This is a genomic window from Kribbella sp. NPDC056345 (assembly GCF_042262745.1).
GTDB lineage: Bacteria > Actinomycetota > Actinomycetes > Propionibacteriales > Kribbellaceae > Kribbella.
Genome location: NZ_JBHJQQ010000005.1, coordinates 434415 through 650607 on the forward strand (window position 1 = coordinate 434415; position 216193 = coordinate 650607).

The following is a 216193-nucleotide window of genomic DNA, read 5'->3' on the forward strand; positions in this document are numbered from 1 at the left end:
CCCCACACATCCCCCACGGCCTCCCGCGAGGCCCGCGCAGCCGCACCACCCCGCCCACGCCGCACCGCAGGAACCTCAACTGCCTCGGGAGCAGACACATCCCCCACGGCATCCCGCGAGAGCCGCGCAGCCACACCACCCCGCCCACGCCGCACCACTGGAACCGCATCCGCCACGGCCGCCTCGGAAGCAGACGCATCCACCACGGCATCCCGCGAGGCCCGCGCAGCCGCACCACCCCGCCCACGCCGCACCGCAGGAACCTCAACTGCCTCGGGAGCAGACGCATCCACCTCGGCATCAACTGTGCTCGCAGCAGCAGACGAGGTATTCGAGGTCCGGTGTTGCGGCGCAGCAGGGCCGGCTGGCTCGGCGGGTGAGTCTGTCCCCCAAACATCAGCGGCCGGGTTCCGCGCCGCCTGGGCGGAGTTTGCCTTCGGCTCGGTGGAGCTGGGCCCCGCCGTGCTGGACGCGGCTGGCGATTGCGCGCCGGGCAGGTCGGAGGTCGAGGCGGGAGTGTCGTCGGCCCAGGGGTCAAAGCGGGTGGGCTGCTCTAGCACTGAGGCAGCCGTGCCGGACTCTTCGGTTCCGGCGAAGGCTTTGGCCTCGGCCCAGTAGTCGGCCGACTCGCTCCGCCTGATTCCGGTACTGCGGCGCTTCGTGCTCTCCGGGTCGTCCCCGGCGAAGTCGTCGTCCAAGTCGCCCCAAGGGTCAACCGTCCGGCCGGCAGCCTGACGCCCACCAGCACGTACTCCAGCATCGCCATCGCCAGCGCCAGCGGCATCGGCATCGGCATCGGCATCGGCAAGCTTCTCGCTCGGCATCACATCCCGCCGACCCCGAGCGGCCGAACCACGGGCCGCGCCAGTCTTCCGCGCCACCGCACCGCCCGCGCCAGTCTTCCGTGCTGCCGCACCGCCCGCTCCGGTAGACCCAGCCGCCAGCGCGCCGCCGTCCACCCGCGCCGAACCGGCCGCTCCCGCATCGCCGCTCACACCGACCGCACCGGCCGCTCCCGCATCGCCGCTCACACCGGTCGAGCCAGCCGCATTGTCTGGGTCAGGCGGGTTGCCTGCGCTCAGCGTCTCGCCGAGCGGAGCAGCGGTTTCAGCTGCGCTGGCTCGTTGCGGGCGGCTGGCTCGGGCTGAGGGCTTGGGGGCCGCGCTGTCGAGGGCGGCCGACCCGCGGGCCAGGAGTTGGCGGGCGTAGGCGAGACGCTCTTCGTGGGGCAGAGACAGCGCCGCGGGGGCAGCCTCTTCGGCAGGTGAGTGCCGAGGAGTGCTGCCGCCCGCGGTGGGTCGATCAGAAGTCGACATCGACCTCGGCGGCCTTGGCCTTGTCGTCGGCCGGCTGGTCCAGGGTCGGACCGATGCCCATCTTCTCCTTGATCTTCTTCTCCAGCTCGTTGGCCAGGTCGGGGTTGTCGCGCAGGAAGTTCCGCGCGTTCTCCCGGCCCTGACCGAGCTGGTCGCTCTCGTAGGTGAACCACGCACCCGCCTTGCGGACGAAGCCCTGGTCGACACCGAGGTCGAGCAGGCTGCCCTCGCGGCTGATGCCCTGGCCGTAGATGATGTCGAACTCGGCCTGCTTGAACGGCGGGGCCACCTTGTTCTTCACGACCTTGACGCGGGTCCGGTTGCCGACCACGTCGGTGCCGTCCTTCAGCGACTCGATCCGGCGCACGTCCAGCCGCACCGACGCGTAGAACTTCAGCGCCTTACCACCGGTCGTGGTCTCCGGGGAGCCGAACATCACGCCGATCTTCTCGCGCAGCTGGTTGATGAAGATCGCGGTCGTGTTCGTCCCGCTGACCGCACCGGTCATCTTCCGCAGCGCCTGGCTCATCAGCCGGGCCTGCAGACCGACGTGGCTGTCACCCATCTCGCCCTCGATCTCGGCGCGCGGCACCAGCGCGGCCACCGAGTCGATCACGACGATGTCGATCGCGCCGGAGCGGACCAGCATGTCGGCGATCTCCAGCGCCTGCTCACCGGAGTCGGGCTGCGAGACCAGCAGCGCGTCGGTGTCGACGCCCAGCTTCTTCGCGTAGTCCGGGTCGAGAGCGTGCTCGGCGTCGATGAAGGCCGCGATCCCGCCGGCCCGCTGTGCGTTCGCCACCGCGTGCAGGGCGACCGTCGTCTTACCGGAGGATTCCGGGCCGTAGATCTCCACCACGCGGCCGCGCGGGAGCCCGCCGATCCCGAGCGCGATGTCGAGCGCGATCGAACCGGTCGGGATGACCTCGATCGGCGGCCTGTTCTGCTCGCCCAGGCGCATCACCGAGCCCTTGCCACATGCGCGCTCGATCTGCGTCAGCGCGGTCGCAAGCGCCTTCTCGCGGTCGGCTTCCTTGCGCTCCGCGCTTGCTGTTGCACCAGCCATCAGACTGCCACCTGACCCATCTCGTAATCGGGGCGAACTTCCAGCCGCCCAAAGGATTTTCGTCTCGCCAGAGAAGATATTCGGCGCCACGGACAGTTTTCGCCGCCACCACGAATCTGTGGACAACCAGGCCGTCCGCCGCCCTTCCCGGAGCACAAACTATCCCGAACACCTGTTCGAATCACAAACTGACACGCCGAAGCCTGCCAAGGCAACCGAACTGGCCCGCCGACTCCTTACTCTTGCGGGCGTGACCGAGCGCCCGGACGTCCCCGATTCCGCCGTTGTCCTCGCCCTCAGCCGGGTCGAGTTCGGGATCGACTCCGTTCTCGACGCGCTCCGCACCCAGGATCCGTTCGGCATCCGCAGCCTGCTCACCGAGTACTCCGCGCAGGAGCGCCCCAACCTGGCCGAGAAGGGCCTGATCCTGGCGATCGACCGGTTGCTGCAGATGAAGGTCCCCGGCCATGCCGAGTGGCCGACGCTGCCGCTGGCCAAGCGCTGCGACTGGTGGGTCGAGCGGCTCGGCGGCTTCGCGGCCGTGATCGCGGGCCTGCCGCGAATCAGTGGTGCCGCGGCCGACCGGCTCCCGATCAAGGACACCCTCGGCGCGTCCGTCCAGGCGATGGTGATCGGCGCGGTCTGCCGCGAGTACGGCGTCGAGGCCCATGCCGACCGGGTAGCGGTGATCGCCCGTGTCCTCACCGACCGCCCGATCACCCCTGACGACGTCATCCGGTACGACGACCCGACCGCCGCCGGCCAGGATGTCGCCAAGCAGCTCGGCTTCGGCGATGACTCCGAGGAGGCCGGCCTGCGCAAGGGCGTCCGGCTGGTCTGGCGGATCAGCAAGCTGCTCGCCGGGCTCGGGGACGTCTTCGAGGAGCGGCCGCGCGGCAGTCTCGGGGCCCGGTTCATCGGCCAGCTGCCTGGGGTGGGCGTGATCGGTGGGTTCTTCGACGAGCGCAAGGGCATCCGCAAAGCGGCGTACGAGGCGGCGGATCTGCTCACCAACGGAACGTTCCGGGTCAAGCCGCTCTGATCGACCCTGGACTCGGCGGCTGGGATGATCGACCCATGAATGCGATCTCCGTCGTGCGCCCGGACGAGACCTGGCCCGCCCAGTTCGAGAAGACCGCGCAGGCGGTCCGGGTGATCCTCGGTGAACTCGCGCAGCGGATCGACCACATCGGCTCGACGTCGGTGCCCGGATTGCCGGCCAAGGACATCCTCGACATGCAGGTGACGGTCGCGGCGGAGTCCGAGCTGGACGACGCGGTCGAGCGGATGGTCGCCGAGAACTGGGACTTCCGCCCGAGCGCCAAGCGTGACCACCCCGTGCCCGGACTGCCCGCGGACGAGCACCACTGGATCAAACGCCTGGTGGTGGAGCCCATGTACCGCCGCCGGGTGAATCTGCACATCCGCGTGGCCGGCCGGGCCAACCAGCGCTATGCGTTGCTGTTCCGCGACTACCTGCGCAGTCACCCCGACACCGCACAGGCGTACGGCGAGTTCAAGCGCCGCGCGGCCGCCTTGCCGTTCGACAACGTCGGCGACTACGCGGAGCTGAAGGATCCGGTCTGCGACTTGATCTATCTCCCCGCCGAGGAGTGGGCCACCCGCACCGGCTGGACCGTCTGAGCGCTCAGCGCTCGCTGGGCGGCAGCTGCAGGTGGGCCCACACGGCCCGCCAGACCGTCTTGGCCGCCTCGCCCTCGGCCAGGGCCTCGACAACCGTGCGGCCCTCCAGTTCCTCCACGACCTGGGTCTCGGCCCAGGTCCGTGCGTACGCGGGACCGAGGTGATGGTCCATCCGCGCCCAGAACTCCGTCAGTCTCATGCGGGCCCGTTGTTGTCCTTCGGAGGTTGCTGTCCCCAGCCGCCCTGCTGCGGCGGCGGCTGCTGTCCGTGCTGCGGACCCTGAGGCGGCGGTCCCCACTGCCCAGGCTGCGGCTGCCCTGGGTACTGCGGCTGCCCCGGCTGCGGTCCCGGATACGGACCCGGCTGGCCCTGACCCGGCTGGCCCTGGCCTGGCTGGGGTCCCGGCTGACCGCCGTACGGCCCGGGCTGTCCCTGACCCGGCTGCGGACCGGGCTGACCGCCGTACTGGCCGGGCTGGCCGCCGTACTGACCTGGCTGACCGTACTGACTTGGACCCTGCGGCGGGTACTGCTGGGCGGGTCCGTAGCCCGGCTGGCCGCCGTCCTGCGGTCCCCACTGGCCCTGCTGGGGCTGGCCCGGATACTGCCCCGGGAACGGGGGTCCGTAGCCCTGCTGGGCTTTGGCCTTGCGGCTGCGCAGCAGGTAGAACGCGACCCCACCACCGGCCAGCAGCACCAGCACCACGATGAGCGCGATCGCCCAGGCCGGGAACCCACCGCCGGCCTTCGAGGTCAGCGAGATGTTGCCCAGCTTGTCGAGGCTGTCGTACGTCGCCGTCCGGCCGTCGACCCGGGCACCGCTGTCGTGCTCGAGGATCTTGCCCGGCATGGTGATCTTGAAGTTCACCTGCGGCTGCTGCCCGCCGCCCGCGAGCGAGCTGAGATCGGGCGCCTTGACGGTGACGACGATGTTGCCGTCCTGCTTGCGGAAGCCGACACCCTCGCCGCTCGACTGGCCCATCTTCTCGAACGGCACGTTGTCGAACGTGCACTTCTGACCGATGAACTGGTCGTCGTCGAGCGGCTGGCAGTCGACGCCCTCCGTGGTCAGCTGCTTGATGCTGGTACCGATCCGCTCCCGGATCTTGTCCAGGGACTGGCCACTGGCCTCCAGCAACTGTTTGTCGATGCCGATCTGCATCGACCCGGAGACGGTCTCGTCCGATCCGACCTTGAGGTCGGCATCGAGCTTCGCGCACCCGGTCAGGGCGAACAGACAGGCCACGACGATCGCGGCACGGAGGCGGCGGTTCTTCATGGTGACGATCATTCCAGACCGCGCCGACAACCTTCACATCGGAGGAAGGTATCGAAAACTGTCGGAGGCACCCGGCAAGATGGTCGTCGTGAAGAAAACCAGCGCGTTGAGCCGGTTCTCGCCCGCGACCCGGGCGTGGTTCGGCGACGTCTTCGAGGCGGCCACCCCGGCCCAGCTCGAGGCGTGGGACGCGATCACCGCGGGCCGGGACGCGCTGGTGGTCGCCCCGACGGGCTCGGGCAAGACGCTGGCTGCCTTCCTCTGGGCGCTCGACCGGCTCGCGACGAATCCGCCACCGGAGGATCCGAAGCTGCGCTGCCGGGTGCTCTACGTGTCACCGCTGAAGGCGCTGGCCGTCGACGTCGAGCGCAACCTGCGGGCACCGCTGATCGGGATCCGCGAGACCGCGCGGCGGCTCGGCGAGGCACCGATCGACGTCGAGGTCGCGGTGCGTTCCGGCGACACCCCGGCGGCCGACCGGCGGCGCTTCGCGACCCGGCCCTCCGATGTACTGATCACCACTCCGGAGTCTCTGTTCCTGCTGCTCACCTCGCAGGCGCGCGAGTCGTTACGCGGCGTCGACACGATCATCGTCGACGAAGTGCACGCCGTCGCCGGGACGAAACGCGGCGCCCACCTGGCGCTGACGCTCGAGCGGCTCGACGCATTACTGCCGAAGCCGGCGCAACGGATCGGGTTGTCGGCGACGGTCCGGCCGGTCGAGGAGGTCGCGCGGTTCCTCGGCGGCGAGCGACCCGTGACTGTGGTCCAGCCGAAGTTCACCAAGCAGTGGGATCTCAGCGTCGTCGTGCCGGTCGAGGACATGGCCGAGCTCGCGAGCACCGAGCTGGAGACCTCCGGTTCGGCCGCCGGGCCGCCGCAGCACGCCTCGATCTGGCCGCATGTCGAGGAGCAGGTCTTCAACCTGATCGAGCAGCATCGCTCGACCATCGTCTTTGCGAACTCACGCCGTCTCGCCGAGCGCCTGACTGCCAGGCTCAACGAGATCGCCGCCGAGCGCGCCGAGCTCGAGCTGGCTGAAGAGGGTTCACCGGCGCAGATCATGGCTCAGTCCGGCGCCTCGCTGGCCGCGCCGCCGCTGATCGCCAAGTCGCACCACGGCTCGGTCAGCAAGGAGCAACGGGCGCTGATCGAGGCAGATCTCAAGTCCGGCCGCTTGCCCTGTGTGGTTGCGACGAGCAGCCTCGAGCTCGGCATCGACATGGGCGCGGTCGACCTCGTCGTACAGGTCGAGGCGCCGCCTTCGGTGGCGAGCGGTCTGCAGCGCGTCGGCCGGGCCGGTCACCAGGTCGGCGCGGTGTCGCGCGGTGTGCTGTTCCCGAAGTTCCGCGGTGATCTGATCGATACCGCGGTCGTCGTGCAGCGGATGCGTGACGGGCTGATCGAGAGTCTGCACATCCCGGCCAATCCGCTCGACGTGCTGGCACAGCAGATCGTGTCGATCGTTGCCCTCGACACCATCGATGTCGACGAGCTCTTCGCTCTGGTACGACGCTGCGCCCCGTTCGCGACGTTGCCCCGCTCGGCGTACGACGGGGTGCTCGACATGTTGTCCGGCCGCTATCCGTCGGACGAGTTCGCCGAGCTGCGGCCGCGGATCGTGTTCGACCGGGTCAGCGGGGAGATCTCCGGCCGGCCGGGCGCCCAGCGGCTGGCGGTGACCAGCGGCGGCACGATCCCGGACCGCGGCCTCTTCGGCGTCTTCCTGGTCGGCGAGTCGACCAACCACCGCGTCGGTGAGCTGGACGAGGAGATGGTGTACGAGTCGCGGGTCGGCGACGTCTTCACCCTCGGCGCTTCGAGCTGGCGGATCGAGGACATCACCCACGACCGGGTGCTGGTCTCCCCCGCGCCCGGGCAGCCGGGGCGGTTGCCGTTCTGGAAGGGCGACGCTGTCGGCCGACCGGCCGAGCTCGGCGCGGCCACGGGTGCCTTCGTGCGGAAGATGGCATCGCTGCCGACCGCCAAGGCAGTCGAGCGTGCGCGCGCCGCGGGCCTGGACGAGTATGCGGCGAACAACCTCGTCTCCTACCTGGCCGAGCAGCGCGAAGCGACGAGCCGGGTGCCCGACGACGTGACGATTCTCGTGGAGCGTTTCCGCGATGAGCTCGGCGACTGGCGAGTCTGCATCCACTCGCCGTACGGCGGCCAGGTGCACGGGCCGTGGGCCCTGGCGATCGCGGCCCGGTTGCGCGAGCGGTACGGGATGGATGCGCAGTCGGTGTCCGGTGACGACGGGATCGTGCTGCGGCTGCCGGAGACCGACGAGGCGCCGCCTGGTGCCGACCTGGTGCTGTTCGACCCGGCGGAGATCGAGGATCTGGTCACCGCCGAGGTCGGTGGATCGGCGCTGTTCGCAGCGCGCTTCCGTGAGTGCGCTGCGCGAGCCCTGCTGCTCCCCCGGCGGAATCCGGGGCGCCGGTCGCCGCTGTGGCAGCAGCGTCAGCGTTCTGCACAGCTCCTCAGCGTCGCCAGCAAGTACGGTTCGTTCCCGATCGTGCTCGAGACATTGCGTGAGGTTCTGCAAGACGTCTACGACCTGCCGGCCCTGAAGGAGCTGCTGACCGGTATCAGCGAGCGCCGGATCTCCGTGGTCGAGGTGGAGACCACCGAAGCGTCACCGTTCGCGAAGTCGTTGCTGTTCGGCTACGTCGGCGCGTTCATGTACGAGGGCGACACACCACTCGCGGAGAAGCGGGCGGCCGCGCTGTCGCTGGATCAGGGTCTGCTCGCCGAGCTGCTCGGTCGCACCGAGCTGCGGGAGCTGCTCGACGCCGAGGTCGTGTTGCGGACAGAGGCCGAGCTGCAGCGTCTCGCCGAGGACCGGCGTGCGCGCGATGCCGAAGGCCTGTTCGACGTACTGCGTCTGGTCGGGCCGCTGTCGGTGTCCGAGGCCTCGCAGCGTTGTGTCGAGGACGCGGACGCCGAGTCCTGGTTGACGGATCTGGCCGCAGCGCGGCGAGTGGTCCGGGTGCGGATCGCCGGTGAGCACCGGTGGGCGGTCGTCGAGGACGTCGCGCGCTTGCGCGATGCGCTCGGCGTGCCGTTGCCGCCCGGGATCGCGGAGGCGCATGCCGAGCCGGTCGCCGATCCGCTCGGCGATCTCGTGTCTCGGTATGCGCGGACGCACGGTCCGTTCCGGGCCATCGATCTGGCCACCCATTTGGGGATCGGCGTCGCGGTTGTCAGTGACGCCCTGCGCCGGCTGGCTGCGGCCGGCCGGGTCGTCGAGGGTGAGTTCCTGCCGGGCGGCATCGCGATGGAGTGGTGTGACAGCGAGATTCTCCGGCTGCTGCGCCGGCGTTCGCTCGCCGCGCTGCGCAAGGAGGTCGAGCCGGTCGACCCGTCGGCGCTGGCTCGCTTCCTGCCGGCCTGGCAGGGAATCACGAGCAGCCGCGGCCGTGGGTACGACGTACTGCTCGGAGCCGTTGAGCAGTTGGCCGGATGCGCCGTACCGGCGTCGGCTCTGGAGTCGATCGTGCTGCCGTCGCGGGTGCCCGGATACCAGCCGTCGATGCTGGACGAGCTGACCGCGACCGGTGAAGTGGTGTGGGCCGGTTCGGGGTCGTTGCCGGGGACCGATGGCTGGGTGTCGTTGCACTTGGCCGACAACTGCGATCTGACGCTGCCCGATCCGGACCCGTCGTTCGAGATCGGTGACACTCATCAGGCTGTCCTCGATGCGCTGTCGGGTGGCGGTGCGTACTTCTTCCGTCAGCTCAGCGATGCGGTGGGTGCGGCGGCCGGAGTGGTGGACGACGAGACGCTGGTGACCGTGCTGTGGGATCTGGTCTGGGCGGGGCATCTCTCCAACGACACGCTGACGCCGGTGCGATCGCTGGTCGGCGGCGGTCGAGGTAGTCATCGCACCCGCCGCGCAACACCACGTGCGCGGCCAGGACGCCCGGCGCGGCCGGGTCGGCCGGCGATGCCCGCACGCAGCGGTCCGCCGACTGCCGGCGGGCGCTGGTCGTTGCTTCCGGCCCGCAACGAGGACACGACCCGGCGGGCCCATGCCGCCGCCGAGACCTTGCTCGACCGGTACGGGATCGTCACGCGGGGCTCGGTGATCACCGAGCGAACTCCGGGTGGGTTCGCCGCCGTGTACAAGGTGCTGAGTGCCTTCGAGGAGTCCGGTCGGTGCCGTCGCGGGTATTTCGTGGCCGGGCTCGGAGCTGCGCAGTTCGCGTTGCCGGGCGCGGTCGATCGGCTTCGGGCGCTGGCTGAGCTGCCGGGTTCGCTCGGTGGTGCTGGTGGTGGCGCCAGGCGCGGGCGGCGCGATGAGGAGCCGGCCACGCGGGCCGTCGTACTGGCTGCATCCGATCCAGCGAATCCGTACGGGGCCGCGCTGCCGTGGCCCGAGCGTGACGGCGCCAACGGGCATCGACCCGGGCGGAAGGCCGGTGCTCTGGTCGTCATGGTCGACGGGCAACTCATCGTGTACGTCGAGCGCGGCGGGCGGACCGTGCTGAGCTTCACCGAGGACGTCGACCTGTTGCAGCCGGCCGTTGATGCGCTGGCGCTGTCGATCAGGGACGGTCAGCTGGGCAAGCTGAGTGTCGAGACGGCAGATGGCGAGCAGGTTCGGCACACTGCGTTCGGAGATGCCCTGGCCAAGGCCGGCTTCCACGCCACTCCGCGGGGGCTCCGGCTCCGTGCCTGAGGGTGACACCGTCTGGCGGGCCTGCAGACGTCTTGATCAGGCTCTTGGCGGGCAGGAGCTGATCCGGACGGACTTCCGCGTCCCGGCACTCGCGACCACCGACCTGAGCGGCCGGACGGTCGTCGAGGTCGTTGCTCGCGGCAAGCATCTGCTGATGCGGCTATCCGGCGGACTGACCCTGCACAGCCACTTCCGGATGGACGGCAGCTGGCATCTGTACCGGCCGGACGAGCAGTGGCGTGGTGGGCCCGCCCACCAGGTGCGCGCGGTGCTCGAGACGGCACCCTGGACGGCCGTGGGCTACCGCCTGCCCGTGCTCGACCTCGTCGCGACGGACGCGGAGGACACGGTCGTCGGCCACCTCGGCCCGGATCTCCTGTCCCCCGACTTCGACCGAGACCAAGCGATCGCGAACCTGCAGGCAGAGCCTGATCGCACGATCAGTGAAGCGCTCCTCGATCAGCGCAACCTCGCTGGAATCGGCAACTTCTACCGCACCGAGGTCTGCTTCCTGCTCGGCCTGCATCCGTGGCTCCCGGTCGCGGCAGTCGACCTCGGCGCGGCCGTCGACCTCAGCCGTCGACTCCTGAAGGCAAACCTCCGCAACGGCACCCAGGTCAGCACCGGGAACGACCGACCCGGTCAACGCACCTGGGTCTTCGAGCGAGCCGGCAAACCCTGCCGCCGCTGCCGGACCACCATCAGTACGGCGATGATCGGCGACCCACCCCGGGACCGCGTCAGCTACTGGTGCCCAACCTGCCAGCCCGCCGCCGATTCCCGCCCGTAGACCGAACAATCCGACGCACTTTCCACGCTCCCTGCAGCTCGCCCCCTGGCCAGCGTCGTCGGCGAGTGCGGGGAGCAAGTCGCCGACTGGACGCACCGTGCTGCCGGACACCGGTTTCTGGCAACAATCCCCTTCCACTCAAAGCCCGGCGGGCACTCCACACGTCTTCAGTTTCCCTTGCGGTTGAGGGCGGCGACCTCACGTACGGCCTCGGCGATGGCGCGATAGTCCTTACGCAGGATCGAACCGTGGTTGCTGGCGACCTTCGCGCTGATTTGGATGTTCGGATTGCGGGCAGTCACCGCAGGGAGGCTGGCGCGTACCCGTTCGTGCCCGCCCTGGCTTCCGAAGGACTCCCCGGAAGCGACCACGTAGCGCGCCGGGACGGTGATGCTGTCCAGCACGGGGCCCAGGTCACGCTCGCGGGCGATCTTGCCGACCTCGACGTTGCTGTCCGCCAGCTGGTCGGCGGTCATCCGTGGAGCCAGACCGAACGGGCGCAACAGCTGCATGGGCCACCAGATCCGCTTCCAGATCTTGCGCATCCCTGGCTCCATGGAATCGTCGAACCAGTCGTAGGGCTGCGCGCCCTCCACCAAGACCGCGCCCACGGTGCGGTCCGGATTCCGACTGGCCCAGTGCGCCGCGACAAACGCTCCATAGGACCAGCCCACCACCACCGCCCGGGCCACACCCCGGGCCTCGAGGACAGCATCGACATCTCGGATGTTCGTCTCGAACGAATAGTCCGCCGAACGCTTCGACTTGCCACGCCCCCGCATGTCGTAGGTGATGTGCCGCCACTCCGTCCCCAACTCGGCAAGGACCCGCCGCCAGTTCCGCTGAACGGCGGCGTGGCCGTTGAGGTAGATCACGGGGACACCGTCGCCCTCGGTGTCGGTCACGGCCAAGGCCGAATCGTCGATGGGGACCATGCCGGTCCAGGGGGACAGCTTGAGGTTCATGGTTTCCCTTCTCAAAAGTGAATCGCGAACGGACTGGTTAGCCGCGGGGCTCGGCCAGCCGCTCGATCCTGTTCCAGCCGGACCAGCCGCGCTCGCGCATCAGGTCCCGCATCCGCTCCGTCCGCGGGTCGGACTCGACGGCGAGTGCGTCCAGAAGGTCCAGCGGTAGGTCGTCGTGCGCGACCTCGTCGGGGTTGATCTCGCCGGAGGTGTAGGCCTGCTCGGCCAGGCCGGCCATGATGTCGGCGGCTTCGGCCAGACGCGGGTCGTCGTCGCCTGCATCGTCGTTGTCGATGATCTCCGACAGGATCCGGTAGAGCCGAACGAGTTGCGGGTCATCGAGCTGCGCGACTTTGGCAGCCATCACCGCGGGGATGTCTTCGGGCCAGGCGGCGACAACCAGGATCCACCCGTCTGTCTCGGCCTCCACGATTCGCTCTGATACCCCGATCTCCCGCAGCAGATCGAGGTAGGAGGTCACCTCCGGCGGGAGCGTCAGACTGTCCCCGGCAGCGAGCTGCGCGATCTGCTTGCGGCTGGTCTCGAGCTGTTCGATCTCGTCGCGCAGGCGACTGTCGATCCGTTGGACCGCGTCGGCAAAGGTCGATGCGTCGGCCTGGAGCATCTGACCGATCTGAGACAGCGGCACGCCGGCGTTGGCGAGGGTGCGGATCTTGATGAGCGACACGGCCGCCTTCGCGCCGTAGCGCCGGTAGCCCGAGGAGTCCCGGTCCGCTTCGGGCAGGAGTCCGATCTGGTGATAATGCCGCACGGCCCGCACCGTGACACCGGCATACGCAGCCAATTGACCAATGGTCAGCATGTTCTGATCCTGCTCTCAACTTCGCCTGGACCCGGTCGCGCCGGATTGCAGGCCCTGGACCTGGTCGGTTGCCGGCGGGATGCTCATGACAGCCAGCATGCAGGGTTGACGCGACGTCAGGGTCAAGTCCGCCGCCGGGGCCGGCGAGTGCGGGGAGCATGTCGTCGACCGGAAGCACCGTGCTGCCGGACTTCGGTTTCCGGCGACACTCAAAGCCCGGCCGCTGCCACGCGGCGGACGGCGGCCAGGCGCGGGGGAAGTGGGTTGTGGATAACTGCGGTCGTGGGCCGGGAACTGGATATCTTCTCCGGCGTATCGAACATCTGTTCGAGTGAGAGGAGAAGTTGATGTGTGACGTCTGCGGTGGCATCACCGCCCCGGAGTTCTCGCGATCGATCGAGGCGAAGGTCCGGACGTACGGCTGGACCCTGGTGCACGTCCAGGGTGACGGCGAGCGGAATCCGGCCTTCGGCTACACGATCGGGCTCACGCAGTACGGCCATCCCGAGATCATCGTGTTCGATCCGGTGCCGGCCTCGGCCTATCTGAGCCTGAAGCCACTCGCCTGGGCCGTGCTCGAGGGCAACACCTTCGGCGAGGGTGATGATCTGGCGGCGTTCTTTCCACCACCGGAGCGTGCCGAGCTGCTGCAGTTCCCCGATTCGGCGAACCATCTGTTCACCGCCAACAGCATCTTCCGGGCGGCGGGCGATCCACCGCTCCCCGCCTTACAGCTCGTGCGGTCGAGCCTGAGTCCGCTGCTGAGCCACCGCGGGGGACGCCGATGACAACAGCAACCGGCCGCCCCCGATCTGCCGGGACGGCCGGATGTCGACGACGGTCAGGCCGCGGAGGCCACGACCTCCGGCTCGATGGCCGGATGCGCCAGGACCAGGGCCTCTTCACGGGCCAGGTCTTCGCTCACCTCAGCGAACACAGCCGAGAGCGGCACCTCCAAGGCCATACAGATCGCCGCCAGCAGCTCGCTGGAGGCCTCCTTCTGGCCGCGCTCCACCTCGGACAGATAGCCGAGACTGACGCGCGCATCGGCAGACACCTCGCGAAGAGTGCGCCCCTGGCGCAGCCGCTTGCGCCGCAGGACGTCGCCCAGCAGGCCACGAACCAGCACCATGAGGTTTCTCCCTTCCGCCTGTCCGGTCGTTGCTACTCGCACCGTAGCCCGACCGTGGGAACCAACGGTACCTGTTGCCGGGTCACTACTCCTCGCAATGTCCACCTTCGGTGCGCCGCGCCAGTCTGCCTTACCTGTTCCCATGCTGGTCTCAACACCCCGTTCAGTCGAGTTCTTCCGCCACAAGTGTCGCTACGAGTTCCAGCGCGGCCACCACAGTGCCCTGCCGGACCGCACTCCGGTTCCCACTCAGCTGCAGCTTGCGCACCTGCACAGATCCCGGTCCGGCCGCCGCGACGTACACCGTGCCCGCCTCGACCCCCGCCTGGGGGTCCGGCCCGGCCACACCGGTCGTGGCAAGCCCGTAGGTGGCCTCCAGACGCTCTCGCACGCCGGTGGCGAGCGCTGCTGCAGTGTCGGGGTGAACCGGGCCCACAGCGTCCAGAAGGTCCTGCGGAACGCCCGCAAGCTTGGCCTTCAGGTCCGTCGCGTAGACCACTACTCCACCCCGGTAAACCGCAGACACCCCCGCCACGTCCGTCAGAGCCGCGCCGACCATCCCCCCGGTCAACGACTCAGCAGTAGCCAAAGTCTCGCCCCGAGCCTTCAAAACTCCGACCAACCACTCGACCCCGCGTGAACCGCTGCTCTGCATACCCCCATTTCACCCCATGCTGTACGGCCGCGACGTTCGTCCGCGCGGGTTGTCGTCAGGCGAGGCTGTGGAACGGCTGCCCTCGCCAAGTGTGGTCGGCGAGGTCGAGGAATGCTCGGGCCGGGCCGATCCGTGGTGCGTGCTTGGTGACAAGGGTGAGGCAGCGGCGACTCGCCGGAGTGATGGGTATCGCGACGAGTCCTTGCCGGTCGGTGAAGGAGAGCTCGGGTATCACTGTGATCCCGACCTGCTCGCGGACAAGTGCGAGCAGAGTGGCCATGTCCCGGACGCGGAGCTTGTGGCGCAGAGTCAGGCCGGCCGCCTTGTACAGCTCGCGGATCAGTGGTTCGCAACCGCCATCGGACAGGACGAAGGGATCGTCGTCGAGGTCGGCTAGGGTGATGGACTCTTGCCCGGCAAGCGCATGGCCGCGGTCGAGTACAGCGACCATCCGGTCCTCGGCAAGCGGCGTGCCGTCGGCGAAGTCCGTCCTGCTGCGAACCGCGAGATCGGCGATCTCGTCATCGAGCCAGCCGTCTACCTCGTCGTCGGTGCCTTCGAGGAGTACCACCTCGACATCCGGGTAGCGGCGGCCGAACTCGGCGACCAAGGGCGGCAGCAGCTGGCAGGCGCTCGGTACGCCGGCCAGGCGGAGGCGGCCGGCGTACCTGCCGGTGGCTGCAGCTGCGTCCTCGGCGATTCGGTCGACACGGTGGAGCGCTTCCCGGGCGTGGCGCAGTATGCGCTCACCGTGGGCGGTGACGACGACACCGGTCCGGCTGCGATGAATCAGGGGCAGGCCGAGTTCTCGCTCCAGTGAGGCGACGGCATGGCTGGCACCGGACTGGGTCAGGCCGAGGACTGCGGCAGCCAGGGTGAAACTCCCTTCGTCAACAACGCCGACGAAGGCTCGGAGCTGTGCGAGATTCATGAGTCCCTCTCATGCTCTGATGAGTTACACATGTTTGCCTCCTCTTCACAGCATGGCCTATTCCTTTGAGGCATGACAAACCGTTCGACCGCCGGTGCCAGCCTGTTGCTGGTGACGGTGGCAGCTTTGTGGGGTGCCTCGTTCCTGTTCATCCGGATCGCCGTACCAGCCCTCGGCCCGGTGGTGCTGATGGAGGCGCGTGTCCTGATCGCCGGACTGATTCTGCTTGCGGTCGTGGCCGGACTCGGCCGGCTACCGAACTGGCGGACGGATTGGAAGGGGTACGTCGTCCTCGGAACGCTCTCAGCCGCAGTGCCGTTCACATTGATTGCCGTGGCGGAGCTGTGGTTGACCGCCTCCCTGGCCGCGATCCTCAACGCCACCACGCCGCTGTTCACCCTGCTGATCGGCGCAGCACGTCGACAGGAAGAACTCTCGACGTATCGGCTGGCAGGCGTTCTCCTCGGGCTACTCGGGGTTTGCGTTGTCGTCGGACTGGGTCCGCTGCAGGTCGACCTGGAGCTGGCGTTCGGCGTCGTTGCGAGCTTGGCCGCGGCGGTGTTGTACGCCGTCGGTGGGCTGTACGCGAAGGCGAGGTTTCCCTCCACTCCACCGACGACCGTTGCCACCGGTCAGCAACTGGGGGCCGCGCTGGTTCTGTTGCTGCCGAGTTTTGCCTTGCCTCCGCGCGGACTCCCCAGCCCGGGCATCGCGGTCGCCGTACTGGCTCTGTCCGTTGGCTGCACCGCGGTCGGCTTCGCACTGTTCTACCGGATCCTGGCGCTGGTGGGTCCGACAGGTGCGCTGTCTGTGACGTTCCTGGTGCCGGTGTTCGGCTTGCTGTGGGGCAGCGTGTTCCTGGATGAGCACTTCACCGTCAGCACGATCATCGGCCTGCTGGTCATCCTGTCCGGCGTCGCCCTGGTCACCAGACGGCCCCTGGTGCCGCATGACTACGGGAGGGGGTGTTTGGCGGCGGCGCGGAGGCGGAGGGCGCGGACCAGGTAGTCGACGCCGGTGATCAGGGTGACGGCTACGGCGGCGGTCATGAAGAGGATCGCCGTCCAGTGCAGGAGGCCGAAGGACTGCCACGGAAGGAGGTAGAGGCCGAGCGCGATCGCCTGGAGGACGGTCTTCAGTTTGCCGCCGCGGCTGGCGGGCATCACGCCGTGGCGGATGACCCAGAAACGGAGGGCGGTGACACCCCACTCGCGGACCAGTACGACGACGGTGACCCACCACGGGAGTTCGCCGAGAAGGGAGAGGCCGATGAAGGCGGCTCCGGTGAGGGCCTTGTCTGCGATCGGGTCGGCGATCTTGCCGAAGTTCGTGACCAGGTTCCAGCGGCGCGCGATGTCACCGTCGAAGCGGTCGGTGACGATCGCGACCACGAAGGCGCCGGTGGCGAGCAGGCGGGTGCCGGTGTCGTTGCCGTCGTGGCGGAGCAGCAGCCAGACGAACAGCGGAACCAGGACGAGCCGCAGCACGGTGAGCGCGTTCGGGACGTTCCAGGCGCTCGGCGCGTGGATCCGCCCGGCCTGCGGAACCGGGTTCGGCGGGTTGGTCACGCGGTCAGGTTAGCGGCCGGACGGTCGTCCTGGGGATTCACCACCGCGGCGAACTCCGCGATCAGGTCCACACCGTCGCTGCCGACCACCTTCGCGGAGACCAGATCACCGATCCGGACGCCCTCCGGAAGCCCGACCAACGTCGTCGAACCATCCACCTCAGGACCCTGGTGAGCCGCGCGTCCCTCACCCGTCTGCCCAGCCACCAGCGAATCGCCCGAGGCGTCCGTCCCCGCTGCGCCGGTGTCCGAGGAGTCGGTGTCGGACGTGTCGGGTTCGGGGGTGCCGAGGGATTCGACGAGGACCTCGACGAGTTCGCCGATGCGGGACTCGGCGCGGGCGGAGGTGAGGTCTTCGGCGAGGCGGGTGACGCGGTCGAGGCGGGCGGCGATGGTGTCCTCGTCGAGTTTGCCGTCGTAGGTCTCGGCCTCGGTGCCGTCCTCGTCGGAGTAGCCGAAGACGCCGATGGCGTCCAGGCCGGCCCGGGAGAGGAAGTCGCAGAGGATGTCGACGTCTTCTTCGGTCTCCCCCGGGAATCCGACGATGACGTTGCTGCGGATGCCGGCGGCCGGGGCGGCGGCGCGGACCTGGGCGATCAGTTCGAGGAAGCGTTCGGAGTCGCCGAAGCGGCGCATCCGGCGCAGGAGCGGGCCGGAGGCGTGCTGGAAGGAGAGATCGAAGTACGGGACGACGCCGGGGGTCGACGTCATCGAGGCGAGCAGCGTCGGGCGCATCTCGGCGGGCTGCAGGTACGAGACGCGCACCCGGGTGATGCCGGGGACCTCCGCGATGTCGGCGACCAGGGTCTCCAGGAGACGGAGATCGCCGAGGTCCTTGCCGTAGGAGGTCGAGTTTTCGGAGACCAGGAAGAGTTCGCGGACGCCGTTCTCCGCGAGCCAGTGGGCTTCGCCGAGGACCTCGGTGGGGCGGCGGGAGATGAAGGCACCGCGGAACATCGGGATCGCACAGAACGCACACCGGCGGTCACAACCCGACGCCAGCTTCAGCGGCGCCATCGGGCCACCGTCGAGCCGGCGGCGCATGACCCGCGGCCCACTGGCCGGAGCCGACGCGAGGTCGGGCGCGTCGATCTTCAGCTCCTCGCGGGCTCCACCGGAGGCAGCCACCATTCGCCCCTTGAGAGGCTGAGCGGTGTCGGCGGCAGAGTCCGGCGTACCAACCGGCTTGAGTGCAGCGGGGATGTGGTCACCGAGCGTGCCTGGACCGCCGTGCGCGTGGTCGCCGTGGCCGGGGGTTGCTACGGGGGTGGCTGACTGGCGGGCGGCTGGGCTCAGGGGGAGGAGTTTGCGGCGATCTCGGGGGGTGTGGGGGTGGTGCTTGGTGCCCGAGAGGATGGAGCGGAGGCGGTCGGAGATGTCGGCGTAGTCGTCGAAGCTGAGGACTGCGTCGGTCTCGGGGAGGGCCTCGGCGAGCTGGTCGCCGTAGCGCTCGGCGAGGCAGCCGACGGCGACGACGGCCTGGGTGCGGCCGGAGTCCTTGTAGTCGGCGGCCGCGAGCAGGGTGTCGACCGAGTCCTTCTTGGCGGCCTCGACGAAACCGCAGGTGTTCACCACCACGGTGTCCGCGTCGGCGGCGTCGTCGACGAGCTGGAAGCCGCCGGCCTCGAGGCGGCCGGCGAGTTCCTCGGAGTCGACGTCGTTGCGGGCACAGCCCAGCGTGACCAGGGCAACAGTGACGGGTGGCGTAGTCATCACTACGAGTATGACGCGCCGCCCAGCCGCACACCTAACCGTGACCGGTGCTACCTCTTGGTCAGGGTCCCGTCGGGGTGGGCAACGAAGCGGTAGAGCTTGGTGGCCCGGGGTTTGCCGTTGACCTTGACCACGAGGTTGCCCGGGGCACCGGCGGAGACCCGGATGTCGCCGACCGCGGTCACCGTCTGCACCGAACCCGGACCGACCAGTCCCTGGAACAGACGCTTGCCCTTCTTGTCGCGAAGCGTCACGTAGGACCCGTTGTTCTTCGCGGTCAGGGTGAGCGTGGTCCTCGTCGGCACCACCGGCGGCGCGACCGGCTTCTTCTTGGTCGGGACAACCGTCGGCTTCGGGGTCGGCTTCGGCGGCTGGGTGGTGATCGTCGTGGTGGCGGTCGTCTTCGACGCGTTCGCCTCGACGTCGCTCGGCAGCGTGAAGAGCCGAACCATCCCCCAGCCCATCAGGCCGACCAGGATCGCGCCCAGCACGATGCCCCAGCGTGGGCGGGCCGGGTGCAGGGTCGGGCCCTTGACCGCGGCGCGCTCCTCGCGACGGGACTTCTCCTCCTCCGCGGCGTGTTCCGCGTCGAAGGACGCCACCAGCGGGGCCGGGTCGGCCTTGACCACGCGCGCGATCGACCGGATGTGACCGCGCGCGTAGAAATTGCCACCACAGCGGGAGAAGTCGTCGGCCTCCATGGCGGTGAGCAGCCCGGTTCTGATCCGGGTGGCGGCACTCAGCTGCTCGATCGTCATGTCGGCCCGTTCACGGGCCGCCGTGAGCTCGCTACCGATGCTCACGTGGTCACCGTCCTCTCCGTCGCCCGATCCGAAGTGCGGGCCATCAGCATCAATGAGTTCCTGGATGCCGGCAGCCGGACCGCCGACACCAAGTCAACGGTCGTCGCCCATTGGGGTCACGGACAAGTCAGAGTTGCTCGCGCACCGGACATCTGGCGTCCGCGAGCATGTGCAAGGCCTGTACCACTTCCCCGTTCGACGGCCGTGCCGTCAACCCGAACGGTACCGCGAGTGAGGACCCGGTCAGACGACGGTTGGCATCGGCGGTCTTGCGAGTCGTCCCCGGCATCGCGGCCAGGGTCGGTCCGGGATCCAGCAGATGGACGGCGATCCGGCCGTCGTCGAGCGGATGCCGGCGTTTCAGCACCGTCACCTCCTCGATCTCCTGCCACCGGGTACCGATCCATTCGTCGCCGATCCGCAACCGGATCCCGACGTCGTCGGCCACCAGCATGTCCCCGACCGTCAGCGCCCGGGCACACACCACGGCCAGTACGGCGAACGCTGCCGCTGCGAACCAGCGCAGTACACCGGTCGGAGTACCCGACGCGGAGGCGGCGAAACCGACGGCCACCAGACCGGCGCCGAGAGCGAGGCCCCCGTGCACCTTCTGGGAGGCCCGGATCGTGAACGGGACGGGTTTGTCGTCGAGGCCGAAGCCGTGATGACGTGTCAGTGCGCTCGCTTCGGTCACGATCACTCTCCTCGGAGGGTGGTGATGAAGTCTTCCAGGTCGTCCGGTTTGACCAGGACGTCCCGGGCCTTGGACCCCTCGCTGGGACCGACCACGCCCCGGCTCTCGAGGATGTCCATCAGCCGGCCGGCCTTGGCGAAACCGACCCGCAGCTTGCGTTGCAGCATCGAGGTCGACCCGAACTGGGTCGAGACGATCAGCTCGGCGGCCTGGACGACCAGGTCCATGTCGTCGCCGATCTCGTCATCCAGGTCCTTGCTCGGCGCGGCGACCGCGGTGACGTCCTCGCGGTACGTCGGCTCCAGCTGGGTCTTGGTGTGCTCGACGACCGCGCGGATCTCGGACTCGGTGACCCACGACCCCTGGATACGCATCGGCTTGCTCGCACCCATGGGCAGGAACAGACCGTCACCCTGACCGACCAGCTTCTCGGCGCCGGGCTGGTCCAGGATGACCCGGCTGTCGGCCAGCGACGAGGTCGCGAACGCGAGCCGGGACGGCACGTTGGCCTTGATCAGACCGGTGACGACGTCGACCGACGGCCGCTGGGTGGCCAGTACCAGGTGGATACCGGCGGCCCGGGCGAGCTGGGTGATCCGGACGATCGAGTCCTCGACGTCGCGCGGCGCGACCATCATCAGGTCGGCCAGCTCGTCGACGATCACCAGCAGGTACGGGTACGGCGTGAGCACGCGCTCGGACCCTGGTGGCGGCTTCACCTTGCCACCGCGGACCGCCTTGTTGAAGTCGTCCACGTGCCGGAAGCCGAACGCCGCGAGGTCGTCGTACCGCATGTCCATCTCGCGGACGACCCACTGCAGGGCCTCGGCGGCCTTCTTGGCGTTGGTGATGATCGGGGTGATCAGGTGCGGGATGCCCTCGTAGTTGTTCAGCTCGACCCGCTTCGGGTCGACCAGGATCATCCGCACCTCGTCGGGGGTGGCCCGCATCAGGACCGAGGTGATCAGCGAGTTCACGAACGACGACTTGCCGGAACCGGTCGCCCCGGCGACCAGCAGGTGCGGCATCTTCGCCATGTTCGCGACCACGAAGCCGCCCTCGACGTCCTTGCCGAGGCCGGCCACCATCGGGTGGTGGTCGTTCCGGGCGGTCGCCGAACGGATCACGTCGCCGAGGCTGACGATCTCCTTGTCGGTGTTCGGGATCTCGATACCGATCGCGGACTTGCCGGGGATCGGGGACAGGATCCGGACGTCGGCCGAGGCGACGGCGTACGCGATGTTCTTGGACAGCGCGGTGACCTTCTCGACCTTGACCGCGGAGCCGAGCTCGACCTCGTACCGGGTGACCGTCGGGCCGCGGGTGTAGGCGGTGACCTGGGCGTCGATGCCGAACTGCTCGAACACCTCGGTGAGCCGGTCGACGACCGCGTCGGACGCCTTGGTCCGGGCCTTGTGCACCGATCCTGGCTTCAGGATCTGACCGTCGGGCAGCGTGTAGGTGATGTCGCCGGACAGGCTGAGCTGCTCGACGCGCTGCGGCATCGGGGTGTGCGGCGGCGGCTCCGGAGTCGGTGCGTCGTGCACCTTGAAGTCCGGCGTGGCAGGTGCGGCGGCAGCAGCTCCGGCCTGCGCGTCGACGTCGTACGCGTCGTCTTCCGGCGGTGCGGGCTTCGGCTTGCGGCTGCGCTTGGAGATCTCGCGGCCTTCGAGCACCGGCGAGTCGTACGGCTTGATCGTGGGATCGCCGTCGTCCTCGAGGGCCGCCTTGGCGCGCCGCTCCTTGCGGGTGAGCCGCACGGTGTCGTCGGTGGACGACTCCGACGTCGGCGCCGCAGCCTCCTCCGGAAGCTCGGTCCGGCCCATCAGTACGTCGAACGCTGCGCGCACCCGGAGCGGGATCGCGTAGATCGCCGTACCGGTGATGATCAGCAGACCGAAGATCGAGAGCAGCACGAGCAGCGGCGACGCGACGTACTGCGTCAGCAGGTCAGCGAGCACCGCGGAGATGATGTAGCCCACCGCACCGCCCGCATCGTGCAGCGGGGCATCGCCCGGGATACTCGGCCGCGGGATGCCATGGGCGATGTGCACCAGCCCGAGCACACCGAACGACAGCAGCGTCCAGCCGATGATCTGGCGACCGGCGGGGCCATTGCGCTCCGGGTTCCGCAGGGTCCGGACGGCCATCGCCAGTAGCAGCAGCGGGACGGCCCAGCCGGTCACACCGATGCTCTCGCCGACCGCGGTCCGCACGCCGTTGCCGACCGCGCCGGGCAGGTGCCACCAGATCGAGGCGGCGACGATGATCGCCAGCCCGATCAGGAACAGGCCCGCACCGTCACGACGGTGCTCCGGCTCCAGGTCACGGGCGCCATGGCCGATCCCGCGGGCCATCCGGCCGATCAGGTGGGCGATGCCGATCCACAGCTTCACGAGGCCGCGGCCGATCGCCAGCATGGCGGCCGCGAAAGGCCCTGGACCGCTGTTTTTGGGTGTACTGGTCCGCGCAGCGGTGCTACCACCGCCGCGCTTTGCGCCTCGACTGCTCTGTGTGGTCTGCCCACGCTTCTGGGCGGCCGACGGACGGGTGCGTCCACCGGCAGCGGCTCGGGCCGTACTGGGCCGTTTCGCTGCCTGGGAAGACGTGCGGGTCGCCATGTTTAGCAGGCTACCTCCAATACCACTCGAGTCACACGTGTCACACGCCGATCACGCTGCCCCATCCGTAGCGTCACGGCTCAGAAGGTGGGCCACGCCTCAGTGGGACGCTGCTGGCCGTCCCCCGGTGCCTTCCAGTCGCAGACGCCCTGCGGGAAGGCCTGTCGGAGCGCTGCCCATTGCGCCGGCGTGAAGTCGGCCTGGTAGTCGGCCGGTGACAGTGGGCGCAGACGGCACTTGATGACGTCGTTGGCGACGGAGGCCCCAGCAACCTGGCGTGGGGCCGGCCACACCGGGTACAGCGTGTTGCACCGCGTCGTACCAATGCCGTTGACCTGCTTCTCGACGACCTTCGTGCCCTGCGGAGTCCAGCAGGCCTCGACCAGCGAGGACGGCTTGTTGCGGACCAGACGGCTGTGCGACGAGCCGGGACCGGTGTCAGCGTCCATGGCATCCATCCACTGGTCCAGCGCCTTCAGTGCGGACAGAACGACCGGGTTGCCGGTGCTGAAGCCGCCGGGCGCGTCGCCGGACTGCACCAGCATCACCTGGTTGTCCGCGTCGCCGTTCGCCTTCACCAGCCGCTCACGCAGTGAGAACGAGTGGAACATCAGGTGGATGTCGCCGTTCGGCTGCTCGTCCAGGTACTGCCGGTATTCGATGATCGGGGTGCTCGCCAGTCCCCCGCCGCCGTTGATCAGCTGTCCGGTCCGGTACGCCGTCTCGATCGCCAGCGGATCGGCCACCGTGCGGCCGGGGACGAAGTTGGCGTCGGCGTCGAAGCCACCGATCGCGCGGTTCAGATCGACGAACTGGGCCGCGGTGATCTTGCCGGCGTTCAGCGCGGCCAGGCCGTACTGGATCCCGACGTTGTCGAGCGGCCGCCGAACGGCACCAGCGGCATCCTTGCCCCAGATGTTCACCTGGTGGTCGTAGACGTCGCACCGAGCGCCGCCCGGGTTCGTCGCCGGGTCGTACCGCTGTTCCACAGGTAGTTGCTCAGGGCAATAGACCCGCGGGTCGATCCGGCGCCCGGCGCCGGCCAGGTTGGCGATCGTCTCGACCTTGCCGAAGCCGGCGGCAGCACGCTTCTGCTCGGAGGTCCAGCCGTCCGCCGACCGGAAGTAGTGATCCAGCAGGAGCGCATCGGTGATCGTGTGCAGCGTGGCGAACCCGACCTCCGGGAACACGCATGCCGCGACGATCCCGTCCAGCAGCCCCGGATAGTTGTCGGCGATCTGGAAGACCTGGTACGAACCGCCGGAGCAACCCCAGCCGATGGTCTGCCGCGGTACGCCGATCGTCTCGGCGATGTGCTCGCGCGTCATCGTCATCGTCTCCGCCGCGAGCACCCCGTTGCAGTTCACCCCGAACACGTTCAGGCTCGACGAGGCAACGGCGTACCCGCGTCCCAGCAGTACGTCGTCGTTGATCCCGCCAGTGTTGCTCCCCTGCTGGTACCAGCCGCCCGGGCAGCCGCCGCCGAAGCTGTAGACCAGGCGGCCGTTCCAAGCCGACGGTGGCCGATGCGCGGTCGGCGGACCTTGCGCGCGGTCATGCAGTACGGCGTACTCGTAGATCGACCGGTTGATCACGCCGGTCTCGACGCGGACGATGTACGGCACCCGCCGGCCGTCCGACGTGGTCGTGGTGGCGAGGTCGGCGGGTTTCGTTGCCGGCAGCACCTTCAGCGACCGGTCGACCGTGGAGCGGTACAGGTAGTCGACGCGGGTTGGCACCGAGCAGTTCGGCCCGGTCGCCGGACCGAGTTTGACCTTCGCGAGGGTGGTGAAACCGGCCGTCCCGCAGATGTACGGCGTCTCGTGCGGGCCGGCCAGCATCGGACCGGAGCGCGGGTAGTTCGTGATACCGAGCCGGGCCTCGCCCGCGGTGAGCGTGTTCCGGCCGAGCACCAGCCCGCGCACCACACCGATCAGCCGGTCCGCGGTTCGGGTGAAGGCGTCGGTGACGTCCTGGCCGTTCAGCTCGACGACGAGGCCCTCGAGGTTCTGCCCGGTGATGCCGATCAGCGCGTCTCCGTCGCTGACGAAGTCCGGCCGTGGCGCCGACAGCACCTCGATCCGGACGCCGTACGCCGCACTCGCAGGCGCGACCAGCAACGCGGTGAGCACCGCGAAGATGAGCGCAACAAGGGCGGCCGGACGCTTCATGGCAGGAAGTTGACCACAGCGTCCTGGCCATCGGAAGACTTGTTACCAGATCGATCAGGCTCCGGTGGTGCCGTCGAGTTGTTCCCGCAGCAGGTCGGCGTGGCCGCAGTGCCGGGCGTACTCCCCGACCAGATGGATGTAGATCATCCGGAGCGTCGACTCCGTCCCGTTGAAGACGAATCGCTCGTCGAACGACCGCCCGGCCGCCGCTTCGTCGGACAGCTTCCATTCGGCGATCAACCCGTCGTACGCCGCCTCGGCCTCGGCCGGATCGATCAGCTCGAAGTCGGCGTCCTTCCCGAGCTCCGGCGCGAACAGAGGTTCAGCCGAAGCCCCAGCCGCGAAGTGGATCCGGAACCAGATCCGCTCGACCTTGGTCAGATGCCGGATCAGCCCGAGCAGCGACAGGTTCGACGGCGGCGAGGGCCGGCTGGCGAGCTGCTCGGCGGTCAGCCCGGCGCACTTGTACAGCAACGTGCGCCGGTAGAAGTCGAGATATCCCCGCAGCAGCTCGGTTTCCGGCGCGGTCAACGAACCGTCGGACCGCTCGACTTCAGGTGCGGTCCAGGCCGCGATGGTCGTCATCCCGCCATCCAACACGCCTAGGGTAACCAGTCGCGAATCAATTCACCGGCGGCGCCCAGCCGGGCCTCGGGATCAGGCAGAACGGATGCCCGGCGGGATCCTCGAACACCGCGTCGGCCAGGCGGCGGGCGCCGAGCGCGACGACCGCCGTGGCCGCAGCCTCGAGGTCGTCGACCATCACGTCGAAATGCATCTGCTGGGGATGCGCGGGATCGGGCCATTGCGGTCGCCGATGGTCCGGCGCGCGCTGGAAGGCCAGTCCTGAGGTGTGGTCGTTGTCCGCGACCACCACCCAGTCATCGCTGCGATAGGTGATCGGTTTGCCGAGGAGCGCGGCGTAGAACTCCGCCAGCCGGAGCGGATCCGGGCAGTCGATGGCCAGGTGATGCAGGCGTCCGATCATCGTTCCGCCGCCTTCCGTCTCACGATGTGTATGTCTATCTCACCACATGAGATTAGGACTGGCGTCCTTGTGGCCGGTTCGTTACCGTTCTCGGCAGGTCATGAGCGCCAGCGTCAAGCCCCGGCTCGCTGGCCGGCAACCCTCCTCCGCGGTGGGGTGCCCCGGGTGAAGACCAGGCCGTGCGGATACCCCGTTCGGCAAGTGCGGACTTCCCGGGAGCGAAGCCATGTCGATCCTCTCCATCCTCGAGCCGGCCAGCACCACCGCCCCTCGCGCAGCGGTCACCCGCCTGGCGAACGGCACCATCCCCGCCACCGTCGGTGCGGACCTGCTGGTCCCCCTGGCCGACGGCCGCGTGACGGACTACGCGAACTTCGACCACGGTGCGAGCGCGCCCTGTCTGGAGTCGGTGCGCGCCAGCGTCGAGGCGGCCCTGCCGTCGTACGCGTCGGTCCACCGCGGCAACGGGTACGCCTCCCGGATCACGACCCAGTGGTACGAGCGGGCCCGCGCCGAGGTGCACAGCTTCGTCGGCGCCCGTGCGGACGACCAGGTGATCTTCACCCGGCAGACCACCGACGCCCTCAACCTGCTCGCGCACGCTGTCCCGGCTGACGCGACCGTGATCGTCTTCGAGTCCGAGCACCACGCGGCCCTGCTGCCGTGGGGCGAGGAGCGCACTGTCCGGCTCGCTGCACCGGCTTCGGCCAGCGCGGCCGTCACTGCCGTGGCCGACGCACTGCGGAGCGCTCCGGAGGGTCCGCGGCTGGTTGTCGTCACGGGCGCGTCGAACGTGACCGGCGAGATCTTCCCGATCGCCGAGCTCGCTGCCGTCGCCAAGGCGCACGGTGCGCGGATCTGCCTGGACGCTGCGCAGCTGGCGCCGCACCGCGTCGTCGACATCGCCGAGCTGGACGTCGACTGGGTCGCACTGTCCGGTCACAAGCTCTACGCCCCGTACGGCGCCGGTGCGTTGATCGGCCGCGCGGACTGGCTCGACGCCGCCGACCCCTACCTGTACGGCGGGGGCGCGACCACCTCGGTCTCCGGCGACGGCGTGGTCTGGGCGACCGGCCCGTCCCGGCACGAGGGTGGCTCCCCCAACGTCATCGGCGCGATCGCCCTGGCCTCGGCCTGCGCGACCATCAGCCGCAATCGGGACGCGATCGAGCAGCACGAGCGCAGCCTGCTCGCCCGGCTGCGCACCGGCCTGGCGCAGATCGCCGACGTCACGACGTACTCGATCTTCGGCGCCGAGGCCGACCGCGTCGGCACGGTCTGCTTCACCATCAAGGGTCTGAGCTCGACGCTCGTCTCCGCGGCACTCAGCGCGGAGTACGGCATCGGCGTCCGCGACGGCAAGTTCTGCGCACACCCGCTGGTCGGTCACCTGCTGGCCGACGCACCCGAGCACGGTACGGCGGTGCGCGCCAGCCTCGGTCTCGGGACGACCCGCGAGCACGTGGACCGGCTGGTCGGCGCAGTGCGCTCGCTAGCCACCAACGGGCCGCGCGCGGAGTACGAGGACACCGACCACGGCTGTCAGCCGGCCGATGACCCTCGCGACCTCCACGCGCCCCGCATCTGGTGACGCAGCCCCACAAGCGCTCCTACTGCTCAGGAGTCTTCAGACCTACGTGGTGAGCAGCAAACGCCAGTAGGTCCGCCCACTCCGCCGCGATCATCGCGGCGGGTTTTCCGAAGCCGTGACCGGTGTTGACCTCTACTCGGGTCAAGACGGGTTCGGCCGCGGACTGGGCATGCTGCAACGCAGCGATGAACTTGTGACTGTGCAACGGGACGACCCGGTCATCGTGGTCACCGGTGACCACGAGCGTGGCCGGGTACGCCGTACCGTCCTGCACGCGATGCAGCGGCGAGTAGGCCAGCAGATCCTCGAACTGCTCCGGGTTGTCCGGATGCCCGAAGTCGGACGCCCACGCTGCCCCACCGTGAACAGGTGGAACCGCAGCATGTCCAGTACGCCGACGCCCGGCAGCGCGACCTTGAAAAGGTCGGGCCGCTGCGTCATGGCGGCTCCGACGAGCAGTCCGCCGTTGCTGCGGCCGTGAATGGCCAGCTGCGCCGGAGTGGTCACTCCCTGGTCCCGCAGGTGTTCCGCGACCGCGATGAAGTCGTCGAACACTTGCTGCTTGTGCTTGAGCCGCCCGGCGTCGTGCCAGTCGCTGCCGTACTCACCGCCGCCGCGGAGGTTCGCAATCGCCAGCACTCCCCCGGCAGCCAGCCAGGCCGGCCAGCCCGGCTTGTAGTCGGCCAGGATCGGGATGCGGAAGCCGCCGTACCCGTAGAGCAGCGTCGGGCGTGGTGTGGCGAAGTCCAGGTCGGAGCGCGTGATCAGGAAGTACGGCACCTCCCCGGCCAGCTCGCGCGTGACAACCACCGAAGGCGACTCGTAGCCGCCGGCGCCGCGGACCAGCTCGGGCAGTGCCCGCACTGCGCCGGTGGACGCCGAGACGACGTACGAGACGGTGGGGTCGGTGACAGTCGACAAGCCGATGAAGAGCTCGTCGTACTTGGTGCTGCCATTCAGATCGAGCACACCACCGCCCTGTACGTCGACCACGCGCGCACCGGAACCGTCGAGTGCGTAGAGCGTCAGCACGGGCTGTGCGTCGACCAGCGTGACGGTTGCCAGTCCGGACGCCGTACCGCGAACTGCCTGCAGTGCGTCGGGTCCTTCGGGGATGAGGTCGGTGAAAGTGCCGTCCAGCGTGGAGAGCACCACGCGGCCGCGGGACGCGTCGCGGTCGGTCTGCAGCACCAGCTGGTCACCGGCCATCCGGATGAAGAAGATCTCGTCGGCCAGCTCGTCGACCACCTTGATCGGCTCACCGAGACCGTCGGTGGTGATCGGGTAGACCCACAGCTTGCAGGCAGGGTCAGTGCCTGCGTTGATGTGCACAACGACATACCTGTCGTCGTCGGACACCTTCGGTGAGATGAACAGGCGGTCGTCCTCGGGGAAGGCGAGGACCAGCTCGTCGTCGGACTGCGGCGTACCCACGCGGTGCAGTTTGAGCTGTCCACCCGACAGCGTCTTCGTCTCCGTGCCCTCACTGCGCCCACTCGACGGGTAGTGCAGGTACAGGTACGCCGAACTGTCCGGAAGCCAGGTGGCCTCGCAGAACTTGGCCTCCGTCACCACGTCGTCCACCGGATCACCGGTGGCGATGTCGAGCAACCGGAACGTCGTCCAGTCGCTACCGCTCTCGTTGATGCCGTAAGCGAAGTACTTGCCGTCCGGACTCACTGTGAACGTCCCCAGTGAGTCGGTGCCGTCCTCGGACAGCTTGTTCGGGTCGATCAGCACCCGGCCGCTGTCCAGCAGTTCCGCGAGGGACTCCGCGACGTACACGACGTCCTGCGCCTGGGTGCCGTCGTTGCGGCCGACGAAGTACCAACCGCTCTTCTTGGCCGGCACTCCGGCGCGCGGACGAGCCAGGATCGCGGACAGCGTGGTCTGGAACCACTGCCGCTCCGGATAGCCCGCCAGCTCGGCCTGGGTGTACTCGTTCTGCCGGTTCACCCAGTCCTGGGTCTCGGCGGCGTCGGGGTCTTCCAGCCAGCGGTAGGGGTCGGCGATCGCGTGCCCATGCAGGGTTTCGACCACATCGTCACGGCGGCTTTCCGGATAGGTCATGGGGACAAACCTAACCGGCGACCGGAATCACTGCCCTGGCAATCAGCTCGTACGCCGGCCGCGGGTCCACGTCGTCGTGCCGCGCGATCCGATGCAGGATCAGCCCTTCCGACATCGCGGCGACCGCCTGCGCCGCCACCACGGGATCCGGGGCGCCCAGACCGGCCAGCGCCGCCGTCGCCCCGGCCTCCAGCGCCGCGCGGCCGCGGGACAGCGACTTGCGGAGTTCGGCGTCGTGGCTGCCCTCCAGGAACAGCACCAGCCGAGCTGTCGTCTGCACCCGGTTGACTCTGGTGACCAGGTCGAACAACCAGCACATCGCATCGACGAACTCGGCCGCGGTCGTCGGCCGGAACGCGGGCCCGACCGCCTGCAGGTCCACGTCCGCGAGCCAGTCGGAAACACCCGTCAGCAGGGCGGCCCGGGTGCGGAAGTAGTTGGAGGTCGATCCCTTCGGCAGCCCGGCACGGTCGTCGATCCGGGCATGGGTGAGGGATCGGAGTCCTTCGGTGCCGAGCAGCTCGACGGCGGCCTGGAGCGCTCGGGTACGCGGTGATTCCACTCGGTCACTATAAACATAGTAGACGCCGTACTACGTTCGTAGTACGGTCGATGGATGGAACTTCAGGGGGTGAGCCACCGCTTCGTCGACCTGCCCGGCGTGCGTCTGCACGTGACGGAGGCCGGGAACGGTGATGCCGTCGTACTGCTGCACGGGTTTCCGCAGCACTGGTGGGAGTGGCGTGACGTCATCCCCACACTGGCCCAGCACTACCGGGTGATCTGCCCGGATCTGCGTGGGTTCGGGCAGTCCGAGGCTCCGGCGTCCGGCTACGACAGCGAGTCGTTACTGGCCGATCTCGAAGGGCTGCTGGACGCCTTACAGCTGGATCGCGTGCACCTGCTGACGCACGACTGGTCCGGCATCCTCGGCACGCTGTTCTGCTTGCGACATCCGGAACGAGTGCGCGATCACCTGATGCTCTCGATCCCACCACTCGGTGCGAAGGCCAAGCCACGCATGTACGCGCGGATGCTGCGCTACGGCTGGTTCAACATGGTGCTCCCCTGGCCAGGCCTCGGTCCGTGGGCACTGCGCCGTACCGGACTGGCTCGCGTCATGCTGCGCGGTCACTCGGGGGACGGCATGTCCGATGAGCTGGTCGAGCTCTTCGCCAGTCAGTTCAAGGACCCGGAGCGTGCCGCGGCGGGGTCGGCACTGTACCGGCGGTTCATCCAGCCCGAGGGCATGCGGATGGTGCGCGGTCAGTACCGCGACCAGAAGGTGAGCACTCGGACCAGAGTGCTACTGGGTGCGGAGGACCGCATCGTGCGGGCCGATTCACTCCAAGGCGCTGACGTGCACGAGATTGCGGGCGCAACGCACTTCCTGGTCGACGACCGGCCGGACGCGGTCGTCAAGCACGCACTGGAGTTCTTCGGCTAAATGCGTCGTACCCACCGCCCCCGGTGGGCGGCATCCCGCGCAGGCGCCGGAGGCAGGTGGGTACGACGGGCCCCTAGTGCTGGGCCGGATTGATGTCTTTGGTCCAGAGGACCTTGCCGAACAGATCCCGCAGTGACGCCGTGAAGACGCCGGTGCGCGGGTCGATCTCGACGTGGCCGAAGAACTGGTTGCCGCCACTCGGTGGCTGGTTCGGGAAGTCGGCCGCCTTGACGAACTCCGCCTTCGGTCCGAACGTCGGGTCCAGCGTGTTCGGGCCGAACGTACCTGCGTTCACCGGACCGGCCACGAGCTCCCAGAACGGGTCGAAGTCGGTGAACGCCGCCCGGGACGGGTCGTAGTGGTGTGCGGCGCAGTAGTGCACGTCGGCGGTCAGCCAGACCGTGTTGCGCACCTTGCGCTTCTTGAACTGGCTCAGCACCCACGCGATCTCGTGCTCCCGGCCACCGGGTGCACCGCCGACGCCGTTCGCGACTGCCTCGATCAGTGGGCCGTCCGGCACCAGGAGACCGAGTGGCATGTCGCTGGCGATCACCTTCCAGGTTGCCTTGGACTTGGCCACCTCGCGGACCAGCCACTCGGCCTGCTCGGTACCCAGCATGGCCACCGGGCCGGCCGTCGCCGGTGCCGGGTTGGCGCCGCGGTAGGTGCGCATGTCGAGACAGAAGACATCGAGCAGCGGACCATAGCTCACCTTGCGGTAGATGCGGTTCCGGCCCGCGGTGTGCACCATCGGCAGGTACTCGAGGAACGCCTGCCGGGCTCGGGCCGCCAGGACGTCGACCCGCCGCTCGGTGTAGCGGGTGTCTTCCAGGACCTCTCCCGGGTACCAGTTGTTGACCGTCTCGTGGTCGTCCCACTGGCTGACGATCGGTACGTCGGCGTACAGGTCACGCACGTTGTGGTCCAGCAGGTTGTACTTGTAGCGGCCGCGGTATTCCGCCAGCGTCTCGGCGACCTTGGACACCTCCTCGGTCACCACGTTCTTCCACACCGTGCCGTCCGGGATCTGCACCGTGGCCGCGATCGGGCCGTCGGCGTAGATGTTGTCCCCGGAGTGCAGGAAGAAGTCCGGCCGGGTCTCGTGCATGGCCTTGTACGCGATCATGCCGCCGAAGTCCGGGTTGATGCCGTACCCCTGGCCGGCGGTGTCCCCGGTCCAGACGAACGACAGTCCGCGGTTGCGGCCCGGCGTACTGAAGGAGCCTTCGAGGGACTCACCACGGCGGCCGTACGCGTCCTCGAACGCAATCCGGTAGTCGTACCGCTGGCCGGGCCGCAGGCCCTTGAGCGGCACCTGCGCGGTGAAGTCCTGGTCCGGCCCGGTCACCGGGCCGCACAACCGGACTGCCCGGTCGAAGCGGCCATGGCTGGTCAGGTCGACGATCATCCGGGCCTTGCGGTCGGTGCGCGACCAGACCACGGCGGCGTTCGAGCTGACGTCGCCCGACATGATTCCGGACGGCAGTGCGGGCCGATCCCGGCGTACGACGTTGGGGGCCGCAGCAGCGACACCTGGCAGAGCCAGGGAGGCACCGGCGGCGGAGGATGCAGCCAAGAGTTGGCGGCGACTCAATTTCATACCCGCAAGACTGATCCCGCCGGATGGCTGCCGCGTGAACTGACGGTTGCCCCTTGGCGCGCCCGCGAGACTCACCTTGCGAAGGGTTGCCTAACGTGGTTCCGTTGGAGGTACCAGCCACAGTTGTGGCGCTGCCCCAGACCCGGTGGCGCGTCGACGCGATGTACGACCGGACCGGGGTGCTTCCCACTTGTCACAGCTCGTCGCGGACAATAATCCGCAACAGCGCTTCACCAACCTCTATACCGATCTCGCGCGCACTGTCCGCGAGCTCGGACTGCTCCGGCGGCGCCCTGGATACTACTGGACCAGGATCGGCTTGGTGCTCGCCGCCTTCGCCGGGGTCTGGGTCGGCGTCGGCCTGCTCGGCAACTCGTGGTTCCAGCTCCTGATGGCCGGTGCGTTCGCGCTGGTACTGACCCAGGTCGCGTTCCTCAGCCACGACAGCTCGCACCGGCAGATCTTCAAGTCGGCCAAGTGGAACGACTGGACCGCCCGGATACTGGCCGGTGGCCTGATCGGCATCAGCTCCGCCTGGTGGAAGTCGAAGCACAGCCGGCATCACGCGGCCCCGAACCAGTTGCAGCACGATCCCGACATCGCCATCGGCGTGGTCGCCTTCACCCCGGAGCACGCGCTCAGCCGCACCGGCTTCCGGAAGTGGCTGACCGACCGCCAGGGCTGGCTGTTCTTCCCGCTGCTGACGCTGGAAGGCCTGAGCCTGTACGTGTCGAGCGTCACGCACGTGTTCCGCCGGGGCGCGAACAAGGCCGAGCGGGTCGAAGGCGCCCTCGTGCTGATCCGGATCAGCAGCTACCTGGGATTGATGTTCTACCTGCTCCCGCCCGGCAAGGCGTTCGCCTTCCTCGGTCTGCAACTGGCCGTCTTCGGCGTCTGCCTCGGTGGATCGTTCGCACCGAACCACACCGGGATGCCGTTGGTGCCGGCGACGATGAAGATCGACTTCCTCCGTCGCCAGGTGCTGATGTCGCGCAACATCCGCGGCGGCGTGCTGATCGACTTCGTGATGGGCGGGCTCAACTACCAGATCGAGCACCACCTCTTTCCCAGCATGCCCCGGCCGACGCTCAAGGCGGTCCAGCCGATCGTCCGCGAGTACTGCGAACGGCACGGTGTGAACTACACCGAGGTGTCGCTGCCGGCGGCGTACAAGGTCATCGTGGACTATCTCAACAACGTAGGGTTGCGGGCACGTGATCCGTGGCAGTGTCCGCTCGTCACGGCGTACCGGGGGTAGTCCTTTGCCCAGCCGACCTCGGCGGTCCACCTGAGCGCACACGGAGTGTCATGACTGATCTCGATCCTGAACGTGTGCGCCCACAGCAGCAGTACGCCAGCCTCTATACCGACCTGCTCCGGACCGTGCAGGAGCTCGGCCTCATGCGCCGGCGCCAGGGGTACTACTACACGCGCATCGGCCTCGTGTTCCTCGCGCTGGCCGGTGTCGCGGTCGGCGTCGTCGTACTGGGTGATTCGTGGTTCCAGCTGGTGCTGGCCGCAGTGCTGGCGCTGGTGCTCGTCCAGGTGGCGTTCCTGAGCCACGACAGCGCGCACCGGCAGATCTTCGACTCCGCGGCTCGCAACGACTGGACGGCACGAGTGCTGGCCGGTGCGGTCGCGGGGATGAGTGTGACGTGGTGGCGCAACAAACACTCACGTCATCACGCCGCACCGAACCAGGTGGACAAGGACCCCGACGTACAGCTCAAGGCGGTCGCCTTCACACCAGATGCGGTGCTCGGGCGCGGACCGCTCGGCCGGTGGATCGCTGCCCGGCAGGGGTGGCTGTTCTTCCCCCTGCTCACGCTGGAAGGGCTCGGCCTGCACGCGTCGAGCCTGCGGCACCTGTGTCGCCGTGACGCCAGCAAACTCGAGCGGATCGAGCTAGCGGTAGTCATCTCCCGCCTGACTCTGTACGTCGCCGCCCTGTACGTACTGCTGCCGCCCACGAAGGCCACCGCCTTCCTGGCAGTGCAGTTGGCCATCTTCGGCCTGTTCCTCGGCGCAGCGTTCGCACCGAACCACAAAGGCATGCCGCTGGTACCAGCCGGGCTCAAGCTCGACTTCCTGCGCCGCCAGGTGCTGATGTCGCGCAACATCCGCGGCGGCGTGCTGATCGACTTCGCCATGGGCGGACTCAACTACCAGATCGAGCACCACCTCTTCCCCAGCATGCCCCGGCCGACGCTGCGCCGCGTGCGCCCGATCGTCCGCGAGTACTGCGAACTGCACGGCGTCGACTACACCGAGGTCGGCCTGTTCACGTCGTACCGCATCGTCATCGAGTACCTCAACAACGTCGGCCTCCACGCCCGAGACCCCTTCCAGTGCCCGCTGGTAGCGGCCTACCGCAAGTAGCTACGACGCCGGCGGGATCTCCCCCGAGCCACGGATCGTCAGTTTGACGGGGACCCGGACGGTCCGGCCGGGGCGGTGGGGTTCGGGGAGGCGCTCGGTCATGAGCTGAATCGCCGTACGGGCCATCACGTCGGCTGACTGGGCGACTGCGGTCAGGCCGGGCTTGAGGAGGTCGCCGAGAGCCAGGTCGTCGAACGAGACGAGCGCGACCTGATCACGCCGGCCGGCCAGACCGCGCAGTACCTCGGCGGTCGTCATGTTGTTTGCCGACAGCAACGCTGTCGCGGGCTCCGGGCGATCCAGTACGGCGGAGAGCGTGATGCCGATGCCCTCCGTGGTGGGCTCGGACAGGTGCACGAGGTCTTCGTCGACGTCGATGCGGTGCCGGGCCATCGCGGCCCGGTAGGCGACCACGCGCTCGCGGGCGGTGAAGATCCGCTCGTCGTCACCGAGGTACGCGATCCGCCGGTGCCCCTGCCGGACCAGGTGGTCGATCGCCTGATCGATACCGCCCGCGTTGTCGGCCAGTACGGCGTCCGCCTCGATCCCGTGCGCGGGACGGTCGATCGTGACGACCGCCATCCCGGCGTCGACATGCGGTGCCAGATACTCCTGGGTCTCCCCGATCGGCGCCATGATCAACGCGTCCGGGCGACGGGCCACGAACTCGAGACAGACGTCGCGCTCGCGCTCCGGGTCCTCGTCGGTCAGGCCGATCATCACCACGGAACCCGACGAGCGGGCCCACAGCTCGACCGCCCGGCCGAGCGAGGCGAAGAACGGGTCACCGATATCGCGGATGACCACGGCGATCGTGCCGGTCTTGCCGCGGCGCAGCATCCGGGCCGACTCGTTCGGCGTGTAGTTCAGTTCCTTGATCGCGGCCTGCACCTTGGCGGTCAGCTCGGGGCTGACGTTCGGCTCCTCGTTGACCACGCGCGACACCGTCTTCAGTGCCACCCCGGCCCGGGCCGCGACCTCCTTCATCGTGGGCCGGCGCTGGCCCGTGCCGTTCACACCGTTCATGCTCATCGCCGGCCCACTCTCTCTGTTCTAGCTCTGCACGACGATCGGGATGATCATCGGGCGCCGGCGGTGGGTGTCGCTGACCCACTTGCCGACCACCCGACGGATGATCTGCTGGAGCTGGTAGATGTCGTCCACGCCGCTGCCGATCGCCTTCGCGATCTCCGCCTCGATCTTCGGCTTCAGGTCGTCGAAGACAGTGTCGTCCTCGACGAACCCGCGGGCCTGGATCTCCGGTCCGGCGGTCAGCTTCCCGGTGACGGAGTCCATCACGGCGATCACCGAAATGAAACCCTCGTCGCCGAGAATCCGCCGGTCCTTCAGCGAGGTCTCGGTGATGTCGCCCACCGTGGAGCCGTCCACGAAGACGTACCCGCAGTCGACCTTGCCGGCCACGACGACCTTGCGGTCGATCAGGTCGACCACCACACCGTCCTCGACGACGACCACGTTCTCGCGCGGTACGCCGGTCTGGATCGCCAGCTCGGCGTTCGCGTGCAGGTGCCGGATCTCGCCGTGCACCGGCATCACGTTGCGCGGCTTGACGATGTTGTAGCAGTAGAGCAGCTCGCCCGCACTCGCGTGCCCGGACACGTGCACCAGGGCGTTGCCCTTGTGGATCACGTTCGCGCCGTGCCGGGTCAGGCCGTTGATCACCCGGTAGACCGAGTTCTCGTTGCCCGGGATCAGCGACGACGCCAGTACGACGGTGTCACCCGGCTGGATCTGGACGACGTGGTGGTCGTTGGCCGCGATCCGGGACAGCGCCGACATCGGCTCGCCCTGCGATCCGGTGGAGACCAGCACGACCTGCTCGGGCGGGTAGTTCTCCAGCTCGCGCATGTCGATCAGTGTGTCGCCGGGCACGTTCAGGAAGCCGAGATCACGGGCCACGGCCATGTTGCGGACCATCGAACGACCGACGTACGCGACCTTGCGGCGGTGCTTCACAGCAGCATCCATCACCTGCTGGACGCGGTGCACGTGGGAGGCGAAACAGGCCACGATGATGCGCTGGTTCTTCGCCTTGGTGAAGACGCCGTCGAGCACCGGGGCGATGTCCCGCTCGTGGGTGGTGAAGCCGGGGACCTCGGAGTTGGTGGAGTCGACGCAGAACAGGTCGACCCCCTCCTCGCCGAGCCGCGCGAACGCGTTCAGGTCGGTGATCCGGCCGTCCAGCGGGAGCTGGTCCATCTTGAAGTCACCGGTGTGCAGCACCATGCCGGCCGGCGTCCGGATCGCGACCGCGAGCGCGTCCGGGATCGAGTGGTTGACCGCGACGAACTCGCAGACGAACGGGCCGATCTGCAGCTTCTCGCCCTCGACCACGGTCTGCTGCGGCACGTTGCGGTGCCGGTGCTCCTTCAGCTTGCCCTCGAGCAGCGCGAGCGTGAGCTGTGACCCGATGACCGGGATGTCGCCCCGCTCACGCAGCAGGTAGGGCAACCCGCCGATGTGGTCCTCGTGGCCGTGCGTCAGCACCACCGCGACGACGTCGTTCAGCCGGTCCCGGATCGGCTGGAAGTCCGGCAGGATCAGGTCCACGCCGGGCTGGTTCTCGTCCGGGAACAGCACACCGCAGTCGACGATCAGCAGTTTGCCGTCGTACTCGAACACGGTCATGTTGCGGCCTACTTCACCGAGGCCGCCGAGCGGGATGACCCGCAAAGCGCCCGGAGCCAGCGGTCCGGGCGCAGCTAGATGGGGATGGGGATGGCTCATGCAATCAGTCCTGCCGTTTTCAAGTCGGTGGTGAGCCGGTCCACTTGCGCAGGCGTCGCCTCGATCAGCGGCGACCGGAGGGTCGCGTGCTCGAGGACGCCGGCCAGCTTGAGTGCGGCCTTCACCATGATGGCGCCCTGGGTAATCGTCATAATCGTTTCGACGGCGGGCACCAGCCGTCGATCAATCTCCTGTGCGGTGGCGAGGTCGCCGGCCACCACGGCGTCGATCAGCTGCCGGTACTCCGGGCTCGCGACGTGTCCCACGACACTCGCGATACCGACGGCTCCGATCGCCAGCATGGCGAGGTTCAGCTCGTCGGCACCGCAGTAGTAGAACAGATCGGTGTTCGCGAGCACCTTGGTGGTCGCGGCCAGGTCGCCCTTGGCGTCCTTCACCGCCACGATCCGCGGGTGCTCCGCGAGCGCGATCAGCGTCTCGGTCCTGATCTCCACCCCGGCGCGGCCGGGGATGTCGTACAGCAGGTTCGGCAGGCCGGTCGCGTCGGCGACCTGGGTGAAGTGCTGCCGCAGACCTTCCTGCGGAGGCTTGTTGTAGTACGGCGTCACGACCAGCAGCCCGTCGGCACCGGCGGCCTCGGCCTGCCGGGCGAGCTCGATGGTGTGGGCCGTGTCGTTCGTCCCGACGCCGGCGACGAGCTGGGCCCGGTCGCCGATGGCCTCGCGGACCGCGCGGATCAGCTCCACCTTCTCCTGGTCGGAGGTGGTCGGGGACTCGCCGGTCGTCCCGTTCAGGATGAGGGCGTCGTTGCCGCCGTCGACAAGATGCGTGGCCACCTTCTGCGCCGCGGCCAGATCCAGGGATCCGTCAGGCTGGAACGGGGTGACCATGGCCGTGGTCAGGCGGCCGAAGGGCAGCACCGGAGCGGCGAGGAGTTCTGGCGAGGGCATGGTGCTCAGATTACCGTCCCGACGCCCTGAAGAAATGAGTAGGCCTGGTGGCTGTCCGCTCGGGGGTCCGGGCAGCCACCAGGCTCACTCGTCCTATCGGGTGAGCCCAGGGAGTCGTTACACGTTCCACGAAAAAAGTCCGGAAAAAATTCTGTGAACACTTTGAGTGACGTCTCCTTCACTGAATGTAGACAAAATGAACGGATAGACGCCTGGCAGGAGCAGTACGCCGGCCACCAGCAGCGCCGGTACGACGATCAGCCGCTCGACCCAGCTGTTCGTACTGAACCGGAGCAGCCGGGGCAGGCGGATCTCGTACCAGGTCTCTCCGCGGATCGGGAGCGGCCAGAGCCACGGACAGCCGGAACGGGTCAGGCTGTCACCCAGACAGTGGGTGAACATGCCGACGCCGACGGCCACCCCGATCCACCCACCGATCCCGGACAGGCCCGCCTGGAGCGCGTCAGCGGGCGTCGTACCGGGGAGCGCCGTACCGAAGACGGAGTAGGCGCCGGCACCCAGCACGGCGAAGAGAACCCAGTCACCGAGCACATGGGCCGCAAGTAGGAGCCCGGTCGCGGCGACAGCAAGGACTGCCCATTTGCCGCGGTCCCCCAGGCTTGCGGCCAGTATGCCGAGACCGATCGCGGCCGCGAGGGTGTGCGTGGCGTGGCGATGCTTGCCGGTGCTGTCCTCGTCACGAGGACCCTTGGTGAGACTGTAGAGCGCGCCCGAGAGCCTGCGAATCAGGGCGGAGATCAGCCCGGTGATCGGACCGAGGAACCGTGAGGCACTCCCGCCCGGGTGATCCAGGTCCGGCACCAACGCGTAGCCGGCCGTGGCGGCCGCGAACGGCACCACCTCGGCCACCGAGGTCAGCCCGACCATCGGCGCCACCGCCAGTCCCAGAACCCACCCCGACAACGCATGCGATCGCCCCATCATGGTGCGCCTCACTCCCCTCCAGCAGACCGCCATCCTCTCAATCCAGCCCCAGCAGTCACAACAGCCACACCCATCACGAACGTTTTGCATAATCATTCAGAGGCATGCATACTCTTCCTATGTCCAAGGTGCTTACGTCGTTGCCGGTTGGTGAGCGGGTCGGGATCGCGTTCTCGGGAGGTCTCGACACGTCGGTCGCGGTCGCGTGGATGCGCGACAAGGGAGCGGTGCCCTGTACCTACACCGCCGATCTCGGCCAGCCCGACGAGCCCGATATCGCGTCGATCCCCGGGCGGGCCGCGGCGTACGGCGCCGAGCTCAGCCGGCTGGTGGACTGCCGCGCGGCGATGGTCGAGGAGGGCCTGGCCGCGCTCGCGTGCGGCGCCTTCCACATCCGGTCCGGCGGCCGCACGTACTTCAACACCACGCCGATCGGCCGGGCCGTGACCGGCACGATGCTGGTCCGGGCCATGCTCGACGACGACGTCCAGATCTGGGGCGACGGGTCGACCTTCAAGGGCAACGACATCGAGCGGTTCTACCGGTACGGCCTGCTCGCGAACCCGCAGCTGCGGATCTACAAGCCGTGGCTGGACGCGCAGTTCGTGCACGAGCTCGGTGGGCGCAAGGAGATGTCGGAGTGGCTGGCCAGCCACGACCTGCCGTACCGGGACAGCGTCGAGAAGGCCTACTCGACCGACTCGAACATCTGGGGCGCCACCCACGAGGCGAAGACGCTCGAGCACCTCGACGCCGGCGTGGAGATCGTCGACCCGATCATGGGGGTCGCACACTGGGACCCGGCGGTCGAGATCGCCACCGAGGACGTCACCATCGGCTTCGTCCAGGGCCGGCCGGTGACGATCAACGGCAAGGAGTTCGGCTCCGCGGTCGACCTCGTCCTGGAGGCGAACGCGATCGGCGGCCGGCACGGGCTCGGCATGTCCGACCAGATCGAGAACCGGATCATCGAGGCGAAGTCGCGGGGTATCTACGAGGCCCCGGGGATGGCGCTGCTGCACGCGGCCTATGAACGGCTCGTGAACGCGATCCACAACGAGGACACCCTCGCGAGCTACCACAACGAGGGCCGCAAGCTCGGCCGGCTGATGTACGAAGGCCGCTGGCTCGACCCGCAGTCGCTGATGCTGCGGGAGTCCCTGCAGCGCTGGGTCGGTACGGCGGTCACCGGCGAAGTGACGTTGCGGCTCCGGAGGGGTGAGGACTACTCGATCCTCGACACCACCGGACCGGCGCTGAGCTATCACCCCGACAAGCTGTCGATGGAGCGCATCGAAGACTCCGCCTTCGGCCCGGTCGACCGCATCGGCCAGCTCACCATGCGCAACCTCGACATCGCCGACTCCCGCGCCAAACTGGAGCAGTACGCCGGCCTCGGCATGTTCGGCTCGTCCAACCCGGCCCTCGCCTCCTCCACCGACCTCATCGGCCCCATGCCGACAGGTGGCGCGCAGGCAATCGCCTCCCGCGGCGAAGCCTCCGACGAAGACGTCCTCCTGGACCGCGCCGCCATGGAATCCGGCACCGACTGACCACCTGGGTCGCCGGAGGTACAGCTACGGTTAGGCGTCGTAGTCGACGGTTACGGCTGGGGTGGTGGGGTGGGACTGGCAGGTGAGGACGTAGCCGGCTCGGAGTTCGTCTGGTTCGAGGGCCCAGTTGGTGTCCATGCGGACTGAGCCTTCGAGGACTTTGGCGCGGCAGGTGCCGCAGACGCCGCCTTTGCAGGCGAAGGGGGCGTCTGAGCGGACTGCGAGGGTGGCGTCGAGGATGGGGCGGGCGTGTTCGCCCAGGGGGAAGGTGGAGCGGCGGCCGTCGAGGATGACGGTGACTTGGGCGGCGTCTTCATCGACAGCGTCTTCGACGGGTGGCTTGGGGGCTTCGTCGCCGACGTGGAAGAGCTCGGCGTGGACGTGTTCGCGGGGGACGCCTTCTGACAGCAGGAGCTCCTGGGCACCGACCACCATCGCGTACGGGCCGCAGAGGAACCACTCGTCGACACCTGCGACCGGCAGGATGGCTGCGAACATCCGCTGCAACCGCTCCACGTCGATGCGGCCGCTGAAGAGCTCCACCTCGGTCGACTCACGGGACAACACGTGCACGAGGTGCAGGCGTTCGGCGTACACGTCTTTCAGGTCGGCCAGCTCGTCCGCGAACATCACCGAGCCTGCAGTGCGGTTGCCGTAGAGCAGTGTGACGCGGCTGGACGGTTCGACCGACAGGATGGTCGCGACCAGTGAGAGCACCGGCGTGATGCCGCTGCCCGCCGCCACGAACGCGTAGTGCTTGGCGTTGGCCGGGTCGAGCGTCGTACCGAATCGGCCGAGTGGCGTCATCACCTCGAGCTCGTCACCCACCTTGAGCTCGTTCGCCGCGTACGCCGAGAAGGTGCCGCCGGGGATCCGCTTCACCCCGATCCGCAGTACACCGGAACCAGCCGGTGAGCAGATCGAGTAGCTGCGCCGGACGTCCTCACCAGTACGCCGTACTGTCAGGTGCTGGCCCGCAGTGAAGTCGTACTCCCCCGCGAGCTCATCCGGTACGGCGAACGTGATCGCCACCGAGTCGTCGGTGATCGCCTCGATCGCCGCCACCTTCAACGCGTGGAACGTCGCCCGCCGCCGGGTCGCCACAGTAGTCATGTCAGATCGCCTTGAAGTGGTCGAAGGGCTCACGGCAGCTGTTGCAGCGCCAGAGCGACTTGCAGGACGTGGAGCCGAACCTGCTGAGCTCGGAGGTGTCAGGTGAGCCGCACAGCGGGCAGCGCAGAGTCAGCGACAGCATCACCGGACCGCCGACAGCACGCCGTCCGGTCGGCGGTGCGATCCCGTACTCGGTCAGCTTCGCCTTGCCTGCTTCGCTCATCCAGTCCGTCGTCCAGGCCGGTGACAGCACCGTTTCGACGTGGCCGTCGACACCCAGGTGGTTCAGAGTCAGCTCAACCTCGTGCCGGATCAGATCCATCGCCGGACAGCCCGAGTACGTCGGTGTGATCGTCACGACGACCTCATCACCCTCGTGCCGCACACCACGCAGCACTCCGAGGTCAGCGATCGTCAGCACCGGCACCTCGGGGTCAGCGACCTCACCCACCGCGTCGAGGATCGCCGCGTCGGTCACCATGTCGCCCCCGGGTGTGAGCGCGCCACATGCTGCAGCTCGGCCAGCAGGAACCCCATGTGCTCCGTGTGCCGTCCACTCCGACCACCCTTGTGCTGGTACGACGCCTCTGGCCGGCTGCACGTGGATTCGTCGATCACCGCGAGCACGCGGCGTTCCCACTCAGCCTGCAAGCCAGCCGGATCCACAGCGACCGGGAGGCGACGTACAAGCTCGTCCGACTCGAACATCTCGGCGGTGTACGGCCAGAGTGCGTCCAGTGCGGCCTGCATGCGGCGGTGGCTCTCCGCAGTACCGTCGCCCAGCCGGATGACCCACTGGGTCGCGTGGTCGACGTGGTACGCGACCTCCTTGACCGCCTTCCCCGCTACACCGGCCAGCGTCTCGTCGGCGCTCCCCCGCAGCTCGTCGTACAACAGATGCTGGTACGTCGCGAAGTACAGCAGGCGGGCCATTGCGTGCGCGAAGTCGCCGTTCGGCAGCTCGCACAGCTGCAGGTTGCGGAACTCGCGCTCCTCCCGGAAGTACGCCAGGTCGTCCTCGGTGCGGCCGTCCATCGAACCGGCGTACTGCAGCAGCGTCCGCGCCTGGCCCAGCTGGTCGAGCCCGATGTTGCCGAGGGCAACGTCCTCCTCGAGCTGCGGCGCGGCCGCGATCCACTCGGCGGTGCGCTGCGCGGCAATCAGCGCGTCGTCACCGAGCCGGATCACGTAGTCGAAGAGATCGCTCACAGGTGGTCGACACCTTCCGGAACCTCGTAGAACGTCGGGTGCCGGTAGACCTTGTCACCCGCCGGGTCGAAGAACTCGTCCTTCTCGTCCGGGCTGGACGCGGTGATGTCGGTCGACGGCACCACCCAGATCGACACACCCTCCTGACGCCGGGTGTAGACGTCACGCGCGTTCCGCAACGCCATGGTCGCGTCCGGCGCGTGCAGCGAACCGACATGCGTATGCGACAACCCACGCCGCGACCGCACGAACACTTCCCACAGGGGCTCAACGGTCATGCCACACGCTCCAACTGCTTCGCTGCGTACGCCGCCGCGGCCTCGCGGACCCAGGCGCCGTCTTCATGCGCCTTGACCCGGTGAGCGAGCCGCTTCTCGTTGCAGGGTCCGTTGCCCTTCACCACCTCGTACAGCTCGGTGTAGTCGGGCTCGGTGAAGCTGTAGTGCCCAGTGGCCTCGTCGTAGACCAGTCCGTCGTCCGGCACCCGCAGCCCCAGCACGTCCGCCTGCGGGACAGTCATGTCGACGAATCGCTGCCGCAGCTCGTCGTTACTGTGCCGCTTGATGCCCCACGCCATCGACTGCTCGGAGTGCGTCGACGACGCGTCCGGCGGGCCGAACATCATCAGCGACGGCCACCACCAGCGGTCGAGCGCGTCCTGCGCCATGGCCTTCTGACCTTCAGTCCCGTTGCAAAGCGTGTGCAGGATCTCGAAGCCCTGCCGCTGGTGGAACGACTCCTCCTTGCAGACTCGGACCATGGCTCGCGCATAGGGCCCGTAGGAGCAGCGGCAGAGCGGCACCTGGTTCACGATCGCGGCGCCGTCGACCAGCCAGCCGATCGCACCGATGTCGGCCCAGGTGAGCGTCGGGTAGTTGAAGATGCTGGAGTACTTCTGCCGGCCGGTGTGCAGCAGGTCCAGCAGGTCGGCCCGGTCCACACCGAGCGTCTCGGCGGCGGCGTACAGGTAGAGGCCGTGACCGGCCTCGTCCTGGACCTTGGCCATCAGGATCGCCTTGCGGCGCAGCGACGGCGCCCTGCTGATCCAGTTGCCCTCCGGCTGCATGCCGATGATCTCCGAGTGCGCATGCTGCGCGATCTGCCGGATCAGGGTCTTGCGGTAGCCGTCGGGCATGGCGTCCCGCGGCTCGATCCGGCCGTCGGCGTCGATGGTCGCCTGGAAGCTGTCCATGAGACGCAGCATAGCCCAGATGTGACACTTTTTCTCCAGATCGACAACAGGTGTCACAAGGGTGGTGCTGGGCCTACCTGCGGGAGGGGGTTCAGCGCACTGGGGGCGGGCCGCGGCGGGCGGGAGGATCGTCGTAACAGTTCAAGGCCTACACAGTTCTCCCGGAAGGCGCCTCCCGTGACAATCCAGCAAACCCTCCCGGCCGCCGAACACCGCGGCCCGGTCGCCCGCAAGGAACGAGCCCTCGCCCCCGACCTGATCCGCGGCGCGATGCTGTTGCTGATCGGGCTGGCCAACAGCGCGAACTTCGCCTTCGCCGGTCAGCCCGGTGTCGAAACCGCACCGCAGGGCTTCGAGCGCATCCTGAACTTCCTCAAACTCACCTTCGTCGACGCCCGCGCGTACCCGGTCTTCGCGGTCATGTTCGGCTACGGCCTGGTCCAGCTGGCCCGCCGGCAGCGCTCGTCCGGTGCGACGCCCGGCGCGGTCCGGCGCATCCTGATGAAGCGGAACGCCTGGCTGATCGCCTTCGGTGCGGTGCACGCGACGCTGCTGTACTTCGGTGACTTCCTCGGCGCCTACGGCATCGTCGGGATCATCTGCACCCTGCTGCTCCTCAACCGCGGCGACAAGTTCCATCGGATCATCATCGGCATCTGGGCACTCGAGATCGTGTACGTCGTCTGGCTGGGCATCCAAGGTGCGATCACGGCACTGACGAGCTCCGGCCCCGCTCACGCCATCGTCAACGCACCGAACCCGTCGCTGGCAGCTTCGTCGTACGGCGCAAGTCTGATCGAGCGACTGCACGAGTACCCGCTGCATACCGCCAGCGTGATCCCGTTCGTGATGGTCGTCTGGCTCGGCATCTGGGCCGCCCGCAAGCACATCCTGGAGAACCCGGCCGCACACCGCACGCTGCTCACCCGCGTCGCCGTGGTCAGCATGAGCATCACTGTGCTGGGCGGTCTGCCGCTGGCACTGGTCGGTGCGGGCTGGCTGCACGTCGACGAGGCCGCGGTCGGTTCGCTGAGCATGCTGTCGCACGTCAGCGGGATGTTCGGCGGTCCTGGGTACGTCGCTCTGTTCGGTCTGCTGGTCGCCCGGATCACCACCCTGTCGCTGCCGGTCCGCGCTATCTCCGCACTGGGTCAGCGGTCGATGTCGGGGTACCTGTTCCAGTCGGTTGCGTGGATGGGGCTGCTGGCACCGTTCACTCTGGATCTCGGGCACCGGTTCGGCAGTGCGGCGTACGCAGCGCTCGGCTGTGCGGTTGCGGTCTGGCTGGTCTCGGTGATCGGCGCCTACCTGATGAGCCGCCGCTCGTACCGCGGTCCGGCGGAGACCCTCCTGCGCCGGCTCGTCTACTGATTGAGAGGATGGGCAGCGTGAGTGACTTCGGCGTACCCGAGCCTGCGAATCTGTCCGACCTGTCCGGTGAGCCACCGGTGGCCGAGACCAGCGTGCGGCTCGCGCTGCCCGCCGAGGCGAACGCGATCGGCGAGGTCCAGGTAGCGGCCTGGCGGGCGGCGTACGCCGGTCTGCTGCCGACCGACGTACTGGCCGACCTGAACCCGGCACAGTTCGCCGCCCAGTGGCGGGCCGCACTGATCGCCCCCGGCGAGGCCCGCAACCGGGTGATGGTCGCCCTGGCCGGCCGCACGCTGGTCGGGTTCGCGGCCATCACCGCCTCGGACGACCCGGACGCCGACGCCCAGCACGACGCCCTGATCGCCGAACTCGCCGTCCAGCCGGACGCCACTCGCGCCGGCCACGGCTCCCGCCTCCTGAACGCAGTAGTCGACACGGTCCGCGCCGACGGCTTCCGCCGGGTCACCGTCTGGATCAACTCCACCGACGACGTCTCCCGCGCCTTCTACACAGACGCCGGCTGGGCCCCCGACACCGCGCACCGCGAGCTGGACCTGTACGGCGACGGTTCCGTCCGCATCAAGCAGATCCGGCTCCACACCGACCCCGCCGCCGAGGCCTAGGCCACGCAGAACTCGTTCGCCTCGGGGTCGTGCATGACCACGAAATAGCCGTCCGGCTCGTCGGTCCGCCGTACCACGCTCGCCCCTAGCTCCACCAGCCGATCCACCTCGGCATCGACCGCCGTACGACGCTTGTCGCCGGACAGGCCGGGCGCGACCTTGATATCCAGGTGCACCCGATTCTTGGCCACCTTCGCCTCCGGCACCTGGAGGAAGAAGATGTCCGGCCGGTCCCGCACCTTGTCCACCAGCGTGCGCCCGGTCGGCCGCTTCTCCACCGGAATCTGCTGCGCGTCCGCCCAGTCGTCCCACGTCATGAATCCGTCGGGCACCGGCGTCGGGAAGTCGTACCCACCGAGCGCCCGCATCCAGAACCGCGCCACCCGATCCGGATCCGCACAGTCGAACACAATATGCAGCTCGAACGCCGTCATCGCACTCCTCCACCGCCACCAGCCCGAACCCCCAGGCCATCACAATCACCACTCCCCCGTCCACCACCGCTCAATCACAGCCCCAACCCCCACTCGTGATGGCCTGGAGGGTCCGCCCCCACCCCCCGATCCCCCAGTGAACCCACTCACGGATGCACGGTGAACCCACTCGCGAGGCACGGTGGGTTCACTCGCGGGGGCACGGTGGGGTGGGGTGGTTGACCTTGGGGGTGGGAGGGTGACGGGTATGAGCGAGTTGCGGGTTAATGAGGTTGGGGACATGGTGCTGACGGGGGCGGCGGGGATGCGGGCGCTGGCGGATCCGGTGCGGCTGGCGATTACTGATCGGCTGACGCGGCAGGGGGCGGCGACCACTCAGGAGCTTGCGGACGTGACCGGGGTCGGGGTGGAGGCTGCGGCTGAGCATGCGGAGCAGTTGGCTGCAGTGGGGCTGCTGAGGCGGGACGGGGACGGTTGGGAGGCGTGTGGGCGGGGGATCTTCTTCGAGATCCCGGAGGACGGGGATGTCGAGGTTCAGCAGGCGGCTCGGGCGTTGAGCAGTGCGATGCTGCTGAGCTATGAGCACCTGCCACGCCAGTGGGTCGAGGGGACCGAACCCGAACTGGAGCTGGATTGGGCTCGCTCGGCGGGGTTGTTCAACGCGGGGATGTGGCTGACCGCCGAGGAACTCCGCAAGGTGCAGGAGGATCTCGAGGTTCTGCTGATGCCTTATCTGCAACGCAAAGAGCCGACACCAGACTCACGGCGGGTCCGGATGCTCGCGTATTTCTTGCCACCCAAAGGCGACTAGCCGGGGGTGGTGCTCGACCGGGCACGCCTGACATGACAGATTGCGACGGTCCGATCACGCTTTGCCGTTGGAGTCTGTATGAAGCTCGTCTCCCTGGCCGTCGGCCTGGGGCTGTCCGCCACTGCTGTCCTGATCGTTCCCGGCTCGGGAGCGACTGCCTCGATGCCGACGGGGGTGGTCGTCGACAAGGCGCGGCCGGTGGCGAACAAGTACCTGCAGCAGAAGCTCAACTGGCGACGCTGCGGTGACGAGGAGCTGCGGACCTTCTGCACGAAGATCGCCGCACCGCGCGACTGGGCCAACCAGTACGCCGGAACCGACATCGAGCTCGCGGTCAGCAAGGTCGCCCCGGAGCGCGGTAAGCCCAGCCGGGTCGTGTTCGGCAACCCGGGTGGACCGGGTGGCGCGGGGCTCGGGATGGCGCCGTACCTGGCGAGCCAGGAGCCGCTGGCCAAGAATCACCTAGCGATCGGCTTCGACCCGCGCGGTTCCGGTGAGAGCACCAACGTGACATGCCAGGGCGCGCCGGGCTACTCGATGGATGCCCGCGACCGCGACCCGTGGAACCTGGACCTGATCTCGCAGGCCTCCAAGCTGGCCCAGCCGTACTGCGACCGTCAGTCCCGCGGACTGCTCCCCTACGTCACCACCGCGCAGACCGTGCAGGACATGGACCTGATCCGACAGCTGCTCGGCTTCGACAAGATCGACTTCGTCGGGTACTCCGGTGGCACCTGGATGGGCGCGTACTACCAGACCTACTTCCCGCAGCACGTCGGCCGGTTCGTGCTCGACTCGAACACGGACTTCACCAGCCCCTGGATCAGCACGTTCGCGGAACAGCCGGCCGCGTTCCAGCGGCGGTTCCAGCAGGACTTCGCGACCTGGGCGGCCAAGTACGACGACAAGCTGCACCTCGGGATGACGTCCCGCGAGGTGGTTCGCAACTACGAACGGTTACGGGCGGCGCTGAAGAAGCAGCCCGCGGTCGAGGAGTTCCTGGAAGCCTCGGTACGGATCACCTACGACCAGAACACCCTGGACGACATGGTTTCCGGGGATTTGTATACAAAACTCGACTTCTACTCGCTCGCTCTCGATCTGGCATTTCTCCGCGACCTTTCCGAAACCCAGACAAAGGGCGGGGCGAGAGCCGCGCAACGGTTGGTCGACGGGCTCTCACCGGCTCGCCAGCAGGAGCTCGTCCGCCGCGCTCACCGCAGCACCGTCGGTCTGCCGGCGGTCGGCCTGTCGGCACTGGGTGACGACTACGAGGACGCCACCTTCACGGCGATCACCTGCAACGACACCGCCTGGCCGCAGGGCCGCGAGTACGCCGACCAGCTTGCCGGTCACCTCGGCCCGCGGAACCCGCTGATCGGCTGGAGCATGAACGAGAACCCGTGCTTCTACTGGAACCGCCCGCAGCTCAATCTGCCGCAGCCGACCGGCGCCGGTTTGCCCACAACCCTGATGGTGCAGAGCCAGAACGACCCTGCCACCAGCTACACGCTGGCCGCCGCAGCCCATCACCGGTACGCCGGCTCGCGGCTGCTGACGATCACCGGCGAGGGCGACCACGGCGTGTACGGCGGAGTGAACAAGTGTGCGGACCGGATCATCAACGCGTTCCTCACCACCGGCAAGACCCCGGCCGCCGACGTGAGCTGTCGCGGCGAGGGCATCCCGGCACCATCAACCCCGGAACCGATCAACCACGAGGGCGGCGAGGCAGCAGCCGGATCCCCGTTGCGCCGGGTCGCCGGATTCACCGCCGCCCTCTCCGGATATCTGCACTGAAATCATCACGAATTGGCAGCGCCCAAACGCTTGACTCAAATCCGGAGCGGGAATTAGCAAGGCTCTGAAAATCACCCAGCGGAAGCCGCCGGTTACGGTCGGCGAAATTCCTCAGGTGCCTTCGTTGTCAGGACATATTTGTCAGGGCGATGTCAGGGTTACGTCCCTGTGCGACGGAGCGTGACTTCGGCAACCTTGTGTCAGCGCGGGAGAGCCGGGCGTCGACCGGGAGGGCTCGACGAAAGGCTCGACCGCTGGACGTGGCTTCGGCCGGCTGCAGGTGGGGGGACTGCCTGGGGGGTCAGACAGAGGCGCAGCCGGCCGGGTCACGCACACCTGCGACACCGCGCACCCCAGATCCCTCGCGGGGCATCGTCGATCCCCCAGGTCGTGATGCTCCGCGAGGCATGTACTCGTCCGATCAGCAGCTCTGGTGGACTGCTGATCGGCCGGGTCTCACAGATACCGGCCCAGATCAGGTGCGGGGTTCTGGACCGGGTAGCCGTCAGCCACGGCAGCCAGCGGGGCCGAGCGCCCCGCTGACCAGGCTGTCCGGAAGGCACGCCGGTCGAGCGACGCCTCGACCGCGCTGCGCGTGGCCTGGTAGTCGGCCTTCTCGACCTCCGGCACCGGCGCCTGGATCACTTCCCGTACGCCGTCCGCCGCACCCAGCAGGAATGCCGCGTACTCGCTGCGCTCCCGCTGCTGAGCAACAGCCGCAAGTTCTTCCAGCACACTGGCCGAACGCCACCGGTCACCCAGGTCCCGATGCTCGGCCAGGCTCTCGTCGAGCAGGTGCACCGCACGCTCGGTCAGACCGCGACGCCGCTCGACTATGCCGAGCTGGTTGAGCGACCACGCCATACCCTCGCGATAGCCGAGTCGCTGCGACAGTGCCAGGCTCTCCTGCAGCAGGGCCTCCGCCTCGACCAGCTCACCCTTGTACTGCGCGATCGCGCCGAGGCTGATCAGCGACCAGGCGAGTCCTTCGCCGTCGCCCAGCTTCCGGAAGCTGTCGCGCGCCCGGCCACACCGGCGGGCACCGATATCCAGATCGCCCCGCAACCACGCCACGAAGCCGAGTTGGTTGTGCGCCCACGACATCCCGGACTGATCACCAAGGCTCTCGAACAGGTCGTAGCTCTGACAGTGCAGGTCCTCGGCGGCCCGATAGTCGCCACGCTCGCGCGCCACTCCCCCGAGTCGCTGCAGGACCAACGCCGTACCGGCCGTGTCCTTGAGCTCCTTGTACTGCGCGAGTGCGGTCTGGAGGCGAGTCGTCGCCACGTCGTACTCGCACTGCAGGAACGCCAGCATGCCGGCACCGAGATTCGCCTTCGCCAGCGCGGGTGTCACGTCTTCAGTGGACGGTGACAGGGCCAGCGAACGCTCCAGCCACTGACTGCCCTCCGCATAGTGACCGCGCAGGTAGCAGAACAACCAGAGTGCGCCAGACAATCGCAGTGCTTCGCTGACTGATCTGGTCTGCAGTGCCCACGCCATAGCGGCGCGCAGGTTGTCCAGCTCACTCTGTAAGCGTTCGAGCCACTCCTCCTGGTGCGCACCGCGCAGCTCGCGCTCCGCCTGCTCAGCCAGCCCGATGTAGAAGTGCGCATGCCGGCTGACTGCCTCGTCCACACTGGCCGTCGTCTGCAACCGGTCCGCCGCGAACTCCCGGATCACAGCGAGCATGTAGTACCGCGCGACGCCACCGTGCCGAGTCACCCGGATCAGCGACTTGTCCACGAGCCGTCCGGTCAGGTCGAGTGCCTCGGCCCGCGCCACCGGGCCGGGTGCGACCTCACCCGACATGACCATCGCGGCCGCACTCAGGGTCCAGCCACCGACGAAGACCGACAGCTGCGCGAAGACATCACGCTCCGCCGGTGTGAGCATGTCATGGCTCCACTCGATTGCCCCGCGCATCGACTGTTGTCGCGGCGACGCCGTCCGGTCGCCACCGGCCAGGATGCCGAACGACGTCTCCAGCTCAGTGGCCAGCTCTTCGATCGTCATCACATTCGTCCGGGCGGCCGCCAGCTCGATCGCCAGCGGCATGCCCTCGAGCCGGCGGACCACTCGGGCCACCTGCTCCAGCTGACCAGTCGGGTCATACCCGCGCGCACTCGCCCGATCCACGAACAACCGGACTGCAGCAGAGAGCTCGGCCTGGTCCTCGTCCGGCGGCAGAGCCAGCGGCGGTACGACGTACACGTTCTCACCGGGGACCCGCAGGAGCTCGCGGCTGGAGGCGAGGATGGACAGGTTCGGGCAGGACTCCAGTAGCGCGGCGCAGATCTGGCCGACGTTCGAGACCACGTGGGAGCAGTTGTCGAACGCCAGCAGCAATGTGCGCTGGCCGATCTGCTCGGCGATCTCCTCAGCCAGCCGGGTGGCGTCCATCGGGTGCAGCCCGATCGAGGCTGCGACCGCCGGGGCGACCCCCTCCGCGTCGGTCAGCGACGCGAGCTGCACCCAGCACACACCGTCCGGGAAATCATCGGAGAGCTCGCTTGCGACCGCCATGGTGAGCCGGGTCTTGCCGATCCCGCCCGGACCGGTCAACGTCAGCAGTCGGGTGATGCGCTGGCCCAGCAAGCGCTTGGCTGCCGTGAGCTCGACAGACCGACCGATCAACTCGTTCGGCGGGGCAGGTGGTCGCCTGAGCACCGGCTGCGGCGACTCGGAGTCGTTCCGTGCGGTGGCCGTGAGCTGAGTGCGCTCGGCGCTGTTCAGTCGCAGGGCGTCCGCGAGGAGCCGCAGAGTGTGCGCTCTGGGCGCACGGCGACGACCCCGCTCCAGCGCCGCGATCGCGTCGACACTCAGACCGGCCAGCTCCGCCAGACCCTCCTGCGACAGCCCGGCGTCTCGCCGATGCCGGCGCAACAGGCCGCCGAACCCAGCCCCCTGCACGTCGTCCGAACCGCGGCGAGATCCGTCGGACGACACAGGACGGCTCCACCCAGTTTCCGGCCTCGACGTGGCGGTTGCCACGTACGTCTCGAAAATATCCTTTTCCGGCCCGCATTGTCAGTCGATCGCCGGAGGTTCCCAGCGAAACTCACAGGTAATGCCCAGTACCAGATCAGGGCTTGTCAGCGGCGTGCCGGGCGATCGCCTGCCGCATGGTTGCCCGTGCGCGCTTGCGGTCCCCGGCGGCGTCGTACGCCGTCGACAGCCGGAACCATACCCGCCAATCGTCCGGCGAAGCCTCTGCCTCGGTCCGGTACTGCTCGAACGCCGCATCGGCCGCGGCCCGGTCGATCCGCCCGGACGGCCGCCGCGGCAGATCGTCGACCGGCAGCCCACCGGCCGCCTCCAGCTCACGGGCCAGTCCCTCGGTCTGGGTACCGAACCGCAGCTCCCGCCAGACCAGGTACGCACCGAGCACCGGAATCACCAGTACGGCGACGCCGAGGCCGACCGCGACCGGATCACCGGTCCCGATCAGCAACACCCCGCGCCAGCCGAGCAGAGCGGCGTACGCAACAAACACGACCGCCAAGACGATCGCCGCCTGCTTAGCCTTCATGCTCAGTCGAGATCCATGAAGTGCTCGAGCCCAACCGTCAGGCCGGGCGTCGAGACGATGCTCCGCACCCCGAGCAGCACACCGGCCATGAACGACACCCTGGCCATCGAGTCGTGCCGGATCGTCAGCGTCTCGCCCTCGTCACCGAACAGCACCTCCTGGTGCGCGATCAGCCCGCGCAGCCGGACGCCGTGCACCCGGATCCCCTCGACGTCCGCACCACGAGCCCCGTCGAGCGCCGTCGTGGTCGCGTCCGGGATCGGGCCGCTCCCGGCCTCACGACGTGCGGCCGCGACCAGTTCCGCCGTACGGCGTGCTGTCCCCGAAGGGGCATCCACCTTGTCCGGGTGGTGCAGCTCGATGATCTCGACCGACTCGTAGAACCGGGCCGCCTTGGCCGCGAACTGCATCATCAGCACCGCGCCGATGGAGAAGTTCGGTGCGATCAGCACGCCGACGCCGGGAGCCGCATCCAGCCACGACTGCAGCGTGGCCAGCCGCTCCTCGTCCCAGCCGGTGGTCCCGACGACCGCGTGGATCCCGTTCGCGATGCACCACTCGAGGTTGTCCATCACGACCTCGGGCCGGGTGAAGTCCACCACGACCTGGGCACCGGCCTTGGACAGCTCGGCCAGGTCGTCGCCCTGGTCCAGCGAGGCAACCAGCTCCACGTCAGCGGCCTCGTCAACCGCCAGGCACGTCTGGGCGCCCATCTTGCCCTTGGCCCCCAGCACACCAACCTTGATCATCCGCGCCCTCTCACCTGGCTAATCGACCGCACCAGGATCTCATGTCACCAATCACCCCAAGGACAGGACGTATACCGCCGCCACCGAGCCCGCCGACCGGTCGTCCCGCTGGCGCAGGCACCTACGTAGACCTATACGTCCTGTCGTTGTGCAGGTCGGGTGTAGGTGGATTGGGCGTCCTCGGCGAAGTGGCAGGCGACCGTTTGGCCGGTGGGGATGGGGCGGAGTTGGGGTTCTTCGGTGGTGCAGCGGGCTTCGGCGCGGAGGCAGCGGGTGTGGAAGCGGCAGCCTGAGGGTGGTGAGACCGGGGAAGGCGGGTCGCCGGCCAGGACGATGCGTTTGCGGCCTTGGCGGGCGAGGCCTGGTTCGGCGGACAGCAGGGCTTGGGTGTAGGGGTGGGCCGGTACGTCGTACACGTTCTGGTGATCGCCTAGTTCAGCGACTCGGCCGAGGTACATGACGGCGACCCGGTCGGAGACGTGGCGGACGACGGACAGGTCGTGCGCGACGAAGATGATGCTGAGGCCGAGCTCGCGCTGGAGCCGCATCAGCAGGTTGACCACCTGCGCTTGGACGGACAGGTCGAGGGCGGAGACCGGCTCGTCGCAGAGCAGGACATCGGGGTTCAGGGCGATCGCGCGGGCGATACCGATCCGCTGCCGCTGACCACCGGAGAACTGGTGCGGGAACTTGGTCTCGTCCTCAGCCCGCAGACCGACCAGCTCGAGCAGTTCGCGCACGCGCCGCCGGATGTCCACTCCCTTGGAGACGTCCGGGTGGACCTCCAGGGGTTCGGCGACGATCTCGCCGACGCGCATCCGCGGATTCAGGCTGGAGTACGGGTCCTGGAAGACGACCTGGACGTTCCGCCGCCACTGCCGCAGTTCTCGACCGCGCAGCTTGCTGACATCCACACCCCCGTAGTGGATGGCACCAGACGTCGGCTTCTCCAAGGCAGCGAGCAACCGAACCAGCGTGGACTTGCCGCAGCCGGACTCGCCGACGATGCCGAGCGATTCGCCCTTGCGCAGCGTGAGATTCACGCCCTCGACCGCACGGACCAGCACCTTCGATCCGAAGTGCAGCGCCGGGCTGATGTCGTAGTGCTTCACCAGATCCGTTGCCACCAGCAACTCTTCGGCCATCAGACGGCCTCCTTCTCGGCGAGCGTCGTCCGCCGGATACACGCGGCGTCACGGCCGGGGGCAACGGTCAGCAACGGCGGTACGTCGTGTGCGCACTCCTCGATCGCGATCGGGCACCGCGGCCGGAACGCGCAGCCGGACGGAATCGCCCGCAACGACGGCGGCGTACCGGGAATGGTCGGCAGCTCCTGCCCCTTGAGCTCGGCCGACGGCATCGACCCGAGCAGCCCTTCGGTATAAGGGTGCACGGGATGGTCGAGCGCCGCCGCGGTCGATGCGCGCTCGACGACATGACCGGCGTACATCACCACCACGTTGTCCGCGACATCACTGACAACGCCAAGATCGTGAGTGATCAGTACGACGCCCATGTCGCGCTCGGCCTGCAGTTCCGCGATCAGCTCGAGGATCTGCGCCTGGACGGTCACGTCGAGCGCCGTGGTCGGCTCGTCCGCGATCAGTACGTCGGGATCCAGCGCGAGCGCCATCGCCAGCATCACGCGCTGCCGCATGCCGCCGGAGAACTCGTGCGGATAGTCGCGCACCCGCTTCGACGCGGCCGGAATCCGCACCTGGTCGAGCATCTCGGCCGCCTTCTTCAGCGCGTCCTGCTTCGACAGCCCGCGATGCACCCGGTAGCACTCGGCGATCTGCGTCCCGACCGACTGCACCGGATTGAGCGCGGACAACGAGTCCTGGAACACCATGGTGATGCGGTCCCCGACGACCTTCCGCCGTTCCCGCGTCGTCATCGAGATCAGGTCGGCGCCGCGATACTCCGCCGTACCGGAGACGATCCGTCCCGGCGGCATGTCCAGGATCCCGGTCAGCGCCTGCGTCGACACACTCTTGCCCGACCCCGACTCCCCCAGGATCGCCAGCGTCTCCCCCGCCCGCACCTGCCACGACACCCCGTCGACCGCCCGCACCGCCCCATGCGGCGTGTCGAACTCGACACTCAGATTCTCGACCTTGAGCAGTACCTCGCCGGTAGTCATCGCATCAACTTCGGGTCCAGGGCGTCCCGGATCGAGTCGCCGATGATCATGAACGAGATCGTCATCGTGGAGATGAACAACGCCGGCCAGATGAACAGGTGCGGGGTGTCCCGGTACGACGCGGCCACGCCGAACTGTGATCCCCACGAGATCGAGGGTGGCTGCAGACCGACGCCCAGGAAGGTGAGTGACGCCTCGAGCCCGACCATGCCGCCGATGCCCAGGGTGGTCATCGCGAGCAGCGGTGCCATCGCGTTCGGGAACACGTGTTTGCGCAGGATCCGGAGCGGCGGTACGCCGATCGATCGCGCGGCCAGCACGTATTCGCGGTTGCGGACGGAGAAGACTGTTGCCCGCATCAACCGCATGCCACCCGGCCAGCCGATCAGCAGGATGACGCCGACGATGATCCAGATGCTCCGGTTCGGCACCGAGTTCAGGATCACGATCAGCACGACGAGCCCCGGGATCGAGAAGAGTACGTCCGCGGTCCGGGAGATCAGTGCGTCGATGAAACCCGGGAAGTACCCGGCGAGCAGACCGAACGATCCGGCGAGAACGAACACCCCGAAGCTGGCGCAGATACTGACCAGCACCGACGGGCGAGCGCCGTACACGACGTTGGCGAAGTAGTCGCAGCCCTGGATGTCGAAGCCGAACGGATGGCCGGGACCGCGTCCTTGGCGGCTCTTGCCGAGCTCGCAGAACCGTGGGTCGGCCGAGGTGAACAGCTTCGGTACGGCGGCCATCGTGAAGAACGCGAGCAGCAGCAGGCTGCACAGGACGAACTGCGGTTTGCGGACCAGCGCCCGCAGCAGCTCGCGGTTCGAGAGCGTCCGCCCGTCGCCGAGCTCCTGGGCCTCGGCGCTGACCACCGCTGTGACGTCAGACATGGCGCACCCTCGGGTCCAGGATTCCGTAGAGGAGATCCACCAGCAGGTTGATCAGGATGAACGACAGGAACGCCAGCGTCGACAGCAGTACCACGACACCGCCCTCCTTCAGCTTGATCGCCTGGAACATGAACTGCCCCAGCCCCGGCAGGTTGAAGATGGATTCGGTGATGATCGCCCCGCCGAACATCCCGGCCAGGTCCAGCCCGATGAACGTCACCACCGGCAGCAGCGCGTTCGGCAGGATGTGCCGCCACAGCACCCGCTGCTCGCCCAGCCCCTTGGCCCGGGCGGTCTTCACGAAGTCGGCGTTCACCGTCTCCACGATCGACGTCCGCATCAACCGGGCCAGCCCGGCGAACCCGAGCAGGCCGATCACCAGCGCCGGCAACAGGTACGACGTCGGGAACCCGTCCAGCACACCGGAGACCGGGAACCACTTCAGCTCGACGCCGAACACGTACTGCGCGGCGAAATAGGCCACCAGTCCCGGTACGGCCAGCAGCACTAGTGTTGCCAGCAGCAACGATCGGTCCACCCAGCCGTTCCGTTTGAACCCGGCGTAGATCCCGAACAGCAGACCGAACGTCCACTGGAACGCGTTGGCCAGCAGCGTGAGTTTCAGCGTCACCGGGATCCGCAGCCGGAGCTGGTCGGCGATGTCCGCACCGGCGAACGTCGTACCGAAGTTCCCGGTCAGGATGTCCTTCATACTCAGCAGGTACTGGACGATGAAGGGATCGTCGAGGTGGAACTGGGCCCGCTTGGCCGCCATCACGGCGGCCGGGATCGGCTTGTCACCGGCAAGATCCCGCAGGGGGTCCCCAGGCATCGCGAAGACGAGCGCGAAGACCCCCAGCGTGACGATCACACCGATCGGAATCGCCGCGATGATGCGGCGAAGGATGTACCGGATCATTTAAAGGTGGCCCACAGGGCCGAGACGCCGACGTACTTCGACACCCGCGGCTCGATCTTGTCCGAGTGCAGGTAGGCGTTGGCCTTGGTGAACGTCGGGATCAGCGGCATGTCCTCGAGCGCGATGTCCTCGGCCTGCTGGTAGAGCTTGATCGCCTTCTCCGGGTCCGGTTCGGCGTCACCCTTGGCCAGTACGGCGTCCAGCGCCGGGTTGTTGTAGCCGGAGAAGTTCGCGTCGCCGTTGGACTTGAACATCGGGGTGAGGTAGTCCTCGATCGACGGGTAGTCGTGCCCCCAGCCGCTGAACCGCAGACCGTCGAGCTTGCGGGTGTCGGCCAGCTCGGTGATCTCCGAGCCCACCTTGCCGGTGTACTTCACCTCGAGACCGAGGTTCTGCCGGATCATGTTGCCGATCGCCTCGGCGAAGATCTGGCCGGTCGCGGACGTGGTGTTGTAGTTGATGTTCACCGGGTCGGAGAACCCACCGGCCTCCTGCAGCAGCTGCTTGGCCTTGACCGGGTCGAAGTCGCAGTACTTGCAGGCGTTCGCGCGGTAGCCGGCCATGTCCGGCGAGACGAGAGCCGTGGCCGGTTCGGACAGCCCGACCAGCGCGGCGAACGCCTTCCGGTCGATCGCCATCGAGAACGCGTGCCGCAACTTCGGGTTCTTGTAGCGCGGGTCCCAGGCCGGCAGCGTCACGTAGTTCGCTCCGGAGCTGGTGCCAACCACCCACTTGTCCGGCGCGTCCTCCTTGAACGTCTTCACCTTGGTCGCTGGTACGTCGACGAAGTCGAGGTTGCCGGCCAGGAACTCGTTGTACGCCGTGTCCGCGTTCGGGATGAAGCGGTACGTGATCGAGTCGGCCTCCGGCACCAGCGGACCCTTGTACCCGTCCCACTTGGCCAGCTTGATGTCGTCACCGGCGTTCCACTCGGCGGCGAGCTTGTACGGCCCGTTGCCGATCGGCTTGCGCTTGTAGGCGTCCGGGTCCTTGCGGACCTCTTCCGGCAAGGGCGCCAGGCCGAGGTACTGCAGGGTGAGGCCGAACTGCGAGAACGGCACCTTGAGCTTCACCGTGAAGGTCAGGTCGTCGACCTGCTTCAGTCCGCTGAGCTCCTTCACCGCGGTCGGTTTCGGCGTCGCGCCGTCCGGGGTCTCCGGGTTCAGCGCCTCGTAGCCCTCGACCTTGGAGAAGAAGCCGTTGTTCTTCCACGCGTTCGAGCCCTGCGCGGTCAGGTTCCAGCTGTCGACGTAGTCCTTGGCGGTCAGCGGCTGACCGTTCTGGAACGTGTTGCCGGGCTTGAGCTTGATGGTCCAGGTCTGGCTGGTCTTGTCCGGGGTGACCGATTCGGCCATCACGTTCAGCAGCTTGCCGCTGTTCGGATCCGTGGTCACCAGCGGGGCGAAGATCGCCATCGCCATCTGGATCCCCGGGCTGCCGTTCTCGTTCAGCGGGTTGATGTACTCCAGCGGGTCGGCCGCGATCGCAATCACCTCGCTCTTGGCCCCACCCCCCGAGCCGCCGTCCCCACCCGACTTGCCACCACACGAGGCGAGCACCAGCGAGAGCCCGAGTGCCACCCCCACAACCCCAGTCAGACGTCGCACGGTCGAACCAACTTCCTCGGCAAAGCGCCGTTCAGCGGGCGGATCAAGCGCCATGCTTGCTGACCGAAACTGCGCATGTCAACGTTGTCAGCCCACAAAACGGCCTTGGTAACGCAGGCGTTACCTGCCCAAGACCTCAGATGACCCTGCACAGCACCCGCTCAACCGGCCCACCTTAATCGTCCCAATCTCCGAAGTCATCAGATGTCAGCCGCTTTTCCTGACGAATCAGTTTGTGAACACAAACGCGCACTCCCGTCAGTCCTGCTGGGTGCTGAAGAGGCGGGCGAAGCGGCCTGCCGGCTGGGCCATCAGCTCCTGATAGGTCCCCTGCTGGACGACCTTGCCGTCGTCGATGACGTAGATGCGGTCCAGCTCGGTCAGGGTGGAGGCCCGGTGCGAGACGACGATGGTGATGCGATCGGACTTGGTACGGCGGAGGTCCGCGAAGATCTCGCGTTCCGCCTCGGCGTCGATGGCGGAGGTGGGTTCGTCGAGGATCCAGATCCCGGCGCCACGCAACTGGATCCGGGCGAGCGCCACCCGCTGCCATTGACCGCCGGAGATCCCGGTACCGCCCCACTGCTGGCCTAGCTGCGTGTCGAGCGGGAGGCCGGCGGCAAACGTTCCGGCGAGGGCCGCGCGTACGGCGTCGTCCGAAACAGCCTGCGGTGAGCCGAGCGCGACGGCATCCCGCAACGTGAACTCGAACCGCCCGAACTCCTGCACCAGCAGCCCGAAGTGTCCGAGCCGCTCGGACTCGCTCATCGCCGCCGCGTCCCGCCCGTCGATCAGCACACGGCCGCGATCCGGCGCAGCCCCGCCAGTCTGCTCACCAGCAAGTGTCAGACCGCCGACGAGCAGGTTGACGGCGGTCGTTTTACCTGCGCCGTTCACACCCACCAGCGCGATCATCTCCCCGCGGCGCGCGGTGATCGACACGTTCGCGAGCGCAGGCCGCTCCGCTCCCGGGTAGGAGTACGTGATGTTGTCGAGGGCAACTGATTCCACCACCCGTACGACGTTCTGCGGCTCAGCGGCCGGGACGCTGCGGACGAAACTCCGGTACGTCGCCGCGCGGGGTGCCGCGGTGACGATGAGCCCGAACGCGTAGCCACACAAGCGGATCGCGTTCAGCCCGGAGATCGTGCCCGCGACTGCGGCCGCCGCCCCTCCCCCACTTGCACCGCCGATCACCAGCGCCACCAGGGCACCGCCGAACAGCAGCACAGTCGCGACGGCGGCCGCCAGTTCGAAGGTCATCGCCGTACGGATCATCCGGTCCAGCACCCGGGTCGCGGTGGCGCGGTAGGTGATCGCGAGGGTGGCGACCTTGGCCCCGGAGCCGAGGACGGCCAGCTCGGTGCCGGAGCGTTGCTGCAGGAGCTGTTCGGTCGCGTACACCGCACGCCGGTCGTTCGCCGCGACCTCCGGCCACTTGCGAGCCTCCATCCGGGCAACGGCGGTGAACGCGAGCACGGTCGGAACCAGCGCGGCCAGCACGAGTACGCCGGACAGCGGATTGATCGACCCGATGGCGGCGCAGAGGACGACCGCGGTCACCGCGGCACCCAGCACCTGCACCGGCTGGTTCGCGACGGTACTCATCGGATCGATCGCGGCCTGGCTGGCCTCCAGCTCCGTGACCACCTCAGGATCGCCGAGCCGGCTCGGACTCAGCCGGGCCGACGTGTGCAGCAGATCCGAGCGATAGTGCAGCTTGAGTCGCAACATCAGCCGATGACCGGCATCCCGCGCCATCGCACCCAGCGGGTACATCGATCCGACGACGGCAGTCAGTGTGACCAGCAGCCCCCACGGCCGCTCACCGGCCGTGAGCCGATCAACCAGCTCCCCGATCAGCACGACTTGCACACCAGGCAAGGCGGCCTGAGCCAGCACCAGCACCGAGCAAAGGCTCAGCAGCCCAGGAGCAACCCGGGCAGCATCGATCATCGCTTCACGAGCAGTACGAAACACGTCGAGCATGGTGATCCTCGCAGAAGACAGGCCGGAGCCGCGCTGCGGAAACAGCGCGGATACCGTCGGCCGTCAAGTGCTTGTGATCGCGTTCAGAGTGCGATCCAGCGGCAGATCACGTGTGACGTGCGGTCGAGATTACAACGTGAACGCCTTGGTGTCTTCCTTGAAAGGGCCCATGACTGTGAGGGCTGGGGTGCCGGCGTAGAGCTCGGCGGCCAGGGCTGTGATGTCGTCGAGGGTGACGGCGTCGATGTGGTGCAGGATCTGGTCGACCGTGGGGAGCTCGCCGTAGACGAGCTCGGCTTTGGCGATGCGGGTCATCTTGGCGCCGGTGTCCTCGAGGCCCATCACGACGGAGCCACGCATCTGGCCCTTGCCGCGCAGCAGTTCGTCGGGGGTGATGGTGCCGGAGGCGATCGACTCCAGCTCGGCGCGGACGACGTCCAGCACCTCGGGCGCCTTCTTCGGCGAGCAACCGGCGTACACGCCGACCATGCCGGCATCCGAGTACGCCGCGCCGAACGTGAAGACCGAGTACGCCAGGCCACGCTTCTCGCGGACCTCCTGGAACAGCCGGGACGACATGCCGCCGCCGACGATCCCGTGCAGGACACCGGCGACGTACCGGCGTGGGTCGTTGCGGACCAGTCCCGGCATCCCGAACACCAGGTGCGCCTGCTCGACGTCGCGGTGGTGCACGTGACTCCCGCCGTACGTCGGGATGCGCAGGCCGGAGTCTGTCCGGACCGGAGACGGGTCGGCGTCGGCGTTGACCCAGTGGCGCTCGAAGGCCTTGCCGACCAGGCGAACGACCTCGTCGTGATCGACGTTACCGGCGACCGAGACGACGATGTTGGCGGGGAGGTAGCGGTCGCGATACCAGCTGACGACCTGGTCCCGGGTCAGCGCGGCCACCGATTCCGGCGTACCGGTGATCGAGCGGCCGAGTGGGGACGTGCCCCACAGTTGCTCGGCGAAGAGGTCGTGGATGTGGTCCGACGTCTCGTCGGCGTGCATCGCGATCTCTTCGTCGATGACGTCGCGTTCACTCTCGACGTCCGCGTCGGTGAGCGTGGCCGAGGTGATCATGTCGCAGATGACGTCGACCGCGAGCGGCAGATCGGAGTCGAGCACCCGCGCGTAGTAGCAGGTGTACTCCTTGCCGGTGAACGCGTTCATCTCGCCGCCGACGGCGTCGATCTCGGCCGAGATCTCCAGCGCGTCGCGGCGCTCGGTGCCCTTGAACAGCAAGTGCTCGAGGAAGTGTGTCGCGCCGCTCTGCTGCTCCGGCTCGTCGCGTGAACCGACGCCGACCCAGACCCCGAAGGTGACCGAGCGGAAGCCCGGTGCGGACTGGGACAGCACACGAAGCCCGGAGGGCAGGACGGTCCGTTTGACCGGACCGCCCGCCTCCGGGCTCAGCAGAGTGCTGGTGATGGATCTACTCACTCGGCGGAGTCAGCAACCTTCTCTTCAGCCTTGTCTTCACCCTCGACGACCGGGATCAGCGAAAGCTTGCCACGGTCGTCGATCTCGGCGATCTCGACCTGCAGCTTCTGACCGACCGAGAGCACGTCCTCGACGGCCTCGACGCGCTTGCCACCGGCCAGGCCACGCAGCTTGCTGATGTGCAGCAGGCCGTCCTTGCCCGGGAGCAGGCTGATGAACGCACCGAAGTTGGTCGTCTTCACGACCGTGCCCAGGTAGCGCTCACCCTTCTCCGGCATCGTCGGGTTCGCGATCGCGTTGATCATCGCGCGCGCGGCGTCGGCCGACGGGCCGTCGGTCGCACCGATGTAGACCGTGCCGTCGTCCTCGATGGAGATGTCGGCGCCGGTCTCGTCGGTGATCTGGTTGATCATCTTGCCCTTCGGGCCGATGACCTCCCCGATCTTGTCCACGGGGACCTTGACCGAGATGACCCGCGGCGCGAACTCGCTCATCTCACCCGGGGCGTCGATGGCCTTGGCCATCACGTCGAGGATGGTCAGGCGGGCTTCCTTGGCCTGGGTCAGCGCACCGGCGAGCACGCTGGCCGGGATGCCGTCGAGCTTCGTGTCCAGCTGGAGGGCCGTGACGAAGTCCTTGGTCCCGGCGACCTTGAAGTCCATGTCGCCGAACGCGTCCTCGGCACCGAGGATGTCGGTCAGCGCGACGTACTCGGTCTTGCCCTTGACCTCACCGGAGATGAGGCCCATCGCGATACCGGCGACGGGGGCCTTCAGCGGCACACCGGCGTTCAGCAGCGACAGGGTCGAGGCGCAGACCGAGCCCATCGAGGTGGAGCCGTTGGAGCCGAGGGCCTCGGACACCTGACGCAGCGCGTACGGGAAGTCCTCACGCGACGGCAGCACGGGCACCAGGGCCCGCTCGGCCAGCGCGCCGTGACCGATCTCGCGGCGCTTCGGCGAACCGACCCGGCCGGTCTCACCGGTCGAGTACGGCGGGAAGTTGTAGTTGTGCATGTAGCGCTTACGCGTCTCCGGGGAGAGCGTGTCGAGCTGCTGCTCCATCCGGAGCATGTTCAGCGTGGTGACACCCATGATCTGGGTCTCGCCGCGCTCGAAGATGGCCGAACCGTGGACGCGCGGCAGAACGCCGATCTGCGCCTTCAGCGGGCGGATGTCGGCCAGCCCGCGGCCGTCCATCCGGACCTTGTCCTTCAGGACGCGGTTGCGGACGAGCTTCTTGGTGAGCGAGCGGAAGGCTGCGGACAGCTCCTTCTCGCGGCCCTCGAACCCGTCGGCCAGCTTGGCCACCACGGCGGCCTTGACGGCGTCGGTGGCGTCCTCACGGTCGTGCTTGCCGGTGATGGCGAGGGCCTGGGTCAGCTCCTCGGTCGCGGCAGCCTCGACGGCCTCGAACGCGTCGTCCTGGTAGTCCGGGAACAGCGGGAACTCGCCGGTCGGCTTGGACGCCTTGGCGGCCAGCTCGGCCTGCGCGTCGACCAGGGTCTTGATGAAGCCCTTGGCGGCCTCCAGGCCCTCGGCGACGACCTCTTCGGTCGGCGCCGTCTTGCCGGCGGCGACAGCGTCGAAGGTGCCGGGCGTCGACTCGGCCTCGACCATCATGATCGCGACGTCACCGGTGTCGGTGACGCGGCCCGCGACCACCATGTCGAAGACGGCGTCCTCGAGCTCGGTGTGCGTCGGGAACGCGACCCACTGGTTGCCGATCAGGGCGACGCGGGTGGCGCCGATCGGGCCCGAGAACGGCAGCCCGGCGATCTGGGTGGACATCGACGCCGCGTTGATCGCGAGCACGTCGTACAGCTTGTCCGGGTTCAGTGCCAGGACCGTGATGACGACCTGGATCTCGTTCCGCAGACCGGAGACGAACGACGGCCGCAGCGGGCGGTCGATCAGCCGGCAGGTCAGGATGGCCTCTTCCGAGGGCCGTCCCTCACGACGGAAGAACGAGCCGGGGATCCGGCCCGCGGCGTACATCCGCTCCTCGACGTCGACCGTCAGCGGGAAGAAGTCGAACTGGTCCTTCGGCTTCTTGCTGGCCGTGGTGGCCGAGAGCACCATCGTGTCGCCGTCGAGGTAGGCGGCGGCGGAGCCGGCGGCCTGCTGGGCCAGACGGCCCGTCTCGAAGCGGATGGTGCGGGTACCGAAACTGCCGTTGTCGACAACGGCCTCAGAAAACTGTGCGCCGTCCATCGGCGCGTTGGTGGATCCCGACACGGGATACCCCTCTCTCCTACAGTGTTGACGACTGCGGAGCGCGAGCTATCGGGGTGCCGGTCTTCGATCGAGGCCCGCGGATCCCCAGGGCTACCTGGATCCGAAGGTCACTACCGAGGACCGGTCGTCCTCCCGCCACGCGCTTCGCGTCGCCTCGTCGTATTCAGTTGTGATCCAGGCCCACCCTGGGCGTGGATACGCGAGAAGCGGCCACCCAACCTCGGCGGCCGCTCCTCACGACGTCATCGGCGAAGGCCGAGCCGCTCGATCAGGGACCGGTAGCGGTTGATGTCCTTCTTCGCCAGGTAGTTCAGCAGCCGGCGGCGCTGACCGACGAGCAGCAGCAGGCCACGACGGCTGTGGTGGTCGTGCTTGTGCTCCTTCAGGTGCTCCGTCAGGTGCGAAATGCGGTGCGTCAGCAGCGCAACCTGGACCTCGGGGGAGCCGGTGTCACCCTCGGTCAGGGCGTACTCACCCATGATCTTCTTCTTCGTGGCAGCATCAACAGATGACACGGAGTTCCTCTCGATTTCCGTTGCGCGGCGCACCGGGGCTTCGTCACCCGAGCACTCTCGATCCGCGGCCGTCAGACGGCAGCGGCCAGAGTATCAGTCCGTGGACGCGCCACCCTAATTCGCGGTCAAGATCCGGCGCGCCCCGTCGACATCCGCCTTCATCTGAACCAGCAGGTCATCGATGGTTTCGAAGCGGATCTGGCTCCCCCGCAGCCGCGCGACGAAGTCGATCGCGACCCGGGCGCCGTACAGCTCCAGGTCGTCGCGGTCCAGCACGTAGGACTCCACCCGCCGGTCCACGCCGTCGAACGTCGGGTTGCTCCCGACGCTGATCGCAGCGGGCAGGGGTTCGTCGTACGCCGGAGCACCCTCGGCCGGGGTCAGCACGGTCAGCCAACCGGCGTACACACCATCCAGCGGTACGGCGGCGATCGGGTCGGCCGGGATGTTCGCCGTCGGGTAGCCGAGCTCGCGGCCGCGCTTGTCGCCCTCGACGACCACACCGGTGACCCGCAGCGGACGCCCGAGTGCCTCGGCCGCAGCCTCCACGTCGCCCTCGGCCAGCCGCTCCCGCACGTACGTGGACGACCACGGCTGTGCATCGCCCGCCAGGCTCAGCCCCTCGACCTGGAACCCGTACGTCGTACCGGCCGCAACCAACGTGTCGACGTGCCCGGCGGCCTTGTGGCCGAAGCGGAAGTTCTCCCCCACCACGACCGCCTTGGCGTGCAGCGTGCCGACCAGCACCCGCTCGATGAACTCCTCCGGCGACCAGCTCGCCACGTCCTTGTCGAACGGCAGGATCAGTACGGCGTCCGCGCCGTGCTGCCCGAGCAGTTCAGCCCGTTGGCCGGGCTCACTCAGCATCAGCGGCGCGTGGTCCGGCCGCAGCACCCGCATCGGGTGCGGGTCGAAGGTGAGCGCGACCACCGGCAGACCTCCCAGCTCGGCCGCGCGCGCCTTGGCGTGCGCAAGCACCTCCTGGTGTCCCCGGTGCACCCCGTCGAAGTTGCCGATAGTGACGACCGATGGGCCGAACTCCGCACCCACCTCGTCCAAACCGTGCCAGACCTGCATAACACCAGGATTCCATGGCTGGCACTCCCCCAGCGCACCGGCCCACAATCAGACCGCGCGGGCGATCGCGATGGCTCCCTCCAGCCGCTCCCCCGCCTCGTAGAACATGTATTCCTTACCGTCCATGGTCCCGAAGGACGCGGCGGCACAGCGGCCGTTGTCGGGAGCCCCGGCCAGCGGGTTGTGGAACACGCCGAGATGGTTGCGCTTGGTGAAGTCGTTGCCCACCTCGGTGATCAGCATCCGGCCGCCGGACGCCTTGTCCTGGTGGTAGATCACGTACGTCGAGTTGTTCCGGTGCACGACAGTGGGCGCGCCGATGTTCTGCGAGCCGACCTCCTCCGGACGGATCAGCGAGTTCGGCGAGAAGACCCAGGTCCGTCCGTCGACCGAACGGCCCCAGCCGATGGATCGACGGTTCGCGGTGGTGTTGATCATGAAGACCATCACGTACTTCGACCCCTTGGCCGGAAGCTCGTGCTCGAAGACCCGCGCGTACGACGTCTCCGTCGTACCGGCCGGCATCATCGAGGTCGACAGCACCACTTTGTCGTAGGTGAAGTGGATGCCGTCCTTGGAGCGCGCGAGGCGGGTCGTGGTGTTCTCGCCGTGGAAGTACAGCCACATCTCCTGCGCCGACTCGTTCCAGAGCACGTGCGGCGACGACACGTGGCTGACGTTGTAGTGCGGGCTCCAGGTGCGCGCCACGATCGGGTTGTTCGGGTATTCGATGAAGGGTCCTTCGAGGCTGTTGCTGTAGCTCAGACAGATGCCGCCAGGTGCATCGTGCGGCGCGTAGTAGAGGTAGTAGCGGCCCAGCGGGTTCGCGATCCGGCCGGCCGTTCCGCGGATGCACGGGAAGATCACCTCTTTGCGCGCCGGCTCGTACTTGAGCTTGGACTTGTCGAACGCGGTCCGGACATACCGGTACGTCGGGAATCCCGCGGGCGCCGCCTGTGCGGGAGCGGCGTTCAGCAGGGGCAGCGCGGCCAGGCCGGCGGTTCCGCGGAGCACGGTACGGCGGGAGATCGGCGTCATACGACCACATCCTCGGGGGCGGGGTTGGTGCGTCGACTGTGATCGCGCGCCATTCAGCATGTCAAGACGCTAATACGTATTAGTCAAGGGATTCAGCGATACGGCAGGTCTTGACTTCGGTGCTGATCTTCTCGATGCTCGGCTCCATGACGACAGATCGCGGGATGCCCCGGCAGGCGGATATCGCCCGGATCGCGGGGGTCTCCCAGGCCGCCGTCTCGGTGGTGCTCGGGGGCAAGCAGTCGATCCGGATGGCCGAGTCGACCCGGCTGCGGATCCTGGAGGTCGCCGAGGATCTGGGCTACGTCCCGCACCCGATGGCCAAGCGGCTCGCGCACTCGCGGTCGAACCTGCTCGGTCTGTACACCTTCCGCACCGCGTTCCCGACGAACGAGGCGGACATCTACCACCCGATCCTGTCCGGCGTGGAGGCCGAGGCCGCCTCACTCGGTCAGGACCTCATCCTGTTCACCGGCACGAGCGGTCCGGAGGCCCGGCAGGAGGCGGCGATACGCCGTACCCGGATGGCCGACGGCTGTCTGTTCTTCGGCCGGGAGGTACCGGAGGCCCCGGTGGCCAGCCTGGTCGATGCGGGCTTCCCGCTGGTCTACATCGGCCGGCGCCCCGAGCTGGGCGGCCGGATTCCCTACATTGGCGCGGACTACGTCACCGCCTCGGCCGAGGTGCTGGAGCGGCTGATCGGCCTGGGCCATCGCAAGATCCGGTACGTGCGTGAGCCCGACGAAGCCCCGTCGTCGGAAGACCGTCTGCTCGGCGTACTGCAGGCAGCACCGGACACAGAGGTCGTCCGGCTCGACGGACCGGACCTACCGGTCGACGTGGTGCGCTCCTGGCTCGCCGACGGCGTCACCGCGCTAGTGGTCGAGGGGACGGACACCGGTACGGCGTACCAGGCCGTTCGGACCGCGGTCGACGCGGCCGGGCTGTCCGTACCGGATGACCTGTCGCTCGCGGTGCTGGGCGGACCGCCCGGGGTCAGCGGCTTCGAGGTGCCGATGCAGGAGATGGGGCGGCATGCGGTGCGGCTGCTCATCGAGCTGATCACCGACCAGGCAACGACACCGCAGCAACTGCTGTGGTGCCCACCAGTAGCCGGCCGCGAGGTCGGACCGCCTAGGAGTGCTGAATGACTGAACTCGACACCGAGATCCTCGTCGTCGGCGGCGGAGTCGGTGGTGTCGCGGCCGCCCTGGCCGCCGCGTCGGCAGGACACCGCGTCGTACTGACCGAGGAGACCGACTGGGTCGGTGGTCAGTTCACCGCCCAGGCCGTACCGCCGGACGAGAACCCGTGGATCGAGCAGTTCGGGAGCACAGCGACGTACCGGACGTTTCGGGAGGGGGTGCGCGACTACTACCGCCGCCACTACCCGCTGCGTGCGGAGGCGGCCGCGCTGGCCGACCTCAATCCAGGAGCCGGCCGGGTCAGCAAGCTGTGCCACGAGCCCCGGGTCGCGCTCGCCGTGCTGGAGGCGATGCTGGCGCCACACCGGTCAGCCGGGCGCCTGACTGTGCTGCTGCAGCACCGGCCCGTCGCAGCCGACGTCAGCGGCGACCGCGTCGACGCGGTGACCCTCGAGGGCCCCGACGGCACGCGCACCACGATCAGTGCGACGTACGTGCTGGACGCAACAGAGAACGGTGACCTGCTGCCGCTGACCGGCACCGAGTTCGCGGTCGGCGCCGAGGCACAGGCCGAGTACGGCGAGCCGCACGCGCCCGAGCAGGCGAACCCCGCGAACCTGCAGGGCATCACGTACTGCTTCGCGCTCTCGCACCACGCCGGGCAGGACCACACGATCGACCGGCCGCGGATGTACGGGTTCTGGCGGGACTACACGCCGGAGTTCTGGCCCGGTCCCCTGCTCGGCTTCCTCGCCCCGGATCCGCGGTCGCTGGAGCCGGTCCCTCGGACCTTCGATCCCAACCCGGCCACCGATCCCCTGGCGATCAGCGCTGATCAGAGCGCCGATGCGGGTGACAAGGAGCTGTGGGGTTTCCGCCGGATCCTCGCCCGCAAGCTGCACCGGCCGGGCGCGTTCGAATCCGACATCACCCTGGTCAACTGGCCGCTCAACGACTACTGGCTGCGGCCAGCGCTCGAGATCGACGGCGTGTCCACTGCGGCGGACGTGGCGCAGGCCCACGACGAGGCGAAGCAGTTGTCGCTTTCGCTCCTCTACTGGCTGCAGACCGAGGCGCCCCGGCTCGACGGCGGTGCTGGCTTCCCGGGGCTGCGCCTGCGCCACGACGTGGTCGGTACGGACGACGGTCTGGCGAAGTCCGCCTACGTGCGGGAAGGGCGCCGGATCCGCGCCCTGACCACGATCGTCGAGCAGGACGTGTCGCTCGACATCCTCGGACCGACCGGCCGCAAACGGCGTGAGGATTCGGTGGGCGTCGGCAGCTACCGCCTCGACCTGCACCCCTCGACGGCCGGCGACAACTATGTCGACGTACCGAGTGTGCCGTTCGAGCTGCCCCTGGGCGCCTTGCTACCAAGGCGAATGCGGAACCTGCTGCCGGCCGGCAAGAACATCGGCACCACGCACATCACCAATGGTTGCCACCGGCTACATCCCGTCGAGTGGAACATCGGCGAGGTTGCCGGGCACCTGGCCGGGTACGCCCTGCGCGGCGGCACCGAACCGCACCACGTGGGCGAGAGTCCCGCGGTCTTCGAAGAGTTCGCCCGGCTGCTCGACCGCGCCGGTGTCGAACGACGGTGGCCCGACGTCCGGGGCTACTGACTCCCCCTTTCGCCCCTGGAGGTGCGGACCATGACGTTCCAGCCAGGTGCCGTGCGGGTCGGGATCGATGTCGGTGGCACGTTCACCGACGCGGTCGCCGTCGATGCACGCACGTTCGAACTGCTCGGCCAGGTCAAGGTGCCGACCAGTCACGACCACAAGGACGGTGTCGCGCACGGCATCCTGGAGGCGCTGGAGAAGCTGCGCGCCGACCTGGGGCTCAGCGCGGACGACGTCTCGTTCCTCGCGCACGGCACCACCCAGGCAACCAACGCGCTGCTGGAAGGGGATGTCGCGACGGTCGGTATCGCCGGTGTCGGGACCGGGTTCGACGCCTTCGCGACGAAGCGGCTGCGGTCCTTCGGGCAGATGGAGCTGGCGCCGGGACGCAAGCTGCCGGTCCGGTTCGTCGCGGTGCGAGACCCGGCGCGTGCGGGCGCGGCGGTCGACGAGCTCGTGCGCGCGGGCGCCGAGGTGGTGGTCGCGGTCGAGCCCTTCAGCGTGGACGATCCCGCTGGCGAAGATGCGGTCGCAGCCGCTGCCCGCGAGCGCGGCGTGCTCGCAGCAGCCACCCACGAGATCACCGGTCTGTACGGCCTCACCAAACGAGCCCGTACGGCGGTTCTGAACGCGGGAATCATGCCCCGGATGGTCTCGACCGCGGATCTGGTCGAGAGCAGTGTCCGGCGGGCCGGCATCACGGCGGCTCTGATGGTCGTCCGAGGCGACGGCGGTGTGATGTCCCTGGCGGAGATGCGCCGCAGACCGTTGCTCACGGCACTGTCCGGACCGGCGGCGGGAGTGGCGGGTGCGCTGATGGCGGAGCGGCTCAGCGAAGGCTTGTTCCTGGAGACCGGTGGCACGTCCACCGACATCAGCGTGGTCCGCCGCGGCAGGGTGCTGGTCCGGCACGCACACCTCGGCGGGCATGAGACGTACCTGCCCGCACTCGATGTCCGCACGGTCGGCATCGGCGGCGGTTCCTTGATCAGGTACTCCGGCCGGGCGATCACCCAGGTCGGCCCACGCAGCGCACACATCGCCGGACTGCCCTACGCCTGTTTCGCACCGGCCGCAGTCTGGTCTGGGGCCAAGCTGATCACCGTTTCGCCGCGGCCTGGTGACCCGGCGGACTACGTGGCGATCGAAACGGCGGACGGCACCCGCTACGCCCTCACGCTGACCTGTGCTGCCAACGCACTCGGAGTCGTGCCCGCGGACAGCTACGCCTACGCGAATCCAGACGCCGCCCAAGCAGCGATGCAGCCGCTCGCCACGGCCCTCGGCCTGACCGTTGAGGCGGCGGCGCGCGCCGTACTGCGTCAAGCGGTAAAGCCGGTGGGTGCAGTCGTCGACCAGCTCGTCCAGGAGTACCGGCTCGATCACCCGACGCTGGTCGGCGGTGGCGGCGGCGCAGCAGCAGTCACACCGTTCCTGGGCGCCGAGACCGGCCACGACTGGCGGATCGCCGCACACGCTGAGGTCATCAGCCCACTCGGCGCCGCCCTGGCCCTGGTGCGGGAGTCTGTCGAGCGGATCGTGCCGAACCCATCCAACGCCGACATCCTGGCCACGCGCGCCCAGGCCGAGGCTGCCGTGGTCGCTCAAGGCGCCGCCCCAGCCGGCGTCGAGGTGGACGTCACCGTCGACCCACAACGCAATCTGATCCGCGCGGTCGCGACCGGCGCCACGGAACTCCGGACGAAGGACCGCTCCGCCACCCTCGATGCGGTTGAAGTGCGCGCCGAGGTTGCCCGCAGTATCGGTGTCGATCCAGCTCAGGTGGGCGAGCTCGCGACCACTCCGCAGTACGGCGTCTTCGGTGCGCGGACCCGCCGGCACCGGTTCGCCCGGTCCGCCGTACGCCTCCGGGTAGTCGACGGAGAAGGCGTGATTCGCCTGCACAGCAACGGTGCTGTGGTCGAAACAGTCGAAGCCGGTACGGCGTCCGCCCGGCTCGCCGTACTGGCGGACCAGCACACCCGGTACGGCGACGGCGGTGCGCGCGTGCCCGCGGTGTGGATGTTGGTCGGCCCGAAGATCGCCGACCTGTCCGGAGTGCTCGACCGCGACCAGCTGATCGCCCTGGCCGGCGCCGAACTGAAGACCCGAGCAGACGACGAGCAGGTCGTCCTGATCCTGGAGGACCGCGGATGAACGACCTGGAGCTGGCAGTCGGTCTGCTGCGTGACACACCTACGCACGAGAACCGCACCGGCGAGCAGCTGCGGTCCTGGGCTCGGACGGCACTCGAGTACGGCGACGAACTGGCCGAGGGCCCCGACGCTGACACCGTCCACGTCATCGAGCGCGAAGGCGGCGTACGGAAGGGTGAACTCCTGCTGGCGGAACACCAGCGCGGCACGGTCATCGTCTACACGGATGCGTTGCGCCGTACCGAGGAGGTGGCGCGCCAACGGGGCTGGCCAGTCACCCGCGAGTCGTTGCGTCGGGCCGCGGTCGCCCACGAGGTGGCGCACCACCGGCTCGACGTACGCGAGTTGAACCGGCGGCTCGGCCACACTGCGGCCCGACTCGGACCGTTCCGGCTGCGCGGACACGTGGCCGGTGCCGACGAGATCGCGGCCCATCGCTTCGCTCATCGTCGCAGCGGCTTGGCCGTCAGTCCGTTGCTGCTCACCGCCGCACTCGCCGGAAGGGACTGATCATGGGAATCGCGATCCTGATTCTGATGGCCGTCGGGGTGGTGCTGATGCTCACCCGCGTCCTGCCGACCGCGTTTGCGTTGGCCCTGCTCGCGCTCGGCATCGCGCTGATCTCCGGCGCGCCCTTGACCGGCGGGAAGGAGAGCATCCTGACCGGCGTCCTGCAGAACGGCGCCGTCACGCTCGCGGCCACGATGATCGCCGTACTGCTCGGATCCTGGCTCGGCTCGCTGCTCGACCAGACCGGCATCGGCGGCACGCTCGTCCGGAAGATCGTCGAGTTCGGCGGTGAGCGCCCAGCGGTCGTCGCGCTCGGCGTCTTCGCGGTGTCGATCCTGTGCGGAAGTATCACCGGATCGGCGCCGGCCGCGATGCTCGCCGGCGTCGTCGGCATCCCGGCGATGATCGCGGTCGGCCTGCGCCCGGTCGCCGCCGCGGGCACGGTTCTGATGGGGATCTCGGCCGGGTCTCCGCTGGAGCTGCCGGTGTGGCAGTTCATGTCCGACGCGCTCGGCGCACCGGTCTCCGAGGTCCGGACGGTCATGATCAGGCTGTTCCCGATCGCGCTGGTGGTGGGGATCGCCTACGTCCTCGTGCAGACGCGCCGAGGTGCGCGGCACGCGTGGGCGGTGCAGCTGGACCGGCCGAAGGCACGCGTCCGCCGTGGCGACGCGCCCTGGTACGCCCTCGCCACCCCACTCGTGCCGATCGTGCTCGCCCTCGGATTGACCGTTCCGATCGTGCCGTCGCTGCTCGCCGGGGTGGTCTATGCCTTGGTGACCACGACGAAATGGGGTGACCTGAACGAGCGGGCGCTTCGCTCGCTGTACAAGGGATTCGAGGTCGCCGCACCGCCGATCGCGTTGTTCGTGGCGATCGGGATGCTGCTCGCGGCGGTGAAGCTACCGGGCGCCAAGACCGCACTGACCCCGATCGTGGCGGCGATCAGCCCGTCCGCTCCGATCTGGTTCGTCGTGGTCTTCGCCGCGCTGGTGCCGCTGTGCCTGTTCCGCGGCCCGCTCAACGTGTTCGGTCTCGGCGCTGGAGTGGCGGGTGTGCTGGTGACCGGCGGCATCTACCCGATGACCGCCGTGGTCGGGCTGATGGCGTCGTACAACCAGGTCTTCGGCGTCTCCGATCCGACCAGCACCCAGACGGTGTGGGCGGCTCAGTATGCCGGTGTGCGGCCCGAGCGGTCGATGCTGTCGACGCTGCCCTTCACCTGGCTGGTCGGGCTCGGCGGAATGGTGCTCACCGCGGTTCTCTATCTCTGATCCTTGGTCACCCCTTGTAATCGGAGCGTCACTCAACTTACTGTGGGCGGCGTTGCCGAACCTTGGGGAGGTCCAGTGAAGCTTCACCGTGCGATCGCGGCGGTCACCGGGTTGCTGATGACGACAGTCCTGACCGTACCTGCGCACGCGGACAGCCCACGCTTCACCGAGTACGTCGCTCTAGGTGACTCCTACACGTCGGCGCCGTTCGTGCCGATCCCGGATCTGCTGTCGCTCGGGTGCGCCCGCTCGTTCAGCAACTACCCGAAGATGGTCGCGGGCGCGCTCGGCATCTACCACTTCACCGACGTCAGCTGCGGCGGCGCGGACACCACCCACATGCTGAACCCGCAGAGCACCGTCCTCGGTACGGCGCGGCCGCAGTTCGACGCGCTGACGCCGCGGACCGATCTCGTCACGGTCGGGATCGGCGGGAACGACTTCGGGGTGTTCGGCTCGATCATCAGCACCTGCCCGGGGCTGCGCGCCTCGGACCCGACCGGTGCTCCCTGCAAGGCGCACTTCACCGTCGACGGCGTCGACACGCTGAAGGCGAAGATCGCGCAGACCCAGACGCGGATCGCGACTGTTGTCCAAGGCATCAAACAACGGTCGCCGCAGGCAACGATCCTGCTGATCGGGTATCCGAAGATCGCGCCCGAGCACGGCACCTGCCCGGACATCCTGCCGTTCGCCGACGGCGACTACAGCTACCTGTACTCGATCGAGCAGGCGCTGAACGCTGCCGTGTCGAACGCGGCCGCCGCCACCGGAGCGACGTACGTCGACACGTTCGGACCATCGACGGGACACGACGCCTGCGCGCCGGACGGTGTGGCGTGGATCCAGGGCAAGGACCTCAACCTGCTCCGCGCGGCCAACTACCACCCGCGCTACGAAGGTCAGGCCGGGGTCGCGTCGATCACCTTCAAGAAGCTGACCGGCAAGCCCACCACGGTCACCGCCTCCGAGCAGGCCGCCTGGGCCGCGAAGGGCCGCGAGCTGACCAAGCAGGCCGCCACCTCCCCGGCTGTGAAGGCCGCCAATGACCGCGTACGGACCAGCGCGCAACGCTGACCCTTTCCAATCCGTACGCGACCCCGGGCCGGGCCACCTCACGCGTGGCCCGGTCCGGTGGTGTTTACGGCAGACGCGCACTCAGTTCGGTGAGGGCTTGGCCGAGCGGCAGGTTGATGCGGTGCAACGCATACGGGTCGCCGCGGGTGATGCCCTGGTTCACGATCAGGACCGGCGTACCGGCCTTGGCTGCGTGCCGGACGAAACGGAAGCCGGACATGACGGTCAGGGACGAGCCCAGCACCAGTACGGCGTTGGCCGCGTCGATCAGGCGGTAGCAGCGCTCGACGCGGGACTTGGGCACGTTCTCACCGAAGAACACCACGTCCGGTTTGAGCACGCCGTTGCAGACCGTGCAGGGGACGACGGTGAAGTGCTGGACGACCTCGTCCGGCAGGTCGACGTCACCGTCGGGGTTGATCCGGGTCGCCTCGGCCTCGAAGCCGGTGTTGGCCGCGCGCAATCTCGTGTCGAGGGCTTCGCGGGCGGACGTCGTACCGCAGTCCAGGCAGATGACGCGGTCCAGGTTGCCGTGCAACTCGATCACATCTCGCGCCCCGGCGGCGCTGTGCAGGCCGTCGACGTTCTGGGTGATGACGCCGGTCAGGTAGCCCCGGGCCTGGAGGGCGGCGACGGCGCGATGGCCGTCGTTCGGGTGGGCGCGGGCGATCGTCCGCCACCCCAGGTGGCTGCGGGCCCAGTAGCGCTGCCGGCCGGCCTCGCTGGTCGCGAAGTCGTCGTACGTCATCGGGGTGTGCGTCCGCAGGCTGCCGGTCTCGCCGCGGTAGTCGGGGATCCCCGACTCGGTGGACAGGCCGGCGCCACTGAGTACGACGACGTTCCGGCCGGCGACGATCTCGGCGAGTGGCCCGACATCCGTCGTACCGGGCTCGAGCGCGAGAACGTCGGGGCCGGGAGCCCATTGCAGAGTCGGACGGGAACGCACGACTCCAGGGTACTTACCGGCGCACGCCGAGGGTGGCGATCAGGTCCTCGTGCAGCTCGAACCACACCCGATGGCGCTCCTCAACCTCGCGAGCGCTCGAGTAGCGCGTGTCATAGCCGGCGAAGCGATCCAGTACGGCGGTCAGCCGCGCGGCCAGCGGTGTGAGCTCCTGGCCGATCGCTGCGAGCTCGTCGAGCACCTGACGGTCCCAAGCCGGGTCGGTGTGGTCGTTGAAGGCCAGGGGGTCGGTTGCGGTCGGCCGGAGCTGCCAGTTGGTGCAGGCGGCCTGCAAACGACCGTTGAGCGGCAGGAAGTCGTCGTACGCCGCCTGGACAGCTGGTGAGTGCGGTCCGAGCTCAGCCGCGAGCTGGCGTTCGTTCTCCGCGCGGCCGGAGTCGGTGAGCGACCAACCGCCCAGACCGGCGAATTCACTCCAGGTGATCCAGCCATAGGCCTGGTAGTCGAGCAGCAGCTCCTTGGCCTGCGCCGGATCGAGCTGGAACCGCTCAGCGACCGCGGCGTCGTCGCCGACGCCGAGCAGGCGGACCGCGTGCAGGACGAGGAGGTCCGGCGTACTCATGACTGGTCCTGGCGCGCGGTTAGGCGGTCTAGGCGCTGCTGACAGGCCTGGGGCGAGTTGAACCCCAGTGCCCGGGCCATCTCGGCCCAAGTGATGCCGAGGCCGCGTGCGGCGAACATCAGGCCGGTCTCCAGCTGATCGATCTCCGCCCGCGCGGCGGGCAGCAGCTGAAGCGCTGCGATCGCCGCCTCGCGGTTGCCGGTGTTGGACGCGAGGAAGAAGTGGATCAGATCCACCGCGGACGGCGGTACCGGCGCAGGCTGCCACGGGCGGCGGTCGAGCTGGTCGGCGCCGAGGTCCAGGAGCTCCTGCCGGGCAGCCGCCTCGCGGTGCGCCTGCACCTGGTCGTCATTGCTTTGCATGCTCGAACAGTGGATCATCAACGAAATGTTGTCAACAAAACATTGAAAGGAGCTTCTCGGGTGATCAGTCTCGCGGCGGCCGGATCGGACGCCGGCCCGAAGGCGGCGACCCTCGGCCGGCTCCTGCGGGCCGGCTTCCCGGTCCCGCCCGGTTTCGTCATCCCGCCAGGCGCCGATCTCCCGGCTGTTGACGACCGCCTGTACGCCGTTCGCTCGTCCGCCTCGACCGAAGACACAGCGTCTCGCTCCGCGGCTGGCGTGTACGACTCGTTCCTCGGCGTCCCCCGTGCGGAGCTGCCGGATCGGATCGCGGCGACGAGGGCTTCGCTGTGGTCACCGCGGGCGGCCGCATACCGCCGTACCGATGCGGAGATGACGGTGATCGTGCAGCAGCACATCGACGCGGACGTCTCCGGCGTGCTCTTCACCGGATCGCCGACGCTCGTCGAAGCCTCCTGGGGACTCGGCGAGAGCGTCGTCAGCGGCCGCGTCACCCCCGACGCCTTCACCGTCGTCAACGGCGAGGTCACCGAACGCCGCCTCGGCGACAAGACCACCCGAGTCGACCGCACCACCACAACCCCGGTCTCCCCCACCAACCGCACGCGCTACTGCCTCACCGACCACCAACTCCGCGAGCTCTGGCAGCTGGGCCAGGCCGTCGAACACCACCTGGGCGAACCGCAAGACCTCGAGTTCGCCTACGAAGGCGACCACCTCTGGCTCCTGCAGGCCCGCCCCATCACCGTCCCTCTGCGCGGCACACCCGGCAGCCCCGGCACCGCCACCGGCCCCGCCCGCCCCGTCCACACCCCCGCAGACTTCCCCCGCGTCCGCCCCGGCGACATCCTCATCTGCCGCTACACCGACCCGGCCTGGACCCCGCTCTTCCGAGTCATCGCCGGCATCATCACCGAAACCGGCGGCCGCCTCTCCCACGCCGCCATCGTCGCCCGGGAACACCACATCCCCGCCATCCTCGGCGTCCCCAACGCCCTCACCATCCCCGAAAACACCCCCACAACCCTCAACACCACCACCGGCACCATCACGCTTGGTGGTGCCAGTGGTGATCAGGCCGAGGTCAGGGCTTGATGCGGGTGGAGGTGGAGCTGTAGCCGCCTCCGCCGGGGTAGACCCAGTCGCCGGAGAGGGTGTCGCCGCCGTTGGTGAAGGTGCCGCGGAAGTAGGCGGGGCTGCCCTTGGCGCCGCCCCAGATCGTGAGCGTGTCACCGTCCGGCTCGTAGACGTAGTCGAGGGTGTTGCCGGTCGAGTCGTAGAAGCGCGACCACACGTCCGCGCTGGCGGGTTCACCGAACGGGCGCAGGTTGCCGATCACCTCGAACCCGGTGATGACCTGGCCGTACTGCACCAGTTCGACGTGCTGGAGCAGGAAGAACTTGCCCGGCATCCACTCGTACCGCACGGTGCCCTCGACACCGCCGGTGACGGACCAGGTGCCGACCAGCCGGTCGAGAGCCTGCAGGTCGTTGCTGGGCTGCACGTTGTCGTTCATGTCGTCTCCTCGAAGCTCAGTGGGTCAGAATTCACCGCTACCTCGGAGGTGGAACTCGGCTCTCGACAGCCCTCGGATGTGACGTGGCTCACAAACGACGATCGTCGAGATCCGGCGTTCGGCCCCGTGTATGCCCTTGAGGCCGGATACGGTTCCGGCTCAGCGAGGAGGTCGATCGTGAAGTATCTGCTGCTCAGTTACACACCCGCCGCCGCCTGGGACGCCGCCACGGCGGACACCGCGTCCGAGGAGGCGCTGGCGGCGTTCGCGGTGTACCAGAAGTTCGAGGAGGAACTGCGCGCCTCCGGTGAGTTCGTCACCAGTGAGGGGCTCGGTCATCCGGTCGTCAGTACGACGGTCCGCAAGGGCGCGGACGGTGTGGTCGCCACCGACGGGCCGTTCGCCGAACTCAAAGAGGTCCTCGCGAGCTTCGCGGTGATCGAGGTCGCCAGTCACGAACGCGCGGTCGAGATCGTCGGCCGGATCGTCGAGGTACTCGGTGAACCGATCGAGATCCGCCCGATCATGGGCGACGACTTCGGCGCGTGAACCGGCCCAGCGACGAGATCGAGCACCTGCTGCGCACCGAAGCGCCGCAGGTCCTCGGCGCGCTGGTCCGGCGGTTCGGCCGCTTCGACATCGCCGAGGACGCTGTCCAGGAGGCGTTGCTCGCGGCCACCCGCGCCTGGACGAACGGCGTACCGGAGAACCCGCGCAGCTGGCTGATCCGGATCGGCTACCGGCGGATGGTCGACCTGCTCCGCTCCGAGCAGGCCCGCCGGCGCCGCGAGCATGAGTCCGCGCTGGCCGAGCCCGTACGGCGGGGTTCCGCGGAACCGCCGTCGGAGACCGATGACAGCCTCACGCTGTTGCTGCTCTGCTGTCATCCGGCGTTGCCGGCCACCAGCCAGGTCGCACTGACCCTGCGCGCCGTCGGTGGCCTGACGACGACCGAGATCGCCCACGCGTACGGCGCCACCGAGAACACCATGGGCACTCGGATCAGCCGGGCCAAGCAGCAGCTGGCCAAAGCCGGTGCCCGTTTCACCGCGCCGGACGACGAGGATCGCGCGGACCGGGTCGCCGCGGTGATGCGGGTGCTCTACCTGATCTTCAACGAGGGCTACACCGCGACGGCAGGCGACGCCCTGACCCGTGTCGACCTCACTCACGAGGCCATCCGGCTGACCCGGCTGCTCGTCGCCACTCTCCCGGATCCCGAAGCCATCGGGCTGCTGGCGCTGATGCTCCTGACCGAATCCCGGCGTACGGCGCGAACCGGTCCCGCCGGTGAACTCGTGCCCCTCGAAGAGCAGGACCGCAGGCTCTGGGACGCCGACCTGATCCGCGAGGGCACCGACCTGATCGACAGCATCTGGAACCGAGGCGAGCCCGGCCAGTACCAGCTCCAAGCCGCCATCGCCGCCACGCACGCCGCCGAAGGTGACACCGACTGGCCGCAGATCGCCATGCTCTACCTGTGGCTGGAGCGGCTCACCCCGACAGCGCCGATCCGCCTCAGCCGGGTGGTCGCCGTCTCCCAGGCCTACGGCCCCATCCGGGCGCTAGCTCTCCTCGACGACCTCAACGCTCGCCACGGCCTCGACCAGGACCCACTCACCCGCCAACGCGAACGCGCTGTCCGCGCCCACCTGGTCGAGCTCACTGGCGACACCGCCACCGCAGCCGCCCTCTACCGCGAGGCAGCCGCGTTCACCGAGAACCAGGTCGAGCAGCGCTACCTCCGCGCCAAAGCCGAGGGCGTGCACCCGTCATGAGACGCGCGGCGGCCCGGCCTTGAGGCGGGCTTCCGCCGTACGACGCACCTCGGCCGGATCCATCGACGACCAGTCGGCCTCGATCCACCACGTGGCACCGGCCTCCGCCCACGGCCGAACGGTTTCCGGGCCACTCTCGTCGGCGGCCGTGATGCCTTCGACGACGACGTCGTACCCATCCATCGTCAGGTCGTGGGCAGCGCGCTCCTGACGGATCCAGGCGACGCCATCGGCCAGCAACTCCGGTGTGAACTCACCCGGCTCGCCGTCGAGTGGTGCGTAGTTGGGCAGCCAGCCGTCCTGGAGGGCGGCCCGGCGCATCGACTTGGGGCGGGGCCAAGCGCCGACGACCCAGGTGGGGATGCGCGGTTGCTGGACCGGCGGCGGTGGCGCGGGCGGCATCAGCTCGGGGAGCTTGCGCGATCGGTAGTGCCGGCCGCTGAACTCGAACGGCTGATCGCGCCACAGGTGCTGCAACATCGCCAGCGACTCGTCCATCAGCTCGGCGCGGACCTTACGGCCCGGATCGTCCTCGAAGATCCAGAACCGCTCCTCTCCCGTCACACCGAGCCCGACGGACAGGATCACCCGACCGTTGCTCAGGTTGTCCACTGTGGAGGTCTGGCCGGCCACGTCCCAGGGCTTGCGGCGTGGCAGCGGCGTCAGCATGGTGCCGAGCCGGATCCGCTCGGTGCTCAGTGCCGCGGCTCCGAGCAGTACCCAGGCGTCGATCCCCCAGATCGACTCCCAGACGAAGAAACCGTCCCAGCCGTGCTCCTCGGCCAGCGCCGACAACTCGGCTGCCGTCCGGGCGTCGCCGTACGCCATCACGAAGCCGTATTTCATGCCCGACACGCTAGCCGACGAAGACCGCCGTTGGCTTGGCCAGCGGACCGTGCGGCTCGTACAGCGCAAGGAAGGTACCGGTCGGGTCGAACATGGCGGTCTGACCGGCGGGAAGGTTCAGACCGGGCAGCGGACGGCCGGTACGAATGGCAGCAGCCTCTTCGGCATCGGCGTCGTACCGGGGAAAGGTGCCGGCGGCAACATCTGCGATCGGCAGCCAGACGAAGTCCTCGGCGAGCGCCTCGAGCGTGTGTGCCGCAGTCAGGTCGAAGGAGCCGACCCTGGTACGGCGAAGTGCGGTCAGGTGGCCGCCGACGCCGAGATCGGCCCCGAGATCACGGGCCAGCGCCCGGATGTAGGTGCCGCTCGAACAGTCGACGGAGATGTCGAGGTCGATCCAGGAGTCCGCCACCCTGATGTCGAGAATGTCGTAGCGGGACACTGTCACCGTCCGCGCCTTGAGGGTGACCTCTTCACCGGCGCGGACACGTTCGTAGGCGCGCTTACCGTCAACCTTGATCGCGGAAACGGCCGACGGTATCTGCGAGATCTCACCCTGGTACGCCGCCGCTGCGGTCCTGATCGCTTCCTCGGTGACACCATCGACCGGCGCGGTCGAGACAACTGAACCCTCGGCGTCGTCCGTGGTCGTCACCGCGCCGAGGCGGATGGTGGCGTCGTACGACTTGTCGGCGAGCTGGAGATGACCGAGCAGCCGGGTAGCGCGGTTGAGGCCGGCGACCAGGACGCCGGTCGCCATCGGGTCCAGCGTGCCGGCATGCCCCACCTTGCGGGTACCTGCCAGCCGCCGGACCCGCGCGACGACCGTGTGCGACGTCATCCCCGCGGGCTTGTCGACCACGACGATGCCGTCCGAGGACGGTGTGAATCCAGGCACTAGTCCTGGTCGTCCTCGTCCTCGTGGGGCTTCTTGTACGGGTCGGCGTCACCGGCCGGCTTGGCGCCGGCGGCGGCCTTGGCCACCTCGGCGTCGGCCCGGCGGGCCTTCTCGAGCAGTTCCTCGATCTGGCCGGCGGTCTCCGGGATGGCGTCCAGGTAGAACGCGAGACTCGGGGCGCGCCGCAACCCGAGCGCCTTACCGACCTCGCTGCGGATCAGCCCGCGGGCCGACTCCAGCGCGGCCGCCGTGGACGCCCGGTCCTGCTCGTTGCCGTAGACCGTGTAGAAGACGCTCGCCTCGCCGAGATCGGCGGTCAGCTTCGCGTCCGTCACCGTGACGAACCCCAGCCGCGGGTCCTTGACCCGGCGCTCCAGCAACTCGGCGACGAGTACCTGGATCCGGTCGGCCAGCTGCTTGGCCCTTGCTTCGCCCATCAGGGCTCACTCCCTCATTCATGAAGAACGTCCGGAGAGACGTTGACCGTCTCTCCGGACGCTACTCCTCGACAGCCCTCAGCGGGCCGTCACCTGGTTCAGTTCCGCGGCTTCTCGCGGAGCTCGAACGACTCCACGACGTCGCCGATCTTGATGTCGTTGTAGTTGTTCACGGTCAGACCGCACTCGAAGCCCTCGCGGACCTCGGACGCGTCGTCCTTGAACCTCTTCAGCGACGACAGCTCGCCGTTCTCCACCACGACCGCGCCGTCCCGGATCAACCGGATCTTGGCGTTGCGGCGGATCAGGCCGCTGGTGACCCAGCAACCGGCGATGTTTCCGACCTTCGACGAGCGGAAGATCTCGCGGATCTCCGCCTGGCCCAGCACGACCTCTTCGTAGATCGGCTTGAGCATGCCCTTCAGGGCCGCCTCGATGTCGTCGATCGCGGCGTAGATCACCGAGTAGTGCCGGATGTCGACACCCTCGCGCTCGGCCACGTCCCCGGCCTTGCCGGCCGGCCGCACGTTGAAGCCGATGATGACGGCGTTCGACGCGATGGCCAGGTTGACGTCGTTCTCGTTGATCGCACCGACACCGCGGTCGATGACGCGCAGGTTGACCTCGTCGCCGACCTCGATCCGGACCAGGGCGTCTTCCAGTGCCTCGACCGAACCGGACACGTCACCCTTCAGGATGAGCAGCAGCTCCTGCGTCTCGCCCTTCTCCATCGAGGCCATGAAGTCCTCGAGGGTCCGGCGCGCACGACGCTTGGCGTTGGCGGCCGCACGAGCCCGGGCTTCCCGCTTCTCAGCGATCTGCCGGGCCATCCGGTCGTCGTCCACCACCAGGAACTTGTCACCGGCACCAGGCACGGCGGTCAGACCCAGCACGATCACCGGACGCGACGGAGTCGCCTCCTCGACCGGGACACCGTGCTCGTCGAGCATGGCCCGGACCCGGCCGTACGCCGGTCCCGCGACCATCGAGTCGCCGACCCGCAGCGTTCCGCGCTGAACCAGCACGGTCGCCACCGGACCACGGCCCTTGTCGAGGTTGGCCTCGATCGCGATGCCCTGGGCCGGCATGTTCGGGTTGGCCCGCAGATCCAGCGACGCGTCCGCGGTGAGGATGACACCCTCGAGCAGCCCGTCGATGTTGATCCGTGCCTTCGCCGAGACGTCGACGAACATGGTGTCGCCGCCGTACTCCTCGGGAACCAGGCCGTACTCGGTCAGCTGACCGCGCACCTTGGCCGGGTCCGCGTTCGGGACGTCGATCTTGTTCACCGCGACCACGATCGGGACGTTCGCCGCCCGGGCGTGGTTCAGCGCCTCGATCGTCTGCGGCATCACGCCGTCGTCGGCCGCGACCACCAGGATGACGATGTCGGTGGCCTGCGCACCACGAGCACGCATGGCGGTGAACGCCTCGTGACCCGGGGTGTCGACGAAGGTGATGGCGCGCTCTTCGCCGTCCACCGTGGTGGTGACCTGGTAGGCACCGATGTGCTGGGTGATGCCACCGGCTTCCTTGGCCACGACGTTCGCTTCCCGGACCGCGTCCAGGAGCTTCGTCTTACCGTGGTCGACGTGACCCATGACGGTGACGACCGGCGGCCGCTTGACCAGGTCGCCCTCGTCGCCCTCGTTGGTGCCGAAGTCGATGTCGAACGACTGGAGCAGCTCGCGGTCCTCGTCCTCCGGGGACACGACCTGAACGTCGTAGTTCAGCTCGGTGCCCAGCAGCTGCAGGACCTCTTCGTTGACCGACTGGGTCGCGGTGACCATCTCACCGAGGTGGAACAGCACCTGCACCAGCGACGCCGGGTCGACTCCGACCTTCTCGGCGAAGTCCGTCAGGGACGCGCCACGAGCCAGCTTCACGACCTCGCCGTCACCGTGGCGGACGCGAACGCCGCCGACCGCGGGGGCCTGCATGTTGTCGAATTCCTGGCGCTTGGCGCGCTTGGACTTGCGACCACGACGGGCCGGACCGCCCGGACGCCCGAAGGCACCCTGCGTTCCGCCACGGCCCCGGTTGCCCGGACCCGGACGACCGCCGCCGCCACCACCGGGAGGACCGCTCGGGCCACCGCCGGGACGGAAACCGCCGCCACCGCCGCCGCCACCCGGACGCGCGCCGCCACCGGCGCCACCCGGACCGCCGCCACCTGGGCGACCACGACCGCCGGCGCCACCACCACCGCCTGGGCCCCCACCGGGACCCGAGGGACGGCCGGTGAACGTACCGGCCGAGGACTTCGGCATCATGGCCGGGTTCGGGCGCGGAGCACCCGGTACGCCGCCGGAACGCGGCGGACGGTCACTGCTGCCACGCCGGTCGTCGCGGCCGCCACCATCGCGGGCCGCCGGCGGACGCGGAGCCATCCCGGCCGGGCTTGGAGCACCCTGACCGGCGCCCTGGCCGCCACCCGGGCCCGGACGTGCGCCACCGCGCTGCATGCCTTGGGTAGAGCTGAACGGGTTGTTGCCCGGACGCGGCGCACCCGGACGCGGGGCACCACCCTGGCCACCCGGACGTGCGTTGCCACCGGGCCGCGGCGCACCCGGACGCGGCGCGGAGCCACCCGGACGCGGAGCCGAACCCGGACGCGGCGCGGAGCCCTGACCCTGGCCGGCCGGGCGCGGGCCCGGACGGTCGGAGGCCGGACGATCGGCAGCCGGACGCGGCGCGGCCGGAGCAGCCGGAGCTGCGGCCTCGGGGGCCGGAGCAGCCTTGGCCGCCGGAGCCTCGAACGCCGGCGTGGCCGCCGGTGCCTCGGCCTTCGGGGCGGCCGGAGCCTCTACCGGTGCTGCCGGAGCAGCGGCCGGAGCCTCGACCGGGGCGGCCGGTGCGGCCGGAGTCTCGGCGCGCGGACCCGGCTTCGGGCCCGGACGCGGACCCGGCTTGATGCCGGGGGTTGCCTTGGCAGCCGGAGCCACCGGGGCCTCGGCCTGCTCGGCCACCGGAGCCTGCGCAACCGGAGCCGGAGCCGACTCGGCGACGGGCGCCGGACGCTCGGCCGGTGCCGCGGGGGCGGCCGGCTCGGACTTCTCCACCGGCTCCGCGGGGACCACCGGAGCGGTCGCCGACGGCGCGGCAGACGTACTGGCGGCGGCCTTCTTGGCCGCACGCTTCTTCGGCGGGTTCTTCTCGAACTCCTCCGCCAACCGCCGCACAACCGGCGCCTCGATGGTCGAGGATGCCGATCGGACGAACTCACCCATGTCGTTCAGCCTGGTCAGGACGACCTTGCTGGTAACTCCGAGCTCTTTAGCGAGCTCGTAGACTCGGACCTTTGCCACTACTCTCCCTCTGGTCCGAGCCTGGGGCGCGGACCGTTAGTTGACGTACGTGCTCATCGCATTGCACTCATCGGTAGACACTCATCGAGTGGTCATGAGTCGATGACCCGCCTTCATGTCGGTCACACAGCCCGGTCAGGCCGTGTGTACATCTTGATTATCACGCTGCGTCAGGTACGTCCGCAGCCCGGTCGCCTCGAGCGGCCCCGGGACCTTGAAGGCCCGCGGGAACGCCTTGCGCCGGACAGCGAGCTCGAAACACTCGATCGTGGGGTGCAGGTGCGCTCCACGGCCGGGTGCCCGACGCTCAGGATCCGGGAGGACAAGTCCTCCGGACACCGTCATCCGCAGCAGGTCAGTCGGGCTGGATCGTTTCCGGCACCCGATACAGGTGCGCTCCTGAACCTTCTCAGGGCGCGCGTCTGCAGTTTCTGTCACAGTTCCTCAGGGTGTGGTGACGACTCAGTCGACCGACCGAGAGATCAGTCTACCTTCTTGTCCTCACCAGTCACATCGGTATCCGGCCGGATGTCGATCCGCCAGCCTGTCAGCCGGGCCGCGAGGCGGGCGTTCTGACCCTCCTTGCCGATGGCGAGGGACAGCTGATAGTCCGGTACGACGACCCGCGCGGCGCGTGCGGCGGCGTCGACCACCTCGACCGACGTGACCTGTGCCGGGGACAGCGCGTTCCCGACGAAGGTGGCCGGGTCGTCGCTGTGGTCGATGATGTCGATCTTCTCGCCGTGCAGCTCGTGCATGATGTTGCGCACGCGCTGGCCCATCGGGCCGATACAGGCGCCCTTCCCGTTCACCGACGGGTTCAGGGTGCGAACGGCGATCTTGGTCCGGTGACCGGCCTCCCGGGCGATCGCGGTGATCTCGACGGTCCCGTCGGCGATCTCCGGGACCTCCAGCGCGAACAGCTTCTTGACCAGGTTCGGGTGCGTCCGGCTGACCGTGATCTGCGGGCCCTTGAAACCCTTGCGGACGCCGACCACGTAGACCCGCAGCCGCGAGCCGTGGTCGTACTTCTCCCCCGGCACCTGCTCCGGCGCCGGCAGCACGGCCTCGATCTTGCCGAGGTCGACCATCACCGAGCGCGGGTCGCGGCCCTGCTGGACCACGCCGGACACGATGTCACCCTCCTTGCCGGAGAACTCGCCGTACCGGACGTCGTCCTCGGCGTCGCGCAGCCGCTGCAGGATGATCTGCTTGGCCGTGGTGGCGGCGATCCGGCCGAAGTCGGCCGGGGTGTCGTCGTACTCGCGGATCAGCGTGCCCTCGTCGTCGAACTCGCGGGCCATCACACTCACGTGCCCGGTCTTGCGGTCGAGCTCGGCGCGGGCGTGCTGCTGCGCGCCCTCGGTGCGGTGGTAGGCCACCAGCAGCGCCGCCTCGATCGCCTCGGCGACGATCTCCAGGGAGATGTCCTTCTCGCGTTCCAGCGACCGCAGGACGGCCATGTCGATATCCATGTCAGTTCTCCTCCACCGTGCCGTCGGCAGGTGCTTCTTCTTCTTCGTCGTTGCCGGCGGGCCGGTTGAACTCGATCTGGACCTTGGCCTTCTCCACGTCGCCGTAGGCGACCGATCGGAGCTTGCCCTTGACGTCCAGTTCGGCCGCCTCGTCGGAGGCGGTCTTGATGCGGCCGGTCAGCTTCTGGCCGTTGACCAGAGTGACCGCCACCAGGCGGGTGATGTTGCGGCGCCAGTGCCGGGGCAGCGTGAGCGGCCGGTCGACGCCTGGGCTGGAGACCTCCAGCGTGTACCGGCTCTGACCCATGATGTCGCGCTCGTCGAGCGCCTTGGAGAGCGCGCGGGTGACCTCGGCGACGTCGTCGAGGTTGATCCCGCCGTCGCGGTCGACCAGCACCCGCAGGATGCGCTGCTTGCCGACCGGAATGATGCTGGTCTCCTCCAGGTCGCAGCCGAACTGGGCGACGATCGGCTGGAGGAAGTTCTCGAGGCCAGAGGTGTCCGTGTGGTCAGTCTTTCGGCTCACAGGTAGACCTGCCTCTCTTTGCAGTTGTGCGCCCGTACCTGCCCCGGCGGTCTGGCCGAGAGCAGTAGTCCACCTTATCTGGCTACAGAGGGTGCTCGCGTCACCGCCTTGTCGCAGACCGATCACCGCCCCATCACCGGGTAGGGTTCCGGGGTGCAGATCGAACCCCTCCGGCTGTCACGCCGCGTCGCACTGCAGTCCACCGGCCTGGCCGCGGGCATGCTCGTGCTGGCCGGGTGCAAGGACGACCAGGCCGGATCCGGTACGCCGGGAGTCGTCGACCCGGACACCGGCAAGACCGTGCCGGGGGATGCGCCGACCGTTGATCCGGCCGTCGTCGCGGCACTCAGCAGCGCAGCCGGACTGGTCAGCTCGCTGACCGCGCAGTACACGCTCGTCGGCACGAAGTTCCCGGCCCTGAAGCCCCAGCTCGCGGCCGCAGCCAAGTTCCACGCCGGCCATCTGGCCAAGCTCCAGGAGACCGCCGGCGTGACCGTGCCCAAGGCACCCAAAGCCCCGCCGGTGCCGGCCAAGCCGGTCGCCGCCCTCGCGTTGCTCGCCAAGCAGGAGCGAGCGGCCTCGACCGCCCACGCAACCGCCGCGGCCAAGGTCTCCGGACCGCCGGCCCGGCTGCTCGCGATGATCGCCGCCTCGGAGATCCAACTCGCCGCGGCCCTCCTCCCGGCCAAGAAAGCAGCAGCCTCATGACGGTACACATTGCCACGCTCCGCGCGGCGGGTCCTGAGGCCTGGTTCCCTTTCTTCGCTCCTCTCTCCAGTCGCTTCGCTCCCTCCGTTCGTCAGTCCAGAAAGGGGGCCTCATGACCGAGCTCGAGGCTCTGCAGGCCGCCCTCGCCGGTGAGCACGCGGCCCTGTACGGCGTTGGCGTGGCCGGTGGGAAGTTGAGTGGCGCCAAGTTCCGGTCCGCGACCGAGACGTTCGATCGGCACCGCGACAACCGCGACAAGCTGAGCGGCCTCATCTCGGCCGCGGGCGAAACGCCGGTCGCCGCGGAACCGGCGTACGACCTGCCGCAGCCGGTCACCAACGCGGTCAGCGCCTCCGCGCTGATCCTGGGCATCGAGCGCCGCCTGGCCGCGACGTACGGCGATCTGATCGAGGCGGCCGAGCAGCCGACTGTCCGCCAGTTGGCCATCGACGAACTGCTCGCGACTGCCTCCGCGCAGGTGGTCTGGGGTGGTGCACCGGTCGCTCTCCCGGGTGCCGTCTAAACCCGTACGGTGACCAGGCGGACACGGTCCGCCGCCATTTGCCGCCTGCAACGAAGGAATTCCGGCAGAGTTACGGTCCGACGGAAATTCATAGCGTATTCCCCTTTACTCACAGCGCGACCTTCCCTATATTTTCGGCCACGGAGACTGGGGGGTCACCGGGTTTCACGACGACCGCGTTGGTGGCGCAGGTCGCGAAGGTTCGGCGCGTTCTCAGCGCCTTGTTCCGTACGTTCTCATTCAACTTCTTCGGTCCTGCTCGCGGCAGGATCATGGAGGGTGGCGAAGCATGCGTACATTCGACCTGCGCACCGGCGAAGACCTGTTCGTGAAAGACCTGCGAGTGGTCCGCTGGGAACAATATGACCTGGATCGCGAAGTGCCGTTCCAGGCGATGTGGTACTCCGTTCCCCCTGGTTCGGAGAGCCCGCTCGACCAGCATCCCGAGCTCGAACTGTCCCTCGTCGTCGCCGGTACGGCGCATGTCCTGACGGGCGGTACGGAGCACGAAATCCAGCAGGGCAACGCGTTCCTGCTGTCGAGTACCGAGCAACACGTCGTACAGAATCGGTCCGACTCGGTCGAGCTCACCGTCTTCAGTGCCTATTGGATGCCGATCGATGAGTGAGATCAGCGTCTTCACGTTCCCGCAGCCGACGGTCAACGGCCCACTGCACGTCGGCCATCTGTCCGGTCCCTACCTCGCCGCCGACATCGCCGCCCGCGCCGCGCGGGCCCGGGGCGAGCAGGTCGTGGTCACCAGCGGTCTCGACGTGCATCAGAACTACGTCCTGACGCGGGCCGAGAACGAGGGTGTCGATCCGCACGCGATGACGTCGGCCTTCCGCGACGACATCCTCGAGACCTACGAGCGGGCCCGAATCGGCTATGACCGATTCACCGACCCACTCCGTGACAGTCACGCTCCAGTCATCCGTCAACTCATGAACCACCTGGTCACGTCCGGCGCGGCGCCGCTGCGCGAGCTCACCTTGTACGCCTGCAGCGACTGCGACCGGACTCTGCACGAGTCCTACCTCAGCGGGCTGTGCGGTGAGTGCAAGGAGCCCGCGGCCGGCGGCGCCTGCGAGGTGTGCGGCACGTTCACCCAGGTCGAGACAATGATCGATCCGGTCTGCGGCCGCTGTGGTGGCGAGCCGCGTCCGTTCGTCGCGACCGTGCCGGTGCTGCGCATGGAGGACCACCGCGCCGCGCTGACCGAGACCTGGGTCCGGGCCCAACTGCCCCCGGCCGTCCGCGAACTCGTCGATCGCGTCCTCCGGGCCGGCCTGCCGGAGATCCCGCTCGCCTTCCCGACCAACTGGGGGATCGAGGGTGACGGCCCGCTCACCGGCCTGCGGATCGGCCCGTACACCGAGGTCGCACTCACCGACCTCTACGGCATCGCGCAGGCCGTCGACCCCGCCGCCACCGACGTCACCGGCTACCTGGCCGCGATCGGCCGGGTCGGCGAACTCTGGCATTTCCTCGGCCTCGACAACGCCTTCTGGTACGCCGTCTACTGGCCGGCCGTCTGGGCCGCTGCCGGGGTCACCCGGTCACCCCTTGCCGGACTGGTCGTCAATGAGTTCTACACCTCGGACGGCGCGAAATTCTCGACCAGCCGGAAACATGGAATGACCGCGACGGAATTACTTCGTTGTCAGGATCCGTCAATCGTTCGCTTGTTTCTGGCCTGGGATCGCCCGGATCGCTATCAAAGCGATTTCAATCAGTATTCCTTCGACGCTTTCGCCGGGTACGCCGAACCGCTGCTGGCCGGCGTCCGCACGATCTCCGAACCACTCGATCCGGCGCTGGCCGCGATCGAGCTGGCCCGAGGTGAAGCGGCGCTCCGACCGGCTGCCTTCGACCCACCGCTGGCGGCGCGCTGCCTGCTCACGCTGCTTGCCGGAGGAGTCCGCGACACCGGGTCGCTCCGAACCGCGCTCACCGGGCTGGGGTGATCCGGATGCGCATCGGTGTGATCGGCGCCGGGATCGCCGGCTCGCTGCTGGCCTGGAGACTGAGCAGCCAGGCCGGCGTGGATCTGATCACCGGCCCGCCCGGAACCGACGCGACCGCGGTCTCCGGTGGCGGGGTCCGCGGGTTCGAAACGCATCCCCTGCAACGCCGGCTGGCCATCGACAGCCTGACCGAACTCCTCGGCACGCTCCACGACCAAGCGACGTACACAGAGACCGGGTGCACCTACCTGCTTCCGGAGTACGACGGACTGGCGGCTGCAGTGGCCGAGGTCGAGCACGCACATCCCGGCTCGACGTCCGTTGTCGATCGGACCGAACTGCGTCGCCGCGGCTGGCACGGCCTCCCCGAAGGCACGGTCGGTGTCTGCGAACGGCGGGCCGGTTTCATCGATCCCGATCGGCTCCGGCAGACCGTCGTACGACGCCTGGCCACCGGCCGGACCAGTCGGGTCCTGACCGGACCAGTCCTGCGGCTGCTCACCCAGTCCGACGGTTCGGTCGCCTGCCGGCTCCCTGGGCGGACCGAGCAGTACGACGCGGTCGTGGTGGCCACGGGGTCGTGGACGCCCACTTTCCTGGCTGAGAACCAGCTGCCCGACCACACCAAGACCAAGGCGATTCAGATCGCCGTCTATCAAGTGGCCGGCGACCTGCCGACCATGTTCGTCGACGAGACCAGCGACCTGTACGGACGGCCGACGGCAGACGGCCGTCTGCTCCTCGGGGTCGACACCCAGCGCTGGTCCGTTCCACCCGGCAGCAGTGCCCCGATCCCGGACCTGGCCGCCCAGGCCGTCCGGATCGCGGCCGAGCGGCTGCCACACCTCGAGTTGTCGGCGCCCGGCCATCTGGTCAGCGCGGCCGACTGTTATGCCGATCCACCGGTACTGACCCTCTGGCCGGTCCCTGGTGGAACTCATCGGCTCTACACCTTCACCGGTGGGTCCGGGGGCAGCGTGAAGACCGCGCTGGCCGCAAGCCGGGCCGCCGCGAGCGAACTGCTCGCCACCGGCGGGACCAGTAACTCCACTTCGCGGACGGAGAACAAGCGCATGACGATCACCGAACGAGGTACACACCAGCAGCAGCGAACGACGCCCCGCTACCACACCGTAGGTATCGGGGCCGGACCCTCCAACCTGTCGTTGGCGGCGCTCTACAAGAACGTCACCAGTGACCGGCTCGCCCTGTTCGACTCCCGGCCCGACACCGGCTGGCACACCCCACTGCTCTACCCCGGGGTGCGGATGCAGACCGGCTGGATGAAGGACCTCGTCTCGCTGGTCGATCCACGCCACGAGCTGACCTTCCTGAACTACCTCGTCACCTCTGGACGGCTCTATGCGCTGATCAACTCCCAGTTCGACTCACTCCCCCGGATCGAGTACGAGCGCTACCTGACCTGGGCCACCGAGCGCCTCGGCGTGGTGAACTTCGGTGCGCAGGTGGACTCGATCTCGATCACCGACGACGGCTTCGAGATCAGCGTCGACGGGGTCCCGGCGGCGGTGTCGGAACACCTGGTCCTCGGCCTCGGGACGCGGGCCGTGCGTCCGGCGTACCTGGGTGGTCTGCCCGCGGAGCGTGCCTTCATCGCCGATGACCTCGGCCAGCGGCTCGCCACGCTGGACCGGACCGCACCGACCGCAGTCGTCGGTGGCGGCCAGACCGGCCTGGAGTCGGTACTGCGCCTGCTCGGAGCGGGGTTCACCGACGTACGGTGGATCGGGCGGAACCAGTGGTTCCGCAGCATCGACGACTCCCCGATGGCCAACGAGCTCTACCGGCCGTCGCACATCCAGTACCTGCAAGGCCTGAACCGGGACATGCGCCGGCAGATGATCGACGACTCCCGTTACAGCGGCGACGCCATCACGCCCGGCGGTCTGCGTGCGCTCTACCAGGCCAACTACGACGGCTTCCTGTCACTCGGGCAGTTCCCGGTCACGCTGCTACCCGGCCGCGATGTCCGTACGTCGGATCTCCTGTCCGACGGCAACATCCGCTTGTGCTGCTCGACGACCGCGTTGCCGGAGGAGCACGTCGTACGGCAACTGATCGTGGCCGCCGGTCGCGAGCACGTGGCGGCACCGTTCGACGACGACCTGCGGGAGCGGATCGAGACCGACGACGACGGCCAGGTGCTGGTCGAGTCGGACTACTCGGTGCGCTGGAAGGGGATGAACGGGCACAAGATCTTCACGTTCAACGCGAGCCGCTACAGCCACGGCCTGACGAACGCCGGGCTGACGCAACTGCCGGTCCGGGCCGCGATCGTACTGAACTCGATGTTCGAGCGGGAGATCTACCCGATCTCCGACGACCTCTGCGCGGTGCACTGGTGACCGGCCCCGATGTGGACGGCGTGTGGTTCCGCCTCGAGACCGACGACCCGGCGGGCGAGGCGCCGTACGGGCAGTATCACCGTCAGGACGACGTGATCTGGGCGGAGTTCTATGCCGGCGGCACGTTGCGCAGTGGCCGGCTGGTCGGGCGGCTGCGGGCGGACGGTTCGTTCGACGCGTCGTACTGCTTGCTGACCGGGGACGGTGAGTTGATCAGCGGCGCCTGCCACAGCATTCCGGAGTTCGATGCCCAGGGCAACATCGTCATCTCCGACCACTTCGAGCGCGCCGACGGCACGCGTGGGGTGAGCCGGATCCGGCAAATTCCAGGTCCTCTCCAGGAGGCATCATGAAGCCACACTTGCTGGTCGTTGCCACCGGCATGCGGTTGTTCCGGGAGTACATCCTGCGGTCGATCGCGCCGGAGTACCGGCTGCACATGTTCCTGCACGCCGAGCCGAGCTGGGAGAAGGAGTACCTGGACAGCTGGACGGTGCTGGACAGCACGCTCGACGCCGAGGCGCTGGTCGCGGCGGCTCGCGTGTTGCACGAGCAGGACCCGATCGACGGCGTCCTCTGCTGGGACGAGGCACGGATCCTGCAGACCGCTCACGTGGCCGAGGCCCTCGGGCTGCCGGGCGGCGACGTCGCGATGATCAACCGGTGCCGCGACAAGCACCTGACCCGTACGGCGCTGGCCGAGCACGGCGTACCGCAGCCTGCATCGGTGCTCGTCGACACCGTTGACGAGGCGCTCGCCACAGCGGAGAAGCTCGGCTACCCGATCATCCTCAAGCCGCGCGCTCTGGCCGCAAGCCTGGGCGTGGTCAAGGTGAACGACTCGGCCGAGCTTCGGGACAACTGGGACTTCGCGCACGACACGACCGTGCCCGAGGCACCGCACTACGACGTGAAGGTGCTGGTCGAGGAGTTCGCCGACGGCTACGAGATCAGCATCGACGCCGCGGTCTTCCATGGCCAGGTGACGCCGTTCTGCCTTGCTCGTAAGGAGATCGGCTACCCGCCGTACGCCGAGGAGATCGGGCACTTCGTCGACGCCACCGACCCGCTGCTCGCCGACGACCAGCTGCAGCAGGTGCTGGTCGATGCGCACAAGGCGATCGCGTTCACCGACGGCGTCACGCATACCGAGATCATGATGACGGCCGACGGGCCGAAGGTCATCGAGATCAACGCCCGGATCGGCGGCGACCTGATCCCGTACCTCGGGTTGCAAGCGACCGGGGTCGACCCTGGGCTCGCCGCGGCAGCCGTCGCGTGTGGCCGGCAGCCTTCGCTGGTGCCGGACCGGACGCTGGTGGGCGGGGTGCGGTTCTTCTACGTCGACGAGAACGACACCGTGCTCGACTCGGTCGTTTTCGATCCGATCGACACGCCCGGGATCGACCAACTCGTCGTACTGATGGAGGCCGGTCAGACGACCAGTCCCCCACCGGACGGCACGTTGTGGGGCCGGATCGCGTACGCGACCGCGGTCGCCGGCTCCGTCGCCGAGAGCCGGGCCGGACTGGACGCGGCCGAGCGCGCCCTGCGCTGGACCGGCCATCCCAAGGAGCCCGCATCATGACAACTGTTGCCGACAGCACCGGAATCTGGCAGACCATCCGGGAGGCGCCCGCGCCGGTGAAGGCGTTGCTGGTCGGCGTCTTCGTGAACAAGCTCGGCTGGTTCCTGCAGGTCTTCCTGGTGCTGTTCCTGACGACGTCGAAGGGCTTCACCCCGGTGCAAGCCGGTACGGCGCTCGGCGTGTACGGCGGTGGCTCGGTGATCGGACTGATCATCGGCGGCTCGTTGACGGACCGGATCGGGCCGCGGGCCGCGGTGATGATCAGCATGTTCGGGATGGCCGGGTTCGTGCTGGCGATCGCGTACGTGCCGAGCTACGCGGCGATCGTCGTGGTGGTGGCTCTGGCCGGTGCGGTCGGGCAGTTCTACCGTCCGGCCTCGGCGGCGTTGCTGACCGAGTTGACGCCGCAGAACCGGCAGGTGATGACGTTCGCGATCTACCGGCTGGCGATGAACCTCGGCACCACGGCCGCACCACTCATCGGTGCCGCCTTGCTCGCGGTGTCGTGGAACCTGCTGTTCATCGGTGAAGCGGTCGCCGCTCTCGCCTATGCGGCGGTCGCCGTCGTCGCGTTACCTCGTCGGACCAAACCTGCCGAGGCCTCGGCCGCGGAACCACAGCCGAAGGGCAGCTACGTCGCCGTACTGCGGGATCACAAGTACGTGCTGTTCCTCGTCTGCATGTTCATCAACGCGGCGATCTACATGCAGTACCTCGCCGTGCTGCCGCTGCACATGAAGGCCGACGGCTTCTCGACCTGGTGGTACAGCGCGATGGTCGCCCTGAACGGCTTCATCGTGATCACCTGCGAGTTGCTGGTGACGAAGGTCGTGCAGAACAAACCGGCCCGGACGGTCGCGATGGTCGGCTTCGTCCTGCTCGGTGGCGGGCTCGCCTTCTACGCGTTACCGGGCGGCCTGGCGATCTTCGTGATCGGCACGTTGCTCTGGACACTGGCCGAGATCGTCGGCGGTCCGACCATGTTCGCCTATCCCGGCATGGCCGCGCCGAAACCGTTGCTCGGCCGGTACGTCGGTGGGGCACACGCGATGTTCGGCCTCGGATCCGCCCTCGGCCCGTTCCTCGGGGTCTGGGTGTGGAACAGCGCCGGGGCCCAGGTGTGGCTGTGGTGCGGGGTTCTCGGTGCCGTCGGGCTCGTGCTCGCGTACTTCGGAATGGCACCACCAGCTGAGCCGGTCGAAGAGCTCACGACAGTTGAGGGAGGACAGCATGCCTGACTACACGATCATCGTGGATCCGTTGTCCACCGGTCAGGAGTATCCGGCCGCGTTCCGGGCGGCCGGTCGGAAGCCGGTCGCCGTACTGAGTGGGCTGGAGCCACCACCGGCGTTCACTGCCAGCTGGCATCCGGAGGACGCCGACCACGTGCACTACTTCAATGGCGACGTACAGGCGTTGGCCGAGGAGCTGCGGCAGTACGAGCCAACGTATTTGGTGCCAGGTGCCGAGAGCGGGGTCGAGCTGTGTGATCAGCTCGTCGAGATCCTGTTTCCGGGGACGGGCAACGTGCCGTCGTTGGCGTCTGCGCGGCGTGACAAGTGGGAGATGGCGCAGGCGTTGACCGCGGCCGGCGTACCTCGGCTGCGGCAGGTGCTGACCGCGGATCCGGCCGAGGCCGAGGAGTGGTTGCGGGCCAACGACCTGCTCGGACGGCGGCTGGTGATCAAACCGCCGAAGAGTGCCGCCGGTGACGAGGTGTACGTCGTCTTCGAAGGCGGCGACTGGCGCGAGCGCTTCCACCGCGTGCTCGGCCGGACGAACAAGATGGGGCTGGTCAACGATGCCGTCCTGATCCAGGAGTACGCCGAAGGGACGGAGTACCTGGTCGACACCTACAGCGTGGACGGCGTCCATGCGCTCGTCGACGTCTGCCGGTACACGAAGGTCGGCCGCGGCGACAAGATCGGCATCTACCGCCGGATCGACTTCCTCGCCGAGGACGACCCGGAGGTCCAGGCGCTCTGGCCGTACACCCGCGACGTGCTCGACGCAGTCGGCATCCGGATCGGCTGTGGGCACGTCGAGGTGATGATGACGGCCGACGGCCCTCGCCTGATCGAGGTCGCGGCCCGCCCGGCCGGCGGCGGTCACCAGATGGTCAGCGAACTGGCCACCGGCGACAACCACATCAAGCGGACCGTCGCGCATCGCGTCCGCGGCGAGGTACGGGACGGCTTCGACCTCGTCCAGCACCTCCGCGGCATCTTCATCATCGCGCCGTCCGAGGGCTACTTCCGCAACCGCGAGGTCTTCGACGGGATCGAGTCGCTGAAGTCGTTCCACTGGATGAAGATCCTGCACGAAGAGGACGCCGTCGTTCCCGCGACGGTCGACCTCTTCACCTGCCTGGCCTGGGTGATCCTGATCCACAGCGACCCCCAGACCCTCGACGAGGACTACCAACGTGTCCTGGAAATGGAGGCCGCCATCATCATCGAGACCGCCTAGGTCTTCCTGGGTCCGGGCGGACCACCAACCGCCCGGCCCCGATCTGCCAGAATCGCCCACATGCTCTCTGCGCGCTGCCCATGCGGCCTCCCGGCAACCTACGCCGACTGCTGCGGCGCCCTGCACGAAGGCCGTCGTACGGCGTCCACCGCCGAGCAGCTGATGCGCTCCCGCTACACCGCCTTCGTGGTCGGCGACACGGCGTACCTGCTCCGTACCTGGCACTCCACCACCCGCCCACCGGTTTTGGAGCTCTCCCCCAACATCCGCTGGACCGGCCTGGAAATCCTCGCCACCACCGACGGCACCGCCTTCCACAGCTCAGGCACCGTCTCCTTCCGCGCCAGCTACCGCGGCGGCTCCCAACAGGAGAACAGCAACTTCACCCGCGAAGACGGCGAATGGAAGTACGTCGCTCCTGCGTGAGCTCGTCAGGCGTGGCGGTCGAATCCGGCGGCCCGTAGCAGCGGATCCGCGGCGTCGATCGCCAGGACGCGAGCACCCTCGTTCACGGTGGACACGATCACGCCGACGACCTCGTCGAGGTCGTTGAAGACCGGCTGGCCGACGGATGACTGCGGCACCCGCAGGCTCGTTCGGAAGATCTGCACCCCGGAGCCGGACTCGAATCGCTCGACCAGTCCGACCGCTCCCGGCGTACGGACCGGATCGCCGATTCCGACCAACTTGCCGTACCCCAGACGCGGCGGTACGGCGGCGGCGTCTTCGGGCAGCTGGAGAACAACCAGGTCGGTACCGGCCGAGTCCGCCCGCCGAACCTGCACCTGCTGCTTGGTACCGCCTTCGTCCTCGACGACGACAGTGTCCGCAGCGCCGAGGCAGGACCAGGTGGTGATCACCAGCCGCTGCTGCACGAGGAACCCTGCACCGGGCGGCGAGCCCTGCGCCTGGATTCGCACCAGTGCGTCCGGGCGTGGGCCGACCGGGCCGGACGCCGTACGGCGAAGTGCCCGATAGCCGTCGAGGTCGCCGGTCTCGGCCAGGCAGTGTGCGTACCGGCGCAGATCAACGGCGGACACCGGAGGCTCCGGATGCGCGGCGAGTGCTTGCCGATGGTCGCCGGCTGCGTAGTGGTTGCGGAACCGCTGCAGTGGATCGGGCTCGTTCAGAGCCTGTCGCACCAGCAGAGCGTTCCACCGCGCGACCTTGGTGACCAGCTCACGCAGCTCGGTCGTCCGGGCGTCCAGTTCGTCGGCCAAGCGGGTGGCGGTCTCGATGTCACCGTCCGGGCGCTCCACCTGATCCAGGGCGGCGACCGCCGACTCGCGCACGGCCTGCCGAGCGCGAGCGAGATCGAGCTCGGTCCGGCCGGCGTCGTTGAGGATCTCGACCAGCATTCGCTGGGTCTCGGCGTCCTGAGTGCCCGGAGCGGCGCGGTACGTGTCGCGCCGATGGCAGAACTCCTGCCACGCCGCGGCACTGTCGTCGTCCATCGTGGCTTCGGCCGCCTCGCGCAACCGGTCTCTCAGCTCGACCGCGTCCTGCTGCCGTTGCTCGATCTCTCGTTGCCGGTCGTAGCGGCGGGTCAGATCGGCGACCTCGGCCGGTGACAGCAGGGTCGTATCGGCGATCCGGATCGAGCTGGACTGCCCGGTGCCCTGGTCTCGCGCTGTCACGGCGAGCACGCAGTCGGCGTCGATCTCGAAGGTCACCTCGATCTGCGGGACACCTGCCTTGGCCGGTGGGATGCCGGTCAGTTCGAACTGCCCGATCTTGGACTCCCGATCCAGCGCGCCGTTGAAGATCTCGACCCGTACGACGGTCTGCTGGTCCGCGCGGGTGGTGAAGACCTGCGACCGTATTACCGGGATCATCGTGTTCGACGGGACGAGTTCGGACAGGTGCTCCTGCTCGTGCTCGTCGCGGGTCCGGATGCCCAGGGACAGCGGGGTGACATCGATGAGCAGTACGTCGTCCAGCGCCCCGGCCCGCATCGCGCCCAGTAGCGCGGCACCGCTCGCCACTGCGGTCCGGGGGTCGGACGCCACCGTCCTGGTCATCCCGAACGCGGACTCCACGGTCTCCCGGACCAGCGGCGACAGCATCGGCCGGCCGATCAGAACCAGGTGCTTCGGAGCCGTTCGCGCCGATGCGCGGAAGTCTGCGCAGACCGCGTGCAGTCTGGCCAGCGGCTCGGCGAGAATGCTCGCCAGCTCGGCACGGTTCAGCTCCAGCCGAAGGTCGTCGGCGCCGGCTCCGCGGAGTTCGTAGCTTGCCTCCTGCTGGGCGGACAGGTCGATCTTGAGGCGCTCCGCGGCGATCTCCAGCCGCCGTCGCAGGGTGCCGCGAGCCGGTACGTCGATCCCCTGCAGCCGCAGACGCCGTACCAGTGCTTCGGTGATCGCGGCGTCCAGGTCCTTGCTGCCGAACTGTGTGTCACCGCTGACCTCTTGTGCCTCGTAGACGTTGTCCCCCACGTCCACCAAGCTGATGTCGAGCGTGCCGGCGCCCAGGTCGACCACCGCGATGGCATCGGTCAGGCGGCGCTCGCGAGCAGCGGTGATACAGGCCACGGTCGGTTCGTGGACGAGCCGGACCAGGGTGACATCGGCGATCCGGCAGGCCGAGCGGGTGGCCGCCTTCTGGTTGTTCGTGAAGTACGCCGGAATCGTCACGACGACCCGTGGCCGGAGAAGCCGGAGGTCGTGGTTCTGCTCGGCCCAGGTCAGCCATTCGTCGCGCACCATGCCCAGCTCGGCGTGAGCCAGCTCCGCCACGCGGTCGCGGACCTGCGCCGTCAGGAAGTTCTCGACCAGCCCGCGGCCGTGCCGCACCAGCCGCGCGGCCACCTCCTCGGGCCGATAGGAGTGGTCACGGATCTTGTAGACGGTGCCGCGCCCCATCCGCCGCTTGGCGGCGTCGATGTGCCCGACGAGCCACGGCATCAGCGTCTCCTCGCCGCTCAGGCCGACCAGCTCGTTGCCTTCCCGGTCCACACTCACCGTCGACGCGAAGTACACCTGTCCCTTCCACGGGCAGAACACCGGCTGCCGCGTCTCGGCGTCGTAGATGGCGGCCGCGCAGGTCGTCGTACCGAGATCGAAGCCCCAGATGTCGCTGTAGCGCCGATCCACCTCGTCACGAGCCCGCGCCACCCATGCCTGCGTCCGTTCCTCGAACCGATGCCGCTCCCGGGCATCCAGCCTGCCGAGCGCGTGGCCGACCTCAGCGGCCCGGTGCAGTGGGACCAGGCCGTCCGCGGTCAGCTGCTGCAGGGTCTTCGCAGCCCGCGATGCCGAACCGCGCGCAGCCACCGCCGCGAGACAGAGGCTGACCAGTTCGTCGTAGTCACCGGTGCGGCGCAGACATTCCGCCAGCCTGGCGTCTTCCGGCGCCTCGCCACCGAGCCACCGGGTCAGGCAGACGGACGCAGCGGCGAAATCGCCGGCTGCGATGTACAACGTCGCAGCCTGCTCCAGCTGGTCGATCCGCTCGTACAGGCGAGCCGCGCCGGAGAGGTCGCCGCCTGCCTCGCAGGCCTCGGCCCGGGCGGCCAGCGCAGCGGGTGTTTCGTCGTGCCGTAACACCCGGACCGACTCACCGAACTGTCGGGCCTGCCGGAAGAGCTGGTGGGCACGAAAGTACTCACCACCGTTCTCGGCCTGGCGCGCTGCCTCAGCCTGCTCGCCTGCCGCCTCCTCGAACCTCGACCACAGCCCGTAGACGGATTGCGGGTCCGGGTCGTGCTGCGCGCGCTCGGCGAAATGACGCCGTGTAGCGCCTAGCAAGGCGATCCGCAGCTCGCTGAACTCAGCCTGCCGAGCGGCCGTCCGCTCGGTCGCCGCCAGGTGTGCGATCACATCCTGGACCCGGCGAGCCGCCGGGATGAACTCCTGCTGGTCCATCAGGGTCTGAATGCTTTGCTCATAGCACCGGCAGAGGTGTTCGACCATCGCGTCCACCAGGTCGGCGTCTCGCTCGCGAGCCAACTCGAGACCGGCAACCGCATCGTCGATCTCCGTGCCCTGCAGGCAGCAGTTCAGCGCCTGCCTGACCTGTGCCGGCGATCCGGCCAGCTGGACAGCGGTGGCGCCGTGACCGAGCAGGCAGGCCACTTCGAACAGGTTCGGCACCCAATCCCTGGGCAGCTCCTCGAAGAACCGCCGCCACAACTGCTCGTCGAGGTCGAGCGAACTGCGCACGACGTAGCCGCCGACGATCCGCGCGACAGTCTCGCCGTCGAGCACACCCTGCGTCCGCCATTCATCGCACCGGCCGACGATCGCTCGCGCATCGGCCTCCGCCGCCAGCAGATCGGCCAGGCGGTCCCGGGCCCGTAGCTGCACGCCGCGCAGCCCGAGCCGCGTGGCCACCGCAAACACCACAGCCAGCACATGACCGTCCCCGTGGCTGGTCAACTCGGCCAGCCACGCCTCATCCGCCGTACTCAGGGGGTAATACTCCGGCGGGATCCTAGCGTCATAGCAACGGACAAGATCCGCGGCCTGTGCTGTGTCGACCCGCAAGGCCAGTTGCAGCGCGAGCCCGTAGTCCCGGGCCGCTTTGGCCGACGGCCGGGTGTCCGACGACTGCCCGCCGAACTCGATGGCCAGCCGTTCGACCGCCCGAGCCAACCGCCGTTCAGCGCCGCCTGCCAGCCGATCACGCACTGGCTGGCGCTTCCCTCTGCCCACCTCGGCAGGGTACCTACGATCCGTCCCCCGACACCCGTGGCGGCAGCTTGCTGCCAGCGGTCGGCTGCGCCGAACCCGGCCGGTCGTCGGGCCGGTTGGAAGCCTTTGCCTTACAGGTCTCTGGGGTGCCGGTTGGCACGCGCAGGTCTGTTGCCGGTACGCGCAGGATCGCGGGGACTGCGTGGACGCGGCAGTGCCGGACCGTGTTCCTTGGCATGGAGGACTCAGCTCTTCCTTCGTCGCCGTGGAGGCCGTCATGCCAGGCAAGTCTCGTCGTAGTTTTGTTGTCGGAGCTGGTGGTTCGCGACACCGGTCTCGTTTGCCGAAGGTGGCGCGGTTCGTCGCGGTGAGCTGTGTGCTCGCGCTCGTCGGAGGTTTCCTGATATCGACGCAGGCTGCTTCCGCGACGGTGCTGGATGAAGCGTCGGCGGTGCTGAACGAAGTCACAGCGCGCGGTGTCGCCGCCAGGACAGGGCGCCAGGTCGAGGTCGGCGCGCTGACCACCGAGACAGGGCAGGTGCTGGCCAATCCGGACGGTTCGTTCACCCGGCACGAGTCGGCCTTGCCGGTCCGGGTCCGCAGGTCGTCCGGGTGGGTGCCGGTGGACATGACGTTGCGGGCCGGAACGGACGGAACGGTAGCGCCGATCGCCGGCCCGCTCGATCTGGCGTTCTCCGGGGGTGGCGAGACGCCGCTGGTGCGGCTTCGCCAGGACGGCCGTGAGCTGGCTGTCGCCTGGCCGGGCAGACTGCCCCAGCCGGAACTTTCCGGCGAGACCGCGACCTACCGCGAGGTCTTTCCTGGTGTCGACCTCGTTCTGACTGCCTCGACCGCCGGTCTGTCGCAGATCCTGGTGGTCAAGAACGCGGCAGCCGCGGCGAATCCGGCGCTCGGATCGCTGCCGTATCGCCTGACCACCAAGGGTTTGGTGGTTCGTGCCACGGCGGCGGGTCTGACGGCAACGGATCCGGACGGCGAAGTCGTGTTCAGCGGACCCGCGCCGTACATGTGGGATTCGTCCGGTCGCGGGTCCGCCGTACAGCCCGGTGGCCGGGTCACGGCGGTCGGTGCCCGGGTCGCCGGGGATCAGCTGTCACTCGTGCCGGACCGGGCGTTCCTGACCGCCAGGACCACCCGGTTCCCGGTCTACATCGACCCGTCGTGGTCCGGCGTCAAGCAGGCCTGGACCCAGGTGTGGAGCAACTATCCGACCACGTCGTTCTTCAATGGCGCGAACCTCGGAACGTCGGAGAAGGTCGCCCGGGTGGGCTACGACGGCACGGATCAGAAGAAGACGCGCTCGTTCTTCCAGTTCGACACCAGCGGGGTGAAGTACAAGCACATCCTCAAGGCCACGCTGCAGACGGTCTCGAACTGGTCGTGGTCCTGCACGGTGCGCGAGGTGCAGGTGTGGGCGACCAATCCGATCTCCTCGGCGACGACCTGGAAGAACCAGCCGACGTGGGCGTACCAGATGGAGAAGAAGAGCTTCGCGAAGGGCTTCTCGTCGTCGAGTTGCCCGGCCGGCGGGGTGGAGTTCAACGTCACCAGCCAGATCACGAACGCTGCGGCCAACGGCTGGTCCAACGTCACCCAGGGACTTCGGGCGTCGACGACGGCCGAGAGCAAGAACGACTCGCACTCGTGGCGGAAGTTCGCCAACAACCCGAGCATCACCATCGACTACAACACGATTCCCGACAGCCCGGCGAACCTCACCACCGAAGGCTCGGCATCGTGTGTGACGGGTCCCGATCGGCTGGTCGTGTCCACGGTGACGCCGACGCTGCGAGCGACTCTCCACGACGTGGACAACTCGGTCCAGGCGCACTTCGAGTGGTGGACAGCCGACGGTACGGCGCGGGTCGGGGAGTACGTCTCACCGGTCGTCGCGGGTGCGACGCCGACCCTCGTGGCGACCTCGGTTCCGTCGGGCGCCTTCGGCAACGGCGCGGTCGGTAAGTGGCGGGTGCGGGCCGAGGACGGCATCGACGTCAGCGCGTGGAGCCCATGGTGCGAGTTCGCCGTGGATGCCACGGTGCCCGAGGCGCCCACGGCGGTGTCGTCGGGGTTCCCGGACAACGGGGCCGGCGACGCGGTGCTGGGGGTGAGCCTGCCGGTCACGTTCGGCGCGAACGGTGAGTCCGACGTGGTCAAGTACGAGTACACCTTGAACGGTACGTCGACCGCGCTGAACCTGACCGCGACGCCGTCGCAGCCGGGTGGCGAGGCGGCGATCTCGGTCGTACCGGATCGGTACGTGAACTGGCTGCACGTCCGCTCGGTCGATGCCGGAGGCAACCGCTCCGCGGTGGTGACGGCGGTGTTCTACGCCGGCGCGGCCCCAGGACCGGTCGCGGACTGGAGACTGGACGAGACCGGTGACGGCACCGTGGCGGTCGACTCCGCGCCGGCCAAGCACAGCGCCACCCTGGGTGGCGGCGCGTCCTGGGGCGACGGCCGGCAAGGCGGTGCCCTGACGCTCAACGGCACGACGGGGTACGCCGCGACGACCGGCTCGGTGGTCAACACGCTGAACTCGTTGTCCGTCTCGAGCTGGGTGCGACTGACCGACATCTCGCACAACGCGGTGGTGGCCACCCAGGCCGGGTCCCAGGCCGGCGCCTTCACGTTGTCCTACTCGAGCTCCGCCCGGCGGTGGATCTTCAGCCGAACCTCGGCTGACGTCGCCTCGCCGACGTACACCAGGGCGACCTCCACCACGGTGCCCGCGGCGGACGGCAGGTGGGTGCACCTGACCGGTGTGTACGACGCACCGAACGGCCAGATCCGGCTCTACGTCAACGGCGTTCTCGAAGCGACTGCGGCGTACACCACGCCGTGGAACGCGGCCGGTACGTTCCAGATCGGGCGGTCGAAGGTCAACGGCACGTACGGCGAGTACTGGCCGGGTGATCTGGACCAGCTGCAGGTGCACAACCGGGTATTGCTGCCGGGCGAGATCCAGCAGGTGGCCCGGCGCGACGGTCAGTGGCTGATGGACGAGAGCTCCGGTACGACGGCCGGCGACGCCGCTGGGACGCATCCGGCGACTTGGTCGCCCAGTGGTGTGTCCCGCGTGACTGGCAAGACCGGCAACGCGGTGCAGCTGAACGGCAGCACCGGTGTGTTGACGGCGTCGGGGCCGGCGGTCCGCACCGACGGCAGCTTCACGGTGGCCGCCTGGGTGAAGCCGTCCGCGGTCGGCAAGAACGAAGTAGTGATCAGTCAGGACGGCTCACAGGTGAGTGGCTTCCGCCTGGGATACGGCTGGGACGACCTGTACGGCGGCTACCGCTGGTCGGTGGCGATGCCGGTCGCGGACTCGGCGTCGGCTGAGGTGCACACAGCGGTCGGCCCGTTCGACGAGCCGGTCACCGGTGAGTGGACGCACGTCGCGGGCGTGTACGACGCGAAGGACCAGATGCTGCGGCTGTACGTCGGCGGCCAGTTCGCGGCCGAGACGCATCACCGCGGTGCCTGGAACGCAGCCGGGGCGGCACGCTTCGGAGCGGCCTGGACGTCGGCGGCCGGCCTCCGTGACTTCTTCACCGGCGCCATAGACGACGTACAGATGTATTCCGGTGTGCTCACGGATCAGCAGATCGCCGACCTGTACTTGCCGTCCCAGCTGTGACCCACCCCCTCGTAGACACAGTTCCGCCCCGCCCCATGAAAGGAGTGGCGCCATGCTGGTGCCGTTCACCGGAATAGTCACGGCCGTCGCACTCGCTGCCAGCAGCCTGGTCGCCGTGCCCCCCGCGCAGGCCGATGTCGGTACGCGGGATGCGTGGCGGCCCGCGGCGCAGAGCGAGCGGTCGGTGCCTGGGCACGATTCCGCGCCGAGGCCGCGTCCGGCCGATCCGAAGGCAGCGTCCGTCCTGCGTCAACCTCCACAGGTGACCAGACCCGAGCCGGGTACGGCGGAGGTGTCGCTCCCCCTCGACGGCACCGTTGCGCAGGCCGGCCAGATGCCGGTCCGGGTCGGTGCGGGGCGGGTCCAGGGCACTGCGTTGACGCCCTTGAACCGGGTGCGTGTTCAGGTCCACGACCGTTCGGCTGCCGACAAGGTGGGCGCTTCGGGGATGCTGTTCACCGTCGGCCGCACCGATTCGGTGGCGAGCAGTGGCCAGGTGAAGGTCGAGGTGGACTACTCGGCGTTCCGTTCGGCGTACGGCGGTGACTGGGCGAGCCGGCTGCGACTGGTGCGGCTGCCGGCTTGTGCGCTGACCACACCGGACAAGGCTGGGTGCTCGGACGGGCAGGTGCTGACGTCCAAGGTCACCCGCGACAACCGGATCGCTACCGAGGTCCCCGCGTCGAGCGAGGCGACGGTGCTGGCGTTGTCGTCGGCGCCGGCGGGCAGCGCGGGTAGCTACAAGCCGACCGCGTTGTCGGCCTCGGCGTCGTGGAACGCGGGCGGCTCGTCAGGTGCGTTCTCGTGGGGATACCCGATGGACAGCCCGGACGGTCTGGGCGGCCCGGAACCGGATCTGGATCTGGGCTATTCGTCGGCTGCCATCGACGGCCGGGTCGCGTCGACGAACAACCAGTCGTCGTGGGTCGGTGAGGGCTGGGGCCTGGACGAGGGGTTCGTCGAGCGCCGGTACACGTCGTGCGCCGATGAGGTGACGACGACGTCGAAGCCCTATGACCTCTGCTGGGAGACCGACAACGCCTACCTGGTACTGGGCGGGACCGCTTCCGAACTGGTCCGTGACGACGCCACCGGCACCTGGAAACTGCGGGAGGACGACGGTTCGCGACTGGAGCGGTTGACCGGTGGAGTGAACGGCGACAACGACGGCGAGCACTGGCGGCTGACGTCGCGCGACGGCACGCAGTACTACTTCGGGTTGAACCGGCTGCCGGGATGGGCCGCGGGCAACGAGGAGACCGGTTCGGTCTGGACGGCGCCGGTGTTCGGCAACGACGCGGCCGAGCCGTGCCACGGGGCGTCGTTCGCGGCGTCGTACTGCACGCAGGCGTGGCGCTGGAACCTGGACTACGTGGTCGACCCGAACGGCAACGCCATGTCGTACTTCTACGGCAGCGAGACGAACTACTACGGCCGGAATCTGACTGCGACCGCCGGCACCCAGTACGTGCGCGGCGGCTACCTGAAGCGGATCGACTACGGCCAGCGGTCCACGTCGATGTACTCGGCGGCGGCTCCGATGCGGGTGTCGTTCACGGTGGACGAGCGCTGCGCGGCGGGTGCGACCTGCGGCACCGGCGACATCACGGCGGCCAATGCCGCGAACTGGCCGGACGTGCCGTACGACCAGAACTGCTCGGCGGGTGCGAAGTGCACGGGGTTGTATTCGCCGACGTTCTGGACGCGCAAGCGGCTGGCGACGGTGACGACCCAGCTGTGGGTGTCCGGGACGACGTATCGGGATGCGACGTCGTGGGCGTTCGGCTACGAGTTCCGTGACCCTGGTGACGGATCATCGCCGGCGCTGTGGCTGGCGTCGATCACCGCGACCGGCAAGGTCGGCGGGACCGTGTCGCTTCCTTCGGTGTCGTTCCAGGGCGTGCAGCTGGCCAACCGGGTGGACGCCGCGGAGGGAATTCCGCCGATGAACAAGTGGCGGTTGACCGACGTGTACGACGAGGCCGGTGGGCACGTCCACGTGAACTACTCGGCGGCGGAGTGTACGGCGGGTGCGTTGCCGGCTCCGGAACAGAACACCAAGCGGTGTTTCCCGCAGTACTGGCAGGCCGACGGATCGACATCGCTGACGCAGGACTGGTTCCACAAGTACGTGCCGGTCACGGTGCTGGAGGACGACCAGGCCGGCGTGGCCGGAACCGAGCGCACCGACTACGAGTACGTCGGCGGCGGCGCGTGGCACTACGACGACAACGAGCTGACCCCGAAGAAGTACCGCACGTGGGGACAGTGGCGCGGCTACGGCCGGGTCCGGGAACTCCACGGCAACCCCGGCGAGACCCGCTCCCAGGAGGAGAGCCTGTACCTGCGCGGTATGGACGGCGACAAGCTCGCGAACGGCGGCACCCGCTCGGTGACCGTCACCGACTCGCTCGGCGGTACGATCACCGATCACCCCGCGCTGGCCGGGTTCGAACGCGAATCCCTCACCTACACCGAGGCAGGCGGCAGCGTGCTGGAGGGTGAGATCACCGACCCGTTGATCTCCTCCCCCACCGCCACCCAGGTCACCCGCAACGGCACGATCAAGGCCTACATGGTCCATCAGGCCGCCGAACGGTCCCGCAAGGCGCTGTCGTCCGGTGGCTGGCGCACCACCGAGACCCGCACCACCTACGACTCCTACGGACTCGAGACCGAGGAGAACGACCTCGGCGACACCGCCAAGACCGGCGACGAGCAATGCACCCGGACGACGTATGCCCGCAACACCTCGTCCTGGCTGATCGATTTCGAGGCCCGCGAACAGACCGTGTCCGTGGCCTGCACCGCGACACCGTCGTACCCGGCCGACGCGGTGTCGGACGACCTGACCTACTACGACGGATCCACCACCCTCGGTGCGGCGCCGACCAAGGGCGACGAGACCCTCACCAAGGAACTCGCCTCCTACTCGGGCACCACACCGGTCTACACCCAGGAAGGGCGCACGACGTACGACTCCTACGGCCGGCCGGTCGAGACCTTCGACCAGCTGGACCGCAAGTCGTCGGCCGTCTACACCCCGGCGAGCGGGGCGGCCGTCACCACGATCGCCACGACCAACCCGGCCGGGCATGTGACCACGACGACCGTCGAGCCTGCGTTCGGTGAATCGGTCGCCGAGGTCGACCTGAACGGACGGCGTACCGACACGACGCGGGACCCGCTCGGCCGGATCACCGCGGTGTGGCTGCCCGACCGGTCCAAGTCGGCCGGAAAGACCCCGAACCTCAAGTACTCCTACCTGATCCGCCAGGACGCGCCGTCGGTGATCACCACGGAGGAGGTTCGCGACGACGGCACGTACGAGGCCAGCTACGACCTGTACGACGGGCAGTTGCGCGAACGGCAGACCCAGGACCCTGCGGCTGACGGCGGCCGGATCGTGACCGACACGTTCTACGACTCACGCGGCCTGGAGGTGAAGTCCAACGGCGCGTACTGGAACAGCGGCACCGCCGGTACGACGTTGCTGACCGGGGTGAGCGACGCGGCCCTGCCCGGCCAGGACCTGACCATCTACGACGGCGCCGAACGCGAAACGGTGGAGATCTTCCGCTCGCACGGGTTCGAGAAGTGGCGCACCACCACCACGTACGGCGGCGACCGCATCAGCGTGGACCCGCCGGACGGCGAGACGGCCACCACGTCGATCACCGATGCCGACGACGCGGAGGTGGAGCTGCGGCAGTACACCGGCGGCTCGCCGACCGGTTCCTACGACGCGACCACCTACACCTACAACAAGCGCGGCGACATGGTCACCACGACCGACCCGGCGGGCAACACCTGGGACACCACCTACGATCTGCGCGGCCGAGTCACCCAGCGCGAAGACCCTGACACCGGGACGAGCAGTTTCACCTACGACAACGCCGGTCAGGTGCTCACCAGCACCGATGCACGCGGCGCCACTCTCGCCTACACCTACGACGCCATGGGCCGCCGTACCGGCATGTACGACGGATCCACCTCCGGTACCAAACGCGCTCAGTGGACCTACGACACACTCGTCTCGGGCACCAGCGTCAAGGGCATGCTCGCGACCTCGACCCGCTTCGTCAACGGCAACGCCTACACCAAGTCGGTCGACGCCTACGACATCCGGTACCGGCCGCTGACCAAGACCACCACGATTCCCACGTCCGAGGGCGCGTTGGCCGGGTCGTACAAGACCAACACCGGCTACACCGCCACGGGGCTGCCGTCGCTGGTGTCCTACCCGGCAGCGGGTGGGCTCGCGGCGGAGACGCTGCGGTACGGCTACGACGCGGCCGGCCGGTTGCAGACCGCGAACAGCGGTCTCGGCACGATGCTCACCGCGGCGACCTACACGCCGTACGAGGAGGTCGCCCAGTCGACGCTGTCCGCCGTGGCCGGCAAACAGCTCGTCCACTCCGCGTTCTACGACGACGCGACCCGGAAGCTGGACCGGGTCCTGGTCGACCGCTCCGATGCGCCCGAACACCTGGCGGACGTGAAGTACACCTACGACCCGACCGGCAACATCACCAAGATCGCCGATACACCCCAAGGCGGTCCGAGTGATGTCCAGTGCTTCAGGTACGACCACCTGCGCCGACTCACCGAGGCATGGACCCCGGCTGCCGACTGTGCCGCCCAGCCCGGTGCACTGGCCGGACCCGCGCCGTACTGGCAGGGTTGGACCTACGACAAGACCGGCAACCGGCTCAGCGAGACCAACCACGACCCGGTCACCGGCGCCGCCACCACATCCAACTACAGCTACCCAGCCGCCGGAGGACCCCGGCCGCACGCACTGACAGGCGTCGCCACCGGCACCCGAACCGACACCTTCACCTACGACGCCGTGGGCAACACCACTGCCCGCAACGTCGCCGGGAAGGCCCAGACGCTCACTTGGGACGCCGAAGGCAATCTGGCCACCCTCACCGAGAACGGCAAGGCCACCAGCTACTTGTACGACGCCGACGGTGATCGGCTCATCGCCCGCGACACCGACGGCACCACTCTCTATCTCGACAACTCCGAACTCCAGCTCAGTCCCACCGGCACTGTGACAGCGACCCGCTACTACGACCTCGGCGCTGCCGGCGCCGTCCGCAACGAGTCGGGTCTCAACTTCACCGTCGCCGACCACCACGGCACCAACACTCTGTCGGTCAACGCCACCGACCTCAGTCCGGAGCAGCGCCGCTTCACCCCCTTCGGCGCCGCCCGCGGACCCAAGCCCACGACCTGGCCCGACAAACACGGCTACGTCGACGGCGTCGACGACCCCACCGGACTCACTCACCTCGGCTCCCGCGAGTACGACTCCGCCCGCGGACGCTTCATCTCCACCGACCCCGTCGCCGACTTCGGCAACCCGCAACAGCTCAACGGGTACGCGTACGCCGACAACACCCCGATCACGGCCAGTGACCCCGACGGCGAATGGCGCGTCCTGCCCGGCGGCCACTACTGCGACGGCTGCGGCGGGTACAACAAGGCCCCGAAGAAAAAGAAGAAGGCGCACAAGAAGGCTGTCAAGAAGGCCAAGCACTACTGCGACGGCTGCGACTACCAGCGCTACCTCGTGAAGAAGAAGAAGCAGGAGAAGATCGCGGCGGCCAAGCGGGCGGCCAAGAAGGCCGCTGCCAAGAGGGCCGCCCAGAAGGCGGCCAAGCTCAAGAAGAAGGCGGCCAAGAAAGCCGCCGCGAAGGCGAAGAAGAAGGCACAGCAAAAGGCGAAGGACCGGGCCAAGAAGAAAAAGAAGGCCTCCATCCTCGGCGGCGAGGACTACGCGCTGGTGAAGGTCGCCGGCACCGGATATGCGATCTGCCGGTTCATCAGGGGCACCCCGGCCAACACCTGCGCCGTCCTCGGCTCGGCGCTGGCGAAGGGGAAGGACGACGGCGGCGGGTGGTACTACGCCAAGTGGTACGTCGTCGCCCGGGGCAGCTGGACCCTCTACCGGGTCGGCGAGATCTGGAAGAAGGGCGGCGTCACCCCGCGCGGGCAACTCGGCAAGGTCAAGGGCGAGTTCAAGGCCGACGGAAGAGCGACCAGACGAGGTGTCGGCCTGTGGATGCTCTACGAGATGCTCGGCGGCGACACCCGCTCTCCGAGCCGCAACACCAAGCCCAAGCAGAAGACGAAGTGTGTGGTCTCGTGGAAGGCCTGGGGACACAACATCTTCAGCATCTGCTGAAAATCTGAACGCGTTCCGCGGCGGCACCGTCGTGGCCGGAGGAGATCCCCTTCGACCGCGGCGGTGCCGCCGTGCGCATCGGTCCCGGGTCCGGGACTTAAGACGCGGTAAGGATGCGGCGGTGGGACCAGCGGGAACCGTGGATGTGCGAAAGAATCCTTCACAGGAGACCAGTCAAGCCGTTAGAAGTGACCCGCCCCAGGTTCTTCGCGCCCGAACAAGGTGAGGCCCCCATGACAACCGCGCCCCCGGTTTCGTCCTACTCGATCGACTCGTGGACGACGGACGACGTCAGACCACCGGAACGTGTCGAGTACTGGATGAGCGTCGTCAGCGCGGCCACCCGTTACCGGGTGGACCCGACCTGTTCGCCGGGGACCTTCCGGGGCCGGCTGCTGCGCATCGGCACGGTCGCCTACACGCTCGGCCGGGCGTCGGCCGACTGTGCACAGGGACATCGAACCACCGCAATGGCGTCCCAGGATCCGCACGACAGCCGCACGCTGCTGTGGACGATCCGAGGTCAGTTGCTGGTCAGCCAAGATGGTCAGGAGTTTCGCGTCGGCCCAGGTGAGGCGTTCCTGGCGTCGTCGGATTCGCCGTTCGAAGCGAAGCTCGACCACGCCGACATCGCGCTGCTGACGATTCCCAGGGCGGAGATGGAGAACCGCCTGCGCCCCTCGGCGCGCCGGTCGGCACCCCGGATGCTCGACATCAACCGAGGCTTGGGTCGGGTCCTGGCGGGCATGCTGGGTGAGCTGTTCGCTCAGCGAGCGCACTTGTCAGCAGCCGAGTTCGATGCGGTCTGCGATCGGCTGGTCGATCTGCTGTGCATGCTCGCCGTCGGTGACGACCGGCCGGACACCGAGGGCGGCCTGGTCGAGGTCGAAGCGATGGTCAGACGCTACGTGCGCGAGCACGCCACCGATCCGGGGCTGACCGGCGCCACGATGGCACGTGCCCTGGGCTGGTCGCTGCGGCAGGTTCAGCTGGCCTTGCAGCAGGCTGGTACGACGCCCCGGGAACTGATCCGGGAAGAACGACTCGCGCTCGTCCACCAACGCCTGCGCAGCCCCGTTCACATCGTCATCGGCGAGCTCGCCCAAAGATCCGGCTTCTCCTCCAACAGCGTTCTGAGTACCGCATTCCGTCAGCGCTACGGCATGAGCCCGCGGGAATTCAGAGCGCACTATCTGCTGGGCGCAATGCGACGCGACGGTGCGGACCCCTCGGCGTACTGCTTGATCGCCGAGGGGGCCACTGGGTGACTCAGCCCTTGAAGCGGCGGCAGGGGTCGCCGACCCAGACCGTCTTACCGCGGTCGACGGTGACGTCGCGGGTACCGAGGAGCTTGCCGCCCTTGGTGTAGCAGCTCAGCTTCCAGCTCTCCTTGACACCGGTGTACGACGCGGGCGTCGGCGGGGCGAACTCGACCGAGCCGGTCCAGTCGGCCGTCTCACCACCGTCGAAGTTCTCTACCTGGACCGTGTACTGCCCCGGTACCGGGTCGAGCAGGACTGCGACCTCGGGGTCGGCCAGCGACGCAGCCTGCGCGACCCGCTTGCCGTCCGGTCCGTAGATGTAGACGTCCCAGTCGACGTCCGGCTTGTTCCAGCCGATCTTGATCGTGGCCTTGCCGTTGTCGGCTTCCGGTGGTGCCTTGATCGTGAACGTCGCCGTCTCGGACTGGCCCTTGACCGGGATCCCGTCCGGGTTGGTCAACGTGACCGACGGCTGGGTCGGTGCGACCGGGTCACGGCCCCAGCGGCCGGCGACGTACGGGCGGGTGGACGGGTTGACCGACCACTTGAACGGGCCGAGGCCGGTGGTCAGCGTCGACTCGAGCTTGTCGGTGTAGATGATCGGGTCCTTCTTCGTACCGTCCGGCTGGACCACCGGCGAGGTCGGCGTCTGGAAGGTCTTCGCGATCTTCAGCGTGCGGCCGGGTGTGGTCGCGCCGAGGAGGGTCGAGTGCAGCTTGGCGTTACCGGTGGCCTCGCTCATAGTCAGCAGCGCCTCGCGGTTACCGCCCGTACCCACACCCGGCGCAGGCGCCTGGCCGACGTAGTGCGCGACGACCCCTTCGGCGTACGGCGGGTGGAAGGACGAGCCGATCTCGAACGTGAATCCGAAACCGCCGGTTGCCCAGTAGCTCCAGTCCTCGGTCGAACCGGTGGTGTCGTACAGCTGGTAGCTCGGTTGGTTGGTGTAGCCGTTGTCTGCCGCCAGCGATGCCCCAAGAGCCTTGTACGCCGGCTCATCCGGGGGTGCGCCCACGGCCATCACGCCCGGCGGACGCAGGATCAGGTTCCCGAAGGTGTGCAGTGTGACGAGTCCGGTCACCTGGCGGTTGGAGACGACCCAGCGGACGTTCCGCACCTCGGGCAGGATGGACGGCTCGTCACCGCGGTAGGTCTCACTGCGATAGTTGGTGCTCGCGCCCGGTCCACCCCAGAAGCCCGGGTAGTTCCGGTTGGGGTCAGTACCGCGCTGCACACCCTGCGGGTTGTTGCCGCAGTCGCCGCCGAGCTCCTCGGGCAGCGTCTTGGCCGTCACCTCACACGTCTTGCGCTTCATCTCGTAGTCGAACTTGCTGAAGTCACCCTTGGGAGCGGCCTCGCGCGAAGTGTTGTAGCCGTCGACATTGATGAGCGGTACGACGATGGTGCGCGTGCTCTGCACGATCGACGTGATCCGCTTGTTCTTGCCGTAGTTCTTGGTGAGATCGAAGGCGTACTCGATCGCGGTCTCCGCCGACGGCCACTCGCGCGCGTGGTGCGCGCCGATCAGAAGGAAGACGGGCTTGCCGTCGCTCACGTTCTGCGGGTTGGTGGTGATCTCGACACCGCGGACCGTGCGGCCTTCGCCGGTCTTGTAGGGCAGCGTGATCGGCTTGACCAGCCTCGGGTACTTCTTGGCCAGCAGCGTCAGATCCGCCTCGTAGTCAGCCAGCCGGCGGTAGGTGTCGCGCCCGCTGGGCAGCGGCGAGACCGCGGTCTTGGCCGCATACTCGGCGTCCTTGGCACGGTCGAGACGGTTCTGCTCCTCGACATCGGCGACCTTGACGGTCCACGCGAAGCCGGCGGACTTCAGCAGACTCCGCTCGCGGGCGTCCCCGGCGAACACGGTAACGGAGTCGGCGTCGGCCTGCTCGGTGACGTCGAATCCAAGCTTGAGCAGCTTCTCCTTGTCGGCGCGGGTCGGCGTACTCACATCGAGCAGCTGCGACCTGTTGTCCGGCGGCGGATCGGCCTGGGCCGGGGCGGTCAGCCCCTGCAACCCGGCAACCACCGCGGCGACAGCGGCCGCGCAACCCACCACGGCAGTGCCACGGCGCTTGGTCCAGTTCATTTCGGGCGTACCCCCACTCTGTCGGACCGCCGGCGGCAGGCTGCCTGTCAGGCGGCGCGGTGCGACTCGTCCGCACATGCTCACCCGAGACGGACCCGAAGTCGAGCCGATTCACCAGATCCACCCAGAACACCTACCGGGATGGCACTCTGGGGGCACGATGACGACGACAGTTGATTCACGGTCCCGTGGGCGGAGTCTGCGGCGGGATGCGCTTGGGTTGGGAACGTCGACTGCGATCGGCATCTCGTCCTCCGCGCCGGCGTACTCGGTGGCGGTTGCGGTGGGACTGCTCGCCGCGTACGTCGGTACCGCCGCTCCCCTGGTTCTGGCGCTCTCGGCCGTACCCGTCGTACTGGTGGCGCTCTGCTTCCGTGAGCTGAACAGGACCGAGCCGGATTGCGGTACGACGTTCCCGTGGACCGAGAAGGCGTTCGGGATCGGGGTCGGCCGCATGGTCGGCTGGACAACTGTGATGGCCTGCGTGCTCGTCATGAGCAACCTGGCCCAGGTCGCTTCGGTCTACACCTATCTACTGCTCGGCCTCGACAGTCCGGCCGACTCTCGCCTAGCGCAGGCCGGTCTGGGCGCCGTGTTCATCGCTGTGATGACAGTGCTCGCCTACCGCGGCATCCGGATCGCCGCGTGGACGCAGGCAATCCTGCTGACGGTCGAGGTCGTCGCGCTGCTCTGGTTCGCCCTCAACGCCTTCCAGGAAGCCGGCGGCCTCAGCCTCGCGCTGAATACCGGCGAGGGCAAGTGGGCCGCCGCCGTACTGGTCGCAGTGTTCCTCTACTGGGGCTGGGACTCGTCCTTCAGTGTCAACGAGGAGACTCGCGACCCACGCCGTACTCCGGCCATCGCGGCACTCATCGCCAACGGCTTCCTGATCGTCCTGTACGCCGTAGTCGCGTGGTCCGCGCTTGCGTACGCAGGGGTCGGTCCGCTGGCCGGCATCGCGGACGACGACTTCTTCTCGGTCCTGAGCAACGACCTGCTCGGTACGGCGGGCGGCAAGCTGCTGATCGGCGCAGTACTCGTCTCCGCGCTCGCCTCGACCCAGACGACCATCCTGCCGACCGCCCGGACGATGCTGTCCATGGCCCGGCGCGACGCGTTCCCGGGGCAGTTCGCCCGGATCTCCACTCGCTTCCACACCCCCAGCGTCTCCACCCTGGCCTTCGCCGTGGCCAGCGTGGTCATCTACGTCACCCTGGTGCTCACCTCGGACGCAGTGCTGGCCGACGCCGTCGGAGCGGTCTCGGTGCTGGTGTCGCTCTACTACCTCGCCACCGCGATCGCCGTACCGGTGTATTTCACCGGCCAACTCAAGGGCCGGGTGCTGCAACGGGTAGTCGTCCCACTGCTGGCGGCTGCGTCGTTCGCCGCCGTACTGGTGCTGGCCGTCTCCGACGTGGGCACAGGCCCCCTGGTTGTGGTGGGTGTAACCATGGTGGTGGGCGCGCTGATCATGTACTCGATGAAGCCGCCTGCTGAGGGGGAAGGCAGGTCATGACGCAATCCGGACCAAGCAGGCGGATGCGCAGTGTCGGCATCACGCTCGGACTGACCGCGCTCGTCGCCGCTTCGCTGACCGGGTGCAGCAACGACGCCGACACGGCCGACTACGCCGCGATCTGTGTCGACCCGCAGACGCAGCAGCGGACCGCCGACGACCAGTGCAAGGACGATCGCGAGTACCACGGCTCCGGGGCTGGCTTCTTCTGGTTCTACATGGCCACCCGCGGCGGTTTCCTGGTGCCACCGGTCGGTGGCCGCTACAACACCGGCGACGGCAGCTACACCACCTCCAACCTGCGCAACGGCTCCGGCGGTACCGCGACCATCCAGCGCGGCGGATTGGCCACCAAAGGCGGCGACATCGGCACCATCGCGCGCGGCGGCTTCGGCAAGGCCGGCAAAGGGAGCTCCGGCGGCTGATGTGGCGACACTCGATCAAGCCCCGCCCCGGCTGGAAGGACAAGGTCGTCGAGCAGGGACTGGTCTTCCCGATGACGGACCTGCCCGACGGCAGCCAGACGCCGTACTGGAACGAGAGCGCCTGGTACGAGGTGACCATGGACGAGGTTCTGCACCTCGAACGCGTCACCGAGGAGCTCTACGAGATGTGCAAGCACGCCGCCGCGGTGATGGCTACCGGTGACCGGTTCAGCGACGCACACCTCGGGCTGGCGTCCGGGACGCTGCCGATGGTCCGGGAGTCACTGAAACGGGACGACCCCTCCGTGTACGCGCGGTTCGATCTGGTCTGGAACGGCGTCGAGCCGAAGATGCTGGAGATCAACGGCGACACCCCGACCGGGCTGGTGGAGTCGGCCGTGATCCAGTGGAACTGGCTGGAGGACGTCTTCCCCGACGCCGACCAGTGGAACTCGGTGCACGACCGGCTGGTCAAGTGGTGGAGCGAGCGCCGGGCAGCGGGCACCTTCCCTGGCAACGAGGCACACTTCTTCAACTCGGCCGCCGAAACCAGCGGCGAAGAGGCGATGACGGTGGCCTACCTCCGCGACACCGCGGCGATGGCCGGACTGGCGACGTACGGGCACGAGATCGAGGACCTCGGCTGGGACTCGGCGCAGCGCGCGTTCGTCGACTACGGCGGTCGGAAGATCCGTACGGCGTTCAAGCTGTACCCGTGGGAGGACATGCTCGACGACCAGTTCGGCAAGTACATCCTGTCCGGTCTCGAACGCGAGCCGGTGCGCTGGATCGAGCCGATGTGGAAGACAATGCTGTCCACCAAGGCGATCCTGCCGGTGCTCTGGGAGCTCTACCCGGACCACCCCAACCTTCTCCCCGCCTATTTCGGGACGCCGGGCGACCTGCTCGAGTGGGTGGCCAAACCGCTCCACGGCCGCGAGGGCAGCAACATCCGGATCCACACCATCACCTCGACCGAGGACGACATCCACGACGGCCCCTACGACACCGAGACAATGGTCTACCAGGCCTGGAGCCCACTCCCGTCGTACGAGGGAAACCGCGCGGTGATCGGCAGCTGGGTCGTCGACGGCGTCGCGGCCGGCATGATGGTCCGCGAATCCGACGGCCCGGTCACCGACTACTACGCCCGCTTCGTCCCCCACGCAATAGGCACCGAGGCCAGACCAAGCCCCGAACTCATCCAGCAATGGCTCGCCGAATAGCTACCCCGTTTCTTGCACTTGGAGCGCGAGTAGATGCGGGGTTCGGCGGTCAGCCCAGGGACGAGTTGATTAACCTGCGACGTGCCGACGCACAGTTCGCTGACCGCTGACGAAGGGACCCCCGCGGCCGACGACACCACCGACCAAGACGCCACAGCCACCATCGCCTTCGCCTACGAAATGGGCGTCCTCAAACGCCTCCGCCGCGCCGGCTGGTGGCACGCCGGCGTCCGCGACCCAGAATCAGTCGCCGAACACAGCCTCCGCGTAGCCCAACTCGCAGCCCTCATAGCCGCCGAAGAAGGCGCCGACCCAGCCCGCGCCGCCTACCTAGGCATGTGGCACGACTCCCAAGAAACCCGCATCGGCGACATCCCCCACAGCGCCCGCCCTTACATCGACGTAGCCCCCAACGAACGCATCACCGAAGACCAGGTCGCGGGCCTACCCGACACCGCCGCCAAAAGCGTCCGCGAAGCAGTCACCGAATACGAAACCCAAGACACCCTCGAAGCCCGCTGCGCCAAAGACGCCGACCGCCTCGAATGCCTCCTACAAGCCATCGAATACCGCGAATCCGGCTACACCCGCGTCGACGGCTAGATCGAATCCTCCCGGGCCAGGCTTGAAACCCCATACGCCAAACGTCTCGCGGAGGCTGCTCTCACCGTCTCGCCCTCGCCTGGCGCAACCGGTGACCGGCAAGTCACACGAACTGACTGGCTGACAGGCTCAGGTCCACCCAAAGCTGCCAGGGAGTCGACAGCTCGTCGGCACACAGGTCGATAGGATGAGAGACGTCGGCTCGATCGCACTCGCTGATGGACAGGTCTCAGCACCCAGCAGGGCAGGTCGCGCTGATGCTTCATCCCTATCTCGCACGTCGTCACGCGTCCCGCGTGAGAAACGCTGACTAGATCCTCTCCCCTGTCAAGCGACCGTGGTGGTGCGAGAGGGCCACAGACCAACCGTGGGATCGCTCCCTAGATGCAATCCGTGCTCTCCCATTTCATCGGCATACCGCTCCTGTCTCGCAAGACGATAGCTTCAAACTTCGGTCGCGCCTTCGATACTGCATAAAGCCACGCCGTCTTCTCGTCGCTCTCATGCTTCATAGCACGAGCCACACCCTCCCGCTTGCTAACAAATTTCTTGCCATCGTGATCGATAAAGATTATCGATATATCCTGCGCCAACTTCGGCCTCGCCTGCAGAGCAAAACCTGCAGTACTATCGTGCAGCAATCGAGCAGCGCGACTGACCAGAAAGTCAAATCCAAGCGCAATAGCCTTCGCATGCTGACAGAATGCACTAAGCTCAGAGGGCTGAATGTTAGCACTCGCTCTATGAGCCGCCTGATTCCGCAACCTCATACCTTGTGCATACGCATCCCGTAGCGGAACACTCCCAAGTCCGACCCTGGATCCGAGTGCAGTAATCTCATTCCATGGATCTGCAGCATGTAGCGTCTTTAGGATGTTTCCAACTTCATCGGCTCCGATATTGGCGCCAGCATGCCCGAGCGCGAACCTCGATATAGAGAGTGGACCACTCGACGTACTTGCAATCTCAGACGCCGCTCCTTGCAAGATGGGCACCGGGTCGTCGCCTTGCCTGCTCGCCATAACCGCTCGAGAGTGCGCAGCGCGCATCGCTTCGACAGTTGCCGCAACCGCGAGATCACGGGGTAGCTCATCAAATTTGAGAGAGGTCCGGCTGACGACGGCAAGGATCTCGGTCGACCGCTCACGAATGAAGTCTTCCAGAGCACTAAATGTCACGACCATCAAGCCGTTGCGCAGGACTCTTGCCCGGCTATTGTGCGACGTGTCCGTCAGCGACTGGTCAATTAGAAGCGATTGCCCTAGCGCATCCTCAACAGCCCGAACCCTCTCAAGGAAGTTATGGCGAGACACAGACATCTAGCGCTCCGAGGCTTCGGTCAGCTTCTCCACCATCCGTGAAATCCGGTATTGAACCTTCGAAGGAGTATTGGTAGCCACGCGAACTGCATCCTCGAACTCCGGATCCTTCTCGAAGAGACGCTGTACAGCAGCTTCAGCGCGACCCGGCCTGCGCTCGAGCCTGTCGATCGCATCGTCCGTCAGAAGGGTCACAGCCACCATCTGGCTGTCATACATGCCAGCTAACGTCTGATCACGCCAAGAGCCACGATCCGGTCGCTTGAACGAGTTCTCACCCCAGAGGCGGGAGCAAGCATCGATGGCTCGCCTGAAGGATTTCCCAAACTGCGCGAGAACTCTAGCCGAAGGCGCCCTGTTTGCACGCATATACTCGTCCATCGACCACCTAAAGTCACCCGAGAATTGATCCCAGGTATCTCGCAGCGTAAAGAAGCGTAATACGTATTCAACGTCCTGCATTGCCCGGTAGGCTGGAGCTCGAGTGTCGCGAATTTTCAGCTGGCGCCTTAGGAACTTGTGATCTGAAAGTTCTACGAGAAGATCATTCAGCGGGCCCCGATAGATGACGTTCCTTATTTCTTGAGCATTCAAAGGCTGACCACCGGAATTCAGGCGATGGAACACCTCATACTTGGTTGCAGAGTCAGACTGCCGAAGCAACGTGACCGCTCGAATATACGGACGCACCAGAAGAGCATTCCTTAGCGAGGCCGGCAGGTCACGGAAGCGATAGCCGTCGAGCTCATCGAACCGAGTGAGGGAACTTAGAGCTAGGCGATTCCTCATAAAATCATGAACTGCAGTTATACGCTGCTTGCCGTCAATTACCGAATAGCTGCCAAAGTCATCTTCAGCGAGATACACCGGTGGCACGGGGATGTTGAGCAGGAATGACTCGATCAACGCGGATTGTTTTGAACTGTCCCATCGCTCGCGCCTCTGGAACTGCGGTCGCACATCGATGGCATCATTTTCGACCATCGAAGCTATCGTTTCCAACGAAAGATCTGATGCCTGGAGGACCAGCGCATCCTGCGCCAGCTCAAAGCGACGAATGACTTCGGCAGCGGCGCTCATTAATCTCCCCGGGGTGACAGGTTGGAGTGTGCTAAGTATCGAGCGTGGCAACCATCCGCCAGCCGGGTCATCATCGTAGGGCAAAGGCGGTCGCCTCGTCAGCTGCAGAACGTCAGACTCCGGGATCACCCGATGGCCGCTGCTCTACATGCCACGGAAGCAGGATCCGTGGCATGTAGAGCAAGCGGACGGGTCTTCAGAGAAGTTGTCCCAAACGCTGACGCGATCTGCAAGGGAGCGGAGTGCCGTTACGCGCTCTGACTCCTTGTCGGCGCTCGTCACAGCCCAAGCGGCGCGTATAGCCGTAGGTCAGTCGGCCTGACGTCGAGCACCGCTCGATCGCGACGGACTTCGTCCTGAATCTCCGGCTCTCAGTCAGGCAAGATACCTTGTTCGAGCCTGCACTCGGCCAGGCTCTGGACATCGTCCTGTCCCACTCGCTGCAGACGGACGAGCACTCCTTGCTCGTCCGAAACCTGAATGCGCCGACGGGCTGGCATCGAGCGACAACGGCGGAGAAACGATCGTCGCCTGGCCCGAAGTCGCCGCCTCACCCGACACCTTCGAGCTCGCTGCCGTGGGCCTGATCCTGCTGCTGTCGGTCTGGGAAATTCGTCGCGCCAAGGGCCGTCAACACCAGACCTGGAATCGCTTCGAGACATTCCTGGGATGGGCTGTGCTCGCCTTCTCCCTCGTAGCCCACTCAATCGACCACGCCGGTCCTGCCGACCAGCAGCGCCAGGAAATGGCCCATCGCCGCGACCTCGACCGTCCACCCTTCGCTGCCGGACCATCCACGAACGCGGTCGCCTGTCCGGTCGTCAAACGTTGACTTGCCGTCGCACCTAGCGAGCCGGAGATACATGGCGCGGTCGGCGGCTCATTGAGGTCGAGCCACCTGTCGGGCTAGTGGCGAGTCAGGTCTCACTTGCCAGGGAGGCGTCGATAGCGTCCACCTCTGCTGCAAACAAGGTAGTCATGTCCTCGATCGCCAGCTCGGCGGACACGGCGATCCTTACTGGCGAACTACTCGCGCCCATCGCGGCACCAATCAGGTACTCCTCGAGAAGTTCAGTGCTTACCGCACCGAGCTCGTCGGACTGAGATGAGGAAACGAGGAGTTCGCTAGAAGGTTGGCCGTCGGACGCTAGCCGCAGCAACCGCCACATTGGCTGGCCGAAATCGTCCACTACAGCAGCTAGATTCGCTACCTGAGAACGGACGCCCTCATCAGCCTCCACACTGACAATCGCCAACTGGACCGCAGGCGAGCGGGTGCCGGTCGGCTCGCTGACCCGAACTACGAGCCTGCGATCGAGAATGGCAATGGTCCAAGTCGACGGCCCGCGCGTCGCATGCGCGTCCGTTGCCACCGCACAAATGGACTCGAGGAGCAGGTCCCAGAAGGCGTCAAGCATGACTAGGGCATGCTCGCCAGCCTGCAGCCGCGGATCTACAGAACCTCGGACCGCCGCTCGATTCTCCGCCCGTCGCTCAGCCGCCCTCGCGAGTCGGCGGAGCCTGTCCTCCGTCTCGGGTGATGGCAACCCAGCGGGCCCGGACACGACCGCGGCGGGCGCACTATCGCGGATCTCGGCAGCGAGCTCTCGACGCGCCGCGACGTCACTCGGGAGCCGCAACCTCACCCGTCGGGCACATTGCCAAACGATGTTCCAGACCAGACTCGACGGGTCACGGACCTGCCACGAGACTTCATATAGCAGGTCATCGACCACGTCCAGGACTGCAGTAGCCACAAGCCGGACGTTGGCAAGGTCCTCCCAGACGAGCTTCTTCGTGACCAAGTGTTCAGGTGTCCAGTCCGGGTCTCCGCCAGAGAAGGACTCCAATTGCAGTTCGAGGGCCGCTCGATTGTCGACCGTGGCACTTGAAGGACCACGCCTCAGGTCGCGGCATTCGTCAAGGATCTTGTGGGCCGAATGCTCGACCACCTCTTCCATACCTTTGAGCTCGATTCCTCGGACGCTGAAGAACTCCTCGAAGTACATGCGGCCGGGATGACGTTGCTGAGGTCTAGGGGTGGACCCGCTCGGATAGAGCTCAAGCCATACCCGCAGCTCAGCCGCGATATCAGCCATGGTTGGCCTGTTCCTCGGATTCGTTTCAGTGGCCAGTTCGAGCAGTCTGGCAAGATCCTGCGCTGGTGGTCCTCCGAACTTCGTTAGGTCTGCCTCTTTGAGCCGAATCAGGAGCGGTCCTTGCGGAGGATACGTAGCGCCAGCGGCAAGGGCCCACAGGCTCTTCGCAAACGAGAACACGTCAGCACTGAAGGGGTCGGTGGCCTCTGTCCATGCCAGCATTTCGGGCGCGGAGAAGTTCGCGGGCCCCACCTTGCCGCCTTCCATCGTCAGATCTTTGTACCGATGCCCAGTGGCGAGACCGAAGTCACCGATCAACCCTCGATCTCGCCCGTAGAATAGGTTCGACGGTTTGACGTCGCGATGGGCGATGCCTTTCGCTGCAACTTCAACAAGCGTTTCTGCGATGTCAGCCATGCACGAGACTGCTGTTCGCAGATCAGGCTTGTCTCCTAGATACGTGGCCAGCGCAATGGCACGCTCGGTCACCATCCACGTCGGCCACCGTGCCGCGTGCCGGTCCAGCACGCGTAGTACGCCCGACAGATCCTGCAGCCTGAGCATGACCTCAACCTCATGCGTAAACCGCAACCGTGCGTTTGCCCACCCGCCTCGTGCGGTTTTGATGACACCCGCTTCTCCTTCGTGGGAATCAGCGGCCCACACGTCGCGACCCAGGCGACCACCGGGAGCCAGGGCCCATCGCCCAACGACCATGCCTTGATTGAGATCGATTCGCTTGAACGCAGGCACGTGGGGATTGTGCCATGCCGATCGCCACTCGATAGGCGGCTGAACACTTCTACTAGTGGTGAATACGCCTGCATTCACTCCGCCACGGTGACCGGTACTCGCGTCCTCGCAATCAGGTCTCCGGCCGTCCTCGCCGACCATGTCCTCTTAGAACATCGAGGGACCGAGACCTTCGCTCGTAGGCCCCGGCGCTTCGCCCATCAACGCATCAGAGCCAATGTCGAGGCGTGTGGTTAAGGTGCGTGTTCGGCCACCGACACGTCTGAGGATGCATTGCCAGTGACAGTTGATCTGCTGAGGCGACGCTAACGACATGAGGTGTGGGCTGCGCCCGAACAAACTCGCGCTCAGCGTGTAGCGCGAACACTCTCGACGACGGACTACTACGTGTCACTAACGTCGGTGGCCGTTGGGCGGGACGACAGACCGCTGGTCGTCGTCCCGCAGGCACCGACCGCCTCATGCGGCTCCGTCCGGGCATCCCAACAACCGCATCACTCGCCTGCCAAATCCACCACCGCTCGGCTGCGTGCGGCAGGCACCACCGCCGGCCGTAGGCAGGCAACACCACCTGTACCACGACGAGCGTGCACGGGTGGGGTTGACCACCTGCAGCACCGACCCGAGCCCTCGAAGCCGGTCAGCTGCCGGCGGCGGGTCACCACAGCCGGCCCGGGTGGGTAAGACCACCCGCGCCACAGCGGACCTGCACGGGTGGGCTTGACCTCCTCAGCCGGGTTAGCGGCGGCGGCGCCAGGGGCCGGTGATGGCGTAGGTGATGCCGGGGTTGTAGACGTTGAAGAACATGGTGCGGCCGTCGGCGGAGAAGCCGGCGCCGGCTAGTTCGCCGTACTCGGGTTCTTCGGGGGTGCCGATGTTGACGGTGTTCTTGGCGAACTTGAAGACCTGGCCGTCTTCGGTGGTGCCGAGGATGTGCTGGTCGCCGATGCCGTCCTCGCACATCATCAGGCCGCCGTACGGCGACATGGTGATGTTGTCGGGGGCGTCGTACTCGGGGTTGGCCGAGTCGGGGTCGTGTTTGAAGATGACCTCGAGGCGGAGGGTGTGTTTGCGGGGGTCGTAGCGCCAGACCTGGCCGTCGTGGTCGACCTTGGGGCCGAGTTCGGTGCGGGCGAACGAGGAGACGAAGTAGACGCAGCGGTCGCGGGCGCCCCACCAGCAGCCTTCGAGTTTGTAGCCGCCGGTGATCGGCTTCGAGTACGCCTGGGCGCGGACCGACTCGGTCGTGGCCAGCGGGTCCGGGACCTTGACCCACTGGACGCCGTGGAAGGTCGTGCCGGCTTCCTGGACGGTGGACATGTCGAGCAGGCCCGGGATGTGCATCGCCTGGAGTTCGCCGCCGGCTCGCAGTGAGCCCCAGCCGCCGCGGGGGCGGTTCGGGAGGAAGCGGTAGAAGCCGCCGAGCGGGGCGACGAAGGCGTCCTCGGTCTCGTAGACGATGCCGGTCGCCGGGTCGATGGCGACTGCTTCGTGCTGGAAGCGGCCCATCTCCTTCAGCGGGAACGGGTTGTTGTTGCGGCGGTCGTCGTACGGGTCGACCTCGAAGATGTAGCCGTGGTCCTTGGTGTAGCCGCTCTGACCGGCCTTGAGCTCGGTCTCCTCGCAGGTCAGCCAGGTGCGCCACGGGGTGATCCCGCCGGAACAGTTGATCGCCGTACCGCCGAGGCTGACGTACTCCTTGGTCGACTTCTGGTGCCGGTTCACGACCACGGTGCTGGTGCCGCCGGCGCCACCCGGGTCGTAGGTCCGCTCGGGCGGTGCGACGACCTTGATCTTCGAGGTCGGGCTGCACTCGTGGTTGCGGACCAGGCGCGCGCCGCCGTCACGGTCCGGGAACGTGCCCATCCCGTCGAAGCGGCTCGGGACCGGCAATCCGTCGCGACGGATCGTGCCCTCGCGGGACAGGATCGAGTAGCGGAAGCCGTGCGGCAGGTCGAGCATCCCGTCCGGGTCCGGAATCAGCGGTCCGTAGCCGATTTTCGGCCCGGACGTGCCGAGTGCCGGCTGCGCCGTGTAGAGCGCCTCCACCGACCCCGCCACCGTGACGGCGACTCCGGCCGCGGCCGCGGTTCCGACGAAGCGGCGTCTGGACAGGGAGCTGGACTGGTTCTCGGACAAGGTACGGCCTCCTCGTGGGCGGACAGCTAAGTCACGACAAGGATGAACGTACGGTGAACCAGAGGTGACGACAAGACCAATCGCGCGTCGTGGCACCCACAGTTACGGGTACCACGACGCGTGACCGGCTACTGGTAGCAGGGCTTGGTGAACTCGTGCTTCTCGGCCGTCTTGCCGGTGAAGAAGTCCTTCTCGACCTTCACACCCGTCGGGGCGGACGCGTCCACCTTGGAGATGATGCTCTGCCGGAACACCCGCTCGCCCGGCTCCCCGCTGAACTTGCCGGCCGCCTCCGGGAGCATCCCCTCGTAGTCCACCGTCTCCAGCGACTTGACCGCGGCCAGCAGCCCGGCCCGGGTCAGGTCCTTCGCGTCGACCGCCTTCTGCAGGGCGGCCTTCATCGGGTACGACCAGACCCATCCGGCCGTGTAGCCGTCGTTCGGCGCCGCCTTGAACGTCGCCGGGTCCACCGCTCCAGCGAGTGCCTTGTGGCCGACTGTGTCGGTCCCGTACGGCGCCCACGGGCCGGACTGCCGGTAGAGCGCGGTCAACGCGGGTGCGGCCGGGCTCTTCAGCAGCGCCGGGTTCCAGGTCGGGCTGGTGCCGATGAACTGCCCCTTGAACCCGTTCTGCGCCGCGCCGCCGACGATGGTCGCGGCCTCGGTCGGACCTGTGCTCAGGATGACCAGATCAGGCTTGGCCGCGAGCAGCTTCTGGATCGCTGCCCCCTGGTTCTCCTGCCCCGGCGCGGTCGGGATATCAGTGAACGTCATCCCGTTCGCCGCGGCCGCGATCTTCGTCCCGGCCGCCGCGTCGTCGCCGTAGTCGCCCGGGAAGTGCACCGCCGCGACGGTCTTGGACTTCAGCGTCTCGGCCGCGAAGTCGACCGAGTTCATCGACTCGAAGCAGTAGTTCGTGCCCGACTCCAGGATCACGTCCTCGAACGCCCAGGCCGAGGTCCACGACGCCGGTACGCCGATCACGTTGCTGGACTTGAGATCGGCCAGGATGGCCGCGGTGGTCGGCGAGCCGAGGGTCTGCGCCAATCCCAGTACGTCGGGCTTGATCTCGGCGTACACCTCGTTGTGGATCTGCGGGTTGTACTTGTTGTCCTTGACGTACTTGGTCGCGTCGACCTCGTAGGCGCCGATCCCGCCGGCCTCGTTGACCCGCTTCCAGAATGCCTTCTGGCTCTCGGTGATCGGCACCCCGAGCGCCTTGAACGGGCCCTCGGTCAGGTCCGAGATCGAGCCGAGGTAGATGCAGCCCTTGGTCTTGTCGATCGCGGCCGGGCAGGGCTCGGAGGTGACGCCGACGTCGAACTTGACGCCCGAACCACCCTCCTGCGTCTGCGGGGCGTCGTTGCGGCACCCCACCAGTAAGGTCAGCGCCGCGACCAGCGCGACGGCGATTCCTTTCCGAATGCTCATCGAAAACTCCTTCAGTGCGAGAACGGCCAGGATTTCCAGTAGGTGCGGAGCCGGATCCAGATCCCGAACAGCCCCCGCGGCTCGAAAATGAGAAACCCGATGATCAGCAGGCCGTAGAGGATCGTCTCGACCTGGAAGACCGTGATACCGCCGGAACCCGAACTGCTGCTGATGAACGGCAGCACGGCCGGGAGCTCGCGGGTGATCCGCGGCAGCAGCGTGATGAACAGCGCGCCGAGCACCGAGCCCGAGATGGTGCCGACCCCGCCGATCAGGATCATCGCGATGTACTGCACCGACATCCCGAGGTTGAACGACCCGGGCTCGACGAAGCCGATCATCACGTACAGCAGGGCGCCCGCGACACCCGCATAGAACGACGACACCGCGAACGCGATCATCTTGTACCGCGTCACGTCGACACCGATCACCTCGGCGGCCAGGTCCCGATCCCGTACGGCGGCCAGCGCGCGGCCGGTGCGTGACCGGACCAGATTGCGGGCCAGGACGCCGAAGATCACCAGCAGCACGAGCATCAGCAGGTAGAGCTTCTGCGCCTTCGTGAACAGCTCCCCGTCGACCGCGAACTGGAACCCGAACAACTCCGGTACGGCGGCCGGCCGCCCGACCCCGACTCCCCCGGTGAGCTCCCGCCAGTGCTTGAAGATGTGCTCCCCGATGAACACCAGCCCGAGTGTCACCACGGCCAGGTACAGCCCACGCAACCGGGCCGCCAGCGGCGCGACGATCAGCCCGGCCAACCCGGCGACCAGTCCGGCCGCCAGCAACCACACCGGCAGCGAGGTGATCCCGAAACCGATCAGCCGGGTGCTGTCCGGATCGCCCGAGATCGCCGCGGCCGTGTAGGCACCGATCGCCAGGAAGAACGCGTGCCCGAGCGACACCTGACCGCCGTACCCGGTGACGATGTTCAGCCCGATCGCACCGATCGCCGCAACACAGGCTGTCGCCAGTACGACGAGCAGGTCGTCCGTCAGCACAAACGGCAACAACACTGCCCCGACCGCCAGCGCAATGGTCCAGCCGCGCTTGGCGGGCGTGTTGAGCAACGCCATGTCCTGCTTGTAGGACAGGTAAAGCAGCGGTCGGCTCATATCCGCTCCACCTCCCGGGTGCCGAACAGTCCGTACGGTCTGACCAGCAGGACGAGCAGCATCAGCAGGTACGGGACGACCAGGAAGAAGTCCCCGCCGAGCACCGGATGCAGGTCACCGCCGTAGCTACCGACCAACGCCTCGACGACACCGATCGACAGTCCCGCGACCACGGCCCCTCCCAGCGAGTCCAGGCCCCCGAGAATGATCACCGGCAGCGCCTTGAGAGCGGTCAGCCAGAGGTTCTGCTCGAGCCCGATCCCGGTCGACAAGAACACACCGGCCAGACCGGCCAGAGCCGCCGCGAGAGCCCAGGACAGTGAGAACACCCGGCCGACCGAGACACCTTGGGCCAGCGCGACCTCCTGGTCCGACGACGCCGCCCGCATCGCCAGGCCGGTCCGCGACCAGCGGTAGAAGGCGAACAGCGCGGCCACCACGACGAGCGTCGTCACCAGCGTGGCCAGGTGCCGCTGGTCGATCTTCACCCCCAGTACGCCGACCTGCCCCAGCCCCCACGGGTCGCCCATCTGCCGGATGTCCAGGCCGATGAACGAGTTCACGACCGTGCGGATCACGATGTCGACGCCGAGGGTGATGATCGCGATCACGAACACCGGCTTGCCGATCATCGGCCGCAGAGCCAGCCGCTCCACACCGGCGCCGAGCAGCGCGACCAGCAGCAGCGCGACGACCACGGCGAGGAAGAAGTTCATGGACACGACGAGATAGCTGACCAGCAGCGCACCGGCCATCATGAAGGCCGGCTGGGCGAAGCTGATCACCCGCATGGACTTGTAGACGATCACGAAACCCAGTGCCAGCAGGGCGTAGATGGATCCGTTGCCGAGCCCACGGACCACTGTGGCGACGAACTCGTTCATCGGGCACCCCCGGCGTACATGGACTCGACCAGCTCCTCGAACGACCGCATCACCGCGTTGCGTTTCAGCTTCTGGGTCGCGGTGAGTTCACCGTCCTCGTGGTCCAGCAACTTCGGCAGCAGCCGGAACGACCGAACCTGCTCGACAGTGGCCAGCCTGCCGTTGACGTCGTCCACGATCGACTGCACCAGCTTGATCACCTCGGGCTTCGCGGACAGATCGGCGTACGTCGAATAGGGCAGTCGGTGCTGCTGGGCCCAGTGGCCGACCGTGTCCGGCTCGATGCCGATCAGGGCGGCGAGGAACCGGCGCCGGTCACCGACCACCAGAACTTCCTTGATGTACGGCGACGCCTTCAGCGCGTTCTCGATCTCCGACGGGGCGATGTTCTTGCCGCCCGCCGTGATGATGATGTCCTTCATCCGGTCGGTGATCCGCAGATGCGTACCGTCGACCCACTCCCCCACGTCGCCAGTATGTAACCAACCGGTTGGTTCCAGGACCGCCGCGGTCGCCGCCGGGTCTCGCCAGTAGCCCGCGAAGGTCCCCGGGTGCCGGGTGAGGATCTCGCCGGTGACCTCGTCGATCCGCACTTCGACCCCGGCGTGCGGCTCACCGACCGTGCCGACCTTCACCCTGCCCGGGCGGTTCGCAGTCGCCACCGCGGTGTTCTCGGTCATTCCGTACACCTCGTGCATCGGCAGCCCGAGCCCCATGAAGAACCGCAGTACCTCGGGGGCGATCGGCGCGGCACCCGAGGCGGCGTACCGGACCTTGCGCAGGCCGACGCGATCCTTCAGCGCGCGGTAGCAGAACAACCAGCCGACCGCGTAGACCGCCCGCGACGCTGCGGTATGCCGGCCACCGTTGGCAGTCAGTACGTCGCCGATCCAGTCCGCCCGGCGGAGCCAGAAACCGCCGATCCGGCGCTTCACGGGGTCGGCGGACTCGATCCGGATCTGGACACCGGCCGCGATCTTCTCCCAGATCCGGGGCACCCCGAACAGGACGGTCGGCTGGACCTCGTGCAGGTTCCCGGCCACGGTCTCGATCGATTCGGCGAAGTGCACGCAGACCCCGGCACCGGCGCCGAACCAGCAGCTGAAGATCCGCTCGGCGACATGGCACAACGGCAGGTAGGACAGCACGCTGTCGCGGGGTGATGGCGGTGGCGCGGTGAATCCGCCGCGCTCGACCAACTCCTGAATCGCGAAGTCGACGTTCGCCGCCGTGAGCATCGCGCCCTTCGGCGGGCCGGTGGTGCCGGAGGTGTAGACGAGCGTCACCACGTCGTCCGCAGTGGCGGTGTCCATCCGCTGCGTCACCGCGTCCGGGTGCTCGGATCGGTGCTGCTTGCCCAGGGCAAGGAAGTCGGGCCACGCGAGCAGCCGCGGATCGTCGTACCGGTTCCGGATCCCGCGGGGTTCGACGTACACGATGTGGGTGAGGTCCGGCAGGTCTTCGATCGCGAGTGCCTTGTCGACCTGCTCCTGGTCCTCCGCGATCAGCACCTTCGCGCCGCAGTGTTTCAGCAGGTAGCCGACTTCGGCGACCGGGTTCGTCGGGTAGAGACCGACGGTTGCTGCCCGGACGGCGACCGTCCCGATGTCGGCGTACAGCCATTCGCGCCGGTTCTCGGAGTGGATCGCGACCCGGTCACCGGGTTCGATGCCGAGGGCAATCAAGGCGTGCCCGACCAGCTCGGCGAAGTCCCAGTACGCCGCCCAGTCGACCTGCTGCCAGATGCCCAGATCCTTTTCCCGCAAGGCGATCACGGCCGGCGTGGTGGCCGCCCGCTCCTGGACGCGGGTGGCGATCGTTCTCATGGCTGCACCCGGTGTTCCTCGCCCAGATAGGCGCGTACGACGTCGGGGTCGGTGGCCACTTCCTTCGGCGTACCGGTACGGATCGGGCGGCCGAAATCGATCACCATGATCCGGTCGGCCAGGTCCATCACCAGGCCCATGTCGTGTTCGACCATCACCATCGGCAGCCCGAAGTCGTCACGGATGTCGAGGATGAACCGGGCCATGTCCTCGGTCTCCTCCAGGTTCATCCCGGCGACCGGTTCGTCCAGCAGCAGCAGCTTCGGTTCGGCGGCCAGTGCCCGGCCGAGCTCGACCCGCTTCTGGACGCCGTACGGCAGCAGGCCGACCGGGAGCCGCCGCCACTGGGCCAGCTCGAGGAAGTCGACGATCTCCTCGACGGCGTGCCGATTCGCCAGCTCGTTACGGCGGGCCTTGCCGATCCACCCGAACGCCGCGAGGACGCCGTACGGGTGATGGTGGTGCCGCCCGAGCATCAGGTTGTCGAGGACGGTGAGGTTGGAGAACAGCTCGATGTTCTGGAAGGTGCGCGCGATACCGAGCCGTGCGATCTGGTGCGGGCGGCGGCCGAGCAGGTCCTCGTCGCCGAAGCGGACGGTGCCACGCTGCGGCCGGTAGACGCCCGACAGCACGTTGAAGATCGAGGTCTTCCCGGCGCCGTTGGGCCCGATGACCGCGAACAGCTCCCCCGGATCCACGCTGAAGCTCACACCGTCGAGCGCCCGCACCCCGTCGAAGCTGAGCACGACATCGTCGAACGTCAGTACGGCGCTCATGACAGCCACCGCTTCCGGCGGCGGTAATGTTTCACGTCCCGGAAAGACTTCGCCGACCCTTCCGCGCCGAGGCCAAGGTAGAACTCCCGTACGTCGCCATCCGCGAGCAGCTCGGCGGCCGGCTTGTCCATCACGATCGAGCCGTTCTCCAGCACATACCCGTGCTCCGCGATCGAGAGCGCCATCGCCGCGTTCTGCTCGACCAGCAGCACGGTCGTGCCCTGACTGTTGATCTGGACGATCACGTCCCGGATCTGCTGCACGATCATCGGCGCCAGGCCGAGACTCGGCTCGTCCAGCAGCAGGTACGCCGGGTCGGACATCAGCGCCCGCCCGATCGCCAGCATCTGCTGCTCCCCACCGGACAGATACCCGGCCGTCCGGTGCCGACGACCGGCCAGCACCGGGAACAGCTCGTAGGTCCGGTCGAGGTTCGTCCGGATCGAGCGCGGGGCGACGTGACCGCCGATCCGCAGGTTCTCCTCGACGGTGAGGTCGGCCAGGATCCGCCGGCCCTCCATGACCTGTTTGATGCCCAGGGCAGCGATCCGGCTGGCGCCGTACGTGTGGATCGGCTCCCCGTCGAGCGTGATCGACCCGCGCCGGACCGCGCCGTCGTGGACGTCGAGCAGGCCCGACAACGCGCGCAGCAGGGTGGACTTCCCGGCGCCGTTGGCCCCCAGCAGGGCAACGATCTGCCCCTGCGGGACCTCGAGGCCGACGCCCCGCAGCACCAGCATCACATCGTCGTAGACGACCTCGAGGTTCTTCGCTGCCAGCACCCGGCCTCCCGGATCCCCGATGGTTCCAATGACCTTGGCGAGTGAGTGTGACACCGCCGTTGGGCACTGAGAAGGGCTGGCAGCCCGAAAATCGGACACTCCCCCCAAACCGTGACCGACCGTCAGGAGTAAAACCAGTTAGACAACTGGTACTAGAGCGAGCGGACCCAGTTCTCCAGGACGGTCGCGCCGGCGTCGCCGGACTTCTCCGGGTGGAACTGGGTGGCGGTCAGTGGGCCGTTCTCGACCGCGGCCACGAACGGATCGTCGCCGTACGTCGTCCAGGTCACCAGCGGGGTCACCGATTCGCGGGTGTCTTTGAGCTCCCACGAACGGACGCCGTACGAGTGGACGAAGTAGAAGCGTTCCTTGTCGACGCCCTCGAACAGCCGGGTGCCGGCCGGTACGTCGATCGTGTTCCAGCCCATGTGCGGAACCGGCTGCCCTGCCGACGGCTGGAGGCGTTCGACCGTGCCGGGCCACTGCTCGCAGCCGTCGGTCTCGACGCCGTGCTCGATCCCGCGGGCGAAGAGGATCTGCATGCCGACGCAGATGCCGAGGACCGGGCGGCTGCCGGTCAGGCGGCGGTCGACGATGGCGTCGCCGCGGACCGACTTCAGGCCGGCCATGCAGGCAGCGAAGGCGCCGACGCCGGGGACCAGGAGTCCGTCGGCGTTCAGCGCCTCGTCGAAGTCCGAGGTGACGGTGACGTCGGCACCGACGCGCTGCAGGGCCCGCTCACCGGAACGGATGTTGCCCGATCCGTAGTCGAGGAGAACGACCTTCTTGCTCACAGGGCGCCCTTGGTGGACGGGATCCCGGGCTGGCGCGGGTCGAGCTCCGCGGCGGCCCGCAGTGCGCGGGCGAAGGCCTTGAACTGCGCCTCGACGATGTGGTGCGGGTCGCGACCGGACAGGACCCGGATGTGGATGCAGATCGCGGCGTTGAACGCGAGCGTCTCGAAGACGTGCTGGGTCAGCGAACCGGCGTAGTCGCCGCCGATGATCGCGTAGACCTGACCGTCGGGCTCACCGGTGTGCACGCAGTACGGCCGGCCGGACAGGTCGACCGTGCAGTGCACGAGCGCCTCGTCCAGCGGCACGGTCGCGTCGCCGAAGCGGCGGATGCCCTTCTTGTCGCCGAGGGCTTCTTTCAGAGCTTGCCCGATACCGATCGCGGTGTCCTCGACCGTGTGGTGCGCGTCGATCTCGAGGTCGCCGACCGTGTTCACGTGCAGGTCGAGCAGCGCGTGCTTGGCCAGCGCGTTGAGCATGTGGTCGTAGAAGCCGACCCCGGTCGAGATGTCCGCCCGGCCGGTCCCGTCGAGGTCGAGCTCGACCAGGACCTTGGACTCACTGGTCTCGCGATCGATCCGCGCCGTACGCGTCATGACAACCTTCCCGTGTCTGTCTTGAGAATGCGCTCCAGTGAAGCGCGGAACGCGGCCATCTCCTCGCCCGTCCCGATCGAGACCCGCAGCCAGCCGTCCGGGCCGGTTTCGCGGATCAGGATGCCGTCGTCGAGCAGCGCCTGCCAGACGGCGTGCCGGTCGGCGAAGGTGCCGAACAGGACGAAGTTCGCATCCGAGTCGACCGCGCGCAGCCCTTGCGCGCGCAGCCAGACAACCGTCTCGTCCCGCTCGGTGCGCAACTGCTCGACCCGGCCGAGCAGCTCGTCGGAGTGCCGCAGCGCAGCCCGGGCGACCGCCTGGGTCACCGCGGACAGGTGGTACGGCAGCCGCACGATTCGCAGCGCATCGACCAGTTGGTTGCTCGCGGCAAGGTATCCGACCCGGCCACCGGCCAGCGCGAACGCCTTCGACATCGTCCGCGCCACCGCGAGATTCGGGTACGACGGCAGCAGCGAGAGCGCGCTCGGAGTCCCGGTACGCCGGAACTCGCCGTACGCCTCGTCGACGACCAGAACCGCACCGATCGCGGCCGTGCGCGCGGCCAATGCCTCGACGACCTGGATCGGCAACGCCGTACCGGTCGGGTTGTTCGGCGAGGCGAGCAGCACGACCGACGGGCGGTGCCGTGAGATCGCGGCGAGCGCCTTGCTCTGGTCGAGCGTGAAGTCCTCGGAGCGGCGGCCCGTGACCCAGGCCGTGTTGGTGTCGCGCGCATACTCCGGGTACATCGAGTACGTCGGCGCGAACGAAAGCGCCGTACGACCCGGACCACCGAAGGCCTGCAGCAGGTGCAGCATGACCTCGTTGGAACCGTTCGCCGCCCAGATCTGCTCGGGCGACAGGTAGGCGCCGGACTCGCGACCGAGGTAGGCCGCGAGATCTGCGCGCAGATCGAGGAACTCACGGTCCGGGTAGCGGTTGAGACCACGCGCTGCCGCCGTCACCGACGCGGCGATGTCGGCGACGGTCTCCTCGCTCGGCGGGTACGGATTCTCGTTGACGTTGAGCAGGATCGGTACGTCGAGCTGGGGCGCGCCGTACGGCTCGAAGCTCTTCAGCTCGTCGCGGATCGGTAGTCCGTCGAAGCGGCTCATGCGTCAACCCCTGGGAAGCGGACGGACACCGCGGCACCGTGGGCCGGCAGATCCTCGGCGTTGGCCAGGGCAACGACGTGACCGGCCACCTCTTCGAGAGCGTCACGCGAGTAGTTGATGACGTGCACCGCCTTCAGGAAGCTGCGCACGGACAGGCCGGACGAGTGACACGCGCAACCGGCGGTCGGCAGGACGTGGTTCGAGCCGGCGCAGTAGTCGCCGAGCGAAACCGGCGACCAGCCACCGACGAAGATCGCGCCGGCGTTCGTGATCCGGGCCGCTCGCTCCTCGGCATCGACGGTCTGGATCTCGAGGTGCTCAGCGGCGTACGCATCGACAACCGCGGTGCCCTGCTCAAGATCATCGACCAGTACGACGGCCGACTGCTGACCGTTGAGTGCCTCGGTCACGCGGTCGGCGTGCTTGGTCTTCGCGACCTGGATCGGCAGCTCTGCCTCGACAGCCGCGGCCAGGGTCTCGCTCGGCGTGACCAGGACGCTGGCGGCCATCGGGTCGTGCTCGGCCTGGCTGATCAGGTCAGCGGCGACGTGCTCGGCGTCGGCCGAATCGTCGGCGAGGATCGCGATCTCGGTCGGGCCGGCCTCGGAGTCGATACCGACCTCACTCTGGAGGAACCGCTTCGCGGCCACGACGTAGATGTTGCCGGGGCCGGTGACCAGGTTGACCTTGCGGCACCCGTCGAAGCCGTAGGCGAAACCGGCGATCGCCTGCGCGCCGCCCATCGCGTAGACCTCGGTGATGCCCAGCATCGCGCAGACCGCGAGCACCGTCGGGTGCGGCAGACCGCCGAACTCCTTCTGCGGTGGGGAGGCCACCGCGAGCGAGGGCACCCCGGCAACCTGAGCCGGTACGACGTTCATCACGACACTCGATGCCAGCGGGGCACGCCCACCCGGCACGTACAGCCCGACGCGCTGCACCGGCACGAAACGCTGGGTGACCCGGCCACCCGGCGCGGGCTCGGACGCGATGTCGGCGGTCTTCTCGTCCTCACTGACCTCGCGGACGCGGCGGATCGACTCCTCGAAGGCCGACCGCACGGTCGGATCCAGCTCCTCCAGCGCGGACTTCAGCGACGCCTCCGGAACCCGGACGTCGTCCACGCGCACATGGTCGAACTTCTCGCCGTACTCCCGAATGGCTGTCAGTCCGCGATGACGGACGTCCAGACAGATGGGTCGGACGACGTCGAGAGCCTTCTCGACGTCGAACACGGCTCGGGGGACGAGGGCGTTCACTTCGGCTTGGAGGTCGGACACCTCACCGGCCGCCACTCGGCCCCGCAGGTCGACGCGGCGAATCATGGGCTCAGTCTAGTGGTGACGCGCCGTGCCTCCGACCGCATATCCAGGGATCGAACCGTACGCACCGTCACACCACGTGACGGGATGACTTGTCCACTACGCTCACTTGTATGGACTCCCGCCTGCCGCTGCTCACTGTCGACACGGTGATCTTCCCTGGGCTGGTGCTTCCGATCCCGGTCACCGACGTCCAGGGCCGCGCGGTGATCCGCGACCTGGTCGAGAACGGTGGCGAGATGATGTGCGGCGCGCTCGCGGTCCGTGACGGCTACGAGCTCGGCGAGCGCGTCTTCCGCTCCCTGTACGGCACCGGCTGCTCCGCGACCATCTCCGAGATCCGCCTGGACGCGGACGACGACGGCCCGGTCGAGATCACGCTGACCGGCAGCCACCGGTTCAAGGTCGCCGAGCTCGACGGCGGCGGCGACTACCTGGTCGCGGACGTCGAATGGCTCGACGAAGAACTCGGCGAAGACCCGCTCGGCGCCGCCACCGTCGCCGTCGGCCGCTTCCGCCGCTACGCCGAAGCCGTCTCCGCCATCAGCCGCCCCGGCCTCCACCTCGGCGACCTCCCCGACGACCCCAGCACCCTGTCGTACCTGATGTCCGCCGCCATGACCCTGCTCACCCCCGACCGCCAGAAACTCCTCGAAGCCACCGACACCACCGACCGCCTCACCCAACTGGTCGGCCTCCTGGACTCGGAGCTCTCGGCAATCACCGCCCTCCCGTCCCTCCCAGCCACCGAGCTCAGCTGGTCCTCCATGTCCCCCAACTGAGTCGACCCCACGTGGTCACCGGCACGAAGGACAGGAGGTACTCCGCCGAAGCGGCCCTCCGGACGGCGTGCCGAGCGTGAATCCCTTCGGACGAGGCCCACACCTCCTGTCCTTGGCGCCACCTCCGCTCCCCCAACCACGTGCACGGTGGGGTGACCGCGTGAATCCCGGTGCGGTATGGTTTTGGTATGAGCAAGCAGATTACGGTGCGGTTGCCGGATGAACTGGTCGACTTCATGGACCAGTTGGTGGCGACCGACAAGGCGACGAGCCGGGCCTCGGTGGTGGCCCGGGCGATGGAGCGTGAGCGGCGGCGGGAGCTGGCTGCGCGCGACCTGGCGATTCTGGCCGAGTACGGCGACTATCCGGAGTTCGAGGGGATGGCACCGGCCGCGGCCGGGACCGCGTTGAGCGATCTCGACTGAGATGCGGCCACTGCACATCGCCCGGCTGGACAAGCCGCGGCCGGTGATCGTGCTGACCCGCGAGCTGATCCGCCCGCGGCTCACCAACGTGACAGTCGCACCAATCACCAGCACCATTCGTGGGCTCTCCACCGAGGTGCTCGTCGGCCCGCAGAACGGGCTCGACCATGCGAGCGCGATCTCCTGCGACAACATCCAGACCATCCCGAAGGCCCACCTCGGCCGCCTGATCGGCTACCTGCATCCCGACCAGGAGCCGGCCCTCGCCGAGGCCATCAGCCTCGCCTTCGACCTCGAGATCTGACTCAGGCCTTCGCCGCGAGCGGACGCCAGGCTGCCCAGGTCTCCAGCCGCCGGCGATACGCAGCTTCGACAACCGGGTACGGATAGGTGCCCAGGAACAACCGCAGCGGTGGCTCCTCGGAGTCGACCAGTTCGAGGATGACCTCGGCGGTGGCTTGCGGGTCCTGCGGGGTGCGGGCGGTGGCACCGGCTCGCCGGGCTTCGCGGATGGGCTCGTACGCCGGGATCGGCTCGGCGTGGACAGCCGACGTACCGGACCAGTCGGTGCCGTAGGGACCGGGCTCGACGATCGTGACGTGGATACCGAGCGGCCCGGCCTCTTGGGCGAGGGCCTCGCTCATTCCCTCGAGCGCCCACTTGGACGCGTTGTAGAGCCCGAGGCCGGGGAAGGCCGCGAGCCCGCCGAGGCTCGACACCTGCAGCAGGTGCCCACTCCCCTGCGCCCGGAGGAACGGCAGCGCGGCCTGGGTGACCCACAACGGCCCGAGCACGTTGGTGTCGAGCTGCGCGCGAGCCTGCTCCTCGCCGACCTCCTCGACCATCCCGAAGAGACCGTAGCCGGCGTTGTTCACGACGACGTCGAGTCGCCCGAACGCCGTCACAGCCTCCTGTACGGCGGTCGTCACGGCACCCCGATCGGTGACATCGAGGCGGATCGGCAGCACGGTGCCGCCGTACTGGTCGACGAGTGGTTGCAGGGACTCGAGGTTGCGAGCCGTGGCGGCGACGCGGTCGCCGCGAGCGAGGGCGGCGGTCGCCCAGATCCGGCCGAAGCCGCGGGACGCGCCGGTGATGAACCAGGTCTTTGTCATGTCTCGACCCTCTGACTTCTGCCGTTCGGCAACCAGCACCCCGCCAGGGTTACCCTTCGAAGGTGGCCGCCGACAACGTCCTGGGCGAGTTCCTGAAGGCCCGGCGGGGCCGGGTTCCGGCCGCACACGCGGACTTGCCGAGCTCCGGCCGGCGCCGGGTTGCGGGACTTCGCCGCGACGAGCTCGCCCGGCTGGCCGGCATCAGCGAGCCCTACCTGACCCGCTTGGAGCAGGGTGTCGACCAGAACCCGTCGCCCCAGGTGCTGCAGGCGCTGGCTCGCGCGCTCGAACTGGACGCCGACACCGCGGCTCACCTGTTCACACTCGCCGGCCCTGATCCCGTGCGGCCGGCCGAGACCGCAGTCTCCGACGATGTCCACCAGTTGCTGGACACTTGGTCGCACACTCCGGCCTACGTGCGGAACCGGCGATTCGACGTACTGGCAGCGAACAAGTGGGCCCGCGCGCTCGCACCGATGTACGAACCGGGGCACAACCTGGCCCGGGACGTGTTCCTCGCTCCGGAGTCGCGAGACCTGTTCCCGGACTGGCCGGAGATCGCCGCGCAGACTGCGGCCGCTCTCCGCGCCGAGGCGGACCCACGGGATCCCCGCACCACCGATCTCATCGCCGAACTCGAGACGGACGCAGACTTCCGCGCCCTCTGGGGCCGGCACGACGCCCGGCCGGCACGCGATGAACTCAAGCGCTTCGCGCACCCGATCGTCGGCGACCTCGCGCTCCGACGGCAGGCTCTCACCGTCGGAGGTGCCGAGGACCAGGTGATCATCGTCTACCAGGCCACCCCCGGAAGCCCGTCGGCGGCAGCTCTGACCAGACTGATCTAGCCGAGCTTGGTGACATCCCGTACGGCGCCCTTGTCGGCGCTGGTGGCCATGGCGGCGTAGGCGCGGAGGGCTTGGGAGACCTTGCGTTCGCGGGCCTTCGGGGCATAGACGCCGTTCAGTGCGGTACGGCGGGTGTCCAGCTCGGCGTCGTCGACCAGGAGCTCGATCGAGCGGTTCGGGATGTCGATCCGGATCTGGTCGCCGTCCTGGACGAGTGCGATCGTGCCACCCGAGGCGGCCTCCGGGGAGGCGTGGCCGATCGAGAGACCCGACGTACCGCCGGAGAAGCGGCCGTCGGTGACCAGAGCGCAGACCTTGCCCAGGCCGCGGCCCTTCAGGAACGAGGTCGGGTACAGCATCTCCTGCATGCCCGGCCCGCCCTTCGGACCTTCGTAGCGGATCACCACGACGTCGCCCGGCTGGACCTTCTTGGTCAGGATCTTGTCGACCGCTTCCTCCTGCGACTCGCACACCACCGCGGGCCCCTGGAAGGTCCAGATCGACTCGTCCACGCCGGCCGTCTTCACGACACAGCCGTCGACGGCCAGGTTGCCCTTGAGCACCGCCAGTCCGCCATCGGCGGAGTAGGCGTGCTCCAGGTCGCGGATGCAGCCGCCGGACGCGTCGGTGTCGAGCGTGTCCCACCGCTCCGACTGGGAGAACGCCGTCGCCGACCGCTTGCAGCCCGGCGCCGCGTGCCACAGCTCGACGGCCTCGGCTGACGGTGACCCGCTCCGCACGTCCCAGTTCTTCAGCCAGTCGCCGATGGAGGCGCTGTGCACTGTGTGGATGTCTTCGTTGAGCAGGCCGGCGCGGTACAGCTCTCCCAGGATTGCGGGGATGCCGCCGGCGCGGTGCACGTCCTCCATGTAGTACGTGCCGCCGGGTGCGACGTTCGGCGCGACCTTCGCGAGGCACGGCACCTTACGCGAGACCGCGTTGATGTCGTCGAGGTCGAAGTCGACCTCGGCCTCCTGGGCCGCGGCGAGCAGGTGCAGGATCGTGTTGGTCGAACCGCCCATCGCGATGTCGAGAGCCATCGCGTTCTCGAACGCGGCGCGGGAGGCGACGGTCCGCGGCAGTACGGTCTCGTCGTCGGTCTCGTAGTACCGCTTGGTGATCTCGACGACCGTGCGGCCGGCGTTCTCGTACAGGGCCTTGCGAGCGGTGTGGGTCGCCAGCACCGAGCCGTTGCCGGGCAGCGACAGGCCGATCGCCTCGGTCAGGCAGTTCATCGAGTTCGCGGTGAACATGCCGGAGCAGGAACCGCAGGTCGGGCAGGCGTTCTCCTCGATCCGCTGGATGTCGGCGTCGGAGACGTTCTCGTTGACCGCTTCGGACATCGCGTCGATCAGGTCCAGCTTGCGCACGGTCCCGTCGACCAGGGTCGCCCGGCCGGCCTCCATCGGGCCGCCGGAGACGAACACGGTCGGGATGTTCAGTCGCAGGGCGGCCATCAGCATGCCCGGGGTGATCTTGTCGCAGTTCGAGATGCAGACCAGCGCGTCCGCGCAGTGTGCCTCGACCATGTACTCGACGGAGTCCGCGATCAGGTCCCGCGAGGGCAGGCTGTAGAGCATGCCGCCGTGACCCATCGCGATCCCGTCGTCGACCGCGATCGTGTTGAACTCACGCGCGATCCCGCCGGCCTGCTTGATCGCCTCGGAAACGATCCGGCCGACCGGGGCGAGGTGGGTGTGCCCGGGCACGAACTCGGTGAAGCTGTTCGCCACCGCGACAATCGGCTTCCCGAAGTCTCCGCGGTCGACGCCGGAGGCCATCATGAGGGCGCGCGCGCCCGCCATGTTGCGGCCGTGGGTGACGGTACGGGACCTCAGATCAGGCACGACAATCTCCAGAACTAGAGCTACGAACGGCTCCACCCATGGTGCCACTAGCCGTCCGAATGCCGAAACGCCGGTCCCGTATGACGGATCCCTGACGCTCACCCGGTGCCGTGGGGGAGCACGTACCGCAGCCGGAGCAGTGCGTATCGTGGAGGTATGGAGCGCTCCACACCACCCCGCGCAGCGCAGCGTGTCGCGGTGGACGACGGCGAACTGGTGCGGGCGGCGCAAGGCGGTGACATCGGTGCACTCGGGACGCTGCTGGCTGCGCACCGGCCTGGGATGACTGCGGTGGCGGTTGCGGTGCTCGGGGCCGGAGCGGACGCGGATGATGCCGTGCAGGAGGGCATGACTGTCGCGCTGGCGCGGATTGGAGATGTGCGCGATCCGGGAGCGGTTGGGGCATGGCTGCGGCAGGTTGTGCGTAACGCTTGCCTGACGCAACTGCGCGCCCGGCAACCACTTCCGCTCGACGAGCTGCACGCCGTGCTGCCGTCCAGCGAGCCGGATCCGGCGGAGTTGCTGGAGCGGCATGCGACGCGGGACTGGGTTTGGCGTGCGCTCGAAGACCTGTCGCCACCACTGCGGCTCGTGGTGATGCTGCGGCACTTCAGCGGGGTCACGGCGTACCAGGACATTGCTACCGCCTGCAGCATCCCCGTCGGCACAGTCCGCAGCCGGCTGGCCAAAGCGCGCGGTCAGCTGACCGCGCGCCTGCTGGCCACGGCCGATGACACCCACGGTGACGTCAAAGCGCAGACCGCCGTACGGCGTCGCGAGGTCGAGGACATGCTGGTTGCGGCGGAGCGGGGGACGCTGGCCGAGGTGCTCGCGGCGTACTGGCGGCCGGATGCCGAGTTCAGCTGGTCGGGTGGTGGCGGCGACGCCAGCCGATTCCTGCGCGGGATGTACCAGGACATCGAAGACGGAGTCCGGGGCCGGGTGACGAACGTGCTCGCCAGCCGTGAGGTCGCGGTCTGCGAGATCGACCTGATCAATCCACCCGAGAACCCGTTCCACTGCCCACCGGCCGTGGTCTGGATCCAGCACCTGGAGGCCGGGCGGACGAGTCGCCTCCGGTTCTTCCACCCGCCTCGGAGCGTGCAGCCCATCCCCGCGTGACCCAGGTCACGGTCGATCCAGCGAACTTCCGGTCCGCTGCCGCATCCTGTCACCGTGAGCAACCAAGACGATCAACTCGCACGATTCGCCCTGGCCGGGCAGGCCCGCGACGTGGTCAAGGCATGGGTGGACGGTGCCCAGGTCCTGTCGCTGGTGACGGCACTCCGCGACAAGGGCTGGATGACGTACCTGGCCGAGCCGCGCACTCTCGACGCGCTGACCGCATTCTCCGGTCTGACGCCGGAGCGCGTCGCTGACCTGGTGACTGCGCTCGAAGCGCACGGCGTGGTCCAGCAGAACGACGGAGCGGTCCAGCTGACCGACTCTTTCGCGGCCCTGGCCGCGGACGACGCCTACATCGGTCTGGACGACGCTCTGGACCAGGCAGAGCTGCTGACCCGGATGATGCGGACCGCAGTCGAGGACCCCGGCCCGCTGCCGCTGTCAGAGCCGGACGCCCTCGTCACGGCACGTGCCACCGGCGGCAAGGCGACCCCGGTCACCGCTGCCCTGTACGACAAGCTTTTCCTCCCACAGATCCCGGAGCTGGCCGAGCTCATCCACACCGACCGTTTCCTCGATGTCGGCTGCGGTGTCGCCGGTGCCACGACGACTCTGGCCGGGTTGTTCCCCGACCTGCGCGGTACGGCGATCGAGCTCATCCCGACCGTCGCAGCCGAGACCCGGCGCCGGATCGACGCGCTGGGTGTGAGCGACCGGGTCGACCTCAAGGTGATGGACGCGCGGGAGTTCGACGAGAAAGACGTGTTCGGTTCGGCCTTCTGGGCGCAGCCGTTCTTCCCGGCGGAGACCCGGCAGGCGACGCTCGAGATGATCCTGCGGGCGCTGCGCCCCGGCGGCATCCTGTTCGTCCAGGAGATGGAGCCGCTCCCCGACGAGGCCGGGCGGCCGTCGTACACACTGCGCAAGCTGGTCGCCCAGGGTTGGGGCGTGCCGTTCGGCCGGACCGCCGAGGAGCTGGCCGACGAGGCGGTCGCGGTCGGGTTCGAACTGATCCGGATCGCCCAGACCGACTTCGGGCGGATGGTTCTTGTCGGTAGGCCGATCTAGCCTGGGGGCATGGCCGGGGTCACGCTTGTTCAGCGCACGGTGCACCCCGCCCTGCGTCCGTTCGTCGGAGACCTGATCGGCTGGGCGTACGACGGTGATCCGCCGGATCTGCATCGCGGATTGCCCTCGCAGTACCTGACGCTCGTCATCACCCTGGACGAGCCGCTCGGGATCGCCTGGCCGGACGGACCGGCCGGGAAGTACGACGCAGGTCTCAGCGGGCTGCATTCACGCGCGGTCCACGTCGGCGGCTCACCCAGTCGAGCGGGCGTGCAGCTGGCGCTGACTCCGGCCGGATCGCGTGCGCTCTTCGGGCTTCCACCGGGTGAGCTTGCCTTGCAGGTGGTCGAGCTCGACGAGTTCCTCGGGCCGTCGGCCCATCGGTTGGTGGATCAGCTGCGGGAGGCCGACTGCTGGACGGCGCGGTTCGACCTGGTCGAGCAGGCGCTGCTGCGGCAATGGTCCACTCCCCCACCGGCAGACGTACGCGCTGAGGTCGGCTGGGCCTGGCGACGGTTGCGGGAAACAGGTGGTGCGGTTGGGGTGCAGGAGCTCGCCGCCGAGGTCGGGTGGAGCCGGCGGCATCTGACTGATCGGTTCACGACCGAGTACGGTCTCGCGCCGAAGGTGGCGGCGCGGGTGCTGCGCTTCGAGCAGGCGGTCGCGCGGTTGCGGCAGCATCCGGGGATGCGGCTGGCCGACCTGGCCGCCGAGGTCGGGTACGCCGATCAGGCACATCTGACCCGGGAGTGGCAGGCGATCGCCGGGTGCTCGCCGCGGCAGTGGATGGCGGAGGAGCTCCCAAACGTTCAAGACCTGCCGGCCCTGGAGGTCGCACAGTCAGGGGTATGACCACAACGACGAAGACAGTCGGCGTCTGGCCGACACTGATCTACCGCGACGGACAAGCTGCGGTCCGGTTCCTCACCGAGGGGCTCGGATTTCAGCTGTCCGCCTCGTACCCCGGCGCCACCGAAGGGTCCATCGCGCATGCCGAGTTGCGGTGGCCGGTCGGCGGCGGGGTGATGCTGGGCTCGGTCGATGCGGACGCCGAGCCGAACGACTACTCGGTGCTGGCAGACCAGACCCAGGCCGTGTATCTCGTCCACGACGACCCCGACGCCTTGATCGGGAAGGCGATCGGAGCCGGGGCGGTCGTCGTACGGGGTCTGCGCGATACGGACTACGGCTCGCGGAGTTTCACCGTCCGCGATCCTGAGGGAAATCTGTGGGACGTCGGAACTTATCCGGGTGAATAAGGGGTTTCCGGCGATTCGGGCTCAGGGAGCTGCCTAGAATCGCGGGGTGACGGAAACAGCTGACGCTCTGCCCAGTGAAGCCTTGGACGTCCTGCGTCGTGTCTTCGGGTACGACGCTTTCCGTGGCGAGCAAGGCGACATCATCGACACGGTGATCGGCGGCGGTGACGCGCTGGTGCTGATGCCGACCGGTGGCGGCAAGTCGTTGTGCTACCAGATTCCGTCGCTGGTCCGATCGGGTGTCGGGGTGGTGATCTCGCCACTGATCGCGCTGATGCAGGACCAGGTCGATGCGTTGACCGCGCTCGGCGTCCGGGCCGGCTTCCTGAACTCGACGCAGGACTTCGAGCAGCGGCGTGAGGTCGAGCAGGCGTTCCTGGCCGGTGAGCTGGATCTGCTCTACCTCGCGCCGGAGCGGCTGCGCGTCGAGGCGACCGTGCGATTGCTCGACCAGGGCAAGATCGCGCTGTTCGCGATCGACGAGGCGCACTGTGTGTCCCAGTGGGGGCACGACTTCCGGCCCGACTACCTGATGCTGTCGGAGCTGCACGAGCGGTGGCCCGACGTACCGCGGATCGCGCTGACCGCCACGGCGACCGAGGCGACCCACCAGGAGATCGCCACCCGGCTGAACCTCACGGATGCGAAGCACTTCGTCGCAAGCTTCGACCGGCCGAACATCCACTACCGGATCGTGCCGAAGGACAACCCGCAGCGGCAGCTGCTCGACCTGCTGCGCACCGAGCACCCCGGCGACGCGGGCATCGTCTACTGCCTGTCCCGCAACAGCGTCGAGAAGACCGCCGCCTTCCTGACGCAGAACGGGATCGAGGCCGTTCCGTACCACGCCGGTCTCGACAGCCGGGTCCGCGCTCGCAACCAGTCGCGCTTCCTGCGGGAGGACGGGCTGGTCGTGGTCGCGACGATCGCGTTCGGGATGGGGATCGACAAACCGGACGTCCGGTTCGTCGCCCACCTCGATCTGCCGAAGTCGGTGGAGGGCTACTACCAGGAGACCGGCCGCGCGGGGCGGGACGGGCTGCCGTCGACCGCCTGGCTGGCCTACGGTCTGCAGGACGTCGTCCAGCAGCGCAAGATGATCGACACCTCCGAGGGCGACCTCGCGCACCGGCGCCGGCTCAGCGCGCACCTCGACGCGATGCTCGCCCTGTGCGAGACCGTGCAGTGCCGCCGTTCCCAGCTCCTCGCCTACTTCGGTCAGCACGGCGATGCCTGCGGCAACTGCGACACCTGCAACACCCCGCCGGAGTCGTGGGACGGCACGATCCCCGCGCAGAAGCTGCTCTCGACCGTTTATCGGCTGCAGCACGAGCGGGGGCAGAAGTTCGGCGCCGGTCAGCTGATCGACATCCTGCTCGGCAAGGAGACCGAGAAGGTCAAACAGTTCCGCCACGAGCAGCTGTCCGTCTTCGGCATCGGCACCGAGCTCAAGGACACCGAGTGGCGCGGTGTCATCCGTCAGCTCCTCGCGCTCCGTCTGCTCACCGTCGAAGGCGACTACGGCACCCTCGTCCTCACCGAGGACAGCGCCGAGGTTCTCGGCCGCCGCCGCGACGTGATGATGCGCCGCGAGCCCGAGCGCACCAAGTCCAAGTCCCGCTCCAGCAGCGGCAAGAAGGCCGCTGCCGCCGACCTCCCGGCCGAGCTGGTCCCGGTCTTCGAGCGCCTCCGCACCTGGCGCGCTGCGGTCGCCAAGGAACAGGGGGTCCCCGCCTACGTCATCTTCCACGACGCCACCCTCCGCCAGATCGCCATCGACCTGCCGACCTCGCTGTCCGCGCTCGGCACCATCAGCGGCATCGGCGAGAACAAACTCGCCAAGTACGGCGAAGGAGTCCTGGAGGCCCTTGCCGACGTCTGAGTGTCGAATTCGCGTGCTGCCGTTCGACGCGTAGTCGAACGCTCGGAAAGGAGCACGCACATGTCCTCATCGGTGTTGTTGATGTCGATGTCGCTCGACGGCTACATCGCGGGCCCGAACGACGTACCGGGGAATCCTGGTGGTGACGGGTTCATGCGGTTGCACGACTGGTACCAGCAGGGCGACGGGTCGTTCGGGCGGCCGGTCGGTCCGGCGGGCGCCATCTGGGACGAGCTGCACGACACCGGCGCGGTGTTCGTCGGTCGTCGGACGGCCGAGCAGGTGGATTACTACGGCGGCACGCATCACGGCGTACCGCTGTTCGTGCTGACCCGCCGTGCACCGGATGCGTTGTTCCCGCAGGTGCGCTTCGTGCACGACGTGGCCGAAGGGATGGCGGAGGCCAAGGCTGCAGCCGGTGATCGGGACGTCCTGGTGCACGGCGCTTCGGCGGCGCGTGCTGCCTTGGTGGCTGGCGTCCTCGACGAGCTGCAGATCGATCAGGTGCCGGTGCTGCTCGGTGCGGGTCGCCGGCTGTTCGACGTACTGCCTGAGCGCATCGAGCTGGAGATCGCGCGGGTGATCGACACTCCCGCGGCAACCCACCTGCGCTACCGCGTGGTCAGGTGAGCAACGGCTGCAGGGCGGCGAGGAACTGCGTCATCGTGGTATCGACCTGCTTGTTGCCGTCGGCAAGCAGTATGGCGACGGAGACGTTGCTACCGACGACCAGCAGGCTGGTGTGGTCGGGCATCTCACCGCGGTGGCCGTAGGACGGCAGGAGCGGCGGGAACTGGTGCTCGAAGAGCATCGTGCCGAGGCCGTACCGGCCCATGTTGGGGGTCATCTGGTCGACGAGATCCTGCGGTATGACGTGGCCGTAGTACAGCTGGTATCCCCAGTGGGCGACGGTCGGGGCGTCGGCGGCGAGCCCGGCGCTCGCGGCGGACAGACTGGCGACAGCTCGGCACGGAAGGTAGCCGTCCGGCGGGCCACAGACCGGATTGGTGTCCTCGGCCAACGGCGGTTGCGGCTTCTCGCCGTCCTGGAAGGCCGCGTGTTTCAGGCCGGCCGGGGTGGCGAGGTCGCGGCGCAGGACGGTCGCGAGCGGTTGCCCGGTGACCTTCTCGATCAGCAGGCCGAGTAACTGGAAGTTGGGGTTGCTGTAGCTGAAGGTCCCGGGCGCGACGACGGGTGCGGTGTCGTAGGCGAGCGCCTGCTCCGGTGTCCAGTGCTTGGCCGGCGCGGCCTTGATCGCCTTGTCCATCCGGCCGTAGTCGTCTGGCAGGTAGTTCGGCACCCCCGACGCCATCATCAGGTGCTGCCGAACGGTCGCACCGTTCTCGGTCAGCTTGTGCTTCACGTACGTCGAGATCGGCGCATCGAGGTCCACCTTGCCGGCCTTGACCAGCAGCATGATCTCGGCGGCCACGAACGTCTTCGTGATGCTCGCGACGCCCATCGCGGTCGTCGGCCGGAGCGGCGTACCAACGGCGTCCCGACCGGCTGCCCCCGACCACACCCACCGGTCATTGACCACCGCGGCCGTCACGCCCCGCGCACCCGACTCGAGACCCTGATCGGCCACAATCTTGTCGAGAGCAGCCTGCAACTTCGCCGCCTTGTCCGGAGCGAGCGCGACGGTCGCGGCCTCAGGAAATGACCATTCCCCAGTCGTCTCCGTCGCCCCCGGCTCTCCGCCCTCGCCCGCACAACCGCTCACCGCCGCAAGCACAACCGCGATCGTCCCCCAGAGCCTCATCCCCCGATGATCCCATTCCCCAGCTCCGCAACCCCTGCTTGGAGGACGCCTCGCGGGCCGGATTAGGTCTGGACTGCGTAGAGGGTGTTGTTGTCGGGGTCTTGGAAGGTGAACATGGGTGGGACGCCAGGCCAGGACAGTAGGTCGCTGGTGGGGACCTCGTTGGTGGTGAGGTGGTGGTGGGTGGCGGCTGCGTCGGGGGTGCCTAGCCGGATGCCGGTGTCGACGCCGGCCTCGGTGGCGAGGGTGAGGGCGAGGTCGGCGCCGGCGGGGGTTGCGACGACGATCCAGCGGCCGCCGAGTTGCGGGAGTGGGGTGTCGACGACCAGGGCGAAGCCGAGGGTCTTGGTGTAGAACTCCAGGGCGCGGTCCTGGTCCGTGACCGGGATGCCGACGGTGTGCACGCTGGTGAAGTGGTTCATGGTCTCTCCTCAGGGTGAAAGTGCTTTCACTCAGGAGGTAGAGACCGCGCCCGAGATTTCGACATCGGCGGGCAACGGATTTTCGAGCCCGTACAGCACGAGGTACTGATCCGGCGTGTCCAGTACGGCGAGCACCTCGTGGCGGACCGTCAGAATCCCGAGCACGGGGTGGTTGAGCCGCCGTACCCCGGACACGTGCCGCTTCACGTCCCGCCGCGGCCACCGCTCGGCGAACTCCGGAATCGCGAGCAGCTCCTCGACCAGTACGCCGTACTCCGGGTCGTCGACCAGATGTCCGGCGGCCGCGCGGAGGTGGGCGACGACGTCGTCCGCGACCTCGTCCCAGTCGAGGTAGAGCTCTCGGGCCGCGGGGCCGAAGGCGTACCGCGCGTTGTGCGGCCGGTCGGCTGAGAAGCGGTCGGGGAACAGGAAGGCGGCCGCGTCGTTCCAGGCCAGCACTTCGCCGATCCGCCCGAGCACTACCGCCGCGGTCGGGACCACCAGGAAGTTCATCGTGCGGAGCGCCGACTCCGAAACCGTCTGCGGCTCGATCGCCGGTGTCTCCACGTCGGCTGCCAGGGCCTTGAGGTGATCGGATTCGTCATCGGTCAGCCCGAGGGCGCGGATCAGCGCGTCGAGCACGCTGTCCGACGGGTGCGGGGCGCGACCCTGCTCAAGCCGGGTGTAGTAGCCGACGCTCACCCCGGCCAGGTCGGCCAGCTCCGCGCGCCGCAGACCGGGGGTCCGGCGGGGCTCGTCGGTTGCCGGCGGCGTCAGGCGCCCGCGGCGCTCTCTCAAGAACTCGCCCAGCTCCCGCTGCCGTGCCGATCGCACCCTGTCCTCCAACCTGGGTGTCCCTGTCAGGTCCACCCAGCAACCTTTTGTCAGCCTGATCTGAGGACCACGGTAGTAGTTGTGCCTCTTCGACGTTCAGCGACGACCGCAGCTGCCTTGTCCTTATTCCTGATCACCCTCAACGCCTCGACGGTGACCACGGCGTTGCCGATGATCGGCCGCGATCTCAACGCACACGCCGGTGTGGCCTGGGTGCTCACCGGCTACTCGCTCGTCTTCGCCGTCGTGCTGCTCCCGGCCGGGGCGTGGGCCGATCGGATCGGTGCCCGGCGAGCATTCGTGGCCGGTCTGGGCTTGTTCGCCGCGACTTCCGCGGGGTGCGCGCTCGCCACGAACCTCACGGTCCTGCTCGCGGCACGTGCCATTCAAGGCGTCGCGGCGGCGGTCATCCTCCCGTCCGGACTGTCGATGCTCAACGCGGCCTATCCCGAACCGTCCGAACGCGGCAAAGCCGTCGGCCGGTGGAGCGCAGCCGGAGCGATCGCGCTGGTGGTCGGTTCGCCGCTCGGTGGAGCGGTCACCTCGGCGATCGGCTGGCAGGGCACGTTCTGGATCAACGTCCCGCCGACGTTGCTCGCCTTGGCCGTCGCCCTCCGCGTCCCCGCCGCCCCGCGACCACAGCCGGTACGGCGGACGTCGTACCGGGAGCTGGTCACCGCGCCGGCGGTCGTGCTCAGCTCGGCGACCGGGTTCGCGCTGAACTTCGCGACGTACGGGACGATCTTCGTGGTGACGTTGTTCCTGCAGCAGGACCGCGGTCAGTCCGCGTGGGTGAGCGGCCTGGTGTTCATCCCGATGACGCTGCTCATCATCCCGGCGAATCTGCTGACCGGTCGGCTGGCGGCCAGGCTCGGCATCCGGCGCACCCTGCTACTCGGTCAAGGCCTGATGGCCGCCGGTCTGGCCGGTCTGCTGATCGGCGGGCCGGTCTGGGCGTTCGCCCTCTGGCTGCTGCCGCTCGGGCTCGGCGGCGGCCTGATCGCACCCACCACGACCACGCTGATGCTCAACGGCCTGCCGCCCACACACAGCGGATTCGGGGCCGGCCTGCTGAACGCGATCCGGCAATTCGGCAGCGCCGCGGCTCCCGCCGTACTGGCTCCGCTCGGGTTCCGGGTCTGCATGGTCCTGTCGGCGGCGGTCATCCTCGCCCCTGCCGTGCTCGGACGGGCACACGCAAAAGACCCGGACGGCTGTGCGGCCGTCCGGGTCTCTGGTGGAGCTGTTACTTCGCGACGACGCGGAGGGTGAACTCACCCTCGAAGTTGCCGGTGTTGCGGGCCACCATGCCCGCGGAGCGGAGCGCCTGCACGTCGGCGTTCGACTTCTCGCCCATCGCCTCGAGGACGCTGTTCAGACCGTCGAAGTCGACGTAGCCGATCGCGGTGGCACCCGTCACGTCCGGGAGCGCCAGCTTGAAGCTCTCCGAGCCGCCGAGGTTGCCGTTCTCGAGCACCTTGCCGGCGTACTCCTTGTCGGTCGAGACGACCAGGGTGTCACCGTCCTTGGCGGTCTCGATCGGCACCTGGACCGGCGACTGCTGCTGCAGGAGCGTGGTCAGCTTCGCGATCACCGGCTCGGCCTTGGCCGGGTCGGTCTCCAGCCGGGCCGCGATCTTCGGGCCGGCCGAGGCATCCTTGTCGACGACGACCGACAGGTTCTTGCCGAGCAGTGCCTTCAGGTCGTCCGGCAGCTTCAGGCCGGTCTGCTCAGCGAACCCCTGTACGACGTCGCCGAACTCACCGCTCTTCCCGAGGCTCTTCCACAGCGCGTCGATCGACGAGTCGACCCCCGACAGGCTGATCGCCGCGGCGGTCGTGTCCGGCAGCTTGGTGACGAGCTCGCTCGCGTCGGCCGCCTTCGTCACGATCTCCTGGTCGGCGCGGACGAAGCCCTTGAGCTCGACGTACTGCTCGTCGAACCGCAGCGCCGCGGCCATGCTGCCGTTGCCGATCGGGTCGACCTTGGCCGGAGCCAGCTCACCGACCGCCTTGGTCAGAGCGGCGAAGTCCGCCCACAGCGTCGCGAAGCCCGGCTCGCCGAGCTTCTCCAGGTCGGCCTGGTACTGCGTGTTCTCGGCCAGCGGGCTGGTCTTCGCGGCGGCCAGGGCCGAGTCGAGCTCGGGCTTGGTCTCGGCGACCACCATGTAGCCGTCGGTGAACGCGTAGGCCGAATCGTCGGGCTCCTTGACGCCCTTCTCCATCGCCTTGGTGGCTGCCTTCTCGTCCTTCACCTGGACCGCGAAGACGAGGCTCGGCTCCTTCTTCTTGGCATCGGTGGCCGGCAGCGCGGCCAGACCGATCCGGTCGCCGAGCCACGGCTCGACGTCCTTGGCGTAGTCGACGTCCTTGAGGTCGTCGTCGTCCGCCTTGATCGCCTCGAAGATCTTCTGCCGCAGGTCGTCCTTGTCGCCGGTCAGCTTCAGCTTGTCCTTGGCGGACGGGAACTTCATCAGGAACCGCAGCGCGGCCAGCTTCTGGCCGGCCGACGGGTTCAGATCCACGCGCAGGTAGCCGATCGCCGTACCGGGCAGCACCGTGTCCGGCTGCTTACCGCCGTTGAGCTTGCCATAGGCAAAGATTCCGCCGCCGGCGACGACCAGCACCATGGCCAGGGCCGCGACGATCGGGATCAGCTTGCCCCGCTTGGGTTTCGGCGCCTCCGGCTGCCACGTGCCGCCGCCCATCTGCATCTGCTCATAGGGAGCAACATGCTGCGGCGGGTACTGCGAACCACCCTGACCCGGGAACTGCGGGCCGGGCGGAGTGTTCTGGTCAGACATCAACTTCCCCCTCGTACGGACCGGTGGCCTCACCCACCGGACCAAGACACCTTAGTGCACCGGGGGGTGGCCCTCTGACGCAACAGGTTTCGAACCGGTTGCATCCGGCTCGGACCGCCAGGTGACGGCCGCAATCACCGCTGCGGCCAGTGCCGCACCCACCAACCAAGCCACGGCAGGCGTCCACGTGTGCAGCTCGAGCGGCGCCGCCACCAGGTCACCCGGCTTCGCAGCCTGCAGCCGATCGTTCAGCGAGTCGTGCCCCAGCAGCATCCCAACGCCCCAGGACACCCCGGACCCAAGGCAAGCACCCAGTACGACGATCGCCACCGACCACGGGCCGTAGTTCCGCAGCCACCAGAACAGGGCACCGCCGAGCAAGAAGGCAGCGACGAACCCGATCGCGGTGAACGTGCCGTCCGGCCCGAACACCCGGGTCATCTGCTCCTCCCCCAGCGCCCCGCCCTGCTCGTCCACCGTGTACTGCGCGAGCGGCGAGAACTGCTGCCACGCCCAGCCGCCGACAACCCCGGCCACCAGGAACACCACCACGGTGACCAGAATCGCCTTCGCCCACGGCATTTCCGGCTCGGGCGCCGGCGGCGCCCCGAACGGATTCATCGACGGCGGCGCAAGATAAGGCCCGGGCTGTCCGTAGACAGGCCGCGGGGGCAAGGAGTCACTCACCTCGACAGTGTGCCGCATCGCCCCTACCCGGCCAGGCAGGAGGGGCCGAGCAGGGCCTTCAGGTCGGCCATCAGCGAGGAGCTGGGGGTGACGCGGAAGCGGTCGCCGATCCGCATGACAGTTGTCTTCTGCCGCGCTTCCAGGCGCAGCTGGACCTCCGTCATCCCTGGGTGCGACTGCAGCACGTCGCGCAGCTGGTCGACGACGGGCTTCGTGCACCGGGTGACCGGCATCGTGATGACCACCGGCCCGCTGGGGCCCTGCGTCAGGTCGGGGACGACGACCTCGTCGCCACTCAGCTCGACCCGGTCCTCGCGCCGGCGGATCCGGCCCTTCATCAAGATGATCGCGTCGTTGCTGAGCAGGTGCGCGTGCAACTGGTACGCCGAGGAGAACATCATCACCTCGATCGAACCTTCGAGGTCCTCGATGGTGACGATCGCGTAGATGTCACCACGCTTGTTCACCTTGCGCTGGACCGCGGTGACCAGGCCGCCGATGGTGACCCGGGTGCCGTCGGGGCGATCCTCGTCACCGAGAAGCTGCCCGATCGTGCAGTCGGTGCCGTTGGTGAGCACGTGCTCGACGCCGAACAGCGGGTGGTCGGAGACGTACAGACCGAGCATGTCGCGCTCGTGCGCAAGCTTGGTCGCCTTGTCCCACTCCTCGATCTCGGGCACCCGCACCGACAGCCGGCTGTTCACCTCACCGTCGGCACCGGCCGGCTCCTCGTCTCCCATCGAGAACAGGTCGAACTGGCCGTGCGCCTCGTTCCGCTTGAGGTCGATCGCTTCGTCCACCGCCTGCTCGTGAACCGCGACCACCGCGCGCCGGGCGTGGCTCATCGAGTCGAACGAACCGGCCTTGGCCAGCGACTCGATCACCCGCTTGTTGCAGACCGGCAGCGAGACCTTGTCGATGAAGTCGACGAAGTCGGTGAACCGGCCCTTCTCCTCGCGGGCCGCGACGATCTCGGCCACCACGTTGACGCCGACGTTGCGGATCGCGGACAGACCGAAGCGGATGTCGGTCCCGACCGGGGTGAAGTTCGAGTCGGACTCGTTCACGTCCGGCGGGAGCACCTTGATCCCCATCCGGCGGCACTCGTTCAGGTAGATGGCCATCTTGTCCTTGTCGTCCTTCACCGACGTCAGGACGGCAGCCATGTACTCGGCCGGGTAGTTCGCCTTCAGGTACGCCGTCCAGTACGAGACCAGCCCGTACGCCGCGGAGTGCGCCTTGTTGAACGCGTAGTCGGAGAACGGGAGCAGGACGTCCCAGAGTGCCTTGACCGATCCCTCGGAGAAGCCGTTCTTCTTCATGCCCTCGGCGAAGCCGACGTACTCCGCGTCCAGCACCTCGCGCTTCTTCTTACCCATCGCCCGGCGGAGCAGGTCCGCCTTGCCGAGCGAGTAGCCGGCCAGGCGCTGGGCGATCTCCATCACCTGCTCCTGATACACGATCAGGCCGTAGGTGATACCGAGGATCGGCTCGAGGGCGACCGCGAGCTCGTCGTGCGGGTAGCTGATCTCCTGCTGCTTGTTCTTGCGCAGGGCGTAGTTGGTGTGGCTGTTCGCACCCATCGGGCCGGGACGGTAGAGCGCGCCGACCGCGGAGATGTCCTCGAAGTTGTCCGGCTTCATCAGCCGCAGCAGCGCCCGCATCGGGCCGCCGTCGAACTGGAAGACGCCGAGGGTGTCACCGCGGCCGAGCAGCTCGAAGGTCGGACCGTCGTCGAGGGTCTGGGCCAGCTCGTCCAGGTTCAGCGTGATACCGCGACTGGCCTCGACGTTCTTGACCGCGTCGTCCATGATCGTCAGGTTGCGCAGACCCAGGAAGTCCATCTTGACCAGGCCGAGCGTCTCGCAGCTCGGGTAGTCGAACTGGGTGATGATCTGACCGTCCTGGTCGCGGCGCATGATCGGGATCAGGTCGATCAGCGGCTCGCTGGACATGATCACGCCGGCCGCGTGCACACCCCACTGGCGCTTCAGGTTCTCCAGGCCGCGGGCGGTGTCGACGATCTTGCGGACGTCCTGGTCCTGCTCGTACAGCTGGCGGAACTCGCCGGCCTCGGAGTAGCGCTTGTGGCCGGTGTCGAAGATCCCGGACAGCGGGATGTCCTTGCCCATCACCGACGGCGGCATCGCCTTGGTGATCCGGTCCCCCATCGCGAACGGGTAGTCGAGCACCCGGCCGGCGTCCTTGATCGCCTGCTTGGCCTTGATGGTGCCGTAGGTGACGATCATCGCGACCCGGTCGTCGCCGTACTTCTCGGTGACGTAGCGGATCACCTCGGGGCGGCGGCGGTCGTCGAAGTCGATGTCGAAGTCGGGCATCGACATGCGTTCCGGATTCAGGAAGCGCTCGAAGATCAGACCGTGCTGGAGCGGGTCCAGGTCGGTGATCCGCATCGCGTACGCGCACATCGAACCGGCACCGGATCCACGGCCCGGGCCGACCCGGATGCCGTGCTCCTTGGCCCAGTTGATGAAGTCGGCGACGACCAGGAAGTAGCCCGCGTAGCCCTTCGAGGTGATGACCTCGATCTCGTACTCCGCCTGCTTGCGGACGTGGTCCGGGACGCCGGCCGGGTAGCGCTTGTGCAGACCGGTCTCGACCTCGGAGACGAACCAGGACTCCTCGTTGTGCCCCTCGGGGCAGGGGAAGCGCGGCATGAACCGGCCCTCCCCCTCGGTGAAGCTGACGTCGCACTGCTCGGCGATCAGCAGCGTGTTGTCACACGCCTCCGGGTAGTCCTTCCAGACCTCGCGCATCTCGGCCGCGGTCTTCACGTAGAACTCGTTCGCGTCGAACTTGAACCGGTTCGGGTCCGACAGGGTCGAGCCGGACTGCACGCACAGCAGCGCCGCGTGGGCGGTCGCGTCCTCGGCCTTGGTGTAGTGCAGGTCGTTGGTGGCCACCAGCGGCAGCCCGAGCTCCTTGGCCAGCCGGAGCAGGTCGCCCTGGATGTTCCGCTCGATGCCGAGACCGTGGTCCATCAGCTCGCAGTAGAAGTTCTCCTTGCCGAAGATGTCGCGGAACTCCGAGGCGGCCTTGATGGCCTCGTCGTACTGCCCCAGCCGCAGCCGCGTCTGCACCTCGCCCGACGGGCAGCCGGTGGTCGCGATCAGGCCCTGGCCGTACGTGTTCAGCAGCTCGCGGTCCATCCGGGGCTTGAAGTAGTAGCCCTCCAGAGACGCCAGCGAGCTCATCTTGAACAGGTTGTGCATCCCGGAGGTGTTCTTCGCCAGCAGCGTCATGTGGGTGTAGGCACCCGAACCCGAGACGTCGTCACGGCCCGAGTTCGCGTCGCCCCACTTGACCCGCTTGCGCTCGGTCCGGTGGGTGTGCGGTGTCAGGTACGCCTCGACGCCGATGATCGGCTTGACGTCGTACTTCTTCGCGGTCTTCCAGAACTCGTAGGCCCCGAAGACGAAGCCGTGGTCGGTGGTCGCGATCGCCGGCTGGCCCATCTCCTGGGCCGTTTTGAACAACTCGTCGATCCTTGCCGCGCCATCCAGCATCGAGTACTCGGTGTGCACGTGGAGATGCACAAAACTGTCGCTGGACCCCATATCGGCGCGGACCTCCCAGGGCGTGAGTGAGCGGGACCGGTACAGAGTATGCGGGCCCACGGACAGTTCTGAACCGGCGCTCCGGCCAGGACGCAGACGCCCGCTATCCGGTCGTTCCACTCTTGACATCATGTTGTCATTGCGACATGATGTTGTCATGACCGAGAACAGCGCCATCACCGTCCACGTCGCCGTCTACGACACCTACTCCGACTGGGAAGCCGGCTTCGCCACCGCCGCCATCAACCGCCCGGACTGGCAGCGCAAGCCAGGCCGGTACGTCGTTCGCACGGTCGGCGCGAGCCTCGATCCGATCCGGACCAGCGGGGGCATGCGGGTCCTGCCGGACGTGACGCTCGACGAGCTCACCCCCGCCGAGAGCGCGATGCTGATCCTGCCGGGCAACGACCTGTTCCCGACCCCGGCGTACCAGCCGTTCGTCGCGAAGGCCCGCGAGTTCCTGGCGGCCGACGTACCGGTGGCTGCCATTTGCGGCGCGACCGGCGCGCTCGCGATGGCCGGGCTGCTGGACGACCGGCCGCACACCAGCAACGCTCTCGAGTTCCTGCAGAGCCTCGGGTACGGCGGCGCTGCCCACTACCGCGATGAGCTCGCGGTGACCGACGGTGCGCTGATCACCGGGAAGGCGCAGGCACCGGTCGAGTTCGCCAGGGAGATCCTGGCGAAGCTCGAGGTGTACGAGCCCGCCGTACTCGACTCCTGGTACAAGCTGTACGGCTCGAAGGACCCGGCCGGGTTCTACGAGCTGATGTCAGTGTGAGTCGGCGAGTTTGTCGAGGGCCTGGTCCAGGTCCTCGGGGTACTGCGAGGTGAACTCGACGTACTCCCCGCTGCCCGGGTGGTCGAAGCCGAGGCGCATGGCGTGCAGCCACTGGCGCTTCAGCTCGAGCTTCTCGGCCAGCACCGGGTCCGCGCCGTACGTGAGGTCGCCGCAGCACGGGTGACCGATCGCAGACATGTGGACGCGGATCTGGTGCGTGCGGCCGGTCTCGAGGGTGATCTCCAGCAGGGTCGCGTACCGGAACGCCTCGAGCGTCTCGTAGTGCGTGATGCTGGGCTTGCCGCCCGCGATGACACCGAACTTGTAGTCGTGGTGCGGGTGGCGGTCGATCGGGGCGTCCACGGTGCCGGTGAACGGGTCGGGGTGACCCTGGACCAGCGCGTGGTAGATCTTCTTGACCGTGCGCTCCTTGAAGGCGCGCTTGAGGACGGTGTACGCGTACTCCGTCTTCGCGACGACCATCAGGCCGGAGGTGCCGACGTCGAGCCGGTGCACGATCCCCTTGCGCTCGGCGGCACCGCTGGTGGAGATGTTGAAACCCGCGCCGGCCAGGTGACCGATCACGGTCGGGCCGGTCCAGCCCGGGGACGGGTGCGCGGCGACACCGACCGGTTTGTCGACCACGACGATCTCTTCGTCGTCGTGCACGATCCGCAGGTTGTCGACGGTCTCCGGTACGACGGTCACCTCGGCCGGCGGGGGCGGCAGCTCGACATCGAGCATCACGCCGGCGGTCACCCGGGAGGACTTGAGCGCGGTCGAGCCGTCCATCTGGACCAGGCCGGCCTCGATCATCTCGGCGGCCTTGGTGCGGGAGACGCCGAACAGCCGGGACAGCGCGGCGTCGAGCCGCTCACCGGCCAGCCCGTCCGGGACCATCAGGGTGCGGGAGCTCACTTGCGCTGCTCCTTCGTGCCGTCGAGGCGGATGCCGCGCAGGGTCTGGATCACCAGCAGGATCGCGGCCGAGGTGACGGCCATGTCCGCGACGTTGAAGATCGCCCAGTGCGGCGTCTGCAGGAAGTCGATGACATGTCCGTGGAACGGCGACGGCGGGCGGAAGATCCGGTCCGTGATGTTGCCGACCGCGCCGCCGAACAGCAGCCCGAAGGCGACCGCCCACCCGGCCGAGCCGAGCTTGCGGGACAGGTAGACGACCCCGATCGCAACGGCGATCTGGATCACGCTGATCACCGGCGTGTACCCGGCACCGAGGCTGAACGCGGCGCCCGAGTTCCGGATCAGGTTGAACTTCAGCAGGCTGCCGATCACGTTCACCGGCTCCCCCGGCGTCAGATGCGCCAGCGCCAGAGCCTTCGTCAGCTGGTCGAGCCCGAGGATCACAATGCCGGCCACCGCGAACAGTGCGACCCACTTCCACGACCGCCCGGCCTCGTCGCCTCCGGCGACCTCGGCCCCAGGAAGAGCAGGAGTGGAATCAGAGCCTGCTCCCTCCCCCAAGGTGGCGGTGGGAGGCGCATCCTCCGAGGTGGCGGTGGCGGGCGCATCCCCCGGGGTGGAAGCGGCGGGAGCGTCCCCCGAAGCGGTGACAGCCGCCGACCCGGTCGGGGACGCGGCAGATCCGGCCGACTCTGCCGGGGACGCGGCGGGCGCACTCCCCGAGGTGGCGGGGGACGAGGGGGAACCGGCCGACTGGGCGTCGGCCGGCTCCGGTGTTGCGTCGTCCGAGGACGTGGGGGCGTCGTCGTTCAGCGACGTTCTTCGCGTTCTTTGCATGAGACGCACAGTGTCGCACGGGGGAATGCCTGGAGCCGACCCTTGCCGATGGGCTTGCCACAGGACTCGCAGACGCCATAGGTGCCGTCCTCGATCCGGGACAGGGCGCGCTCGTCCTGGTCGAGCATGTCGCGGGCGTTGTTGGCCAGGGACATCTCGTGGTCGCGCTCGAGCGTCGTGGAACCGACGTCGGCCTGGTCGTTGCCGGCGCCGTCACCGCCGTCGCGGAGCAGCCCGACGATCTCCTTCTCGGCGCTCTTGATCTCGTCGCGGAGGTGCAGCACATCGGCCTCCAGCTCGGCGCGGAGCTCGGCCAGCTCGGCCGCGGTCCACGGGGTCTCGCCGTCCTTCACCGCGAGGGTGTCGGCCTTGTGCACCGGGGACTTGGCCGGCGCTGTCGCCGGTGTCCGGTTCTCGTTCGTCTTCATGGCCACCCTCTTCTTCGCCGGTGCCTTACGGGTCGTCTTCGTTGACTCGCTGGTTCCCGAGGCACTCTTCTTGGCCGCGGTCTTGCGTACGGGGGCGGACTTCCTGGGAGCCGTAGCCATGGGCAGCTACCCCCTCTTCGTCGGAGACTGAAGCGGACTGGTCGCCAGACAGTAGGCCAGCTCGCCGAGCCTGGCCAGTCCGACGCGCAGACCGTGGACATACGGTAGTCGCTTCTTCAAGTTCACTCGATGTTCCGCGCGTCACAGCCGCATCTCAGCCGCTACCCACGGTGACATTTGTGTGAACATCACGCAGCATTCTCACGGCTGTACCCCACAACAGCCAGTCATTAACGATTCGTAGTTGCCCGGTACGACGCCGTACACTGACAACCGCGAGCAGCAAGGCAGTGATGGGGCCATCACCCCGGAGCCGCCGGAAGAACGGTCCGTGGCGACCTATTAGAACCGGCAGCGGCGCGCGAAGGAAGTGGGTGACTCCCCGGGTTTGTCCCTGAGGAGCCGCCAAGGAGGGTGGTACCGCGCGGTGCCCGGCCGATCCGGCCCAGGGCATTCCGTCCCTCGTCGAGCAGTCAACGGCGACGAAGGAACGGAACAATGGCGGCAGAGAACCCCGGAACCGGCTGGCGGCAGGTCCCGGCCAAGGTCGACTTCCCCGCGCTGGAGCGCGAGGTGCTCACCCACTGGGACGAGCACAACACGTTCGCCAAGAGCCTCGAGCAGTCCGCCGGCGGCACGCCGTGGACGTTCTTCGAGGGTCCCCCGACCGCGAACGGGATGCCCGGTACGCACCACATCGAGGCGCGCGTCTTCAAGGACGTCTTCCCGCGCTACCGGACCATGAAGGGCTTCTCGGTCGAGCGCAAGGCCGGCTGGGACTGCCACGGCCTGCCGGTCGAGGTCGCGGTCGAGAAGGAGCTCGGCTTCAACGGCAAGAACGACATCGAGGCCTACGGGATCGCCGAGTTCAACGCCAAGTGCCGTGAGTCCGTGCTGCGGCACGTCGACGCCTTCGCCGAGCTGACCACCCGGATGGGCTACTGGGTCGACATGGACCACCCGTACCGGACGATGGACCCGGAGTACGTGCAGTCCGTCTGGTGGTCGCTCAAGCAGATCCACGACAAGGGTCTGCTGGTCGAGGACTACCGGATCACGCCGTACTGCCCGCGCTGTGGCACCGGCCTGTCCGACCACGAGCTCGCCCAGGGCTACGAGACGGTCGTCGACCCCTCGGTCTACGTCCGCTTCCCGCTCACCTCCGGGCCCCTGGCCGGTACGGCGTCGCTCCTGGTCTGGACGACCACCCCGTGGACGCTGGTGTCCAACACCGCCGTCGCCGTGCACCCCGACGTCCAGTACGTCGTCGCCACCGACGGCACCGAGTCACTCGTGGTGGCCGAGCCGCTGCTGGACCGCCTCGGCGAGGGCTGGACCGTGACCGGGCAGTACGTCGGCCGTGACATGGAGCGGTGGAACTACCAGCGGCCGTTCGAGCTGGTGGAATTCCCCGAGCCGGCCCACTACGTCGTACTGGCTGAGTATGTGACCACTGAGGACGGCACCGGTCTGGTGCACCAGTCCCCCGCGTTCGGTGCGGACGACCTCATCGTTTGCCGTGCGTACGGCCTGCCGGTCGTGAATCCGGTCGAGGCCGACGGAACGTTCGCCGCGGACATCCCGCTGGTGGGCGGCCAGTTCTTCAAGAAGGCCGACGCGGATCTGGTCAAGGACCTCGAGGCCCGCGGTGCGCTGTTCAAACACGTCCCGTACGAGCACCCTTATCCGCACTGCTGGCGCTGCCACACACCGGTCATGTACTACGCGCTGCCCTCCTGGTACATCCGCACGACCCAGGTGAAGGACGCGCTGCTCCGGGAGAACGAGAAGACCAACTGGTTCCCGGAGTCGGTCAAGTGGGGCCGGTACGGCGACTGGCTGCGGAACAACATCGACTGGGCCGTCTCGCGCTCCCGCTACTGGGGTACGCCGCTGCCGATCTGGCGGTGCGAGGAGGACCACCAGGTCTGCGTCGGATCGCTGGCCGAGCTCGGCGAGCTGGCCGGGCAGGACCTGAGCGCCACCGACCCGCACCGGCCGTACGTCGACGACATCACCTTCGCCTGCCCGACCTGCGGCGGTGAGTCGCACCGGGTCGCCGAGGTGATCGACGCCTGGTACGACTCGGGTGCGATGCCGTTCGCGCAGTGGGGCTACCCGTGGGCGGACGGTTCGAAGGAGAAGTTCGAGAAGGCCTACCCGGCCGACTTCATCTCCGAGGCGATCGACCAGACCCGCGGCTGGTTCTACACGCTGATGGCGATCGGCACGCTGGTGTTCGACGAGTCGTCGTACCGCAACGTCGTCTGCCTCGGGCACATCATGGCCGAGGACGGCCGGAAGATGTCCAAGCACCTCGGCAACATCCTGGAGCCGATCCCGCTGATGGACGACCACAGCGCGGACGCGGTGCGCTGGTTCATGGCCGCTTCCGGGTCGCCGTGGAAGGCGCGCGGGATCGGGCCGAACGTGCTGAACGAGATCGTCCGGAAGGTGCTGCTGACCTACTGGAACACGGTCGCGTTCCATTCCCTGTACGCACGGCTGGCCGGCTGGTCGCCGTCCGATGTGCCTCCGGTTGCGGAGCGCTCGGTGCTGGACCGCTGGCTGGTGAGCGAGACGCATCGGCTGGTCCGGGATACCGATGAGGCCTATGCGGCGTATGACACGCAGAAGCTCGGTCTGCTGATCAACTCGTTCGTCGACACGCTGTCGAACTGGTACGTCCGGCGGTCCCGGCGGCGGTTCTGGGCCGGTGACGCCGGCGCGCTGGCGACGCTGCACGAGACGCTCGATGTGCTGACGCGGGTGATGGCGCCGCTGACGCCGTTCGTGACTGAGCGGGTCTGGCAGGACGTGTTCCGGCCGGTCACGCCCGGGTTAACGGAGTCCGTGCACCTGTCGCAGTTCCCGACGTACGACGGGTCGCTGATCGACGACGTACTGGCGCAGCACGTGTCGATGGCCAAGCGGGTCGTCGAGCTCGGCCGGTCGGCGCGGGCGGAGGCCAAGGTCCGGACGCGGCAGCCGCTGTCCCGGGCGCTGGTCGGGTCGGCCGCGATCGCGGATCTGTCGGCTGAGCTGCTGCAGGAGATCGCCGACGAGCTGAACGTCGGCTCGGTCGAGCCGCTGTCGTCGGCAGGTGCGGACCTGGTCGAGTTCTCCGCGAAGGGTAACTTCCGCGAGCTCGGCAAGCGGTTCGCCAAGCAGACCCCGGTGGTCGCGGCCGAGATCGCCGCGGCCGATGCCGCCGTACTTGCTGCGTCGTTGAAGGCGTCGGGTACGGCGACGGTCGTGGTGGACGGGGCTGAGGTCGAGGTGACCGAGGCCGACGTGTTGCTGTCCGAGCGGCCGAAGGAAGGCTGGTCGGTGGTGAACGAGCAGGGCGAGACCGTTGCTCTCGACCTCGAGATCACCCCCGAGCTCAAGCAGGCCGGTCTCGCCCGCGAGGTCGTCCGGACGTTGCAGGAGGCCCGCAAGTCCGCCGGCCTCGAGGTCGCCGACCGTATCAAGGTCTGGCTCACCACAACGGACGCCGAGCTGGCCGATGCCCTCGGCAAGCACGGCGAGGACCTAGCTCGCGAGGTCCTGGCCGTCGAACTAACCCACTCGGCCCCCGCCGAGTCGGCATCCCTTGCCACCGGCACCGAAGAAGACCTCAACCTCACCTACTGGCTCACCAAGGCCTAACCCGCCACCCGCCAGCCCCGCCAACGTCCGAAGAACCCGCAGGCCCCGTCTCCGGATCTTCGGACGTCAGGCGGCTGAGGTTGCGGTAGCCGGCACCGTTGGCGCCATGCATGAAAGAAGTACCGGCTGAGCGCGCGATCGACAGCACGCATGTGCGGCGAGCGGGCGGGTCAGCCGCCAGCGGGCCTCTTCCTGCACCGCAACCGAAGCCCGGCAACCCCAAGCAACGTGAAGCCGCGGTCACCGACGTCGCCATCCACCTCAGCCACCGCGGCGACCAGCCATGCTGTCTTTCGAATCGGCCGGACGCGGCGATCAACCACAGCGCACGTCCCCGGCCGAGAACTTTTCGGACCCGAGCCCACTCGACCGCCAAGACGGCCGACAAAACCAGAGGGCGCGCCACCGCCGATGGCTGGGCCGGATGGCGAGGTCGGTGACCGCGGTTTCACGTTGTCTGGGGCTGACGGGCTGGGGCTGAGGTGCGCGAGGCTCGAGATCTGCGCTATCCGATGGATTTTGGGGACTCGGTGACGAAAATCCCTCGGATAACGCGCCGGCCAGCCCGGGGAGACGCGAGATCGAGGGGCCGCAGCCACTTGGGCACCCACCAACCATCTGACTGAACCGTGCTCCACGTCGTGCCAGCTCGTGGCATGACTGGGGGCAATCGGGCATATCGGGCGTGGTGGTTAGCGGGGTGGGCGGATGGTTCGGGTGCGGAGGGCGGGGGTGGCGTTCAGGTGGGTGAGGGTGTCTAGGAGGAGTTGGCGGGCGGCTTCGACTCGGTTGTTGCCTAGGGCGTTGCGGAGTTCGGCGTCGAGGGCGGCTCGGTGGTTGCGGGCAGCCGTGATGACTGCTTGGCCGCGGTCCGCCAACAGGACTTGCTTGGCGCGGGCGTCGGCGGGGTCGGTACGGCGGGTGACGTAGCCCCGGCGCTGGAGGTCGGCGACTGTTTTGGAGGCGGCTTGCTGGGTTACGCCTAGGCGCTCGGCGAGGGTGGTGATGGTGACGGGGCCGGCGATCAGGTGCTGGAAGACGACGCCGTCGGCGAAGCGGGAGTCTGCGAAGCCGTCGGTGGACAGGCGGCGCTGGAGTTCGTCGGCGAGGGCCCAGCCGGTGAAGAGTGCGGCGAGGGACAGGTCGGCGGCGGCCGGATCGAACTCCATGGGCGTGAATATACAACCCCGGTTGTGTATCGGGTAATCTACAACCATGGTTGTGCAAAAGGAGTTCATCGAGCGGGCGCACCGGATCGTCTGGTGCACGGTGGCGACGGTGGGGCCGGACAACCGGCCGCGGAGCCGGATCCTGCACCCGATCTGGGAGATCGGTGCGGACGGGGCGCTGGCCGGGTGGATCGTCACCCGGGCGACACCGGTGAAGGTGCGGCACCTTGCGTACAGCAACTACTTGAGCTGTAGCTACTGGGAGCCCGGCCACGAAGTGGCGGTCGCGGACTGCCAGGCCGGTTGGATCGACGATACGGCGACCCGGCAGCGGGTCTGGGAGCTGTACGCCGCTGCTCCGGCGCCGCTCGGCTACGACTTCTGGAGTGTGTTCCCCGAAGGACCGGCTGGGGAATCACCCTCGCTACTGCGGCTGACGCCGTACCGGCTGAGGCTCTTCGATGTGGAGACCCTCACCGGTCGCAAGCGACCGCCCGCGTGGCCCTGACTCTGTGTGACATTCAAACGACTGTCAGTCAAAAGTACCCGGACACGCCGAAGAGGCGGTGCTGCCGGAAAGCACCGCCCCTTCACAGGTTCAGACGTTACAAACTCAGACTCCGTGCCCGCCGTGCGCCTGCGCACGGGCCTCGGGACGGAATCCGTTCCGCGGGCTCAGCGTGTCGTCGCCGTTGCCCAGTGCCTTGAGCTGCTCGGTGAAGTACGTCTTCAGCCGGCTGCGGTACTCGCGCTCGTAGGCGTGCAGGTCGTCGATGGTGCGCTCGAGCTGACCCTTCTGCTTCTCCAGGGTGCCCAGCATCTGGGCGCGGCGCTCGGCGATCTCGCCGTCCAGCTTCTCGGCGCGGGCACGGGCCTCGCCGGTCATCCGGTCGGCCTTGCCACGCGCCTCGTTCTCCAGGCGCTCGGCCTTGGCGCGGGCCTCGCCGATGATCTTGTCGGCGGTGTCCTTCGCCTCCTGGACCAGGTCGTCGGAGTGCTTGGTCGCCATCTCCAGCAGCCGCACCGCGGAGCTGGACGCGTCGCCGACGGTCCCTGCTGCCGCAGCAGCCCCCGCGGCCGCTACCGCGGGCACCACGACAGGCGGCTTCTCCTCGATGATGGGCTTCTCGACCACCACCGGGGGCTTCGGCTGCTGCACGACCGGCGGCAGCGCGGCGGTCTGGTCGACCGGCCGCTCCTGGCCGGCGCCAGCGCGCTGGGCGGCCGCGAGCTTGGCCCGCAGCTCCTCGTTCTCGGCGAGGAGGCGCTCGAGCTCTGCCTCCACCTCGTCGAGGAAGGAGTCGACCTCTGTGACGTCGTAGCCCTCCCGTAGTCGGACGGGCGTGAACTGCTTCGAGCGGACGTCATCCGGCGTCAGCGGCATCTTTCACCTCGTTTGTCTGTGTCTTGGCGGAGTCCCCGTGGCCTACACCTCGGCGACTCAGTAGATCACGTTATCGCTTCGTTGTGTTGTGACGGAATCCGGGCGGGCGACAACGGTCCACGACTTCGGTTTCTCCGAGACTCTACCTACCCCGTCCCAACCGTCCCAGTCGTCGAAAACGGTGTCCGGTGACTCACAGCGAATTCAGCGCCGTGTTGTTGATCGACATCGCCACGGAGACGATGACGAACAGCATCAGCATGGACAGGTCGATCCGGATCCCACCGGCCCCGATCGGGGGCAGGATCCGCCGCAGCGGACGCAAGGCCGGGTCGGTGACGGAGTAGATGGCCTCGAAGAGGAGCAGCAACGGCCCCTTCGGGTGCCATTGCGGCGCGAACATGACGATCAGCCCCAGCACGAAACGCGCCACCAGCACAAGGAAGAAGGCGAGCAGGAGGAAGCCGATCACTTGGAGGACGATCACAAGGGCAACCATGGTGTGAACGAGTGTAGAAGACGGCGGAAGCAACCGCGGTCAGCTCTGGTTGTAGAACCCGTCCGCGGCGATCTTCTCCTTCTCCTCCGCGGCGACCGTCACGTTCGGCGGGCAGACCAGGAACACCTTGGTGGTGATCCGCTCGATGGAGCCGCGGCAGCAGAAGATCAGGCCGGCCGCGAAGTCGACCAGCCGCTTGGCGTCGGCGTGGTCCATCTCGGTCAGGTTCATGATGACGGGCGTGCCGTCACGGAAGTGCTCACCGATCACGCGCGCCTCGTTGTAGCTGCGCGGGTGCACGGTGGTGATGCGGGCCAACTCGGTAACCTCCGGGGACGGTGCGACACCACGTCGTTCTGGGAACTTGCTGACCGTACCGCCCGGCTCGTCGCGCCCCTGGTGGTGCTCGGGGCGGGCCTCCGTCCGCTCGCGGCTCTCCCGGCCGGCCGGAACCGGCTCGGTCTCGTGGGAGTCCCCGTCGACGGCTTCGTCGTCGTACTCCTCGTACTCGTCGTAGTCGTCGTCGTACCGCGCGTTGTAGCGCTCTCCGTCCTCGACCAAGCCGAGGTACACACCCATCTTGCGCAGCGCGCCGCTCATGGCCCTCCAGCCCCTCGATCCGGTCTCGACGACAACAGTGAGCAGGAAACAAAACCTGCTCGATGTCGACACTAACCGAGTGAAGGACGCGTACCGAGTAAGGCGCGCCCGAGCCGGACATGTGTCGCTCCGTGCCGGATCGCGGCCTCGAGGTCGCCGGTCATCCCGGCCGAGATCCAGGTGGCCGCGGCGTGTTCGGAGCGTAGCCGGGCCGCGACTTCCTGCAGGCCCGCGAACGCCTGGTCCGGATCCGATCCGAGCGGTGCGACCGCCATCACCCCGCCCAGCTCCAGACCGTCCGCGGCCGCAACCTCGGCAGCCAACTCCAGTACGTCGGCCGGCGCGACGCCACCGCGGTCCGCACCGGTCGCAGCTTCATCCGGCCCGTACGACGCGAGGCTCACCTGCAGGAGGCAGCGCAGCGTCTTCTCCTCGGCCACCGCTGCCTTCGACAGCGCGGCGACCAGGGATGCACGGTCGACCGAATGCACGACCGAAGCGTGCCGGGCCACCGACCGGGCCTTCTTCGACTGCAACTGGCCGACGAAGTGCCAGGTGAGGTCCGGGCACTCCGGCGCCTTCACCTTGAGCTCCTGCTCGCGGTTCTCGCCGACGTCCATGACCCCGAGGGCCGCCAGCGCCGCCACATCGCTGACTGGGAAGGTTTTGGTGATCGCGACGAGGGTGACCTCCTCCGGGTCTCTCCCGGCCGCCACACAGGCCTTCTCGATCCGCTCCTGTGCCAGTCGCAGATTGTCGCGAAGCTCTTGCTCTCGGCTCATACCAGTTTCACCAGGCCGGCCAGCCGGCCGCTCTGCTTGCCTTCGCGGCGGTACGAGTAGAGGTTCTCCGACTCCATCGTGCAGCCGCGCGCGTCCTCGATCACCTCGACGCCGAGCTCGGTCAGCTGCGCCTTCACCCCGGCCCCGACATCGAGAGCCGGTGTCCCCCAACTGGTTTCGGAGTACGACGCCGGCACCCGCTCGGCCACCTCGGCCCGCATCTCGGCCGGAACCTCGTAACACTTCCCACACGCATTCGGCCCGAGTACGGCGGTGATCCGGTCCGCACCGAGCGCCCGCATCGCCTCCACGGTCGCGGGGGCAACACCGACGTACATGCCTGGCCGTCCGGAGTGCGCGGCGCCGATGATCCCGTTCTCGCTGTCGACCAGCAGCACGGGCAGACAGTCGGCCGCCCGCACACACAACACGATGTCGGTCCGGGTCGTCACCAGCGCATCCACTCGCGGCACCGGGGACAGCGGAATCGGGTCACCCGGCCGGACCACATGCACGTCCCGGCCATGGACCTGACTCACGCGGACGACGTACTCGGGAGCAACGCCGAAGGCCGCACCCACCCGACGGAAGTTCTCACCGATCCGCCGGGCATCCTCCCCCAGCTCCCCCGCCCCACCAAGATTCAGCTCCCCGTACGGCGCCTCACTCACCCCACCGAACCGGTCGGTCACAGCAAACCGCGCCGACCCATGTACCGCGTCATAGCTGAACACCCCAAAAGGCTACCCAGCCAACCCCCGCCACACGTCCCACACCGCGAGCCACGTCCGTCACACCCCAGCCACCAGTCGTGGCCGGAGACAAGAACCGGTGGGTGGAGACAAGGCATTACCTGTCCCCGCCCACCAGCACCTGTCCCCCGCCACCAATTGGGCGCCCAGCCATCAGTTCGGGGTCCGGCCACAGCCCCCGCCATCCCCCGGGCCAGAACGCGGGGGTTGGCACAGGAACTGGTGGGCTGAGACAGGGCATTACCTGTCTGAGCCCCCGGCCGGGTGTTGGAGGCCACGAGTTGTGGCACACCGCGGAAGACGGAGATCGGCGGGGCGGACGCGGGGGCGAACTGATGGGCTGGGGCACGAAACGGTGGGCTGGGGCACGAAACGGTGGGCTGGGGCACGAAACGGTGGGCGGAGACAAGAAACGGTGGGCGGAGACAAGAAACGGTGGGCTGGGACAGGGTTGCCTGTGCCAGCCCACCGGGGTGGTTCTGCGGGGGGTTACTTGAGGAAGTCGGGGATGTCCAGGTCGTCCTCGGCGGGCTCGGGCTTGCGGACCGGGCGCGGCGGGGTGGTCGGAGCCGACTGGGCCGGCGGAGTGGCTGGTCCGGATCCGTTGCCGGAAGTGCTGGGGCCGTTGGTGGGCCAGCCGCTCTGGGTGGGCGACGTCGGCTGCACGGTGCGGACCGGGTCACCGGTCTGCGGGCGCGCCGAGTGTGTGGTGCCCTGGCCGGGGCGGCCTTCGTTCTGCGTCGGGACCGGGACGGTGTCGTCGGTCGGCGACGTGGGGAACGGGGACGCGGCAGGCTGGTTCACCGGAGCCGACTGCGGTGCCGGCTGCTGGGCAGGCGGCTGCTGCTGCACGGGCTGAGCAGCGGGCGGCGTGGCCGGAGCGGACATCTGCTCCGAGTACGACGACTGCTGCGGCTGTGCAGGCTGAGTCTGGGCCGGTGGCTGCTGGGCCGGCGGCTGCTGCTGGGCCGGCGGCGGGGTCGCGGGGCGGCTGGTCTGCTGGCGGGCCTGGCTGGTCGCCTGCTCGCGGCGCTTCGGCATCCCGCCGTCGAACCCGGCCGCGATCACCGTCACCCGCACCTCGTCGCCGAGGGCGTCGTCGATGACCGCACCGAAGATGATGTTGGCGTCGGTGTGCGCCGACTCCGAGACCAGCTGAGCCGCCTCGTTGATCTCGAACAGGCCCAGGTCGGACCCACCCGCGATCGACAGCAGCACGCCGTGCGCCCCCTCGATGCTTGCCTCAAGCAACGGAGACGAGATGGCCGCCTCGGCCGCCGCGACCGCGCGGTCCTCACCGCGCGACGAGCCGATCCCCATCAGCGCGGAGCCGGCGTTCGACATGACGGCCTTGACGTCGGCGAAGTCGACGTTGATCAGGCCGGGGGTGGTGATCAGGTCGGTGATACCGGAGACACCCTGCAGCAGCACCTGGTCGGCCTGCTTGAAGGCGTCCAGCACCGACACGGCCCGGTCGGAGATCGTGAGCAGCCGGTCGTTCGGGATCACGATCAGGGTGTCGACCTCTTCGCGGAGGGCGGCGATACCGTCCTCGGCCTGGGTCGCCCGGCGCTTGCCCTCGAACGAGAACGGCCGGGTCACCACACCGATCGTCAGCGCCCCGAGGGAGCGCGCGATCCGCGAGACCACAGGTGCGCCGCCGGTGCCGGTCCCACCACCCTCACCGGCGGTGACGAAGACCATGTCGGCGCCCTTGAGCGCCTCCTCGATCTCCTCGGCGTGGTCCTCCGCGGCCTTCTGCCCGATCGCCGGGTTCGCCCCGGCGCCGAGGCCGCGGGTCTCCTCCCGGCCGATGTCGAGCTTGACGTCCGCGTCGCTCATCAACAGCGCTTGCGCGTCGGTGTTGATGGCGATGAACTCAACGCCCTTCAGGCCGTGCTCGATCATCCGGTTGACGGCGTTCACGCCGCCTCCGCCGATACCGACGACCTTGATGAGTGCCAGGTAGTTCTGCGGTGCCGCCACAGTCCGCGCCTCTCGCCTCGTTCTGTTCCCGTTGTCCAGCGAAAAGACTGAACCTCAACTGAATACTTAGACTTATGTCAACTTTAGATTACGTCGCACCGTACGGGACCCTTGACAGCAAAGTCCACGCGCCTCGCCGTGGTGAGACGCCTCAGCGCTTTTCGCCTTTGGTGACTGGGAGATCGGGCGCCGAGACGTCATACACGACCGCTTTGCGTTTCATCAGCACACTGAGTACTTCGGCCTTGCGCGCACTGTCATCGGAGCTGCCCCAGACCACCTTCACACCACCTGCGAGATTCAGTGTGATCGAGTCCGGCGACGCCGCCGAGATCGACCCCACCTGAGCTCGCAGCACCTCCGGCAGCGCCGCCGAAACCGTCACCACCGAACGAATCGTTTGTTCACGCCGCGGTCCGGTCACCTTGGCCTCCGGCAACCCGGTCGGCCGGGAAGCCAGGGTCTTGAACGACGTACCGGTCGCATCCACCAACTCGTACCGTGCACCGTCGGTGACGACGACCACCGGCACGCGCTCGGTGATCACGATCACCACCTTGTTCGGCCAGGCCCGCGTCACCTGTGCGTCCGCCACTGCCGGGATGGACCGCACCCGGTCGGCAATCGCCCCGAGGTCGACCTTCGCCAGCGGTGTGCCCTGCGGTGCGGCGGCGGCCTGTTCGATCGTTGCCACCGGCACCGTGTCGGCACCGCTCACCCGGACACCGTCGACGGCGAACGCGGAAGAGAAGTAGAACAACCAGACGACCAGCGCACCGAGCAGAACCACCCCGCCGCCGATCGCCCACGGCAACCAGCTGCGCCAGCGCACCAGCCGTTGCCGGCGCGCGAACCGCTGCTGAGCCCGAGCCAGATCAGCGCTCTGACTCATGCGGCGACCCCACGTTCAGCAAACCCCACACAATTACTTCAGCACAGGGTCAGCAGAGACCGGCGCAGACTCGCGGAGGGCGGCCCGTTCGGCCAGCAGATCAACGACTTCCGGACCGATCAGCGACACATCGCCCGCGCCCATCGTGACCACCAGGTCACCTTGTACGGCGAGATCTGCCAGCAACTGCGGTACGGCGGACCAGGACGGCTCGAACCGCACCTGCTCCGGCTTCAGCGGCACGTGGTTGGCCAGCAGGGCGCCCGTGATGCCGGGCTCGGGGTCCTCGCGGGCCGCGAACACATCCATCACCACGACCTCGTCGGCCAGTGCCAGCGCCTCCGAGAACTCGGCCGCGAAGATCCGCGTCCGGCTGAAGAGGTGCGGCTGGAAGCACGCGATCACGCGCCCCTCCCCCGCGACCTGCCGGGCCGCCTTCAGGTCGACGGTCACCTCGGTCGGGTGGTGGGCGTAGGAGTCGAAGACGCGGACGCCGTCCTCGAGCCCCTTGAACTCGAACCGCCGCCCGGTCCCGGTGAAGGACGCGAGCCCCTCGGCCAGGTCGGCGGCGGAGAACCCGAGCCCGAGCCCGACCGTCAGCGCCGCCGAGGCGTTCAGCACGTTGTGCTTGCCCGCCTGCTGGAGGTGCACGATCGGCAGTCGCCGCCCGCGGTAGATCGGCACGAACGACTGCGTCGCCCCGGCCGCGGTGAGCTCGGTCACCTGGAGATCGACATCGCCGGACTCGCCGTACGTCCGGACGTCGACACCCCGCTCGCGTGCGTACGCCGTCAGCCGGCGGGCGCCCTCGTCGTCATGACAGATCACCATGAAACCACCGGGGAGCACGCGGGCGGTGAAATCCTCGAACGCCTGCCGGTAGTTGGCCTCGGTGCCGTAGTTGTCCAGGTGGTCGGGCTCGACCGATGTGACGATCGACACCTCGGGCGCATAGGTCAGGAACGACTTGTCCGACTCGTCGGCCTCGGCGACGAACAGATCACCGGTGCCGTCGTGCGCGTTGGAACCCGACTCGTTCAGATTGCCGCCGATCGCGTACGACGGGTCGACAGCGCAGTGCTGCAACGCGACGGTCAGCATCGACGTGGTGGTCGTCTTGCCGTGCGTGCCGGCGACCGCGATCGTGCGCCGGCCGACCATCACCGAAGCCAGCGCAGCAGCCCGCGGCAGGATCGGAATCCCAGCGGCCCGCGCAGCGACGACCTCAGGGTTGGTCTCGCGAATCGCGGTCGAGACCACGACGGTGTCGGCGTCGGCGACATGTTCTGCAGCGTGGCCGACCCAGCAGGTCGCGCCGAGCGCGCGCAGGGCGGCCAGCACCTTGCCGTCCTTGGCGTCCGAACCGGACACCTCGATCCCTCGCGACGCCATGATCCGGGCAATCCCGGACATCCCGGCGCCGCCGATTCCCACGAAGTGCACCCGGCCCAGCTTCTCAGCCGGCAACAGAGTGTCAGGAGCGGTGACGATCACGAAGCAGACCTCACCACATCGAGGATGATCCGCGCCAATCGGTCGTCGGCGTCCGTCCGGATAACGCCCGTCGCTGCTGTGGACATGGCTGTCAGACGCGCGGAGTCGTGCAGAAGTTGCGGCACCGTCGCGCGCACCCAGTCGGCCGTCACCTCGGCGTTGTCGACGAGCAGGCCGCCGCCCGCATCCACGACAGGATTGGCGTTCTGGCGCTGCTCACCGTTACCGTGCGGCAACGGAACGTAGATGGCGGGCAGGCCGACACCGGAGACCTCGGTCACCGTGTTCGCCCCCGAGCGGCACACGACCAGGTCGGCCGCGGCATACGCGAGATCCATCCGGTCGACGTACGACATCACCCGGTACGGCGCTGGGCCGGTCTGCGCGACCTCCAGCGAGTTCTTCGGGCCGATCACGTGCAGAACCTGAACGCCGGCCGCCTGCAGGTCCGCGGCGGCACCGGCGAACGCGTTGTTCAGCTGCTGCGCCCCCTGCGAACCGCCGGTCACGAGCAGCGTCGGCAGCTCCGGACTCAGTCCGAAGAACGCCTGCGCCTCCGCGCGGACCGCAGCCCGGTCGAGGGTCGAAATCGCCCGGCGGATCGGCAGGCCGACGTACTGGGCGTGGGGCAGGTCGGAGCCGGGGAACGACGTGATGACGTGCTGGGTGCAGTACTTGGCGGCGAACTTGTTCGCGATGCCGGGCACGGCGTTGCCCTCGTGCACCACGATCGGCGTCTTGCGGCGCCAGGCGGCGACGTAGGCCGGGGTGGAGACGTAGCCGCCGAAGCCGACCAGGACGTCGGCCTTGGCCTCGTCGAGGGCCTTCCGGGCGGCCGCGACCGAGGCCAGCATCTTCCCCGGGACGGCGAGCAGGGCGGGGGTGGGCTTGCGCGGCAGCGGAACCGGCGGGATCAGCTCCAGCCGGTAGCCGGCCTCGGGGACGACCCGGGTCTCGATCCCCCGCTCGGTGCCGAGGGCGAGGATCTCGATGGTCGGGTCGATCCGGCGCAGCGCGTCGGCGGTGGCGATCAGGGGGGAGGTGTGGCCGGCGGTACCGCCACCGGCCAGGACGATGCTGGGCACAGCTTTCAACGCTCCTGCAGCTCTGTAGTTAGCGCGTACGGCGTGAAGGCAGCCACCCGAACCGCGACCGTCTCGTCTCCTTGAGAGCGGCCTGCGCACCGGGTTCGACCTTCGCGAAGGACAGCAGCATGCCGATCGCGATCAGCGTCGGCAGCAGTGCGGAACCACCGTACGACAAAAGCGGGAGCGGAATCCCCACGATCGGTAGCAGTCCGATCACGGCGCCGAGGTTGACCAGCGTCTGGGCCATGATCCAGACGGTGATTCCGGCGGCCGCATAGCGGACGAACGGTTCGGTGTTCCGGGTCGCGATCCGGCACCCGGCGTAGGCCAGGGTGAGGAACAGGGCGAGCACGGTGAGTGACCCGAACAGGCCGAGCTCCTCACCGATCACCGAGAAGATGAAGTCGGTGTGTGCCTCCGGCAGGTTGCCCCACTTCTGCCGGCTGTTCCCGATCCCGACGCCCCACCAGCCGCCGGTCGAGAGGGCGTAGAACGAGTGGTACGCCTGCCAGCCGATCGCGGTCGGGTCGGCGAACGGGTTCATGAACGACGTGACCCGGTCCATCCGGTGGCTGGCGGTGGTGACGAAGTACGACGCGATCGCGCCGACCACCACGATCGTCGCGACGAACAGGCGGGTCGGCGCACCGACCACCCAGATCATCCCGATCATGATCGCCATCAGCACCAGCGACGTGCCGAGGTCGTGCTGGCCGACGACCAGCGCGATGATCAGTCCGCAGACCGGAACCATCGGCACCAGCAGGTGCTTCCACTGGGTCAGCAGCTTCTGCTTGCGGGCATAGAGATCCGCACACCACATCACCAGCGCGAGCTTGGCGAACTCACTCGGCTGGATCTGCAGCGGACCACCCAGCGTCAGCCAGTTGTTGTTGCCCTTGACACCCTTGCCCAGACCCGGCACATAGGTGAGCACCAGCAGGATGACGGCACCGAGCAGCGCAATGTAGGCCAGCATCCGGAAATGCCGCGGCGTCATCCGGGAGGCGACGTACGCCATCGGAAGACCGACCCCGACCCAGATCAGCTGACGGACGAAGATCGTGTAGCTGTTCCCGTTAGCGTTCAGCGACAGCACGCTGGAGGCCGACAGCACCATCAGCAGCCCGAGCACCAGCAGCAGACCGGTGGCACCGAGCAGGATGTGGTACGACGTGAGCGGCCGATCCAGCACCTCGCGGATCGCCGCGATCCAGGGGCGTTCCGGCGTACGGGTCTTGCGGTCGTCCGGGGGGTCAGCGATCGACGTCACGCGATCACCCCGGTTCAGTCCGCGAGAACGCGTACGGCTTCGGCGAAAGCGTCCCCACGGGCTCCGTAGTTGGCGAATATGTCCCAGGATGCGCAGCCCGGCGCCAGCAGCACGGTGTCACCCACCTGTGCGACCTTCGCCGCTTCCCCCACCACGATCTCCATAGCTCCAGTGTCCGTTGACTCGACGACGATCCTCGGGACATCCGGAGCGTGTCGCTCAAGTGCTTCCGCGATGACCGCCTTATCCTCGCCCAGCAGGACTACGGCCCGGAGCCGGTCCTTCGCCGCGATCACCAACTCGTCGAACGTCGCACCCTTGGCCTGTCCCCCGGCGATCCACACGACGTGCTCGTAGGCGAGCAACGACGCCTGGGCCGCATGCGGGTTGGTGGCCTTGGAGTCGTCGACATAGTTGACCCCGGCAACCTCTGCGACGTGGGCGATCCGGTGCTTGTCCGGCCGGAATCCGCGCAGCCCGTCCCGGACGGCAGCAGCCGGTACGCCGAAGGCCCGGGCCAGCGCGGCCGCGGCCAGCGCGTTCGCCACGTTGTGGGGTGCCGGCGGGTTGACGTCCTCGAGCTTGGCCAGCTCCAGCGCGGAGGTCTGCCGCTGCTCCACGAACGCCCGGTCGACCAGCAGGTCCTCGACCAGGCCGACCATCGACAGGCCCGGCGTACCGAGGGTGAAGCCGATCGCGCGGCAGCCTTCGATCACGTCGGCCTCGGCGACCAGGTTCTCGGTGACCGGGTCGGCGACGTTGTACACGCACGCGACCTGGCAGTTCTCGTAGATCTTGCCCTTGTCCGCCGCATAGGCATCCATCGATCCGTGCCAGTCGATGTGGTCCGGCGCCAGATTCAGTACGGCGGCCGAGTGCGCGGACAAGGAGTGCGTGAAGTGCAGCTGGTAGCTGGACAGCTCGACCGCGATCACGTCGTACGGCTCGGGGTCCATGACGGCTTCCAGTAGCGGCAACCCAACGTTGCCAGCGGCAACTGCCCGGTGCCCGGCGGCGGTCAGGATCGCGGTCAGCATCTGCACGGTCGTGGTCTTGCCGTTGGTGCCGGTGACACACAACCAGGGGGCGGCGTTGGCGGGATCGCGCAGGCGCCAGGCCAGCTCGATCTCACTCCAGATCGGGATCTCCCGGTCGGCGGCCTGGGCCAGCAACGGCGCCGACGGCGGTACGCCGGGTGACGTCACCACGATGTCGACGTCCTGCGGGAGTGTCGCCGTACTGCCTTCGCCGAGGGTGATCGTCGCGCCGAGCACCTCGAGGATCTGCGCCTTGTCGCGCAGCGCCTCGTTGTCGCGGTCGTCCAGCACGATCACGTGCTCGGCGCCGGCCTGCAACAACGAGTCGGCGCAGGCGTAGCCCGCCGTACCGAAGCCGAGGACGACGAAGCGCGTGGTGGCCCAGCCGTCGTCGGTGCGGGTAGTCAGGCTCATCCGGCCACCCACTCGGCGTAGAACAGGCCGAGGCCGATCACCGTGCACAGACCCTGGATGATCCAGAACCGGATCACCACGTTGATCTGCTCCCACCCGAGCATCTCGAAGTGGTGGTGCAGCGGGGTCATCAGGAAGAGCCGTTTACCGGTACCGGTCGTGGCTTTGGTGAACTTGAAGATGCTGACCTGCAGGATCACCGAGGCGGTGATCATTACGAACAGGCCGCCGAGGAGCAGCACCAGCAGCTCGGTCCGGGTCATCACCGCGAGGCCGGCCATCGCGCCGCCGAGGGACAGGGAACCCGTGTCGCCCATGAAGATCTTGGCCGGAGATGCGTTCCACCACAGGAAGCCGAACAATGCGCCCGTCAGCGCGGCGGCGACCACCGCCAGGTCGTGCGGATCGCGCACCTCGTAACACTTCGAGCCCGGCGCGGTCGCGCAGCTCTGGTTGAACTGCCAGATGCAGATCAGCGTGTACGCGCCGAACACCATCATCGACGCACCGGCCGACAGCCCGTCCAGACCGTCGGCCAGGTTGACGGCGTTCGACATGCCGTTGATCAGCAGCAGGAGCCAGACCACGACCAGGACCGGCAGCAGATGCAGCCAGTTGATATCGCGGATGAACGAGATGAACGGCGATGCCGGGGTCTGCCCGCGCGCGTCCGGGAACTGCAGTGCGAGGATCGCGAACGTCACCGCGACGATCGTCTGGCCGGCCAGCTTCGCCTTGCTCCGCAAGCCCAGGCTGCGCTGCCGGAAGATCTTGATGAAGTCGTCCACGAACCCGACGGCGCCGCACCCCGCGAGCAGGAACAGCACCAGCAGCGCCGAAGCGGTCGGCTCGGTCATCGTGAACAGCTTCGCCGCGAAGTACCCGACGATGGTCGCGATGATGAAGACCAGGCCGCCCATCGTCGGCGTACCGCGCTTGGTCGCGTGCGACGTCGGGCCGTCGGTCCGGATCTCCTGGCCGTAACCGCGCTTGGCCAGGAGCGCGATCGCCCACCGGGTACCGATCAGCGTCAGCACCATCGAGACAGCGCCACCGAACAGGATCGAGATCACTGCACGCCCTCCTCGATCAGCGCGGTCGCCAGTTTGTCGAGTCCGACGTACCGGGATGCTTTCACCAGCACCACATCACCCTGCTGCAGTTCCTTGCCCAGCAGCCCGAGTGCTTCGTCCATAGTGTCGACGTAGGCGGACTCGTTCCCCCACGATCCTTCCAGCGACGCGCCGAGGTGGATCGGGCGGGCCTCCGCGCCGACCACGAGCAGCCGTTGCACATCCAGCCGGACAGCCAGGCGGCCGATCCCGTCGTGTTCCTCGGTGTGGCTGTCCCCCAGCTCGCCCATCGGGCCGAGCACGGCCCAGGTCCGGGCGCCGCGGGCGCGGCCGATCGCGACCAGCGCCTTGAGCGCGGCGCGCATCGACTCGGGGTTGGCGTTGTAGGCGTCGTTGATGATCGTGACGCCGTCCGGGCGCTCGGTCACCTCCATCCGCCACTTCGAGGCCGCGGTCGCCGCGCTGAGCCCCTCGGCGATCTGCGCCGGCGTCAGGCCAACAGCCTGTACGGCGGCCGCCGCGGCGAGCGCGTTCGCAACTTGGTGCTCCCCGATGACCTGGAGCTGCACGGCGTGCGACTCACCCCCGATCTGCAGGGTGAAGGACGGCCGCCCGAGCGGGTCGAGCTCGATGTCGGTGGCCCGTACGTCCGCGCCGGGCGCCTCACCCCAGGTGACGACGTTCTGCTCGGTCCGGCCGGCCATCGCGGCCACCCGCGGGTCGTCGGCGTTCAGGATGGCGGTTCCGCCTGGCTGCACGGCCTCGACCAGCTCACCCTTGGCGGCTGCGATCGCGTCCTGGCTGCCGAACTCACCGATGTGCGAGTGGCCGACGTTCAGGACGAGCCCGACCTTGGGCGGCGTGATCCGGCAGAGGTAGGTGATGTCGCCGACGTGCCGGGCGCCCATCTCCGCTATGAGGAAGCGGGTCTCGCGGTCGGCCTTCAGAGCCGTCCGCGGGTGGCCGATCTCGTTGTTCTGCGAACCGATCGCGGCCACCGTCGGGCCGTACGGCGCGAGCAGCTGGGCGATCAGGTCCTTGGTGCTGGTCTTACCGGACGAACCGGTCAGGCCGATGATCGTCAGATCCGGCAGGCGGCTGATCACCAGCGCCGCCAGGTCGCCGAGAGCCTGCTGGGCGTCGGCAACCACGATGCACGGGCAGCCGTCGATGGGGCGGGTCGTGAGGGAGACGGTGACACCGGCCTCGGTGACCGCGGCCACGAAGTCGTGGCCGTCGGCACGTTCCCCCGGGAGGGCCACGAACAGTCCGCCCGGGACGGCCTCACGGGAGTCGGTCACCACGGCGCCGTCGACGACGGCTGCGGGGTCCACCCCCGCCAGCTCGCCGTTGACCGCCGCGGCGATCTCCTCGCACCTGACCCCTATCACTGCACAGCCTCCAACAGCTCACGCACGGTTTCGCGGTCGTCGAACGGGTGGATCACACCGCCGACGTCCTGGCCTGTCTCATGCCCCTTGCCCAGTACGACGACTGTGTCGCCCGGACCGGCCAGCTCGATCGCGGTGCCGATCGCCTGCCGACGGTCGCCGATCTCGTGCAGGTCGACGGCCGGAACCGCCTCCCGTGCTCCTGCGATCGCAGCGGCCCGGATATTGGCCGGGTCCTCACTGCGTGGGTTGTCGTCAGTGACGATCACGACATCCGCCGTACGGGCTGCTGCTGCTCCCATGGCAGGCCGCTTGCCGGGGTCGCGGTCGCCACCGCAGCCCACGACTGCGAACAGCCGGCCCTTGGTCGCACCGCGCGCCGCCTGCAGCGCCAGCGCGACCGCATCCGGAGTGTGTGCGTAGTCGACGATCACGGCGACACCGTCCTGCCGGACGAACCGCTCCATCCGCCCTGGTACGGCGGCGCCGCGCAGCCCGGCGGCAATCGCCTCCGCGGGGACGCCGACCTGCCGCAGCATCACCACGGCTAGCAGGGCGTTCGCCACGTTGAAGTCGCCCGGCAGCGAGATCTCCACGGTCAGCGTCTCGCCGGGGCCCTGGATGTCGATGACGGTGGTGCCGTGGTCGGACAGGTGGCGATCAGCGACCGTCCAATCAGCCTCACCCGTCGTGGAGACGGTCAGGAGCGGTACGACGGTCTGCGCGGCCAGGCGGCGGCCGTACTCGTCGTCGATGTTCACCACTGCCAGATCACACCGCTCAGGAGTGAACAGCGACGCCTTGGCGGCGAAGTACTCCTCGAACGTCTTGTGGAAGTCCAGGTGGTCCTGCGTGAGGTTGGTGAACCCTGCGACCGCGTACCGCGCGCCGTCCACCCGCCCCATGGCCAGGGCGTGACTGGAGACCTCCATCGAGCACCACTGCACGGACTGCTCACGCATGACGGCGAAGAGCGCCTGCAGGTCGGTGGCTTCCGGAGTCGTCCGCACGCTCTTCACGACCTCGTCACCGATGCGGGTCTGAATCGTGCCAATCATTCCGGCCGGGCCGAGGCGCCGCAGGACCGAGTCGAGCAGGAAGCTGGTGGTGGTCTTGCCGTTCGTCCCGGTGATCCCGAGCAGCCGCATCTGGCTGGTCGGCTCACCGTAGACGTGCGCAGCGACCGCACCGAGCACTTCGCGGGGCTTGTCGACGACGAGCACGGGCAGACCGGTCTCCCGAGCGCGGTCCGCACCGGCCGGGTCGGTCAGTACGGCGGCCGCACCCGCCTCGACCGCTTTGGCCGCGAACGCAGCCCCGTGCGTGTTCGCACCGGGCAGGGCGGCGTACAGGTCGCCGGGGAGGACGGAACGGGAGTCGAGGGTGACTCCGGTGATCTCGACCGGCCGGTCAGGGGCAGCTGCCCCGACGCGGAACGCCAGGTCGGAGAGGGCTACCGGCACCACGTGCCGGGGTCTGATCGCTGCTACGGCACCGCCTGCGGCGGTAGGGGTGGACACGGGCCCAGAGGCTACCGCTCCGGACCCTGCGACACCTACCTGACCCTGCGTCACGACCTGGGTCACCAGGTGATCGGGACGTTCTGCTGCTTCGCCCCCGTCGGTGGGACTGCATACTTCTGCAGCGCGTAACTCATCACGTCGCGGAACACCGGACCTCCCTGGAAGCCACCACCCCGAGCACCCGTCGGGTCGTGCAGTACGACGTACACAACGAACCGTGGGTTGTCGGCAGGAGCGAATCCGGCAAAAGAAGTCGCCCACTTGCGGTAGCAGCCACAGGCAGAGTCGACCTGCTGCGCCGTACCGGTCTTGCCGGCCACCAGGTAGCCGTCGATCGCCGCCTGCGGCGCAGTGCCCTTCTCCGCGGTCACCGCCTCCATCATGGTGGCGACCTCCTTGGCGGCCTTCTCGCTCACCACGCGGCGCGGTGGGGCACCCTCGTTCGGGGTCAGGGTGCCGTTGGGCTCGATCCAGTTGCGGACCAGCTTCGGCGGCACGTAGACCCCGCCGTTCGCGACCGCGTTGACCGCGGAAGCCTCCTGGACCGCGTTCACCGACAGGCCCTGGCCGAACGCGACGTTCGAGCGGGTGATCTCCGGCCACTCGTCGCCCTGCATCAGCCGGCCCTTGCTCTCACCGGGGAAGTTCAGCCCGGTGGGCTCGCCGAACCCGAAGTCGTGCAGGTACTTCACGAACTGCGGGATCCGCATCTGCTGCGCGGCCATGATGGTGCCGACGTTCGACGACTTCGCGATCACACCGGCGATCGTCAGGTTCAGGTCACCGTGGTTCCAGTGGTCCTTGATCGTGCGGCGCTGGACGTCGATGGTGCCCGGCACCCGGAGCTTGGTGTTCAGGTCGATCAGGCCGGCATCGGCGAGGGCGGCCATCGTGACGACCTTCTGCACACTGCCCGGCTCGTAGGTCCGCTCCAGCGCGGGGTTGTTCAGGTCCTTGGAGTCGTACTTCCCGTTCGGATCGAAGGTCGGGTAGTTGGCCATCGCCAGGATCTGGTTGGTCTTCACCTCGGACACGATGACCGTGCCGCCGCTGGCCTGGTACTTCTTGACGGCCTCCTCGATCCGCTTCTCCGCGAACCACTGCAGGTCGCGGTCCAGGGTCAGCTGGACGCCGACACCGGGCCGCGGCTCCTCGACGGTGTGGTTCGCGTTCGGGATCTTGTTCCCGTTCCGGTCCACCTCGTACATCGCCTTGCCGTCCTGGCCGGACAGCTTGCCGTTCAGGGCGTACTCCAGACCGGACTGGCCCTTGCCGTCCTTGCCGATCACACCGACCACGGTCGCGGCGATCGAGCCGTTCGGGTGGCTGCGAATCGGGTCCGCCTCGGTGTACAGGCCGAGCAGGGCCGGCGCCTTCTGGTCCTTCGGCTTGCCCTTGTTCTGCTGGGCGATCTCCTTGTTGCCGGCCTTGGTCTCGGCCTTGATCTCGTTCCACGTCTGCGGGCTGACCTCGTCGGCCAGCTCGATGTACCGGCCCTTGCCCGTGAGCTTGGTCAGCAGCTCCGCCGGCGTCGTCTTGCCGGCGAGCTTGGGCGCCAGGATCGACACCAGCTGCTGGGCGACCGGCTTGGTCTGGCTGGGGTCCGCCACGATCGCGACTGTGTCCTCGGTAACCGCGAAGTCCACGCCGTTGCGGTCGGTGATCGAACCACGCGGCGCGTGCAGGACGTACGTCTTGTTGTTCTCCTTGCTCGCGGCCAGCGCGTAGCTGTCCGGGTCCACGCCCTGCAGCAGGACGAGCCGGCCGGCGAACAGCGACAGCACGAAGGCCATCACTCCGAACGTCAGCCGCAGGCGCAGCGCCGGGCGACCCAGCTTGAGCGTCCGCGGTGCCTTCTTCGCGCGCGGCTTCTTCGGCCGCGGCTGCGGACGGTTCTGCGGCGGCCGCTTCCGCGCGGTGCTCTTCTTGGCCGGTGCCTTCTTGGCAGCCACCTTCCGCGGACCGCCGGCGCTGGTGGGGCGGCGCGTCGGCGCACCCTCCTTGCGCGGACGAGGCGTGGAGCCTGCCGCCTTAGGAGCAGCGCGCTTGCGCGGCTCCCCCGTGGCACGCTTCGCCCCCTGGGCGCGGCGCGGCGCGGCGTCGTCCTGGGAACGGCCCCGGCCCTCGGAGCGGCGCTGAGCGGCTTCCTGCTCGCGGGCCTGGCGGAGGAGGCGTTCGCGGGTGGACTCGGGACGCTGCGGGGTGGCGCGGGTGCGGTCCGTAGCGGGTGACGGACGAGACGGGGTGGAACGCGGCGGAGTGCCGCGGCCGGATCCGCCCTTGCGTGGCGGCTCGTTTCCCCGTCGGTCCGTCATCCGATCATCCCCCGGTGGTCGTGTTGGCGGGTGGCTTCGTCGTACCGGGCTTGGTGGCACCCGGTGTGACCGGCTTCTTGGCCGGTGGCTTGGTGGTCGCCGTGGTGGGCTTCTTGACCGGCGGCTTGGTCGCTACCGGAGGTTTCACACCGTCCGGTGTCCCCGGACCGAACATCGCCTTGCCGGTCCCTGCCTTGCCTTCCTTGGGTACGCCGAGCACCTGCCCGTCGGACAGCCGCAGGAAGACCGGGTTCGGGTTCGGCACCATGCCCATCTTCAGCGCGCGGTCCGCCAGGTTCTGCGGCGACTCCAGCGTCCGGACCTGCTTCTCCAGCTGCTCCTGCTGGTCGCGCAGCTGGCCCGCCTGATCGTTCAGCTTGGTGATCCCGAAGGTGCCGCGCTGCAGCTCGGTGTTGAGCAGCAGCAGGCCGATCAGGCCGGCCGCGAGCAGCGACACGACGAAGATGACGAACGGCATCCGCGGTGGCCGGAACGGAGCGCCGTACACGACGCGGAGCTTCGGCTCGGACCGCTTCGCCGGCGGTGTGGCCGGCTGGACCCGCGCCTTCTGCGGGCTGAACACAGTGCTCATCAGGCCACCATTCCCTTCACCCGGACCCGCTCGGCCGCCCGCACGCGAGCAGAGGCCGCTCGCGGGTTGACCGCGACCTCCTCTTCGGTCGGCCGCTCGGCGCCCCGGGTCAGGATCCGCAGATAGGGCTCATGGCCTGCCGGAATCACCGGCAGGTCGTCCGGTACGTCGGTCTTGGTGCCGGCCGCGAGCGTCTGCTTGGTGATCCGGTCCTCGAGCGACTGGTAGCTCATCACGACGATCCGCCCGTGCAGCGCCAGCGCCCGCAGTGCATTCGGCAGGGCCCGGCGCAGTACCTCGAGCTCGCCGTTCACCTCGATCCGCAGCGCCTGGAAGGTGCGCTTGGCCGGGTGACCACCGGTACGGCGGGCCGCCTGCGGGATCGCGTTGCGCACCAGCTCGGACAGCCGCGCGCTGTTGGTGAACGGTTCGGTCTCGCGCTCCCGCACGATCCGGTCCGCGATCCGGCGGGCGAACTTCTCCTCGCCGTACTGGAACAGGATGCGGGCCAGGTCGGCCGCGCTGTAGGTGTTCAGGATGTCGGCCGCGGTGGTCGGGCCGGTCGAGTCCATCCGCATGTCCAGCGGCGCGTCCTGCGAGTAGGCGAAGCCACGGTCGGCCTCGTCCAGCTGCATCGAGGAGACACCGAGGTCGAACAGGATGCCGTCGATGGCCGGTACGCCGAGCTCGTCGAGCACCCGGGGCAGTTCGTCGTACACGGCATGCACGAGCGTGGTCCGCTCCTGGTACGGCGCCAGCCGCTCACCGGCGAGCCGCAGCGCGGCCGGGTCCCGGTCCAGGCCGATCAGCCGGATCTCGGGGAACTGCTGCAGGAAGGCCTCGGAGTGACCACCGAGACCGAGGGTCGCGTCGACGAGAACAGCGCCGGGCTGCGCGAGTGCGGGAGCCAGCAGCGCGACCACGCGCTCCAGCATCACCGGCACATGCCGCTCCGACGCGTCCATAGCTCGACCCTTCTCGTCGCTGCGGGAGCGACCCTGCCCCCGCAGGTTCGTTGCTTGTAGTGCTGTCGGGAGTGCGGTGCGGAGACGACTCCGTCCGGTCAGATCGCGGGTACGACGTCCGGGGAAGTACTCCGTCGTTTGGCGCCGGGGAAGTGGCGTCAACACTCGAAGTCGGAGGTCGGACCCGTGATCTCACCGGACGGCCGGTGTGCTCGCGTGCCGCTAGCTCACTGCTTCTTTTGCTCCAGCAGATGCTGTTCTTGTTCTTGGTGCTGTCAGAAGATTCCCGGTAGGACCTCTTCGGAGAGATCGGCGAATGCCTGCTCCTGCTCCTGGGAGTACCTGTTCCAGTTCTCCGTGTTCCAGATCTCCACCCGGTTCATCGCCCCGATGACGACACAGTCGCGATCCAGTCCCGCGTAATCGCGCAGCATCGGTGGGATGGTGACCCGGCCCTGCTTGTCCGGCACCTCGTTGGAGGCTCCGGCGAACAACATCCGCAGGTAGTCCCGCGCACCCTTGTTGGTGATCGGTGCCTGCTTCAGCTGCTCGGTCAGCTGGACGAACTCGCGCTCGGGCCACACGGACAGCGACCGCTCCTGCCCACGGGTGATCACCAGGCCTTCGGCCAGCTCGTCCCGGAACTTCGCCGGCAGGAACAGCCGTCCTTTGTCGTCGAGCTTGGGGAAGTGAGTTCCGAGGAACACGCTCCACCTCCCCGTTGCGGACTCTCCGTCTCAGGCGAGCTATTTCCACCACTTCGGTTCCACTGCGCTCCACCTTACTCCACTTTGCCCCACCGTCAACCAACTTCCGCCCCCCATGCCCCACTCCAAGCGCAAATCGGATGGGCGTGTCCCGCGTGTCGCTGAGCCTGAAGGAACCCTGGTGGAGCGAAGTGGAGGAGTTGGTGGGGAGCAGTGGAGGAACGGGTAGAAGAAAGGTGCGAACCGACAGTGCGAACCAAATGGCCCTTCGGGTCGTCGAACGGCGCACCCGGGATTTCCCCCGCCCGTACGCTGGGAGGGGCACCGAAACGCCAGGTAACGAAACATCCGCTGCTCTAGGTCCGACCCTCACTCCGGGTGAGAATGTGTCGGCCGTCAATCAATGGGGAGGACTCAGGGTGAGCACCACCGCGACCAGCCCGCTGGCAGGAGGCGGGGACTTCGACGAACTGTCCGAAGTCGCCGGACGAGTCCGCCGCGCGATCGAGCAGGTGATCGAAGGCAAACCCGACGTGGTCGAGGTCGCCATCACCGTCCTGCTGGCCGAAGGTCATCTACTGATCGAGGACGTACCGGGCGTCGGGAAGACGATGCTGGCCAAGGCGCTGGCGAAGTCGATCGACTGCAGCGTGCGCCGGATCCAGTTCACACCGGACCTGCTGCCGTCCGACATCACCGGTGTCTCGGTCTTCAACCAGGAGATCCGCGACTTCGAGTTCAAGCCCGGCGCGGTGTTCGCGAACATCGTCGTCGGTGACGAGATCAACCGCGCCTCACCGAAGACCCAGGCCGCGCTGCTGGAGTCGATGGAGGAGCGACAGGTCACCGTCGACACCACGACGTACCTGCTCGAGGCGCCGTTCATGGTGATCGCGACCCAGAACCCGATCGAGATGGAGGGCACGTACCCGCTGCCCGAGGCCCAGCGCGACCGGTTCATGGCCCGCGTCTCGATGGGGTATCCGGAGCCGGCGGCCGAGCTGCGGATGCTCGACGGTCACGCGGCCGACGACCCGCTGAAGAGTCTGCAGGCGGTCACCGACGGCCAGCAGATCCTCCGCCTGGTGAAGACCGTGCAGTCCGTGCACGTCTCGGAATCGGTGAAGGAGTACGCCGTTGCCCTGGCCGGCGCGACCCGTCGTTCGCAGGAGCTGCGCCTCGGGGCATCGCCGCGGGCAACGTTGCACCTGATCCGGGCAGCCCGGGCCGCGGCAGCGCTGGACTCCCGCGAGTTCGTCCTGCCGGACGACATCCAGGAGCTGGCAGTGCCGGTGCTCGCGCACCGTGTCCTTCCCGCGGCTGAAGCGCATCTCGGTGGGCGCGGCGCAGCCGACATCGTCGCTGGGCTGGTCTCCTCGGTGCCGCTGCCTCGCACGCGTCGGGACTGAGCCATGCGGCAGGCACTCCGCGGGCTGACCACCAGAGGGCGGGCGTTCGTGGCGGCCGGGATCACCGCGTCGCTGTGTGCGCTGCTGCTCGGGCAGAAGGACCTGTTGCGCGTCGGCATCCTGCTCGTCGCGCTTCCGGTCGTCGCCGCCCTGGTCGTCGGCCGGACCAGGTTGCGGCTACAGGTCCGCCGCAGCCTCACCCCGAACCAGATCGCGGTCGGCTCCCAGGCCACCGTCGAGCTCGCACTCAGCAACCAGGGCCGGATGCCGGCCGGGCTGTTGCTGCTCGAGGACCGCATTCCTTATGTCCTCGGGCACCGGCCCCGGTTCGTCGTCGACCGCGTCAGCCCGAACTGGCGGCGTACGGTCTCCTATCCGGTGAAGTCCGACGTACGGGGACTCTTCCAGGTCGGGCCGTTGATGCTCACCGTGGCCGACCCGTTCGGCCTGGTGGAGACGAGCCGGACGTTCACCCGCAGCCAGCACCTCCTGGTCACGCCGCGGGTCTACAAGCTGCCCGAGATCCGGCTGGGTGCGGACCGGGCCGGCTCGGGTGAGAACCGGCCGCGCGCGATCGCCTCGGCCGGTGAGGAGGACGCCACCGTCCGCGAGTACCGCGACGGTGACGACCTGCGCCGGGTGCACTGGCGCTCGACCGCCCGCCGCGGTGAGCTGATGGTGCGCCGCGAGGAGCAGCCCTGGCAGAGCCGGTGCGCACTCTTCATCGACGCCCGGACGATCTCGCACCACGGCCACGGCCCGTCGTCCAGCCTGGAGTGGGCGGTCAGCGCGGCCGCCTCGATCGGCGCCGACCGGATCCGCCGCGGGTACGCGACCACCATGCTCGGCGGCCCGACCACCCTCGCCGCGATCAACCACCGCTCGTCGACCGCTGTCCACCAACCGCTGTCGTCGCAGCAGCTGCTCACCGAGTGCGCCACCGTCGAGGAACACCGGTACGCCGAGATCGGCCCGCTGCTCACCGTCGACCGGCACGCCCAGGAGCCGAGTCTGGTGATCGCGATCCTCGGTGCCTGCACCAGTGACGACATCACCGCACTCAACCGCTGGCGGACCAGCCAGGCCACCGGCGTAGCCCTCGTGCTCGACGCGGCCAGCTGGGCGGTCGGCGCCGAAGCGACCGAGAAGGCGGCCCGCCTGACCGCCGCCACGGACGCCACCGAGAACGAGTTGCGCCGCAACGGCTGGCGAGTCGCCAGAGTCCGCCGCGGCGACCAGCTACCCACCGTCTGGTCCGGACTAGGACTGAGGACCGGGAGAATCGCATGACCGGACACGCAAGAATTTCGATAGCTGCCTGGGGCGCGACCGTGCTCGGGTCGCTGGTGCTGACTCCGGTGTTCTCGGGGCCGTTCCTGTTCATCAGCGCGTTCCTCTGCGCGATCATCACCGGCGTCGGCGTGCTGCTGCAGAATCTGCGTGCGCCACGGATCGTCGTACCGGTGGTGCAGTTGATCGTGCTCGTCGAGCTGATCTCGTTGTTCTTCCTGAAGGAGACGCTGAAGTTCGGGCTGCTGCCGACCGGTGGGACCGCGATCGAGTTCAACTCGCAGCTGGTCAGCGCGATGAACTCGATCAACCAGTACAGCGCTCCCCTGCCTCCGGACGACAACCTGCTGCTGTTCGCCACCTCGGTGATCTCGGCGACCGGTCTGCTCATTCACGTCATCGCCGTCCAGCTACGGCAGGCAGCATGGGCCGGGCTGCTCCTGCTGATCATGTACACCGTGCCGGCCGCGACCGTGCACGGCGGGCTGCCCGCACTGCTGTTCATCCCGCCGGCGATCGGCTACATCGTCCTGCTGTCCGCCGAGGGCCGCAGCCGGCTCAGCCGCTGGGGCCGGCGGATCTCCGGCGTCTCCCACCTGGACGCGGCCGAGCCGATCGAGGCATCCGCGCTCGGCCAGGCCGGTCGGCGGATCGGGCTGAGTGTGGTCGCCCTGGCCGCGCTCATCCCCGCGCTCCTGCCGACCCTGCCCGAGGGCGTGATCGGCAACGGTCTGGCCGGTGGCGGCACCGGTGGCAGCGGTCTCGGTGCGTCGATCTCCACGACCGACCCGATGCTCGACATGGGCAAGAACCTCAAACGCGGGAAGAACGACATCGCCCTGACCTACAAGGGCGGCCCGTCCGGCGGCACCTACCTACGGCTGACCTCGCTCGACCAGTTCGACGGCAACACGTGGCGGATCTCCGACCGGAAGAACCGGGGGACCAAGGTCCCGGACGAGTTCGTCCCGCCGCCCGGCTTCACCAACGACCTCAGCCGGGTGCCGAAGGTGAAGATGGAGATCGACGTCAACAAGATCTTCCGGTCCCAGTTCGCACCGATCCCCTATCCGGCCCAGTCGATCTCACTGCGCCGCAACTGGCAGTACGACACCTCCTCGCTGGACGTCTCCTCGTCCGACGGCGCGGTCGTCAGCGGCAAGAAGTACAGCGTGACCGCGTACGACCTGCGGCCGTCCGAGGAGCAGCTGCGCAACTCGCTCTCGCGGGGCGTGCCGGACCAGATCACCGACCGGCTGCCGCGCAACGTGCCGAAGCCGATCACCGATCTCACCAAGCAGATCACAGCAGGTGCCGAAGGCAACAAGTACGCCATCGCCGTGGCGCTGCAGAAGTGGTTCCGCACCGACGGCAACTACACCTACAGCACCTCGAACCAGCGCGGCAGCGGGATGAAGGCGATCGAGGAGTTCCTGATCACCAACAAGACCGGGTACTGCGAGCAGTTCGCGACCGGGATGGCGCTGATGGCGCGGATCGCCGGGATCCCGTCCCGGGTCGGCATCGGCTTCCTGCCGGGCCAGGCCGGGAAGGACGGTCAGTACACGGTCCGCATGCACGACATGCACGCCTGGCCGGAGCTGTACTTCGAGGGCGTCGGCTGGGTCCGCTTCGAGCCGACCCCGGCCTCCCGCGTCGCCAGCACGCCGGACTGGACGGTCCCGTCGTCCAACCCGACCAGCCCGACCACGGCCCCCACCACCGCACCGACCACACCGGGCCAGGCCGAGGACCCGGGGATCGAGAAGCCGGAGAACGGCCGCAACCTGAACGACGACAACGGTGCCGCGGCCTTCGACAGCGGCAACTGGTTCACCAACGGCGGCGACCGGACGATCGGGATCGTGGCACTCGTCGTACTGGTCCTGCTGATCCCGTGGATCCTGCGCAGCCTGAACCGCCGGCGGCGCTTCAGCCGGTCGCCGAGCCGGGTCGCGGCCGAGGGCCTCTGGTCGGAACTCCGCGACACCTCCCGGGACCTGGGCCTGGACTGGAGCGAAGTGTCGACGCCTCGGCAGACGGGCGAATGGCTCGTCACCAAGCTGCCCGATGACGCACATCCGTCGGCTCTACGGCTTGCCCGCAGCGTCGAAGCCATGCGGTACGCCGGTCACGCGGATCTGGCCACGGACCTGCGACCGGACGCGAAGGTCATCAGCAAGGCCCTGTGGAAGCAGGCCCCGGCCCGTCGTCGCTGGCGCGCCCGGCTGCTGCCGGCGTCGTGGCGCTGGTACCTGAGCCGCGGGACCACCGAGGCGTCCGATCTCCTCGACGAGTTCGACCTGCTGCTGGCCCGGCTGCGCAGCACGATCCTCCGCCGCCGGCACGCCGGCTGAGGTTCCCCGGCCCCGGTAACGACAACACCCCGAGTCCTTGATGGGCTCGGGGTGTTTCTCGTGAACTGGCTCTTACTTCTAGAGGTCTTCGTCTACTTCTAGAGGTCTTCGTCGCGGCGGCGGCGCCAGCGGTCTTCCATCCGCTCCATGAAGCTGCCGGAGGAGTCGTGTTTGGTCCGGTGCCGCTTCGACGACGGCGGTGGCGAGGGTGGCAGGTCGTCCTCGTCCCCGGCGTTGCTGATCCGCTTCATACTCAGCGCGGCGACATACAGACAGGCGACCATCATCACGAAGCCGATGACGCCGATGATCGTATTGGGAATAATTGCACCGGTCATCAGCACAGCGATGCCCAGCACGAATCCGACGCCGGCGAGCACCGCCCGGCGCTTGTAGTAAGCGCGCACATTGGTCCCTCGCATGGCGGAGACAAACTTCGGGTCTTCCGCTGCCAGGGCGCGTTCGAGCTGCTCGAACTGGCGCTGCTCTTCTTCCGAGAGGGGCACCGTCGATCCCTCCATGGTGAGCGCGATCTCGATAGGCCGCCTCCAGTCTAGGCCGCGCCAGCGTCACACGAAACCCTGACCGCCTGTCCCGCGCGTCACGGTCCCGCAACTCCCCTCATCACCCTGCCCTCGATCCGGCCACTCCGGGCGTGTCGAGGCCCCTCAGCTGCCCTTCGGGACCCGTTTCCGTTCCGGAACCGCTCCCGGAACAGAAACGGCGTGATCAACCACACTCCGCAACATTCGGCCGGGCGAGCGCCGTACCGGAGTCAGCGAGTGACTGGTTTAGCGAGTGGCGAGAATGTGCAGCTGGGTGGCGAGCGCCCGGAACGCCGGGTGCTGGCTGGCAGTCCGCTCCAACTCGGCGAGCGACTCGGCCGCTCCCGGCTCGGAGTCGACGAACGCCGACGGCACCAGATCCGCGAACGTCCGCACCCCGTGCACGGTATGCACCATGAAGCCGGCATCCGCCAGCTGAGCATTGATCCCGGCCTCGTCGAACCGGCGCGGCATCGGATCGTTCGCACCCCACCGTCCGTCCGGATCCTGCAAGGCAACCCGCGCCTCGGCGAGATGCCCGGCCAGCGCCCGCGCCAGCACCACCGCGTTGCGCTGGGCAACAAGCAGACTCAGTACGCCGCCCGCACGCAACACCGACGCCATCGCCTGCAACGCCTGCACGGGATCATCGACGTACTCGAGCACGCCGTGACACAACACGGCATCCGCACTCGACTCCCCCGCCAGCCCAGGCAGCTCGGCCGCGTCACCCTGCACACCACGCACGAGGTCGCTCACACCTTCGTCACTGGCCCGCCGCTCCAGCGACGCCAACGCATCCGGACTCGGGTCGACCACCGTCACCCGATGCCCCTCCACCGCCAGCGGCACCGCGAACCCACCGGTCCCACCACCAAGGTCGACGATGTCCAGCCCAGCCCCTGGATCGACCCGAGCCCGCCCCGCCAACGCAACCCGCAGAGCCTCGCCCACCAGCGCCGTCCGCACGGCCCGCCGCCGCCGATCCACCATCACGCAAACCCTTCCACGACACCAACCCCCGGACCCGCCACACCCTACTTCCCGCACACCCCACCACGAGCACGCACCAGCCACCCCCAAACCCCTTCATGGTCAACGAGCCCCCAAGGCACAGCCGCCCGGTCACGCCACGGCGAGCCGGTTCGGAGGGGTGAGGACAGCACGCAGGGGGCTCACACAGCAAATGACCTGTCACCGCCCACCACTTCCTGTCCAAGCCCCCAGTTCCTGGCCCGACCCGGGGGCGTACGCGGGGCTGGCGGGCGAGAGCGCGGGGCGAGCTGGCCGGGGGGGCGGGCGAGAGCGCGGGGTGAGCTGGCCGGGGGGTGAGCTGGTCCGGCGGGCGGGGACAGCGTGTGGGGAGCTTGCACAGGAAATGACCTGTTGCCGGGCACCGCTTCTTGTTCACGCCCCCGGTTGATGGCTCGGCCGGGGGCTTGCGCGGGGTCGGCGGGCGAGAGCGCGGGGCGAGCTGGCCGGGCGGGCGGGCGAGAGCGCGAGGTGAGCTGGCCGGGGGGTGGGGGTGAGCTGGTCCGGGGGCGGGGACAGTGTGTGGGGGGCTTGGACAGGAAATGAGCTGTTGCCGGGCACCGGTTCTTGTTCACGCCCGCGGTTGGTGGCTCGGCCGGGGACATGGGTCAGCCCACCACCCCGCGCCTGGGGGGTGGTGGGCTGGTGAAGGGGGTGGGTCAGCTGGCTTGCATCCAGGGTTGGGCCAGGACTGAGGCGGGGTCGGTGGTGGCGGTGAGGGCGGGGGTGGTGGAGAGGCGGAGGCTTGCTTCTACTTGGGTGTAGAAGGTTTCCACGGCCCGGATGAGGTCGTCGGCCTCGCGGGTGGTGACGGAGCGCTCCAGGCCGGCTTCGGCGGCGGCGCGCTGGGCGGCGCCGGCGGCGAAGAAGGTGGCCCACTCGGCGAACTCGGGGGCGACCTCGGCGAGCAGGACCCAGGCGTTGCGCTGGACGCGCCGGCGGGTGCTGGAGCGGACCGGGCGGGCGCGGACGGCGAGGACCGCGGCCGCGACCCGGAGGGCGGCGATGTGAGCGCTCGAGTAGCGGATGAGGTGGTCGCTCGTCTCGATCGCCTCGGCCAGGGCGGCGCGGGCGCGCGACAGCTCGCGGCCGGCGGCGCCGGCGGCGATCGGAGATACCGGAGAAACGGTCATCGGTCGGTCACCCTTTCCAGTTGCCAGCGGCCCGAGTCGGGGTCGTGGGCCAGGTCGAACAGCTCGCGCCGTCCGTGCCGGCCGCAGCCCGCCTCCACTCGGTACACCGCGCGTCGCGGACCCCAGTCCGCGTCCAAGACACCAACGGCTGCGGGGCTCGACGCCATTCCCGAGCCCGCTTCGAACAGTCCGGCCGCCACCGCACCCACGGTCGCCATCCCCGGCTCCGGGGCCCCGGGCTTGCCGATCACGCCGCGCTCCCACCAGGCCGCGGTCTCGGTCCAGTGCGCCTGCACGGAGCAGACCCGCCACAACCGCCCGCGCCAGAGGAACTGCTCAGGAGACTCGAGGCCGTCCACGACACTCGAACGCACCTCGACGGCTTCGTCGAACTCCCACATGCTCCATCGCCTCCCGTGTGTGAACCGCTGCTGCTCGTGCCCGACGGCCGGGTCGGAGTCCCGATGGGCGGGGCCGGGGTGGGGGTCGAGGTCCACCACGGCACCCGGCCCACCGGGAGCACCGGATCCCGATGCGGCCGCAACTCCGCACCGGGGCCGTCCAGCTGCCCGGGTCACCTCCGGCCGGTCTCCCGACGAGGCCGGGCCGGAGGTAATCGAACATCTGTTCGAACACTTGAAGCGTAGCGTCGCCCGGCGGTAATCGTCAACGGGCCGTAAGCCCGGCGCGTCGCCGTGCGACCGATCCGGGCCGCAGACTGGAGCCACCGCACCGAAAGGACCGACGATGAAGCGGAAAGCACTGGCCGGAGCAGCAGCGGTGGCCGTGGTGGCAGCAGCGGTCGCACTGCCGCTCTTCCAGCCGTGGCGGCTGTTCACCGACAAGGTCGTCGACGAGACGCTGCCCAGCGCTGCTCCGAGTACCGTTCCGATCTCCATACAGCCATCGTCGAGCACGCCACCGACAGTTTCGGTGACTCCTCCAGTCACTCCGGACAAACCGAAGGTGCTGGCCACGGGCAGCCTGATCTCGCACGAACACGACACCTCGGGCAAGGTCGCCGTACTGCAACTGCCCGACGGCTCCCGCATCCTCCGCCTGGAGAACCTCGACACGTCCGACGGCCCGGACCTCAGAGTCTGGCTCAGCGACGCGAAAGTCGTGCCCGGACGGGCAGGCTGGCATGTGTTCGACGACGGCCGCTACCAGACGCTCGGCCGGCTGAAAGGCAACAAGGGCAACCAGAACTACGCCATCCCGGCGAACGTCGAGCTCGCGAACTTCCGCAGCGTCGCGATCTGGTGCGACCGATTTAATGTGTCCTTCGGGGCAGCAACGCTCACATAGGCTTCGGAGGGTGAGCAATCATCCCAACGTGCAACGCGTCGCCGACGCACTCCAAGCAGCCGGTGCGACCGGCGAGATCAAGATCCTCGACGAGGCAGTCCCGACCGCGGCCGCTGCGGCGGCGGAGCTCGGTTGCGAGGTCGGCGCGATCGCGAACAGCCTGATCTTCGACGGCGACGGCGCACCGGTCCTGATCCTGACCTCGGGCGCGCACCGGGTCGACACCGCGAAGGTGGCGGCCGAGCTCGGCGTCAGCAAGCTGCGGCGCGCCACACCGGAGTTCGTCAAGGAGCACACCGGTCAGTCGATCGGTGGCGTCGCCCCGGTCGGCCACCCCGGACCCGTGCCGACCTACGTCGACACGGCACTGCAGCAGTACGACGTGATCTGGGCGGCGGCCGGCATTCCGCACTCGGTGTTCCCGACGAGCTACACCGAACTGCTGGAGCTCACCGGAGCCACCCAGATCACCGTCAACTGACTCAGAACGCGGGCTTGATGTCCACGTCGGCGGCGCGGACGTAGAACATCCGGTGCCCGAACCAGATCTGGTAGTACCGGTCCTTACCCAGCACCTGCACGTGGTCGCCCGGCGGGGTCGTGTCGAACGTGACGGCCCGGTAGTAGTCGGTCTCGATGGACCCGTCGCTCAGCGGGTAGGACTGGCCCGCACCGATCGAGTACTGCAGCGGTGTGACGGTCTGGTACGGAATACCCGCCGGGTACGCCGCCTGCTCCGGGTAGGCCCGTCCGTACACCGGCACCGACGTCTTGCCGGCCTTCGGTGTCACCACGACACCCGGCTTCGCAAAGGCGTCCGGTGCCGACTTCGGGCTCTTGAACCAGCCCTTCGCACCCAGATACCAGACGGCCAGCCAATCGCCCTGGCGTTCAGCGACGACGTACTGCGCGCCGGCGGCGACCCGTGCACTGTGGTCCCAGGTCGCGGTGGTGCCGGGCGCGCCGTCCTTGTGCAGACCGAGGTCCGTGACCAGCGGAGCGTTGTCGTCCGGCGCCTGACGCAGGTAGACGAAGTTGGTGCCCTGCGTCGCGCACGGCACGCCTGCGGAGGTGCAGCCGGTGACGACCTGCTCGTTCCCCGAGAAGCCCGGCTTGATGGTGACGATCGAGCCCACCTTGGCCGGGAAGATCGAGTGCCCGTAGATCGGTGCGCCGAGCAGGTCGAAGTAGTGCTCCCAGTCCCAGTACGGGCCCGGGTCCCAGTGCATGCCGCCGACAGTGGTGGGCAGTGTGCCGGGCACCTGGTCGTGGCCGATGATGTGCGCCCGGTCGAGCGGGATGTTGTTCTTGGCGGCCAGGTACTTCACCAGCTTGGCCGAGTTGCGGTACATCGCCTCGGTGTACCAGGTGGCGCCCTGAGCGGCGAAGCCCTCGTGCTCGATGCCGATGCTGTGCATGTTCACGTACCAGTTGCCCGCGTGCCAGGCCACGTCCTTGGCCTTCACGTGCTGCCACGTGTGGCCGTCCGACGAACGCATCGTGTACTGCCAACTCACGTAGTTCGGGTCCTGCACCATGTTCAGGGTGCCCTGCCAGCCACCCTCGGTGTCGTGAATGATGATGTAGTCGATCTTGCCGGTCTTCGGCCGGTTCGCGAGGTCGTGGTTGCCGTAGTCACCAGCGCCGGCACCGGTCTTCTCGTACGGCGCGGGCAGCCACTCACACCCCAGTGAGGCCGGGCACTCGACGTCGGAGTTCGCCTGCTTCACCCCCGCCGGCAGCGCCAGCTTGCTCACCTGGGACTTGTCCGGCGCCACACTGACCGGCGGCATCGCGATCCGCTGCCCCGTGTTCGTCGTACGGGCCGCTCCGCGCGCCATGATCGAGTAGACGTCGTCGGCGAAGGATGTCGCACCCGTGCGGTCGGCAGCCTCCGCGTACGACGCCACTGCGCCGTACCACTGGGCTGCCGAAGTGTCCGCGCCCACCGGCAGGCCGAGCGACCGCTGGTACGACGCCAGCAGGGCGGCACCACCGGAGATGTTCGCAACGGTGTCCGTGCGCAGCGCAACCGGGTCCAGCCCGGTCAGCTGGGATGCCTTGTACAGCGTGCGCAGCGACTCCACCTTGCCGATCTTCTGCTTACCTGACAGGTCCACGAGCCTGCTCGGGTCGACAGCAGTCAGGTGCATCGGGCCGTAGCCGCCCGACGAGCTCGATGCGCCCTGGTGGTCGTCCCAGCGGCTCTCCGCATACGAGACGGCCAGCAGCACCGACTCCGGTACGCCGTACTTCGCAGCGGCCGCACCGAACGCCGACGCCGCGGTACTGCTCACATCCGGCGGTGCGGCGGCAGCCGGCGGACCACCGGACGACACGCCGGTCACCGTGATCGGCAACGCTACCGCCGCGAGTGCGGCGAGAATCTTCGAACGACGCAGCATGTTGTTTTCTCCTGACCCGAGGGCGGGGGCTGCCGGTCACACAGGCTGGCAGTCTGATCACTGTTAGTCGAGGCGACCCGCGCTGTCAACGGTTTACCAAGACTCGCCCTTCAGAGGTTCGATTCTGACGAAAAGGTAGGCCGGTGGAAGCATTACCGTTGGCGTTCACAGCGGGCTGGGCCAGTGGGGTCAACGCCTACGCGTGTGTGCTGATTCTCGGTCTGCTCGGCCGGTTCGCCGGGGCCGAGGACGTGCCCACCGCACTGACCAGCAACGGCGTGCTGATCGCCGCCGCGGTCCTGTTCGCCTTCGAGTTCGTCGCGGACAAGATCCCGTACATCGACTCGGCCTGGGATGCGATCTCAACGGTGATCCGGCCGACCGTCGGCGCGATCATCGCGGCCCTGATGTCCGGCGAGGCGAGCACCCTGCAGCAGGCCGCGATCGTTGCCACCGGCGGCCTGACCGCCCTGCTCTCGCATGCGGTGAAGTCCAGTCTGCGGCTCGCCATCAACACCTCCCCCGAGCCAGTCACCAACATCGCCGCGTCGTCCGGTGAGGACGTCGCGGTCGCCGGTGTGATGTCGCTGGCCGCGTTCCATCCGGAGATCGCCCTCGTCATCGTCGCCGTACTGCTGCTGCTCGGACTCATCGGGGTGTACGTCGCCTTCCGGTTCATCCGGCGTGGCTGGGTGCGGTTCAAGGCCTGGCGCGACAAACGCGGTGATCCGGCAACCGGGAGCAGTGCTGTCTGATGGCCGAAGTGATTGTCATCGGGGCCGGGCTCGCCGGTCTCGCCAGTGCGGTGCGGCTGGCCAAGCTCGGCCATAGCGTCACCATCTGCGAGCAGGACGAGCGGCTGGGCGGAGTCCTCGGCCGCATCGAGGCGGACGGCTTCCAGTGGGACGCCGGAGCCTCCAGTACGACGCTCCCGGCCGCTCTGCGGGACTTGTTCCGGAAGAGCGGCCGACCGATCGAGAGTCTGGTTCAGCTCGAGCCGGTGCTCGACGCACGTCGGCACATGTTCGCTGATGGCTCTGTGCTCGACCTGCCCCTGAACGACCGTGGCACTCAGCACGAGGCTTGGACAGACTTGGCCGGCGCACAGGTCGCGCAGCAGTGGACAGATCTGGTCGACAGCTACGCCGATACCTGGCAGCTCCTGCGCACTACGTCGCTCGAACCTCCTCTCGAGGGTGAGCTTCCGTTCAACCACCGGCTGCCGCTCAGCACAGTGCGCGCGCTCAAGCCGTGGCAGTCGCTGGAGAAGGTCGCCCAGCGCCGCCTCTCCGACGAACGCGCACGCGCCGTACTGCGGCACTTCGCCGCCCAGGGTGGATCGGATGCGACGCTCACCCCCGGCTACGTCGGCGTGTGGTCGTATCTGGAGCGCACTTTCGGCAGGTGGACCATCCCCGGCGGATTCGGCGCTATCGCGGACGCGCTGGTGCAGCGAGCCAGCGAACGCAAGATCACGGTCCGCACCAACGCCGAGGTGGTCGCTGTCGCTACCAAGAGCGGTGCTGTCACCGGTGTGCGGCTCGCTGACGGTGAGGAGCTGACCGCGGACATCGTGGTCAGCGACATCGACCCCCGCGACCTCTACGGCCGGTTGGTCGACGACTCCGCCGCCAAGAAGGTGCGCAAGCGCGTCCTGGCGACCCACCAGGCCCAGGCGGCGTACGTCGTACACCTCGGTCTGCAGGAGCCCGTACCGGCGCTGCCCTTCGAGACTGTCCTGCACGGTACGCCGACCGTCGTGGTGCGCACGGGCGGTCAGGCACCCGCTGGACACCAGGCGTGGTCAGTCCTGGTCCACGGCTACCCGACAGACGACGTACTGGACCTGCTGGTCGCCCGTGGCCTGCACATCCGGGACAAGGTGGTCTCCCGCCAGGTGTCCCCGTCCTGGTGGGCCGGAGTGGCCTGGGAGGGCTACCGAACCGCCCGCCGCCGAGCCGGCAACGTCTCCCCCGTGAAGGGCCTGTACTGCGTCGGAGCCGGCGCCCACCCCGGATCCGGCGTACCCGCGACCACTCTGGGCGCCGCCATAGTCGCTGACGCGATCGGGAAGGCCTGAGCCCCGTCTGCGGTTGATTCAACGAGGCGCACTAAGATTGGACGTTCTTGTGTTTCGTGTCGGGGCGGTGCCCGGCAGTAGAGAGGATCTCGGTGGATCAATCCCCCCTGTCAGCCGACGACGACAACGTCGAGCGGGCTGAGCTGGCGGCTGAGCAACAGCATGTCGACCGGGTGTACGACCGGGTCGATGTGGCGGCTCGATCGGCATCCCGGATCGCGGTGGACGGTCACGCGCGGGCCCAGGCCCAGAACGTGGGCCGGGTCCGTGAGGAGGAGCAGACGGGTCTGTACGAGCGGGATGTGCTGGTGTTCGCGGCCGCCCGCCGGATCGCGGAGCTGGACGCGGAGCACGAGGGCCTGGTCTTCGGGCGGCTCGACTCCGACCAAGGCGACGACCAGCCGGCCGCGACGGCTGCCAGCGAGCTCGAGAGCCTGTACGTCGGCCGGATCGGGGTCCGCGACGCCGAGTACGAGCCACTGGTCATCGACTGGCGGGCACCGGCGGCGGAGCCGTTCTACCGAGCGACCGGGACGGATCGGCTGAAGGTCGTCCGCCGTCGCGTGCTGCGGAACAAGGGTCCACGCATCATCGGGATCGAGGACGACCTGCTCGCGCCGGAGCGCGCACCGGAGGACCTGCCGGTGATGGGCGAGGGCGCACTGATGGCGTCGCTGTCGCGGGCCCGTGGTCACACGATGCGCGACATCGTCGCCACCATCCAGGCCGAGCAGGACCGGGCCATCCGGGCACCTGCCCGCGGAGTCACCGTGATCGGCGGTGGGCCGGGCACCGGTAAGACGGTGGTCGCCCTGCACCGTGCGGCGTTCCTGCTCTACAGCGACCGCCGCCGGTTCGAGCGTGGCGGCGTTCTGGTGGTCGGCCCGTCGGCGGCGTTCATGGCCTACATCGAGCGCGTCCTGCCGAGCCTTGGTGAGAACACCGTCTCCCTGCGCGCTGTGGGCGAGCTGGTCGACGGTGTGAAGGCCACTGCGGTCGACGACGCCGATGCGGCCGCAATCAAGGGCTCGCTGCGGATGCGCGGCGTACTGTCGCGTGCTGCGCGGGACCGCGTCCCGAACGCACCGACCACGCTGCGGGTCTTCATTGGTGGTGCCACTGTCGAGGTGGACACCAATCAGCTCGACAACGTCCGCCGCAATGCTCTGCGTCGCACTCCGCGCAACCGGGCCGCGTCCGAGGCCCGCAAGGGTCTAGTGGCCGCTCTGTGGCAGCGGTTCCCGGAGGACCTGCGCACCGGTGTGTACGGCGACCGTGAGGCGTTCGGTGACCGTGTCACCGACACCCCGGCGTTCCGGACGTTCTTCAACCAGTGGTGGCCGGTGCTGACACCAGAGTCCGTGCTGCGCTGGCTGGGTGACCCACGCCGGTTGCAGCGCTGGGCTCGCAACGAACTGACGCCGGTCGAGATCGAGACGCTGGCTGCGGCGATCCGTAGTACGGACGACTTCACCGTCGCCGACGTGGCGTTGCTGGACGAGCTCAGCACGTACCTGGGCCGCCCGCCGGTCCAGGAGTCCCGGGACGAAGAGTTCGACTGGCTGGAAGGTCTGTCGGACGGTGTGAACGAGGTGCTGACTACGTCCGAGCGCCGGGCGCGTGCCGCGGCGGCCAGGGATGCCGAGGAGCCGGACGACTACGCGCACGTCCTGGTGGACGAGGCGCAGGACCTCTCGCCCATGCAGTGGCGGATGGTCACCCGGCGCGGTCCGCAGGCCAGCTGGACGATCGTCGGCGACCCGGCGCAGAGCTCCTGGCCGGATCCGGACGAAGCCCGTGCGGCGATGGACTCGATGCTGTCGCACCTGCAGCGGCACAGCTTCCGGCTGTCCACCAACTACCGCAACTCGGCCGAGATCTACGCGTTCGCCGGTGAGGTGATCCGGCAGACCCTGCCGGACGCCGACCTGCCGAACGCGGTCCGCGAGACAGGTATCGAACCGGAGCACCGGATCTTCGACGCCGGCAAGATCGCGGAGGCCGCCGGTGACGCCGCAGCCGAGCTCCTGCAGCTCGTCGAAGGCACAGTCGGTGTGATCGTGACGCCGACGCAGCGTCCGGCCGTGGAGCGAGTGCTGGCCGAGATCGGAGACCCCCGGGTCGTCGCCCTCACCCCCTTGGAGTCCAAGGGCCTCGAGTACGACGCCGTCGTGGTGGTGGAGCCGGACCGGATCGTCAGCGAAACACTGGGCGGCGTTCGGGCGCTCTATGTCGTCCTGACTCGCGCTACGCAGCGCATGGTTACAGTGAACAGCACAACCCATTGGCTGCCCGCCCGCGCCTCCTGACCCAGGAGAAGTGCGTCTTGACCAAGGTTCTGCGCGCGGCCGCGATCGGCGTTGTCGTCGTATCGCTGGCCGCGCAACTCACTGCCCCCGCTACAGCCGCACCGACCAAGCTCAAATGGGGTGAGTGCCCGCCTGACTCGGGCGCTCAGCGTCAGACCGCCTGCGCGACGCTGAAGGTCCCACTGGACTACGCGAAGCCGAACGGCCGGCAGATCACGCTGACCATCTCCGGTGTCGGCAGTCTCAGCGCGAAACGCTTCCTGCTGGTCAATCCGGGCGGACCGGGTGCGTCCGGCATCGGCACCGAGCAACTGGTCAACCACGGCCTCTCGGACAAGCTCAGCGACCAGTACGCCGTGTTCAGCTTCGACCCACGCGGAGTCGGCAGCAGTACGCCGGTCGACTGCGGCGACTTCAGCAAGCTGATCAAGCACCCGGCACTCCCCTACCAACCGGCGAGTGCGAAGCAAGAGCAGCAGCGCATCCAGCAGGCGAAGCAGGTTGCGGCGCAGTGCGGTAGCAAGGCCAAGGACCTGCTGCCGTACATCACTACCGACAACACCGCCCGGGACATGGACCGGATCCGCATCGCGCTCGGGCGCGACAAGATCGACTACCTGGGCTACTCGTACGGCTCCAAGCTCGGCGCGACGTACGCGACGATGTTTCCGCAGCACACCGGCCGGATGATCCTCAACAGCGTGGTCGATCCGCTGGTGTCGACGTACCGGACCGGCTATGAGCAGGACCCGGCTCTGCAGGCCCGCGTGCAAGCGATGTTCCGGTGGATCGCCGAGCGTGACAAGACGTATCACCTGGGCAAGACGGCGAAGGCCGTCCAGGCGGTGTGGGACAAGCTGCGCAGCGACGTGGCCAAGAAGCCGGCCGGAGGACGTGCCGGGATCGCCGAGGTCGACGACCTCCTCGCGTCCGCTCTCTACACCGACGACCAGTGGCCGGACACGGCCGACGCCATCGCGCAGTACCGGCGCGGTAACCCGTCCGGCGTTCTATCGCTCACCGACCAATTCGCACTGCAACCGGTGGATCCGGCCCAGCTGGCCTACAACTGCACCGATCCCGGCTGGCCACGGAACTGGAGCGCCTGGCACTGGGAGACGTCCATCGCGGCGCACCGCGCGCCGTACATCGCTTGGTTGAACACCTGGTACAGCGCGCCCTGCGCCTTCTGGCCGGTCGGTCCGGTGCAGCAGACCAGGATCGGCTCGGGCAACCTCCCGCCGATCCTGTTGATCCAACCGCGGTACGACGGGCCTACTCCGTTGGTCGGCGCACGCCGGATGCACCTGGTGCTCAAGGGATCACGGCTTCTGATCGAGAACGGCGGCAACCACGCGACGTACCTGATCCGGAAGAATCCCTGTATCGACGCCAAGGCCGAGAAATACCTGCTCACCGGGCAGCTACCGGCTGACGGCAACTGCCCTGCCAGCACTTAGCCGCGGGGGACGACGTACGACACCAGGTCGGCGTCGTCCGCCGACAGGTCCGCCCAGCGGCAGGTCAGGTGCAGGACGGTCAGTCCGGACGTCGGGTACTTCTGGGTGAGCTGGACGCGCTCCGGGCTGGTCCCGTCCAGGGCCAGCTCGTCGGCCAGCCACGGGATACCCGGTGCGTGCCCGACCATGATCACGGTGCGGGCCTCGGCCGGTGCCTCGCGGATGACGTCCAGGAGCTCGACGGTGTCGGCGTTGTAGATCTGCCGGTCGTACCAGACGTCCGTGGCGGTCGCACCGGCCTCGGCGGCGTACTGCCAGGTCTCCCGGGTGCGCTGCGACGGTGAGCACAGGACCAGGTCCGCTTCGATGCCCTGGGCAACGAGGTACCGGCCGGCCGCGGCGGCGTCCGCGCGACCGCGGTCCGCGAGCGGCCGCTGCAGGTCCGGCATCGACTCCGGCGGTACTGCCTTGGAGTGGCGGAGCAGGACGAGGGTGCGATCGACCAGCAGGTCGGACGGGTCAGCCATCCGCCCAGGATAGAGCTCAGGAGGCGACGTGGCTGCCCAGGTTCTGGAAGACCTGCCGGGTCGCCGTCGAGCGGTTCAGAGTGATGAAGTGGATCCCCGGTGCGCCACCGGCGAGCAGTTGCTCGCACAGCTCGGTCGCGATCTCCACACCCACCTGCCGCACCGCGGCCGGGTCCTCCTCGACCGCCAGCAGGCGGTCGGTGACCGGCTTGGGCAGCGCCATCCCGGTCAGCTCGGCCATCCGCTGGATCTGCTTGATGTTGGTCACCGGCATGATGCCGGGCAGCACGGGGATGTCACAGCCGAGCGCAGCGGCCCGGTCGACCAGCCGGAAGTAGTCATCCGCGCCGAAGAACATCTGGGTGATGGCGTAGTCCGCACCGGCCTGTGCCTTGGCCGCGAGCACCTGCGCATCTGCCTCCAGCGACGAGGCCTCCGGGTGCTTGTCCGGGAACGCCGCCACGCCGACGCAGAAGTCGCCCAGCTCACGAATCAGCTCGACCAGCTCGACCGCGTGGTTCAGCCCTTGGGGGTGTGCGACCCACGGCTGGTTCGGACCGCCGGGCGGGTCTCCGCGCAGTGCCAGCATGTTCCGTACGCCGGAGCCGGCGTACGCACCGATCACCGAACGCAGCTCGTCCCGGGAGTGCGAGACGCAGGTCAGGTGACCGATCGGCGTCAGCGACGTGTCCTGCGCGACTCGCTCGGTGACGCGGATGGTCCCGTCCCGGGTAGTGCCGCCGGCGCCGTACGTGATCGAGACGAAGGTGGGGCGCAGCTGCTCGATCTCGCGCAGTGAGCGCCACAGCACCTCCTCGGCCTCGGGAGTCTTCGGTGGGAAGAACTCGAAGGAGAAGGAACGGTTCCCACTGGCCAGCAGCTCACGGACAGTCGGAGTACTGCCGGGGAGCGTGGAGGGAAGTCCGTTGGCCATGCGCCAAGGTTACCCGCGCCGTCGGCGTCGGTGCAGTGACCGACTACGCTCCGAGACGTGTATGGCGAAGTGGACATCCCCCTCGAGGTCCAGCGCGCGCTGACCGGCTTCCTGGACCTTCAGCAGCAGCGCCTGACGGCCATCGGGCCGGAGCTGGCCGAGGTCGTGCAGGCCGCCCGGGACGCGACCAGCGGCGGTAAGCGGCTGCGACCGGCGTTCTGCTACTGGGGCTTCCGTGCCGCCGGCGGTGACCCGGCCCAGCCGATCCTGACCGCGGCAGCCAGCCTGGAGATGCTGCACGTCAGCGCTCTGGTGCACGACGACGTCATGGACTCTTCTGATGTACGGCGTGGCGCCCCGGCCGCGCACCGCCAGTTCGAAGCGCTCCAGCGGGCCAGGTCGGAGGCATCCGGCCGTGGTGGCGATCCGGTGAGCTTCGGCGTCGGTGCGGCCATTCTGCTCGGCGACTTGTGCCTGATCTGGGCAGACGAACTGATGCACACCTCCGGCTTCGACGCGGCCGCGTTGGCTCGCGCCTCGCGCTTCTTCGACTCAGTGCGCGTCGAGGTGACCGCAGGGCAGTACCTGGACCTCGTTGCCCAGGCCAGTGGCGAGTCCGACATGGACCTGGCGCTGCGCGTCCTCCGCTACAAGTCCGCAAGCTACACCGTCGAGCGGCCACTCCACGTCGGCGCAGCACTCGCCGGCTGCGACCAACAGCTCATCGACGCGCTCTCGGCGTACGGACAGCCGATCGGTGAGGCGTTCCAGCTGCGCGACGACCTGCTCGGCGTCTTCGGCGACCCGGCCCTGACCGGCAAGCCCGCCGGCGACGACCTCCGCGAAGGCAAGCGCACCGTCCTGGTCGCCTACGCGGTCGACCACGCCTCCGAGGTCCAGCTGGCCGAGTTCGACCGCCTCTTCGGCCGCCCCGACCTCGACGACGACGAGATCCAGCTGCTCCGCGAGATCCTGCAGGACTCCCGCGCCGTACAGGCCTGCGAAGACCTGATCACCGAGCGCACCGAAGACGCCCTGGACGCCCTGGATCGCGCCCCTCTGGCCGACGACACCGCCCGAAAGGGTCTGACCGATCTGGCGATCGCCGCAACGTCCCGCGTGCTCTAGAGCGACGGCAGCGCAGTGAGCAGGGCCGGGGTGTCTGCCTTGGGCTGCTCGTGGATGAGGAAGCGGAGCTGGCCGGAGTTGGCGGTGTCTTCGGTGAAGATCTGCAGGGCTACGTCGACGGTGTCGTGGTCGTGCTCGAGCAGGTGGTCGAGGCCGGTCCAGAGGACGATTTCGGGCTCGCCGGTGGAGCGGTCGCTCAGGGAGTCCGCGAGGGCGTCCCAGTTGCGGCCGAACCAGCGGGGGAAGTCGAAGGCGGTCGCACAGAGGTCCAGGAAGCCAGCTTTGTCGTGGACGTCGGTGGTGTCCAGCAGGACGAAGTCCCAGCCTGCTGCGGCGACTTCACGCCGTACGTCGTCGGTGCTGCGACTGGACTGCCAGCGGTAGACGCCGGGGCGCAGGCCCTCGGTCAGCAAGGCACGCAGGTCGGTCATCGGTTGTCCTCCGCGATCCGGCGGAACGATGCATAGTGGTCGTCGGTGTAGTAGCGCTCGTCGCTCTTGCCGGTAACGATCCGGCGGGCGCCACGGTCCCGCTCCCCCGGCGTCTTCACGGTGTACTCGTGGTAGTAGCCGTTGTTCTGCTTGGGCAGGAGCTTCTCGCGGTTGCCGAAGACCACACCGTCGCGGTTGTACGGGTACGGGCCGCCCTTGTCGATCAGCTTCAGGGTGTCCTGCGCTTCCTTGGGCAACTCGGTCACTGCAACGAAGCGCAGGCCGCTGACCGGATCGACACTCGGCGTCGACGACGGCGTCTTTGCCGGTGCGCAGCCGAACAACGAGGCGGCCAGCGTGATCACCAGCATCGCGATCAGCACGATCGCGACGATGCGGACGGTCTTCGGGTTCGTCACCCGGCACCCCGCAGCCGCCGGCTGAACTCGGCAGCTGCCGCGCCCGGGTCGTCAGCCGCAGTGATCGCCCGTACGACGACCACTCGGGTCGCACCGGCCGCCACAACCTCGTCCAGCCGTTCGAGATCGATACCACCGATCGCGAACCAGGGCTTTGATTGCTGGCGGCTTGCCGCATAGGAGACCAGCTCCAGCCCAGCCGCCTGGCGGCCCGGTTTGGTCGGGGTCTCCCAGGTCGGGCCGACGCAGAAGTACTCCGACCCCTGCTCGTCCACGGCTGCGTTCACCTGGCTGAAGGTGTGACATGACCGCCCGATGATCGGATCCGATCCGATGACAGCCCGGGCCGCGTGCACCGGCAGGTCGCGTTGCCCCAGGTGCAGTACGTCGGCTCCGGCCGCAAAGGCGATGTCTGCCCGGTCGTTCACCGCCAGCAGCTTGCCGTGCCGTCTACACGCGGCCGCGAACACCTCCAGCGCCGCAAGCTCGTCAGCAGCCTCCATCTCCTTCTGACGGAGCTGCACGATGTCGACGCCGCCTGCCAGCACGGCGTCCAGGAACTGTTCGAGGTCGCCCTGCTCCTCGCGCGCGTCGGTACACAGGTACAGGCGGGCGTCCTGCAGGCGGTCCGTGGACTCAGTCACACGACACAGCCTGCCATGCCGCACCGGACGTAGGGTGACGGCATGCCTGAGCACACGTCCGATGTGGTGGTGATTGGCGGCGGGCTGATCGGTCTGGCGACCGCCTGGCAGCTGGCGGTGGACGGTCTGCAGGTGACGGTCTGCGACCCGACTCCGGGCGAACAGACCTCCATAGTCGCCGCCGGCATGCTCGCTCCGGTCACCGAGGTCGAGTACGGCGAGGACGACCTGCTCGCGCTCAACCTGGCCGGTGTCGACGCCTGGCCCGATTTCGCCGCACGGCTCGAGGAAGCGACCGGCCTGTCCGCCGGACTGCACCAGACCGGCACGCTGTCGGTCGCGTACGACGTCGACGACGCAGCCGAGCTCCGCCGGCTAGCGGAGTACCAGCGCAACCTAGGTCTGGCCGTAGAGGTGCTGTCCGGCCGCGAGGCCCGCAAACGCGAGCCCCTGTTGGCCAACGGAGTCTCCGGCGGTGTCTGGGTCCCCGGTGACCACTCGGTCGACAATAGGCAGGCAGTCACCGCTCTCCTCCGCGCAGTCGAGGTCTCCGGCGTCACCGTGATCCGCCAGAGCGTCTCCCACGTCATCACCGCCGGTACGACGGCAATCGGCGTGCAGCTCGCGGACGGGACCGCCGTACATGCCGCGCACGTGATTGCCGCGACCGGACCGTGGTCGGCACAACTGAAAGGCGTGCCTGCTGAATTACGTGCTCCGGTGCGCCCGGTCAAAGGCGAAGTACTGCGGCTGCGCGTACCCGAGGCATATCGCCCGGCACTCAATCACACGGTCCGCGCCACCGCCCGCGGATTTTCGGTCTATTTGGTCCCCCGGCCCGGTGGCGAGCTGGTGGTCGGTGCCACGAGCAACGAGCTCGGCTACGACACCAGAGTGCTCGCCGGCGGTGTGTTCGCTTTGTTGCGCGATGCAAGGACCGTGCTGCCGGTCACCGACGAACTCGAACTGGTGGAGACGATCGCCGGACTCCGGCCGGCCACCCCCGACAACGCACCGATCCTCGGCCCGTCCGGCCTCGATGGGTTGCTCTGGGCAACTGGTCACTACCGCAACGGCGTACTGCTGACCCCGATCACGGCAGCGATCATCGCCGAGACCGTCCGCACCGGCGTCGTCCCGGATCTCGGTAAACCCTTTTTACGGAGCCGTTTCGGTCAGTTCTGACCTCACAATATAAACATTGAGTTACAGGCGTAACAATCACCCCATTCGCCTCTGTTGTCACATCCGTACCAGCACTTACGGTCAAGTGACGTGACACGGGGAGATGGACCATGCGAAATGTCGTACGTGTACTGACCGGAATCGCAGTACCGGTGCTGGCTGCCGGGGTGATCACCGCCGGGTCGCCGGGCTTCGGCGCCTACACGGTGAAGAGCGGTGACACGCTCAGTCACATCGCCAACCGCTACGGGACCAGCGTCCGGACGCTGGTCACCCTGAACAAGCTCCCGGGCAACGGCAACGCCATCTACGCCGGCGAGGTCCTGAAACTGCCCGGAGCCCCCAAGGCCGCGCCCAAGGGCCGGACCGCCGCCAAGACACCGGTCAAGCGCTCCCAGCTCCGCATGAGCCGGTACGTCGTCAAACCGGGCGACACGATCTCCAAGATCGCCAAGCGCTTCCGGTGCTCGCAGGCCAACCTGCTGGCGGCCAACCGGATGCGGTCCAGCGACCGCATCTTCGCGGGCAAGACCCTGCGGGTGCCGGTGAAGCTCAAGGCGAAGGCACCCAGGAAGAGCACGAAGAACAAGAACAACACCTTCGCCGGCCGCACCTACGCCGACCACATCGTCGCCCAGGCCGACCGCAACCGGGCCACCCTGAAGAAGCGCAAGCTCCCGACCCGCGCGCAGATGCGCACGCTGATCGTCGCGACGGCCAAGCGGTACGGCGTCGATCCGGAGCTGGCGCTCGCGGTGAGCTGGCAGGAGTCCGGCTGGAAGCAGCGCGTGGTCTCCCCTGCCAACGCCATCGGAGCGATGCAGGTGATCCCGTCCACCGGACGGTTCTCCTCGGGCATCGTCGGCCGCGACCTGGACCTGCTGAAGGCCCAGGACAACGTCACAGCCGGTGTGGTGCTGCTGGACCGGCTCACCGGTGCCGCCAAGCTCGACATCGCCGTAGCGGGCTACTACCAGGGCCTGGGCGGAGTGCGACGTAACGGGATGTACCCCGACACCAAGCTCTACGTGAAGAACGTCCTGCGCCTCAAGGGCCAGTTCGAGAAGGGCTGGAATCCGCTCAAGTGACCGTTTGACCAACCCGGACAGCGGTGCGCCTGGCACGGTCGACCTGGAGCCTTATCTACACTCTCTGGAGCAGAGGTAGCTTGAGAGGCGGCTCACCAGCAGTGACGGATGACGTGGACACGCAGGTTGGCGACCGCCTCGTCGGGCGTGTGCTCGACGGCCGCTACCGCGTGGGTGCACGGGTCGCCAGGGGTGGCATGGCCACCGTCTACCAGGCGCTGGACATGCGGCTGGACCGGATCGTCGCGCTCAAGATCATGCACGACGGTCTCGGTGACGACGCCCAGTTCGCGCGCCGCTTCGTCGCCGAGGCCCGAGCCGCCGCCAAGCTCTCGCATCCGAACGTGGTCGCAGTGTTCGACCAGGGGGACGACAACGGCACCCTGTTCCTGGCCATGGAGTACATCCCCGGCCGCACGCTGCGTGACCTGATCCGTGAGCACGCCCCACTCTCACCGGCCCGCGCACTCGACCTGCTGATGCCGATCCTGTCCGCACTGTCCGCTGCGCACGACGCAGGCATCGTCCACCGCGACATCAAGCCGGAGAACGTTCTGCTCTCCGACAGCGGCACAGTGAAGGTCGCCGACTTCGGTCTGGCGCGTGCGGTCAGTGCCACCGGCAACACCGCGACGCAGGGCCTGCTGATGGGCACGGTCTCCTACCTGGCCCCTGAGCTGGTGACCGACGGCAGTGCGGACGCCCGCTCGGACGTGTACTCGTCCGGCATCCTCCTCTACGAGCTGCTGACAGGTGACAAGCCACACAGTGGTGACACCCCGATCCAGGTTGCCTACGCCCACGTGCACGCGGACGTGCCCGCTCCGTCCCTGGTGCAGCCGAACATCCCGCCGTACGTCGATGCGCTCGTGCAGCGCGCCACCGCCCGGCAACGGGATCTCCGCCCGGCCGATGCGCGCGTGCTGAGCCGTCAGGTGCGTCGGGTCCGCAGTGCGCTCGAAGAAGGCCTGCCGGACGACCCTGAGCTCACTGGCGACCTGACTGTGCCGATCCAGCAGATCCGGCAGGACAGCGACTACGACGACGGCTACACGCGCGAGGTCACTCCGGTGACGCCGGTGAGTGTGCTCAAGCACGAGACGATCGTCGTACCGGTGGAGCACGGACGCCCTACTGGTCAGCCAGTACAGCGCAAACCAGTACGACGGCGGCCTAGCCGGGGGCTGGTCGCGCTCATCATCATCCTGCTGGCGGCCGTCGGTATCGGGACCTCGGCCTGGTACTACGGCGTCCACCGCTACACGACCGCACCGGATCTCGTGAAGCTGACTCCGGCCTCGGCTGCGATCGAGGCGCAGAAGGTGCAGCTGCGGACCACCCTGGCCAACCAGGACTTCTCCGAGGATGTTCCCAAGGGACAGGTGCTGTCCACCGACCCCAAGCCGGGTGAGCGGATCCGCAAGGACGGCGAGATCCAGCTGACCGTCTCCAAGGGACCGGAGCGGTACCGCATGCCTCAGCTCGCCGGTCTGGACCTGGACGCCGCCAACCGGGCAATCGCAGCGATCAAACTCGTGCAGGGCCAGATCAACGAGCAGTACAACGAGAAAGTGCCGGCCGGCCGAGTAGTTGCCTTCTACCCCCGGTTCGACATGGTCGTGGCGCCGGACACTGCGGTCAACTTCGTGGTGAGCAAGGGCAAGAAGCCGATCGCGGTCCCCGACTTCACCGGCAAGACCTATCGCGAGGCCAACAAGGCGCTGCGCAAACTCGGGTTCGTCGTCAACCGCACCGAGCAGTACGACGCCAAGGTGCCCGAGGGCGCTGTGATCAGCCAGACCCCGCGGGGCGGGACGCTGTACGCCAAGGACAAGGTGCAGGTCGTCGTCTCCAAGGGTCCGCCGCTGGTCGACGTACCGAATGTGAAGCGCAAGTCGGTCGCCGAGGCCCAGCAGATCCTCAAGCAGGCCGGGTTCGAGGTGAAGGTCGAGAAGGCAGCGCTGAACATCGGCCTGAACATCGTCGCCGCCCAGAACCCCGGCGCCGGCCAGAAGGTCCGCCCGGGCAGCACCATCACCATCACAGTCCTCTAGGCCGTCCTGCGTTTTGGTCGCCACCCGGGCGGGGTGATTAGCTGTCCGCGTGAATCGCTCGCGCCTTGCCGTACTGGCGCTGCTCGCCGTGGCGGCGGCGTGGGGATCGACGTTCTTCCTCACCAAGGACCTGCTCACGAGGATGGACGTCGCCGACTACCTGGCGTTGCGATTCCTGATCGCGGCGGTCGCACTGGTGCTGATCTACCCGGCGGCGATCGGCCGGCTGAGCCGCCTCGACCGTGGCCGGGCCGTTGCCCTGGGCATCACCTACGGCATTGCCCAGCTGGTGCAGACCGAAGGCCTGCGGCACACCGACGCGAGCGTTTCCGGCTTCGTCACCGGCATGTACGTCGTCTTCACCCCACTGCTCGCTGCGGTCATCCTGCGCCACAAGCTCGGCCGCTGGGCCTGGGTCGCTGTGGCTCTGGCCACAGTCGGCCTCGGCGTCCTGGCGCTGCGCGGCTTCAGCATGGGACCCGGTGAGCTGCTCACGCTGGCATCTGCGGGCCTGTATGCCTTGCACATCATCGGTCTGGGCGCCTGGTCCACACCGGAGAACGCCTTCGGGCTGTCGGCGCTCCAGATGGTCGTGATCACCTGCGTCTGCGCGGTCGGCGCCATCCCAGGCGGGTTCTCGGTCCCCAGCAACACCACGGACTGGATCAGCGTGGTCTACATGGCTCTGATCGCCGGTGCGCTCGCACTGATCGTGCAGACCTGGGCGCAGGCCCATCTGACGCCAACCCGGGCTGCGATCGCCATGACGATGGAGCCGGTGTTCGCCTCGTCGTTCGCGGTGCTGTTCGGCACGGAGAGTGTCACCTGGCGGATGCTGATCGGTGGTGCACTGGTCCTGTCAGCGATGTTCCTGGTCGAGCTGGCACCCCGGCGGAAGTTCGAAGCCGAAGTGCAGCACCTCGCCCAATAGGGGGTTCGATGCGGGACAACAGCGCGCGGCGGGTCCGGTGGTTCCCCACCGCGGCGATCGCCGTACTGCTGGCTGTCCTGGCCGGTGGTGGCGCGCTGAACCTCGACCACTACCCACAGCCCGGCCTGGTGGCCGACGGAGTGCCGCATCGATCCGGCCAACCCCACCGGGACCTCCGCGCCCAGGCCCTCGCCGATCTGGACGCGCTCACCCTGCCCAGTGGTGCCACGCTGGCCGGCTGGGACGGCCCCTGGCGCTATGTCTGGCCACGGGACGCGTCGTTCGTCGCAGCGGCCCGCTGCGCGGTCGGCCAGTACGCCGAAGCGGCGCGCGTGCTCGACTTCCTGGACCGGATCAAACCGGCTGAGGGGCGCTGGGAGGCCCGGTACCTCGAGTCCGGCAGACCAGTCGCCGACGGCCGCGAGCCACAGCTCGACGGCTCCGGCTGGGTGCCCTGGGCCACGTGGTTCTGCCGCAGCGGCGACCGGCACTGGGAGATGGTCCGGGAGTCCGCCGACCAGATCACCCGTGAGCTCGGGACGAACGGCCTCCCCGGTCCGTCACCCGACTACTGGGAGCGGCCCGAGTCCGAGGTCACCCTGGGCACGGTCGCGCCCCTACTGACCGGACTGCGTGCTGCGATCCGGATCGCCATGGAGCTCGGCCACACCGCCGAGGCGGACCGCTGGCAGGCCGCTCTCACCACGTTGTCCGCGGCAACCGAGCGCCACTTCGCACCGGACTTTCCGCGCACCCCGCCGTACGCGGAGAGCTTTTTGGAACCCGGACTGCCACCGGCCCGGCTAGGCGGTGGCGCCGACGCGATCGTCACCGTCCTCGGCCCACCGTTCGCTCCAGAGCGGGAGCTTGTCAGCCAGGCGATCACCAACGCCCGCGCGACCCTGACCCAGCCGAACGGCGGCCAGGACCCCGGCGAGGAGTGGCGGGCAGACGGCGTCTCCTGGACGCCGCAGACCGCCATGTTCGCCCTGAGCGCGGCAGCTCGTGGCGACCGCGCCACCGCTGCGGAGATCCTGAGCTGGCTCGATCACTACCGCACACCGAGCGGAAGCCTGCCGGAGAAGGTCAACCGCGACCACCAGCCCGCCGGCGAGGCTCCCCTGGGCTGGACCGCTGCCCTGGTCGTCCTCGCCGGTCAGGCCCTCGACAAGCCGCTACCGATCCCGTAAGTCAGCAGATCTCCATCACGTCGTGCACCGGTGCCTCAGGACGCGCCGTACTCGTCTGAGCCGAGTAGAAGAACGCAGTCGACGCAATGTCGTCCTGCAGCGGCAGGTAGCGCCCACCCGACCGCCAGCCAAGCGCCTGTACGTCGGCACGCAGCTTGGAGCGGAAGCGGATCGGATCCGGCAGGTGGAACCGGTACATGCCGAACCGCTGCTGGCTCGCGTACTGCCCGTCCGGCCGGATCACCTGCGGCATCCCGAGGTACGGCGTACTGAACTCGGTGTACCCACCCAGGTGCGGTACGTCGAAGTTCCACGCGCCACCGAAGTAGTCCTCCGTACCGGTACCGCAGATGGTCGGGAACTCCTCGTCCCCGTCCAGATAGAACTTCACCTCACCCTCACCCCACCAGCCACTGCTGTTGACGCCCCACGCGAGGTAGGTGCCCACGTAGTGGCCCGGGCCCTCCACACCGTCCAGCAGCGTGTGCACGGTCGCAGCCGCCAGCGGGTTGCTCCGCCGCCACTGCGCATGCAGGTACGCCGACTTGTCCGGTACGGCGCCCAACCAGTAGTCCACCTGGAAGTAGACGACCACCGTCTCGTCGTGGGTGTTCTCCAGCGTCAGAGTCGCCTGGGACTGGAACGGCATCTCCCAGTAGCAGTTGAAGCCGCCGTTCGGGTTCACGGCGACCGGGAGCGAGTTCACCTGGGCGAACTTGCCCCAGCCGGAGCAGAAGAAGTCCCCAACCGGCGTCTCGATCGCGGGGGCCTCATCGCCATCCCAGTGCGCCCGCAGCACCAGCCGCCGCCAGTGGTCCACATGCGTGGTCAGCCAGATGTGGGTGATCGCACCGGAACCGGTGATGTCGGCCAGGGTGGCGGTCTCCCCCGGGCCGATCTCGATCGACGGAGAGACCTTCCAGCCCTGACCGAGGTCGCGGGCCGCGTGGGCACCGGTCCCCTCGGTCCGCCGGCCGCCCTGACCTGGCTCGCCGGTCGGGTTCTCCGCGCTGATGGAGCGCGTCTCGACATCCACGAGCGCGCTGATTCCGGACAGGTTCCCAAGAGTCATACGGCGACCCTAAGCGATGAGAAATCGATTGCCCACCCCTTCAGCAGGGGCGAACCCTGGCCGTCAGCCCGACGAAGCTCAGGCAGGCCCACGGCCGTCCCTTGGCCGGATCCGCGCGCAGGATGAGCGGATAGGCGTCGGCACCCCGCACCTCAGGCGTCTTGTCGGTCGGCGGGCTTCCGACCGCGCCCCCACGAGCCGCCGCAGCCGCCTTCACGTCGTCGACCGAAACCACCGAGCTAGCCGCCTTCTCCGCGGCCACCTTGGCGTCCGTCGCGACCTGGAGTGCGAAGTCGATCTCCGGCGGACTCGCCCAGGTCGTGGTCGTCACCGGGAACACCACCCCGAACATCGCGAGGCCCACCGCGGCAATGATGCGCCGCAACCGCCGCTGCTGAGGGCCGGCCAGCAGTGCCGCACAGCACAGAGCCAGCGCGAGCGTCAGCCCTCGCAGGATCCAGTGCCGATCCAGTCGTAGATCCACCGCCAGCGCGGCGGCCACCGCCACCACGACACAGAAACCACCCGCAGCAAACGCCTGCACCCGCGAAGAGACCGCAACCATGCCGCAGACGATAGACGTCGGCCGGACTAGACCCGCCAGCGGTCGGTCAGCTCATCCGTACTGGGCGGCGGGCCGGGGAGCTCCGGCC

184 protein-coding genes, 2 pseudogenes and 1 riboswitch are annotated in these 216193 nt (G+C 68.2%); of the genes and pseudogenes, 72 read left to right on the top strand and 114 right to left on the bottom strand.

The window, feature by feature from the left end; genetic code table 11:
• Positions 1–1316, bottom strand: a pseudogene (locus ACFCV3_RS20805) (hypothetical protein); the annotation flags it as partial.
• Positions 1303–2382, bottom strand: a complete 1080-nt coding sequence (gene recA, locus ACFCV3_RS20810; RefSeq protein WP_132404563.1) for a recombinase RecA — start codon at positions 2380–2382, stop codon at positions 1303–1305. The pseudogene ACFCV3_RS20805 and the gene recA, both read right to left, overlap by 14 nt.
• 250 nt (positions 2383–2632) lie before the next feature.
• Here recA and ACFCV3_RS20815 point away from each other — a divergent pair, with 250 nt between their 5' ends.
• A complete protein-coding gene (locus tag ACFCV3_RS20815; RefSeq protein WP_376032079.1) occupies positions 2633–3424 on the top strand; it encodes a hypothetical protein in 792 nt (263 codons plus the stop codon).
• Positions 3425–3459: 35 nt separating this feature from the next.
• On the top strand, positions 3460–4026 hold the full coding sequence (locus tag ACFCV3_RS20820) for a GrpB family protein (RefSeq protein WP_376032080.1): 567 nt from the start codon (positions 3460–3462) through the stop codon (positions 4024–4026).
• A 4-nt stretch (positions 4027–4030) separates the two neighbouring features.
• On the opposite strand, the gene ACFCV3_RS20825 is transcribed toward ACFCV3_RS20820, so the two are convergent.
• Together ACFCV3_RS20825 and ACFCV3_RS20830 are read right to left on the bottom strand one after the other, a co-directional pair.
• A complete protein-coding gene (locus ACFCV3_RS20825) occupies positions 4031–4225 on the bottom strand; it encodes a DUF3046 domain-containing protein (protein ID WP_344164258.1) in 195 nt (64 codons plus the stop codon).
• Entirely contained in the window at positions 4222–5304 is a 1083-nt protein-coding gene (locus ACFCV3_RS20830; protein ID WP_376032083.1) for an LppM family (lipo)protein, read from the bottom strand. The genes ACFCV3_RS20825 and ACFCV3_RS20830 overlap by 4 nt, the downstream gene beginning before the upstream one ends.
• 79 nt (positions 5305–5383) lie before the next feature.
• On the opposite strand from ACFCV3_RS20830, the gene ACFCV3_RS20835 reads away from it, so the two are divergent.
• Both ACFCV3_RS20835 and ACFCV3_RS20840 read left to right on the top strand, forming a co-directional pair.
• A complete protein-coding gene (locus tag ACFCV3_RS20835) occupies positions 5384–9988 on the top strand; it encodes an ATP-dependent helicase (protein ID WP_376032084.1) in 4605 nt (1534 codons plus the stop codon).
• On the top strand, positions 9981–10778 hold the full coding sequence (locus ACFCV3_RS20840; protein ID WP_376032086.1) for an Fpg/Nei family DNA glycosylase: 798 nt from the start codon (positions 9981–9983) through the stop codon (positions 10776–10778). Before ACFCV3_RS20835 ends, ACFCV3_RS20840 begins: the two co-directional genes overlap by 8 nt.
• Positions 10779–10945: 167 nt before the next feature.
• On the opposite strand, the gene ACFCV3_RS20845 is transcribed toward ACFCV3_RS20840, so the two are convergent.
• Together ACFCV3_RS20845 and ACFCV3_RS20850 are read right to left on the bottom strand one after the other, a co-directional pair.
• A complete protein-coding gene (locus ACFCV3_RS20845; RefSeq protein WP_376032088.1) occupies positions 10946–11743 on the bottom strand; it encodes an alpha/beta fold hydrolase in 798 nt (265 codons plus the stop codon).
• A gap of 37 nt (positions 11744–11780) precedes the next feature.
• Positions 11781–12566 carry a MerR family transcriptional regulator gene (locus ACFCV3_RS20850; RefSeq protein ID WP_376032090.1) on the bottom strand — a complete coding sequence of 262 codons (786 nt, stop codon included), beginning with the start codon at positions 12564–12566 and terminating at the stop codon, positions 11781–11783.
• Between the two features lie 347 nt (positions 12567–12913).
• On the opposite strand from ACFCV3_RS20850, the gene ACFCV3_RS20855 reads away from it, so the two are divergent.
• Positions 12914–13354: a DUF4262 domain-containing protein gene (locus ACFCV3_RS20855; RefSeq protein ID WP_376032092.1), complete on the top strand. Its 441-nt coding sequence runs from the start codon at positions 12914–12916 to the stop codon at positions 13352–13354.
• A gap of 53 nt (positions 13355–13407) precedes the next feature.
• Here the strand turns inward: ACFCV3_RS20855 and ACFCV3_RS20860 are convergent, their stop codons facing one another.
• The 3 genes from ACFCV3_RS20860 to ACFCV3_RS20870 all read right to left on the bottom strand — a co-directional run bounded on the left by ACFCV3_RS20860 (position 13408) and on the right by ACFCV3_RS20870 (position 15284).
• A complete protein-coding gene (locus ACFCV3_RS20860; protein ID WP_132404581.1) occupies positions 13408–13698 on the bottom strand; it encodes a helix-turn-helix domain-containing protein in 291 nt (96 codons plus the stop codon).
• A gap of 163 nt (positions 13699–13861) precedes the next feature.
• Positions 13862–14353 carry a CinA family protein gene (locus ACFCV3_RS20865; protein ID WP_376032094.1) on the bottom strand — a complete coding sequence of 164 codons (492 nt, stop codon included), beginning with the start codon at positions 14351–14353 and terminating at the stop codon, positions 13862–13864.
• A gap of 55 nt (positions 14354–14408) precedes the next feature.
• Positions 14409–15284 carry a LysR family transcriptional regulator gene (locus ACFCV3_RS20870; RefSeq protein ID WP_376032096.1) on the bottom strand — a complete coding sequence of 292 codons (876 nt, stop codon included), beginning with the start codon at positions 15282–15284 and terminating at the stop codon, positions 14409–14411.
• A gap of 72 nt (positions 15285–15356) precedes the next feature.
• Here ACFCV3_RS20870 and ACFCV3_RS20875 point away from each other — a divergent pair, with 72 nt between their 5' ends.
• Positions 15357–16292: a DMT family transporter gene (locus tag ACFCV3_RS20875; RefSeq protein ID WP_376032098.1), complete on the top strand. Its 936-nt coding sequence runs from the start codon at positions 15357–15359 to the stop codon at positions 16290–16292.
• Here the strand turns inward: ACFCV3_RS20875 and pgsA are convergent.
• The 8 genes from pgsA to ACFCV3_RS20915 form a co-directional block, all read right to left on the bottom strand.
• Positions 16238–16852, bottom strand: coding sequence for a CDP-diacylglycerol--glycerol-3-phosphate 3-phosphatidyltransferase (gene pgsA, locus ACFCV3_RS20880; protein WP_376032100.1), 615 nt, complete (start codon positions 16850–16852; stop codon positions 16238–16240). The genes ACFCV3_RS20875 and pgsA overlap by 55 nt on opposite strands.
• Complete coding sequence (locus ACFCV3_RS20885; RefSeq protein WP_376032102.1) at positions 16849–18564, bottom strand: MiaB/RimO family radical SAM methylthiotransferase; 1716 nt, start codon at positions 18562–18564, stop codon at positions 16849–16851. The genes pgsA and ACFCV3_RS20885 overlap by 4 nt, the downstream gene beginning before the upstream one ends.
• A gap of 50 nt (positions 18565–18614) precedes the next feature.
• On the bottom strand, positions 18615–19367 hold the full coding sequence (locus ACFCV3_RS20890; protein ID WP_376032104.1) for a helix-turn-helix domain-containing protein: 753 nt from the start codon (positions 19365–19367) through the stop codon (positions 18615–18617).
• A gap of 127 nt (positions 19368–19494) precedes the next feature.
• Positions 19495–20061 (bottom strand): hypothetical protein, encoded by a 567-nt coding sequence (locus ACFCV3_RS20895; RefSeq protein WP_376032106.1) that lies wholly within the window; start codon positions 20059–20061, stop codon positions 19495–19497.
• A 2-nt stretch (positions 20062–20063) separates the two neighbouring features.
• The gene (locus ACFCV3_RS20900) at positions 20064–22682 is read right to left on the bottom strand and encodes a DNA translocase FtsK 4TM domain-containing protein (protein ID WP_376032108.1); all 2619 of its coding nucleotides are present in this window, start codon (positions 22680–22682) and stop codon (positions 20064–20066) included.
• An 80-nt stretch (positions 22683–22762) separates the two neighbouring features.
• On the bottom strand, positions 22763–24853 hold the full coding sequence (locus ACFCV3_RS20905; RefSeq protein ID WP_376032110.1) for a DUF6351 family protein: 2091 nt from the start codon (positions 24851–24853) through the stop codon (positions 22763–22765).
• Between the two features lie 54 nt (positions 24854–24907).
• Positions 24908–25438, bottom strand: a complete 531-nt coding sequence (locus ACFCV3_RS20910; protein ID WP_376032112.1) for a DinB family protein — start codon at positions 25436–25438, stop codon at positions 24908–24910.
• Positions 25439–25475: 37 nt separating this feature from the next.
• A complete protein-coding gene (locus ACFCV3_RS20915) occupies positions 25476–25841 on the bottom strand; it encodes a VOC family protein (RefSeq protein WP_376032114.1) in 366 nt (121 codons plus the stop codon).
• A gap of 96 nt (positions 25842–25937) precedes the next feature.
• A riboswitch (SAM riboswitch) is annotated at positions 25938–26051 on the top strand.
• Between the two features lie 16 nt (positions 26052–26067).
• Between ACFCV3_RS20915 and ACFCV3_RS20920 the strand changes: the two genes are divergently transcribed.
• The gene (locus tag ACFCV3_RS20920; RefSeq protein ID WP_376032116.1) at positions 26068–27432 is read left to right on the top strand and encodes an aminotransferase class V-fold PLP-dependent enzyme; all 1365 of its coding nucleotides are present in this window, start codon (positions 26068–26070) and stop codon (positions 27430–27432) included.
• 19 nt (positions 27433–27451) lie between these two features.
• On the opposite strand, the gene ACFCV3_RS20925 is transcribed toward ACFCV3_RS20920, so the two are convergent.
• The 3 genes and pseudogenes from ACFCV3_RS20925 to ACFCV3_RS20935 form a co-directional block, all read right to left on the bottom strand.
• Positions 27452–27733 carry a prolyl oligopeptidase family serine peptidase gene (locus tag ACFCV3_RS20925; RefSeq protein WP_376032441.1) on the bottom strand — a complete coding sequence of 94 codons (282 nt, stop codon included), beginning with the start codon at positions 27731–27733 and terminating at the stop codon, positions 27452–27454.
• 119 nt (positions 27734–27852) lie between these two features.
• Positions 27853–29502, bottom strand: a pseudogene (locus ACFCV3_RS20930) (prolyl oligopeptidase family serine peptidase); the annotation flags it as partial.
• A 10-nt stretch (positions 29503–29512) separates the two neighbouring features.
• Positions 29513–30064 carry a TetR/AcrR family transcriptional regulator gene (locus ACFCV3_RS20935; protein ID WP_376032117.1) on the bottom strand — a complete coding sequence of 184 codons (552 nt, stop codon included), beginning with the start codon at positions 30062–30064 and terminating at the stop codon, positions 29513–29515.
• Positions 30065–30118: 54 nt separating this feature from the next.
• On the opposite strand from ACFCV3_RS20935, the gene ACFCV3_RS20940 reads away from it, so the two are divergent.
• Positions 30119–30949 (top strand): alpha/beta fold hydrolase, encoded by an 831-nt coding sequence (locus ACFCV3_RS20940; protein WP_376032119.1) that lies wholly within the window; start codon positions 30119–30121, stop codon positions 30947–30949.
• Between the two features lie 73 nt (positions 30950–31022).
• Here the strand turns inward: ACFCV3_RS20940 and ACFCV3_RS20945 are convergent, their stop codons facing one another.
• On the bottom strand, positions 31023–32549 hold the full coding sequence (locus ACFCV3_RS20945; RefSeq protein WP_376032121.1) for an alkaline phosphatase D family protein: 1527 nt from the start codon (positions 32547–32549) through the stop codon (positions 31023–31025).
• Positions 32550–32739: 190 nt separating this feature from the next.
• Between ACFCV3_RS20945 and ACFCV3_RS20950 the strand changes: the two genes are divergently transcribed.
• Together ACFCV3_RS20950 and ACFCV3_RS20955 are read left to right on the top strand one after the other, a co-directional pair.
• Entirely contained in the window at positions 32740–33807 is a 1068-nt protein-coding gene (locus tag ACFCV3_RS20950) for a fatty acid desaturase family protein (RefSeq protein ID WP_376032123.1), read from the top strand.
• A gap of 50 nt (positions 33808–33857) precedes the next feature.
• Complete coding sequence (locus ACFCV3_RS20955; protein ID WP_376032125.1) at positions 33858–34928, top strand: acyl-CoA desaturase; 1071 nt, start codon at positions 33858–33860, stop codon at positions 34926–34928.
• Here ACFCV3_RS20955 and ACFCV3_RS20960 read toward each other — a convergent pair whose 3' ends face one another.
• The 4 genes from ACFCV3_RS20960 to ACFCV3_RS20975 all read right to left on the bottom strand — a co-directional run bounded on the left by ACFCV3_RS20960 (position 34929) and on the right by ACFCV3_RS20975 (position 39529).
• A complete protein-coding gene (locus tag ACFCV3_RS20960; protein WP_376032127.1) occupies positions 34929–35960 on the bottom strand; it encodes a LacI family DNA-binding transcriptional regulator in 1032 nt (343 codons plus the stop codon).
• Positions 35961–35981: 21 nt separating this feature from the next.
• The gene (locus tag ACFCV3_RS20965) at positions 35982–37676 is read right to left on the bottom strand and encodes a ribonuclease J (RefSeq protein ID WP_376032129.1); all 1695 of its coding nucleotides are present in this window, start codon (positions 37674–37676) and stop codon (positions 35982–35984) included.
• Positions 37673–38587, bottom strand: coding sequence for a 4-hydroxy-tetrahydrodipicolinate synthase (gene dapA / locus ACFCV3_RS20970; protein ID WP_376032131.1), 915 nt, complete (start codon positions 38585–38587; stop codon positions 37673–37675). Before dapA ends, ACFCV3_RS20965 begins: the two co-directional genes overlap by 4 nt.
• A gap of 117 nt (positions 38588–38704) precedes the next feature.
• Positions 38705–39529, bottom strand: coding sequence for a metal-dependent hydrolase (locus ACFCV3_RS20975; RefSeq protein ID WP_376032133.1), 825 nt, complete (start codon positions 39527–39529; stop codon positions 38705–38707).
• 122 nt (positions 39530–39651) lie between these two features.
• On the opposite strand from ACFCV3_RS20975, the gene argG reads away from it, so the two are divergent.
• Positions 39652–41085 (top strand): argininosuccinate synthase, encoded by a 1434-nt coding sequence (gene argG, locus ACFCV3_RS20980; protein WP_376032135.1) that lies wholly within the window; start codon positions 39652–39654, stop codon positions 41083–41085.
• Between the two features lie 30 nt (positions 41086–41115).
• Here argG and paaE read toward each other — a convergent pair whose 3' ends face one another.
• From paaE to paaA, 5 genes are read right to left on the bottom strand one after another with little or no spacing between them, the layout of a single operon-like run.
• Positions 41116–42198 carry a 1,2-phenylacetyl-CoA epoxidase subunit PaaE gene (gene paaE, locus ACFCV3_RS20985; RefSeq protein WP_376032137.1) on the bottom strand — a complete coding sequence of 361 codons (1083 nt, stop codon included), beginning with the start codon at positions 42196–42198 and terminating at the stop codon, positions 41116–41118.
• A 1-nt stretch (position 42199) separates the two neighbouring features.
• The gene (paaD, locus tag ACFCV3_RS20990) at positions 42200–42679 is read right to left on the bottom strand and encodes a 1,2-phenylacetyl-CoA epoxidase subunit PaaD (protein ID WP_376032139.1); all 480 of its coding nucleotides are present in this window, start codon (positions 42677–42679) and stop codon (positions 42200–42202) included.
• Complete coding sequence (gene paaC / locus ACFCV3_RS20995) at positions 42673–43407, bottom strand: 1,2-phenylacetyl-CoA epoxidase subunit PaaC (RefSeq protein ID WP_376032141.1); 735 nt, start codon at positions 43405–43407, stop codon at positions 42673–42675. Before paaC ends, paaD begins: the two co-directional genes overlap by 7 nt.
• The gene (gene paaB, locus ACFCV3_RS21000; protein WP_376032143.1) at positions 43404–43685 is read right to left on the bottom strand and encodes a 1,2-phenylacetyl-CoA epoxidase subunit PaaB; all 282 of its coding nucleotides are present in this window, start codon (positions 43683–43685) and stop codon (positions 43404–43406) included. The genes paaC and paaB overlap by 4 nt, the downstream gene beginning before the upstream one ends.
• A complete protein-coding gene (gene paaA / locus ACFCV3_RS21005) occupies positions 43682–44599 on the bottom strand; it encodes a 1,2-phenylacetyl-CoA epoxidase subunit PaaA (protein WP_376032145.1) in 918 nt (305 codons plus the stop codon). Before paaA ends, paaB begins: the two co-directional genes overlap by 4 nt.
• A gap of 177 nt (positions 44600–44776) precedes the next feature.
• Here paaA and ACFCV3_RS21010 point away from each other — a divergent pair, with 177 nt between their 5' ends.
• The gene (locus ACFCV3_RS21010) at positions 44777–45970 is read left to right on the top strand and encodes a DUF418 domain-containing protein (RefSeq protein WP_376032147.1); all 1194 of its coding nucleotides are present in this window, start codon (positions 44777–44779) and stop codon (positions 45968–45970) included.
• Positions 45971–45987: 17 nt separating this feature from the next.
• Positions 45988–46593, top strand: coding sequence for a GNAT family N-acetyltransferase (locus ACFCV3_RS21015; RefSeq protein WP_376032149.1), 606 nt, complete (start codon positions 45988–45990; stop codon positions 46591–46593).
• Here the strand turns inward: ACFCV3_RS21015 and ACFCV3_RS21020 are convergent.
• Positions 46590–47027: a VOC family protein gene (locus tag ACFCV3_RS21020; RefSeq protein ID WP_376032151.1), complete on the bottom strand. Its 438-nt coding sequence runs from the start codon at positions 47025–47027 to the stop codon at positions 46590–46592. The genes ACFCV3_RS21015 and ACFCV3_RS21020 overlap by 4 nt on opposite strands.
• Before the next feature lie 247 nt (positions 47028–47274).
• On the opposite strand from ACFCV3_RS21020, the gene ACFCV3_RS21025 reads away from it, so the two are divergent.
• Together ACFCV3_RS21025 and ACFCV3_RS21030 are read left to right on the top strand one after the other, a co-directional pair.
• Positions 47275–47838, top strand: coding sequence for a winged helix-turn-helix domain-containing protein (locus tag ACFCV3_RS21025; protein ID WP_376032153.1), 564 nt, complete (start codon positions 47275–47277; stop codon positions 47836–47838).
• 78 nt (positions 47839–47916) lie between these two features.
• Entirely contained in the window at positions 47917–49638 is a 1722-nt protein-coding gene (locus tag ACFCV3_RS21030) for an alpha/beta hydrolase (protein WP_376032155.1), read from the top strand.
• 456 nt (positions 49639–50094) lie between these two features.
• Here the strand turns inward: ACFCV3_RS21030 and ACFCV3_RS21035 are convergent, their stop codons facing one another.
• From ACFCV3_RS21035 to ACFCV3_RS21100, 14 genes are all read right to left on the bottom strand, one after another.
• Positions 50095–52587 (bottom strand): tetratricopeptide repeat protein, encoded by a 2493-nt coding sequence (locus tag ACFCV3_RS21035; protein ID WP_376032157.1) that lies wholly within the window; start codon positions 52585–52587, stop codon positions 50095–50097.
• Between the two features lie 136 nt (positions 52588–52723).
• Positions 52724–53170, bottom strand: coding sequence for a hypothetical protein (locus ACFCV3_RS21040; protein WP_376032159.1), 447 nt, complete (start codon positions 53168–53170; stop codon positions 52724–52726).
• Between the two features lie 2 nt (positions 53171–53172).
• Positions 53173–53919, bottom strand: coding sequence for a 4-hydroxy-tetrahydrodipicolinate reductase (gene dapB, locus ACFCV3_RS21045; protein ID WP_376032161.1), 747 nt, complete (start codon positions 53917–53919; stop codon positions 53173–53175).
• Positions 53920–54050: 131 nt separating this feature from the next.
• Positions 54051–55064 carry an ABC transporter ATP-binding protein gene (locus tag ACFCV3_RS21050; protein ID WP_376032163.1) on the bottom strand — a complete coding sequence of 338 codons (1014 nt, stop codon included), beginning with the start codon at positions 55062–55064 and terminating at the stop codon, positions 54051–54053.
• Entirely contained in the window at positions 55064–56062 is a 999-nt protein-coding gene (locus ACFCV3_RS21055; RefSeq protein WP_376032165.1) for an ABC transporter ATP-binding protein, read from the bottom strand. The genes ACFCV3_RS21050 and ACFCV3_RS21055 overlap by 1 nt, the downstream gene beginning before the upstream one ends.
• Positions 56059–56955 (bottom strand): ABC transporter permease, encoded by an 897-nt coding sequence (locus ACFCV3_RS21060; RefSeq protein WP_376032167.1) that lies wholly within the window; start codon positions 56953–56955, stop codon positions 56059–56061. Before ACFCV3_RS21060 ends, ACFCV3_RS21055 begins: the two co-directional genes overlap by 4 nt.
• Positions 56948–57874, bottom strand: coding sequence for an ABC transporter permease (locus ACFCV3_RS21065; protein ID WP_376032169.1), 927 nt, complete (start codon positions 57872–57874; stop codon positions 56948–56950). The genes ACFCV3_RS21060 and ACFCV3_RS21065 overlap by 8 nt, the downstream gene beginning before the upstream one ends.
• Positions 57871–59481 carry an ABC transporter substrate-binding protein gene (locus tag ACFCV3_RS21070; RefSeq protein ID WP_376032171.1) on the bottom strand — a complete coding sequence of 537 codons (1611 nt, stop codon included), beginning with the start codon at positions 59479–59481 and terminating at the stop codon, positions 57871–57873. The genes ACFCV3_RS21065 and ACFCV3_RS21070 overlap by 4 nt, the downstream gene beginning before the upstream one ends.
• A 258-nt stretch (positions 59482–59739) precedes the next feature.
• Positions 59740–61470: an ATP-binding cassette domain-containing protein gene (locus ACFCV3_RS21075; protein ID WP_376032174.1), complete on the bottom strand. Its 1731-nt coding sequence runs from the start codon at positions 61468–61470 to the stop codon at positions 59740–59742.
• A gap of 129 nt (positions 61471–61599) precedes the next feature.
• Positions 61600–62913, bottom strand: coding sequence for a M16 family metallopeptidase (locus ACFCV3_RS21080; protein WP_376032176.1), 1314 nt, complete (start codon positions 62911–62913; stop codon positions 61600–61602).
• Positions 62910–65126 (bottom strand): polyribonucleotide nucleotidyltransferase, encoded by a 2217-nt coding sequence (locus ACFCV3_RS21085; protein WP_376032443.1) that lies wholly within the window; start codon positions 65124–65126, stop codon positions 62910–62912. The genes ACFCV3_RS21080 and ACFCV3_RS21085 overlap by 4 nt, the downstream gene beginning before the upstream one ends.
• Positions 65127–65392: 266 nt before the next feature.
• Positions 65393–65665: a 30S ribosomal protein S15 gene (rpsO, locus tag ACFCV3_RS21090; protein WP_344151080.1), complete on the bottom strand. Its 273-nt coding sequence runs from the start codon at positions 65663–65665 to the stop codon at positions 65393–65395.
• 114 nt (positions 65666–65779) lie between these two features.
• Entirely contained in the window at positions 65780–66742 is a 963-nt protein-coding gene (locus ACFCV3_RS21095; protein WP_376032179.1) for a bifunctional riboflavin kinase/FAD synthetase, read from the bottom strand.
• Positions 66743–66790: 48 nt separating this feature from the next.
• Positions 66791–67780, bottom strand: coding sequence for a hypothetical protein (locus ACFCV3_RS21100; protein WP_376032181.1), 990 nt, complete (start codon positions 67778–67780; stop codon positions 66791–66793).
• 146 nt (positions 67781–67926) lie between these two features.
• On the opposite strand from ACFCV3_RS21100, the gene ACFCV3_RS21105 reads away from it, so the two are divergent.
• From ACFCV3_RS21105 to ACFCV3_RS21130, 6 genes are all read left to right on the top strand, one after another.
• Positions 67927–68931 (top strand): LacI family DNA-binding transcriptional regulator, encoded by a 1005-nt coding sequence (locus ACFCV3_RS21105; RefSeq protein ID WP_376032183.1) that lies wholly within the window; start codon positions 67927–67929, stop codon positions 68929–68931.
• Complete coding sequence (locus tag ACFCV3_RS21110; protein WP_376032185.1) at positions 68928–70550, top strand: FAD-dependent oxidoreductase; 1623 nt, start codon at positions 68928–68930, stop codon at positions 70548–70550. Before ACFCV3_RS21105 ends, ACFCV3_RS21110 begins: the two co-directional genes overlap by 4 nt.
• 30 nt (positions 70551–70580) lie before the next feature.
• A complete protein-coding gene (locus ACFCV3_RS21115) occupies positions 70581–72707 on the top strand; it encodes a hydantoinase/oxoprolinase family protein (RefSeq protein WP_376032187.1) in 2127 nt (708 codons plus the stop codon).
• The gene (locus ACFCV3_RS21120; protein ID WP_376032189.1) at positions 72704–73216 is read left to right on the top strand and encodes a hypothetical protein; all 513 of its coding nucleotides are present in this window, start codon (positions 72704–72706) and stop codon (positions 73214–73216) included. Before ACFCV3_RS21115 ends, ACFCV3_RS21120 begins: the two co-directional genes overlap by 4 nt.
• A gap of 2 nt (positions 73217–73218) precedes the next feature.
• Entirely contained in the window at positions 73219–74490 is a 1272-nt protein-coding gene (locus ACFCV3_RS21125; RefSeq protein ID WP_376032191.1) for a hypothetical protein, read from the top strand.
• 75 nt (positions 74491–74565) lie between these two features.
• Entirely contained in the window at positions 74566–75567 is a 1002-nt protein-coding gene (locus ACFCV3_RS21130; RefSeq protein ID WP_376032193.1) for an SGNH/GDSL hydrolase family protein, read from the top strand.
• A 64-nt stretch (positions 75568–75631) separates the two neighbouring features.
• On the opposite strand, the gene ACFCV3_RS21135 is transcribed toward ACFCV3_RS21130, so the two are convergent.
• The 3 genes from ACFCV3_RS21135 to ACFCV3_RS21145 are packed head-to-tail and all read right to left on the bottom strand — an operon-like array spanning position 75632 to position 77455.
• Complete coding sequence (locus ACFCV3_RS21135; protein ID WP_376032195.1) at positions 75632–76513, bottom strand: NAD-dependent protein deacetylase; 882 nt, start codon at positions 76511–76513, stop codon at positions 75632–75634.
• Positions 76514–76526: 13 nt separating this feature from the next.
• Positions 76527–77093 (bottom strand): transcriptional regulator, encoded by a 567-nt coding sequence (locus ACFCV3_RS21140; protein ID WP_376032196.1) that lies wholly within the window; start codon positions 77091–77093, stop codon positions 76527–76529.
• Positions 77090–77455 (bottom strand): hypothetical protein, encoded by a 366-nt coding sequence (locus tag ACFCV3_RS21145; RefSeq protein WP_376032198.1) that lies wholly within the window; start codon positions 77453–77455, stop codon positions 77090–77092. Before ACFCV3_RS21145 ends, ACFCV3_RS21140 begins: the two co-directional genes overlap by 4 nt.
• Before the next feature lie 60 nt (positions 77456–77515).
• Here ACFCV3_RS21145 and ACFCV3_RS21150 point away from each other — a divergent pair, with 60 nt between their 5' ends.
• Complete coding sequence (locus ACFCV3_RS21150) at positions 77516–78550, top strand: PEP/pyruvate-binding domain-containing protein (protein ID WP_376032200.1); 1035 nt, start codon at positions 77516–77518, stop codon at positions 78548–78550.
• Here the strand turns inward: ACFCV3_RS21150 and ACFCV3_RS21155 are convergent.
• The gene (locus ACFCV3_RS21155) at positions 78540–78971 is read right to left on the bottom strand and encodes a hypothetical protein (RefSeq protein ID WP_376032202.1); all 432 of its coding nucleotides are present in this window, start codon (positions 78969–78971) and stop codon (positions 78540–78542) included. The two genes, ACFCV3_RS21150 and ACFCV3_RS21155, sit on opposite strands and share 11 nt — an antisense overlap.
• 177 nt (positions 78972–79148) lie before the next feature.
• Here ACFCV3_RS21155 and ACFCV3_RS21160 point away from each other — a divergent pair, with 177 nt between their 5' ends.
• Together ACFCV3_RS21160 and ACFCV3_RS21165 are read left to right on the top strand one after the other, a co-directional pair.
• A complete protein-coding gene (locus ACFCV3_RS21160) occupies positions 79149–79520 on the top strand; it encodes a YciI family protein (RefSeq protein ID WP_376032204.1) in 372 nt (123 codons plus the stop codon).
• Complete coding sequence (locus tag ACFCV3_RS21165) at positions 79517–80749, top strand: RNA polymerase sigma factor (RefSeq protein WP_376032206.1); 1233 nt, start codon at positions 79517–79519, stop codon at positions 80747–80749. The genes ACFCV3_RS21160 and ACFCV3_RS21165 overlap by 4 nt, the downstream gene beginning before the upstream one ends.
• On the opposite strand, the gene ACFCV3_RS21170 is transcribed toward ACFCV3_RS21165, so the two are convergent.
• The 7 genes from ACFCV3_RS21170 to rimP all read right to left on the bottom strand — a co-directional run bounded on the left by ACFCV3_RS21170 (position 80744) and on the right by rimP (position 88239).
• Positions 80744–81595 (bottom strand): LLM class flavin-dependent oxidoreductase, encoded by an 852-nt coding sequence (locus tag ACFCV3_RS21170; RefSeq protein WP_376032208.1) that lies wholly within the window; start codon positions 81593–81595, stop codon positions 80744–80746. The genes ACFCV3_RS21165 and ACFCV3_RS21170 overlap by 6 nt on opposite strands.
• Positions 81596–81605: 10 nt before the next feature.
• Positions 81606–82493, bottom strand: a complete 888-nt coding sequence (truB, locus tag ACFCV3_RS21175) for a tRNA pseudouridine(55) synthase TruB (RefSeq protein ID WP_376032210.1) — start codon at positions 82491–82493, stop codon at positions 81606–81608.
• Positions 82493–82930 (bottom strand): 30S ribosome-binding factor RbfA, encoded by a 438-nt coding sequence (gene rbfA / locus ACFCV3_RS21180; RefSeq protein ID WP_376032212.1) that lies wholly within the window; start codon positions 82928–82930, stop codon positions 82493–82495. Before rbfA ends, truB begins: the two co-directional genes overlap by 1 nt.
• 98 nt (positions 82931–83028) lie before the next feature.
• Positions 83029–86238 carry a translation initiation factor IF-2 gene (gene infB, locus ACFCV3_RS21185; RefSeq protein WP_376032214.1) on the bottom strand — a complete coding sequence of 1070 codons (3210 nt, stop codon included), beginning with the start codon at positions 86236–86238 and terminating at the stop codon, positions 83029–83031.
• 135 nt (positions 86239–86373) lie between these two features.
• A complete protein-coding gene (locus ACFCV3_RS21190; RefSeq protein WP_376032216.1) occupies positions 86374–86676 on the bottom strand; it encodes a YlxR family protein in 303 nt (100 codons plus the stop codon).
• Between the two features lie 44 nt (positions 86677–86720).
• On the bottom strand, positions 86721–87713 hold the full coding sequence (nusA, locus tag ACFCV3_RS21195) for a transcription termination factor NusA (protein WP_376032218.1): 993 nt from the start codon (positions 87711–87713) through the stop codon (positions 86721–86723).
• 1 nt (position 87714) lies between these two features.
• Positions 87715–88239, bottom strand: coding sequence for a ribosome maturation factor RimP (gene rimP / locus ACFCV3_RS21200; RefSeq protein WP_376032220.1), 525 nt, complete (start codon positions 88237–88239; stop codon positions 87715–87717).
• A 153-nt stretch (positions 88240–88392) separates the two neighbouring features.
• Between rimP and ACFCV3_RS21205 the strand changes: the two genes are divergently transcribed.
• The 10 genes from ACFCV3_RS21205 to ACFCV3_RS21250 all read left to right on the top strand — a co-directional run bounded on the left by ACFCV3_RS21205 (position 88393) and on the right by ACFCV3_RS21250 (position 98286).
• Positions 88393–88947, top strand: a complete 555-nt coding sequence (locus ACFCV3_RS21205; RefSeq protein WP_376032222.1) for a cell division protein FtsK — start codon at positions 88393–88395, stop codon at positions 88945–88947.
• Positions 88948–89059: 112 nt separating this feature from the next.
• A complete protein-coding gene (locus tag ACFCV3_RS21210) occupies positions 89060–89470 on the top strand; it encodes a ferritin-like domain-containing protein (protein ID WP_376032224.1) in 411 nt (136 codons plus the stop codon).
• A gap of 289 nt (positions 89471–89759) precedes the next feature.
• Entirely contained in the window at positions 89760–90098 is a 339-nt protein-coding gene (locus ACFCV3_RS21215) for a cupin domain-containing protein (protein ID WP_376032226.1), read from the top strand.
• Entirely contained in the window at positions 90091–91437 is a 1347-nt protein-coding gene (locus ACFCV3_RS21220) for a class I tRNA ligase family protein (protein ID WP_376032228.1), read from the top strand. Before ACFCV3_RS21215 ends, ACFCV3_RS21220 begins: the two co-directional genes overlap by 8 nt.
• A 5-nt stretch (positions 91438–91442) precedes the next feature.
• Positions 91443–93803 (top strand): FAD-dependent oxidoreductase, encoded by a 2361-nt coding sequence (locus ACFCV3_RS21225; RefSeq protein WP_376032230.1) that lies wholly within the window; start codon positions 91443–91445, stop codon positions 93801–93803.
• Positions 93800–94156, top strand: coding sequence for a hypothetical protein (locus tag ACFCV3_RS21230; protein ID WP_376032232.1), 357 nt, complete (start codon positions 93800–93802; stop codon positions 94154–94156). The genes ACFCV3_RS21225 and ACFCV3_RS21230 overlap by 4 nt, the downstream gene beginning before the upstream one ends.
• Positions 94153–95391 carry an acetyl-CoA carboxylase biotin carboxylase subunit family protein gene (locus ACFCV3_RS21235; protein WP_376032234.1) on the top strand — a complete coding sequence of 413 codons (1239 nt, stop codon included), beginning with the start codon at positions 94153–94155 and terminating at the stop codon, positions 95389–95391. The genes ACFCV3_RS21230 and ACFCV3_RS21235 overlap by 4 nt, the downstream gene beginning before the upstream one ends.
• Positions 95388–96629: an MFS transporter gene (locus ACFCV3_RS21240; protein WP_376032235.1), complete on the top strand. Its 1242-nt coding sequence runs from the start codon at positions 95388–95390 to the stop codon at positions 96627–96629. Before ACFCV3_RS21235 ends, ACFCV3_RS21240 begins: the two co-directional genes overlap by 4 nt.
• The gene (locus tag ACFCV3_RS21245; RefSeq protein ID WP_376032237.1) at positions 96622–97860 is read left to right on the top strand and encodes an ATP-grasp domain-containing protein; all 1239 of its coding nucleotides are present in this window, start codon (positions 96622–96624) and stop codon (positions 97858–97860) included. The genes ACFCV3_RS21240 and ACFCV3_RS21245 overlap by 8 nt, the downstream gene beginning before the upstream one ends.
• A gap of 60 nt (positions 97861–97920) precedes the next feature.
• Entirely contained in the window at positions 97921–98286 is a 366-nt protein-coding gene (locus ACFCV3_RS21250) for a YchJ family protein (RefSeq protein ID WP_376032239.1), read from the top strand.
• A gap of 5 nt (positions 98287–98291) precedes the next feature.
• Here the strand turns inward: ACFCV3_RS21250 and ACFCV3_RS21255 are convergent, their stop codons facing one another.
• Positions 98292–102515 (bottom strand): Hsp70 family protein, encoded by a 4224-nt coding sequence (locus tag ACFCV3_RS21255; RefSeq protein ID WP_376032241.1) that lies wholly within the window; start codon positions 102513–102515, stop codon positions 98292–98294.
• 328 nt (positions 102516–102843) lie between these two features.
• Here ACFCV3_RS21255 and ACFCV3_RS21260 point away from each other — a divergent pair, with 328 nt between their 5' ends.
• The 3 genes from ACFCV3_RS21260 to ACFCV3_RS21270 all read left to right on the top strand — a co-directional run bounded on the left by ACFCV3_RS21260 (position 102844) and on the right by ACFCV3_RS21270 (position 113616).
• The gene (locus ACFCV3_RS21260; protein WP_376032243.1) at positions 102844–106152 is read left to right on the top strand and encodes a LamG-like jellyroll fold domain-containing protein; all 3309 of its coding nucleotides are present in this window, start codon (positions 102844–102846) and stop codon (positions 106150–106152) included.
• Between the two features lie 52 nt (positions 106153–106204).
• Entirely contained in the window at positions 106205–112348 is a 6144-nt protein-coding gene (locus ACFCV3_RS21265; protein ID WP_376032246.1) for an RHS repeat-associated core domain-containing protein, read from the top strand.
• A gap of 233 nt (positions 112349–112581) precedes the next feature.
• Positions 112582–113616 carry a helix-turn-helix domain-containing protein gene (locus ACFCV3_RS21270; protein WP_376032248.1) on the top strand — a complete coding sequence of 345 codons (1035 nt, stop codon included), beginning with the start codon at positions 112582–112584 and terminating at the stop codon, positions 113614–113616.
• Between the two features lies 1 nt (position 113617).
• Here ACFCV3_RS21270 and ACFCV3_RS21275 read toward each other — a convergent pair whose 3' ends face one another.
• Positions 113618–115699, bottom strand: coding sequence for a M14 family zinc carboxypeptidase (locus ACFCV3_RS21275; RefSeq protein WP_376032250.1), 2082 nt, complete (start codon positions 115697–115699; stop codon positions 113618–113620).
• A gap of 160 nt (positions 115700–115859) precedes the next feature.
• Between ACFCV3_RS21275 and ACFCV3_RS21280 the strand changes: the two genes are divergently transcribed.
• From ACFCV3_RS21280 to ACFCV3_RS21295, 4 genes are all read left to right on the top strand, one after another.
• Entirely contained in the window at positions 115860–117215 is a 1356-nt protein-coding gene (locus ACFCV3_RS21280) for an APC family permease (RefSeq protein ID WP_376032252.1), read from the top strand.
• A gap of 23 nt (positions 117216–117238) precedes the next feature.
• On the top strand, positions 117239–117640 hold the full coding sequence (locus ACFCV3_RS21285; RefSeq protein ID WP_376032254.1) for a hypothetical protein: 402 nt from the start codon (positions 117239–117241) through the stop codon (positions 117638–117640).
• On the top strand, positions 117640–118866 hold the full coding sequence (locus tag ACFCV3_RS21290; protein ID WP_376032256.1) for a glutathionylspermidine synthase family protein: 1227 nt from the start codon (positions 117640–117642) through the stop codon (positions 118864–118866). The genes ACFCV3_RS21285 and ACFCV3_RS21290 overlap by 1 nt, the downstream gene beginning before the upstream one ends.
• A gap of 81 nt (positions 118867–118947) precedes the next feature.
• Positions 118948–119469 carry an HD family hydrolase gene (locus tag ACFCV3_RS21295; protein WP_376032258.1) on the top strand — a complete coding sequence of 174 codons (522 nt, stop codon included), beginning with the start codon at positions 118948–118950 and terminating at the stop codon, positions 119467–119469.
• Between the two features lie 380 nt (positions 119470–119849).
• Here ACFCV3_RS21295 and ACFCV3_RS21300 read toward each other — a convergent pair whose 3' ends face one another.
• On the bottom strand, positions 119850–120788 hold the full coding sequence (locus tag ACFCV3_RS21300; RefSeq protein ID WP_376032260.1) for a hypothetical protein: 939 nt from the start codon (positions 120786–120788) through the stop codon (positions 119850–119852).
• A complete protein-coding gene (locus tag ACFCV3_RS21305) occupies positions 120789–121868 on the bottom strand; it encodes a DUF262 domain-containing protein (protein WP_376032262.1) in 1080 nt (359 codons plus the stop codon).
• A gap of 577 nt (positions 121869–122445) precedes the next feature.
• Here ACFCV3_RS21305 and ACFCV3_RS21310 point away from each other — a divergent pair.
• Positions 122446–122700, top strand: a complete 255-nt coding sequence (locus ACFCV3_RS21310) for a hypothetical protein (protein WP_376032263.1) — start codon at positions 122446–122448, stop codon at positions 122698–122700.
• 85 nt (positions 122701–122785) lie between these two features.
• Here the strand turns inward: ACFCV3_RS21310 and ACFCV3_RS21315 are convergent, their stop codons facing one another.
• The 12 genes from ACFCV3_RS21315 to hisD form a co-directional block, all read right to left on the bottom strand.
• Entirely contained in the window at positions 122786–124720 is a 1935-nt protein-coding gene (locus tag ACFCV3_RS21315) for a protein kinase (RefSeq protein WP_376032265.1), read from the bottom strand.
• 738 nt (positions 124721–125458) lie between these two features.
• Positions 125459–126859: an alkaline phosphatase PhoX gene (locus ACFCV3_RS21320; RefSeq protein WP_376032267.1), complete on the bottom strand. Its 1401-nt coding sequence runs from the start codon at positions 126857–126859 to the stop codon at positions 125459–125461.
• Positions 126860–126987: 128 nt separating this feature from the next.
• Complete coding sequence (locus ACFCV3_RS21325) at positions 126988–128289, bottom strand: ABC transporter substrate-binding protein (RefSeq protein ID WP_376032269.1); 1302 nt, start codon at positions 128287–128289, stop codon at positions 126988–126990.
• An 11-nt stretch (positions 128290–128300) separates the two neighbouring features.
• Positions 128301–129404 (bottom strand): branched-chain amino acid ABC transporter permease, encoded by a 1104-nt coding sequence (locus ACFCV3_RS21330; RefSeq protein ID WP_376032271.1) that lies wholly within the window; start codon positions 129402–129404, stop codon positions 128301–128303.
• Positions 129401–130288 carry a branched-chain amino acid ABC transporter permease gene (locus tag ACFCV3_RS21335; protein WP_376032273.1) on the bottom strand — a complete coding sequence of 296 codons (888 nt, stop codon included), beginning with the start codon at positions 130286–130288 and terminating at the stop codon, positions 129401–129403. Before ACFCV3_RS21335 ends, ACFCV3_RS21330 begins: the two co-directional genes overlap by 4 nt.
• Positions 130285–132114: an AMP-dependent synthetase/ligase gene (locus ACFCV3_RS21340; RefSeq protein ID WP_376032275.1), complete on the bottom strand. Its 1830-nt coding sequence runs from the start codon at positions 132112–132114 to the stop codon at positions 130285–130287. The genes ACFCV3_RS21335 and ACFCV3_RS21340 overlap by 4 nt, the downstream gene beginning before the upstream one ends.
• Positions 132111–132890, bottom strand: coding sequence for an ABC transporter ATP-binding protein (locus ACFCV3_RS21345; protein WP_376032277.1), 780 nt, complete (start codon positions 132888–132890; stop codon positions 132111–132113). The genes ACFCV3_RS21340 and ACFCV3_RS21345 overlap by 4 nt, the downstream gene beginning before the upstream one ends.
• Complete coding sequence (locus ACFCV3_RS21350) at positions 132887–133672, bottom strand: ABC transporter ATP-binding protein (RefSeq protein WP_376032279.1); 786 nt, start codon at positions 133670–133672, stop codon at positions 132887–132889. Before ACFCV3_RS21350 ends, ACFCV3_RS21345 begins: the two co-directional genes overlap by 4 nt.
• 152 nt (positions 133673–133824) lie before the next feature.
• A complete protein-coding gene (gene hisH, locus ACFCV3_RS21355; protein ID WP_376032281.1) occupies positions 133825–134466 on the bottom strand; it encodes an imidazole glycerol phosphate synthase subunit HisH in 642 nt (213 codons plus the stop codon).
• Positions 134463–135062 (bottom strand): imidazoleglycerol-phosphate dehydratase HisB, encoded by a 600-nt coding sequence (hisB, locus tag ACFCV3_RS21360; RefSeq protein ID WP_376032283.1) that lies wholly within the window; start codon positions 135060–135062, stop codon positions 134463–134465. The genes hisH and hisB overlap by 4 nt, the downstream gene beginning before the upstream one ends.
• Complete coding sequence (locus tag ACFCV3_RS21365; RefSeq protein ID WP_376032285.1) at positions 135059–136177, bottom strand: histidinol-phosphate transaminase; 1119 nt, start codon at positions 136175–136177, stop codon at positions 135059–135061. The genes hisB and ACFCV3_RS21365 overlap by 4 nt, the downstream gene beginning before the upstream one ends.
• Entirely contained in the window at positions 136174–137502 is a 1329-nt protein-coding gene (gene hisD, locus ACFCV3_RS21370; RefSeq protein ID WP_376032287.1) for a histidinol dehydrogenase, read from the bottom strand. Before hisD ends, ACFCV3_RS21365 begins: the two co-directional genes overlap by 4 nt.
• Before the next feature lie 110 nt (positions 137503–137612).
• Between hisD and ACFCV3_RS21375 the strand changes: the two genes are divergently transcribed.
• The 3 genes from ACFCV3_RS21375 (at position 137613) to ACFCV3_RS21385 (ending at position 139010) form a co-directional block, all read left to right on the top strand.
• Positions 137613–138281 carry an LON peptidase substrate-binding domain-containing protein gene (locus ACFCV3_RS21375; RefSeq protein WP_376032289.1) on the top strand — a complete coding sequence of 223 codons (669 nt, stop codon included), beginning with the start codon at positions 137613–137615 and terminating at the stop codon, positions 138279–138281.
• 188 nt (positions 138282–138469) lie between these two features.
• The gene (locus ACFCV3_RS21380) at positions 138470–138706 is read left to right on the top strand and encodes a YlcI/YnfO family protein (protein ID WP_132415221.1); all 237 of its coding nucleotides are present in this window, start codon (positions 138470–138472) and stop codon (positions 138704–138706) included.
• Position 138707: 1 nt separating this feature from the next.
• Positions 138708–139010 (top strand): type II toxin-antitoxin system PemK/MazF family toxin, encoded by a 303-nt coding sequence (locus ACFCV3_RS21385; protein ID WP_376032291.1) that lies wholly within the window; start codon positions 138708–138710, stop codon positions 139008–139010.
• Position 139011: 1 nt separating this feature from the next.
• Here the strand turns inward: ACFCV3_RS21385 and ACFCV3_RS21390 are convergent, their stop codons facing one another.
• The gene (locus ACFCV3_RS21390) at positions 139012–139821 is read right to left on the bottom strand and encodes an SDR family oxidoreductase (RefSeq protein ID WP_376032293.1); all 810 of its coding nucleotides are present in this window, start codon (positions 139819–139821) and stop codon (positions 139012–139014) included.
• Between the two features lie 62 nt (positions 139822–139883).
• Here ACFCV3_RS21390 and ACFCV3_RS21395 point away from each other — a divergent pair, with 62 nt between their 5' ends.
• A complete protein-coding gene (locus tag ACFCV3_RS21395) occupies positions 139884–140669 on the top strand; it encodes a helix-turn-helix domain-containing protein (protein ID WP_376032295.1) in 786 nt (261 codons plus the stop codon).
• On the opposite strand, the gene ilvD is transcribed toward ACFCV3_RS21395, so the two are convergent.
• Positions 140666–142516 carry a dihydroxy-acid dehydratase gene (gene ilvD, locus ACFCV3_RS21400; RefSeq protein WP_376032298.1) on the bottom strand — a complete coding sequence of 617 codons (1851 nt, stop codon included), beginning with the start codon at positions 142514–142516 and terminating at the stop codon, positions 140666–140668. The genes ACFCV3_RS21395 and ilvD overlap by 4 nt on opposite strands.
• 156 nt (positions 142517–142672) lie before the next feature.
• Between ilvD and ACFCV3_RS21405 the strand changes: the two genes are divergently transcribed.
• From ACFCV3_RS21405 to ACFCV3_RS21430, 6 genes are read left to right on the top strand one after another with little or no spacing between them, the layout of a single operon-like run.
• Entirely contained in the window at positions 142673–143638 is a 966-nt protein-coding gene (locus ACFCV3_RS21405) for an RNA polymerase sigma factor (protein WP_376032300.1), read from the top strand.
• Between the two features lie 54 nt (positions 143639–143692).
• A complete protein-coding gene (locus tag ACFCV3_RS21410; protein WP_376032303.1) occupies positions 143693–144709 on the top strand; it encodes an SAM-dependent methyltransferase in 1017 nt (338 codons plus the stop codon).
• A gap of 9 nt (positions 144710–144718) precedes the next feature.
• Entirely contained in the window at positions 144719–145561 is an 843-nt protein-coding gene (locus ACFCV3_RS21415) for a helix-turn-helix domain-containing protein (protein ID WP_376032305.1), read from the top strand.
• Complete coding sequence (locus tag ACFCV3_RS21420; protein WP_376032306.1) at positions 145558–145968, top strand: VOC family protein; 411 nt, start codon at positions 145558–145560, stop codon at positions 145966–145968. Before ACFCV3_RS21415 ends, ACFCV3_RS21420 begins: the two co-directional genes overlap by 4 nt.
• A 46-nt stretch (positions 145969–146014) precedes the next feature.
• Positions 146015–147850 carry a DNA helicase RecQ gene (gene recQ / locus ACFCV3_RS21425; RefSeq protein ID WP_376032308.1) on the top strand — a complete coding sequence of 612 codons (1836 nt, stop codon included), beginning with the start codon at positions 146015–146017 and terminating at the stop codon, positions 147848–147850.
• A 60-nt stretch (positions 147851–147910) separates the two neighbouring features.
• Entirely contained in the window at positions 147911–148480 is a 570-nt protein-coding gene (locus ACFCV3_RS21430; RefSeq protein ID WP_376032310.1) for a dihydrofolate reductase family protein, read from the top strand.
• Here the strand turns inward: ACFCV3_RS21430 and ACFCV3_RS21435 are convergent.
• The 3 genes from ACFCV3_RS21435 to ACFCV3_RS21445 all read right to left on the bottom strand — a co-directional run bounded on the left by ACFCV3_RS21435 (position 148473) and on the right by ACFCV3_RS21445 (position 150868).
• Entirely contained in the window at positions 148473–149612 is a 1140-nt protein-coding gene (locus ACFCV3_RS21435; RefSeq protein WP_376032312.1) for a serine hydrolase domain-containing protein, read from the bottom strand. The genes ACFCV3_RS21430 and ACFCV3_RS21435 overlap by 8 nt on opposite strands.
• A gap of 62 nt (positions 149613–149674) precedes the next feature.
• A complete protein-coding gene (locus ACFCV3_RS21440; protein WP_376032314.1) occupies positions 149675–150034 on the bottom strand; it encodes a VOC family protein in 360 nt (119 codons plus the stop codon).
• Between the two features lie 30 nt (positions 150035–150064).
• Positions 150065–150868: a helix-turn-helix transcriptional regulator gene (locus ACFCV3_RS21445; protein WP_376032316.1), complete on the bottom strand. Its 804-nt coding sequence runs from the start codon at positions 150866–150868 to the stop codon at positions 150065–150067.
• Positions 150869–150949: 81 nt separating this feature from the next.
• Between ACFCV3_RS21445 and ACFCV3_RS21450 the strand changes: the two genes are divergently transcribed.
• Positions 150950–152140, top strand: a complete 1191-nt coding sequence (locus ACFCV3_RS21450; protein ID WP_376032318.1) for an MFS transporter — start codon at positions 150950–150952, stop codon at positions 152138–152140.
• Here ACFCV3_RS21450 and ACFCV3_RS21455 read toward each other — a convergent pair.
• The 3 genes from ACFCV3_RS21455 to dnaE are packed head-to-tail and all read right to left on the bottom strand — an operon-like array spanning position 152115 to position 157936.
• Positions 152115–153671 (bottom strand): DUF3352 domain-containing protein, encoded by a 1557-nt coding sequence (locus ACFCV3_RS21455; protein ID WP_376032320.1) that lies wholly within the window; start codon positions 153669–153671, stop codon positions 152115–152117. The two genes, ACFCV3_RS21450 and ACFCV3_RS21455, sit on opposite strands and share 26 nt — an antisense overlap.
• Before the next feature lie 51 nt (positions 153672–153722).
• Complete coding sequence (locus ACFCV3_RS21460; protein ID WP_376032322.1) at positions 153723–154358, bottom strand: hypothetical protein; 636 nt, start codon at positions 154356–154358, stop codon at positions 153723–153725.
• Positions 154359–154381: 23 nt separating this feature from the next.
• Complete coding sequence (dnaE, locus tag ACFCV3_RS21465) at positions 154382–157936, bottom strand: DNA polymerase III subunit alpha (protein ID WP_376032324.1); 3555 nt, start codon at positions 157934–157936, stop codon at positions 154382–154384.
• Positions 157937–158093: 157 nt separating this feature from the next.
• Here dnaE and ACFCV3_RS21470 point away from each other — a divergent pair, with 157 nt between their 5' ends.
• On the top strand, positions 158094–158717 hold the full coding sequence (locus tag ACFCV3_RS21470) for a type 1 glutamine amidotransferase family protein (protein ID WP_376032326.1): 624 nt from the start codon (positions 158094–158096) through the stop codon (positions 158715–158717).
• Here ACFCV3_RS21470 and ACFCV3_RS21475 read toward each other — a convergent pair.
• From ACFCV3_RS21475 to ACFCV3_RS21485, 3 genes are read right to left on the bottom strand one after another with little or no spacing between them, the layout of a single operon-like run.
• Positions 158709–159617 carry an RluA family pseudouridine synthase gene (locus tag ACFCV3_RS21475; protein WP_376032445.1) on the bottom strand — a complete coding sequence of 303 codons (909 nt, stop codon included), beginning with the start codon at positions 159615–159617 and terminating at the stop codon, positions 158709–158711. The two genes, ACFCV3_RS21470 and ACFCV3_RS21475, sit on opposite strands and share 9 nt — an antisense overlap.
• A 14-nt stretch (positions 159618–159631) precedes the next feature.
• The gene (gene lspA, locus ACFCV3_RS21480) at positions 159632–160474 is read right to left on the bottom strand and encodes a signal peptidase II (protein ID WP_376032328.1); all 843 of its coding nucleotides are present in this window, start codon (positions 160472–160474) and stop codon (positions 159632–159634) included.
• Positions 160447–160902: a TraR/DksA family transcriptional regulator gene (locus tag ACFCV3_RS21485; RefSeq protein ID WP_376032330.1), complete on the bottom strand. Its 456-nt coding sequence runs from the start codon at positions 160900–160902 to the stop codon at positions 160447–160449. The genes lspA and ACFCV3_RS21485 overlap by 28 nt, the downstream gene beginning before the upstream one ends.
• Here ACFCV3_RS21485 and ACFCV3_RS21490 point away from each other — a divergent pair.
• Together ACFCV3_RS21490 and ileS are read left to right on the top strand one after the other, a co-directional pair.
• On the top strand, positions 160901–161053 hold the full coding sequence (locus ACFCV3_RS21490) for a hypothetical protein (protein ID WP_376032331.1): 153 nt from the start codon (positions 160901–160903) through the stop codon (positions 161051–161053). The two genes, ACFCV3_RS21485 and ACFCV3_RS21490, sit on opposite strands and share 2 nt — an antisense overlap.
• A 467-nt stretch (positions 161054–161520) precedes the next feature.
• Complete coding sequence (gene ileS, locus ACFCV3_RS21495; RefSeq protein WP_376032333.1) at positions 161521–164673, top strand: isoleucine--tRNA ligase; 3153 nt, start codon at positions 161521–161523, stop codon at positions 164671–164673.
• A gap of 692 nt (positions 164674–165365) precedes the next feature.
• Here ileS and ACFCV3_RS21500 read toward each other — a convergent pair.
• The gene (locus ACFCV3_RS21500; RefSeq protein WP_376032335.1) at positions 165366–165842 is read right to left on the bottom strand and encodes a MarR family winged helix-turn-helix transcriptional regulator; all 477 of its coding nucleotides are present in this window, start codon (positions 165840–165842) and stop codon (positions 165366–165368) included.
• Positions 165843–165888: 46 nt separating this feature from the next.
• Between ACFCV3_RS21500 and ACFCV3_RS21505 the strand changes: the two genes are divergently transcribed.
• Positions 165889–166350, top strand: coding sequence for a pyridoxamine 5'-phosphate oxidase family protein (locus ACFCV3_RS21505; protein WP_376032337.1), 462 nt, complete (start codon positions 165889–165891; stop codon positions 166348–166350).
• A 105-nt stretch (positions 166351–166455) separates the two neighbouring features.
• Here ACFCV3_RS21505 and ACFCV3_RS21510 read toward each other — a convergent pair whose 3' ends face one another.
• The 18 genes from ACFCV3_RS21510 to mraZ all read right to left on the bottom strand — a co-directional run bounded on the left by ACFCV3_RS21510 (position 166456) and on the right by mraZ (position 186609).
• The gene (locus tag ACFCV3_RS21510; RefSeq protein ID WP_132416021.1) at positions 166456–167226 is read right to left on the bottom strand and encodes a DivIVA domain-containing protein; all 771 of its coding nucleotides are present in this window, start codon (positions 167224–167226) and stop codon (positions 166456–166458) included.
• Between the two features lie 193 nt (positions 167227–167419).
• Positions 167420–167725: a YggT family protein gene (locus ACFCV3_RS21515; protein ID WP_376032340.1), complete on the bottom strand. Its 306-nt coding sequence runs from the start codon at positions 167723–167725 to the stop codon at positions 167420–167422.
• A gap of 39 nt (positions 167726–167764) precedes the next feature.
• Positions 167765–168325: a cell division protein SepF gene (locus ACFCV3_RS21520; protein ID WP_376032342.1), complete on the bottom strand. Its 561-nt coding sequence runs from the start codon at positions 168323–168325 to the stop codon at positions 167765–167767.
• A 71-nt stretch (positions 168326–168396) separates the two neighbouring features.
• Positions 168397–169107, bottom strand: coding sequence for a YggS family pyridoxal phosphate-dependent enzyme (locus ACFCV3_RS21525; protein WP_376032344.1), 711 nt, complete (start codon positions 169105–169107; stop codon positions 168397–168399).
• Positions 169104–169841 carry a polyphenol oxidase family protein gene (locus tag ACFCV3_RS21530; RefSeq protein ID WP_376032346.1) on the bottom strand — a complete coding sequence of 246 codons (738 nt, stop codon included), beginning with the start codon at positions 169839–169841 and terminating at the stop codon, positions 169104–169106. The genes ACFCV3_RS21525 and ACFCV3_RS21530 overlap by 4 nt, the downstream gene beginning before the upstream one ends.
• Positions 169842–170348: 507 nt before the next feature.
• Positions 170349–171845, bottom strand: coding sequence for a cell division protein FtsZ (gene ftsZ, locus ACFCV3_RS21535; protein WP_376032348.1), 1497 nt, complete (start codon positions 171843–171845; stop codon positions 170349–170351).
• Positions 171846–171996: 151 nt separating this feature from the next.
• On the bottom strand, positions 171997–172737 hold the full coding sequence (locus ACFCV3_RS21540) for a cell division protein FtsQ/DivIB (protein ID WP_376032350.1): 741 nt from the start codon (positions 172735–172737) through the stop codon (positions 171997–171999).
• Between the two features lie 33 nt (positions 172738–172770).
• The gene (gene murC / locus ACFCV3_RS21545; protein WP_376032352.1) at positions 172771–174231 is read right to left on the bottom strand and encodes a UDP-N-acetylmuramate--L-alanine ligase; all 1461 of its coding nucleotides are present in this window, start codon (positions 174229–174231) and stop codon (positions 172771–172773) included.
• Positions 174228–175316 carry an undecaprenyldiphospho-muramoylpentapeptide beta-N-acetylglucosaminyltransferase gene (murG, locus tag ACFCV3_RS21550; RefSeq protein WP_376032354.1) on the bottom strand — a complete coding sequence of 363 codons (1089 nt, stop codon included), beginning with the start codon at positions 175314–175316 and terminating at the stop codon, positions 174228–174230. The genes murC and murG overlap by 4 nt, the downstream gene beginning before the upstream one ends.
• 28 nt (positions 175317–175344) lie before the next feature.
• Positions 175345–176592 (bottom strand): putative lipid II flippase FtsW, encoded by a 1248-nt coding sequence (gene ftsW, locus ACFCV3_RS21555; RefSeq protein ID WP_376032356.1) that lies wholly within the window; start codon positions 176590–176592, stop codon positions 175345–175347.
• 14 nt (positions 176593–176606) lie between these two features.
• A complete protein-coding gene (gene murD / locus ACFCV3_RS21560) occupies positions 176607–178043 on the bottom strand; it encodes a UDP-N-acetylmuramoyl-L-alanine--D-glutamate ligase (protein ID WP_376032358.1) in 1437 nt (478 codons plus the stop codon).
• Complete coding sequence (mraY, locus tag ACFCV3_RS21565; protein WP_376032447.1) at positions 178040–179083, bottom strand: phospho-N-acetylmuramoyl-pentapeptide-transferase; 1044 nt, start codon at positions 179081–179083, stop codon at positions 178040–178042. Before mraY ends, murD begins: the two co-directional genes overlap by 4 nt.
• Positions 179084–179112: 29 nt before the next feature.
• Positions 179113–180507: a UDP-N-acetylmuramoyl-tripeptide--D-alanyl-D-alanine ligase gene (murF, locus tag ACFCV3_RS21570; RefSeq protein WP_376032360.1), complete on the bottom strand. Its 1395-nt coding sequence runs from the start codon at positions 180505–180507 to the stop codon at positions 179113–179115.
• Positions 180504–182027: a UDP-N-acetylmuramoyl-L-alanyl-D-glutamate--2,6-diaminopimelate ligase gene (locus tag ACFCV3_RS21575; RefSeq protein ID WP_376032362.1), complete on the bottom strand. Its 1524-nt coding sequence runs from the start codon at positions 182025–182027 to the stop codon at positions 180504–180506. Before ACFCV3_RS21575 ends, murF begins: the two co-directional genes overlap by 4 nt.
• 62 nt (positions 182028–182089) lie before the next feature.
• Positions 182090–184345, bottom strand: a complete 2256-nt coding sequence (locus ACFCV3_RS21580) for a penicillin-binding transpeptidase domain-containing protein (protein WP_376032364.1) — start codon at positions 184343–184345, stop codon at positions 182090–182092.
• 4 nt (positions 184346–184349) lie between these two features.
• Positions 184350–184937, bottom strand: a complete 588-nt coding sequence (locus tag ACFCV3_RS21585) for a hypothetical protein (protein WP_376032366.1) — start codon at positions 184935–184937, stop codon at positions 184350–184352.
• Entirely contained in the window at positions 184937–185902 is a 966-nt protein-coding gene (gene rsmH / locus ACFCV3_RS21590; RefSeq protein ID WP_376032368.1) for a 16S rRNA (cytosine(1402)-N(4))-methyltransferase RsmH, read from the bottom strand. Before rsmH ends, ACFCV3_RS21585 begins: the two co-directional genes overlap by 1 nt.
• A gap of 275 nt (positions 185903–186177) precedes the next feature.
• Entirely contained in the window at positions 186178–186609 is a 432-nt protein-coding gene (gene mraZ / locus ACFCV3_RS21595; protein WP_132410748.1) for a division/cell wall cluster transcriptional repressor MraZ, read from the bottom strand.
• A 470-nt stretch (positions 186610–187079) separates the two neighbouring features.
• On the opposite strand from mraZ, the gene ACFCV3_RS21600 reads away from it, so the two are divergent.
• Genes ACFCV3_RS21600 through ACFCV3_RS21610 form a run of 3 tightly spaced genes read left to right on the top strand, consistent with a single transcriptional unit; the run spans position 187080 to position 191665 of the window.
• Positions 187080–188018 (top strand): AAA family ATPase, encoded by a 939-nt coding sequence (locus ACFCV3_RS21600; RefSeq protein WP_376032449.1) that lies wholly within the window; start codon positions 187080–187082, stop codon positions 188016–188018.
• 3 nt (positions 188019–188021) lie between these two features.
• A complete protein-coding gene (locus tag ACFCV3_RS21605; protein WP_376032370.1) occupies positions 188022–189308 on the top strand; it encodes a DUF58 domain-containing protein in 1287 nt (428 codons plus the stop codon).
• On the top strand, positions 189305–191665 hold the full coding sequence (locus ACFCV3_RS21610; RefSeq protein WP_376032372.1) for a transglutaminaseTgpA domain-containing protein: 2361 nt from the start codon (positions 189305–189307) through the stop codon (positions 191663–191665). The genes ACFCV3_RS21605 and ACFCV3_RS21610 overlap by 4 nt, the downstream gene beginning before the upstream one ends.
• Positions 191666–191763: 98 nt before the next feature.
• Here ACFCV3_RS21610 and ACFCV3_RS21615 read toward each other — a convergent pair whose 3' ends face one another.
• The 4 genes from ACFCV3_RS21615 to ACFCV3_RS21630 all read right to left on the bottom strand — a co-directional run bounded on the left by ACFCV3_RS21615 (position 191764) and on the right by ACFCV3_RS21630 (position 194776).
• Positions 191764–192171 (bottom strand): DUF3040 domain-containing protein, encoded by a 408-nt coding sequence (locus ACFCV3_RS21615; protein WP_376032374.1) that lies wholly within the window; start codon positions 192169–192171, stop codon positions 191764–191766.
• Positions 192172–192456: 285 nt separating this feature from the next.
• A complete protein-coding gene (locus ACFCV3_RS21620) occupies positions 192457–193203 on the bottom strand; it encodes a class I SAM-dependent methyltransferase (RefSeq protein WP_376032376.1) in 747 nt (248 codons plus the stop codon).
• 698 nt (positions 193204–193901) lie between these two features.
• Positions 193902–194375: an SAV_6107 family HEPN domain-containing protein gene (locus tag ACFCV3_RS21625; protein WP_376032378.1), complete on the bottom strand. Its 474-nt coding sequence runs from the start codon at positions 194373–194375 to the stop codon at positions 193902–193904.
• Positions 194372–194776, bottom strand: a complete 405-nt coding sequence (locus ACFCV3_RS21630) for a DUF6504 family protein (RefSeq protein WP_376032380.1) — start codon at positions 194774–194776, stop codon at positions 194372–194374. Before ACFCV3_RS21630 ends, ACFCV3_RS21625 begins: the two co-directional genes overlap by 4 nt.
• A 346-nt stretch (positions 194777–195122) precedes the next feature.
• On the opposite strand from ACFCV3_RS21630, the gene ACFCV3_RS21635 reads away from it, so the two are divergent.
• Entirely contained in the window at positions 195123–195683 is a 561-nt protein-coding gene (locus ACFCV3_RS21635) for a DM13 domain-containing protein (protein WP_376032382.1), read from the top strand.
• A 10-nt stretch (positions 195684–195693) separates the two neighbouring features.
• A complete protein-coding gene (locus ACFCV3_RS21640; protein WP_344150794.1) occupies positions 195694–196164 on the top strand; it encodes a YbaK/EbsC family protein in 471 nt (156 codons plus the stop codon).
• A 1-nt stretch (position 196165) separates the two neighbouring features.
• Here the strand turns inward: ACFCV3_RS21640 and ACFCV3_RS21645 are convergent, their stop codons facing one another.
• Positions 196166–198088: an N-acetylmuramoyl-L-alanine amidase gene (locus ACFCV3_RS21645; protein ID WP_376032384.1), complete on the bottom strand. Its 1923-nt coding sequence runs from the start codon at positions 198086–198088 to the stop codon at positions 196166–196168.
• A gap of 158 nt (positions 198089–198246) precedes the next feature.
• On the opposite strand from ACFCV3_RS21645, the gene ACFCV3_RS21650 reads away from it, so the two are divergent.
• From ACFCV3_RS21650 to ACFCV3_RS21665, 4 genes are all read left to right on the top strand, one after another.
• Positions 198247–198843, top strand: coding sequence for a DUF4126 domain-containing protein (locus ACFCV3_RS21650; RefSeq protein WP_376032386.1), 597 nt, complete (start codon positions 198247–198249; stop codon positions 198841–198843).
• Complete coding sequence (locus ACFCV3_RS21655) at positions 198843–200168, top strand: phytoene desaturase family protein (RefSeq protein ID WP_376032388.1); 1326 nt, start codon at positions 198843–198845, stop codon at positions 200166–200168. Before ACFCV3_RS21650 ends, ACFCV3_RS21655 begins: the two co-directional genes overlap by 1 nt.
• Before the next feature lie 92 nt (positions 200169–200260).
• A complete protein-coding gene (locus ACFCV3_RS21660) occupies positions 200261–202477 on the top strand; it encodes a HelD family protein (protein ID WP_376032390.1) in 2217 nt (738 codons plus the stop codon).
• Between the two features lie 17 nt (positions 202478–202494).
• Positions 202495–203937, top strand: coding sequence for an alpha/beta hydrolase (locus tag ACFCV3_RS21665; RefSeq protein ID WP_376032392.1), 1443 nt, complete (start codon positions 202495–202497; stop codon positions 203935–203937).
• Here the strand turns inward: ACFCV3_RS21665 and ACFCV3_RS21670 are convergent.
• A complete protein-coding gene (locus ACFCV3_RS21670) occupies positions 203934–204464 on the bottom strand; it encodes a histidine phosphatase family protein (RefSeq protein WP_376032394.1) in 531 nt (176 codons plus the stop codon). The genes ACFCV3_RS21665 and ACFCV3_RS21670 overlap by 4 nt on opposite strands.
• A 16-nt stretch (positions 204465–204480) precedes the next feature.
• On the bottom strand, positions 204481–205398 hold the full coding sequence (gene metF / locus ACFCV3_RS21675; RefSeq protein ID WP_376032396.1) for a methylenetetrahydrofolate reductase [NAD(P)H]: 918 nt from the start codon (positions 205396–205398) through the stop codon (positions 204481–204483).
• Positions 205399–205455: 57 nt separating this feature from the next.
• On the opposite strand from metF, the gene ACFCV3_RS21680 reads away from it, so the two are divergent.
• Complete coding sequence (locus ACFCV3_RS21680) at positions 205456–206526, top strand: polyprenyl synthetase family protein (RefSeq protein WP_376032398.1); 1071 nt, start codon at positions 205456–205458, stop codon at positions 206524–206526.
• On the opposite strand, the gene ACFCV3_RS21685 is transcribed toward ACFCV3_RS21680, so the two are convergent.
• From ACFCV3_RS21685 to thiE, 3 genes are read right to left on the bottom strand one after another with little or no spacing between them, the layout of a single operon-like run.
• Complete coding sequence (locus ACFCV3_RS21685) at positions 206523–206957, bottom strand: barstar family protein (protein ID WP_376032400.1); 435 nt, start codon at positions 206955–206957, stop codon at positions 206523–206525. The two genes, ACFCV3_RS21680 and ACFCV3_RS21685, sit on opposite strands and share 4 nt — an antisense overlap.
• Positions 206954–207376, bottom strand: coding sequence for a ribonuclease domain-containing protein (locus ACFCV3_RS21690; protein WP_376032402.1), 423 nt, complete (start codon positions 207374–207376; stop codon positions 206954–206956). The genes ACFCV3_RS21685 and ACFCV3_RS21690 overlap by 4 nt, the downstream gene beginning before the upstream one ends.
• On the bottom strand, positions 207373–208020 hold the full coding sequence (gene thiE, locus ACFCV3_RS21695; RefSeq protein ID WP_376032404.1) for a thiamine phosphate synthase: 648 nt from the start codon (positions 208018–208020) through the stop codon (positions 207373–207375). The genes ACFCV3_RS21690 and thiE overlap by 4 nt, the downstream gene beginning before the upstream one ends.
• 42 nt (positions 208021–208062) lie before the next feature.
• On the opposite strand from thiE, the gene thiO reads away from it, so the two are divergent.
• The 5 genes from thiO (at position 208063) to ACFCV3_RS21720 (ending at position 214468) form a co-directional block, all read left to right on the top strand.
• Entirely contained in the window at positions 208063–209205 is a 1143-nt protein-coding gene (gene thiO, locus ACFCV3_RS21700) for a glycine oxidase ThiO (protein ID WP_376032406.1), read from the top strand.
• A 110-nt stretch (positions 209206–209315) separates the two neighbouring features.
• Positions 209316–210293: a LysM peptidoglycan-binding domain-containing protein gene (locus tag ACFCV3_RS21705; protein ID WP_376032408.1), complete on the top strand. Its 978-nt coding sequence runs from the start codon at positions 209316–209318 to the stop codon at positions 210291–210293.
• Between the two features lie 101 nt (positions 210294–210394).
• Entirely contained in the window at positions 210395–212347 is a 1953-nt protein-coding gene (pknB, locus tag ACFCV3_RS21710) for a Stk1 family PASTA domain-containing Ser/Thr kinase (protein WP_376032410.1), read from the top strand.
• A 49-nt stretch (positions 212348–212396) separates the two neighbouring features.
• Positions 212397–213278: a DMT family transporter gene (locus tag ACFCV3_RS21715; RefSeq protein ID WP_376032412.1), complete on the top strand. Its 882-nt coding sequence runs from the start codon at positions 212397–212399 to the stop codon at positions 213276–213278.
• Positions 213279–213286: 8 nt separating this feature from the next.
• Positions 213287–214468 carry a glucoamylase gene (locus tag ACFCV3_RS21720; protein ID WP_376032413.1) on the top strand — a complete coding sequence of 394 codons (1182 nt, stop codon included), beginning with the start codon at positions 213287–213289 and terminating at the stop codon, positions 214466–214468.
• Between the two features lies 1 nt (position 214469).
• Here ACFCV3_RS21720 and ACFCV3_RS21725 read toward each other — a convergent pair whose 3' ends face one another.
• Together ACFCV3_RS21725 and ACFCV3_RS21730 are read right to left on the bottom strand one after the other, a co-directional pair.
• Positions 214470–215540 (bottom strand): glycoside hydrolase family 172 protein, encoded by a 1071-nt coding sequence (locus tag ACFCV3_RS21725; RefSeq protein WP_376032415.1) that lies wholly within the window; start codon positions 215538–215540, stop codon positions 214470–214472.
• Between the two features lie 40 nt (positions 215541–215580).
• Entirely contained in the window at positions 215581–216105 is a 525-nt protein-coding gene (locus ACFCV3_RS21730) for a hypothetical protein (protein ID WP_376032417.1), read from the bottom strand.
• Between the last annotated feature and the right edge of the window lie 88 nt (positions 216106–216193).

Excerpts from the sequence above, each read along its gene's own strand:
- recA (WP_132404563.1), bottom strand. The coding sequence starts at position 2,382 with ATGGCTGGTGCAACAGCAAGCGCGGAGCGCAAGGAAGCCGACCGCGAG.
- ACFCV3_RS20820 (WP_376032080.1), top strand. The coding sequence starts at position 3,460 with ATGAATGCGATCTCCGTCGTGCGCCCGGACGAGACCTGGCCCGCCCAG.
- ACFCV3_RS20825 (WP_344164258.1), bottom strand. The coding sequence starts at position 4,225 with ATGAGACTGACGGAGTTCTGGGCGCGGATGGACCATCACCTCGGTCCC.
- ACFCV3_RS20830 (WP_376032083.1), bottom strand. The coding sequence starts at position 5,304 with ATGAAGAACCGCCGCCTCCGTGCCGCGATCGTCGTGGCCTGTCTGTTC.
- ACFCV3_RS20835 (WP_376032084.1), top strand. The coding sequence starts at position 5,384 with ATGGTCGTCGTGAAGAAAACCAGCGCGTTGAGCCGGTTCTCGCCCGCG.
- ACFCV3_RS20845 (WP_376032088.1), bottom strand. The coding sequence starts at position 11,743 with ATGAACCTCAAGCTGTCCCCCTGGACCGGCATGGTCCCCATCGACGAT.
- ACFCV3_RS20850 (WP_376032090.1), bottom strand. The coding sequence starts at position 12,566 with ATGCTGACCATTGGTCAATTGGCTGCGTATGCCGGTGTCACGGTGCGG.
- ACFCV3_RS20855 (WP_376032092.1), top strand. The coding sequence starts at position 12,914 with ATGTGTGACGTCTGCGGTGGCATCACCGCCCCGGAGTTCTCGCGATCG.
- ACFCV3_RS20860 (WP_132404581.1), bottom strand. The coding sequence starts at position 13,698 with ATGGTGCTGGTTCGTGGCCTGCTGGGCGACGTCCTGCGGCGCAAGCGG.
- ACFCV3_RS20865 (WP_376032094.1), bottom strand. The coding sequence starts at position 14,353 with ATGCAGAGCAGCGGTTCACGCGGGGTCGAGTGGTTGGTCGGAGTTTTG.
- ACFCV3_RS20870 (WP_376032096.1), bottom strand. The coding sequence starts at position 15,284 with ATGAATCTCGCACAGCTCCGAGCCTTCGTCGGCGTTGTTGACGAAGGG.
- ACFCV3_RS20875 (WP_376032098.1), top strand. The coding sequence starts at position 15,357 with ATGACAAACCGTTCGACCGCCGGTGCCAGCCTGTTGCTGGTGACGGTG.
- ACFCV3_RS20885 (WP_376032102.1), bottom strand. The coding sequence starts at position 18,564 with ATGACTACGCCACCCGTCACTGTTGCCCTGGTCACGCTGGGCTGTGCC.
- ACFCV3_RS20900 (WP_376032108.1), bottom strand. The coding sequence starts at position 22,682 with ATGGCGACCCGCACGTCTTCCCAGGCAGCGAAACGGCCCAGTACGGCC.
- ACFCV3_RS20905 (WP_376032110.1), bottom strand. The coding sequence starts at position 24,853 with ATGAAGCGTCCGGCCGCCCTTGTTGCGCTCATCTTCGCGGTGCTCACC.
- ACFCV3_RS20910 (WP_376032112.1), bottom strand. The coding sequence starts at position 25,438 with ATGACGACCATCGCGGCCTGGACCGCACCTGAAGTCGAGCGGTCCGAC.
- ACFCV3_RS20915 (WP_376032114.1), bottom strand. The coding sequence starts at position 25,841 with ATGATCGGACGCCTGCATCACCTGGCCATCGACTGCCCGGATCCGCTC.
- ACFCV3_RS20920 (WP_376032116.1), top strand. The coding sequence starts at position 26,068 with ATGTCGATCCTCTCCATCCTCGAGCCGGCCAGCACCACCGCCCCTCGC.
- ACFCV3_RS20940 (WP_376032119.1), top strand. The coding sequence starts at position 30,119 with ATGGAACTTCAGGGGGTGAGCCACCGCTTCGTCGACCTGCCCGGCGTG.
- ACFCV3_RS20945 (WP_376032121.1), bottom strand. The coding sequence starts at position 32,549 with ATGAAATTGAGTCGCCGCCAACTCTTGGCTGCATCCTCCGCCGCCGGT.
- ACFCV3_RS20955 (WP_376032125.1), top strand. The coding sequence starts at position 33,858 with ATGACTGATCTCGATCCTGAACGTGTGCGCCCACAGCAGCAGTACGCC.
- ACFCV3_RS20960 (WP_376032127.1), bottom strand. The coding sequence starts at position 35,960 with ATGAGCATGAACGGTGTGAACGGCACGGGCCAGCGCCGGCCCACGATG.
- ACFCV3_RS20965 (WP_376032129.1), bottom strand. The coding sequence starts at position 37,676 with ATGAGCCATCCCCATCCCCATCTAGCTGCGCCCGGACCGCTGGCTCCG.
- dapA (WP_376032131.1), bottom strand. The coding sequence starts at position 38,587 with ATGCCCTCGCCAGAACTCCTCGCCGCTCCGGTGCTGCCCTTCGGCCGC.
- ACFCV3_RS20975 (WP_376032133.1), bottom strand. The coding sequence starts at position 39,529 with ATGGGGCGATCGCATGCGTTGTCGGGGTGGGTTCTGGGACTGGCGGTG.
- argG (WP_376032135.1), top strand. The coding sequence starts at position 39,652 with ATGTCCAAGGTGCTTACGTCGTTGCCGGTTGGTGAGCGGGTCGGGATC.
- paaE (WP_376032137.1), bottom strand. The coding sequence starts at position 42,198 with ATGACTACTGTGGCGACCCGGCGGCGGGCGACGTTCCACGCGTTGAAG.
- paaD (WP_376032139.1), bottom strand. The coding sequence starts at position 42,679 with ATGGTGACCGACGCGGCGATCCTCGACGCGGTGGGTGAGGTCGCTGAC.
- paaB (WP_376032143.1), bottom strand. The coding sequence starts at position 43,685 with ATGACCGTTGAGCCCCTGTGGGAAGTGTTCGTGCGGTCGCGGCGTGGG.
- paaA (WP_376032145.1), bottom strand. The coding sequence starts at position 44,599 with ATGGACAGCTTCCAGGCGACCATCGACGCCGACGGCCGGATCGAGCCG.
- ACFCV3_RS21020 (WP_376032151.1), bottom strand. The coding sequence starts at position 47,027 with ATGACGGCGTTCGAGCTGCATATTGTGTTCGACTGTGCGGATCCGGAT.
- ACFCV3_RS21025 (WP_376032153.1), top strand. The coding sequence starts at position 47,275 with ATGAGCGAGTTGCGGGTTAATGAGGTTGGGGACATGGTGCTGACGGGG.
- ACFCV3_RS21030 (WP_376032155.1), top strand. The coding sequence starts at position 47,917 with ATGAAGCTCGTCTCCCTGGCCGTCGGCCTGGGGCTGTCCGCCACTGCT.
- ACFCV3_RS21040 (WP_376032159.1), bottom strand. The coding sequence starts at position 53,170 with ATGAAGGCTAAGCAGGCGGCGATCGTCTTGGCGGTCGTGTTTGTTGCG.
- dapB (WP_376032161.1), bottom strand. The coding sequence starts at position 53,919 with ATGATCAAGGTTGGTGTGCTGGGGGCCAAGGGCAAGATGGGCGCCCAG.
- ACFCV3_RS21050 (WP_376032163.1), bottom strand. The coding sequence starts at position 55,064 with ATGGCCGAAGAGTTGCTGGTGGCAACGGATCTGGTGAAGCACTACGAC.
- ACFCV3_RS21055 (WP_376032165.1), bottom strand. The coding sequence starts at position 56,062 with ATGACTACCGGCGAGGTACTGCTCAAGGTCGAGAATCTGAGTGTCGAG.
- ACFCV3_RS21060 (WP_376032167.1), bottom strand. The coding sequence starts at position 56,955 with ATGTCTGACGTCACAGCGGTGGTCAGCGCCGAGGCCCAGGAGCTCGGC.
- ACFCV3_RS21065 (WP_376032169.1), bottom strand. The coding sequence starts at position 57,874 with ATGATCCGGTACATCCTTCGCCGCATCATCGCGGCGATTCCGATCGGT.
- ACFCV3_RS21075 (WP_376032174.1), bottom strand. The coding sequence starts at position 61,470 with ATGCTCGACGTGTTTCGTACTGCTCGTGAAGCGATGATCGATGCTGCC.
- ACFCV3_RS21085 (WP_376032443.1), bottom strand. The coding sequence starts at position 65,126 with ATGGACGGCGCACAGTTTTCTGAGGCCGTTGTCGACAACGGCAGTTTC.
- ACFCV3_RS21095 (WP_376032179.1), bottom strand. The coding sequence starts at position 66,742 with ATGCAGGTCTGGCACGGTTTGGACGAGGTGGGTGCGGAGTTCGGCCCA.
- ACFCV3_RS21100 (WP_376032181.1), bottom strand. The coding sequence starts at position 67,780 with ATGACGCCGATCTCCCGCCGTACCGTGCTCCGCGGAACCGCCGGCCTG.
- ACFCV3_RS21105 (WP_376032183.1), top strand. The coding sequence starts at position 67,927 with ATGACGACAGATCGCGGGATGCCCCGGCAGGCGGATATCGCCCGGATC.
- ACFCV3_RS21110 (WP_376032185.1), top strand. The coding sequence starts at position 68,928 with ATGACTGAACTCGACACCGAGATCCTCGTCGTCGGCGGCGGAGTCGGT.
- ACFCV3_RS21115 (WP_376032187.1), top strand. The coding sequence starts at position 70,581 with ATGACGTTCCAGCCAGGTGCCGTGCGGGTCGGGATCGATGTCGGTGGC.
- ACFCV3_RS21120 (WP_376032189.1), top strand. The coding sequence starts at position 72,704 with ATGAACGACCTGGAGCTGGCAGTCGGTCTGCTGCGTGACACACCTACG.
- ACFCV3_RS21125 (WP_376032191.1), top strand. The coding sequence starts at position 73,219 with ATGGGAATCGCGATCCTGATTCTGATGGCCGTCGGGGTGGTGCTGATG.
- ACFCV3_RS21140 (WP_376032196.1), bottom strand. The coding sequence starts at position 77,093 with ATGAGTACGCCGGACCTCCTCGTCCTGCACGCGGTCCGCCTGCTCGGC.
- ACFCV3_RS21145 (WP_376032198.1), bottom strand. The coding sequence starts at position 77,455 with ATGCAAAGCAATGACGACCAGGTGCAGGCGCACCGCGAGGCGGCTGCC.
- ACFCV3_RS21155 (WP_376032202.1), bottom strand. The coding sequence starts at position 78,971 with ATGAACGACAACGTGCAGCCCAGCAACGACCTGCAGGCTCTCGACCGG.
- ACFCV3_RS21170 (WP_376032208.1), bottom strand. The coding sequence starts at position 81,595 with ATGAAATACGGCTTCGTGATGGCGTACGGCGACGCCCGGACGGCAGCC.
- rbfA (WP_376032212.1), bottom strand. The coding sequence starts at position 82,930 with ATGGGCGAAGCAAGGGCCAAGCAGCTGGCCGACCGGATCCAGGTACTC.
- nusA (WP_376032218.1), bottom strand. The coding sequence starts at position 87,713 with ATGGATATCGACATGGCCGTCCTGCGGTCGCTGGAACGCGAGAAGGAC.
- ACFCV3_RS21210 (WP_376032224.1), top strand. The coding sequence starts at position 89,060 with ATGACCGAGCTCGAGGCTCTGCAGGCCGCCCTCGCCGGTGAGCACGCG.
- ACFCV3_RS21215 (WP_376032226.1), top strand. The coding sequence starts at position 89,760 with ATGCGTACATTCGACCTGCGCACCGGCGAAGACCTGTTCGTGAAAGAC.
- ACFCV3_RS21220 (WP_376032228.1), top strand. The coding sequence starts at position 90,091 with ATGAGTGAGATCAGCGTCTTCACGTTCCCGCAGCCGACGGTCAACGGC.
- ACFCV3_RS21225 (WP_376032230.1), top strand. The coding sequence starts at position 91,443 with ATGCGCATCGGTGTGATCGGCGCCGGGATCGCCGGCTCGCTGCTGGCC.
- ACFCV3_RS21235 (WP_376032234.1), top strand. The coding sequence starts at position 94,153 with ATGAAGCCACACTTGCTGGTCGTTGCCACCGGCATGCGGTTGTTCCGG.
- ACFCV3_RS21240 (WP_376032235.1), top strand. The coding sequence starts at position 95,388 with ATGACAACTGTTGCCGACAGCACCGGAATCTGGCAGACCATCCGGGAG.
- ACFCV3_RS21245 (WP_376032237.1), top strand. The coding sequence starts at position 96,622 with ATGCCTGACTACACGATCATCGTGGATCCGTTGTCCACCGGTCAGGAG.
- ACFCV3_RS21250 (WP_376032239.1), top strand. The coding sequence starts at position 97,921 with ATGCTCTCTGCGCGCTGCCCATGCGGCCTCCCGGCAACCTACGCCGAC.
- ACFCV3_RS21265 (WP_376032246.1), top strand. The coding sequence starts at position 106,205 with ATGCTGGTGCCGTTCACCGGAATAGTCACGGCCGTCGCACTCGCTGCC.
- ACFCV3_RS21270 (WP_376032248.1), top strand. The coding sequence starts at position 112,582 with ATGACAACCGCGCCCCCGGTTTCGTCCTACTCGATCGACTCGTGGACG.
- ACFCV3_RS21275 (WP_376032250.1), bottom strand. The coding sequence starts at position 115,699 with ATGAACTGGACCAAGCGCCGTGGCACTGCCGTGGTGGGTTGCGCGGCC.
- ACFCV3_RS21280 (WP_376032252.1), top strand. The coding sequence starts at position 115,860 with ATGACGACGACAGTTGATTCACGGTCCCGTGGGCGGAGTCTGCGGCGG.
- ACFCV3_RS21285 (WP_376032254.1), top strand. The coding sequence starts at position 117,239 with ATGCGCAGTGTCGGCATCACGCTCGGACTGACCGCGCTCGTCGCCGCT.
- ACFCV3_RS21290 (WP_376032256.1), top strand. The coding sequence starts at position 117,640 with ATGTGGCGACACTCGATCAAGCCCCGCCCCGGCTGGAAGGACAAGGTC.
- ACFCV3_RS21300 (WP_376032260.1), bottom strand. The coding sequence starts at position 120,788 with ATGTCTGTGTCTCGCCATAACTTCCTTGAGAGGGTTCGGGCTGTTGAG.
- ACFCV3_RS21305 (WP_376032262.1), bottom strand. The coding sequence starts at position 121,868 with ATGAGCGCCGCTGCCGAAGTCATTCGTCGCTTTGAGCTGGCGCAGGAT.
- ACFCV3_RS21325 (WP_376032269.1), bottom strand. The coding sequence starts at position 128,289 with ATGAGCATTCGGAAAGGAATCGCCGTCGCGCTGGTCGCGGCGCTGACC.
- ACFCV3_RS21330 (WP_376032271.1), bottom strand. The coding sequence starts at position 129,404 with ATGAGCCGACCGCTGCTTTACCTGTCCTACAAGCAGGACATGGCGTTG.
- ACFCV3_RS21335 (WP_376032273.1), bottom strand. The coding sequence starts at position 130,288 with ATGAACGAGTTCGTCGCCACAGTGGTCCGTGGGCTCGGCAACGGATCC.
- ACFCV3_RS21340 (WP_376032275.1), bottom strand. The coding sequence starts at position 132,114 with ATGAGAACGATCGCCACCCGCGTCCAGGAGCGGGCGGCCACCACGCCG.
- ACFCV3_RS21345 (WP_376032277.1), bottom strand. The coding sequence starts at position 132,890 with ATGAGCGCCGTACTGACGTTCGACGATGTCGTGCTCAGCTTCGACGGG.
- hisB (WP_376032283.1), bottom strand. The coding sequence starts at position 135,062 with ATGACGCGTACGGCGCGGATCGATCGCGAGACCAGTGAGTCCAAGGTC.
- ACFCV3_RS21365 (WP_376032285.1), bottom strand. The coding sequence starts at position 136,177 with ATGAGCCGCTTCGACGGACTACCGATCCGCGACGAGCTGAAGAGCTTC.
- hisD (WP_376032287.1), bottom strand. The coding sequence starts at position 137,502 with ATGATTCGCCGCGTCGACCTGCGGGGCCGAGTGGCGGCCGGTGAGGTG.
- ACFCV3_RS21375 (WP_376032289.1), top strand. The coding sequence starts at position 137,613 with ATGGACTCCCGCCTGCCGCTGCTCACTGTCGACACGGTGATCTTCCCT.
- ACFCV3_RS21380 (WP_132415221.1), top strand. The coding sequence starts at position 138,470 with ATGAGCAAGCAGATTACGGTGCGGTTGCCGGATGAACTGGTCGACTTC.
- ACFCV3_RS21385 (WP_376032291.1), top strand. The coding sequence starts at position 138,708 with ATGCGGCCACTGCACATCGCCCGGCTGGACAAGCCGCGGCCGGTGATC.
- ACFCV3_RS21390 (WP_376032293.1), bottom strand. The coding sequence starts at position 139,821 with ATGACAAAGACCTGGTTCATCACCGGCGCGTCCCGCGGCTTCGGCCGG.
- ACFCV3_RS21405 (WP_376032300.1), top strand. The coding sequence starts at position 142,673 with ATGGAGCGCTCCACACCACCCCGCGCAGCGCAGCGTGTCGCGGTGGAC.
- ACFCV3_RS21415 (WP_376032305.1), top strand. The coding sequence starts at position 144,719 with ATGGCCGGGGTCACGCTTGTTCAGCGCACGGTGCACCCCGCCCTGCGT.
- ACFCV3_RS21420 (WP_376032306.1), top strand. The coding sequence starts at position 145,558 with ATGACCACAACGACGAAGACAGTCGGCGTCTGGCCGACACTGATCTAC.
- ACFCV3_RS21430 (WP_376032310.1), top strand. The coding sequence starts at position 147,911 with ATGTCCTCATCGGTGTTGTTGATGTCGATGTCGCTCGACGGCTACATC.
- ACFCV3_RS21435 (WP_376032312.1), bottom strand. The coding sequence starts at position 149,612 with ATGAGGCTCTGGGGGACGATCGCGGTTGTGCTTGCGGCGGTGAGCGGT.
- ACFCV3_RS21440 (WP_376032314.1), bottom strand. The coding sequence starts at position 150,034 with ATGAACCACTTCACCAGCGTGCACACCGTCGGCATCCCGGTCACGGAC.
- ACFCV3_RS21455 (WP_376032320.1), bottom strand. The coding sequence starts at position 153,671 with ATGTCTGACCAGAACACTCCGCCCGGCCCGCAGTTCCCGGGTCAGGGT.
- dnaE (WP_376032324.1), bottom strand. The coding sequence starts at position 157,936 with ATGGGGTCCAGCGACAGTTTTGTGCATCTCCACGTGCACACCGAGTAC.
- ACFCV3_RS21470 (WP_376032326.1), top strand. The coding sequence starts at position 158,094 with ATGACCGAGAACAGCGCCATCACCGTCCACGTCGCCGTCTACGACACC.
- ACFCV3_RS21475 (WP_376032445.1), bottom strand. The coding sequence starts at position 159,617 with ATGGTCCCGGACGGGCTGGCCGGTGAGCGGCTCGACGCCGCGCTGTCC.
- lspA (WP_376032328.1), bottom strand. The coding sequence starts at position 160,474 with ATGCAAAGAACGCGAAGAACGTCGCTGAACGACGACGCCCCCACGTCC.
- ACFCV3_RS21490 (WP_376032331.1), top strand. The coding sequence starts at position 160,901 with ATGGCCACCCTCTTCTTCGCCGGTGCCTTACGGGTCGTCTTCGTTGAC.
- ACFCV3_RS21485 (WP_376032330.1), bottom strand. The coding sequence starts at position 160,902 with ATGAAGACGAACGAGAACCGGACACCGGCGACAGCGCCGGCCAAGTCC.
- ileS (WP_376032333.1), top strand. The coding sequence starts at position 161,521 with ATGGCGGCAGAGAACCCCGGAACCGGCTGGCGGCAGGTCCCGGCCAAG.
- ACFCV3_RS21500 (WP_376032335.1), bottom strand. The coding sequence starts at position 165,842 with ATGGAGTTCGATCCGGCCGCCGCCGACCTGTCCCTCGCCGCACTCTTC.
- ACFCV3_RS21505 (WP_376032337.1), top strand. The coding sequence starts at position 165,889 with ATGGTTGTGCAAAAGGAGTTCATCGAGCGGGCGCACCGGATCGTCTGG.
- ACFCV3_RS21510 (WP_132416021.1), bottom strand. The coding sequence starts at position 167,226 with ATGCCGCTGACGCCGGATGACGTCCGCTCGAAGCAGTTCACGCCCGTC.
- ACFCV3_RS21515 (WP_376032340.1), bottom strand. The coding sequence starts at position 167,725 with ATGGTTGCCCTTGTGATCGTCCTCCAAGTGATCGGCTTCCTCCTGCTC.
- ACFCV3_RS21520 (WP_376032342.1), bottom strand. The coding sequence starts at position 168,325 with ATGAGCGGCGCGCTGCGCAAGATGGGTGTGTACCTCGGCTTGGTCGAG.
- ACFCV3_RS21525 (WP_376032344.1), bottom strand. The coding sequence starts at position 169,107 with ATGAGCCGAGAGCAAGAGCTTCGCGACAATCTGCGACTGGCACAGGAG.
- ACFCV3_RS21540 (WP_376032350.1), bottom strand. The coding sequence starts at position 172,737 with ATGAGTCAGAGCGCTGATCTGGCTCGGGCTCAGCAGCGGTTCGCGCGC.
- murD (WP_376032358.1), bottom strand. The coding sequence starts at position 178,043 with ATGAGCCTGACTACCCGCACCGACGACGGCTGGGCCACCACGCGCTTC.
- mraY (WP_376032447.1), bottom strand. The coding sequence starts at position 179,083 with ATGGTGCTGACGCTGATCGGTACCCGGTGGGCGATCGCGCTCCTGGCC.
- ACFCV3_RS21580 (WP_376032364.1), bottom strand. The coding sequence starts at position 184,345 with ATGACGGACCGACGGGGAAACGAGCCGCCACGCAAGGGCGGATCCGGC.
- ACFCV3_RS21585 (WP_376032366.1), bottom strand. The coding sequence starts at position 184,937 with ATGAGCACTGTGTTCAGCCCGCAGAAGGCGCGGGTCCAGCCGGCCACA.
- rsmH (WP_376032368.1), bottom strand. The coding sequence starts at position 185,902 with ATGGACGCGTCGGAGCGGCATGTGCCGGTGATGCTGGAGCGCGTGGTC.
- ACFCV3_RS21605 (WP_376032370.1), top strand. The coding sequence starts at position 188,022 with ATGCGGCAGGCACTCCGCGGGCTGACCACCAGAGGGCGGGCGTTCGTG.
- ACFCV3_RS21610 (WP_376032372.1), top strand. The coding sequence starts at position 189,305 with ATGACCGGACACGCAAGAATTTCGATAGCTGCCTGGGGCGCGACCGTG.
- ACFCV3_RS21620 (WP_376032376.1), bottom strand. The coding sequence starts at position 193,203 with ATGGTGGATCGGCGGCGGCGGGCCGTGCGGACGGCGCTGGTGGGCGAG.
- ACFCV3_RS21625 (WP_376032378.1), bottom strand. The coding sequence starts at position 194,375 with ATGACCGTTTCTCCGGTATCTCCGATCGCCGCCGGCGCCGCCGGCCGC.
- ACFCV3_RS21630 (WP_376032380.1), bottom strand. The coding sequence starts at position 194,776 with ATGTGGGAGTTCGACGAAGCCGTCGAGGTGCGTTCGAGTGTCGTGGAC.
- ACFCV3_RS21635 (WP_376032382.1), top strand. The coding sequence starts at position 195,123 with ATGAAGCGGAAAGCACTGGCCGGAGCAGCAGCGGTGGCCGTGGTGGCA.
- ACFCV3_RS21645 (WP_376032384.1), bottom strand. The coding sequence starts at position 198,088 with ATGCTGCGTCGTTCGAAGATTCTCGCCGCACTCGCGGCGGTAGCGTTG.
- ACFCV3_RS21655 (WP_376032388.1), top strand. The coding sequence starts at position 198,843 with ATGGCCGAAGTGATTGTCATCGGGGCCGGGCTCGCCGGTCTCGCCAGT.
- ACFCV3_RS21670 (WP_376032394.1), bottom strand. The coding sequence starts at position 204,464 with ATGGCTGACCCGTCCGACCTGCTGGTCGATCGCACCCTCGTCCTGCTC.
- metF (WP_376032396.1), bottom strand. The coding sequence starts at position 205,398 with ATGGCCAACGGACTTCCCTCCACGCTCCCCGGCAGTACTCCGACTGTC.
- ACFCV3_RS21685 (WP_376032400.1), bottom strand. The coding sequence starts at position 206,957 with ATGACCGACCTGCGTGCCTTGCTGACCGAGGGCCTGCGCCCCGGCGTC.
- thiO (WP_376032406.1), top strand. The coding sequence starts at position 208,063 with ATGCCTGAGCACACGTCCGATGTGGTGGTGATTGGCGGCGGGCTGATC.
- ACFCV3_RS21705 (WP_376032408.1), top strand. The coding sequence starts at position 209,316 with ATGCGAAATGTCGTACGTGTACTGACCGGAATCGCAGTACCGGTGCTG.
- ACFCV3_RS21720 (WP_376032413.1), top strand. The coding sequence starts at position 213,287 with ATGCGGGACAACAGCGCGCGGCGGGTCCGGTGGTTCCCCACCGCGGCG.
- ACFCV3_RS21725 (WP_376032415.1), bottom strand. The coding sequence starts at position 215,540 with ATGACTCTTGGGAACCTGTCCGGAATCAGCGCGCTCGTGGATGTCGAG.
- ACFCV3_RS21730 (WP_376032417.1), bottom strand. The coding sequence starts at position 216,105 with ATGGTTGCGGTCTCTTCGCGGGTGCAGGCGTTTGCTGCGGGTGGTTTC.